The 224,416-nt window shown below is 63.1% G+C and carries 193 protein-coding genes, 1 tRNA gene and 2 pseudogenes; 96 read left to right on the top strand and 100 right to left on the bottom strand.

Features of this window, described 5'->3' with window-relative positions; all coding sequences use genetic code 11:
* Window positions 1–288: 288 nt before the first annotated feature.
* The 4 genes from guaA to NKI66_RS18240 form a co-directional block, all read right to left on the bottom strand.
* Complete coding sequence (gene guaA, locus NKI66_RS18255; RefSeq protein ID WP_352440688.1) at window positions 289–1,851, bottom strand: glutamine-hydrolyzing GMP synthase; 1,563 nt, start codon at window positions 1,849–1,851, stop codon at window positions 289–291.
* A gap of 55 nt (window positions 1,852–1,906) precedes the next feature.
* On the bottom strand, window positions 1,907–2,575 hold the full coding sequence (locus NKI66_RS18250; RefSeq protein WP_023809009.1) for a 5'-methylthioadenosine/S-adenosylhomocysteine nucleosidase: 669 nt from the start codon (window positions 2,573–2,575) through the stop codon (window positions 1,907–1,909).
* A gap of 141 nt (window positions 2,576–2,716) precedes the next feature.
* Complete coding sequence (locus NKI66_RS18245; RefSeq protein ID WP_013530371.1) at window positions 2,717–3,175, bottom strand: PaaI family thioesterase; 459 nt, start codon at window positions 3,173–3,175, stop codon at window positions 2,717–2,719.
* A gap of 124 nt (window positions 3,176–3,299) precedes the next feature.
* The gene (locus NKI66_RS18240; protein WP_352723426.1) at window positions 3,300–4,589 is read right to left on the bottom strand and encodes an RsmB/NOP family class I SAM-dependent RNA methyltransferase; all 1,290 of its coding nucleotides are present in this window, start codon (window positions 4,587–4,589) and stop codon (window positions 3,300–3,302) included.
* 182 nt (window positions 4,590–4,771) lie between these two features.
* Between NKI66_RS18240 and NKI66_RS18235 the strand changes: the two genes are divergently transcribed.
* Window positions 4,772–5,449 carry an MIP family channel protein gene (locus tag NKI66_RS18235; RefSeq protein ID WP_013530368.1) on the top strand — a complete coding sequence of 226 codons (678 nt, stop codon included), beginning with the start codon at window positions 4,772–4,774 and terminating at the stop codon, window positions 5,447–5,449.
* 72 nt (window positions 5,450–5,521) lie between these two features.
* Here NKI66_RS18235 and NKI66_RS18230 read toward each other — a convergent pair whose 3' ends face one another.
* Window positions 5,522–6,043 (bottom strand): DUF8737 domain-containing protein, encoded by a 522-nt coding sequence (locus tag NKI66_RS18230; protein ID WP_352676032.1) that lies wholly within the window; start codon window positions 6,041–6,043, stop codon window positions 5,522–5,524.
* A gap of 101 nt (window positions 6,044–6,144) precedes the next feature.
* Between NKI66_RS18230 and NKI66_RS18225 the strand changes: the two genes are divergently transcribed.
* Entirely contained in the window at window positions 6,145–7,053 is a 909-nt protein-coding gene (locus tag NKI66_RS18225; RefSeq protein WP_352676030.1) for a LysR substrate-binding domain-containing protein, read from the top strand.
* Between the two features lie 48 nt (window positions 7,054–7,101).
* Here NKI66_RS18225 and NKI66_RS18220 read toward each other — a convergent pair whose 3' ends face one another.
* The 5 genes from NKI66_RS18220 to hisS all read right to left on the bottom strand — a co-directional run bounded on the left by NKI66_RS18220 (window position 7,102) and on the right by hisS (window position 14,085).
* The gene (locus NKI66_RS18220) at window positions 7,102–8,205 is read right to left on the bottom strand and encodes a calcium:cation antiporter (RefSeq protein WP_352676029.1); all 1,104 of its coding nucleotides are present in this window, start codon (window positions 8,203–8,205) and stop codon (window positions 7,102–7,104) included.
* Between the two features lie 188 nt (window positions 8,206–8,393).
* The gene (locus NKI66_RS18215) at window positions 8,394–10,166 is read right to left on the bottom strand and encodes an AMP-binding protein (RefSeq protein WP_352722346.1); all 1,773 of its coding nucleotides are present in this window, start codon (window positions 10,164–10,166) and stop codon (window positions 8,394–8,396) included.
* A 418-nt stretch (window positions 10,167–10,584) separates the two neighbouring features.
* The gene (hisG, locus tag NKI66_RS18210; protein ID WP_023809018.1) at window positions 10,585–11,283 is read right to left on the bottom strand and encodes an ATP phosphoribosyltransferase; all 699 of its coding nucleotides are present in this window, start codon (window positions 11,281–11,283) and stop codon (window positions 10,585–10,587) included.
* Window positions 11,280–12,401 (bottom strand): ATP phosphoribosyltransferase regulatory subunit, encoded by a 1,122-nt coding sequence (locus tag NKI66_RS18205; protein WP_023809019.1) that lies wholly within the window; start codon window positions 12,399–12,401, stop codon window positions 11,280–11,282. The genes hisG and NKI66_RS18205 overlap by 4 nt, the downstream gene beginning before the upstream one ends.
* Window positions 12,402–12,579: 178 nt before the next feature.
* Complete coding sequence (gene hisS, locus NKI66_RS18200) at window positions 12,580–14,085, bottom strand: histidine--tRNA ligase (RefSeq protein WP_352676024.1); 1,506 nt, start codon at window positions 14,083–14,085, stop codon at window positions 12,580–12,582.
* Between the two features lie 227 nt (window positions 14,086–14,312).
* Between hisS and NKI66_RS18195 the strand changes: the two genes are divergently transcribed.
* A complete protein-coding gene (locus NKI66_RS18195; RefSeq protein ID WP_023809021.1) occupies window positions 14,313–14,567 on the top strand; it encodes a hypothetical protein in 255 nt (84 codons plus the stop codon).
* Window positions 14,568–14,596: 29 nt separating this feature from the next.
* Here NKI66_RS18195 and NKI66_RS18190 read toward each other — a convergent pair whose 3' ends face one another.
* A complete protein-coding gene (locus tag NKI66_RS18190) occupies window positions 14,597–15,235 on the bottom strand; it encodes a DNA-3-methyladenine glycosylase I (RefSeq protein ID WP_023809022.1) in 639 nt (212 codons plus the stop codon).
* Window positions 15,236–15,450: 215 nt separating this feature from the next.
* Here NKI66_RS18190 and NKI66_RS18185 point away from each other — a divergent pair, with 215 nt between their 5' ends.
* Together NKI66_RS18185 and NKI66_RS18180 are read left to right on the top strand one after the other, a co-directional pair.
* Entirely contained in the window at window positions 15,451–16,191 is a 741-nt protein-coding gene (locus NKI66_RS18185; RefSeq protein WP_352752468.1) for a L,D-transpeptidase, read from the top strand.
* Window positions 16,192–16,450: 259 nt separating this feature from the next.
* Window positions 16,451–17,371 (top strand): bifunctional 5,10-methylenetetrahydrofolate dehydrogenase/5,10-methenyltetrahydrofolate cyclohydrolase, encoded by a 921-nt coding sequence (locus tag NKI66_RS18180; RefSeq protein WP_023809024.1) that lies wholly within the window; start codon window positions 16,451–16,453, stop codon window positions 17,369–17,371.
* Between the two features lie 176 nt (window positions 17,372–17,547).
* On the opposite strand, the gene glcF is transcribed toward NKI66_RS18180, so the two are convergent.
* The 4 genes from glcF to NKI66_RS18160 all read right to left on the bottom strand — a co-directional run bounded on the left by glcF (window position 17,548) and on the right by NKI66_RS18160 (window position 23,421).
* A complete protein-coding gene (glcF, locus tag NKI66_RS18175; protein WP_023809025.1) occupies window positions 17,548–18,873 on the bottom strand; it encodes a glycolate oxidase subunit GlcF in 1,326 nt (441 codons plus the stop codon).
* 10 nt (window positions 18,874–18,883) lie between these two features.
* The gene (locus NKI66_RS18170) at window positions 18,884–20,089 is read right to left on the bottom strand and encodes an FAD-binding protein (protein WP_023809026.1); all 1,206 of its coding nucleotides are present in this window, start codon (window positions 20,087–20,089) and stop codon (window positions 18,884–18,886) included.
* Window positions 20,090–20,324: 235 nt separating this feature from the next.
* Window positions 20,325–21,821 carry an FAD-linked oxidase C-terminal domain-containing protein gene (locus tag NKI66_RS18165; protein WP_023809027.1) on the bottom strand — a complete coding sequence of 499 codons (1,497 nt, stop codon included), beginning with the start codon at window positions 21,819–21,821 and terminating at the stop codon, window positions 20,325–20,327.
* A 277-nt stretch (window positions 21,822–22,098) separates the two neighbouring features.
* Window positions 22,099–23,421: a DUF3422 family protein gene (locus NKI66_RS18160; protein WP_023809028.1), complete on the bottom strand. Its 1,323-nt coding sequence runs from the start codon at window positions 23,419–23,421 to the stop codon at window positions 22,099–22,101.
* Between the two features lie 203 nt (window positions 23,422–23,624).
* Here NKI66_RS18160 and NKI66_RS18155 point away from each other — a divergent pair, with 203 nt between their 5' ends.
* Genes NKI66_RS18155 through NKI66_RS18145 form a run of 3 tightly spaced genes read left to right on the top strand, consistent with a single transcriptional unit; the run spans window position 23,625 to window position 26,393 of the window.
* Window positions 23,625–24,428 (top strand): FadR/GntR family transcriptional regulator, encoded by an 804-nt coding sequence (locus tag NKI66_RS18155; RefSeq protein WP_023809029.1) that lies wholly within the window; start codon window positions 23,625–23,627, stop codon window positions 24,426–24,428.
* A gap of 18 nt (window positions 24,429–24,446) precedes the next feature.
* A complete protein-coding gene (locus tag NKI66_RS18150; RefSeq protein WP_352752466.1) occupies window positions 24,447–25,592 on the top strand; it encodes an alpha-hydroxy acid oxidase in 1,146 nt (381 codons plus the stop codon).
* A gap of 27 nt (window positions 25,593–25,619) precedes the next feature.
* Window positions 25,620–26,393, top strand: a complete 774-nt coding sequence (locus NKI66_RS18145; RefSeq protein ID WP_023809031.1) for a metallophosphoesterase family protein — start codon at window positions 25,620–25,622, stop codon at window positions 26,391–26,393.
* Between the two features lie 39 nt (window positions 26,394–26,432).
* Here NKI66_RS18145 and NKI66_RS18140 read toward each other — a convergent pair whose 3' ends face one another.
* Both NKI66_RS18140 and NKI66_RS18135 read right to left on the bottom strand, forming a co-directional pair.
* Entirely contained in the window at window positions 26,433–26,564 is a 132-nt protein-coding gene (locus NKI66_RS18140) for a hypothetical protein (RefSeq protein WP_013893872.1), read from the bottom strand.
* 292 nt (window positions 26,565–26,856) lie between these two features.
* Window positions 26,857–27,555: a type 1 glutamine amidotransferase gene (locus NKI66_RS18135; protein ID WP_127292765.1), complete on the bottom strand. Its 699-nt coding sequence runs from the start codon at window positions 27,553–27,555 to the stop codon at window positions 26,857–26,859.
* Between the two features lie 88 nt (window positions 27,556–27,643).
* Between NKI66_RS18135 and NKI66_RS18130 the strand changes: the two genes are divergently transcribed.
* From NKI66_RS18130 to NKI66_RS18115, 4 genes are all read left to right on the top strand, one after another.
* Window positions 27,644–28,291, top strand: a complete 648-nt coding sequence (locus NKI66_RS18130; RefSeq protein WP_023809033.1) for a hypothetical protein — start codon at window positions 27,644–27,646, stop codon at window positions 28,289–28,291.
* A gap of 31 nt (window positions 28,292–28,322) precedes the next feature.
* Entirely contained in the window at window positions 28,323–29,057 is a 735-nt protein-coding gene (locus NKI66_RS18125) for a 16S rRNA (uracil(1498)-N(3))-methyltransferase (protein ID WP_023809034.1), read from the top strand.
* 244 nt (window positions 29,058–29,301) lie between these two features.
* The gene (locus NKI66_RS18120) at window positions 29,302–30,675 is read left to right on the top strand and encodes a glutamate--cysteine ligase (protein ID WP_023809035.1); all 1,374 of its coding nucleotides are present in this window, start codon (window positions 29,302–29,304) and stop codon (window positions 30,673–30,675) included.
* A gap of 100 nt (window positions 30,676–30,775) precedes the next feature.
* Window positions 30,776–31,825, top strand: coding sequence for a DUF937 domain-containing protein (locus NKI66_RS18115; RefSeq protein ID WP_352752463.1), 1,050 nt, complete (start codon window positions 30,776–30,778; stop codon window positions 31,823–31,825).
* A 157-nt stretch (window positions 31,826–31,982) separates the two neighbouring features.
* On the opposite strand, the gene NKI66_RS18110 is transcribed toward NKI66_RS18115, so the two are convergent.
* The gene (locus NKI66_RS18110; RefSeq protein WP_127254768.1) at window positions 31,983–32,273 is read right to left on the bottom strand and encodes a DUF1127 domain-containing protein; all 291 of its coding nucleotides are present in this window, start codon (window positions 32,271–32,273) and stop codon (window positions 31,983–31,985) included.
* Between the two features lie 178 nt (window positions 32,274–32,451).
* On the opposite strand from NKI66_RS18110, the gene NKI66_RS18105 reads away from it, so the two are divergent.
* The 3 genes from NKI66_RS18105 to NKI66_RS18095 all read left to right on the top strand — a co-directional run bounded on the left by NKI66_RS18105 (window position 32,452) and on the right by NKI66_RS18095 (window position 36,246).
* Window positions 32,452–33,408: a LysR substrate-binding domain-containing protein gene (locus NKI66_RS18105; protein ID WP_027035580.1), complete on the top strand. Its 957-nt coding sequence runs from the start codon at window positions 32,452–32,454 to the stop codon at window positions 33,406–33,408.
* A gap of 83 nt (window positions 33,409–33,491) precedes the next feature.
* Window positions 33,492–35,123 (top strand): exodeoxyribonuclease VII large subunit, encoded by a 1,632-nt coding sequence (gene xseA, locus NKI66_RS18100; protein ID WP_352440707.1) that lies wholly within the window; start codon window positions 33,492–33,494, stop codon window positions 35,121–35,123.
* Window positions 35,124–35,127: 4 nt separating this feature from the next.
* Entirely contained in the window at window positions 35,128–36,246 is a 1,119-nt protein-coding gene (locus tag NKI66_RS18095; protein WP_352440708.1) for a DmpA family aminopeptidase, read from the top strand.
* Between the two features lie 53 nt (window positions 36,247–36,299).
* On the opposite strand, the gene NKI66_RS18090 is transcribed toward NKI66_RS18095, so the two are convergent.
* The 11 genes from NKI66_RS18090 to ehuR all read right to left on the bottom strand — a co-directional run bounded on the left by NKI66_RS18090 (window position 36,300) and on the right by ehuR (window position 47,304).
* Entirely contained in the window at window positions 36,300–36,620 is a 321-nt protein-coding gene (locus tag NKI66_RS18090) for a hypothetical protein (RefSeq protein WP_245273059.1), read from the bottom strand.
* 404 nt (window positions 36,621–37,024) lie between these two features.
* Window positions 37,025–38,023 carry a N(2)-acetyl-L-2,4-diaminobutanoate deacetylase DoeB gene (gene doeB / locus NKI66_RS18085; RefSeq protein ID WP_023809041.1) on the bottom strand — a complete coding sequence of 333 codons (999 nt, stop codon included), beginning with the start codon at window positions 38,021–38,023 and terminating at the stop codon, window positions 37,025–37,027.
* A 5-nt stretch (window positions 38,024–38,028) separates the two neighbouring features.
* Window positions 38,029–39,207 carry an ectoine hydrolase DoeA gene (gene doeA / locus NKI66_RS18080; protein ID WP_023809042.1) on the bottom strand — a complete coding sequence of 393 codons (1,179 nt, stop codon included), beginning with the start codon at window positions 39,205–39,207 and terminating at the stop codon, window positions 38,029–38,031.
* Window positions 39,208–39,358: 151 nt separating this feature from the next.
* Window positions 39,359–40,351, bottom strand: coding sequence for an ectoine utilization protein EutC (gene eutC / locus NKI66_RS18075; protein WP_352440709.1), 993 nt, complete (start codon window positions 40,349–40,351; stop codon window positions 39,359–39,361).
* A 232-nt stretch (window positions 40,352–40,583) separates the two neighbouring features.
* The gene (gene eutB, locus NKI66_RS18070) at window positions 40,584–41,576 is read right to left on the bottom strand and encodes a hydroxyectoine utilization dehydratase EutB (RefSeq protein ID WP_352440710.1); all 993 of its coding nucleotides are present in this window, start codon (window positions 41,574–41,576) and stop codon (window positions 40,584–40,586) included.
* A 186-nt stretch (window positions 41,577–41,762) separates the two neighbouring features.
* Entirely contained in the window at window positions 41,763–42,539 is a 777-nt protein-coding gene (gene eutA / locus NKI66_RS18065; protein WP_352440711.1) for an ectoine utilization protein EutA, read from the bottom strand.
* Window positions 42,540–42,542: 3 nt separating this feature from the next.
* Complete coding sequence (gene ehuD, locus NKI66_RS18060; RefSeq protein ID WP_352440712.1) at window positions 42,543–43,202, bottom strand: ectoine/hydroxyectoine ABC transporter permease subunit EhuD; 660 nt, start codon at window positions 43,200–43,202, stop codon at window positions 42,543–42,545.
* A 34-nt stretch (window positions 43,203–43,236) separates the two neighbouring features.
* Entirely contained in the window at window positions 43,237–43,896 is a 660-nt protein-coding gene (gene ehuC / locus NKI66_RS18055; RefSeq protein ID WP_023809047.1) for an ectoine/hydroxyectoine ABC transporter permease subunit EhuC, read from the bottom strand.
* Window positions 43,897–44,068: 172 nt separating this feature from the next.
* Complete coding sequence (gene ehuB / locus NKI66_RS18050) at window positions 44,069–44,920, bottom strand: ectoine/hydroxyectoine ABC transporter substrate-binding protein EhuB (RefSeq protein ID WP_023809048.1); 852 nt, start codon at window positions 44,918–44,920, stop codon at window positions 44,069–44,071.
* A gap of 87 nt (window positions 44,921–45,007) precedes the next feature.
* Entirely contained in the window at window positions 45,008–45,793 is a 786-nt protein-coding gene (ehuA, locus tag NKI66_RS18045) for an ectoine/hydroxyectoine ABC transporter ATP-binding protein EhuA (protein WP_023809049.1), read from the bottom strand.
* 125 nt (window positions 45,794–45,918) lie between these two features.
* The gene (gene ehuR, locus NKI66_RS18040; RefSeq protein WP_023809050.1) at window positions 45,919–47,304 is read right to left on the bottom strand and encodes a MocR-like ectoine utilization transcription factor EhuR; all 1,386 of its coding nucleotides are present in this window, start codon (window positions 47,302–47,304) and stop codon (window positions 45,919–45,921) included.
* 81 nt (window positions 47,305–47,385) lie between these two features.
* Between ehuR and NKI66_RS18035 the strand changes: the two genes are divergently transcribed.
* From NKI66_RS18035 to NKI66_RS18020, 4 genes are all read left to right on the top strand, one after another.
* The gene (locus NKI66_RS18035; protein WP_023809051.1) at window positions 47,386–47,877 is read left to right on the top strand and encodes an Lrp/AsnC family transcriptional regulator; all 492 of its coding nucleotides are present in this window, start codon (window positions 47,386–47,388) and stop codon (window positions 47,875–47,877) included.
* Between the two features lie 129 nt (window positions 47,878–48,006).
* The gene (locus tag NKI66_RS18030) at window positions 48,007–49,500 is read left to right on the top strand and encodes an NAD-dependent succinate-semialdehyde dehydrogenase (protein WP_352752459.1); all 1,494 of its coding nucleotides are present in this window, start codon (window positions 48,007–48,009) and stop codon (window positions 49,498–49,500) included.
* Between the two features lie 175 nt (window positions 49,501–49,675).
* Window positions 49,676–51,055 (top strand): aspartate aminotransferase family protein, encoded by a 1,380-nt coding sequence (locus NKI66_RS18025; protein WP_352752457.1) that lies wholly within the window; start codon window positions 49,676–49,678, stop codon window positions 51,053–51,055.
* Between the two features lie 8 nt (window positions 51,056–51,063).
* Window positions 51,064–52,167 (top strand): alcohol dehydrogenase family protein, encoded by a 1,104-nt coding sequence (locus NKI66_RS18020; RefSeq protein ID WP_352752455.1) that lies wholly within the window; start codon window positions 51,064–51,066, stop codon window positions 52,165–52,167.
* 12 nt (window positions 52,168–52,179) lie between these two features.
* On the opposite strand, the gene ocd is transcribed toward NKI66_RS18020, so the two are convergent.
* From ocd to NKI66_RS17985, 7 genes are read right to left on the bottom strand one after another with little or no spacing between them, the layout of a single operon-like run.
* Window positions 52,180–53,226 (bottom strand): ornithine cyclodeaminase, encoded by a 1,047-nt coding sequence (gene ocd, locus NKI66_RS18015; RefSeq protein WP_352752453.1) that lies wholly within the window; start codon window positions 53,224–53,226, stop codon window positions 52,180–52,182.
* Between the two features lie 29 nt (window positions 53,227–53,255).
* Window positions 53,256–53,885 (bottom strand): FMN-binding negative transcriptional regulator, encoded by a 630-nt coding sequence (locus NKI66_RS18010; protein WP_128302590.1) that lies wholly within the window; start codon window positions 53,883–53,885, stop codon window positions 53,256–53,258.
* Between the two features lie 4 nt (window positions 53,886–53,889).
* The gene (locus tag NKI66_RS18005; RefSeq protein WP_027035600.1) at window positions 53,890–54,771 is read right to left on the bottom strand and encodes a branched-chain amino acid ABC transporter permease; all 882 of its coding nucleotides are present in this window, start codon (window positions 54,769–54,771) and stop codon (window positions 53,890–53,892) included.
* A 5-nt stretch (window positions 54,772–54,776) separates the two neighbouring features.
* Window positions 54,777–55,481 (bottom strand): ABC transporter ATP-binding protein, encoded by a 705-nt coding sequence (locus tag NKI66_RS18000; RefSeq protein WP_023809058.1) that lies wholly within the window; start codon window positions 55,479–55,481, stop codon window positions 54,777–54,779.
* A gap of 4 nt (window positions 55,482–55,485) precedes the next feature.
* Entirely contained in the window at window positions 55,486–56,652 is a 1,167-nt protein-coding gene (locus NKI66_RS17995; RefSeq protein WP_023809059.1) for an ABC transporter substrate-binding protein, read from the bottom strand.
* 44 nt (window positions 56,653–56,696) lie between these two features.
* The gene (locus NKI66_RS17990; protein WP_352752450.1) at window positions 56,697–58,538 is read right to left on the bottom strand and encodes a branched-chain amino acid ABC transporter ATP-binding protein/permease; all 1,842 of its coding nucleotides are present in this window, start codon (window positions 58,536–58,538) and stop codon (window positions 56,697–56,699) included.
* Between the two features lie 14 nt (window positions 58,539–58,552).
* Complete coding sequence (locus NKI66_RS17985; protein WP_023809061.1) at window positions 58,553–59,719, bottom strand: NAD(P)/FAD-dependent oxidoreductase; 1,167 nt, start codon at window positions 59,717–59,719, stop codon at window positions 58,553–58,555.
* A gap of 145 nt (window positions 59,720–59,864) precedes the next feature.
* On the opposite strand from NKI66_RS17985, the gene NKI66_RS17980 reads away from it, so the two are divergent.
* The 5 genes from NKI66_RS17980 to NKI66_RS17960 are packed head-to-tail and all read left to right on the top strand — an operon-like array spanning window position 59,865 to window position 64,846.
* The gene (locus NKI66_RS17980) at window positions 59,865–60,803 is read left to right on the top strand and encodes a MurR/RpiR family transcriptional regulator (RefSeq protein ID WP_023809062.1); all 939 of its coding nucleotides are present in this window, start codon (window positions 59,865–59,867) and stop codon (window positions 60,801–60,803) included.
* Window positions 60,800–61,447 (top strand): cysteine hydrolase family protein, encoded by a 648-nt coding sequence (locus tag NKI66_RS17975; RefSeq protein WP_023809063.1) that lies wholly within the window; start codon window positions 60,800–60,802, stop codon window positions 61,445–61,447. Before NKI66_RS17980 ends, NKI66_RS17975 begins: the two co-directional genes overlap by 4 nt.
* Window positions 61,444–62,766, top strand: coding sequence for a type I glutamate--ammonia ligase (locus tag NKI66_RS17970; RefSeq protein ID WP_023809064.1), 1,323 nt, complete (start codon window positions 61,444–61,446; stop codon window positions 62,764–62,766). Before NKI66_RS17975 ends, NKI66_RS17970 begins: the two co-directional genes overlap by 4 nt.
* Entirely contained in the window at window positions 62,766–63,533 is a 768-nt protein-coding gene (locus NKI66_RS17965) for an N-formylglutamate amidohydrolase (protein ID WP_023809065.1), read from the top strand. The genes NKI66_RS17970 and NKI66_RS17965 overlap by 1 nt, the downstream gene beginning before the upstream one ends.
* Entirely contained in the window at window positions 63,530–64,846 is a 1,317-nt protein-coding gene (locus NKI66_RS17960; protein WP_352752447.1) for an aspartate aminotransferase family protein, read from the top strand. The genes NKI66_RS17965 and NKI66_RS17960 overlap by 4 nt, the downstream gene beginning before the upstream one ends.
* Before the next feature lie 169 nt (window positions 64,847–65,015).
* Here NKI66_RS17960 and curA read toward each other — a convergent pair whose 3' ends face one another.
* From curA to NKI66_RS17935, 5 genes are all read right to left on the bottom strand, one after another.
* A complete protein-coding gene (gene curA / locus NKI66_RS17955; protein WP_023809067.1) occupies window positions 65,016–66,035 on the bottom strand; it encodes an NADPH-dependent curcumin/dihydrocurcumin reductase in 1,020 nt (339 codons plus the stop codon).
* A 24-nt stretch (window positions 66,036–66,059) separates the two neighbouring features.
* Entirely contained in the window at window positions 66,060–67,382 is a 1,323-nt protein-coding gene (locus tag NKI66_RS17950; RefSeq protein WP_352752445.1) for an LLM class flavin-dependent oxidoreductase, read from the bottom strand.
* Between the two features lie 166 nt (window positions 67,383–67,548).
* On the bottom strand, window positions 67,549–68,631 hold the full coding sequence (locus NKI66_RS17945) for an amino acid ABC transporter permease (RefSeq protein ID WP_352675945.1): 1,083 nt from the start codon (window positions 68,629–68,631) through the stop codon (window positions 67,549–67,551).
* The gene (locus NKI66_RS17940; RefSeq protein ID WP_352752443.1) at window positions 68,628–69,776 is read right to left on the bottom strand and encodes an amino acid ABC transporter permease; all 1,149 of its coding nucleotides are present in this window, start codon (window positions 69,774–69,776) and stop codon (window positions 68,628–68,630) included. Before NKI66_RS17940 ends, NKI66_RS17945 begins: the two co-directional genes overlap by 4 nt.
* A 58-nt stretch (window positions 69,777–69,834) precedes the next feature.
* Window positions 69,835–70,857: an amino acid ABC transporter substrate-binding protein gene (locus NKI66_RS17935; protein ID WP_127293017.1), complete on the bottom strand. Its 1,023-nt coding sequence runs from the start codon at window positions 70,855–70,857 to the stop codon at window positions 69,835–69,837.
* A 179-nt stretch (window positions 70,858–71,036) separates the two neighbouring features.
* On the opposite strand from NKI66_RS17935, the gene NKI66_RS17930 reads away from it, so the two are divergent.
* Window positions 71,037–71,273, top strand: a complete 237-nt coding sequence (locus NKI66_RS17930; RefSeq protein WP_352752441.1) for a hypothetical protein — start codon at window positions 71,037–71,039, stop codon at window positions 71,271–71,273.
* Window positions 71,274–71,301: 28 nt separating this feature from the next.
* Here the strand turns inward: NKI66_RS17930 and NKI66_RS17925 are convergent, their stop codons facing one another.
* From NKI66_RS17925 to uxuA, 22 genes are all read right to left on the bottom strand, one after another.
* Window positions 71,302–72,321 (bottom strand): isopenicillin N synthase family dioxygenase, encoded by a 1,020-nt coding sequence (locus tag NKI66_RS17925; protein WP_352752439.1) that lies wholly within the window; start codon window positions 72,319–72,321, stop codon window positions 71,302–71,304.
* A 2-nt stretch (window positions 72,322–72,323) separates the two neighbouring features.
* Window positions 72,324–72,662, bottom strand: coding sequence for a hypothetical protein (locus NKI66_RS17920; RefSeq protein WP_023809074.1), 339 nt, complete (start codon window positions 72,660–72,662; stop codon window positions 72,324–72,326).
* Window positions 72,659–73,450, bottom strand: a complete 792-nt coding sequence (locus NKI66_RS17915) for an ABC transporter ATP-binding protein (protein ID WP_023809075.1) — start codon at window positions 73,448–73,450, stop codon at window positions 72,659–72,661. Before NKI66_RS17915 ends, NKI66_RS17920 begins: the two co-directional genes overlap by 4 nt.
* Window positions 73,444–74,445 (bottom strand): ABC transporter permease, encoded by a 1,002-nt coding sequence (locus tag NKI66_RS17910; protein WP_128302599.1) that lies wholly within the window; start codon window positions 74,443–74,445, stop codon window positions 73,444–73,446. Before NKI66_RS17910 ends, NKI66_RS17915 begins: the two co-directional genes overlap by 7 nt.
* An 11-nt stretch (window positions 74,446–74,456) precedes the next feature.
* Window positions 74,457–75,491 (bottom strand): ABC transporter substrate-binding protein, encoded by a 1,035-nt coding sequence (locus NKI66_RS17905; protein WP_352553664.1) that lies wholly within the window; start codon window positions 75,489–75,491, stop codon window positions 74,457–74,459.
* Window positions 75,492–75,551: 60 nt separating this feature from the next.
* Window positions 75,552–76,877, bottom strand: coding sequence for an O-acetylhomoserine aminocarboxypropyltransferase/cysteine synthase family protein (locus NKI66_RS17900; RefSeq protein ID WP_023809078.1), 1,326 nt, complete (start codon window positions 76,875–76,877; stop codon window positions 75,552–75,554).
* A gap of 29 nt (window positions 76,878–76,906) precedes the next feature.
* Complete coding sequence (locus NKI66_RS17895; protein ID WP_127292874.1) at window positions 76,907–77,959, bottom strand: isopenicillin N synthase family dioxygenase; 1,053 nt, start codon at window positions 77,957–77,959, stop codon at window positions 76,907–76,909.
* Window positions 77,960–78,134: 175 nt separating this feature from the next.
* Complete coding sequence (locus NKI66_RS17890) at window positions 78,135–79,772, bottom strand: dipeptide ABC transporter ATP-binding protein (RefSeq protein ID WP_352628349.1); 1,638 nt, start codon at window positions 79,770–79,772, stop codon at window positions 78,135–78,137.
* A complete protein-coding gene (locus tag NKI66_RS17885) occupies window positions 79,769–80,611 on the bottom strand; it encodes an ABC transporter permease (RefSeq protein ID WP_352628347.1) in 843 nt (280 codons plus the stop codon). The genes NKI66_RS17890 and NKI66_RS17885 overlap by 4 nt, the downstream gene beginning before the upstream one ends.
* Window positions 80,612–80,615: 4 nt before the next feature.
* On the bottom strand, window positions 80,616–81,593 hold the full coding sequence (locus NKI66_RS17880; protein ID WP_352628345.1) for an ABC transporter permease: 978 nt from the start codon (window positions 81,591–81,593) through the stop codon (window positions 80,616–80,618).
* Window positions 81,594–81,611: 18 nt separating this feature from the next.
* Window positions 81,612–83,189 carry an ABC transporter substrate-binding protein gene (locus NKI66_RS17875; RefSeq protein WP_023809083.1) on the bottom strand — a complete coding sequence of 526 codons (1,578 nt, stop codon included), beginning with the start codon at window positions 83,187–83,189 and terminating at the stop codon, window positions 81,612–81,614.
* A gap of 238 nt (window positions 83,190–83,427) precedes the next feature.
* Entirely contained in the window at window positions 83,428–84,420 is a 993-nt protein-coding gene (locus tag NKI66_RS17870; RefSeq protein WP_023809084.1) for an ABC transporter permease, read from the bottom strand.
* 4 nt (window positions 84,421–84,424) lie between these two features.
* Window positions 84,425–85,390: an ABC transporter permease gene (locus NKI66_RS17865; protein WP_352752434.1), complete on the bottom strand. Its 966-nt coding sequence runs from the start codon at window positions 85,388–85,390 to the stop codon at window positions 84,425–84,427.
* The gene (locus tag NKI66_RS17860) at window positions 85,383–87,029 is read right to left on the bottom strand and encodes a dipeptide ABC transporter ATP-binding protein (protein ID WP_352752432.1); all 1,647 of its coding nucleotides are present in this window, start codon (window positions 87,027–87,029) and stop codon (window positions 85,383–85,385) included. The genes NKI66_RS17865 and NKI66_RS17860 overlap by 8 nt, the downstream gene beginning before the upstream one ends.
* Window positions 87,030–87,058: 29 nt before the next feature.
* The gene (locus tag NKI66_RS17855; RefSeq protein ID WP_352752430.1) at window positions 87,059–88,816 is read right to left on the bottom strand and encodes an ABC transporter substrate-binding protein; all 1,758 of its coding nucleotides are present in this window, start codon (window positions 88,814–88,816) and stop codon (window positions 87,059–87,061) included.
* Window positions 88,817–88,939: 123 nt separating this feature from the next.
* Entirely contained in the window at window positions 88,940–90,154 is a 1,215-nt protein-coding gene (locus tag NKI66_RS17850) for a GNAT family N-acetyltransferase (protein WP_352752428.1), read from the bottom strand.
* Window positions 90,151–91,428 (bottom strand): acyl-CoA dehydrogenase family protein, encoded by a 1,278-nt coding sequence (locus NKI66_RS17845; RefSeq protein WP_352752426.1) that lies wholly within the window; start codon window positions 91,426–91,428, stop codon window positions 90,151–90,153. The genes NKI66_RS17850 and NKI66_RS17845 overlap by 4 nt, the downstream gene beginning before the upstream one ends.
* 50 nt (window positions 91,429–91,478) lie before the next feature.
* Window positions 91,479–92,624, bottom strand: a complete 1,146-nt coding sequence (locus NKI66_RS17840) for an LLM class flavin-dependent oxidoreductase (protein WP_352752424.1) — start codon at window positions 92,622–92,624, stop codon at window positions 91,479–91,481.
* Window positions 92,621–94,045 (bottom strand): LLM class flavin-dependent oxidoreductase, encoded by a 1,425-nt coding sequence (locus NKI66_RS17835; RefSeq protein ID WP_352752422.1) that lies wholly within the window; start codon window positions 94,043–94,045, stop codon window positions 92,621–92,623. Before NKI66_RS17835 ends, NKI66_RS17840 begins: the two co-directional genes overlap by 4 nt.
* A gap of 8 nt (window positions 94,046–94,053) precedes the next feature.
* A complete protein-coding gene (locus NKI66_RS17830) occupies window positions 94,054–95,292 on the bottom strand; it encodes an acyl-CoA dehydrogenase family protein (protein ID WP_352554984.1) in 1,239 nt (412 codons plus the stop codon).
* The gene (locus NKI66_RS17825) at window positions 95,289–96,698 is read right to left on the bottom strand and encodes an LLM class flavin-dependent oxidoreductase (protein ID WP_352752420.1); all 1,410 of its coding nucleotides are present in this window, start codon (window positions 96,696–96,698) and stop codon (window positions 95,289–95,291) included. Before NKI66_RS17825 ends, NKI66_RS17830 begins: the two co-directional genes overlap by 4 nt.
* A 341-nt stretch (window positions 96,699–97,039) precedes the next feature.
* Window positions 97,040–98,224, bottom strand: coding sequence for a mannonate dehydratase (uxuA, locus tag NKI66_RS17820; protein WP_352609984.1), 1,185 nt, complete (start codon window positions 98,222–98,224; stop codon window positions 97,040–97,042).
* A 98-nt stretch (window positions 98,225–98,322) separates the two neighbouring features.
* Here uxuA and NKI66_RS17815 point away from each other — a divergent pair, with 98 nt between their 5' ends.
* The 6 genes from NKI66_RS17815 (at window position 98,323) to NKI66_RS17790 (ending at window position 104,644) form a co-directional block, all read left to right on the top strand.
* Window positions 98,323–99,108 carry an SDR family NAD(P)-dependent oxidoreductase gene (locus NKI66_RS17815; RefSeq protein ID WP_352752418.1) on the top strand — a complete coding sequence of 262 codons (786 nt, stop codon included), beginning with the start codon at window positions 98,323–98,325 and terminating at the stop codon, window positions 99,106–99,108.
* Window positions 99,109–99,330: 222 nt separating this feature from the next.
* Window positions 99,331–100,683, top strand: coding sequence for an ABC transporter substrate-binding protein (locus NKI66_RS17810; RefSeq protein WP_352752416.1), 1,353 nt, complete (start codon window positions 99,331–99,333; stop codon window positions 100,681–100,683).
* Between the two features lie 110 nt (window positions 100,684–100,793).
* Window positions 100,794–101,732, top strand: a complete 939-nt coding sequence (locus NKI66_RS17805; RefSeq protein ID WP_352440739.1) for a sugar phosphate isomerase/epimerase family protein — start codon at window positions 100,794–100,796, stop codon at window positions 101,730–101,732.
* On the top strand, window positions 101,729–102,664 hold the full coding sequence (locus NKI66_RS17800) for a carbohydrate ABC transporter permease (RefSeq protein ID WP_352440740.1): 936 nt from the start codon (window positions 101,729–101,731) through the stop codon (window positions 102,662–102,664). The genes NKI66_RS17805 and NKI66_RS17800 overlap by 4 nt, the downstream gene beginning before the upstream one ends.
* Window positions 102,664–103,572, top strand: coding sequence for a carbohydrate ABC transporter permease (locus NKI66_RS17795; protein WP_352440741.1), 909 nt, complete (start codon window positions 102,664–102,666; stop codon window positions 103,570–103,572). The genes NKI66_RS17800 and NKI66_RS17795 overlap by 1 nt, the downstream gene beginning before the upstream one ends.
* A gap of 1 nt (window position 103,573) precedes the next feature.
* A complete protein-coding gene (locus tag NKI66_RS17790) occupies window positions 103,574–104,644 on the top strand; it encodes a Gfo/Idh/MocA family oxidoreductase (protein ID WP_352722383.1) in 1,071 nt (356 codons plus the stop codon).
* Here NKI66_RS17790 and NKI66_RS17785 read toward each other — a convergent pair.
* Window positions 104,641–105,447: an SDR family NAD(P)-dependent oxidoreductase gene (locus NKI66_RS17785; protein WP_352752414.1), complete on the bottom strand. Its 807-nt coding sequence runs from the start codon at window positions 105,445–105,447 to the stop codon at window positions 104,641–104,643. The genes NKI66_RS17790 and NKI66_RS17785 overlap by 4 nt on opposite strands.
* On the bottom strand, window positions 105,444–106,298 hold the full coding sequence (locus NKI66_RS17780; RefSeq protein WP_023809098.1) for an NAD-dependent epimerase/dehydratase family protein: 855 nt from the start codon (window positions 106,296–106,298) through the stop codon (window positions 105,444–105,446). Before NKI66_RS17780 ends, NKI66_RS17785 begins: the two co-directional genes overlap by 4 nt.
* Window positions 106,299–106,530: 232 nt before the next feature.
* Here NKI66_RS17780 and NKI66_RS17775 point away from each other — a divergent pair, with 232 nt between their 5' ends.
* The 3 genes from NKI66_RS17775 to NKI66_RS17765 are packed head-to-tail and all read left to right on the top strand — an operon-like array spanning window position 106,531 to window position 109,014.
* On the top strand, window positions 106,531–107,175 hold the full coding sequence (locus NKI66_RS17775) for a cysteine hydrolase family protein (RefSeq protein ID WP_352675901.1): 645 nt from the start codon (window positions 106,531–106,533) through the stop codon (window positions 107,173–107,175).
* 49 nt (window positions 107,176–107,224) lie between these two features.
* The gene (locus NKI66_RS17770) at window positions 107,225–107,776 is read left to right on the top strand and encodes a MarR family winged helix-turn-helix transcriptional regulator (RefSeq protein ID WP_023809100.1); all 552 of its coding nucleotides are present in this window, start codon (window positions 107,225–107,227) and stop codon (window positions 107,774–107,776) included.
* A gap of 44 nt (window positions 107,777–107,820) precedes the next feature.
* A complete protein-coding gene (locus NKI66_RS17765) occupies window positions 107,821–109,014 on the top strand; it encodes an amidohydrolase family protein (protein WP_352752412.1) in 1,194 nt (397 codons plus the stop codon).
* A gap of 3 nt (window positions 109,015–109,017) precedes the next feature.
* Here the strand turns inward: NKI66_RS17765 and NKI66_RS17760 are convergent, their stop codons facing one another.
* Both NKI66_RS17760 and NKI66_RS17755 read right to left on the bottom strand, forming a co-directional pair.
* On the bottom strand, window positions 109,018–109,602 hold the full coding sequence (locus tag NKI66_RS17760) for an amino acid synthesis family protein (protein WP_023809102.1): 585 nt from the start codon (window positions 109,600–109,602) through the stop codon (window positions 109,018–109,020).
* Window positions 109,599–110,183, bottom strand: a complete 585-nt coding sequence (locus tag NKI66_RS17755) for an amino acid synthesis family protein (RefSeq protein ID WP_352461270.1) — start codon at window positions 110,181–110,183, stop codon at window positions 109,599–109,601. The genes NKI66_RS17760 and NKI66_RS17755 overlap by 4 nt, the downstream gene beginning before the upstream one ends.
* Window positions 110,184–110,437: 254 nt before the next feature.
* Between NKI66_RS17755 and NKI66_RS17750 the strand changes: the two genes are divergently transcribed.
* The 6 genes from NKI66_RS17750 to NKI66_RS17725 all read left to right on the top strand — a co-directional run bounded on the left by NKI66_RS17750 (window position 110,438) and on the right by NKI66_RS17725 (window position 117,088).
* Window positions 110,438–111,442, top strand: a complete 1,005-nt coding sequence (locus NKI66_RS17750; RefSeq protein WP_013530296.1) for a BMP family lipoprotein — start codon at window positions 110,438–110,440, stop codon at window positions 111,440–111,442.
* 136 nt (window positions 111,443–111,578) lie between these two features.
* Window positions 111,579–113,108 carry an ABC transporter ATP-binding protein gene (locus tag NKI66_RS17745; RefSeq protein WP_502900944.1) on the top strand — a complete coding sequence of 510 codons (1,530 nt, stop codon included), beginning with the start codon at window positions 111,579–111,581 and terminating at the stop codon, window positions 113,106–113,108.
* Complete coding sequence (locus tag NKI66_RS17740; protein WP_127272241.1) at window positions 113,105–114,145, top strand: ABC transporter permease; 1,041 nt, start codon at window positions 113,105–113,107, stop codon at window positions 114,143–114,145. Before NKI66_RS17745 ends, NKI66_RS17740 begins: the two co-directional genes overlap by 4 nt.
* Window positions 114,133–115,119: an ABC transporter permease gene (locus NKI66_RS17735; protein ID WP_352752408.1), complete on the top strand. Its 987-nt coding sequence runs from the start codon at window positions 114,133–114,135 to the stop codon at window positions 115,117–115,119. The genes NKI66_RS17740 and NKI66_RS17735 overlap by 13 nt, the downstream gene beginning before the upstream one ends.
* A gap of 11 nt (window positions 115,120–115,130) precedes the next feature.
* The gene (locus NKI66_RS17730; protein ID WP_352752406.1) at window positions 115,131–116,144 is read left to right on the top strand and encodes a nucleoside hydrolase; all 1,014 of its coding nucleotides are present in this window, start codon (window positions 115,131–115,133) and stop codon (window positions 116,142–116,144) included.
* Window positions 116,141–117,088 (top strand): nucleoside hydrolase, encoded by a 948-nt coding sequence (locus tag NKI66_RS17725; protein ID WP_352584258.1) that lies wholly within the window; start codon window positions 116,141–116,143, stop codon window positions 117,086–117,088. The genes NKI66_RS17730 and NKI66_RS17725 overlap by 4 nt, the downstream gene beginning before the upstream one ends.
* 178 nt (window positions 117,089–117,266) lie before the next feature.
* On the opposite strand, the gene NKI66_RS17720 is transcribed toward NKI66_RS17725, so the two are convergent.
* Genes NKI66_RS17720 through NKI66_RS17700 form a run of 5 tightly spaced genes read right to left on the bottom strand, consistent with a single transcriptional unit; the run spans window position 117,267 to window position 121,730 of the window.
* On the bottom strand, window positions 117,267–117,806 hold the full coding sequence (locus tag NKI66_RS17720; protein WP_352752405.1) for a prepilin peptidase: 540 nt from the start codon (window positions 117,804–117,806) through the stop codon (window positions 117,267–117,269).
* 1 nt (window position 117,807) lies between these two features.
* Entirely contained in the window at window positions 117,808–118,347 is a 540-nt protein-coding gene (locus NKI66_RS17715; protein WP_127292948.1) for a tetratricopeptide repeat protein, read from the bottom strand.
* A 54-nt stretch (window positions 118,348–118,401) separates the two neighbouring features.
* Complete coding sequence (locus NKI66_RS17710) at window positions 118,402–119,352, bottom strand: type II secretion system F family protein (RefSeq protein ID WP_127292951.1); 951 nt, start codon at window positions 119,350–119,352, stop codon at window positions 118,402–118,404.
* 18 nt (window positions 119,353–119,370) lie between these two features.
* Window positions 119,371–120,342: a type II secretion system F family protein gene (locus NKI66_RS17705; RefSeq protein WP_127292954.1), complete on the bottom strand. Its 972-nt coding sequence runs from the start codon at window positions 120,340–120,342 to the stop codon at window positions 119,371–119,373.
* The gene (locus NKI66_RS17700) at window positions 120,342–121,730 is read right to left on the bottom strand and encodes a TadA family conjugal transfer-associated ATPase (RefSeq protein ID WP_352752402.1); all 1,389 of its coding nucleotides are present in this window, start codon (window positions 121,728–121,730) and stop codon (window positions 120,342–120,344) included. Before NKI66_RS17700 ends, NKI66_RS17705 begins: the two co-directional genes overlap by 1 nt.
* A gap of 520 nt (window positions 121,731–122,250) precedes the next feature.
* On the opposite strand from NKI66_RS17700, the gene NKI66_RS17695 reads away from it, so the two are divergent.
* The 10 genes from NKI66_RS17695 (at window position 122,251) to NKI66_RS17650 (ending at window position 130,445) form a co-directional block, all read left to right on the top strand.
* Window positions 122,251–122,463 (top strand): Flp family type IVb pilin, encoded by a 213-nt coding sequence (locus tag NKI66_RS17695; RefSeq protein ID WP_127292960.1) that lies wholly within the window; start codon window positions 122,251–122,253, stop codon window positions 122,461–122,463.
* Between the two features lie 100 nt (window positions 122,464–122,563).
* Window positions 122,564–123,592: a Flp pilus assembly protein CpaB gene (cpaB, locus tag NKI66_RS17690; protein WP_127292963.1), complete on the top strand. Its 1,029-nt coding sequence runs from the start codon at window positions 122,564–122,566 to the stop codon at window positions 123,590–123,592.
* A 54-nt stretch (window positions 123,593–123,646) separates the two neighbouring features.
* Window positions 123,647–125,092 carry a type II and III secretion system protein family protein gene (locus NKI66_RS17685; RefSeq protein WP_352752399.1) on the top strand — a complete coding sequence of 482 codons (1,446 nt, stop codon included), beginning with the start codon at window positions 123,647–123,649 and terminating at the stop codon, window positions 125,090–125,092.
* A gap of 4 nt (window positions 125,093–125,096) precedes the next feature.
* Entirely contained in the window at window positions 125,097–125,369 is a 273-nt protein-coding gene (locus tag NKI66_RS17680) for a hypothetical protein (protein ID WP_352752397.1), read from the top strand.
* Between the two features lie 71 nt (window positions 125,370–125,440).
* Window positions 125,441–126,946, top strand: a complete 1,506-nt coding sequence (locus NKI66_RS17675) for a pilus assembly protein TadG-related protein (RefSeq protein ID WP_352752395.1) — start codon at window positions 125,441–125,443, stop codon at window positions 126,944–126,946.
* Entirely contained in the window at window positions 126,876–127,478 is a 603-nt protein-coding gene (locus NKI66_RS17670; RefSeq protein WP_352752393.1) for a TadE/TadG family type IV pilus assembly protein, read from the top strand. The genes NKI66_RS17675 and NKI66_RS17670 overlap by 71 nt, the downstream gene beginning before the upstream one ends.
* Before the next feature lie 7 nt (window positions 127,479–127,485).
* Window positions 127,486–128,121, top strand: coding sequence for a TadE/TadG family type IV pilus assembly protein (locus NKI66_RS17665; RefSeq protein ID WP_352752390.1), 636 nt, complete (start codon window positions 127,486–127,488; stop codon window positions 128,119–128,121).
* On the top strand, window positions 128,118–129,281 hold the full coding sequence (locus NKI66_RS17660) for a CpaE/TadZ family protein (protein WP_352752388.1): 1,164 nt from the start codon (window positions 128,118–128,120) through the stop codon (window positions 129,279–129,281). Before NKI66_RS17665 ends, NKI66_RS17660 begins: the two co-directional genes overlap by 4 nt.
* On the top strand, window positions 129,265–129,855 hold the full coding sequence (locus NKI66_RS17655; protein WP_352752386.1) for a L,D-transpeptidase: 591 nt from the start codon (window positions 129,265–129,267) through the stop codon (window positions 129,853–129,855). The genes NKI66_RS17660 and NKI66_RS17655 overlap by 17 nt, the downstream gene beginning before the upstream one ends.
* A complete protein-coding gene (locus NKI66_RS17650) occupies window positions 129,852–130,445 on the top strand; it encodes a hypothetical protein (RefSeq protein ID WP_352752384.1) in 594 nt (197 codons plus the stop codon). Before NKI66_RS17655 ends, NKI66_RS17650 begins: the two co-directional genes overlap by 4 nt.
* Window positions 130,446–130,489: 44 nt before the next feature.
* Here the strand turns inward: NKI66_RS17650 and NKI66_RS17645 are convergent, their stop codons facing one another.
* From NKI66_RS17645 to NKI66_RS17620, 6 genes are all read right to left on the bottom strand, one after another.
* A complete protein-coding gene (locus tag NKI66_RS17645; protein ID WP_352752382.1) occupies window positions 130,490–131,023 on the bottom strand; it encodes a hypothetical protein in 534 nt (177 codons plus the stop codon).
* Between the two features lie 59 nt (window positions 131,024–131,082).
* Window positions 131,083–131,997, bottom strand: coding sequence for a carbohydrate ABC transporter permease (locus tag NKI66_RS17640; RefSeq protein ID WP_128302633.1), 915 nt, complete (start codon window positions 131,995–131,997; stop codon window positions 131,083–131,085).
* A gap of 113 nt (window positions 131,998–132,110) precedes the next feature.
* Window positions 132,111–133,406, bottom strand: coding sequence for an extracellular solute-binding protein (locus NKI66_RS17635; RefSeq protein WP_081734745.1), 1,296 nt, complete (start codon window positions 133,404–133,406; stop codon window positions 132,111–132,113).
* A gap of 95 nt (window positions 133,407–133,501) precedes the next feature.
* Window positions 133,502–134,326, bottom strand: a complete 825-nt coding sequence (locus NKI66_RS17630; protein ID WP_081734746.1) for a carbohydrate ABC transporter permease — start codon at window positions 134,324–134,326, stop codon at window positions 133,502–133,504.
* Complete coding sequence (locus NKI66_RS17625; RefSeq protein ID WP_352752380.1) at window positions 134,323–135,498, bottom strand: ABC transporter ATP-binding protein; 1,176 nt, start codon at window positions 135,496–135,498, stop codon at window positions 134,323–134,325. Before NKI66_RS17625 ends, NKI66_RS17630 begins: the two co-directional genes overlap by 4 nt.
* A gap of 175 nt (window positions 135,499–135,673) precedes the next feature.
* Window positions 135,674–136,474 carry an SDR family NAD(P)-dependent oxidoreductase gene (locus NKI66_RS17620; protein WP_128302637.1) on the bottom strand — a complete coding sequence of 267 codons (801 nt, stop codon included), beginning with the start codon at window positions 136,472–136,474 and terminating at the stop codon, window positions 135,674–135,676.
* A gap of 165 nt (window positions 136,475–136,639) precedes the next feature.
* On the opposite strand from NKI66_RS17620, the gene NKI66_RS17615 reads away from it, so the two are divergent.
* The 6 genes from NKI66_RS17615 (at window position 136,640) to NKI66_RS17590 (ending at window position 143,060) form a co-directional block, all read left to right on the top strand.
* A complete protein-coding gene (locus tag NKI66_RS17615; protein WP_352628285.1) occupies window positions 136,640–137,500 on the top strand; it encodes a DeoR/GlpR family DNA-binding transcription regulator in 861 nt (286 codons plus the stop codon).
* Between the two features lie 39 nt (window positions 137,501–137,539).
* A complete protein-coding gene (locus NKI66_RS17610; protein ID WP_128302639.1) occupies window positions 137,540–138,340 on the top strand; it encodes a BtpA/SgcQ family protein in 801 nt (266 codons plus the stop codon).
* Between the two features lie 160 nt (window positions 138,341–138,500).
* Entirely contained in the window at window positions 138,501–140,021 is a 1,521-nt protein-coding gene (locus NKI66_RS17605; protein ID WP_128302640.1) for an FGGY-family carbohydrate kinase, read from the top strand.
* Complete coding sequence (locus NKI66_RS17600; RefSeq protein ID WP_128302641.1) at window positions 140,021–140,650, top strand: HAD family hydrolase; 630 nt, start codon at window positions 140,021–140,023, stop codon at window positions 140,648–140,650. The genes NKI66_RS17605 and NKI66_RS17600 overlap by 1 nt, the downstream gene beginning before the upstream one ends.
* A 155-nt stretch (window positions 140,651–140,805) precedes the next feature.
* Window positions 140,806–141,792: a tagatose kinase gene (locus tag NKI66_RS17595; RefSeq protein ID WP_128302642.1), complete on the top strand. Its 987-nt coding sequence runs from the start codon at window positions 140,806–140,808 to the stop codon at window positions 141,790–141,792.
* Window positions 141,792–143,060, top strand: a complete 1,269-nt coding sequence (locus tag NKI66_RS17590) for a D-tagatose-bisphosphate aldolase, class II, non-catalytic subunit (protein WP_023809135.1) — start codon at window positions 141,792–141,794, stop codon at window positions 143,058–143,060. The genes NKI66_RS17595 and NKI66_RS17590 overlap by 1 nt, the downstream gene beginning before the upstream one ends.
* Window positions 143,061–143,117: 57 nt before the next feature.
* On the opposite strand, the gene NKI66_RS17585 is transcribed toward NKI66_RS17590, so the two are convergent.
* Window positions 143,118–144,464, bottom strand: coding sequence for an NAD(P)/FAD-dependent oxidoreductase (locus NKI66_RS17585; protein WP_352752469.1), 1,347 nt, complete (start codon window positions 144,462–144,464; stop codon window positions 143,118–143,120).
* 318 nt (window positions 144,465–144,782) lie between these two features.
* On the opposite strand from NKI66_RS17585, the pseudogene NKI66_RS17580 reads away from it, so the two are divergent.
* Window positions 144,783–144,998: pseudogene (locus tag NKI66_RS17580) on the top strand (L-2-hydroxyglutarate oxidase); the annotation flags it as partial.
* 731 nt (window positions 144,999–145,729) lie between these two features.
* On the opposite strand, the gene tssH reads toward NKI66_RS17580, so the two are convergent.
* A complete protein-coding gene (gene tssH, locus NKI66_RS17575; protein ID WP_352440776.1) occupies window positions 145,730–148,510 on the bottom strand; it encodes a type VI secretion system ATPase TssH in 2,781 nt (926 codons plus the stop codon).
* A gap of 312 nt (window positions 148,511–148,822) precedes the next feature.
* Here tssH and tssA point away from each other — a divergent pair, with 312 nt between their 5' ends.
* From tssA to NKI66_RS17485, 18 genes are read left to right on the top strand one after another with little or no spacing between them, the layout of a single operon-like run.
* Window positions 148,823–149,995 carry a type VI secretion system protein TssA gene (gene tssA, locus NKI66_RS17570; RefSeq protein WP_352752376.1) on the top strand — a complete coding sequence of 391 codons (1,173 nt, stop codon included), beginning with the start codon at window positions 148,823–148,825 and terminating at the stop codon, window positions 149,993–149,995.
* Between the two features lie 6 nt (window positions 149,996–150,001).
* A complete protein-coding gene (gene tssB, locus NKI66_RS17565) occupies window positions 150,002–150,541 on the top strand; it encodes a type VI secretion system contractile sheath small subunit (protein ID WP_023809140.1) in 540 nt (179 codons plus the stop codon).
* Between the two features lie 3 nt (window positions 150,542–150,544).
* Window positions 150,545–152,050: a type VI secretion system contractile sheath large subunit gene (gene tssC / locus NKI66_RS17560; protein WP_023809141.1), complete on the top strand. Its 1,506-nt coding sequence runs from the start codon at window positions 150,545–150,547 to the stop codon at window positions 152,048–152,050.
* A gap of 47 nt (window positions 152,051–152,097) precedes the next feature.
* On the top strand, window positions 152,098–152,559 hold the full coding sequence (locus NKI66_RS17555) for an Hcp family type VI secretion system effector (RefSeq protein ID WP_027035516.1): 462 nt from the start codon (window positions 152,098–152,100) through the stop codon (window positions 152,557–152,559).
* On the top strand, window positions 152,546–153,301 hold the full coding sequence (tssE, locus tag NKI66_RS17550) for a type VI secretion system baseplate subunit TssE (RefSeq protein ID WP_023809143.1): 756 nt from the start codon (window positions 152,546–152,548) through the stop codon (window positions 153,299–153,301). Before NKI66_RS17555 ends, tssE begins: the two co-directional genes overlap by 14 nt.
* 1 nt (window position 153,302) lies before the next feature.
* Window positions 153,303–155,177, top strand: a complete 1,875-nt coding sequence (gene tssF / locus NKI66_RS17545) for a type VI secretion system baseplate subunit TssF (protein WP_023809144.1) — start codon at window positions 153,303–153,305, stop codon at window positions 155,175–155,177.
* Entirely contained in the window at window positions 155,141–156,208 is a 1,068-nt protein-coding gene (tssG, locus tag NKI66_RS17540) for a type VI secretion system baseplate subunit TssG (protein ID WP_023809145.1), read from the top strand. Before tssF ends, tssG begins: the two co-directional genes overlap by 37 nt.
* Window positions 156,205–157,677 (top strand): type VI secretion system-associated FHA domain protein TagH, encoded by a 1,473-nt coding sequence (tagH, locus tag NKI66_RS17535; protein WP_023809146.1) that lies wholly within the window; start codon window positions 156,205–156,207, stop codon window positions 157,675–157,677. The genes tssG and tagH (NKI66_RS17535) overlap by 4 nt, the downstream gene beginning before the upstream one ends.
* A 3-nt stretch (window positions 157,678–157,680) precedes the next feature.
* Entirely contained in the window at window positions 157,681–158,133 is a 453-nt protein-coding gene (tssJ, locus tag NKI66_RS17530) for a type VI secretion system lipoprotein TssJ (RefSeq protein ID WP_023809147.1), read from the top strand.
* Between the two features lie 39 nt (window positions 158,134–158,172).
* Window positions 158,173–159,507, top strand: coding sequence for a type VI secretion system baseplate subunit TssK (gene tssK / locus NKI66_RS17525; protein WP_023809148.1), 1,335 nt, complete (start codon window positions 158,173–158,175; stop codon window positions 159,505–159,507).
* Between the two features lie 4 nt (window positions 159,508–159,511).
* On the top strand, window positions 159,512–160,834 hold the full coding sequence (icmH, locus tag NKI66_RS17520) for a type IVB secretion system protein IcmH/DotU (protein ID WP_352752374.1): 1,323 nt from the start codon (window positions 159,512–159,514) through the stop codon (window positions 160,832–160,834).
* A gap of 1 nt (window position 160,835) precedes the next feature.
* Window positions 160,836–164,372: a type VI secretion system membrane subunit TssM gene (tssM, locus tag NKI66_RS17515; protein ID WP_023809150.1), complete on the top strand. Its 3,537-nt coding sequence runs from the start codon at window positions 160,836–160,838 to the stop codon at window positions 164,370–164,372.
* Window positions 164,369–164,902, top strand: a complete 534-nt coding sequence (gene tagF, locus NKI66_RS17510; protein WP_050592624.1) for a type VI secretion system-associated protein TagF — start codon at window positions 164,369–164,371, stop codon at window positions 164,900–164,902. The genes tssM (NKI66_RS17515) and tagF overlap by 4 nt, the downstream gene beginning before the upstream one ends.
* Before the next feature lie 19 nt (window positions 164,903–164,921).
* Window positions 164,922–165,767 (top strand): DUF4150 domain-containing protein, encoded by an 846-nt coding sequence (locus NKI66_RS17505; RefSeq protein ID WP_196815287.1) that lies wholly within the window; start codon window positions 164,922–164,924, stop codon window positions 165,765–165,767.
* A 9-nt stretch (window positions 165,768–165,776) separates the two neighbouring features.
* Window positions 165,777–166,202: a hypothetical protein gene (locus tag NKI66_RS17500; protein WP_023809153.1), complete on the top strand. Its 426-nt coding sequence runs from the start codon at window positions 165,777–165,779 to the stop codon at window positions 166,200–166,202.
* Window positions 166,203–166,205: 3 nt separating this feature from the next.
* Complete coding sequence (locus tag NKI66_RS17495) at window positions 166,206–166,685, top strand: hypothetical protein (RefSeq protein WP_023809154.1); 480 nt, start codon at window positions 166,206–166,208, stop codon at window positions 166,683–166,685.
* A gap of 3 nt (window positions 166,686–166,688) precedes the next feature.
* Entirely contained in the window at window positions 166,689–167,774 is a 1,086-nt protein-coding gene (locus tag NKI66_RS17490; protein WP_050592625.1) for a DUF2169 family type VI secretion system accessory protein, read from the top strand.
* Window positions 167,762–168,814 (top strand): hypothetical protein, encoded by a 1,053-nt coding sequence (locus NKI66_RS17485; protein WP_352752372.1) that lies wholly within the window; start codon window positions 167,762–167,764, stop codon window positions 168,812–168,814. Before NKI66_RS17490 ends, NKI66_RS17485 begins: the two co-directional genes overlap by 13 nt.
* A gap of 1 nt (window position 168,815) precedes the next feature.
* Here NKI66_RS17485 and NKI66_RS17480 read toward each other — a convergent pair whose 3' ends face one another.
* From NKI66_RS17480 to NKI66_RS17470, 3 genes are read right to left on the bottom strand one after another with little or no spacing between them, the layout of a single operon-like run.
* Window positions 168,816–169,979, bottom strand: coding sequence for a hypothetical protein (locus NKI66_RS17480; RefSeq protein ID WP_023809157.1), 1,164 nt, complete (start codon window positions 169,977–169,979; stop codon window positions 168,816–168,818).
* Between the two features lie 10 nt (window positions 169,980–169,989).
* The gene (locus NKI66_RS17475) at window positions 169,990–170,412 is read right to left on the bottom strand and encodes a DUF6484 domain-containing protein (protein WP_378978123.1); all 423 of its coding nucleotides are present in this window, start codon (window positions 170,410–170,412) and stop codon (window positions 169,990–169,992) included.
* Window positions 170,413–170,422: 10 nt separating this feature from the next.
* Window positions 170,423–172,750 (bottom strand): type VI secretion system Vgr family protein, encoded by a 2,328-nt coding sequence (locus NKI66_RS17470; protein ID WP_023809159.1) that lies wholly within the window; start codon window positions 172,748–172,750, stop codon window positions 170,423–170,425.
* A 240-nt stretch (window positions 172,751–172,990) separates the two neighbouring features.
* Here NKI66_RS17470 and tagH (NKI66_RS17465) point away from each other — a divergent pair, with 240 nt between their 5' ends.
* The 8 genes from tagH (NKI66_RS17465) to NKI66_RS17430 all read left to right on the top strand — a co-directional run bounded on the left by tagH (NKI66_RS17465) (window position 172,991) and on the right by NKI66_RS17430 (window position 187,545).
* Window positions 172,991–174,037: a type VI secretion system-associated FHA domain protein TagH gene (gene tagH, locus NKI66_RS17465; RefSeq protein WP_352609940.1), complete on the top strand. Its 1,047-nt coding sequence runs from the start codon at window positions 172,991–172,993 to the stop codon at window positions 174,035–174,037.
* Window positions 174,038–174,340: 303 nt separating this feature from the next.
* A complete protein-coding gene (tssL, locus tag NKI66_RS17460) occupies window positions 174,341–175,840 on the top strand; it encodes a type VI secretion system protein TssL, long form (RefSeq protein ID WP_352722408.1) in 1,500 nt (499 codons plus the stop codon).
* A gap of 22 nt (window positions 175,841–175,862) precedes the next feature.
* The gene (gene tssM / locus NKI66_RS17455) at window positions 175,863–179,420 is read left to right on the top strand and encodes a type VI secretion system membrane subunit TssM (protein WP_023809162.1); all 3,558 of its coding nucleotides are present in this window, start codon (window positions 175,863–175,865) and stop codon (window positions 179,418–179,420) included.
* A 165-nt stretch (window positions 179,421–179,585) separates the two neighbouring features.
* Window positions 179,586–180,365 (top strand): PP2C family protein-serine/threonine phosphatase, encoded by a 780-nt coding sequence (locus NKI66_RS17450; RefSeq protein ID WP_023809163.1) that lies wholly within the window; start codon window positions 179,586–179,588, stop codon window positions 180,363–180,365.
* Window positions 180,365–182,833, top strand: a complete 2,469-nt coding sequence (locus NKI66_RS17445; RefSeq protein ID WP_023809164.1) for a serine/threonine-protein kinase — start codon at window positions 180,365–180,367, stop codon at window positions 182,831–182,833. Before NKI66_RS17450 ends, NKI66_RS17445 begins: the two co-directional genes overlap by 1 nt.
* A gap of 105 nt (window positions 182,834–182,938) precedes the next feature.
* Window positions 182,939–183,349, top strand: coding sequence for a DUF1036 domain-containing protein (locus NKI66_RS17440; protein WP_023809165.1), 411 nt, complete (start codon window positions 182,939–182,941; stop codon window positions 183,347–183,349).
* Window positions 183,346–185,715: a M23 family metallopeptidase gene (locus tag NKI66_RS17435; RefSeq protein ID WP_023809166.1), complete on the top strand. Its 2,370-nt coding sequence runs from the start codon at window positions 183,346–183,348 to the stop codon at window positions 185,713–185,715. Before NKI66_RS17440 ends, NKI66_RS17435 begins: the two co-directional genes overlap by 4 nt.
* Window positions 185,716–185,931: 216 nt before the next feature.
* Window positions 185,932–187,545, top strand: coding sequence for a caspase family protein (locus NKI66_RS17430; protein WP_023809167.1), 1,614 nt, complete (start codon window positions 185,932–185,934; stop codon window positions 187,543–187,545).
* Window positions 187,546–187,582: 37 nt separating this feature from the next.
* Here the strand turns inward: NKI66_RS17430 and NKI66_RS17425 are convergent, their stop codons facing one another.
* Window positions 187,583–188,119, bottom strand: coding sequence for an OmpA family protein (locus NKI66_RS17425; protein WP_127321072.1), 537 nt, complete (start codon window positions 188,117–188,119; stop codon window positions 187,583–187,585).
* 161 nt (window positions 188,120–188,280) lie between these two features.
* Between NKI66_RS17425 and NKI66_RS17420 the strand changes: the two genes are divergently transcribed.
* Complete coding sequence (locus NKI66_RS17420) at window positions 188,281–188,910, top strand: DUF6931 family protein (protein ID WP_245273063.1); 630 nt, start codon at window positions 188,281–188,283, stop codon at window positions 188,908–188,910.
* On the opposite strand, the gene NKI66_RS17415 is transcribed toward NKI66_RS17420, so the two are convergent.
* The 6 genes from NKI66_RS17415 to NKI66_RS17390 all read right to left on the bottom strand — a co-directional run bounded on the left by NKI66_RS17415 (window position 188,892) and on the right by NKI66_RS17390 (window position 195,712).
* The gene (locus tag NKI66_RS17415) at window positions 188,892–190,136 is read right to left on the bottom strand and encodes a caspase family protein (RefSeq protein ID WP_023809169.1); all 1,245 of its coding nucleotides are present in this window, start codon (window positions 190,134–190,136) and stop codon (window positions 188,892–188,894) included. The genes NKI66_RS17420 and NKI66_RS17415 overlap by 19 nt on opposite strands.
* A gap of 7 nt (window positions 190,137–190,143) precedes the next feature.
* Complete coding sequence (locus NKI66_RS17410; RefSeq protein ID WP_023809170.1) at window positions 190,144–191,250, bottom strand: OmpA family protein; 1,107 nt, start codon at window positions 191,248–191,250, stop codon at window positions 190,144–190,146.
* A gap of 186 nt (window positions 191,251–191,436) precedes the next feature.
* Window positions 191,437–191,736, bottom strand: coding sequence for a hypothetical protein (locus NKI66_RS17405; protein ID WP_245273064.1), 300 nt, complete (start codon window positions 191,734–191,736; stop codon window positions 191,437–191,439).
* A gap of 17 nt (window positions 191,737–191,753) precedes the next feature.
* Window positions 191,754–194,303 carry a caspase family protein gene (locus NKI66_RS17400; protein WP_023809172.1) on the bottom strand — a complete coding sequence of 850 codons (2,550 nt, stop codon included), beginning with the start codon at window positions 194,301–194,303 and terminating at the stop codon, window positions 191,754–191,756.
* Between the two features lie 515 nt (window positions 194,304–194,818).
* Window positions 194,819–194,895, bottom strand: a tRNA-His gene (locus NKI66_RS17395).
* A 358-nt stretch (window positions 194,896–195,253) separates the two neighbouring features.
* On the bottom strand, window positions 195,254–195,712 hold the full coding sequence (locus NKI66_RS17390; RefSeq protein WP_013530255.1) for a phasin: 459 nt from the start codon (window positions 195,710–195,712) through the stop codon (window positions 195,254–195,256).
* A gap of 247 nt (window positions 195,713–195,959) precedes the next feature.
* Between NKI66_RS17390 and NKI66_RS17385 the strand changes: the two genes are divergently transcribed.
* Window positions 195,960–199,733 carry a PAS domain S-box protein gene (locus NKI66_RS17385; RefSeq protein ID WP_023809173.1) on the top strand — a complete coding sequence of 1,258 codons (3,774 nt, stop codon included), beginning with the start codon at window positions 195,960–195,962 and terminating at the stop codon, window positions 199,731–199,733.
* A gap of 261 nt (window positions 199,734–199,994) precedes the next feature.
* Here the strand turns inward: NKI66_RS17385 and NKI66_RS17380 are convergent, their stop codons facing one another.
* Complete coding sequence (locus NKI66_RS17380; protein ID WP_128302645.1) at window positions 199,995–201,953, bottom strand: acetoacetate--CoA ligase; 1,959 nt, start codon at window positions 201,951–201,953, stop codon at window positions 199,995–199,997.
* Window positions 201,954–202,225: 272 nt separating this feature from the next.
* On the opposite strand from NKI66_RS17380, the gene NKI66_RS17375 reads away from it, so the two are divergent.
* Window positions 202,226–204,079, top strand: a complete 1,854-nt coding sequence (locus NKI66_RS17375; RefSeq protein ID WP_023809175.1) for an AsmA family protein — start codon at window positions 202,226–202,228, stop codon at window positions 204,077–204,079.
* A 23-nt stretch (window positions 204,080–204,102) separates the two neighbouring features.
* On the opposite strand, the gene NKI66_RS17370 is transcribed toward NKI66_RS17375, so the two are convergent.
* From NKI66_RS17370 to NKI66_RS17345, 6 genes are all read right to left on the bottom strand, one after another.
* The gene (locus tag NKI66_RS17370; RefSeq protein ID WP_013530251.1) at window positions 204,103–204,921 is read right to left on the bottom strand and encodes an ABC transporter permease; all 819 of its coding nucleotides are present in this window, start codon (window positions 204,919–204,921) and stop codon (window positions 204,103–204,105) included.
* A gap of 4 nt (window positions 204,922–204,925) precedes the next feature.
* Entirely contained in the window at window positions 204,926–205,900 is a 975-nt protein-coding gene (locus NKI66_RS17365) for an ABC transporter permease subunit (protein ID WP_023809176.1), read from the bottom strand.
* Between the two features lie 8 nt (window positions 205,901–205,908).
* Window positions 205,909–207,048, bottom strand: a complete 1,140-nt coding sequence (locus NKI66_RS17360; protein ID WP_013530249.1) for an ABC transporter ATP-binding protein — start codon at window positions 207,046–207,048, stop codon at window positions 205,909–205,911.
* An 84-nt stretch (window positions 207,049–207,132) separates the two neighbouring features.
* On the bottom strand, window positions 207,133–208,230 hold the full coding sequence (locus NKI66_RS17355; RefSeq protein ID WP_023809177.1) for a polyamine ABC transporter substrate-binding protein: 1,098 nt from the start codon (window positions 208,228–208,230) through the stop codon (window positions 207,133–207,135).
* 334 nt (window positions 208,231–208,564) lie between these two features.
* The gene (locus tag NKI66_RS17350; protein ID WP_023809178.1) at window positions 208,565–209,515 is read right to left on the bottom strand and encodes a DMT family transporter; all 951 of its coding nucleotides are present in this window, start codon (window positions 209,513–209,515) and stop codon (window positions 208,565–208,567) included.
* A 149-nt stretch (window positions 209,516–209,664) separates the two neighbouring features.
* Window positions 209,665–211,107: a helix-turn-helix domain-containing protein gene (locus NKI66_RS17345; RefSeq protein WP_023809179.1), complete on the bottom strand. Its 1,443-nt coding sequence runs from the start codon at window positions 211,105–211,107 to the stop codon at window positions 209,665–209,667.
* Between the two features lie 227 nt (window positions 211,108–211,334).
* Between NKI66_RS17345 and aceA the strand changes: the two genes are divergently transcribed.
* The 3 genes from aceA (at window position 211,335) to NKI66_RS17330 (ending at window position 213,609) form a co-directional block, all read left to right on the top strand.
* Entirely contained in the window at window positions 211,335–212,624 is a 1,290-nt protein-coding gene (gene aceA / locus NKI66_RS17340) for an isocitrate lyase (protein ID WP_023809180.1), read from the top strand.
* 59 nt (window positions 212,625–212,683) lie between these two features.
* Window positions 212,684–212,926: an SMc00767 family acetate metabolism repressor gene (locus NKI66_RS17335; protein ID WP_006202762.1), complete on the top strand. Its 243-nt coding sequence runs from the start codon at window positions 212,684–212,686 to the stop codon at window positions 212,924–212,926.
* Between the two features lie 230 nt (window positions 212,927–213,156).
* Window positions 213,157–213,609 (top strand): response regulator, encoded by a 453-nt coding sequence (locus NKI66_RS17330; protein WP_352752369.1) that lies wholly within the window; start codon window positions 213,157–213,159, stop codon window positions 213,607–213,609.
* Window positions 213,610–213,676: 67 nt separating this feature from the next.
* Here NKI66_RS17330 and NKI66_RS17325 read toward each other — a convergent pair whose 3' ends face one another.
* A complete protein-coding gene (locus NKI66_RS17325; RefSeq protein ID WP_023809182.1) occupies window positions 213,677–214,390 on the bottom strand; it encodes an HAD family hydrolase in 714 nt (237 codons plus the stop codon).
* Between the two features lie 163 nt (window positions 214,391–214,553).
* Here NKI66_RS17325 and NKI66_RS17320 point away from each other — a divergent pair, with 163 nt between their 5' ends.
* The 4 genes from NKI66_RS17320 to NKI66_RS17305 all read left to right on the top strand — a co-directional run bounded on the left by NKI66_RS17320 (window position 214,554) and on the right by NKI66_RS17305 (window position 218,831).
* Window positions 214,554–215,990, top strand: a complete 1,437-nt coding sequence (locus tag NKI66_RS17320) for a glutamine synthetase family protein (RefSeq protein ID WP_023809183.1) — start codon at window positions 214,554–214,556, stop codon at window positions 215,988–215,990.
* 49 nt (window positions 215,991–216,039) lie between these two features.
* Window positions 216,040–216,408, top strand: a complete 369-nt coding sequence (locus NKI66_RS17315; RefSeq protein ID WP_352752367.1) for a four helix bundle protein — start codon at window positions 216,040–216,042, stop codon at window positions 216,406–216,408.
* Window positions 216,409–216,442: 34 nt separating this feature from the next.
* Window positions 216,443–217,729 carry an NAD(P)/FAD-dependent oxidoreductase gene (locus tag NKI66_RS17310; RefSeq protein ID WP_023809184.1) on the top strand — a complete coding sequence of 429 codons (1,287 nt, stop codon included), beginning with the start codon at window positions 216,443–216,445 and terminating at the stop codon, window positions 217,727–217,729.
* 262 nt (window positions 217,730–217,991) lie between these two features.
* Window positions 217,992–218,831, top strand: coding sequence for an SH3 domain-containing protein (locus NKI66_RS17305; RefSeq protein ID WP_023809185.1), 840 nt, complete (start codon window positions 217,992–217,994; stop codon window positions 218,829–218,831).
* Between the two features lie 91 nt (window positions 218,832–218,922).
* On the opposite strand, the gene NKI66_RS17300 is transcribed toward NKI66_RS17305, so the two are convergent.
* Entirely contained in the window at window positions 218,923–219,669 is a 747-nt protein-coding gene (locus tag NKI66_RS17300) for an SDR family oxidoreductase (RefSeq protein ID WP_023809186.1), read from the bottom strand.
* 312 nt (window positions 219,670–219,981) lie between these two features.
* Between NKI66_RS17300 and zwf the strand changes: the two genes are divergently transcribed.
* The 3 genes from zwf (at window position 219,982) to edd (ending at window position 224,046) form a co-directional block, all read left to right on the top strand.
* Window positions 219,982–221,451: a glucose-6-phosphate dehydrogenase gene (zwf, locus tag NKI66_RS17295; RefSeq protein ID WP_023809187.1), complete on the top strand. Its 1,470-nt coding sequence runs from the start codon at window positions 219,982–219,984 to the stop codon at window positions 221,449–221,451.
* Complete coding sequence (gene pgl, locus NKI66_RS17290) at window positions 221,433–222,149, top strand: 6-phosphogluconolactonase (protein WP_023809188.1); 717 nt, start codon at window positions 221,433–221,435, stop codon at window positions 222,147–222,149. The genes zwf and pgl overlap by 19 nt, the downstream gene beginning before the upstream one ends.
* 73 nt (window positions 222,150–222,222) lie before the next feature.
* Window positions 222,223–224,046, top strand: coding sequence for a phosphogluconate dehydratase (gene edd, locus NKI66_RS17285; protein ID WP_352752365.1), 1,824 nt, complete (start codon window positions 222,223–222,225; stop codon window positions 224,044–224,046).
* Between the two features lie 52 nt (window positions 224,047–224,098).
* Here edd and NKI66_RS17280 read toward each other — a convergent pair.
* A pseudogene (locus NKI66_RS17280) lies at window positions 224,099–224,416 on the bottom strand (IS4 family transposase); the annotation flags it as partial.

Below are 224,416 nucleotides of genomic sequence, written 5' to 3'. Positions count from 1 at the left end.
TGGCGCCACATCGGCCACCTCGTCGAAACCATCGAGGCAGCCGAATGCAAGAACTACTTCGAAAACGCAGGCTACGCTTCCGTCAAAATATGAAACGCTCTAGAATTCTGATTGCGGTCAGCCAATGAGGCGATCTCAAGACACACCGGCGCCCAATCTCACAAATGCGGGCTTGCGCTGACGGTAGGACGTGCGGCTGATGCAGCGTCGATAGTGAATGAGATAAACCGCAAATCGTTGCTTTTTCTGCGAAAAACTACGCCGGAGCATTCCAGACTACGCTAACTCCTACTCCCACTCGATTGTTCCCGGCGGCTTCGACGTCACGTCGTAGACGACGCGGTTGATGCCGCGGACTTCGTTGATGATGCGGGTGGCGGCGGCGGCGAGGAAGGCCATGTCGTAGTGGTAGAAATCCGCCGTCATGCCGTCGACCGAGGTGACGGCACGCAGCGCGCAGACGAACTCGTAGGTGCGGCCATCGCCCATCACGCCGACCGTCTGCACCGGCAACAGCACGGCGAAGGCCTGCCAGATGGCGTCGTAGAGGCCGGCCTTGCGGATCTCGTCGAGATAGATGGCGTCGGCCTCGCGCAGGATCTCCAGCTTTTCGCGGGTGATGCCGCCGGGGCAACGGATGGCAAGACCCGGGCCTGGGAACGGGTGCCGGCCGATGAAGCTTTCGGGCAGGCCAAGCTCCTTGCCTAGCGCCCTGACCTCATCCTTGAACAGCTCGCGCAGCGGCTCGACAAGCTGCATGTTCATGCGCGCGGGCAGGCCGCCGACATTGTGGTGCGACTTGATCGTCACCGACGGGCCGCCGGTGAAGGAGACGCTTTCAATGACGTCGGGATAGAGCGTGCCCTGCGCCAGGAATTCGGCGCCGCCGAGTTTCTTGGCCTCTTCCTCGAACACCTCGATGAACAGCCGGCCGATGGTCTTGCGTTTTTTCTCCGGGTCCGACTCGCCCTCGAGGGCGTCGATGAAACGGTCCGACGCGTTCACCAGAATGAGCGGTAAATTGTAGTGTTCGCGGAACATCGCCACCACGCCCGCGGCCTCGTCCTTGCGCATCAGGCCGTGGTCGACAAGGATGCAGGTCAGCTGGTCGCCGACCGCTTCGTGGATCAACAGCGCCGCAACGGAGGAATCGACGCCGCCCGACAGCGCGCAGATGACCTTGCCCTTGCCGACCTGCTTGCGGATCGTCTCGACCGCGTGCTCGCGGTAGGCGCGCATGGTCCAGTCGCCCTCGATGCCGGCGATGTTGTGGACGAAGTTGCGCAGCAGCCGGGCGCCGTCGGGCGTATGCACCACCTCGGGGTGGAACATGATGCCGTACATCTTGCGCTCGATGCTGCCGAAGATGGCGAAGGGCGAGCCTTCCGACTTGCCGAACACTTCGAAGCCCTTGGGCAAGGAGATGACGCGGTCGCCATGGCTCATCCACACCTGGTGGCGCTGGCCGGGTGCCCACAGGCCCTCGAACAGCGGGCTGTCCTTTTGGATCTCGACGAAGGCGCGGCCGAACTCGCGATGGTCGGAGCTTTCGGCAACGCCGCCCATCTGCACGCACATGGCCATCTGGCCGTAACAGATGCCAAGCACCGGCACGCCGGAATCGAAGACGATCTGCGGCGCGCGCGGGCTGCCTATATCGCCGGTCGAAGCCGGACCGCCGGACAGAATGACGGCCTTCGGATTGATGCGCTTGAATGCCGCTTCGGCCGACTGGAACGGCACGATCTCGGAAAACACGCCGGCCTCGCGGATGCGGCGGGCGATGAGCTGGGTGAACTGGCTGCCGAAATCGACAATCAGGACGGTGTCGGGATGATTGGCTGTTTTCATGGCGAGCGTTTAGAGAAAGAAACGAGTCGGCGCAATGGGTTGCGTAGCCCGACTTTCAGGCTGGTCTGGCATCTTCATGGGATGGTTCCGTCCGAAGGGCGCCGTCGCCGATCGCCCGTTCGAGCCGCATGACGGCGTCCGCCAGCTTCTCGTCGATGACTTCAAGATATTCGGTCCAGTCGCCGACATGCCGCAGATCCGCCGCCCCGTCGGAAATGCCGCGCAGACCGATCAGCGGAATGTCGAACAGTTGGCAGGCGCGCAGGCAGGCGAAGGTCTCCATGTCGACCATGTCGGCGCTAACAGCATCATAGGCCGCGCCGGTGATGATCGCTGCGCCGGTCGACAGGGTCGCCTGCCTGATCTCCGGTATCTTGAAGGGCAATGGCACGGTTACCGGCAGGTCGAGGAAGGGTGTCGCACCCTTTTCGAAGCCGAGCGGCGAAGCGTCGATGTCACGGTAGCTGACCGAAACCGCCTGGTAGATCTCCGTCTGCTCCAGCGTCCGACTGCCGGCTGAGCCGAGCGAAACAACGAGATCCGGCAGTGCTTTTTGCGATTTCAGCCAGGAGAGTTCCGCACCCAGCCTGACGCCGGCCTCGACCGGACCGACACCGGTCATCAATGGCGTGAACAGCTGCTTGAGGTGCGGGCCGTATTCGGCTTGCGCCGCCATGACGAAGAGGACGTCCTTGCCCGACAGGCGCGACACTTTACCGGTCATGATGATTTGCTCCTCTCCGCCGGATCATCTGCTTATCTGCACCGCCGCTCGCCGGGACCCGCTGCCTCCGGCAGCTCCCGGCGTTCGTGGCCTTCCATCGTGCCACCGGCACGATGGATTCGCCTGCGGCGAACCGGCCACTCACCCTTCTATGCCATCACGCCCGACCACGGTCATCATGGTGCCGGTCATGGTGGCGATCAGCTTGGCCTCGCCGTCGGCGGCGAAGGCGTAGGCTTGGCCGTCGGCGACGATGATGGTGCGGCCTGGCTTGGTCACCGAGCCGCGGAACAGGAAGCGCTCGCCCCTGCCCGGCGCCAGAAGGTTGACCTTGAACTCGATGGTCAGCACGCCGGAATTTTCCGGCATCAGCGAAAAGGCGGCATAGCCGCAGGCCGAGTCCAGCGCCGTCGAAATGACGCCGGCATGGAGAAAGCCATGCTGCTGAGTGAGTGCCGCCGAATAGGGCATCTCGATCTCGATGATGCCGGGGGTCACCAGCGTCAGTTCGGCGCCGATCGTGGCCATCGCCTTCTGGCGCGCGAAGGATGTCCTGACGCGATCCTCATAGTCCGGGGCGGGTACGATCTTTGCTGCCATTGCCGCTGCTTCCTTTACGCGGATAGCTTATTGCAGAGGCATGGACGGCAGGCAAATGCTTTTGCTGCACTGCACAATCGACCTGGCATGCCGGCCGGCGCCGCGCATCCGTCAGGAATTGGATTCAGGCCGATCTGCGTAACGCACAGAGATAAAACCCATCGGTGCCGCTGAGCGCCGGCGACAGCGAGATGTCGCCTTTGGCGCCGATGCGTGCGGCTGCCTCATGGCCGGGAAAACGGCTGTCCCAGAGCTTGCGGTGGTCGACGGGAACATAACCGCTGTTACGGTCCCGAAAGGCCGCGATCTGCTCACCGTTTTCCTCATCAAACACCGAGCAGGTGATGTAGACCAGCAGGCCGCCCGGTTTGACATAGGCTTTGGCCGCATCGAGGATCGCCGACTGCTCGCCCTTGCGGGCATCGAGCTGTCTCTGCGTCAGCCGCCATTTGGCGTCGGGACGGCGGCGCCAGGTGCCGCTGCCGGTGCATGGGGCGTCGACCAGCACGATGTCCATGTGGTTGCCGAGCGGCGCGAGTTCTGTGGGTTTGGTGACCACCTGCACATTGCGGTTTTCCGAACGACGGATGCGGTCGAAGATCGGTGCCAGCCGTGCTTTCTCCACATCATGGGCAAAGATCTGGCCACGATTTTCCATCGAAGCCGACAGTGCCAGCGTCTTGCCGCCGGCGCCGGCGCAGAAATCCAGCACCTGCATGCCGGCTTCGGCCCCGGCAAGGGCGGCCGCGATCTGCGAGCCTTCGTCCTGGACCTCGAACCAGCCCTTCTGGAAAGCCGGCTCGGCCTGCACGTTCGGGTGCCGGCCGTCGCCGTCGATCGGCGGGATGCGGATGCCGTGTGGCGCGATTGCCGAGGGTTTCGCGCCAGTTCCCGTCAGTTCGGCCAGCACCTTGTCGCGGTTGGCCTGCAAGGTGTTGACCCTGAGGTCGAGCGGCGGGCGCGTTGCCAGCGCCGCGCCCTCGTCGGCCCAGGTCGAGCCAAAGGCTCGCTCGAAAAGCGGCGCGCACCAGTCGGGAACATCCGCCCGCACCGCGTCCGGCGCGTCGGCGAGCCGATGGTCGGCGATGGCCTGAAGCTCGGCGGCGGTCAGCAGCGGCGGTGCGAACTTGTCGCCATCAAGCGCCTCGTTGAGCGATTGTGCCGTCTGGCCCCATTCGAGCAGCAGCGCGCCGAAGCCGATGGCGCGCGGCGTGTCCTGCCCCAGCAGCCAGCCGGCGGAACGCTTGTGGCGCAAGGCGTCATAGACGATGTTGCCGATCGCCGCACGGTCGCCGCCGCCGGCGAAGCGATGCGACAGGCCCCAATCCTTCAGCGCGTCCGCCACCGGCCGGTGGCGCCGGCCGATGTCTTCCAGCACTTCGATGGCCGCAGCCAGCCGTCCGCCCAATCGCATGGTCTTGTTCCGTCACGCAGAAAATTATTCCGGCCCTGCTCTAGAGCGCGCAACCGGCGCGCACAAGCAGGTCGGCCTGCACAACCGCTCTGCTTTCCAACTTTTCTGGTTGCGAATACTCTTCCGGTTGTGATTCGCGGAGCGCAAAAGGCGGACCGGCGGATTGACACGAGGAGAGGGCAATGAAGACTTATCTGGCGGAAGTTCTAGGCACATTTCTATTGGTGTTCATCGGTACGGCTTCTGTGGTGACGGGCGGCTTCGGCGGCGCGCTGCCTCTCGGCCAGGAAGGCATCGGTCTGGCGTTCGGCATCGGCCTCATCGCGGCGGCCTATGCGATCGGCCCGATTTCGGGCGCGCATCTCAACCCGGCGGTGACGCTCGGTGTCTTTCTGGCGGGCCGGCTGCCGGCCAAGGACGTCATCCCCTACTGGATCGCGCAGGTCATCGGCGGCGTCCTTGCTTCGCTGGCGTTGTGGATCATCGTTTCCGGCCAGGTTGGCGGACACACGACCGGCTTCGGCGCCAATGGCTGGGATGTGACGAAATGGGGCGTCAGCTCGGCATTTCTGTGGGAAGTGATCGGCACCTTCACCTTCGTCACCGTGATCCTGGGTGTCACCGCTGAAAAGCACTCGACGGCGTTCGCCGGGCTGGTCATCGGCCTGACGCTGGCGGGGTTGCATTTCGCCATCATCCCGGTGACCGGCACGTCGCTCAATCCGGCCCGCTCGATCGGCCCGGCGCTGTTTTCGGGCACTGCCGCGATCGGCCAGCTCTGGCTGTTCATCGTCGCACCGTTGATCGGCGGCGCCATCGCCGGCGTCGTCGCCAAGGCGCGCATCTTCGAGAAGGACTGAGCTTCGAAAGCCTGGACAGAACAAAGGCGCGGGCCAAGCCCGCGCCTTTTTCTTTGGGGTATACTCTTGCCGTCAAAGCACAGCCGGGGCGGTCGTCGTTAGGATCCGGACCTTCGGAGGGCGTAGCAGAAAATAGAATGCGGCGATGTGCGTGATCATCAGCAGCGGTACATAGATGATCGGGATCGCGTAGGCGGCGCCCAGTTGCTCCGCATGTGCAGGGAGGCCGACCTGGATGGCGTGGTAATAATCGACGACGAGCTCGACCGTCCCGACGATGTTGAAGGCGACGATCAACGGCCAGAAGAGCCGGGGTAGCCTCACCGTGAGCAGCGCCAGCATGGCCAGTACCCCTGTTGCGAAGTCGCCGTAGGCGGCGAACACGGCGAAACCGGCCGGCAGATCGGGGCTTACGACGCCCGGCAGGATGAACACGAGCCCGAAGAAACGCAAGCTGTGCAGGGTGGCGATGGCACGTTGCGCCGCGACCCGGTCCAGCGAGCTCAGCCATGGGAGGCCGTATGCGCCGAAGCAGAGCAGCCACGCGACGTAGCCTAGAACGAGATGGGTCTGGAACACCATTTCCGTGGACATTTGGCCTCCTGTCAGCAGCCGGTTCACGCGGCCCCAGCTTCAGTCGGTTACCTCTAAGCCTGCTTCCATAATTCGACTACCCGGGGTAATCACAACAACCTATGAAGCAGAACTACACAGTCCGGCACGGTGCGCTGGAGGGGGTCGAGACCTTCCTGGCGGTTGCCAGGCGCCGCAACTTTCGCCGTGCCGCCGCCGATCTCGGCGTGACGCCGTCCGCCGTGAGCCAGGCGGTGCGCACGCTGGAAGCCCGCACGGGTGCGGCGCTGTTCGTGCGCACGACGCGAAGCGTCGGTTTGACCGAGGCTGGCCAGCGGTTCCTCGATCTTGCCGGACCTGCCTTCGAGGAGCTCGTCGCGGCAGGCGAGGCCGCGCGCGATGTCGGCCAACGGCCGACCGGGCTGCTACGCCTGTCCGTCCCCCGCGCCGTCGTGCCGTTGATCCTGGAGCCGATGATCGCATCGTTCTGCCGAACCTATCCCGAGGTCGAGCTGGAGATCGCCGCGAGTGACGAGATGGTCGATCTTGCGACCGGCGGGTTCGATGCCGGCATCCGCCTCGGCCAGTTCATCGCGCCCGACATGGTCGCGGTGCGGCTGACGCCGTCGTTCCCGTTCGTGGTCGTCGGCAGTCCGGACTATCTCGAGCGCCATGGCTACCCCGAGCACGTCGACGACTTGTGCCGCCACGCCTGCCTGCGCTTGCGCCGTTCGAACGGCGCCATCGCGCCCTGGTCTTTCGTCGACGGCAACGGGGAGATCGAGGCGATGGTCTCAGGCCCGCTGATCGCGCACGACTATCCGACGCTGCTCGGGGCCGCGATGCAGGGCATTGGGCTGGCGCAGATCCCCCGACCCGTCGCCGAAGGTCCGATAGGCCAGGGAAAACTCGAGCCGGTCCTAGACACCATCGCCGCCACGACGCCGGGCGTCTTCCTCTACCATCCCGGCAAGCGCCAGATCCTGCCGAAGCTGCGCGCCTTCATCGACCACCTCAAATCCACGGCGTGAGGTAACGAAGGATACCGCCCCCTTGGCGCTTCGCTTGCACCAAAGCTCTCATGGTATAAATATCAGAAATACATAAGTAAAAAATACTACAAGATGGACCATTCCGGTCAAGAACGTCGTTCTTTCAGTGCTGAAGCTTACATTGCATATGAAAAGCGCCAAGACCAAAAGGACCGCATCAGCAGCCGGCAGCCCCAGGGTTAACCCTCTTCCCGTCAGCAGGCTGGCGGCTGCGACCGCCGGTATTGTCAAACCAATCGTGGCACAAGCGGAACCCATCGCGACATTCAAACCGCGTTGCAGCTCATTGTTGAGTGAAGCGCGAACCGCCGAAATGGCCTCCGGCATCAAAACCAGCCCGGCGATCAATGCCCCCACAATGCTGTCAGCCTGTGTCACCTGATAGGCAACGAGCGTATTTTCAACACTTGCGGCGACCTGCTCGGCGAGCATGACAATGCCAATCAGCCCGATCAAAAGCAGCAATGCGCCGGCAAAGACGCTTTCGTGAGGGGCAGTCCGCAGCGCAACGCCGTGGGCCTGCCCTTCGACAAAGTCTTCTCGGTGGCGGACAGTCTGCGCGAACACAAAACTTGCATAAAGCAGCACCGAAAGCACGCTCACAAAGCCAAGTTGAGCTGCCGAAAATGTGCCCGGCCCCGTAGCTTGTGTGTAGGTCGGCAGAATAAGCGTCATGATGGTCAGCGCGATCAGAACCGCCAAATATGCGCTGGTCCCTTGTCGAACAATTGCCTGCTTGCGATGACGCCAGCCGCCGAGCGCAAGACACGTGCCGACGACGCCGGTAGATGCAATCATCACCGTTGAGAAGACGGACTCACGTGCAAGCGTAGGGTTGTTCTCTCCATGCAGCATCATGGAAACGATGATCGACACCTCGATTGCCGTCACGGCAAAAGTCAGCACCAATGTGCCATAGGGCTCTCCTACACGCCGGGCCACCGCCTCGGCGTGGTCGAGCACCACGAAAATGGTGGTGAACATAATCGCACTCGAAAGCGCTCCGACGAGTATCCTGGCGCTCAGCGAACCTTCGTCCGCCGACAGCCCGCCTGCCCTGACTGCAACAGCCATCACCAAGGCGGCCAAGGGCAACGCATAAGAAACCACCGATCGTTTGAAACCAACCATTCAAGCCCCTATGCGCTTCTGCGAACCTTGCGGAAAACCCCATGTGGAGTGTGGAGCGCCTTGGAAAACATCCGGCAGGCCCGACGGCCGGCGTTCGCCCCCTCACAAACAACGCGCTCCAAATGATGCAGCAGGATCGCGACCTGACCGCACCCAGCGCGCCGGACAAACCGAAGCGCCGCCTTCGCTCACGCCGTCTTCTGCGCCACCAGCCCCAGTTCCTCCACCATGGCCTCGCGCATCAAGAACTTTTGCGGCTTGCCGGTCACCGTCATCGGCAATTCGGTGCGGAAGCGTATGTGGCGGGGGATCTTGTAATGGGCGATCTGGCCGGCGCAGAAGTTCTTGACCTCCTGCTCGGTGGCGATCTGGCCGGGCTTGAGCACGATCCACGCGCACAGCTCCTCGCCATATTTGGCGTCGGGAATGCCGAACACCTGCACCTCCTTGACCTTTGGATGGCGGTAGAGGAATTCCTCGACCTCCCTGGGATAGACGTTCTCGCCACCGCGGATGACCATATCCTTGACCCGGCCGACGATGTTGCAATAACCCTCGGAATCGATGGTGGCGAGGTCGCCGGTGCACATCCAGCCGTCGCTGTCGATCGCCTCGCGGGTCTTGTCTTCGTCGTCCCAGTAACCCTTCATCACCGAATATCCGCGCGTGCAAAGCTCACCCGGTACGCCGACCGCAACGGTAGCGCCATCGGCATCGACCGCCTTTACCTCGACATGGGGATGGATGCGCCCGACGGTCGAGACGCGCTTTTCCAAGGGGTCGTCGACGCCGCTCTGGAACGAGACCGGGCTGGTCTCGGTCATGCCGTAGGCGATGGTCACCTGTTCCATATGCATCAGCGACACCACCTTCTTCATCACCTCGATCGGGCATGGCGAGCCGGCCATGATGCCGGTGCGCAGGCTGGAGAGATCGAAGGCGGAAAAATCCGGATGATCCAGCAGGGCGACGAACATGGTCGGCACGCCATAAAGCCCGGTGCAGCGTTCCTGCGCCACCGCCTTCAGTGTGGCGCCGGCGTCGAACCCTTCTCCCGGAAAAACCATGGTGGCGCCTTTCGAGACGCAACCCATCGTGCCCATCGACATGCCGAAGCAGTGGTAGAGCGGCACCGGAATGCACAGCCGGTCGTCGACGGTCAGCTTGATCGCCGAAGTGACGAAATTGCCGTTGTTGACGATGTTGCTGTGGGTCAGCGTCGCGCCCTTGGGGGCTCCCGTGGTGCCTGAGGTGAACTGGATGTTGATGGCCTCGCCCGGCTTCAGCTTCTCCGAGATGCGGTCGAGGCTGTCATGCTCGTCACGCCCGGCCATGGCCAGCACGTCGCCGAAATTGAACATGCCGGGCGAATTCTCGTCGCCCATGCGGATGACGATCTTCAGCGCCGGCAGTTTCTGTGCCTTGAGCTTGCCCGGTGTGGCCTTGGCGATCTCGGGTGCCAGCGTCTCGATCATGCCGAGATAGTCTGACGTCTTGAACCTGGCAGCGGTGACCAGCGCCTTGCAGCCGACCTTGTTCAGCGCATAGTCGAGCTCGGTCAACCGATAGGCGGGGTTGATGTTGACCAGGATCAGGCCGATGCGGGCGGTGGCGAACTGCGTCACCAGCCATTCCCAGCGGTTGGGCGACCAGATGCCGACGCGATCGCCCTTTGCCAACCCCAGTGCCAGGAAGCCGGCAGCCAGCGCGTCCACTGTGTCCGACAGTTCGCTCCAGGTGAAGCGCTTGTCCTGATCAACGAAAACGGCGGCGTCGAGCGTGCCGTATTTGCTGACGGTGTCGGAAAACAGCGCGGGGATGGTCTTGTCGAGCAGCGGCACGCTGCGTTCGCCAGAGACATGCGCCCTGTTGTCGACGGGTGCCACGAAGACACCGCCAGCACGCGCGCCGCGTCCGCGCAAATTGCTGGCGTTCTTCAGCTCGTCGAGATTGACCGGCATCGCTCTCTCCTCCCGGGACTAAAGCGTGTCGCGCTGAAACGGAATCATGCGACGCGCTTTAGGTCCTTGTTTTTAGGCATGTCGTTCTCCCAAAACCGAGATCACTTTTGGGCGACATGCATTGGCCGAACCTATCAGCCTGAGGGGGTGGTGAAAACCCGCCGATCGTCGTGGCAGGTCAACGATGCTTCGGAGCTTCGCGTTGGTTGACGAAGCCCCAAAACGCAAAAACCCGCCTGGGCGGCGGGTCGCTGGCGCAAATCAGCACCATGGGCAAAAATGTAGCATAGCTGCCCTCACGGGTCAAGAAAAAATTCCTATCAACATGAAAACCTCGGCGCAAACGCTACCGACACCGCTGGGCGGCCGTCAGGGTTCTTAAGCTGGGTCGGGGCCCTAAGGGTAGTGGGCCCCGCCGCTATCCGGCCGCAGCCGCCATCTTCGCGGCAATGTCGCGCAAGAGCGCCTCATCAGCCGCCGCCCGTGTCTTCTTCGACGCCACCAGACATGCCTGCGAGCGCAGGACAAGGCCATCGCCCAGCACTTTGAGATGATTGGCGCGCAGCGTCGAGCCGGTGGTCGTGATGTCGACGATGACATCGGCCAGACCGGCCGCCGGCGCGCCTTCGGTAGCCCCTAGGCTCTCGACGATACGATAAACCTGGATGCCGTGCTTCTGCGAGAAGAATTGCTGGGTCAGCCGCCAGTATTTGGTGGCGATGCGCAGCCGCCGGCCATGGCGCTGGCGAAAATCGGCGGCGACGTCGTCGAGATCGGCCATGGTGTCGACATCGAGCCAGATATCCGGCACAGCCACCACGACATCGGCATTGCCGAAGCCGAGACGGGCGACGATTTCGGCGCGCGCCTCCCAGTCGGCGAGGTTTTCACGCACCAGGTCCTCGCCGGTGATGCCGAGATCGACGGCGCCCTGGCCGATCTCGCCTGATATTTCGGAAGCCGACAGGAACACCACTTCGACATCATCCAGACCCTCGACGCGGGCGTGGTACTTGCGCTCGTCGCCTGGCAGGCTGACGGCGAGGCCGGCTTTGGCCAGCACGTCCAGCGCCTGTTCTTTCAGGCGGCCTTTCGACGGGATCGCCAGCGTGATCATGGCGCCGTCTCCCGCAGTGCCTCGATGCGATCGAGCCAGACCGAAAAGCCTACGCCGGGGATAGGCGTCTTCGCGCCAAGCAGGGTCAGCAGCCGGTCATAGCGGCCGCCGCCGACCAGCGGCCGGTCGCCATTGTCGGCCGCGATTTCGAAAACAAGACCGGTGTAGTAATCGAGCGGGCGGCCGAAGGCGGCGTCGTAGCGGATTTTATCGGCCGGCAAGCCATACGTTTCGATCGCCTTGGCGCGGGCAGCGAACTTTTCCAGCGCGACATCGAGCGACAGCCCGGCGCCGGTGGCGAAGGACTCCAGCGCCTGGGTTGCGCCATCAAGCGGAACGTCGATCGCCAGAAAATCCTTCAGCGCGGAAAAGGCCTCGCTCGACAGCCGAACGCTGCGCAATTCGGCTTTCTCGATCAGCCGCCGGGCAATGTCGGACGGCGCGCGCCCGGCGGACGCCGACAGGCCCGCCTCTTCCATGCCGCTGGCGATATGGGCGGAAAGACCGTCCAGATCACCGTCTAGCACAAGGGCCGCGACCGGGCCGGAGAGCTGGCTGTTGCGCGGCGGGTTGGCGAGATCGGCGAGAGCCGCCTCAAGCATCGGCGCCGAGCCGAACGCACGGGCAAGGCGCATGCGCCAGCCGCGCGGCAAGCCAAGGGCAGCCAGAACCGCCTCGAAAATAGTCTGATCGCCGAGCGTGATCGCCAATGCCTGGCCAGGCAGCACCAGCGACAGCAGCGCATGCGCATCGGCCACCGAGCGGGCATCGGCTCCAGCGGTATCGCGGTCGCCAAGATCCTCGATGCCGGCCTGGAAGAACTCGTTGCCGCCTTCGCGGCGCTGGCGAAACACCTCGCCCAGGTAAGAATAGCGTCGCGGCGTGCCGGCCTGCGAGCTTATGTGGTCGAGGCAGACCGGAATGGTGAATTCCGGCCGCAGGCACAATGTCTGCCCGGTTTCGCTTTCGGTCAGGAAGATACGGCGGCGTAGATCCTCGCCGGCCATGTCAAGGAACGGGTCGGCCGGCTGCAATATGGCGACTTCGACCGCATGCGTGTTGCGGGTGGCGAAGAGGTTGGTGATGTCGGTGGAGATGGCGGGGGTGCGGGAGGTCATGGAGCGGATGGGCGCGAGGCACCCCCCTCTGGCCTGCCGGCCATCTCCCCCGCAAGGAGGGAGATCGGCAGCTTGAGGCTCAGCGCCTCTTCTTCAACGCTGGAGATTGGCGAAAGCCCACGTGACATCCAATCTCCCCCCTTGCGGGGGAGATGGCCGGCAGGCCAGAGGGGGGTGTTCAAGCGCCACCTTTCGCGCGATCAGCAGCCTGCGCCCCCAGGATCTTCCTAACCTCGGAGACCAGCTCGCCCTCCGCCACCGTCACCTGCGCCGGGCGGACGGCGCGCCATTCGGCATTGTCTGTGATTTCGGCCGACATGCGGGCGCCTTCGATCAGGTCCTTGATCTGCAGTTCGCCCTTGGCGCGCTCGTCGCCGCCCTGGATGATCGCGACCGGGCAGCCGCGCCGGTCGGCATATTTGAGCTGCGCCTTCATGCCGGCGCCGCCGAGATACATTTCGGACCGGATGCCAGCGGCGCGCAGGCTCGCCACCATCTTCTGGTAGCGGCCGAGACTGTCGGTGTCCTTGTCCATCACCAGCACGACGACAGGTGCGATCACATCCGAGGCGTCGAGCTTGCCGAGGTTCTTCAGCGCCGTCATCAGCCTGGAGACGCCAATGGAAAAGCCGGTCGCCGGCACCGGCTCGCCGCGAAAGCGCGAAACCAGACCATCATAGCGACCGCCGCCACCGACCGAGCCGAAGCGCACGATCTGGCCGTCCTCGTTGGGGATTTCGGCCAGCAGCTCGGCTTCGAAGACAGGGCCGGTGTAGTATTCGAGGCCGCGCACGACCGAGCGGTCCATGGCGATACGGTCCTCGCCATATCCTGCCGCCCTGACCAGCGCTTCAATCGTGGCGAGTTCGCCGACGCCTTCCTGGTAGATGGCATTCGAACTGACCATGGAATCCTGGCCTACCTGTGCATTCCTCGCTGTCGCGAGAAGGACTGCCTCGGCCTGCCCGTTATTCAACCCGGCGCCCTTGGCGAAGTCGCCTTCGCCTTCCTTGCCACCGTCCCAGCGGCCCGGGCCAAGCAAAAGCTTCACGCCTTCCGGCCCGAGCTTGTCCAGTTTGTCGATCGCGCGCAGCACCGTCAGCCTTCGTCCGGCATTCTCCTCGCCGCCAAGCCCGATCGCCTCCAGCACGCCATCCAGAACCTTGCGGTTGTTGACGCGAATGACGTAGTCGCCGCGCTTGATGCCGAGCGCTTCCATGACGTCGGCCATCATCATCGCCATTTCGGCGTCGGCGGCCACGCCCGGCGTACCGATCGTGTCGGCGTCGAACTGCATGAACTGGCGGAAGCGGCCGGGGCCTGGCTTCTCGTTGCGGAACACCCAGCCGGAGCGATAGCTGCGGTAAGGCTTGGGCAGGCGCTCGTAATTCTCGGCGACGAAACGGGCCGTCGGCGCGGTCAGGTCATAGCGCAGCGACAGCCACTGGTCGTCGTCATCCTGGAAGGAGAACACGCCTTCGTTCGGCCGGTCCTGGTCGGGCAGGAATTTTCCGAGCGCGTCGGTGTATTCGATCAGCGGCTGGTCTGCCGGTTCGAAGCCGTAAAGCTCATAGACCGAGCGGATCGTCGCCATCATCTTCTCGACGGCGCGGATATCCTCGGCGCTGCGGTCGGCAAAACCGCGCGGCAGCCGCGCTTTCGTCTTTTCCGATTTGTCGGCCATGAGTGAGCATCCGGTGTTTCGTGGCGTTGCGGGATAGGAAATTTCCTATTCGGCAGCGCGCGTTTCCTAACTGATGCAGCCGGGAGCGGCAAGGGTCGGCACCCAGCACCACGCTCGAACCTCCGTGAAACAAAACCGCATCGAAAATGAAACAATCCCGACACGGGTGCGGCATCGTGCCGACACAATCGTCGCCGATAAGGCGGGGTAAATGAGGGCTCGGGGCCATGGTCAGCACAGCAAGATTTTACGCTATTGATGGCGAAGCCGGCGAATTGCCCGCGCGCTTGCGCCCGGCCGACATCCACGCTCCGAAAATGGTCAGCCAGGCTGCCGGCCCGTTCGAAGTGCCGGCCGACACCGGCAAAGGCCCATCCATGCGCGACGCGTTGATGACCGGCCTGCTGGTGATCTATCCGACCGTGGCCACGGTGGTGGCGATCGTCGCCGGCCTGGTGCTGGCCAGCGCCAACGGCACCTGAAATTACTCGCTTTACCGGAAGTAGAGGGGCTACTTCGGCCTTTTGAACGCCTTCCGCTGCTTCTCGACCTCTTTGCGGCAGATGCAGCCCTCGAGATGGTCGTTGACCAGGCCCATCGCCTGCATGAAGGCGTAGACAGTGGTCGGCCCCACGAAGCTCCAGCCGCGTTTCTTCAACTCCTTCGAAATCCGCACCGAGACCGCCGTGGTCGGGTTGGCGCGCAGATGGGCGAGATCGACGATCTGCGGCCGCTCCTCCTTGCCGGGTTCGAACTTCCAGAACCAGGCGGCCAGCGAGCCGAACTCGTCGGCCATTTCGCGGGCGCGCTTGGCGTTGTTGATGGTCGAGACGATCTTGCCGCGATGGCGGATGATGCCGGCATTGCCGAGCAGGCGCTCGACATCCTTGTCGGTGAAGGCGGCGACCTTGTCGAATTCGAAATTGGCGAAGGCTTCGCGAAAATTCTCCCGCTTGCGCAGAATGGTCAGCCACGACAGGCCAGACTGAAAGCCTTCGAGGCAGATCTTTTCGAACAGCCTGCGGTCGTCGGCCACAGGCCGGCCCCATTCATGATCGTGGTAGTGCAGATAGTCGGGCAGATTGCCGTGCCAGAAGCAGCGCGCGACACCATCGGGACCGGCGAGCAGTCCGGTGTTTTCCTTGTCCATAAGCCAAAATCCGTTCGTTAACGCGCTTTTGCGCGGCATTTACTGCGGCTTTACCAGATTCCTGAACCCGGCGGTAACCACACCAAAAGGTTTACCGACAGTTCCGCATTTTACGCATTCCGATTCATGTTTCGGTTGCTGCTTGCGCGCCAATGATCGCCGAACCGGGAGGACGTTTCCACCCGTTTTGTATCAGACGATCAAGGTGCGTTACGATGAAGACAGTTCTGTTTCCCGTGCTCGGCGCCGTGGCTGTGTTTGCCGCCGGCGTCACACCCTCAACCGCCGGCGACCGCTATGCCGACAGGCCGCCGGTGATGGTGAGCCCCGACCTTTCCGCACCCTGGGTGCTGCAGCTTGGCCAGGCACCCGGCATCGTGCGCCAGAACCGCCAGGTCGTCCAGCAACAGCGGCGCCTGCGCCCGGCGCAGCCCGACCGGGTGCAGACGGCGGCGGCGGTGCAGCCGCCGGCCAAGCGCATGGTCGCGCGTCCTCAGATCAACCCGATCTACCTGCCGCAGGAAGTCGACTATGACGGAGGCCAGAAGCCGGGCACGATCGTCATCGACACCACGCAGAATTTCCTCTTCCTGGTCGAGAAGAACGGCAAGGCAAGGCGCTATGGCGTCGGCACCGGCAAGCCGGGCTTCGAATGGTCGGGTACGCACAAGATCACCAACAAGCGCGAATGGCCGGACTGGCGCCCGCCGGCGCAGATGATCAAGCGTGAAGCCGCCAAGGGCCGCTATTTGCCGACCTATCTTGCCGGCGGCACGGAGAACCCGCTTGGCGCCCGCGCGCTCTACCTCGGCACGACCGAGTACCGCATCCACGGCACCAACCAGCCGTGGACGATCGGCGGTGCGGTGTCATCGGGCTGCATCCGCATGCGCAACGAGGACGTCGTCGACCTCTATGAACGGGTCAATGTCGGAACCACGGTCGAGGTGATATAGTAGGTCTTGCGAATCACTTGGCCGGCAAAGCAGTCCGCTTTTCGAGCCGGTTAGGGACAACGGGGGACGGGCCGTATGGGGATGCGGCCGGTCAGGAAGGGCAGCACGGGAAACCGCGCTGCCCTTTCCGTTTTTGAGCAGAAATCGAGGGCAAAGGTCACCCACGCGTCGCGCAACGGGCATAGCGGTTCGCTTTCATGCTGCCCTTTACCGCATTCTTTTGCTATCTCGGTGGCTAGTTCCACAAAAGAGTTCACCCATGCTCCTGTCCGAAGACAGCCGTTATCTCAAGGGCGGCCCGGTCGCCCAGCGCATCATCGCCGCCGTTCGCGAGGACGCCGCGATCGCCAAAGCCGAGGGTTTTCCGCCCAAGCTGATCTCGATCACCGTCGGCGACACCGATGCGGTGGATGTTTATGTACGCAACCAGCGCGCCAAGGCTGAGCTCGCCGGCATCGATTTCGAGGAACGGCGCTTTCCCGCCACCATCACGGCAGGCGAGTTGGAAGCGGCCATTCACGGCCTGAATGCCGATCCGCGCGTCACCGGCATCATCATTCAGCGGCCGGTCCCAGTGCATATCCCGATCAGGACGCTGCAGGCGGCGGTGCATCCGCTCAAGGATGTCGAAGGCATGCATCCGGCCTCGATCGGCAACATCGTCTACAACCAGCTCGATCTCGCGCCTTGCACGGCGGCGGCCTCGGTCGAACTGCTCAAGGAAACCGGCCCCGACCTCAAGGGGCTGGAAGTCGTCATCGTCGGCCATTCGGAAATCGTCGGCAAGCCGATCGCCTTCCTGTTGATGAGCGAAGGCGCGACGGTGACCGTGTGCCACCACATGACGCGGTCGGTCGCCGCCCATGCGCGACGTGCCGATGCGCTGTTCGTCGCCGTCGGCAAGCCGCGGCTGATCAAGGCCGACATGGTCAAGCCGGGTGCGGCCGTCATCGACATCGGCATCAATTCCGAAATCGGCCCCGACGGCTCAAGCCGCATCGTCGGCGACGTCGACACCGAGAGCGTCCGCGAGGTCGCCTCCTGGATCACCCCGGTGCCGGGCGGCGTCGGCCCGATCACGGTCGCCATCCTGCTGCGCAACACCATGGTCGCGCTCAGCCGCCAGCGCGCGCTCTATGAGGCGACCTACGGCACGGCGGACAGGCTCGCGGCGGAGTAAGCACAGAGCGGCGCCAGCCCCCTCACCCAGCCTCCGCTTCGCTCGGCTGACCTCTCCCCGAGGGAGAGGAGATTGTCACCGCCGGCGCAAACCTCTTCTCCCCTCGGGGAGAAGGTGGCCGCGAAGCGGCCGGATGAGGGAGACTTGCCGTTAACTCTGACAGCGGCAACGCCACGCTACTCAGCCGCAACCAGCCTTTCCTCGGGGACCCCTTCCGGCATCGGTCCGCCATAGGCCCAGTCGAGCAGTTTTATCGTGTGCACCACCGGCAGCTTGGCGGCGGAAGCGATCTGGGTGATGCAGCCGATGTTGCCGGTGGCGACGATCGAAGCCCCCGTCGCCTCGATGTTTGTCACCTTGCGGTCGCGCAGTTTGGCCGAGATTTCGGACTGCAGGATGTTGTAGGTGCCGGCCGAACCGCAGCACAAATGCCCTTCGCGCGGCTCGCGCACGATGAAGCCGGCCTTGGCGAGCAGTTCCTTCGGCTGGCGGGTGATCTTCTGGCCGTGCTGCATCGAACAGGCCGAGTGATAGGCGACGACCGTGCCCGGCTTGCGCGCCGGTTCAGGCAGGTCGAAGGTCGAGAGATATTCGGTAATGTCCTTGGCCAGCGCCGAAACGCGCGCCGCCTTGTCGGCATAGGCCGGGTCGAGCCGCAGCATGAAGCCGTAGTCCTTGATCGTCGTGCCGCAGCCGGAGGCAGTGATGACGATGGCATCGAGCCCGCCTTGTTCGATGGCGCGCGTCCAGGCATCGACATTCTGCCTCGCAGAGGCAAGCGCGGCCTGCTCGCGCCCCATATGATGAACCAGCGCCCCGCAGCAGCCCTCGCCCGGTGGCACCACGACCTCGACACCGAGCCGCGTCAGCAGCGAAATCGTGGTGTCGTTGATGGCGGGATCGAGCACCGATTGCGCGCAGCCGGTGAGGATGGCGACGCGGCCTCTTTTGCTCCCCTGCCCGGCATGGATGCCAGGTGAAGCTATCGACGATGCTGTCGGGATCGAGGCCGGCGCGAGCTTGAGCATCGCACTCAGCGGCTTCAGCGCCGGAACCTTGTCGAACAAGCCCATAAACGGCTTGCCCAGCTTCGCCAGCTTGAGCGCGGCGCGAAAACGCTGGGGATAGGGCAGCACGAAGGCCAGCATGGCGCGGGTCAGGCGGTCGAGCAGCGGCCGCTTGTAGGTCTCCTGGATATGGGCGCGGGCATGGTCGACCAGATGCATGTAGTTGACGCCCGACGGGCAGGTGGTCATGCAGGCAAGGCAGGACAGGCAGCGATCGATATGGGTGACGATCTCCTTGTCGGCCGGACGGCCGTTTTCCAGCATGTCCTTGATCAGGTAGATGCGCCCGCGCGGTGAATCGAGCTCGTTGCCAAGCGTCACATAGGTCGGGCAGGTGGCGGTGCAGAAGCCGCAATGCACGCATTTGCGCAGGATCTTTTCCGATTCCGCGACATGCGGATCGGCAAGCTGGGCAAGCGAAAAATTGGTCTGCATCGCTGATGTCCTAGGCCATTCGGCCGGGATTGAGGATATTCTTCGGGTCGAATTCCTGTTTCAGGCGCACCGCTAGTGCGGCAAGCGCCGGCGGCTGCGGCTCGAACACCGGCAGAGCGGCGCGATGCGAAGGTGCGGCACGCACCAGCGTCGCATGGCCGCCGCCATGTTTCCTCAACAGCCCGCGCAGCAGGGCGGCTTCCGGGTCGCCTTGTTCCATGCGCAGCCACACCAGCCCGCCCTGCCAGTCATAGAAGGCGCTGACGGCGGCCTGCATGCGCAGTGTCAGGACCATCTGGTGGCACTGTCCCGGCGTCATCGAGACACGCCAGACCGGTTTCTCGCCGTTGTCGGCGAAGGGCCTGCAATCGCGCACATCGCGCCAGATCAGCCGTGAGGTTTCACCGGCAATCTCCTGCAGCGGCCCGGCCTTGCCGAGCAGCGTTTTCAGCGCGGCAATACGGTAGGCAACCGACGGGCCGAAACCCTCGACACGCAGCAGCGTGGCGGCCTCGCTGCCGAGACTGCCGCCGGCGACGCGCGCGGCGATCCGCTCCGGCAGATGGGCGGCACTCGACACTTCAGCACTCGAGCCAAGCGCCAGGGCCATGGCGGCGGCAGCGGCATCGTCGAGCAAGCCACGGATGGCGAGCGTGACTTCGGTCTCGGCTGCCGGCAGCACCTTGAAGGTGACGTCGGTGAAGGCGGCCAGCGTGCCCCAGCTGTTGGCCATCAGCTTGGACATGTCATAGCCGGTGACGTTCTTGACCACGCGACCGCCCGACTTGAAGGCCTCGCCGCGCCCGGACACCACATTGATGCCCAGGATATGATCGCGCGCCGCGCCCGCCTTCAGCCGGCGCGGACCGGAGAGGTTCGCGGCGAGCACGCCGCCGATTGTGCCTTTGCCAGCTTCGCCGCCGAGCAGTGGGCCGTAGTCCATCGGCTCGAAGGCAAGCTGCTGGCCGTTTTCCGCCAGCAGCTTTTCGATCTCGGCCAGCGGTGTGCCGGCTTTTGCCGACAGCACCAGTTCAGCCGGTTCATAGAGCGTGACGCCGGTGAGCCTCGACAGGTCGAGCGTGTGTTCGGTTTGCAGCGGCCGGCCGATGCCACGCTTGGAGCCGTGGCCGAGGATTTCCAGCGGCGAGCCTTCCGCCGCTGCCCAGGCGACGGTGGAGGGGACTTCGGATGAGGTGGTCGGGGTGAAGGTGGTCATGGGCGACCCCTGTTCCTCGCCCAGCGAAGCGGGGAAGGCCACATCGGCCGCGTTTCTTCACACCCCCCTCTGTCCTGCCGGACATCTCCCCCGCAAGGGGGGAGATTGGCAGCTCGCACGACCGCGCCTTTCAAACCTTGGTGATTGGCGAAAGCCAAAACGACATCCAATCTCCCCCCTAGCGGGGGAGATGTCCGGCAGGACAGAGGGGGGTGTTCAAGCGCCGACATATCCCTCAAAACCTCGGAATGTCTGGGAACGGCAGTTTGCCGCCGGAAATGTGCATCCGCCCAAGCTCGGCGCATCGCCGCAGCTGCGGGAACACTTTTCCCGGGTTGAGCAGATGGTTGGGATCGAAGGCACATTTGACCCGCATCTGCTGGTCGAGATCGATCTGGGTGAACATTTCCGGCATCAAGTCGCGTTTTTCCACGCCCACACCGTGTTCGCCGGTCAAGACGCCGCCGACCTTGACGCAGAGCCGCAATATGTCGGCGCCGAAGCTTTCGGCCTTGTCGAGTTCGCCCGGTACGTTGGCATCGTAGAGGATCAGCGGATGCAGATTGCCGTCGCCGGCATGAAAGACATTGGCGACGCCGAGACCGTATTTTTCCGACAGCTCGCGCATGCCGGCGAGCACGCGCGGCAGCTCCTTGCGCGGGATGGTGCCGTCCATGCAGTAGTAGTCGGGCGAGATGCGGCCAACGGCCGGAAACGCCGCCTTGCGGCCGGCCCAGAAGCTCAGCCGTTCCTGTTCCGACTGCGAAATGCGGCAGGTGGTCGAGCCGTTCTTGTAGGCGATCGCCTCGACCAGCCCGATCAGATGATCGACCTCGACGCCGGGGCCGTCGAGCTCGACGATCAGCAGCGCCTCGACATCGAGGGGATAGCCGGCATGAACGAAATCTTCCGCCGCATGGATCGCCGGCCGGTCCATCATCTCCATGCCGCCCGGGATGATGCCGGCGCCGATGATGTCGGCAACGCACTGACCGCCCTGCTCGCTGGTCGGGAAGCCGATCAGCAGTGCACGTGCCGTCTCCGGCTTCTTCAGGATGCGTACGGTAACCTCGGTGACGACGCCGAGCAGCCCTTCGGAGCCGGTCATGACGCCGAGCAGGTCGTAGCCTTCCGCATCAAGGTGACTGCCCCCCAGCCGCACCACCTCGCCATTCATCAGCACCATCTCGATGCCGAGCACATTGTTGGCGGTAAGGCCGTATTTCAGGCAGTGCACGCCACCGGAATTCTCCGCGACATTGCCGCCGATCGAGCAGGCAATCTGGGAGGATGGATCGGGGGCGTAGTAAAAGCCCTCCTGCTCGACGGCGGTGGTGATGCCGAGATTGGTGACGCCCGGCTGGGCAACGACGACGCGATTGGGGAAATCGATCCCGAGGATGCGGTTGAAGCGGCTCATGACCAAAAGCACCGCGTCCTCGAGCGGCAGCGCGCCGCCCGACAGCGAGGTGCCGGAGCCGCGCGGCACGACGCGGATGTTGCGGTCGTTGCAGTATTTCAGCACGCGCGAAACCTGCGCCACCGTTTGCGGCAGCACGACAACCAGCGGCAGCTGCCGATAGGCGGTCAGGCCGTCGCTCTCGAAGGCGCGCATGGAATTGGCGGCGTCGACGACGCCCTCACCCGGCACGATGATGCGCATGTCGGCGACGATCTCGTCGCGCCGGCGCATCGTGGCGTCGTCTGGTTTCGGCATGGCCAAGCCGGACATCAGCAGCCTCATTTCGCTTGACTGGTCAAAATCTTTTACCAGTGAAGCGCGTTGGGTGCAAATCCTGTGGCGGCGGGGAATCCGCTTCAAGGCTGAGGCAAGCTTCCTCAGCGGCAATCTGCCGCTCTCTCACCCTCCCCTTGTGGGGAGGGTCGCGAACGAAGCGAGCGGGGTGGGGGTCCGCGCGGCGCTCTACGAGGACCACCACCCCGTCTCACGATCTTCGCTTCGCTGCGATCATGAGCCGACCCTCCCCACAAGGGGAGGGTGAGCAGATCTATTCGCCGGGCGGCTTGCCGGGCTCGGAATGCATCCGGCGCACACGGCGTACGCCCCACCAGACCAGCAGGATGGCGACAGGCACCGAAGCAGCGGTAACGATCTCCGGCGCGAAGGCATGGCCGAAGATCGAGGCGCCCTTGGCGACATAGCCGACAAGGCCGACCACATAATAGGAGACGGCGGCGACCGAGAGCCCCTCGACGGTCTGCTGCAGGCGCAGTTGCAGGCGGGCGCGGTTGTTCATCGAGGCAAGCAGGTCGCGGTTCTGCTTCTCGACCTCGACATCGACCCAGGTGCGCAGCAGCGTCGTGGCGCGGGTCAGTTTTCGCGACAGATTTTCCTGCCGCTCCTCGACCGAGCGGCAGGTGCGCATTGCGGGTGCCACACGGCGCTGCAGGAACCCGCGCCATGTGTCATAACCGGGCACAGCCTCTTCCTCGAGCGCCTCCAGCCGTTCGCCGACGATGCCGTCATAAGCGCGGCTGGCGCCGAAGCGGTAAAGGCTCGATGCCGCGTCCGCCTCCAGCTCCGCCGCAAGTTCGGTCAGATCGGCCAGCAAGGTCTGGCTGTCGCGTGTCCCGGCGACCTTCATCTCCAGCGTGGTCTGCGCCAGCCGGTCTTCGATGCGGCGGGCGCGGCCGGACAAGGTCAACGCCAGCGGCAGGCCGAGCATGGCCAGCGTCCGATAGGTTTCGATATCGATAAGCCGCTGCGACAACGCGCCGGTGCGCGCCGGGGTCAAGCCGCGATCGAGCAGCAGCATGCGGGTCAGGCCATCGCCATCCTGGCGAAAATCGGTGACGATGGCGGCGTTTCCGCGCTCGACCAGCGAGTAGCACAGGCTGGTCGGATCGAAACCGGCTATCAGCTGCTCGCTCGCTTGCGTCCATTTGCGGATTTCGAGCCTGATGCCGGAGATGCAGGTTCCCGGCGGCGAGAACCCGTTGCCGAACGGGGAGTCCTCCGGCGTCCTGCCGCTTTCGGAAAGCGGCCCTTCCCACAAATAGGTCGAGAATTCGGTGTGCCGCTCCCAGCGCAGCGAGCCCTTGCCCCATTTCATGGCATGGTGGCGGGCCTGGCGGTCGGGCGCGGCGATGCCGAGGCGCCGCGACAGTTCGGAAAGCACCGCGTGGTCGACGCCGGAGCCACCCTCCGTCATGAAGGCGAGTTGCATCAGGACGCGTGGCTTTTCGATCAGCGGATGCGGCCGGGCATGAACCTCGCCGAGTGCGCCGGGCCGCCCCTCATGCGCGGGAAAGCCCATGACGCTGCCCTTGGCGCGCGGCTGGAATTCGAGATCGGACGGGTCGTCTGACACGGCTTGTTCCCTGGGTTCCTTGAACCCTCTTGCACGTGCGTCCCTCTAGTGCCAACGGCCTTATGACGCAAACAGCAAAGTTAGCCGAAGATGATGGCATCAGGGCGAAAAATCGGCACGCTTTTGTCAATTGGATAAATAATTTGACCAGTTGGCGAGGCAGGCTCTATTCTGCGACACCGGTTCACCTTCCAGGCATTCTGTTGAGCGACATTTTTTCCAGGATCGAGCATTCGCGCACCGCCGACGAGGTGGTGCAGCAGATCGAGAGCCTCATCCTCGAAGGCGTGCTGCGCACCGGCGACCGGCTGCCGGGCGAGCGCGAGCTTGCACGCCAGTTCGACGTATCCCGGCCGATCCTGCGTGACGCCCTGAAGGCACTGGAAGGACGCGGCCTTTTGACGACAAGGCCCGGCGGCGGCACGCATGTCGCCGATGTCATCGGCCAGCTTTTCACCAAGCCGGTGACGGACCTGATCTCGATGCACCGCAAGGCAGTGACCGATTATCTGGAATACCGCCGCGAGATCGAAGGGGTCGCGGCTGAATACGCGGCACGGCGCGCCACTGCGGACGACATGGCGCTGCTCGACAAGATCATGGCACGCATGGACGATGCGCACCGGACCGGCGACTTCGACGACGAAGCCGAGATCGATGTCGAGTTCCACCACGCGATCTGCGAATGCGCGCACAACATCATCCTTTTGCACACGCTGCGCTCCTGTTACCGGCTGTTGTCGGAGGGCGTGTTCCAGAACCGGCTGCTGGTGTTCAGCGTGCCCGGCGCGCGCGACGCCCTGCTCGCGCAGCACCGCGCGATCCATGCGGCGGTGAAGGCCGGCGATCCGGATGCTGCCCGGCAAGCGGCGATGGACCACATCACCTATGTCGAACGGTCGATGGCGGAGGCCGAGCGCAGCGGCGACTGGCAGCGCGTCTCGCGACTGAGGTTGAAACAGCGCGTCGACGCCACCGATACAGAACCAGCACGCAAACGCTCCTAGCTATCGAGACGGGAACCCATGAGCCAGATCCTGACCATCGCCGACCTCAAGGACCTCGCCCGCCGGCGCGTGCCGAAGATGTTCTTCGACTATACCGATTCCGGTTCGTGGACCGAAGGCACGTATCGGGCCAACGAAGAGGACTTCCAGAAGATCAAGTTCCGCCAGCGCGTGCTCGTCGACATGGACAACCGTTCGCTGGCGTCGACGATGATCGGCGAAAAAGTGTCGATGCCGGTGGCATTGGCGCCAACCGGCATGACCGGCATGCAGCACGCCAATGGCGAGATGCTGGCGGCTCAGGCGGCGGAGGAATTCGGCGTGCCGTTTACCTTGTCGACGATGAGCATCTGCTCGATCGAGGATGTCGCCTCGGTAACCACGAAGCCGTTCTGGTTTCAGCTCTATGTGCTGCGTGACAAGGATTTCGTGCTCAACCTGATCGACAGGGCAAAGGCGGCGAAATGCTCGGCGCTCGTGCTGACGCTCGACCTGCAGATTCTCGGTCAGCGCCACAAGGACATCCGCAACGGGCTTTCCGCGCCACCCAAGCTGACGCTGACGAACATCGTCGACATGGCCATCCGCCCGCACTGGTGCGCCGCCATGGCCGGCACGAAGCGGCGGACCTTCCGCAACATTGTCGGCCACGCCAAGGGCGTCGGCAACATGGCCTCGCTGGCATCGTGGACGACGGAGCAGTTCGACCCGCATCTGTCGTGGAAGGACGTCGCCTGGATCAAGGAGCGCTGGGGCGGCAAGCTGATCCTCAAGGGCATTCTCGACAAGGAGGACGCGCTGATGGCGGCCAAGACCGGCGCCGACGCGATCATCGTTTCCAACCATGGCGGGCGCCAGCTCGATGGTGCGTCGTCGTCGATCAGCGTGCTGGAAGAGATTGCCGACGCGGTCGGCGACACGATCGAAGTGCATATGGATGGCGGCATCCGCTCCGGCCAGGATGTGCTGAAGGCGCTTTGCCTCGGTGCCAAGGGAACCTATATCGGGCGGCCATTTCTTTACGGCCTGGGGGCGCTTGGCAAGGAAGGGGTTACCAAGGCGTTGGAAATCATCCGCAAGGAGATGGACATCACGCTGGCGCTATGCGGAAAGCGTCTGGTCACCGACATGGGCAAGGACCAGCTCCGGCGCCAGGTCCCGTGACCGCCTGACCACGGAGGCACCGAAAAATTGGCAGAACCCGGCATCCATTTTCTCGACGCGCATGGGCCGGACGGCATGCGTCTCTATGCGATCGGCGACGTCCACGGCCGGCTCGACCTTCTGGCCGCCATGCATCTGCGCATCAGGGCCGAGATCGAGCAGGAGGCGCCTGCCGACTGGCGCATCATCCATCTTGGCGACTATGTCGACCGCGGGCCGGACTCGAAGGGCGTCATCGATTTCCTGATCGAAGCGCAAGAGCGCGACCCTCGTCACCTGATGCTGGCCGGCAACCACGACATCGGTTTTCTCGACTTTCTCAAGACCCCTGACCCGGAAGGGCTTTTCATCCGGTTCGGCGGCATCCAGACGGCACAGTCCTACGGCGTGGCGATCAGTGAAGGCACCAGCGTATGGTTCGGCAAGGCTGAATCGGCCGTGCGCAAAGGACATCAGGCCCTGGTCGAGGCCGTGCCGCAAAGCCACATCGACTTCCTGCGGTCACTGCCGTTCTCCGCGATTTTCGGGGACTTCTTCTTCTGTCATGCCGGCATCAGGCCGGGTAATCCTCTGGAGAAGCAAAACCCACAGGACCTGATCTGGATCCGCGACGTCTTCCACAACCACACCGACCTTTATCCGAAGATCGTGGTGCACGGCCACACCCCGGTGCCGGAGGCGGAAGTGATGGCCAACCGCGTCAATATCGACACGCTTGCCTGGCAGTCAGGCATGCTGAGCGCGCTCGTCGTCGACGGCGCGGACAAACGCATCCTGACAATGACGATCAAGGAAGCTTGAGCGTCGCGCGTCGGAAGACGCGAAAGACGCTTCCCGCCTTTAGCGCAGCGAGGCGGTGACGCCGTAACCGTCTACGGCGTTGTGGTTGTTGGCTGCGTCGGCGGCATAGATGCCGAGACCGCACAGCACGATGGCGGACAACATGGCAAAGGACAGAAGCGCTGCTTTCACGGAGGTCATCTCTTGTTGAGCTTTCTGCATCTGTGCACCAGGCGGTTACCAATGCGTTGAAACGGAGAATTCGCTTCAAAGTTTCGACGATTTTGCGCTTCTAGGCATGTTCTGTATCAACGGTGTGTCGCGCGGGTCACACAAAGGTTCATAGCCGTTGCACAGAAGATGCAGAGCGCGCGCCTTCTAGGATGGCGGGCGGACACAAGCCAAGAATGAAACGGTTTTCCCCAGGCGGTTTCACCGCCGCGTGCCAATTATGTCACGCTGGAGGGTGCAGAGAGACCAACGCTCAGATGGTCGCTACCCAGGCGCGGGCAATGGCCAGACCCGCGGCATCCGCATCGGGTCCGTTGCGGGCCATTTCGCCATCGAGCTTGCCGGCCCAGTCGGGATGGCGGGCGGCGATGGTCGGGGCAAAGGATGTGCTCCAGTCCTTGACCATCGGCCGGTCGGCCTCGAAATGGAACTGGAAGCCATAGACGGCGCGGCCGACGCGAAACGCCTGGTTCTCGGCGACATCGTTGCCGGCGAGCCGCACGGCGGCCTCGGGCAGCACGAAGGTGTCGTCATGCCACTGGAAGATCGGGAATTTCTCCGGCAGCGCGCCCAACACCGGATCGGCCTTGGCGTCCGCCGTCAGCGATACGCCGCGCCAACCGAACTCATTGGCGCCGCCGATGCGGTTTTCGCCGCCGAAGGCACGGGCGACGAGCTGGCTGCCGAGGCAGATGCCGAGCACGGCGCGATCCTTGTCGGCAAAATCGCGGGTCAGTTCGAGCAGCGCCGGGAAATAGGGGTACTCATCGTCGGCCAGCGCATTCTGGCCACCGCCGAGCACCACCATGGCATCATGACCGGCCGCGTCGTCCGGCAGGGGATCGCCCCTGTAAGGGAGACGCAGGTCGAGATCGGCACCCGCTTCCGCAAGTGCTGCGCCGACCTGGCCGAGGCCGGTATTGTCGTAGTTCTGGACCACCAGCACCCGCATCACAAAACCCTGCTGACATGAAAAAGATGCGACGAGCGATATCATGCCGCTCGCATTGCAGCCAAGATGCGTGTCCGGAGAGAAAACTATGCCACTGCAGAACCGGGTCGATCCGTTCGGTACCATCCACGCCGTGCCTGATCGCGGCCTGTTCACCGGCAATCGCGGCATCATCCACGATCCCGAGACGAAGACGCTCAAGAAGAAGCGCTGGGCGCTTCCGGCCTGGATCATCTGCGTCCGCCAATTCCGCGATGTGCGGCGCGAACCGATGGGCCGCAACCGGAAGGGCGGCAAAGCGGGCTGGACCGAGCTGTTCTTCCTCGACGAGGTGACTGCATTGGCTGGCGGGCATCGCCCCTGCTTCTTTTGCCAGCGCGAACGGGCCAGGGATTTCGTCGGCCGCTTCGGCGACGCCTTCGGCATTGCCGAACCGCGTGCGCCGATGGTCGACAGGCGGCTGCACAAGGAGCGGCTGGCCTCGGGCGGCAGGCCGCCAGTGGTTGCGGTTGAAGACCTTGCCGGCCTGCCGGACGGCGCCATGGTCGCGGATGGCGCCACGGTTTATGCTTTGCGTCGGGGCAAGACGCTGCGCTGGTCGTTTGCCGGGTATGGGCATCCCGGCGATTTCGGCCTGCTCAACGGCAAGACACTCTCGCTGCTGACACCGGCCACAACGCTCGCCGTGCTGGGGTATGGCTTTCGGCCGGTGTGGCATCCGACCGCCGAGGCTTGACGCCGGCAGCCGGCTCGCTCATTCCTCGGCGATGCGCGCCAATTACAAGATGCAACGTCTGTTCGTGCCCGACGATCTCGCGCCGGATGTAGAGTTCGACGCCGGCCAACAGCAGAGCCACTATCTCCTGCATGTGCTGCGGCTTGGCGAAGGCGCCGAAATCCTGGTGTTCAATGGCCGCGGCGGCGAGTGGTCGGCGGCCATCGCGGCGAAGACGAAAAGGTCGGTTCGACTGAAGGTGTCGGCGCTGCAGCGACCGCAGCCGCCGCTGCCCGATCTCGTCTACTGCTTTGCGCCACTGAAGCAGGGCCGGCTCGACTATCTCGTGCAGAAGGCGGTCGAGATGGGCGCCGGCGTCCTGCAGCCGGTCATCACCCAGCACACGCAAGTGGCCAAGCCGTCGATCGATCGCCTGCGCGCCAATGTCGTCGAAGCCGCCGAACAATGCGGCATCTTGGCGGTACCTCAGGTGCACGAAGCCGAAAAATTCGACCGCCTGCTGATCGGCTGGGACACAGGGCGACGGCTGATCTTCTGCGATGAGGATGCTTCGACCAACAATCCGCTGGCCGCGCTGCAGGCGGTCAAGGAAAAGAAGCTTGGGCTGCTGGTCGGGCCGGAGGGTGGCTTTTCCGACGACGAGCGCAAGATGCTGCGCGCCCTGCCCTTCGTCACCGCCATTCCGCTCGGCCCGCGTATCCTGCGCGCCGACACGGCGGCGGTGGCCGCGCTCGCGGTGATGCAGGCGACAGTCGGAGACTGGTAAGACCTCGCCTCTTGCAAGGAATGGGCAGCGCTGCCACGTTCAATTCCTGTTGACCTGTGGCTCAGGATTTTTCGCTTGATCGTCTGCTGACATTTCGTCCATTTAGCGCCGGCGATCGTCCGATCGTCCTACAGCGCCGGCCTCCTTTCGGACGTGCAAAGGACACTGTAGCATTCCATTGGGGCATATGATCCCCAGCGAAAGTCGAAAGCCGATTTTCGGGGTCATGTGCAGAGGGTTCATAATGGCGCGCGATACGACCGATTTCCGCCCGATCGAAGGTGTCGACGAACTCGTCGAGCATCTGGCCGAAGGCAACAAGCCGCGCGACAAATGGCGCATCGGCACCGAGCACGAGAAATTCCCCTTCTATGTCGACGGCAATGCACCGGTCCCCTATGGCGGCGAGCGCGGCATCCGCGCCATTCTCGAAGGCATGCAGTCAAAGCTCGGCTGGGATCCGATCGTCGATGACGGCCGCATCATTGGCCTGGTCGAACCGACCGGTCAGGGTGCGATTTCGCTGGAACCCGGCGGCCAGTTCGAACTTTCCGGCGCACCGCTGGAGACGATCCACCAGACCTGCCGGGAGGGCAACGCCCATCTGGCGCAGGTGCGCGAGATCGCCGAGCCGATGGGCATCCGCTTCCTCGGCCTCGGCGGCAGTCCGAAATGGTCGCTGGCCGAGACGCCGAAAATGCCGAAATCGCGCTACGAGATCATGACGCGCTACATGCCCAAGGTGGGCACCAAGGGCCTCGACATGATGTACCGCACCTGCACGATCCAGGTGAATCTCGACTTCGAGAGCGAGGCGGACATGCGCCGCAAGATGCAGGTGTCATTGAAGCTGCAGCCGCTGTCGACGGCATTGTTCGCCAATTCGCCTTTCACCGAAAGCCACCCGAACGGCTTGCAGAGCTGGCGCGGCGACATCTGGCGCGACACCGACAACCAGCGCTCGGGCCTGCTCGAATTCTGCTTCTCGCCCGATTTCGGCTTTGCCGACTATGTCGAATGGGCGCTCGACGTGCCGATGTATTTCGTCATCCGCGACGACCGCTATCACGACATGACCCACATCACCTTCCGCCAGTTCATGGCCGGGGCCGCGCGCAATGAAGTGCCGGACGGGCTGCCGACAATGGGCGACTGGGCGAACCATCTGTCAACGCTGTTCCCGGACGTGCGGCTGAAGCGCTTCCTCGAGATGCGCGGCGCCGATGGCGGGCCATGGCGGCGCATCTGCGCGCTGCCGGCCTTCTGGGTCGGATTGCTTTATGATGAGGCCGCACTCGATGCCGCCGAGGCGCTGACCTCGAGCTGGACGTATGAAGAAACGCTGGCGATGCGCAACGCCGTGCCGGAACAAGGCATTTCCGCACCGTTCCGCAACACCACGCTGCGCGAGATCGCGCGTGACGTGATGGTCATTTCCCGCATGGGGCTGAAGAACCGTGGCAAGAAGAACCGCGACGGCTACGACGAGACCTCCTTCCTCAACACGTTGGACGAAGTCGTGGCGCGCGGCACCACCAGCGCCGAGGAGATGCTGTCGGCCTATCACACACGCTGGGGCGGCTCGATCGAGCCGGTTTTCATGGAATACGCCTATTAACCCTCGGATCTGGGAAAGCTGACCGGCCGGCAAAAGTCGCTTCAATCGGAAGTGGAAACAAACTAGGCTTCTTCGGCGAGGATTTCCGGAGGAGAGACCAATGCCTTCCTTGTTCGACATGCTGACGCAGGCCCAGAACGGCAACGGCATGCAGGCCCTTGCCCAGCAATACGGGCTTTCGATGCAGCAGACGCAAGCCGCGGTCGCCGCATTGCTGCCCGCCTTTTCGCAAGGGCTGCAGCGCAACACCGCCGACCCTTACGGGCTCGGCGCCTTCATGACGGCGATGGCCAGCGGCCAGCACGCCAAGTATTTCGAGGACGCAACCCGGGCCTTCTCGCCGCAAGGCGTGGATGAGGGCAACGGCATTCTCGGGCACCTGTTCGGCTCGAAAGACCTGTCTCGCGCCGTGGCCAGCCAGGCGGCGCAAGCCAGCGGCGTCAATCAGCAGATCCTGCAGCAGATGCTGCCGGCGATCGCCTCGATGGTCATGGGCGGGCTGTTCAAGCAGACGACAAATCAGATGCAGGCCGCCGGCGGTTTTGGCGGCGGCGGCAACAATCCGCTCGGCGAGATCATCGAGCAGATGATGCGCCAAGGCGGCGCCATGCAGGCCCCGGCGCCGCAGCCGCGCCAGGCGCCGCAGCCCCAGAATCCAATCGACAATCCGCTCGGCAAGGTGTTGCAGGACATGTTCGGCGGCGGTGCGCCTCAGCCACAGCCGCAAAGCCAGCCGCAGCCGCAGCCTAATCCCTACGGCGACAATCCGCTCGGCAAGGTGCTGCAGGACATGTTCGGCGGTGGCGCGCCTCAGCCGCAGCCGCAAGGGCGGACGCAGCCGCAGCCTCAGCAGACACAGAGCCCCTACGGAGACAATCCGCTGGGGAAAATCTTCGAGGAGATGCTGCGGCAAGGTGGCGGTGGCTTAGGCGGCATCCCTGGCGGACAGCCGGCGCCGCAACAGCCTCAAGCGCCCCCACAGCAGCGTCAGGCACCGCAGCCACAGGCCAATCCGAGCGGCAGGCCAACGAATCCGTTCGACGACCTGTTCGGCAAGATGTTCGAGACCGGCGCCCAGCAGCGTGACGACTACCAGAAGGGCGTGGAGACGATCTTCGACCAGTTCAAGCGGGATATGGATCGGCGGTAGGCGGTCTTCGCTGAGGTAGAAAGAGAAAAGCCCGGTCCTGGGAGGACCGGGCAGAGTGCAGGCGGGCCGGGGGGATCCGGCAGGGAGTGGGAGCCTGCATACTCGTCAGTCGCGTCGAACCCCGAAAAGGTTCACGACCTAAACAACAAGCAACAGATCAGGCCACCTTGCGGGCGATGTCCTCGATCGTTTCGACGCGATCGCTGGCGATTTCGCGCAGCATCGCCGTCGGGTCGCGGCCAAACGGCACGTCGATGGCGACGTGCAGGTCGGCGCGCGTCAGGCCGATATCGGCGAGTTCGGCGTCCGACATCTCGCCAAGGCGATAAAAGGCGCGGCGGTTTTTCCAGGCGCGATAGATGTTGGAGACGGTGTTGGCCACGCGAGTCGCAACGGCCGGACGCGAGGTGATGCGCGAGGTCTCGGTGGCGAAATCGAACGTGGTCATTGTCGGTCTCCTTCAGACTCGAACGGGCAAAGCCTTGCAATCGGCGCTGGCGACAGCGGCCGTTCCGGCTTCGATTCACATGCCTTCATGTGGACAATACCAATTTGCCATCGAGTGATTGATTAATCCAACGAATGTTTCTAATCTTTACCATCAACACTAGTGATGGATCATGTCGATGAAATCGCCGCTCGATCTCGATCAATTGCAGACCTTCATCTCGATCGCCGATACCGGCAGCTTCACCAGGGCGGCCGAAGAGGTGCACCGGACCCAGTCGGCGGTTTCGATGCAGATGCGCCGTCTGGAGGAGCGGCTCGGCAAGCCGCTGTTCGAAAAGGACGGGCGCACCAACAGGCTGACCGAGGAAGGCGACAAGCTGCTCTCCTATGCGCGGCGGCTGCTCTATCTCAACCGTGAGACGCTGGCTGCCTTCGATGACCGGCGGCTCGAAGGCACGATCCGCATCGGCACGCCCGACGACTATGCCGATCGTTTCCTGCCCGAGATCATGGCGCGGTTCACGCGCTCCAATCCGCGCGTCGAACTGACCGTCATCTGCGAGCCGACGCCGGGGCTGGTCGAGCATATCAAGCGCGGCAATCTCGACCTCGCGCTGGTGACTCACAACGACGTACGCGGCCAGTCGGAGGTGGTGCGGCGCGAACCGCTGCTGTGGGTCACCTCGGCCAACCATGCGACGCATGAGCAGGAAACGCTGCCGATGGCCTTTGGCCGGCCGAACTGCATCTGGCGGCGCGCCGCCGTCGATGTGCTCGACCAGCAGAACCGCGACTATCGCATCCTGTTCACCAGTTTCTCGGCCACCGTCATCACCGCCGCGGTGCTTTCCGGGCTGGCGATCTCGGTGCTGCCGGAATGCGCGCTGCGGCCCGGCATGCGGGTGCTGAGCGAAGCCGACGGCTTCGGCGCCCTGCCCGATTGCCGCATCGGTATCATGCGCGGCCAGACGTCGCGGCCGGAGATCGTCGATGCGCTCGCCCGCCATATTTCGGAAAGCCTGGACAATATCTCCGTCCCGGTCGGCGAAGACCCCGGGACATTCGATTTCGCAGCACTCGCCTTCACCAAGCTGCGGCGAACCAAGCCGAACCAGATTCTGCCCGGCTGGTAGGCAGGGTCAGGTATGCGGGTTATGAACGGCTGGCCCGACGCAACCGCCTTGACGCGGGCGCCCAACCGTTCCCCAATCGGCCGATGAGCGAAGCAGCATCCGAATCACGCACCAACGCCGCCGAATATACGGTGAGCGAGATTTCCGGCGCGCTGAAGCGCACGGTCGAGGACGTTTTCGGCAATGTGCGGGTGCGTGGCGAAATATCAGGCTATCGCGGGCCGCATTCCTCAGGTCATGCCTATTTCGCGCTGAAGGACGACCGCGCCCGGCTCGACGCCGTGGTGTGGAAAGGCACGATGAGCCGGCTGAAATTCCGTCCCGAAGAGGGCATGGAGGTGATCGCCACCGGTAAGCTCACCACCTATCCCGGCAAGTCCAACTACCAGATCGTCATCGACAATCTGGAGCCTGCCGGCGCCGGCGCGCTGATGGCGCTGCTGGAGGAGCGCAAGCGGCGGCTACAGGCCGAGGGGCTGTTCGATGCCGGCCGCAAGCGGTTGCTGCCATTCATGCCGCGCATCATCGGCGTCGTCACCTCGCCGACAGGATCCGTCATCCGAGACATCATCCACCGCATCAAGGACCGCTTTCCGCTGCACATCCTGGTCTGGCCGGTGCGTGTTCAGGGCGAGATGTCAGGCGCGGAAGTGACTGCTGCGGTCAACGGCTTCAACGCGCTGGCATGGGATGGCGCCATCCAGCGTCCCGATCTGTTGATCGTGGCGCGTGGCGGCGGCAGCCTCGAAGACCTCTGGGGCTTCAACGACGAGGCGCTCGCCCGCGCGGTTGCCGCTTCCGGCATTCCGGTGATCTCGGCTGTCGGCCACGAGACCGACTGGACGCTGATCGACCTCGTTGCCGATGTGCGGGCGCCGACGCCGACGGGTGCGGCCGAAATCGCTGTGCCGGTGAAGGCGGACCTTGAAGCAACGCTTGCCAGCCTCGGTGCGCGGCTGAAAGCGGCGGTCCTGCGCAATTTCGAGCGCAAACGGCAGGCTGCTCGTGCGGCGGCCCGCGCACTGCCTTCGCCCGACCAATTGCTGGCGCTGCCGCGCCGACGCCTCGATGAGGCGACATCCAGGCTCGGCCGGGGCCTGTTGGTCTCCACCGAACGTAAGCGTGCAAGGTTTTTTGCCGTAAAGCTGACACCGGCAATGCTGTCGCAGCGCATTGCCGAGGCGCGGCGCACCAACGAACGCAATCTTTTGCGAGCACAAGGGGCATTGCGAACGTTGGCAAGAGCCCGGCGTGCGGAGCTTAACCGAGCGGCGGATCAATTGCCAAAATGTGCCAGGGCATCGCTGCAGCGGCACAAGCAGCAATTGACCATGCTGCAAGGCCGCATCACGATCGAGCCGACGGCACGGCGGCAACGCGTGCAGAGGGATTTGCTGACAGCTTTGACAAGACGCGGCACGCAAGCAGTGGTGCTCAGGCTGGAGCGCCTGCGCGGCCGCGTCGTCCAGGCCGACAGGCTGATGGCAACACTGTCGCACAAGGCCGTCCTGGCGCGCGGCTTTGCGCTGGTGAGGGATGCGGATGGCGCGGTGATCAAGCAGGCTGCCGATGTGGCGTCGGGAATGGCGCTTTCGCTCGAGTTCGCCGACGGCACCGCCGATGCGGTGGCGATCAGCGGCACGGCAAAACCGAAAGCCGTGGCCAAGCCGGCGGCCAAGGCCAAAGAGCCTGGCAATCAGGGATCCCTGTTCTGACACCATGACCGACAATCCGCATCATCTGACAACGCCCTCAGGCAAACCGCGCGCGCGGAATTTCGGCATCGGCTTCGACGGGCGGCCCGGACCGTTCAATGCGATCACCGACGTGCCCGGCGTGGCTGTCGGCTATGCGACGCTGATCTCGGGCGATGGCGCGCTTGTCGTCGGCGGGGGACCAGTGCGCACCGGCGTGACCGCGATCCTGCCCAGGCCGCTCGCCGACCTCGCCACGCCGGTCTTCGCCGGCATCTTCAGCCAGAACGGAAACGGCGAACTGACCGGCTCGCACATCGTCGAGGAAACCGGGGCTTTCAACTTCCCGATCACCATCACCAACACGCATTCCTGCGGTGTTTCACGCGACGGCACGCTGCGCTGGATGCAAAGCGTGCTGCCGGCAGCGCTCGACAGCGGCTGGGGGCTGCCGGTGGCGGCGGAGACCTATGACGGCTTCCTCAACGACATCAACGGTCACCATTTGACGTCAGCGCATGTTGCGCAGGCCCTCGACGGCGCCGCCGGCGGACCGATCGAGGAAGGCAGCGTCGGCGGCGGTACCGGCATGATCACTTTCGGCTTCAAGGCCGGCTCCGGCACCGCATCGCGCATCGTCGAATGGCACGGCCGTGCCTACACCGTCGGCGCCTTCGTGCAGTCTAATTTTGGAAAACGGCGCAATATCACCATTCGCGGCCTGCGCGTCGGGCCGGAACTCGTCGAGCCGGCGGTCCGCGAAGGCACACCGCGTGCTGAAAAGGGCTCGATCATTGCCGTCGTCGCCACCGACGCACCGTTCCTGCCGCATCAGATGAAGCGGCTGGCCCGCCGGGTGCCGCTCGGCGTCGCCATGACCGGCGGCTTCGGCTATCACAGCTCAGGCGACATTTTTATCGCCTTCTCAACCGCCAATGCGAGCGCAGCGCTGGCGCCCTCCGGCCGCATCGCCAGCGCCAATTTTATTCCGGACACCGATATCGATCCGTTTTTCGATGCGGTGATCCAGACCGTGGAGGAAGCAATCCTCAACGCGGTGGTTGCCAACGACGATATGACCGGACGCGACGGAAATTTCGTGCCGGCGCTGCCGAAGGCGTGGCTGAAGGAGAAGTTTGGCTGAAGACAAAAACGCGGGCCAGAAGCCCGCGCTGGAACAACGTCGCCGCTATGCGATCATTCCGCGGCTTTTCCGGGGGGCTGCTGGCTTTCCTCGGCCTCGGCGGCTTCCTCAAGCCGGGATGCGATAAGTTCCTGGATATCGCCGACTTCTTCCTGGATGTCCTCCAGCGGGATGCCGACCTCGGCCGCCTCGGCGGCGCACTCCTTGGCCAGGGTTTCGGCCTGCTTGTCGATCCTTGCCTGGGAGGACTGGCAATGGACCTTTTCGCCGATCCATCCCCGCAAGAATTCGATGGCGTGTTCACTCATACTGCTGTTCCCTGGCGGCAAAGCCGGTTGGTAATCATAAACGTCGACATCCCGCAAAGGATGCATGTCCCCATTCCAGCCGAGTCGCGGTCGGCCGGCAAGCCAATGCCGTCCAAGGTCCACAGAGCCATAGGAAATCGAGGGGTCAAGAGCATTTTCTGATTCTGGAGGAGTCGGTACCGTTGGCTAGGTCACGCCCAGCGCTGCGCCACTGTTTCTATTTGCTTTTTTCCGGTTTCCGAGCCGATTTCCGTCACAATAGATGGCGCAACATACTACACATTCACAGTTGCTTCGAGGTGTGGCCCTCGAGCGCGCGGGTCGAAGCCGCCGCTATATAGTGACATCCTCCTGCAATGTCGACTCCGCTCGCCATGCTGCTTCTTTCCGCCGCGCCGAAGGCTCCGCAACGGACCAAGAGCAAGTGACGATGGACGCGAACGGGGTGGAGCAAGCCTCGGCGGAATCGCTCAGACGGGCACAGCCACCACCGCCGCGCAGTCGCCGGCCTTGACCAGCCCGGGGAAATGCCGCGCCGCCAGCATGCCCGACATTTTTGCCTGGATCTCCTGCGGGGCGATGCCGGTGCGGCCGGTGGAATGGATGCGCGCCAGCACCGCGCCCTTTTCGACGGGTTCACCGAGATCGACCATGGTTTCGATCATGCCGTCATCTTCGGCGAAGGAGAAACAATCGCCCGATGGCATATCCAACCACTGGGTTGAGGTCTTCTCCACCGCACCGGCGACAATGCCGGCGTGGCGCAGCACGTTGAGAATGCCGTGCCGCGCGATCCGCACGGTTTGCGCGCGCGACGTGCCGCCGCCGCCAAGCTCGGTGCTGACGAAGACCTTGCCCATCTCCTCGGCTGCCGTGTCATACATGCCGATGGCGTCGATTTCGATCATGCGCATCGAGAACGGGGCGGCGAAGGCTGCGACCGCGTCGAAGGCTTTCTGTTCCAGCGCCTTGTCGGGCAAGGTGTGCGCGGCGCAGAACGGCACGAAGTCCAGCGTCTTGCCGCCGGAATGGAAGTCGAACACGATGTCGGCGCGGGGGAGCAGCTCACGCTGGAAATAGTCGGCGATCTTTTCGGTCACCGTTCCGTCCGGCCGGCCGGGAAAGCTGCGGTTCATGTTGCCCTTGTCGATCGGCGAGGTGCGCTTGCCGGCACGGAAGGCCGGATAGTTCATTGCCGGCACGATGATCACCGTGCCGCTGACATCTTTCGGGTCGAGCGTGCGGGCGAGATCGTAAAGGGCCAGCGGTCCCTCATACTCATCGCCATGGTTGCCCCCGGTCAGCAGCGCTGCCGGCCCGTTGCCGTTGCGGATGACGCAGATCGGGATCATCACCGAGCCCCACGCGGAATCGTCGCGGCTGTAGGGCAAGCGCAGGAAACCGTGCTGGATGCCGTCGCGGTCGAAATCGACGGTCGGCGCGATCGGCGACGGGCGGGTGCTGGACATCGGGCTCAATCCTTCACCGCCAGCTTACGCGGCACATTGGCCAGGCACTCTACACCGGTTTCGGTGATCAGGATGGACTCGGTGATTTCCAGTCCCATCGTTTCCAGCCACAGGCCGGTCATGAAATGGAAGGTCATGCCGGGCTTGAGTTCGGTGCGGTCGCCGGGACGCAGGCTCATCGTGCGCTCGCCCCAGTCCGGCGGATAGGACAGTCCGATCGAATAGCCGGTGCGGTTGTCCTTGATGATGCCGTATCGCTTGAGGACACCGAAGAAGGCGTTGGCAATGTCCTCGCAGGCGTTGCCGGGTTTCGCCGCGGCCAGCCCCGCTTCCATGCCTTCCAGCGTCGCCTTCTCGGCATCGAGGAATTCCTGCGTCGGCTTGCCGAGGAAGACGGTGCGCGACAGCGGGCAGTGATAGCGATTGTAGCAGCCGGCAATCTCGAAGAAGGTGCCCTCGCCCCGCTTCATCGGTCTGTCATCCCAGGTCAGATGCGGCGCCGAGGCATCGGCACCCGACGGCAGCAGCGGCACGATCGCCGGATAATCACCGCCGATACCGTCGACGCCGCGCGTGCCGGCATCATAGATTTCGGCAACGAGATCGCATTTGCGCATGCCGACCTCGATCTTGTCGAAGATGCGCTGGTGCATCGCTTCGACGATGCGGGCCGCCTTGCGCATATAGTCGATCTCGGTCGGGCTCTTCACCGCACGCTGCCAGTTGACCAGCGCGGTGGCATCGACAAAGCGGGCATTGGGCAAATGCTTCTGCAGCGACGCGAAGGCGGCCGCCGAGAACCAGTAATTGTCCATTTCGACGCCGACTGTCAGCTTGCCCCAGCCGCGATCCGCAAGCACGCTCGCCAAAAAATCCATCGGGTGGCGCTCGGTCGACTGCACATAGTGGTCGGCATAGCCGACGATGTTGTCGTGCGCGAGATAGGCGGTGCGCTTGGCGCCGTTGGCGTCCTGGCCGCGGCCGTACCAGACCGGCTCGCCCGAAGGCGGCACGATAACCGCCTGGTGCACATAGAACGACCAGCCATCATAGCCGGTCAACCAGGCCATATTGGAAGGATCGCTGATAACAAGAAGATCGACGCCCTTCACCTCCATGGCTTTGCGCGTTTTGGCGAGACGATCCGCAAATTCGCCGCGCGAGAACTTCAGGTTCGGTTGCATTGTTCTTGGTCCTCGTTTGTTGGGCCTTGCGGCCGGTATCAGCTTTGAATCCAACTCGTCGTTCTTGTTTGAGAGTGATCTCTGGACAAAACGGAAACTGTTTGTCCGAGAAAACCTGTTCCCACTTTTCCGGATCACGCTTTGGCCAGCATCAGCTTTCGAAAATCGTTCCGGAGTTGGCCACCCTCGCGCGATCTCGAGCGAGCGTGGCGATCGCCGTGTCCTGGACGCCAGTGCCGGTGAGGTCGGCGATGGTGATGTCGCTGGCCGAGCGCCGGCCATGTTTTTCGCCGGCGATGATCTGGCCGAGTTCGGTCACCTCTTCCTCGGCGGCCATCACGCCCGCCGCGATGGCATGGTGCAGCTCACCCAACCGCCTTGTCTGGCGGGCACTGTCGGCGACATAGAGATCGGCCATGCGCAGGATTGCCGGCGCGATCTCGTTCTTATGCTCGGCGTCGGAACCCATCGCGGTGATGTGCTGGCCGGCGGAAACGAATCCCGCCTTGATCAGCGGCTCGGTCGAAGGCGTGGTGGTGACGATGATGTCGGCGCCGGCGACCGCGTTTGCCGCGTCGGATTCAGCGCGCACGACGATGCCGATCTTTTCGCGCAGGGCTCCGGCGGTCGCCTCGGCCTTTGCCGCATCGCGCGCCCAGATGCGCGCCTCGGCAATCGGCCGCACCAGCATGAGGGATTCCAATTGCAATCCGGCCTGGACGCCGGCGCCGAAGATCGCGGCAACGGACGAGTCCTGCCGCGACAGATGTTTGGCGGCGACGGCGCCGGCGGCAGCCGTGCGGACGTCGGTGAGATAGCCATTGTCGAGCAACAGCGCCTCGACTAGGCCGGTCTTGGCCGAAAGCAGCACCATCATGCCGTTGACGCTGGGCAGGCCGAGCTTCGGATTGTCGAAGAAGCCGGGGCTGATCTTGATGGCGAAGCCGTCAATGCCCGGCACATAGGCTGTCTTCACGTCGACCTCGCCGTGGTACTCGGGAATGTCGAGCCGCAGGATCGGCGGCATCGCCACCGGCAGGGTAGCGAGCGCGCGGAAAGCGTTTTCAATGCAGGCGACGGCATCGAGATCGAGTGTCACGATCGCCCGCAACTCTTTCTCGGTAAGGATGGTCATCCGGCTCATGCGGCGCGCTCCGGAGTGGCAAGCTCTGCAAAGGACAGCGTTCTGTCACACCCCCCTCTGTCCTGCCGGACATCTCCCCCGCAAGGGGGGAGATTGGACTTCATCTTTGCCTTCGCCAATCTCAGACGCCGCAAGAAAAGCGGCAGCATCGAAGCTGCCGATCTCCCCCCTTGCGGGGGAGATGTCCGGCAGGACAGAGGGGGGTGTGAAGAAACTCGGCGTGAAAGACGTTTCATCCGGCGCGACCCGCATTTATCGAAGTGTCACCGCAGACGATTTTCCGATGCAGCTCCATATCAATGTTTCGGCCAGAAAGAAGCACAACCACCGGCCCGTTCGCCGTAATCTTGCCGGCGAGCAGTGCGGCGATGCCGACCGCGCCGGCGCCCTCGACGATCTCGCGCTCCTGCGCATAGGCGTGGCGGATGCCGGCGGCGATCTCGTCTTCGCTGAGCAGGACGACATCGTCGAGCAGGTCGCGGCACATGGCGAAGGTCAGCCGGTTGTCGAGGCCGATGCCACCACCGAGCGAATCCGCCAGCGTCGGCAATTCTTCCACCAGCACCGGCTGGCCCGCATCGAGGCTGGCCTTCATCGCCGCGCCACGCGCCATCGAGACACCGACGACTTTTGTCCGGGGGCTGACGCCTTTGATGGCTGTAGCAACCCCTGATGCGAGCCCACCGCCGGAGATCTGGGCCAGAACGAGGGCGGCATCCGGGACCTGCTCGATCATCTCAAGCCCGAGCGTGCCTTGCCCGGCGATAATGTCGGGATGGTCGAAGGGCGGCAGCATAACCAGCCCCTCTTGCGCCACCAGCCGATCGACCTCCTGCTGGGCATCGTCCTGGCTGTCGCCGACGATGCGGACTTCCGCGCCAAGCCGGCGGATCTCGTCGAGCTTGTTGCCGGGCACCAGGCGCGACATGCAGATTACGGCGCGCATGCCCTCAAGCTTCGTCGCATGCGCCAGCGCGCGGCCGTGATTGCCGGTCGAGGCCGCGACCACGCCCCGCGCCTTCTGTTCGGCGTTCAACGAGGCGACGGCGTTCGAGGCGCCACGCAGCTTGAAGCTGCCGGTGGTCTGGCGATGCTCGAGCTTGAGGTGAACGGGGACGCCGAACTGTTCCGAGAGGCTGTGGGACAAGACGGTTGGCGTGCGCTCGACTTTACCAGCGATACGCTCACGGGCGGTACGGATGTCGGTGAGAATGACGGCGGGCATCACGAAACGCCCCCCTCTGGCCTGCCGGCCATCTCCCCCTCAAGGGGGGAGATTAGCGGCTGCAACACCTTCGCCAATTGTCGATGTTGCAGGAAGAGCGGTGACGCATGAACTGCCAATCTCCCCCCTTGAGGGGGAGATAGCCGGCAGGCCAGAGGGGGGTGCTCGCTCACACTGGACATAATCTTACTGAACCAAGGGCAACGTCATCAGCCGCCCGAACTCAGGATGCGGCGCCTCATCCCCGCACAATCTCAGGCAGTTCCAGGCGGTCGCCTGGTTGCTGGTCACCACGGGACGTCCAATAGAATTTTCCATGCCGGTGACCGCGAGGGCGCTACGCAGCGCCGTGCACGACACGAACAGCGCATCGGCGCTGGCGTCGGTCGCTTCACGCGCCAGGTCGACAAGCGTTGCCGGTGCGATGCGTGCCATCTCGCGGTCGTCCTCGAAGCCGAGGCAGGTGAAGCTGACGATCTCGAAGCCGCGCGCGGCGAAATAGGCGGCCATCGGCCTGGATGTCTCGACCGTGTAGGGAGTGAGAATGCTGATCTTGTTTGCGCCCAGAGCACGCAGCCCGCGCACGCCCGCCATCGGCGGTGTGACCACCGGCACGCCGGGCTTTGCGACCTGGATCGCCGCCTCGATCTCGGCATCGCCGATCACCACCGAGGCCGAAGTGCAGGAATAGCAGATGGCATCGAGCTTCTCGTCCGGCAGGATCAGGGCCGCGCCCGCCGTCAGCGCCGGCTGCATCTTGCGCAGGTTTTCAGGCGTCGTCGGGTTGGCATAGGGAATGCGCGCGACATAGACGCCGACCCGCTCGCCCGCCACCATGCGGCGGAAATCCGGTTCGCTGGTATGGTCGGTGGCCAGGATAATCAGGCCGACGCGCCGCTCCAGCGGGCGCGCATCCAGCGCCGACCGTTTCGGGTAGACCTTGATCTCGGGCAAGGGTTTCATCGGCTACCTCTCGATCTTGCCGTAGCGGCGTTCCAGCCAGCGCAGCAGCACGACCGAAAACAGACTGATGACCAGGAAGAAAGCACCGACCAGGGTGATCGGCTCGATATAGCGATAGTAGGTGTTGGCGACGCTTTTGGCCTGGTTCATCAGTTCCAGCACGGTGATTGCCGACAGCAGCGGCGTTTCCTTGAACATGGCGATGAAGTAATTGGCGAGCGCCGGTATCATCGGCGGGATAGCCTGCGGAATGATGATGTTGGTCCAGGTCTGCGTGGCGCTCAGATTGCACGCCTTGGCCGCTTCCCACTGGCCGCGCGGCACATTGTCGATGCCGGCGCGATAAACTTCCGCCGTGTAGGTGCCGTAGTGCAGCCCGAGCCCGATGACACCGGCGACCAGCGGCGGCAGCAGGATGCCGATGTCGGGCAGCACGTAGAAAATGAAATAGAGCTGCACCAGCAATGGCGTGCCGCGGATGAACTCTGCGAGGAAGCCGACCGTGCGCGACAGCGCTTTGTTGGGCGAGCGGCGCGCAAGCGCAATGCCAAGCCCGACGATCGCCGCCAGCACCGAGCCGAGCAGCGTCGCCAGGATGGTGATCTTCACCCCCTGGATCAGCGTCGGCATGATTTCCCAGACGAAGTTCCAATCCCACTCCATCAGCAAGCCCAATTTGTCAGAAGGGAATTGGCCATCAGGCACGCACCCCATCGAGGCCGCGCGCCATGCGTCGTTCCAGCGAGCGCACGCCCCACGAGATGAGCAGGGCGAGGACGAAATAGATGATCAGGATGGTGGTGAACGGCACCAGGGTGTTGCCGGTCTGGGCGCGCACCACCTGCGCCTGGAAGGTCAGGTCGGTGAGCGAGATCAGCGACACCACGGCGGTCGCCTTGAGCAATTCGATGGCATTGTTGCCAAAAGTCGGCAGCATCACCAGCAGCGCCTGCGGCAGGATGATGTGGCGCATGCCTTGCCAGCGGCCGAGATTGAGCGCTGTGCAGGCCTCATACTGTTCGCGGCCGATCGACTGGATGGCGCCACGCACCACTTCGGCGGCATAGGCGCCGACATTGAGGCCGAGCGCCAGCACGCCGGCCTGCAACGGGGTCAGCGAAATGCCGATGAAGGGCAGCACGAAATAGGCCCAGAACAACTGCACGAAGATCGAGGTGCCGCGGAAGAATTCGATGTAGGCGGTAGCCAGCGCGCGCAGCACGAAGAAACGCGACAGCCGCCCCATTCCGGCAAGAAAGGCCATGAACAGCGCAAGCACCGACCCCATCAGCGTCAGCTCGATGGTGACAAGCGCTCCCTGCAATATCAGGCCGAAATAGCCGGACCACTGGGTCATCTAATGTACTGTTCCACCTGGACGTTTGGTCGAAGCCCCCTCACCCGGCCTCCGCTACGCTCGGCCGACCTCTCCCCGGCGGGGAGAGGAGACCACCAGCGTCGGCGCCAGCCTCTTCTCCCCAGCCGGGAGAAGGTGGCCCGAAGGGCCGGATGAAGGGGTCTTCCTTACTTCACTTCGCCGCGCAGAGCTTGTCGCGGCTGGTCGACATCGCGGCCGCCGCCGAGAAGCCGTAGGGCTCGATGATCTTGGCGAACTCGCCTGATTTCTTCATCTTGGCCAGTTCTACGTCGAAGGCGTCGCGCAGTGCCTCGTCGCCCTTCTTGAAGGCGGCGCCGTCGCAATAGACCGGTGCGCCCTGCACCGGAGCGATGACTTCGAGGTTCGGATCGTTGGCCTTCTTGACCAGATCATTGATCGACAGGACGGGCAGCGAATAAGCGTCGATGCGGCCATCCTGAAGCATCTTCACGCCGCTCTGGCCATCCGGCACGACGATGACGCGATCGCGTGGCACGCCGGCATTGAGGGCGAGCTTCTCCTCAGTGCCGCCGCCCGGCGCACCGATGGTCGCAGTCGTATCCTTGGCGACATCCTCATAGCTCTTGAAGCCCTTCGGATTGCCCTTCTTCACCAACATCGCCTCGGCATCGCAAAGCACCGGCTCGGAATAGACGACGGCGGCGCAGCGTTCCGGCTTCATGAACAGGCCGGCGGTGACGACATCGAAGCGACCGGCCTGCAGGCCAGGGATCATGGCGCCATATTCGGAGATCGAAGCGGCGACGTCGGCGACGCCGAGCCGCTTGAATATCTCGCGGGCCACATCAGGCGCGGCACCCGAAACCTTGCCGTCGGCGGCGACCGCCGTATAGGGCGGCTCGTTGGCGATGGCGAGGCGGGCGAAACCTTGCGCCTTGAGCTGTTCGAGCTTGCTGTCATCGGCCGAACCCACGTTCGAGGCGGCCAGCACCGCCGCCAACGCAAGGCTGGCGACGCCAGCCAGAATGCCAAGTTTTTTCATTGTTCCCAACTCCTTGTTTCTTGTCTTGCTTTGTTACGAGGCGGCTCTCGCCACCTCGGGACGACTTCGTCGCCTTGGGCATTGCGGTCAGACGCGATGTCCGGCCGCGATGATCTTCTTCAGGAAGCCTTGCGTGCGCTCCTGCTTGGGATTGCGGAAAATCTCGTCGGGCTTGCCCTCCTCGACGATCCTGCCACGATCGAAGAACAGCACCCGGTCGGCGAAATCATGGGCAAAGCCCATCTCGTGGGTGACCAGCAGCATGGTCATGTCGGTCTCGGCGGCAAGCTTGCGCATGACGTTCATCACCTCCTCGACCAGCTCCGGATCGAGCGCCGACGTCACCTCGTCGAACAGCATGATCTTTGGCGACAGCGCCAGCGCCCGGGCGATCGCCACGCGCTGCTTCTGCCCGCCGGAAAGCTGTGCCGGCATGCTTTTCGCCTTGTCGGCCATGCCGACCATCTCGAGCAGTTCCATCGCCCGCTTTTCGGCGGCCGCACGCGGCGTGCCCTTGGTCAGCATCGGCGCCAGCGTGACATTGTCCATGACGCATTTGTGCGGAAACAGGTTGAACAGCTGGAAGACCATGCCGATCTTCTGGCGCATCCTTGTCAGGTGTCGCTCATCGGCGGGCAGCAACTGGCCGTTGCGTTCCATGTGATAGAGCTGCTCACCGTCGATCTGGATATGACCGCCATCGATGCGCTCCAGCGTCATCAGGATGCGCAGGATTGTCGTCTTGCCCGAGCCCGACGGGCCGATCAGTGCCAGCTTTTCGCCAGGCATGACCTGCATCGACAGGCCGTCCAGCACTTTGAAAGTGCCGAAGCTTTTTGAAATGGCGTCGATCTTGATGATGGGCGTGGGCACTGCAGTTCCCCGTCCTGGAGAGGTCTATGCTCTTAACGATGCGGAACGCGCCAAATCATGTCAATTGAGAAAATAATATCATGACAATTATTTCTGATTCCGCACAATTTCCGAGCAACCCCAGCCTAGATAGCGAGCAGCAGGTGTTCCGGATCGCCAAGCAGCAGCTTGGTGACAACGCCGAGGCCGGCGCGCAGTTCCCCCTCGGTGGTCGAACCCAGCGAGATACGCACCGCCGGATGCCACGGCGCAGCCGAAATACGGAAGGACGTGCCGGGTGCAATCGCCACACCCTGCAGGCGGGCCTGGGCGACAAAGCTTTCCTCGGCGCGGTCGGCCGGCAGTTGCAGCCAGACATGCAGCCCGTCTCGCCGGGCGCGATAGCCGACCCCCGCCAGCACTTGCGCTGCAATATCCTGCCGGCGCCGCAAAGCCGCGCGCTGCCAGTGGACAAGCTCCATCGCCGTCCCGTCGGTCACCCATTTTGTGGCGATCTCGGCCACCAGCGGCGTCGCCATCCAGTTCGAAACCAGATGCCGGTTGGCGACGGCGGCGACATAGCGGTCGGGTGCGACGAGATAGCCGATGCGCAGCCCGGGCACGGTGATCTTGGTGAAGGAGGTGACGTAGAGCGTGCGCTCCGGCGCGAACGCGGCAACCGGCGGCGGCCGGTCTTCGACCAGCGGACCGAGCACATCGTTCTCGATGATAGCGATGTCGTGCTTGCGCGCAACCGCCGCGATCTGCTCGCGCCGCGCCGCATCCATCAACGTCGCCGTCGGGTTGATCACCGAGGGCTGCACGAAGACCGCGCGGATGTCGGAAAGCCGGCAGGCTTCGTCCAGCGCTTCCGGGATCAGGCCGTTGTCGTCGATCGGCAGGCCTTCCAGGTTGAAGCCGAGATAGCGTGCCAACGGCACCAGCGTATGGTGGCCGATCGCCTCGGTGGCGACCGTCGAGCCCGGCGGGGCGACACTCATCAGCGCTACCGTCATGCCGGCGGTGGCGCCGTTGGTCAGGCTGATGTTCTGCGCGGAGGTGTCGAGACCGCACAGTTTCAGCCATTCGACCGCCACCGCGCGGTGGCGCGGAAACACCATGTTGGGCCGAAACGACAGTGCCGAACTCGACGGCAGGTTCTCGGCCAGCCAGCCCAGCGCCTGCTTCAGCCGCTCCAGATGCATCGGCTCGCAGACCGGCTTCAGGATCGACAGATCGATGACTTCGCCGAGCCGCTCCGGCAGATAGGGCGGTTCCGGCTCGCGGCGCTGCGTCTGGACGAAGCTGCCGCGGCCGATCTCGCCCGAAATCAGCCCGCGGCGGATCAATTCCTCATAGGCGCGGCTCACCGTCTGCACAGAAAGCTTGAGGTCGTCGGCCAGACGTCGATGGGTCGGCAGCCGCGCGCCATTGGCGAGGCGCCCGTCATGGATGGCGCGCGCGAACTGGTCGGCCAGCGATTGATAGGCCGGGCGCCGGATGAGCGCGGGATCGGGTTGCCACAATGTCATGACTTATTAGAGATCGAAATCAGTGCAATTGACAATCGAAATAATGCGCCGTCATGGTACTCGGACGAAAAGTGAGCTCTGATGACATCCGCGAAACTCGACCCGATCGACCTGAAAATCCTCGACGCCATCCAGCGCGACGGACGCATCACCAAGTTGGCGCTGGCCGAGCAGGTCGGCCTGTCGCCGACGCCGTGCTGGATGCGGCTGCGCAAGCTGGAGAAGGCCGGCATCGTCTCGGGCTATCACGCCAGGATCGCCATGCGCGTCGTCGCACCCGTTGCCACCGTCCTGATGGAGGTGACGCTGGCAAACCACCGCCAGGCCGATTTCGACCGCTTCGAGCGCGTCATCCGCGATGTTCCCGAGATCGTCGCCTGCTGGTCTGTCGGCGGCGGCGTCGACTATGTGGTGAAGGTGATGGCGCGCGACATCGACGCCTATCAGCGGCTGGTCGATGGCTTGCTCGAACGGGAAATCGGCATCGACCGCTACTTCACCTACATCGTCACCAAGACGGTGAAGGACGAGATCGCGCTGCCCATAGCCGACCTGCTGCCGGCGTCGGCTTAAGGCGGAGAGATCATCTGTCGGGGCGGGACAAAAGAGAGAGTCTCTCTCCTTCGAGGCATCCAAACAGCCTCTCTATCTGCATCGGGCGGATAGTCTTCCCGCATCAGTCCGAACCGGGAGGTCTCGACCATGTCCGCGCATTTCGCCCGCTCGCATCGCCATGAAGCGCTCGACCGCCTGACCGACCGCCGGTTGCTGCGCGAACTCGCCTATGTCGATGGCCACTGGACCGCGAGCGAAGCCGCCGAGAGCTTCGAGGTCACCGATCCGGCCACCGGCGCCACTGTTGCTTTCGTCGCCGCGCTGGATGGCCGGCAGACGACAAGGGCGATCGATGCCGCCGCGCGCGCCTTTCCGGCCTGGCGGGCGCTGTTACCGCAGGAGCGCTCGAAAATCCTGCGAAAATGGTTCGAGTTGATCATCGGCGCCAAGGATGATCTGGCTCTGTTGATGACGCTGGAACAGGGCAAGCCGCTGCAGGAATCGCTGGGCGAGATCGACTACGCCGCCTCTTTCATCGAGTGGTATGCCGAGGAAGCAAAACGCCTGAACGCCGAGAGCGTCACCAGCCATCTGCCGAACGCCGAAATGATCGTGCGGCGCGAGCCGCTTGGTGTCGTCGGCGTCGTCACGCCGTGGAATTTTCCGTCGGCGATGCTGACCCGCAAGGCGGCCGCCGCCCTTGCCGCCGGCTGCACCATCATTGCGCATCCGTCCTCGGAAACGCCGCTGTCGGCGCTGGCGCTGGCCGAGCTCGGCGAACGCGCCGGCCTGTCCGCCGGCGTCTTCAACGTTATCACCGGCAAGGCTTCGACCATCGTCGGGCGGATGTGCGAAGATCCGCGCGTCCGAGCCATGAGTTTCACCGGGTCGACCGAGATCGGCAGGCTGATCGCCGCGCAAAGTGCGCCGACCATGAAAAGGCTGGTGATGGAGCTAGGCGGCCACGCGCCGCTGATCGTCTTTGCCGATGCCGATCTGGACAAGGCGGTTGATATCGCCATCGACGCCAAATTCGCCACGTCGGGCCAAGACTGCCTCGCCGCCAACCGCATTTACGTCCAGCGTCCGATCTACGATCGGTTCTGTGCCGCCTTCGCCAAGCGCATCGAGACGTTGCGGACCGGCAATGGCCTTGCTGATAGCACCGACATCGGCCCGCTGATGCACGAGCGTGCCGTCAAGAAGGTCGAGGAACAGGTCGCCGATGCCGTCGCTCACGGCGCGCGCTGCCTCACCGGGGGCAAGCGGCACCAGGCTGGCCCGCTGTTCTACCAGCCGACGCTGCTGGCCGATGTCAGCGATGAAGCGCTGATTATGCGCGAAGAAACGTTTGGGCCGGTTGCCGCCGTGACGCCGTTCGACAGCGAGGACGAAGTGATCGCCCGCGCCAATGCCACCGAATATGGCCTCGTCGCCTATGTCGTGACCGAGAATGGTGGCCGGCAGCAGCGCATGGGCCGCGCCCTCGATTACGGCATGGTCGCCATCAACCGCGTCAAGATCACCGGCGCGCCGATCCCGTTCGGCGGCGTCAAACAATCCGGCATCGGCCGCGAAGGTTCGCGCCACGGGCTCGAAGCTTTCACCGATCTCAAATATCTCTGCCTGGATGTAGCCTAAGATGTGCCGATATTCAGGTGATGCCGGCCTGCAAATGCCTGGCTTCTGCGCTTCCGGTGCTCACGTACTTGAGTACGCTGCGCTCCGGTTCTCGAAACCCGTCATTTTCGGCTCGGCCTGACCTGAATCTCGACACACCTTAAGTCGCGACAGATTTTCTCAAGGAGTCAAAAGAATGCTCGACCAGTCCAACGAACTCGCCGCCTGGGATCGCGACCACTTCTTCCATCCCTCGACGCATATGGGCACGCATGCGCGGGGCGAAAGCCCGACGCGTATCATGGCCGGCGGCGAAGGCGTCACCGTCTGGGACAACAATGGCAGGAAGAGCCTCGATGCCTTCGCCGGCCTCTATTGCGTCAATGTCGGCTACGGCCGCCAGAAGATCGCCGATGCCATCGCCGCCCAGGCGAAGAACCTCGCCTATTACCACGCCTATGTCGGCCATGGCACCGAGGCCTCGATCACGCTGGCCAAAATGATCATCGACCGTGCGCCGGAGGGCATGTCGCGGGTCTATTTCGGCCTCTCCGGTTCGGATGCCAACGAAACCAACATCAAGCTGATCTGGTACTACAATAACGTGCTGGGCCGGCCGGAGAAGAAGAAGATCATTTCGCGCTGGCGCGGCTATCACGGCTCGGGCGTGATGACCGGTTCGCTGACCGGGCTCGACCTGTTCCACAACGCCTTCGACCTGCCGCGCGCGCCGATCCTGCACACCGAGGCGCCCTACTACTTCCGCCGCGCCGACCGCTCGATGAGCGAGGAGCAATTTTCGCAGCATTGCGCCGACAAGCTCGAGGAGATGATCCTGGCTGAGGGCCCGGAAACGGTCGCTGCCTTCATCGGCGAGCCGATCCTGGGCACCGGCGGCATCGTGCCGCCGCCGGCCTTCTATTGGGAAAAGATCCAGGCGGTGCTGAAGAAGTATGATGTGCTGCTGGTCGCCGACGAAGTCGTGACCGGTTTCGGCCGTCTGGGCACCATGTTCGGCTCCGACCATTACGGCATTAGGCCGGACCTGATCACCATCGCCAAGGGCCTGACCTCGGCCTATGCGCCGCTGTCGGGCGTCATCGTCGCCGACAAGATGTGGCAAGTGCTGGTTGAGGGCTCCGACAAGCTCGGCTCGCTCGGCCATGGCTGGACCTATTCGGCGCATCCGATCTGCGTCGCCGCCGGCGTCGCCAATCTCGAACTGATCGACGAGATGGATCTTGTGACCAATGCCCGCGCGACCGGCGCCTATTTCCGCGCCGAACTGGCCAAGGCGGTCGGCGGCCACAGGAATGTCGGCGACGTGCGCGGCGACGGCATGCTGGCGGCGGTGGAGTTCGTCTCCGACAAGGACGACCGGGTGTTCTTCGACGCTTCGCTCAAGATCGGGCCGCAGGTGGCGACGGCGCTTGCCGCAAGCGGCGTCATCGGCCGCGCCATGCCGCAGGGCGACATTCTGGGCTTTGCGCCGCCGCTCTGCCTGACCCGCGAGGAAGCCGACATCGTCGTGTCGAAGACAGCCGATGCGGTGAAAAACGTGTTTGCCGATCTCTGAGAGTGACTATGAATGCCATGACCAGGACCCTCCCCGCCACCATGGCCGCCGTGCTGCTTACCGGGCACGGCGGACCGGAAAAACTCGTCTACCGCAGCGACGTGAAAGTGCCCTCGCCCGCTCCCGGTGAAGTGCTGGTCAAGGTCAGCGCTTGCGGGATGAACAACACCGATGTCTGGGTGCGCCAGGGCGCCTATGGCACGGAGGAGGACGCTGCCGCCGTGTCGACATGGCGCCGCCAGGGCAACACGCTTGTTTTCCCGCGCATCCAGGGCACGGACACCGTCGGTATCGTCGCCGCTGTCGGCGAAGGAGTGTCGCCGGACCGTATCGGCGAACGGGTGATGGTCGATTTCTCGATCTACAATCGCGACGACGATTCGCTCGCCGACATCGACTATATGGGCCACGGCCGCGATGGCGGTTACGCTGAATACCAGGCGGTGCCGGCCGAGAACGCTCATGTCATCGACACCGACATGAGCGATGTCGAACTCGCCACCTTCTGCTGCGCCTATCTGACGGGCGAGCAGATGCTGGAGCGCGCCGCGCTCAAGGCCGGCGAGCGCGTGCTGGTCACCGGCGCCTCGGGCGGCGTCGGCTCCGGCATCGTGCAATTGGCACGGGCGCGCGGCGCCATCCCCTATGCCGTCGTCGGCAAGGGCAAGGAGCAGGCGGTGCGCGACATCGGCGCAGAGGCTGTCATCACCCGTGGCGTTGCCGACCTGCCGCATGCCGTGAACGAGGCGACCGGAGGCCAGCCGATCGACGTTGTCGCCGACCTCGTTGGCGGTGCCATCTTCAATGACCTCCTGCGTATTCTCAGGCCCGAGGGCCGCTACACCACGGCTGGCGCAATCGCCGGCCCGGTCGTGCAGCTCGATCTCAGGACCATGTACCTGAAGCAATTGCAGTTGCATGGCTCGAGCCAAGGCACGCGCGCGGATTTCCGCCGCATCGTCGGGCACATCGAGGCGAAAAAGATCCGGCCGCTGGTCGGCGGCGTCTACAAGCTCTCCGATTTCCACCATGCGCAAGCGGATTTCATCGCCAAGGATTTCGTCGGCAAGCTGGTGGTGGTGCCGGATGCCATGTGGGGTTCGGCTATCTGAACGACCGATGTCTCAACCCTGCTGGGCCGCCCGCAGCAGCATGCCGAACAGGTCGCGCGGCTCGTCGGGGTCGGCCAGCATGTCGAGTTCCTGATAGAGGCCGGTCGAGCGCAGTTGATCCCTGACGTAACGCAGTGCCGAAAAATCCTCGATGGCGAAACCGACCGAATCAAACAGCGTGATCTGCCCGGGATCGCGCCGGCCTTGCACGGCGCCTGACATCACCTGCCACAGCTCGGTCACCTTGTGATCTGGTGCAAGCTGCTGGATCTCGCCCTCGATGCGGGTCTGCGGCGGATATTCGACGAAGATGTCGGAGCGCAGCAGGATATCGCGGTGCAGTTCGGTCTTGCCGGGACAGTCGCCACCGACGGCGTTGATGTGCACGCCGGAGCCGACCATGTTGTCGGTGAGGATGGTGGCGCACTGCTTGTCGGCGGTGACGGTGGTGATGATGTCGGCCCCTTCTACCGCCTCTTGCGCGGTGCCGCAGGCGACCATGTCGAAGCCGAGGCCGGCCAGATTGCGGATGCATTTTTCGGTGGCCTTGCGATCGATGTCGTAAAGCCTCAGCCTGTCGACGCCGAGCAGCGCCTTGAAGGCTACCGCCTGGAATTCGGCCTGAGCGCCGTTGCCGATCAGCGCCATGCAGTCGGAGCCAGTCGGCGCCAGGTACTTGGCGGCCAGGGCCGACATCGCCGCCGTGCGCAGCGCGGTCAGGATGGTCATTTCCGACAGCAATACGGGGTAGCCATTGTGGACATCGGCGAGCATGCCGAAGGCGGTCACCGTCTGGCGGCCCTCGCGCATGTTCTTGGGGTGCCCGTTGACATATTTGAAGCCATAGACCTCGCCGTCGCTGGTCGGCATCAGCTCGATGACGCCTTCGGCGCTGTGCGAGGCGACGCGCGGCGTCTTGTCGAACAGTTCCCAGCGGCGGAAATCGTCCTCGATGTAGCCTGAGAGTTCGACGAGGAAGCGCTCGACGCCGATCTTCAGCACCAGCTTCATCATGTGGTCGACGCTGACGAAGGGGACGATGTTGAGATTGGGAATCATTTTTTCTTGTCCTTGCCGCATGCAGCCGGTCAGTCCTGGCGATGCGCGTTGTGCGTCTTCATCATCGTTGCCAGCGCAGGGTCATTTTGCTCCAGCGCCCTGATGGCTCCGCCTGTGTCGTAGAGGCGCTCATCCTGACCCATCTTGAACTTGGCCTCGAGCCGATCGATCGGCAGGTCAAACCCTATGACACCAGGTATGCGCCGCTCCATGCCGCCAGGGCCGAGCTCGCGCATGCGCCAGCGATCCTCGCGATCTTTCTCCAGCACGTCGACAAGCTGCAAGAGATGCCGGGCGGTGGCATGATCGTCGAGCGGAACCGGATGCCCATGGCAATGCACGACAGCAAAATTCCAGGTCGGCGCGCTGTCGCGCACCGGGTTGCGCGGATACCAGGACGGCGAGATGTAGCCATGCGGGCCGTGGAAGATAGCGACCGTCTCCCTGCCTTCGCTGATCAAGGTGCTGTGCGGATTGGCCCTGGCGAGATGCGAGACCAGCGTTCCGTTTTCACCACGCGCGCGATCGAGCACGAAGGGAAGATGCGAGACGACAAGGCCCTGCGGTCCCGCTGTCACCACCGTCGCGAAGGCCGCAGCCTCGATCAGGCCGAACACCTCGTCCGACGACAGCGGCGCAAATTCAGGCTTGGTATACATCAGGTCAGCTTCGCTGAGCGCGAACCGCCGGGATCAGGCCTTGCGGGCGAACCAGCAGTACCGCGATGACCCCCGACAGCACGATGGCATCGCGGTAGGGCGCGATCGCTCCCGGAAGCGTCGCCTGCAACAAAACCTCGATGATGCCGAGCAGAAAACCGCCGGCGACAGCACCGGGCAAGCTGCCGAGCCCGCCGACGACGGCGGCGATGAAGGCCTTCAGCACCGGCGTAAAGCCCATCAGCGGATCGACTGAGGCACGCTGCGCCACCCACAGCATGGCCGCCAGCCCGGCAAGCAGGCCGGAGAGCAGGAAGGCGGTGGCGATGATGCGGCTGGCCGGAATGCCCATCAGGCGCACGACGTCGAAATCTTCCGCCGCGGCGCGCATCGCCGTGCCGGTCACCGAGCGGCGAAGGAAGACTTCCAGCGCAATCAGCGCCAGTGCGGAGACGACGATGGAGATGCTGGGACCGACGCCGATGGTGAAATCGCCGAAGGAGAAGGCGCCGGTCATCCAACCGGGCATGGCGACAGCTTGCGGCCGCGCCGAAATGCCGTTCTGGAATACGACCTTCAACAGGCTGGAGACGGCAAAGCTGGTCAACAGCAGGCTGGTGACGCTGGCGCCGCGCATCGGCCTGAAGGCGATACGCTCCATGGCGACAGCGGCGAGCGCGCCGCAGGAGACGGCGACAAGCACGGCTACCGGGAAGGGAAAGCCGAGCACCAGCGAGGCCAGAAGCGCGTAGCCCGACAGCGTCATCAGCTCGCCATGGGCGAAGTTGATGAGGCCGACGATGGAAAAGACGATCGCCAGCCCGAGCGCCAGCAGCGCATAGACGCCGCCGAGGCTCACCGCATTGATGATCTGCTGCGCGATCATGCTTCTCAAGCTCCCAAATAGGCCTGGCGGACGAGGTCCGAGGAGGCGAGTTCTTTTGCCGTGCCGGCCAGCACCACTTCGCCATTGGCGAGCACGACGGCGCGGTCGGCGATTTCGAGCGCCAGCGCCACATTCTGTTCGACCAGAAGGATGGTCAGGCCCTTGCGGCGCAGTTCGGCGATCAGGTCGAAGACGGTGTCGATCAGTTGCGGGGCAAGGCCGAGCGAGGGCTCGTCGAGCAGGATCATGCGCGGCTTGCCCATCAGCGCGCGGGCGATGGCCAGCATCTGCTGTTCGCCGCCCGACAGATTGCCGCCCTTGACGCGATGGTAGCGGCGCAGGATCGGGAACAACTCCAGCATCTCCTCCTCGCGCAGCCTTGCCTCGGCCGCCGGCTGATGCACCGCGCCGCCGAGACGCAGATTGTCGGCCACCGTCAGGCTGGCGAAGATACGGCGGCCTTCGGGAACCAGCGCGACGCCCTTGCGGGCTATCGCCTCCGGCGCCAGGCCGGTGATGTCGACACCGTCGAAGACCACCTTGCCGGATGCCGCCGGCACCAGCCCGGCGACGGCGCCGAGCGTCGAGCTCTTGCCGGCGCCGTTGGCGCCGACCAGCGCGATGATCTCGCCGCTGCCGACGGTGAGGTCGACGCGGCGCACCGCCTCGACCTCGCCGTACCGGATTTTCAGGGCTTCGACGCTCAGCATGACATCACGGCGCGGGAACGTCGGCAGCGTCGGGGATCAGTGTCTGGACATGCTTGCCCTCGCCGCCCTCGTAGCGCATCAGCGCCACTGGCCGCAACGGCATGCGATCGGTGCCGGCATAGGTGATCTTGCCGGTGATGCCTTCGAAATCCTTGAGGCCGGCGATGGCGTCGCGGATCGCCTTCGGGTCGTCGGAGCCGGCCGTCTTGACCGCCTGGTCGAGGATCAGGCCGATCTCGTAGCCATTGACCTCATAGGTCGATTCCGGTGCGTGGCCGGCATATTTGGTGAAGGCGGCGTTGAAGGCCTCTAGCTTGCTGCCCGGCTCGGCATAGCCGGCCGCGGTGTAGACGACGCCGTCGACCAATTTGCCGAGCGCCTTGATGGTCGGCGTGCCGATGGCATCGGCGCCATAGACCGGGATGGTGACGCCGGCGCCGCGCAATTGCTGGATGAAGGCCGGGAAATCCGGCTCGTAGGCCGCCGTCATGATCAGGTCGGGCTTGTCGGCCAGGCCCTTGATGTTGGTGATCTCGGCGGAAAAGTCGGGCTGGCCCATGCTGAAGGTGCCGCGGCCGACAATGGCGCCGCCCTTCTTCTCGAACACTTTGCCGAAATATTCCGGCAGATTGGCGGTGTAGGTGGAGTCCGGCGAGGTCAGCAGGAACACCTTCTTCTTGCCTTCGGAGACGGCAAAGTCGGCGACCGCCGTCGCCTGCACATTGTCGGCCGGATAGGTGCCGAACATGACGTCGCCGACCGCGCCGGTCAGCACCGGGGCGGAGCCGCACAGCGTCAGGGTCGGAATGCCGAGCGGCTGGGTGAGCTGGCCGGCGGAAATCGAGGGATCGGCATCGCACGGCGTGATCATGATCTTGGCGCCGGCGTCGATCAGCTCCTGGGCGACGGTGGCGGTCTGCGCGGTATCGGAGCGCGTGTCCTTGATCAAAAGCTTGACGGTGTATTTGCCGCCGAGCCCGCCCTTGGCGTTGAGTTCGTCGAGCGACATGCGCAGGCCGGCAAGTGCCGGCTGGTCGTAAGGGGCAAGGCCGCCGGTCTGCGCGGTCGCGGCACCGATGATGATCTCCTCGGCGCTGGCCGTCGAAATGGCGGCGATGCCGAACACGGCAGCGCACAGGGCGGCGCGATGGAGGCGATAGAGGCTTGGCATGTCGGTTCTCCTTCTGGATTTTTATGATTGGTTGTCGTTGCAGGTCATGCGGTCTGGTTTTCAGCTGTTGCGGTCTTGGCACGCGCCGTGCGGCTGCCGAGATAGGCGGCGATCACGGCGGGGTTCTTCTGGACGTCGCCGGGCGTGCCGTCAGCGATGACGCGGCCATGATCGATGACGACGATGCGCTCGCACAAATTCATCACCAGCCGCATGTCGTGTTCGATCAGCACGACGCCGATGCGGCGCTCCGCGCGAACCGTCGATAGAATCGAGACCAGTTCGGCGGTCTCGACGGCGTTCATGCCGGCGGCCGGCTCGTCGAGCAGCAGGAAGCGTGGCCTCAACACCAGGGCGCGTGCCACTTCGAGCCGGCGGCGCTGGCCATAGGCAAGCCTGGCGGCCGGCTGATCGGCAAATCTCTCCAGCCCCATGCGCGCAAGCTCGCTCATCGCCGCCGCCTCGGCATGGCCGAGATCAGGTTCCACCTGGCGTGCTGCGACAACGACATTTTCGAGCACCGTCATGTGCGGAAAAACGCGGATGTTCTGGAAGGTGCGGGCAACGCCGGAGCGGGCGAAGCGAAAGGCCGAAGCCTGCCGCACCGCGCCGCCGACAGACACCGTGCCGGCACTTGGCTTGATATCACCGGCCAGCATGTTGAGCAGCGTGGTCTTGCCGGCGCCATTGGGACCGATAATGCCGGTGATGCTGTCTGTCCCGAAGCTCAAACTGACGTCATCGACGGCAACGACGCCGGCATAGCGGCGCGACAGATGGTCGGCGGTGAGCCGGTCACTCTCGACATGCTGCGGAGGTGCCGCCGAAGCCGTCACGGCCTGGCGTCCCGGCCGGCGCAAAAGGTTGAGCTCACGCTCGCCGAACAGACCGGTCGGGCGCCGCCAGATGACCAGGATCATGGCGATGGCCAGCACGCCCTGGGTCAAGCCGAACAGGACAGGCAGATGCAGGCCGAGCACCTCGCCGCCGCCCTCGAAGCGGCGCACCACTTCGACCAAAACGATGGTGACGATGACGCCGGCGAAAGCGCCGAGCGACGAGGTCATGCCGCCGACGATCAGCATGGCGAGCATGGTGAAGCCGAGGTCGAAATAGAAATCGCGCGGCGAAAACGCGCCAAGGAATTGCGCCATCATGGCGCCGGCGGCCATGGCGGCGACGACGCCCGCCACCCAGGCGGCCAGACGCGCCGTGCGCTGGTCGACGCCGACGGCGGCCGCACCACGCTCGTCATTGGCGGCGGCGCGGGTGGCAAGGCCGAAGGAGGTTTCGCGAAACAACCTCGCCGCCACCAGCGCCACCGAAGCGACAGCGGCAGCCGTCCACAGCCCGACCTCGCGCGGCACGCCGTAAAATGGCTGGCTGCCGCGGGTGATTTCGCGTCCGGCGACCAGCAGCGTGTAGACGATGATCAGCATGGCAAGCGTTGCGATCGAAGCGCTCGATCCGGAAAGCCTGAGCAGCGGCGTGCCGGTCAACAGGCCGACGATGACCGCGAGAGCAAGGACGACGGCCAGCGCCGCGACAAAGGAGAGTTGATGGCCTGCGAGGAATTGCGGCAGGTCGCGCAGCGCCGTTCGCTGCAATGCGGTCGGCATGGTGAGGATGCCCGTAGCGTAGGCGCCGAGGCCGACAAAGGCGGCCTGGCCGAACGAGACGATGCCGCTGTTGCCGGAGAATATCTGCAGGCCAAGCACCGCCGTCAGCATGATCGCTGCATAGGTGACCACACGTTGCATGGCGGCGCTGCCGAAGACAAAGGCGGCAAGCGCCACCAGCAGCAGCACCGCGACCATGCACAGGGCATCGGCGGTGGCGTTGCGAAACGCGGCCGGCATGAGGCCGCGTGAGTTGCTCTCGCTCATCGTCGGCGACGCCATCACGCGGCCCTGAAGCGATCGGGCGAAAACGGCGCCAGGATCGGCTGTGCTCCCTCGGTGACCAGCCTGGCCACGGCCTCGCCGACGGCTGGACCGGTCTTAAAGCCGTGGCCGGAGGATCCGGCAGAAACGACCAGCCCTTCGACCCCAGGCATGGCGCCGATGACAGGCAGATCGTCGGGGCTCATGTCGTAGAGCCCGGCATAGCCGGGGCGGATGCCAAGTTCGGCCATGGCCGGCAAGCGGGTGGCGAAGGTCTCCAGGATCTCGACCGATTCAGCTTCCTCGACACCTTCCATGTAGTTGTCGGGATTTTCGACAAGGCGCGGACGGCCTGCATGCTCATGGCGCAGGCCGGTGCCGCCGCCGGCCCAGGTGCCGGCCAGGATGACGCCGTCATTGTCGGGCCGTGCATAGTTGCAGGAAATGTCGTCGCACCAGGCGAACGGCATGACCTGCCTTGCCTTGCCGGCAGCGTCCAGCACGGCCATCGGATGGCGCTCGACATGCAATGGCAGATCCAGGCCCACTGTCGCCAGCAGCCGGCGCGTCCATGGCCCGGCGGCCAGGACGACGGTACCGGCTTCCAGCACCGTTCCATCGGTCAAGGTGACGCCGGTGATGCGGTCGCCCTGCCGCTGGAGGCTCTCGACCAACGTGTTCTGCATGATCCCAGCACCGTTGGCGCGGGCGGCACGGGCGATGGCGTTGGTGGCGCCGAAGGCATCGGCGTAGCCATATTCCGGCTCCCACAGCGCCATTGCGACATTGTCCAGGACAAAGCCGGGTGCCGCGTCGGCAAAGGCCTGCGGCGACAATGTCTCGATGCGCGCGCCCTCGCCGCGGATGCGTTCGGCTGCCGCCGTCCAACTCACCTTGTTGTCGTTGCCGCAGACCCACATCATGCCGATTTCGGTGACAAAGGATCCTTCGCCCGCGATTTCCGGCAGCGACACCAGGATCTCTCGGCCACGGATGGACAGCTGCGACAGTTCCGGCATCAGGTAGAAGGCGTGCAGCAGCGCCGACGATTTGCCCGACGGGCCGCCGGCGGGGTGGGTCTGCTCGACCAACGTGACCTTCACACCGGCCTTGGCCAGATGATAGGCGGCGCTCGATCCGACAATACCGGCACCGACGACGATGACGTCGCTTCCGTTTCGCATGGCTGTTCCCCACAGTCTCTTGGCTGCTTTCCGACAAGGTAGGGCCAGCGATCACACAATGTCAACATCTCTTCATTGTTGACCAAGATTTAAATCTCTGTAATAAACTCGACAAAACAAGAGAACATGGATTTCGGGGAGGCCCATGGCGATACGCGATGTTCTGATGCGCGGGGATCTTGCGCTGACGCCGTCGGAAGAGAAGATCGTCCGGCTGCTGTTGACGGACTATCCGACCTCCGGCCTCGGCACCGCTTCGTCGCTTGCGCGGCGCGCTGGCGTCAGCGATCCGACCGTGGTGAGGCTGGTCGTAAAACTCGGCTATGAAGGGTTTCCGGATTTCCAGGCGAAGCTTCTGGCCGAAGTCGAGGCAAGACTGCACTCGCCGCTGCTGATGATGGAGGCCAAGCGGCAGAGCGGTTCCAACGACAGCGCCGTGCTGGCCTATCTCGATAGCGTCACCACGGCCTTGCAGAAAGCCACCGCCGCGACACCCATCCAGACATACGAACGGGCGGCCCGCCTGCTGATGGAGGTCAAGGGCGAGGTCGTGCTGGTTGGCGGCCGGTTCAGCCGCCACATCGCCGGCATGCTGGCCGGCTATCTCGTGCAGTTTCGCTCCGGGGTTCGCGATCTTGGTGTGCTCTCCCCGCAGACCTTCGACACGCTCGCCGACCTCGACCGCCGCGACGTGCTCGTCGTGTTCGACTATCGCCGCTATCAGCTTGATGTGATGGCCTATGCGAGCCAAGCGGCGGCGCTCAATGTGCGCATCGTCCTGTTCACCGACCAATGGCTGTCGCCGATATCAGATCTCGCCGAAGTCACCATCGTCAGCCCGCTCGAAGTCGCCTCGCCCTACGACACGCTGGCGCCGGCGATCGCCCAGATGGAGGCGCTGGTCGCCCATATCGTTTCGACGCTGGGCGACGAGGCCCGCGCCCGCATCGAGCGGCTCGAAAGGGTGCGACATGCCAATGCCGTGACGCTCGACAGCGACCCGCAAGAGAACGGCGCGCGCAAGATACCCGGACCCCGCAAGACGCCGGGACCCAAATCAGCAAAGCAGGACGACAAAGCATGACCCAGGCCCTACCCAAACGAGACGAAGCCTTCCGTGCCGGCGAAACGGCACTGCTGCTCGTCGACATGCAGCGCATCTGGCTGGAGCCGGGCGCCGATCCGTCGCATCCGGAGCGTGGCCCCGATCACTATTTCTACCGGCAGACATCCTCGCGGACGATCCCCAACCAGGAGCGCCTGCTGGCCGCGGCGCGGGCCAATGGCGTCGAGGTGCTGCACACCATCATCCAGAGCCTGACCGAAGACGGCCGCGACCGCTCGCTCGACCACAAGCTGACGCCGATCCATATTGCACCCAGCCTCCCCGAGGGACTGCCGGTGGCATCGCTGGCGCCGGTTGGCGACGAGATCATGCTGCCGAAGACGTCGTCGGGCATCTTCAATTCGACCAATGTCGACTATCTCCTCAAGAACCTCGGCATCCGCTATCTCGTCGTGGTCGGCGTGCTGACCGATCAATGCGTCGACATGGCGGTGCGCGACGGCGCCGACCGCGGCTATCTCGTCACCTGCGTATCGGATGCTTGCGCCACCATCACCCAGGAACGCCACGACATCGCGCTCAAGGCCTTCGGCGGCTACTGCTGGGTGGCCGACACCGACACGGTCGTCGACCGCTTCAACGCTTTGGGAAAACCGGCATGACATCGACCGTCGAGCCTCTGGTTGCCGTCGTCACCACGGATCTCTCCGCCGTCACGCGGGGCCGTTTCGTTGCCGAAAGCAAGTTGCAGAAGACCGCCACGACCGGGGTCGGCTGGCTGCAGGCCAATCTGTCGCTGACGCCGTTCAACTCGATCGTCGATCCCAACCCCTGGGGCTCGTCGGGCGACCTGCGGCTGATCCCCGATCTCAAGGCGCGCTTTCGCACGACACGCACCGGATCGGCGACGCCGTTCGACATGGTCGCCGGCGACATCGTCGAGCTCGACGGCAGCCCATGGCTCGGCTGCACCCGCACGATGCTCAAAGAGGCGTCGGCCGATTTGAAAGCCGCGACCGGCCTGTCGGTCATCGCCGCCTTCGAGCATGAATTCAACGTCGCCGACGGCGGCTTCGCGCCGGCGCATTCGATGTCTTTCGCCGCGCTCAGGCGAACCGACCCCTTCGCGCCCAACCTGATGGCGGCGCTCGAGGAGGCCGGCGTCGCACCCGAAGTGGTCATCGCCGAATTCGGCGACGAGCAGTTCGAGGTGACGCACGAGCCGGCGGACGCGCTGACGGCAGCCGACCGCGCCGTCGCCATCCGCGAAATCACGCGCGAACTGGCGCGCAATGCCGGCTGGCGTGCGAGCTTCGCGCCCAAAACCGCGCCAACTGCCGTCGGCAACGGCGTCCACATCCATTTCAGCTTCGTCGACGAGGCCGGCAAGCCGGTGACATACGATCCGGCACTGGCGGGCGGCCTTTCCGCCAAAGCCGGCGCCTTCTGTGCCGGCGTGCTGCGCCATCTGCCTGGAATGACCGCGATGACGGCGTCGAGCGTGTCGTCCTTCTACCGGCTGAAGCCGCACAGCTGGAGTTCGTCCTATACCTGGCTCGCCGACCGCGACCGCGAGGCGTCGCTGCGCATCTGCCCGACAGTGACGATGGGGGGGCGCGATCCGGCGCGGCAGTACAATATCGAGTACCGGGCGGCGGACGCCACCGGCAATCCCTATCTGTCGCTGGCGGCGATTATCCGCGCCGGGCTGGAAGGGCTGAAGGCGGGCCTGCCGTCGCCACCTTTGGTCACCGGCGACCCGACGCTGATGAGCGAGGCGGAGCGCGCAAGTCTCGGTCTGGTGCGCCTGCCCGAAACCCTGCCCGCGGCACTGGACGCGTTGCTGGCCGACGGCACCGTGACGGGATGGTTCGCGCCTGTCTTCATCGAAACCTTCGTCGGCCTCAAGCGACATGAAGCCGAGCGTCTTGCCGGTCTCGATCCGGCCTCCATCTGCGATCTCTACCGGACGCTCTATTGATGACCGCACAGACCGAAAAAGATTGGCCGGAGGCCGTCGAGGTCCTCAACGAGCACGGCCGTTCCGATATCGTGCTGTTGTGCGAGCATGCCTCCAACCACATGCCGGCCGAGTATCGACAGCTCGGCCTCGATGCCAATCATCTGCAGCGCCACATCGCCTGGGATATCGGCGCCGCCGAGGTGACCCGCCTGCTGTCCGCGAAGCTCGATTCACCAGCTTTCCTCAGCGGCTACTCCCGGCTGCTGATCGACCTCAACCGGCCGCTCAATACCCAGGGCAGCATTCCGGTGCTGTCGGAAGACACCGACATTCCCGGCAATGTCGGCATCGACGCGACGGAGCGGACCCGGCGTGCCGAGATCATCTTTTCGCCGTTTCATGACCGGGTGACCGCGCATCTCGACTGCCGGGCACAGGCAGGCCGGCGGACGCGGATCGTGACGATCCATTCCTTCACGCCGGTCTTCCTCGGTGTCAGCAGACCCTGGCATGCCGGCGTGCTGCACGACCAAGCAAGAGATCTCGCCGAAGCGATCCTTTCGGGCCTGCGCACCGACGCCGGGCTCAATGTCGCGGCCAACGTGCCCTATGTGATCAGCCGTGACGCCGACTACGCCGTGCCCATCCATGGCGATGATCGCGGCATCGCCGCCGTCCTCATCGAGATCCGGCAGGACCTTTTGTCGACACGGCGCGGCATCGAGGAATGGGCGGACCGGCTGGCGGCGGCACTGCCGGCGCAGAAGGCGGAGAAAGTGTCGTGAGCAATCTCAGCTTGCGCGAACGTGACGCCGCGACCATCGCCCAGATCGGCAAGCTGCGTTTCTCGCCGCTCAGCGTCATCGGCGGCCGGGGCAACCGGCTGATCGAGGAAGGCGGTCGTTCGCTTCTGGACCTATCGGGATCGGCTGGTCCGGCTGTGCTCGGCTACGGCCATCCTGCGATCGTCCAGGCGGTCGAATCCTCCATTCGCGACATGGCCAGCGCCAGCCTGCTGCTCTACCCGAACGAGCCTGCGGTGTCGCTGGCGGAGCGGCTGCTGGCGATCACTCCGGGAGACGGTGAACGGCGCGTCTGGTTCGGCCATTCCGGGTCTGACGCCAATGATTGCGCGGTGCGCGTGCTGCAGGCGGCCACCGGCCGTTCGCGCTTCATCTCGTTCATCGGCTCCTATCACGGGAATCTCTCCGGCTCGATGGGCATCAGCGGCCATACCGCCATGACCCACACGCTACCCCGGCCGGGCGTGCTTCTGCTGCCTTATCCCGATCCGTTCCGACCGAATTTCAGCAGCGAGGACGTGCTTGCCCTGCTCGACTACCAGTTCGAGACCACCTGCCCGCCGCATCAGGTCGCGGCGGTGTTCATCGAGCCGTTGATGTCGGATGGCGGGCTGATCGTGCCGCCCCCTGGCTTTCTCAAGGCATTGCAGGAGCGTTGCCGCAGGCACGGCATCAAGATTGTCGTCGACGAGGTCAAGGTCGGGCTCGCTCGCAGCGGCATGATGCACTGCTTCCAGCATGAAGGACTGACGCCGGACCTCGTCGTCTTTGGCAAAGGCATCGGCGGTGGCTTGCCACTGTCGGCCGTGATCGGCCCTAAGGAGATCATGGACCATGCGCCGGCCTTCGCGCTGCAGACAACCGCAGGCAATCCGGTGGCGACATCGGCCGGCAACGCGGTGCTGAAGACGATCGAGACGGACGGCCTGGTCGAGCGCTCGGCGCGGATCGGCATGCTGTTTTCCGACGCGCTGCGAGCCCTTGCCGCCAGGCATGAGATCATCGGTGACGTGCGCGGGCGCGGCCTTGCCATCGGCGTCGACCTGGTCAAGGACCGCACGACACGTGAGCCGGTTGCGGCGGCGACCACGGCCAAGATCATCTATCGCGGCTATGAGCTGGGTGCGGCCTTCACCTATGTCGGGTTGAAGGCCAATGTGCTGGAGTTCATGCCACCGCTGACGCTGACGGAAGACGAAGTGGCGGAGGGCGTGGCGATCGTCGACCAGGCGATCGCCGATGTCAACGCCGGCGAGGTCTCGGACGCGGACGTCGCCTCCTTCATGATGTGGTGAACAGAAAGGCGCGGCCACGGCTGCGGCAGAAATTGCCTAGAGCAGTTCACCGTTTCACGGAAACGGCGACCCGCTCTAACTCCTTGTTTTAACGCAATCCGGACGGAAAAGCGTTTCACACTTTTCCTGAAATTGCTCGAGGCAGCCCCGACTGATCGTTGCGCAGCAACTATTCCGCGATACGCACGATCAGCTTGCCGAAATTCCTGCCTTCGAGAAGGCCAAGAAAGGCCTGTGGCGCATTTTCGATGCCATCCACGATATCTTCCCTGTATCGAACCCGGCCGGATGCTATCCAGTCGGCCATCTCGCGGTAGAAGGCCGGGCGCTGGTCGACAAATTCGCGCTGGATGAAACCCCTGATCGTCAGGCTGCGGTGCAGCACTTGCTGCATCAATGTCGGCAACCGGTCGGTGCCGGCATCCGCGATGACGTTGTACTGCGCGATCAGCCCGCAGACCGGCACACGCGCAAACTCGTTCAGCAGCGGAAACACCGCGTCCCAGACAGGACCGCCGACATTCTCGAAATAGATGTCGATGCCGCAGCTGCAAGCTGCCTTCAACTGCTCGGCAAAATCGTCGGCCCGGTGATCGACGACCGCGTCAAAGCCCAGCTCGTCTCGCACGAAGGCGCACTTTTCGGCACCGCCGGCAATGCCAACGGCACGCGCTCCCTTGATGCGCGCGATCTGGCCGACGGCCGACCCGACCGCACCGCTGGCGGCCGCCACGACGACCGTTTCGCCAGGCTTCGGCTGTCCGATGGTGAGCAGACCGGCATAGGCGGTGAAGCCCGGCATTCCGAGCACACCCAGTGCGGTCGTGATGGGCGCCGCCGCGGGATCGAGCTTGCGCAGCCCGACACCGTCGGACAATGCAAAACTCTGCCATCCGGAGTGGGACAGGACGATGTCGCCTTCAGCAAATTCCGGATGGCGAGAGATCATCACACGCGCGACGGTGCCGCCCTCCATCACACCGTCGACATCGACCGGCTTGGCATAGGATTTGGTGGCGTTCATACGACCGCGCATATAGGGATCGAGCGACAGATAAAGGATCTGCAACAGCAGTTCGCCCTCTCCCGGCTGGTCAAGGTCAACCGTCTCGATGCGGAAATGATCCGGCTTCGGCCGGCCTTGCGGTCGCGCCGCGAGCACGATGCGGGTGTTGGACTGGATTGACATGGAGACCTCTCCGCGAAGGATGTTCTACTCGAAAAACCGGTTGGGCGGCCGCTTCAGGCCGAGATTCTCGCGCAGTGTCGACCCCTCATATTGCCGCCTGAAGATGCCTCGCCGTTGCAATTCCGGCACCACTTTCTCGGCAAAATCATCGAGCCCTGCCGGCAGGTAGGGAAACATGATGTTGAACCCGTCGGAGCCCTCGGCAACCAGCCATTCCTCCATCTCGTCGGCGATTGTTTCAGGCGTGCCGACAAAAGCAAGCCCGGAATAGCCGCCCAGCCTTTGCGCAAGCTGCCTAACGGTCAGGTTCTCCTCGCGCGCCAGTTCGATGACGCGCTCGCGGCCACTCTTCGAGGCATTGGTCTCGGGGATTTCGGGCAAGGGCGCGTCGGGATCAAAACCGGACGCATCATGTCCGATCGCGATCGACAGCGAGGCGATGCCGCTCTCGTAATAGACGAGGCTGTCGAGCTTAGCCCGTTTGGCCTGCGCGTCCTCGACGCTGTCGCCGACCACGACAAAGGCACCGGGCAGGATTTTGATGTCGTCGCGCGAGCGGCCAAGTTTCTCCGCACGGCCTTTGACGTTGGCGAAGAAACGCTGCCCCGAGGCGAGATCGGCATGGGCGGCGAAAATGACTTCCGCCGTTTCGGCAGCCAGCTGTCGCCCCGCCTCCGAGGCGCCGGCCTGGACGATGACCGGCCAGCCTTGGATAGGCCGCGAGATGTTGAGCGGACCGCGCACCGAAAGATGCTCGCCCTTATGGTCAAGCACATGCAGCTTTGCGGGGTCGAAATAGAGCCCGCTTTCGGCGTCGCGGATGAATGCATCGTCGGCGAAGCTGTCCCACAGGCCGGTGACGACATCGTAGAATTCCCGTGCCCGCCGATAACGCTCATCATGCTCGACATGCTCGTCGAGGCCGAAGTTCAGCGCCGCGTCAGGGTTGGACGTGGTGACGATGTTCCAGCCGGCGCGTCCGCCGCTGATATGGTCCAGCGAGGCGAAGCGGCGGGCAACATGATAGGGCGCGTCGAACGTCGTCGATGCGGTAGCGACCAGCCCGATATGGTCGGTGACGGCGGCGAGCGCCGACAGCAGCGTGAATGGCTCGAACGACGTGACAGTGTGGCTGCGCCGCAGCGCCTCGATCGGCATGTTGAGAACGGCCAGATGGTCGGCCATGAAGAACGCGTCGAATTTCGCCGCCTCCAGCGTCTGGGCGAAGCGTTTCAGATGCGCGAAATTGAAATTGGCATCGGGATAGGCGCCCGGGTAACGCCAGGCGCCGGTGTGCAGACTGACGGGGCGCATGAAGGCGCCGAGGCGCAATTGTTTTCGTGTCATGTGGCGGATATCTCGGACGTTGGAGATTGAACAAATCTCGACGAGGATCGACCTCCATCAAGGCACGGGGAAGGTATTGCGTTCCCCCGCCACGCGCTTCCGCAGCATTCGCTTCCCCGCCGCCAGCGCAAAATGGCACAGCGCTCCGCCGGCGAGCTTTATGGGCTCAGTGTCGCTGCGACCGGCGCAGATATGTCTCCAGCCAGAGGCTGTAGCGTGAGCCGCCGAAGCACAGCACGAAATAGATCAGCGCAGCGAACAGATAAGCCTCGTCGTAGTAGCCGAGCCACTGCGGATCGGCCGCCGAGGATCGGGCCGCATTGAGCAGGTCGAAAATGCCGATGACGGCAAGCAGCGATGTCGCCAGCAGGAAGCCGATCGCCAGATTGACCATGCCGGGAATGACCAGACGCAGCGCCTGCGGCAGGACAACGAGCTGCATCGTGCGCCAATAGCCGAGGCCAAGCGCAGTCGCGGCCTCGTGCTGGCCCGCCGGTATCGCCTGGAGGCCGGCACGAACGACCTCGGCGACATAGGCCGACCAGAACAGCGTGATCATGATCATCGCCCGGACATTCTTGTCGATCAGCTGGCCATTCGGAATGGCCATTGGCAGGATGAGCATCGCCACATAGAGGATGGCCACCATCGGCGTGCCACGCATCAGTTCGATAAAGGCGATCGCAAGCGTGCGCAGGCCGCCCATGCCGGAACGCCGCGCCAGGGCGAGCAGGATCGCCAGCGGCGTCGCCAGTCCGAAGCAGACCGACCATACGAACAGCGTCACGGCCAGCCCGCCCCACTGGTTCGATGGGACGGCGGGAGGCACCAGCGTGCCGGACATCAAGATCCAGCTGGCGACGATGACGACAGGCCAGGCGACGAGCAATCCCTTGCGCCAAAATCGCGGCTGAGCGGTGATGACGAGGAGCCCCAGCAGCAGCACCATGACGACGAGCGGGCGCCATTGCAGCGCCGGCGGATAGAAGGCGAACAGGATGAAGCGGAATTTCGCCCCCACGAACGCCCAGCATGCGCCGTTGGCGAGTGCACAGTCGGCTGAGGTTCCGGTCCATGTCGCGTCGAATACGCCCCAGCGCAGCAGTGGCGGTACGATCCAGCCCAGCAACGCCACCGTAACCAGGGTGATGACTGAATTGAGCGGGGTGCCGAAAAGCCCGATCTTCAACGTCCGCAGCGTTGCCGACGATCGCCACGGTCGTAGGTAAACAGCGTCGGAGATGCTCATGTCCTCGCAATTCCTCTGAGAGCGACACGCCGGTTGTAGTGGTTCATGGCGGCCGATACGGACAGGTTGATCGCCAGATAGATGCCTATCAGCAGTGTCAGCGCTTCCAGCGACTGCCCGGTCGTGTTGGCGGTGGTGTTGATGATGCTGACGAGATCAGGGTAGCCGATGGCAACCGCAAGGCTGGAATCCTTGGTCAGGTCCAGGTAGCTGGACGTTGTCAGCGGCGTGATGACGCGCAAGGCCTGCGGCAGCACGACGAGCCGCATGATCTGGCCGCTGTGCAGGCCAAGCGCCCGGGACGCTTCCCATTGGCCACGGTCGACCGACTGGATGCCGGCTCGCACGATCTCGGCGATTGCCGCCGAAAACTTGACCACCAGGCCCGTCAACAGTGCCGTGAATTCCGGCGTCAGATTGTAGCCGCCGCGAATGTTGAAGCCAGCCAGCGCCGGTATCTCCCAGCTCGCACCGGCTCCGGTTAGAGGAAAGGTCAGCACAACGCTAGCCAGCAGCCCCGCGGTTGCGATGCCCAGCCGCCTGGCAGGCAAGCTGCCCTCGCGCCGCGCCCTCCAAAGGAAAGCCATATAGGCCAAGGCGAGGCCGACAAGCAGCCAGAGCGTCGGCGCCGACACACCATGAAAGGCGAGCCCGGGAACGAACACGCCCCGGTTGGTGAGGAAGAAACTGCCGAAGACCGAGAGCGCCTGGCGTGGCGAGGGAAACGATTTTGCCAGCGAAATCCAGAAGAACAGCTGAAGCAGAAGCGGCGTGTTGCGGACGATCTCGACATACCAGCGCACGAGCGCGGCCAGCAACAGATTGCCTGAGAGGCCGGCAACACCGAGAGCAACGCCGAGGATCGTGGCGAGCAGACATCCAAGCGCTGCCACGGTCAGCGTGTTCAGAAGACCGGCCAGGATCGCGCGCGCATAGGGGTCGCCCGCCCTGAAGGCGATCGGCGCCTCGCCGATCTCGAAATTCGCCGGCCTGCCGAGGAAGTCGAACCCCGGCGTGATGCCGATGCGCGCCATGGTCGCGGCGGTGTTGTGGCCGAGCAGCCAGAACAGGGCGATGACAGCCGCGATCACCGCGATCTGGGTCAGCGGCCAGTCGCCCCACCACCTGGACAACTTGCGTAACATGCCGGGTCCGTCTGGACCCGGCACGGTTTCGTCCGTCAATGACATTGGCTGAAGGGTCTCAGCGGAACGGCGGTGAGTACAGCAGACCACCGTTGGTCCACAGGCTGTTGTAGCCGCGCTCCCAACCGAGCGGTTTCAGGTTCCGGTCATAGATTTCGCCGTAATTGCCGACGGTCTTGACGATATTATAGGCCCATTTCGGATCGAGGCCGATCGCCTGGGCGAGCGACGGGTCTACGCCGAGAAAGCGCTGGATGGCCGGATCCGGCGATTTCAGGAACTCGTCGACATTCTTGCTGGTGATGCCCCATTCCTCGGCCTGGATGGTTGCGTTGACCGTCCAGTTGACGATTTCGAGCCAGCGGTCGTCGCCACCGGCGATTGCCGGTGCGAGCGGCTCCTTCGACAGCCGCTCGGGCAGGATAATGTAGTCATCGGGCTTCTTCAGCTGGGTGCGCTTGCCAACGAGATCGGACGAGTCCTGCGTGATGGCGTCGACGCGCCCTGTCTCCAGCGCGTTGATGAATTCGCCGGTATCCTCGATCGTCACCGGTGTGAACTTCTTGCCGGTCTTGCGGAAGAAATCGGCGATGTTCAACTCGCCGGTCGTACCGCTCTGAACGCCGATCGTGGCACCGTCCAGGTCGGCAGCCTTGGTGACGCCGAGGTCCTTGCGCACAAGGATGCCCTGGCCGTCGTAGAAAACCGTCGGACCGAAATGGAAGCCGAGCTGGAAGGCACGCGTGATCGTTACCGTCACGCCCGACAGCAGAATGTCGAACTCACCGGCCTGGAGCGCCGGCAGGCGCTGCTGCGGCGAAGAGTTGGTGAACTCCACCTTGTCCGGGTCGCCAAAGACAGTGATCGCCAGGGCGCGTCCATAGTCGGCGAAGAAGCCTTGCCAGCGACCGTTGCTGTCCGGCGAGAAGAAACCGGGTGTCGTGCCGACACCGACCTTGATGGAGCCACGCTCCTTGATCTTGTCGAGCGTCGGGCCCGCATAGGTCGCGGTCGAAAACAATCCCGCCGCCACCACCAGCGTCGTCGCCAGTGCCGTCCTCCAACCGGCGCCAAGCCGCATTGCAATCGTCATGTCAGTCAACTCCTGAGGTTCATTGTTGTCAGCCGATCGCGGAACGTCCCCCGCTCTGTTCGACTGCCCCGAAGTTAACTCTATAATTTTTGTATACTAAGGAACGGCAATCCATTTTTTTGCCTGTCCGGAAAGCAGATTGCTTCGAAAATGCACATTGGCGGCGAATGCGAACCGCGCTGTTCCCGAATGGATTGCTATGCGAAGGATATGTTCGCGCCGCTGAAGATGGAGATCGCGCAGCAAAAAATGGCCGGGCTCGAATACGGCCCGGCCAAAAAGAAGGTCAAAACCTTCAGAGGGGAACACCGTTCGGCGAAATGGGAGGAAACCGCCGAACGATTTTACCTTTTTGGGCTTCTTTCGAAGCCTTGGCGACGAATGGCATTCCAAAAAACAAGTGAAACGGCAAAAATTCGTGCGCCGCTGAGCTCACGAACCCGCCATTCCGGTCTCGAGAATATCGGCATAGTGGCGGCGTGCCACGTCCGGATGGGAACGCAGCCGGCTTTTGAGCACATTGGTGCCGACATCGCGGAACAACGGGTTGTCGGGATCGCTTGCCGGTCCGCGCGCCTGCGCCGCCAGTTCCTCGGAAAGGCCGAGAAGCGGGATGGTCGCATCGAGCCGCGCGCTGAAGAAGAACGGGACGGAAATCCGCTCGACGCCGGCAGGCGGCGTCACGACGCGGTGCACGGTGGCCCGCAGATAGCCATTCGATGCCAGTTCGAGCAGTTCGCCGATGTTGACGACCAGCGTTCCCGCCAGCGGATCCACATTCACCCAGCTTCCGTCATATTCGACCTGCAGCCCCTTGTTGTCGTCCTGCAGCAGCAGGGTCAGGAAACCGCCATCCTTGTGCGCACCGACGCCCTGGTCGCCTTCTGTCGCGTCACGGCCGGGATAACGGACGATCTTCATGCGATGGTTGGGCGAGTCCCGGTAGATCGCGTCGAAGGCGCCCTCGGGCTGATCGAGCGATAGTGCGAAGGCCTTCAGCAGCCGAATCGCCACCGCGGTCGCCTTGGCCTGCCATGCGAGCAGTGCCGGCTTGAGCTCCGGCAGTGCAGACGGCCACTGGTTCGGCCCCTGCAGCCGTGTCCACGGTGCAATTCCAGGTCCCTGCGCTATGGGCTGGCGCTCGACGCCTAAATCGAGTTGCTCACGCCAATCGGCCGCGCCCCTGGTCAGTTCGCCACCGGCGCGGGTGTAGCCGCGGAACTGCTGGGATTTGACCATTTCGATCGCCAGCTTGTCGGCCTCCGGCAGCGCGAAGAACCGGCGCGAGGCATCGAGCACGTCGTCGATCTCCGAGGCGGAAATTCCGTGGCCGCTGAGGTAGAAGAAGCCAACGTCTCGCGCCGCCGTGCGCAGGTCCAGGAGAAAGGTACGATATTCGGAGGCACCTTGTTCGAGACGGCTCAGATCGAGCACCGGCACAATTCTGGGCATGGTCAGGTTCCTTCTTTTTTCTGCTTTGGATTTTGCATGAAGCTCCCCCACAGAAGCGCGAAGCTGGAAATGATCGCTCCGGCCCACAACAGTTCGGGCGAATAGCGCCGGATGCCGAGGAAATGCCAAGTCTTGCACAACGACATGGCAAGCGAGCAGCGGTCAGACGTCTGCAGCAGACATGGCAGGGTGCGCTCGATTGGAAATCCGGTGTTCGACATGACCTGTGCGTAGACGATCGCCCACCAGACGAGAGCAATGAGCGTCAGGACAATTCCCGCCGCTTCCAGCCAGCGCGGCGAAAACAGTTTTCTGACCGATGCCGACGTATTTTCGGTCATGCCGAGAACCCGAGAATCTCGAGGATGTGCTGGCGTTGGGCTACGATGCGCGGATCGTCACGCCGACGGGGGTAGGGCAGATCGACCGCGACCTCGGCCTTGATGCGTGCCGGGCGCTCGGTCAGCACGATGACGCGCCCGGACAACAGCAGCGCCTCTTCGACATCGTGGGTGACCAGAATGACCGTGTATTCGGCCTGCCGCCAGAGCGCCAAAAGCTCCTCCTGCATGGTCAGCCGGGTGAGTGAGTCCAGCCGGCCCAGCGGCTCATCGAGCAACAGCAGGCGCGGGTCGTTGATCAGGGCACGCGCCAGCGCGGCGCGTTGCGCCATGCCGCCGGACAGCTGGTGCGGAAAGGCGGAGGCGAAAGCCTCGAGCTTGACCAGGCGAAGCGCACCATCAATCCGCTTCTGACTGCCAGGCAGGACGCCGCGCGCTTCCGGCCCGATGGCGACATTGTCGCGAACGGTTCGCCACGGAAACAGCGTCGGGTCCTGAAACACCAGGACGCGCGACGGATCCGGTCTGGCGACGATTGTCCCGTTTGCCAGCACCTCACCGCTGCTTGGCCGTTCCAGCCCTGCCGCCAGCCGCAGCAGGGTCGACTTGCCGCAGCCGGACGGACCGAGCAGCGCCACGAACTCGCCTGGCGCCACGGCCAGGTCGATCTGGCGCAGCACCGGCAAGGGTTGCCCATCCAGATCGTACTGATGCGAGACGCCGTGAAAGTCGACGGAAAGACCGGCAGAGTTATCGACCGCGACGCGAGTGGTGCCGAAGGCTACCATTGTACGACACCCTTCTGCCAACCGAGCAGCCGGTCGCGCGCGACGAACAGCAGCTTGACCAGACCCGAGCAGAGCAATGCCATGACGATCAGCATCGCGTAGACGTTGGCGTAGGCCGAATAGGCCGTCTGGAACTGCAGATACCAGCCCAGACCGTATTTCGCGCCGAGCATTTCGGCGACCACCAGCACGGCAAAGGAATAATACAGCCCCATGAACAGGCCGACGAAGACATGCGGCAGAGCGGCCGGTATCGCCACGCGAAGAACCAGATAGCGGCTGCTGGCGCCAAGCGTACGCGCCACGTCGTAGAAGGAGCGGTTGACCGAGTTGACGCCCGACGCGGTCAGGATCGCGACCGGTATGCCGGATGCAAGCGCGACCAGGAACAGGCTCGCCTGGAACGTCGTCGGGAACAGGAAGAAGGTTGCCGGGATCCAGGCGCTCGCCGGCACGGGGCCGATCAGCTTCAGCACCGGCATGCCCCAATAGGCGAAGTTTTTGGACCAGCCTAGCGCCACGCCGCCGATGAAGCCGACAATGATGCCGCTGAAGAAGCCGATGGTCCACAGCCGCGCGGTGTAAGCGATGCAGATGAGGATGCGTTGCCAGTCGACGATATAGACATGCAGGAGGCCGTGCGGCGGCGTGAAGAATGGTTTCGGCATCCAGCCGAGCTTGGCGGTGATCAACTCCCAGACCGCGAACCAAAGGCCCAGCACAATCAGCCATGGACCGTAGTGCATCAGCCCGCGGCCAAATCCGCCAAGCTTTTCGACGCTGAATGCAAGACCGGCCAGGATCATCGCTCCGGCGACCAGCAGGGCGACGAAGACATCGCGGCTACCCCACGGAACGACATCGGGGAAGGCAATCGTGACAATGGCAGCGAGCAGCCAAGCCGAGGCGGCATAGAGCCCGTGCTTCCACACCGGCCCGGCAGAAGCGGAAGAAACACTCTTTTCGCCTGCGTCCTCGTCGATCGCTGCGCTCATCACCGCAACCGTCAGGCCAGAATGTCGACCGTCACCCGCTGCGCGAGTTCCGCCGGGTCGGTGGTGGGATCGAGCACCTTGATCAGCGACAGATCAGCGGCCGCATGCTTCACCTGATCCTGCAGATCCTTGCCGACCGGATGGTTGTGCAACACCCATGACGCAATCTCGTCGCGGATATCTTCAAAGGGGAAGCCCGGGTTGAGATTGTCGACGAACCACTTTGCCACCTCATCTGGATGCGCCGCGGCATATTCGTGGATCTCGATGTCGGCCTCGGCCAACCGCCGGATGGCATCCTTGTTGGCATCCAGGAAAGCCGAATTGACGCCAAGCACACAGCAGACTGCACCTTCGAACGAGCCCGTTTGCGTGTTGGCGACTTCCACAAGGTCGAACTTCTTCTTGTGGGAATAGGCCCACGGATCGAGATGCGCCAGCGCATCGGCCTGACCCTTGCCAACCGTTTCGCCGACCAGATCGAACGGCACGTTGAGCCAGTTCACATCATTTTCGGGATCGAGGCCTGCCTTGGCCAGCGCAACCTGGAAGGAGTGCTTTGGCGGGCTGGCGACGTCGTAGGAGACGATGGTCTTGCCCTTCAGACCTTCGAGCGTGGTGACGCCGGAGGCCTTGGACGCCAGCAGCCTTGTACAGCCGCCATGTGAGCCGACGAACAGCTTGACGTCCAGCCCCTGCTCCAGCGGCTTGATCCAGTCATAGAGCAAGCCGGCGCCGGCATCCGTCTTGTTGGTGGCGATCGACTGGATCAGCGTCTGGCCGCTGGCACCTTGATAGTAGAGTTCGATGTCGAGATCATGCCTGGCATAGATGCCCTTCGAAAGGGCGAAGGCGATCGGCGAATGGCAGGCCGCGAACTCGGTCCATGACAACCGCACCTTGGTCGCATTGCCGGCTATGGCGTAGCTGGTCGGCCTGGCGAGCAGGGCCACAGCCGCGGCGCCAACACCGAGTGTGCCGGCGGCGCGCAACACGCCGCGCCGCGAGATCTTCGATGTTGCCCCGATTTTCCTGCTGGAAGTCATTGTACCCTCCTGTGACCGGATCGATGTGGAGCCGACGATTTGTTCGCCAGCAGAAATGCCTCAGGCGGCCTTCAATTCGCGATCGCCGACGGCCTGATCGAGCGCCTGTTCAAGATCGCGAATGATGTCGTCAGGATGCTCGATGCCGACGGAAAGCCTGACATAACCGGGCGTCACGCCGGTCGCGAGCTGCTCTTCCGGCGAAAGCTGCGAGTGGGTCGTGGTCGATGGATGGATAGCCAGCGAGCGCGCATCGCCGATGTTGGCGACGTGATAGAGCAGCTTCAACCCGTTGATGAAGGAACGTCCAGCCTCGCGGCCATCCTTGAGTTCGAACCCGACCAGCGCGCCGTAGCTGCCCTGACGGAAATAGGCGTCGGCCCGGCGCTTGCTCTCGCCGCTTTGGTAGCGTGGGAAGATGACGTTGCTTACCTTTGGATGACCGCGCAGAAACTCCGCCACCTTGATGGCGTTCTCATTGTGTTGACGGAGGCGCAAGGGCAGCGTCTCCAGGCCCTGCAGCAGCTGGAAGGCATTGAACGGGCTGATCGCGGCACCGACGTCGCGCAGAAGCACGGTGCGGATGCGCAGTACATACGCCACCGGTCCAAGCGCTTTGGCCGCCTCGACCCAAACCTTGCCGTGATAGCTTGGATCGGGCTGGTTCAGCGTCGGGAAGCGTTCGGCATGGTCTTCCCATGGGAAGTTGCCGCCATCGATGACGATGCCGCCGATCGAGGTTCCGTGGCCGCCAATGTATTTCGTCGCCGAATAGACCACGACAGCCGCGCCATGGTCGAACGGCCTGATGCTCAGCGGTGCCGCGGTGTTGTCGACGATCAACGGCACGCCGAGCGACCGGCCGATGTCAGCGACTTCCTTGATCGGGAAGACTTGCAGCTTCGGATTGGGCAGCGATTCCGCATAGTAGGCGCGTGTCCGCGCATCGGTGGCACGGCGGAAATTCTCAGGGTCGGACGGATCGACGAACCGTACTTCCACCCCCAGGTGCTTCAGGGTCGCGGCAAAAAGGGCCCAGGTGCCGCCATAGAGATCGGTGGCGGAGACGATGTTGTCGCCGGCGCCGGCAAGGTTCAGCACCGAATAGGCTGAAGCCGCCTGGCCGGAGGACACAAGAAGGGCAGCAGCACCCCCTTCCAGCGCCGCGATGCGGGTCTCCAGCGCATCCTGCGTCGGGTTCGAGACGCGCGTGTAGATATGGCCGATCTCATCGAGGGCGAACAGCCGGTCGGCATGGCCGGTGTCCTGGAACTGGTAAGACGTGGTCTGGTAAATAGGTACGGCAACGGCGCCGGTGGCGGGATCGGCGCGCCAGGAGCCGCCGTGAAGGGCAAGGGTCTCGGGAGAAAGATTTTCCAGGGTCATTTATCGTTCCTTCCTGATGGTTGTGGCGGTCAAGCGACCGGGACAGCTTCGGCGCGTGCCTGGACGGCCAGCAGATCGGCGTGATGGCGCCGCGCGACGTCGGGATGCGAACGCAACCGGCTCTTCAGCGCGTTTTGCCCGGAATTGCGGTAGAGCGGATTCTGCGGATCGCGGGTGACCCCGTTCGCCTGCGCCTTCAGGTGCGGCGCCAAATCCAGGAGCGGAATCTCGGCATCGAACGGAGCGCCGAGGAAGAAGGCGACCGACAGCCGGTCGGTGCCGGCTGGCGGCGTTACGACCCGGTGCACGGTGGCCTTCAGGTAGCCATCGGTCGCCATTTCCAGCAGTTCGCCGATGTTGACGACAAAGGTGCCGGCGCGCGGCTCGGCGTCAATCCAATCGCCATCGGCGCTTTCGACCTGCAGCCCCTTCTGCCTTTCCTGCAGCAGGAGCGTCAGGAAGCCGCTGTCCTTGTGCGCACCGACGCCTTGCTCGCTTTCGGTCGCGTCACGGCCGGGATAGCGGATGATCTTGATGAGGTGGTTCGGCGTGCCGGCATAGATGGCTTCGAAAGCACCCTCATCCTGCTCCAGGACAATGGCAAAGGCTTTCAGCAGGCGCGTCGAAAGATCGGTGAGGCGATCCTGCCACTCCAGCAGAAGCGGCTTCAGCTCGGGCAAGGCGGTCGGCCATTGGTTTGGTCCCTGCAGGCGCGTCCAGGCCGGCAACGAGGCATTGCGCGGCAGCGCCGGTGCCTCCGAGCCGATGTCGACCTGCTCGCGCCAGTCCCTCTGGCCTTTCGTCAGTTCCTGTCCAATCCGGTTGTAGCCGCGGAAATGCGGCGAGTTGACCATCTCTATCTGGAGCTTGTCCTTGTCCGGCAAGGCAAAGAAACGTCGTGACGCGCCAAGCACATCGTCAATCAGCGATTGTGCGATGCCATGTCCGGTCAGGTAAAAAAAGCCAACATCGCGTGCAGCGCGCCGCAGTCCCTCGATGAATTCTTTGCGAGATGCCGGATCGGCTTCATAGCGGGAAAAATCCAGCACCGGAATCGTTTGTTTACCAGCAGAACTGCTCATTTCGACCTCTTGTTTGGTGATCGAAGCGTCGCACCGCAGGCGATGGAAACAAAGAAAACGCCATCCCTTTCGGTGGCAGGTGGGGAAATTCCAGTATCGCTCGGGCAAGACGGACAGCGCGTTTTTGTTAATTCTACAAGATTGGTAGATTTGCCCTGCGACCGGTATCACGCCTCTATTCCGCGGCGGCCCGGTCGATCTGGCTGCGGCTCCGCTCCCAGGACAGGCCTGGGACCGCCGCCAGCAGCGCACGCGCATAGTCGGATCCGGGACGTGTCAAAACCTGTTCGGCGGGACCGTCCTCGACGATCTTGCCGCTCTGCATGACGACGATGCGGTCGGCGATCGCCGAGGCGACACGAAGATCGTGCGTGATGAACAGCATCGACAGGCCAAGATCGCGTTTGATTTCCGCCAGAAGGTCGAGAATCTGCGCCTGTATCGAGACATCCAGGGCCGAGACCGGTTCGTCGGCGACGAGCAGGTCGGGCTCAAGCATGAGTGCTCGCGCCAAGCCAATACGCTGCCTTTGGCCGCCTGAAAAGGCATGCGGGAAACGATCGGCCGCACCGGGGTCAAGTCCGACGCGGACAAGGAGGCGGGACATGCTCTCCTCCGCCCTCTCGCGTGAAAGGCCGTTGACTATGGCGGCTTCGGTAAGGATGCGGCGGACGCGATGGCGCGGATTGAGGGAGGCGAACGGATCCTGAAACACCATCTGGATACGCGGACGTAAAGTGCGCTCCCGTGTCGTGCCGGCGAGATCGCCACCGTCGAAGCTCAGGCTGCCTTCATCCCAGTCGGCCAGTCCGACGACGCATTGGCCGAGCGTCGTCTTGCCCGAACCGGATTCACCGACGAGGGCGACCGTCTCGCCGCGCCCAATCGTCAAATTGACACCGTCCAGCGCCCTGGTGGCGGAAGCCTGCCGCCGCCAAGGCGCGCGGCGATCACGATAGGTCTTGGTCAGCCCGCGGACAACGAGAAACGGATCCCCTGCGTCCCGTCTTTGAATTGCACTGGTATGAAGAACCGGAACGGCTTCGATCAGGCGGCGTGTGTAGGGCTGCGATGGCGCTTCGAGGACGTCGTCTGCTCTGCCGCTCTCAATCACCCGGCCCTCCTTCATCACCATGACGCGATCAGCGATATCGGCGACCACGCCGATATCATGGGTGATGAACAGAACGGCGAGGCCGAGCCTTTCGCGGATTTCAAGGATCAGCCGCAGGATTTCCGCTTGCGTCGTGACGTCGAGCGCGGTGGTGGGTTCATCGGCGATCAGCAGGTCCGGATCGTTGGCGATCGCCATGGCGATCATCACCCGTTGCCGCTGTCCGCCCGAGAGTTGGTGCGGGTAGCGGTGAATGATCGTCTCGGGATCCGGAAGCCTGGTTGCCCGCGCCAGTTCCAGCACGCGAGCGGTGCGCGCCTTGCGGTCGCCGCCATCATGCGCGGCGAGCGCTTCCTCGATCTGGCGGCCGATGGTCAGCACCGGATTGAGCGCGCTCATCGGTTCCTGGAAGATGAAGCCAATGCGCTTGCCGCGCAGCAGGCGGAACGAAGCCTCGCTGATCCCGGCAATGTCGCGGCCATCGAAACGGATCGCACCGGCGGCGATCCGGAGCTGCTTGGCAGGCAACAGGCCGGCAATGGCCGCGGCCAATACCGATTTGCCAGATCCGGATTCGCCGACCAGGCAGAGCACTTCGCCACGATCGATACGCAACGACACGTCTTCGACGGCCAATGCTCGATCGGCGTGCTCCGGCAAGGCGATGGAGAGACCCGCGATCTCGACCAGAGCCGTCATGCGCGCCCACCGCGATTGCTGTTGCGAGGGTTGAGCCAATGGTTCAGGCAGTCGCCGACGAGGTTCAGGGAAAGAACGGTGAGGAAGATCGCTAGGCCCGGAATGGTCGACAGCCACCAGTTGACGCGAAAGGCGGTCCTGCCGGTGCCGAGCAGATAGCCCCAGGAGACGAACTCGCGATTGCCCAGACCAAGGAAGCTGATGCCCGATTCGATCAGGATGACGGTCGCCGTCATCAACGAAGCGGCAACGATCACCGGCGACAGCACGTTGGGAAGGATGTGCCCCCAGATGATCCGGGCAGTCGACAGCCCGCCAACCCGTGCCGCCCGCACGAAGTCCTGGTTGACGAGGCTCAGCACCTCGGCCCGGACCAGCCGGGCGATCTGCGGCCAGCTGACGATTGCGATGGCCAGGATGATCGAAGCCAGCGAAGGCGCGACGATCGCAACGATGACGACCGTCAGCAGGAAGCTCGGGATGGTCTGGAAGAACTCGGTGAACCGCATGGCGACGTCGTCGACCCAGCCGCCGAAATAGCCGGCGACAGCACCTATCGCCGTGCCGAAGGCGACGGCGAGCAGCGTCACCGCCAGAGCGATCAGCAGCGTGACCTGCGCCCCGTGGGCGATGCCGGCCGCAAGATCACGGCCGAGCATGTCGGTGCCGAACAGATGCCCCGGGCTGAAGGGCGGCAGGTTCGGACGGGCGACCATGCGCCAGGGGTCGCCCGGAAAGAGAACGCCGGCGAAGACCGCCATCAGCAGGATCGCAATCAGGATCAGCGCGCCGGCAACGGCGCCCGGATGCCTGAGGAACGAGCTTCGCAGAAGGGCCATGGCCTCAAGCCCCCAGTTCGATGCGCGGATCGGCGGCAACGTAGAGAAAATCCGCGACCAGATTGATGACGACGACGATTGCCGAGGTGATGAAGAAGATCGCCAGCAGGAGGTTGTAGTCGCGCTGCATGAGGGCATCGAAGGCGAGACGCCCGACGCCCGGCCAGGCGAACACCGTCTCGATCAGGATCGACCCGCCGATCAGTTGTCCGGCCTGCAAGGAGGCGAAGGTGATGATCGGCAGCAGCGCGTTCCTCAGCACATGCTGGCGCCAGATCAATCCCGGTTTCAGGCCCTTGGCCCTGGCGGTACGGACAAAATCGCGATCGAGCACGTCGAGCACCGAGGCGCGCGTCACTCGCATGTAGATGGCCATGTAGAACAGGCCGAGCGTCAGAGCCGGAAGAATGAGATGAACGGCGACATCCCCGACAAGCGAGAGATCCGACCCGCCCTCGCCTACCGTCTGCATGCCGTAGGACGGCAGCCAGTTCAGCCAGACCGAAAACAGCAGGATCGCCATCAGGCCGGTCCAGAACAGCGGCATGGCAAAGAACATCACCGAAATGCCGGTCAGCACGGTGTCGAGCAGACTGCCGGCGTGCCGGGCGGCGATAGACCCGAGCGCAATGCCGGTCCCCAACGCAAAGCCAAAGGCGGTCAATGTCAGAAGCAGTGTGGCCGGCAGCCTTTCCGCGATGATATCGATAACAGGACGCTGGTCGCGGTAGGATTGGCCGAAGTCGAGACGCGCCAGCGACTTGGTGTAGATCCACAATTGCTCGGGCACGGAGCGATCAAGCCCGAGATCGTGGCGCAGTTCCGCGACAAAGGCCGGGTCGGCCGCACCCTGGTCTCCGGCCAGGACGGATGCCGCATCTCCCGGTGCGAGGCGCAGCAGCACGAAGTTGAGCACGATAACCCCAAACAGGATGAGAACCGCGCGGGCGGCCCGTCCCGTCAGGAAGCCAAGACGATCCATCCTACCCAGCCCCGCCAGCTATTTCGCCAGCCAGACATCGGCGAAGTTTTCATCTGTGCCGAGACCGGTCGCGATCAGATTGTGAACCTTGGTTCGGTAGAGCGTCGGAAAGACGATGTCGTGCGTCCAGATGAGCGGCACGTCGGCGGAGATGATCTTCTGGGCTTGCGAATAGAGCGCCTTGCGCTTGTCGAAGTCGTTCTCATGGGCGGCGTCGGCCAGCAGTCTGTCGACCTCGGGGTTGGAATAGCCATGGACATTGCCGCCGGTCGTGCCCGCATTGTCGCCTTCGAGCGTGGTGTAGGCATAGCTGATGCCGATTGCCGGGTCGGGGGTGGTGTAGACAAAGTTTTCGGCAAGATCATAGTCGAAGGTGGTCAGCCGCTTGAACCAGCCCGGCACGTCGGTCGCCACGATGTTGACCTTGATGCCGACAGACGCCAGCGCCTCCCGGACATATTCCGCCTCGCGCTGCCACAGCTCGCCATAAGGCAGCGGAACGAACTGCAGTTCGAAGCGCACGCCGTTGGCGTCGGGCTTCAGGCCGGCCTCGTCGAGGATGGCGTTCGCCTTGGCCAGGTCGAATTCATATTTCGTTTCGACCGATGTGTCCTTGAACCGCGACAGACGCGACAGCGGGCCGTTGGTCTCGTGGCCGAATCCACCAAAGATCGTGTCGATGATGAACTGGCGGTCGATCGCATGCGCGATCGCCCGGCGCACCCGCGCATCGTCGAGCGGCTTGTGGCGGTTGTTGAGGTGGATGTAGCCGACCGGTTGAAGAAATTCCCAGCCTGCCTCGGTCAGTTGCACGCCATCGAGCCCGGCCAACCGCGTAATGTCGAAGTTCTCGACGTCGCCTGCGCGCAGCACATCCACCTGACCGGTTTCGAAAGCGATGGCGCGGCTGTTGGCGTCAGGGATGACGTGGAAGAAGATGTCGTTCAGATGGGGCTTGCCGGCATCCCAATAGTCAGGGTTGCGGACAAGGTGGATGAAGGACCCCTTCTTCCACTCGGCGAATTTGAACGGCCCGGTGCCGATGAACTTGCTGTTTGCCTCGGCGGTGCGAAAGTCGCTCACCCCTTCATAGAGATGGGCCGGCAGCACGGCGGTGTTGTGGACGTAGATAAAGGCTGGGTACGGCGCCTTGAGCGTGAACACCACGGTGTGGTCGTCCGGCGTGGCGATGCCCTTCACCTCCGCCAGGTTGAGTCGCGAGCGGGCCTGAAGTGCCGGCAGAAACTTCTGGAAGCTGAACACCACGTCCTTGGCCGTGAACGGCTGGCCGTCATGCCATTTTACATCGCGGCGCAGGTTGAAGGTGTAGACGAGGCCGTCATCCGAAATCGACCAGCTTTGCGCCAGGCGCGGCAGCGGCTTCAGATCGGCCGAATAGGTCAACAGGCTCTCGTAGATCTTGTTGCCGACATAGGTCGTCGGCCCGAGGCGATTGACGCCGATATTGACCGTCGGCGGCTCAGGCTGGACGATCAGGTTGAGCGTCCCGCCCGCCTCCTGTGCCGCAAGTCCGGTCAGCGTCAGAAGCGTGGCTGCCAGAGACAGCATGATGGTTCGCAACAGGCGGGAGATCATCGTGAATTCACCTTGTCGAGTAATTGATCGCGGAGCCTGAGATGTCGCTCCGCAGGAGAGTGTGGCTCCACCGAATGACGCGGCCGATCTGCTTGCGAATTGCGGTGCGAATTTGTGTAGTAAGATTATAGACGAAGGGGATTATGATAAGGGAACATGCTTCATCGATGTCAGCCAGAGCGAATATTTTTCCCAATATCCGTGCTGAAATGAGAGCGAATTGCCTGATGGCGGGCGGTCACGACAGGCTCGCCGGGTCGCGCCATCTGGTTGTGATGTCGACGGCGAAGGTGCAGAACACGAACGATGCCGCGGCGAAGATCGTCGTCCCGATGACGACCGGAAAATCGCCTTCAAGCGCCGAGTTGATCGCCAGCCGGCCGACGCCGTCCAATCCGAAGATCGTCTCCGTGACGATCGCCCCACCCATGATGACGGCAAGCTCCAGGCCACCCAGCGTGATCACCGGATTGAGCGCGGCCTTCAACGCATGATCGTAATAGACCCGCCATTCCGGAACACCCTTGGCGCGCGCCGTCCTTATGTAGTCCTCGCCCAGAACCTCAAGCATGCTTGCGCGGATCAGCTGCTGGAAAATGCCGATCTCGGCAAGTGCCAGCGTCAGCCACGGCAGGGCCAGATGCCGGGCCCATTCGAACGGATCTTTCGTCAGCGGCACATAACCGCTGCTTGGAAACCAGAAGACCCCATGGTTGGAGAGCTGGAAGAACAGGAAATAGGAGATCAGGATGCCGGAGAGGAACGTCGGCACCGACAGGCTCGCATAGGCGAAGCCCGATATCAGCCTGTCCAGCCAGGAGCCCTGCCGGCGCGCGGCAATCACGCCAAGCAGGATCGACAGCGTCATCCAAATGACGACGGCACCAAGGGCGAGCGAAAGCGTCACCGGCACCTTGGACAGGATGAGGTCTGTCACCGGTGTCTGCTTGCGGAAGGAGTAGCCCAGCGCCGGCGGCCAGTGAGCGATCCCCATCGGCGCGCCCTGGATGTCGGGGCCGCGGTAGAGATAGTACCACAACTGCAGATACCATGGCTCGTTGAGCCGCAGCGCGTGTGCTATGGCATCGATCGCCTGCTGGCTGGCGTTGCGCGGCGCCAGCATCGCGGCCGGATTGCGATAGGCTATGCGGGTGATGAAGAACGCGATCACCAGCACGATCAGCAGCGTCGAGAGCGCCCGGAAGATCAGCCCGCCTGTGTGCCGGATCATGGCGTCACCCGCTGCGGCGATGGGGGTCGAGGACGTTGCGCAGGCCAGCGCTCAGCGTGTTGAAGCCGGCCACAGTCAGAAACAGCGCGATGCCGGGTCCGAGCAGGAACCATGGCTGCAACTGGTAGAGGGATGAGCGCTGCGCCTCGGCGATCATATTGCCCCAGCTCGGCTGCGGCGCCTGCACGCCGACGCCGAGGAAGGAGAGCGTCGCTTCGGCGATGATGTTGGTCGGCAGTTGTACCGCCCAGTAGACCAGGATGACCGGCGCGATGTTGGGCAGGATCTCGCGCATGATGATCCTGGCCTTCGAGGCGCCGATCGTCTGCGCGGCTTCCACCAGCGGGCTGCGGCGCAGGACAAACACCAGGCCACGCGTCAGCCGGGCAAAGTAGGTCCAGGAAAACAGGGTTATGATCAGCACCACCACCAGGGAGGGCGCAACAAACGGCTTGCCATCGACGCCCCGGTTCAGCGACAGGAGGCTGAGCGCGGTGACGATGAACGGGAACGACAAAGCGACGTCCACCGCCTGCGAAATGACGCGGTCGACGCGACCGGCAAGAAATCCGCTGACGAGGCCGATGGCGGTGCCGATGATCATGGCAAGCGTGGTCGCCGGGATGGCGATGGCCAGCGATACGCGCGCGCCGTAGAGCGTTCTGACCAGCACGTCGCGGCCGTTGCCGTCGGCGCCAAGTGGAAATTCGAACGTGGGGCCACTCGGCAGTCCCATCTCGGTCAACGCCGTATCGCGGAACTGCTCCGTCAGCCCGTGCCCCAGCAGCCATGCGACCACTGGCGCCAGCAGCGCACCGGCGGTGACGAAGCCTATGATCAGCGCGCCGATGCGAAAGGACCGTTCGCGCAGCAGCGCTCGCAGAAGCAGCGACCTGTAGGAATTCACCACCTCGCCATGCCCCAGCAGGACGTGGTCCTGGACGGACGCCAGGGCACGGATCTCAGGCATGTGCGGCGATCCGCTCGGGAACCGGGTTGCGCCGCAGGACCTTGCCGGGGATCGCGTCTATCAGCCTGACCGTGTAGGGATGCCGGGGAGCGCCGAAGACACGGCCTGTCTCGCCGGCTTCCACGATGACGCCCTTCTCCAGCACGATGACGCGGTCGCACAGTTCCGACACGACGCCGAGATCATGCGAGATGAAGAGCAACGACAGGCCTCGCTGCCGGCGAATGGTCTGCAGCAGCCTGATGATCTTCGCCTGCGTCGTGATGTCGAGTGCCGATACCGGCTCGTCGGCGACGATCAGCGAGGGTTCGAGCGCGATGGCGCGCGCAATGGCGACACGCTGCCGCTGGCCACCTGAAAGCTGGGCCGGGAAACGATCCAGCACGTCGTCGGGAAGTTCCACGTCGCGCACCAGATCCTGCACGCGCCGGCGTATCGCCGCGGTGTCCAGTCTGGTGCCGATGATGAAGGGTTCCGCCAGAATGGACCGGATGCGCCGCCGCGGGTTGAGGCTTGCATAGGGGTCTTGAAAGATAACCTGTATGTCCGACCGCAATTGCCGGTCGATGGCGATGCCGCCGACACCCGGACGCGAATAGATACGCTCCCGCAGGGAGATGCTGCCCTCGTCCGGCCGGTCGAGCCCGGCGATCAGCCGGCCGATTGTCGACTTGCCGGAACCGGATTCGCCGACGAGGCCGACGATCTCGTTTTCGCGGACGGTGAACGAGATATCCGTGAGCACCGGCCTGATCAGACCGCCTGCGGCGGAGCGGCCTGCGAACGAACGCGCGATTGCCGAGACGGAGAGCAAATCGGGCATCGACGGCAGCGCCGGGAGTAGCGATGATCGCGCCGCGCGGGCCACCAGGCCGCCAAGCCGCGCCGCACCGAGCAGCTCCCTGGTGTAGGCTTGGCGCGGTGCCCTGTAGATCAGCTCGGCCGGCGCCTGCTCCACGACGTGCCCCGCGCGCATCACCAGGACATCGTCGGCAATGTCCGAAACGACGGCCAGATCGTGGCTGACGAAGATCATTGCCGTGCCGTGGTCCTGCTGGATTCGTTTCAGCAGATCGAGGATCGACGCCTGCACGGTCACGTCGAGCGCGGTCGTCGGTTCGTCGGCGATGATCAGACCGGGATTGAGCGCGATCGCCGCTGCGATCATCACGCGCTGGCGCATGCCGCCGGAGAACTGCCTGGGATAGTCGTTCACGCGGGCCGCAGGATCGGGGATGCCGACATCGGCCAGAAGACCGAGAACGCGCTGACGCAGCTCCCCGCGTCCCACCTTGCGGTGGGCGGTGATCGCTTCGGCGATCTGCTGGCCGATGGTCTTTAGCGGATGAAGGTTGCTGAGCGGGTCCTGGAAGATGAAGCCGATATCGGCGCCTCTCCGCCGGCGCAGGTCGCCGGCGGAGAGGCCCAGTATCTCATCGCCCTTGTGCAGCACGCTGCCGCGAACACTCGCCGCCGGTGGCAGAAGGCCGGTGGCGCCGAGCAGCGACACGCTCTTGCCCGAGCCCGATTCACCGACGATGGCAAGCGTCCTGCCCGGCTCGACGGAAAACGAGACGCCATGCACCACGTCCACGCCGCCGAACGCGACGCGCAGATCGGCGACAGAGAAGATGGGCACGCGCGCCTCCTTTTGCCGGTCCGGCCTTGCTACTGCTTGAGAGCGATGTTGGTGATGTCGGCATTGACCGCCAGCGACGACCACACCCAGTTGGCGAGGCGATCGGAAGTGACCACGACCTTGCGCTTCTCGAACAACGGAATCCATGGCAGGTCGGCGGAGACGAGCTTGTCGGCCTTGGTCCAGATCGGTCCCGGATCGTCGGACGGATAGGCCTGCGCCGCTAGCTTGTTGAGTTCCGGATTGCTGTAGCAAATGGCGTGGACGTTGCCGGTGCCGCAAGGTGCCGCGTCCGAATTCAGCCAGCCGCCAAGCAGCATGCGCGTGCTCGGTCCCTGCCAGTCCGGGGAGAATGTGCCGCCGAGGGACACGTCCCAGCGGCTCTTCGGATCCTGGATGAAGGCGTACCACTGCGTCGGCGGGATCGGGATCAGGTTGAGCGTGATACCCGCTGCTTCCAGATCCTCCTTCAGCGTCACGGCAATCGCTTCGAACTGCGCGTTGCCCCTGTAGATCGCGTCGAACGCAATGCCATTCGGATATCCCGCTTCGGCGAGCAGTTCCTTTGCCTTGGCCGGATCACCCCTGTAGCTTTCGGTCGGATACGGGTCGAACTTCTCGTAGCCGAGAATGGTCGAGGTGATGATCTGGGTGAGCGGCACCGCGCCGATCGAACCGGCCTGCGTCTGCGCCAGATGTTCGCGGTTCACCGCATAGGTCAGCGCCTGCCGGACCTTCAGCTTGCGCAACGCCTCGGCCCCGTCGCTCTTGACCTCCGGCCGCTGGTTGAAGGTGATGAAGTTCGCCGATCCACTGTTCGTCACATGGATGTCGGGGCTCTTCTGCGACAGGAAGCGCTGGATCGTCGGAATGGGCGGGATGTCGAGATAGAGCGACAGATCAGCCTCACCGGCGATGATCTTCTGGACGACGCTGTCCTCGCTGTTGGCGGTGAAATCGATATCGATCTCATCGGCATAGGCCTTGCGCGCCTGGTCGGACTCCGCCTTGAAATTCTTTGCCTTCTTCAGAACCAGCTTCTGACCCTGCTCATAGGTGTCGACATAGTAAGGGCCGCTGGACGGCAGGTTCTTGCGCGACTCCAGCGAGTCCGGGAAATATTTGGACGCGATCTCGGGCGCCACCGGGGACACGAAATTCATCGAAAGGATGTTGAGGAAGTCGTAGTTCTTGGTGTCCGACTTGATGACCAGCGTGTGCTCGTCGGGAGCCGAGACGCCGGCAATCTCGTGCGTGTCGGTGAAAGCCTTGGTCGCAGCGAGATCGCCTGTCGGCACTTTCGCGAATTCCTTGCAATAGTCGACGAAGCCGGAGATCACGAGGTTGAAATAGTTGATGGCGGCGACCTGCTTGTTGGGATCGCAGAAGCGCTTGACGCCATAGACGAAATCACTGGCGACGATCTTGCGCTCGATGCTGCCGGAGAAGAACACGTCGTCCTTCAAATGGAAGGTGTAGACCTTGCCGTCGTCGCTGATGTCCCAGGACTTGGCGAGATCCGGCACGAGCGTGGTGTCCTCCTTGAGGCCGGCTGGCGAGCCGGGATAGGTCACCAACTGGCGCGTTGTTGCGCGCAGGATTTCCCAGGAATCGATGCTGTAGCCGGTGAGCGGATCGAACGCATCGAGATCGGACTGGATCGAAGCAATCCGCAGGACCCCGCCATGTTTCAGATCTTCCGCTTGCGCGGATGAACCAAGAACAGAAATCGACAGAATGCCACCTGCAATTCCCAATAATAACTTACGCGCAACATGTGTTGTCATTACTTCTCTCCGATTATAAATAATTCTTCAAAATACCATTGCATTTAGCGAGCATAATTTTGAGATAAAATTACCCATTTTTCAAACACACTTTCAAAATACATTTTATATTAGCTCCGCCTGTCAAAACATTGTTCCGGAATGAGGCAAGGCCGGCGCCGTGAACAGCGTGTCGAGCGTTTCGACCGCAGCCCGGTCGAAGTCGCCGAGGCGCCCCGTCTGCGCGAGCTGCCACCACTTCACGCCGCCGAGATAGGCCGCCGAAACCGCGGCCACGTCCGTCACCACGGCGGCGGACAGATTGGTGCGCTCGGCTCCTTCTGGCGAGAGGCGCAGCCTGGTCGCGTTCTCGGGCAGGATGGCATCGGAGACTTCCAGCACGACGCTGCCCTGCCCGGCATAGGACCGGGCTGTTAGAGCCTTTTCAGCGTCCAGGAGCCGCAGCCATGTTTCGTCGCGCGCCGCCGAAACGCGAACGCTTCGAAAATCCTCGAACAGCCACGGCAGCAGATCGTCCGCGGGGCGGCTCCAGAAGACGATGCGGTGAGGCAGATCGACAGCCAGCAGATGCGCGACCAGCGCGACATAGGCGTCCGGACTGTAGGCCACGATATCATCGACCACGATGGTGCGTTCCGAGCTGGTGAACCAGCTGTCGAGACCGACGGGATGATAGCGCACGAACCCGGTTTCAGAGCCCTCCTCGCCGTGAACAGCGACATAGGACGGCGTGCCGCCTTGCGCCTGGCGCAACGCTTGAAAATCCCACCAGTATGGCGAGCGCGCGATGACGCCCGCGCGCGGAGCTGGCTGGCCTGCGTAGATGCGCGCCTGTGTCGCCCAGGCATCGTCGATGTTGATGAGGCGGATCTTGTCCGTCGACACTTTTCGCCTGAGGCGCGCACGTTGTTTGTCGACCTCGAAACTGACCGAAGTATTGGCGATCGCATAACCGAAATTGCTGTAAATGCGCGCATCGGAGGCCCGAAGGGTGGCCGCTGCCTCGCCCTGTTCGCGCGCGGCGCGAAGCTGCGCCTTGAACAGCGCCGTGGCGGCGCCACGCCGCGTATGGGTGGGCAGCACGCCGACATGGGTGACGGCGGCCTGCGGCAACCAGGCGCCGCCGGGAACCACGATCCGTCCCGAGTAGGAGTCGGTGGTGCCGACAAGCGCCTCACCGTCAAAGGCGCCCCAGGTGCGATCCGGCTCGAACAGCTTTTCGAGGAAGTCGTCGTCGATCGGACCGAGAGGCGGCAGGCCGACCATGGCCGTGCGGAAGGTGCGCGCGGCCTGCGCGAGCTCGGCTTTCCCGGTCAGCAGACGCACGTCCGATATCATGACGCTTTCCGCGTCAGCACGGCTTCCGGCCCATGCTCTTCCGGCTTGTGGGCCTCCGGCTGCGGCGGCTGACTGTAGCTGCGTGGCCTGGGCAGCGTTTCGGCCAGCAGATATGTGCCGACCTCGCGCGCCCGGTAGGAGACCGGATCGTGGACGGTATGGGTGCGCGCGTTGCGCCAATAGATGTCGAGGCCATATTTGTTGGCCGTCGAGCGCGCGCCCGTCGCTTCGAAGATGCGCGCCGTCACGTCGAGCACGACGTCGTTGGCGACGATCTTGCCCTGGTCGATGATCGTTGCGAGTTCGCCCCATTGCTGCGCCGTCACGGACGCTCCGGCATGCAGTGCCGCCTCGTAAAGCGCCGCGGCCTTGTCGGCGATTGCTATGCCCGCCGCAATGCCGGCGGATAGCCGGCCGAACAGCACCAGATGGTAGGGATCGTCGATCGCCCGTTCCAGCCCGGACTCCGGCCAGGGCCGGCCGAAGCGGCGGACATGATCGGCGGCGGCGGCAAGAGCGCCCTCGGCGATGCCGAGATAGAAATTGATGAAGATGAGCTGGCTGAACAGGACGCGCAGGCCATCGCGCAATTCGACATCGCCCTCATAATCGTCGAGGGCGCTGAGCAGCTCATCCTCGAAGACTTCGACACGGTCGAAAGTGACACTGCCGCTCGCTGTCAGTCTCTGGCCGAGATTGTCCCAGTCGCCGCCGAAGCTGATGCCCTTGCGCGTCGGCGGGATCTGATAGTGAGCGCGTTTGCCGTTGTCCCAGAGGCTGACGGTGATGACCTGGGCCACCGAGGCGCCGGTTGCGAAGGTGCGCCTGCCGTTCAGGAATCGGCGGTCGCCGACATGCTCGATCTCGTTCCACTGGTCGCGCGGGTTGCTGACGCCGCCCTGGAACCAGCCTTGTGCGCCGACGCCACGCGCCGTCTTTTCCCACTGCTCGGCCGTGCCGAGAATGTAGGTCCAGACACCGTTGGAATAATGATAGGCGATCAACTGCCCGATCGAGCCGTCGGCGGCGGCGATGATGCGGCTGATCTTAAGCGCCTGGACGAGGTTTGCGCCGGCGCCGCCGAATTCGCGTGGCGCAGCCAGGCCAAGCAAGCCGCTGTCGCGCAGCAGCGCCAGTTCTTCCACCGGGTCCTTGTTTGCCCGGTCGCGTTCGAGCGCCGTTGCCGCGAGTTGCCGCGCCACGTCGCGGGCCTTCTCGGCCCAGGTCTCGAATTCGGCGTCGCTGAGGCCCGGATAGATCTGAATGTCCGACATTGTCTTCTCGTCATGCTCCATTGTCGCGACCACCAAAGGCCGCACATGTTTCAGGCTGCGAGCAGCCCCTTCGATTTCAAGACCGCCAGCGCGCCTTCGGCGAAATGATAGGCTTCCTCGACATGCGGCTGGCCCGACAGGATGAAGTGGTCGAAACCGACGGCGTGGTACTCCTCGATGAGCGACGCCACCTGCTCGTGGCTGCCGACGATCGCGGTGCCGGCGCCGCCGCGAACCAGGCCGTAGCCGGCCCACAGATGCGGCGATATTTCGAGATCGCGCACGCTGCGCGCGGTGAGCGCCGCGGTGCCGCTGTCGCTATGCAACGCGTTCATCCGGCGCTGGCCGGCCGATTCCGTGCGCGCCAGGATTGCCTGCGCCTGCGCGATCCGCTCCGGCGTCAGTCTCTCCAGCAGCCTCTCGGCCTCCTCCCAGGCCTGCGCCTCGGTATCGCGACTGATGACATGCAGGCGTATGCCGAAGCTTAGTTTGCGGCCCTGCGCGGCGGCGAGTTCCCGCACATGGCCTATCCGGGCAGCCTCGGTTGCCGGGCTCTCGCCCCAGACCAGATAGGTGTCGACATGGCTCGCGGCGACCGCTTGCGCAGCACCACTTGCGCCACCGAAGAAGATATCGGGAAGCGGCCATTTGCCGAAATCGATCTGGGCGCCTTCAATGTCATAGTGCTTTCCCCTGAAATCGAAGCGCCGGCCCGAACCGGCTGGCAGGACCACGCCGCGCAGGATCTCGAGGAACTCTCCCGTGCGTTCATAGCGCTGGTCGTGGCCGAGATGATCGCCGAAGCGTTTCTGCTCCAGCGGATCGCCTCCGGTGACGACGTTGAGCAGCAGCCGCCCACCCGATATGCGCTGGAAGGTCGCCGCCTGGTGGGCGACCAGCGTCGGCGAGATCAGGCCGGGACGGAAGGCGACAAGGAACTTCAACCGCGTGGTGACCTGCGCCAGTGCTGCCGTGACTATCCAGGCATCCTCGCACCAGGTTCCGGTCGGCGTCAGCACAGCTTCGAAGCCCAACGTCTCCGCGGTCTTGGCGACCAGCGAGAGATAATCGAGGCTCGCTTCCCGAAACCGCGATCGTGACGGGCCGTTGCCGAGATGGGAATCATCGCCAGAGCCGACGATTTCCCGGCTGTCGCCGTTGGTCGGCAGATACCAGTGGAGATGGATGCCGCTCACTCGGCCGCCTCGACGATGGTACCCCAGTTCGAGCGGTCGCGTGCGGCTGTTCCCGGATGGTCGTCGCGCAGCAGCCGCTGGCCCGCTCCCTGGAAGCGCTCGCGGATCGTGGTGCCGGGCGCGCCACGTTCCCGGATGCGACCCCGCCGCCGCAGCTCCGGGACGACGAATTCGATGAAGTCCTCGAACGTGCCCGGACTGACGACATAGGCCAGGTTGAAGCCGTCGACGCCGGATTCATCGGCGATGCGTTCGAGCTCGTCGGCGATCCTCTGCGGTGAGCCGACCAGCTTGGGATGGATGCCGCCGAGCCCGATATACTCGGCGATCCCGGCCACGGTCCAGCGCCGGTCGGCATCGATCCGCGTCAGATTGGCAAGGGCTGAACGGCCGGCATTTGTCTCGATATATTCGAGCGGGTGGTCGAGTGGGTATTGCGACCAGTCGACGCCGGTCCATGCCGAAAACAGCGCCAGGGCCGCTTCGACACTGGTGTAGGATAGATAGTCCTTGTGCTTGGCCTCGGCCTCTTCGTCCGTGGCTCCGGTAATGACGGTGACCGCGGTGATAAACTTTATCGCATCCGGCGCCCGTCCGAGTTCGACGGCGCGGGCACGGATCGCCTCGACCGAGCGGCGGATGGAGGCCGTGCTGGTGCCGCCGAGGAACACCACCTCGCCGTTGCGAGCAGCGAATTCGCGCCCGCGCGGCGAGGTTCCCGCCTGGAACAGAAGCGGCGTGCGCTGCGGACTGGGCTGCGCGAGATGCGCGCCGGGCACGGAGAAATATTTGCCGTGATGGCCGATCGGATGGACTTTGGAAGGGTCGGTGTAGAGCCCCTTCTCGCGATCGTGCACGACCGCCCCGTCCTCCCAGGATCCCTCCCAGAGCTTGTAGGTGACATCCAGGAATTCCTGCGCCAGATCGTAACGCTCGTCATGGTCGATCTGGCGCTCCAGGCCGAGATTCTTCGCCGCCGATTCCAGAACCGAGGTGACGACGTTCCAGGCAATGCGGCCCTTGGTCAGATGATCCAGCGTGGTGAACTTGCGGGCCAGGAGATAGGGCTGCTCGTAAGTGGTCGACACGGTGATGCCGAAGCCGAGATGCCTGGTGGCGGCGGCCATTGCCGAGACCAGCAGCAGCGGGTCGTTGACCGGCGACTGGGCTGCGGTGCGCAGCGACGCATCCGGTGTCCCCCGGAAGACATCGAGGTGGCCAAGCGCATCAGCGAGGAACAGCGCGTCGAAGCCGCCGTCGTTGAGCAGCTTGGCCAGCGAGGTCCAGTATTCGAGGCTGGTGTAGGTGTTGGCGCGGTCGCTCGGATGACGCCAGAGGCCCGCCGACACGTGACCGACCACGGTCATACCGAAGCCGTTGAGGATGAGAGGCTTGACCGCCTTATGGGTGGAACTTGCCATGCTTCGGCTCACGAATAGTAGGTTGGCGGCGGCACACGGCCGTTAAGCGCGAAGTCACCGACTTCCAGCACCTTGTAGTGGACGGGATCATGCAGGCTGTGGGTGCGGACGTTGCGCCAGTAGCGGTCGAAGCCGAACGAGCGCGCCGTCGAGCGGGCGCCGGTGAGCTCGAATATCCGCGACGTCACTTCTAGGGCGACCTCGGTCGAATGCACCTTCGACTGGTAGGCGATTGCCGCGGCATGGCCACGCTCTTCCGCGGTGAGATCCCTGCCTCGCTCGAAGGCGCGCTGCACGGCCTCGCCGGCGGCGTCCGCGAGCGCCTGCGCGGACGCCAGCGCGATCGAAAGCCGGCCGAAGCGCTCGACAACCAGCGTGTCCTCGGAGGCTTTCTTTGCCGGCGAGGACAGCCATGGCCTGCCGCGTTGGGTGATGTAATCCCTGGCGTCTTCCAGGGCGGCAAGGGCGGTGCCGAGATAAAGTTCGCCGAAGGCTGCATGAACGATCGGCACATGCAGCGTGGCATGCGGCGGATGAACCGTATCATCAGGCCAATGCCCGACCAGATCGTCGGCGGATGCGGCGACATTTTCGAGCGCCGCACTGCCGCTCACCGTCAGCCTCTGGCCGATATTGTCCCAGTCATTGCCGAAGCTGAGGCCTGACGTGGGGTTGGCGACGATGAACTGGCCGATATGACCGCTGGCATCGGTGCCGGCGATCCGCGTGCTCCCGGCAAAGCGCACCCAGACCTGCAGCGTGTCGGCCACCTGCGCACCACTGGTGAAAGGCTTGGCGCCGTTGAGCACGAAACCGCCGTCCACCTGCCTCGCCTCGACAAGCGGCTCATAGGCGGCCTGCGCGATGCCGGCATGAAACCAGCCCTTGGAGAGAAAGCCTTGAAGCCGTCTTTCGATCAGGGACTTGTTGTCGCCGTCCAATCCGATTGCCGTGCCGAAGAGATGGTAGATGACGATCTGGGCTATCGATGTATCGCCCCTGGCCAGGATGCGGACGATCCTGAGCACTTCGGCCGGCGTCGCGCCACCGCCGCCAAATCGCTTGGGAATATAGATCGTCAGCAGGCCGGCCAGACGCAAAAGGTCTATCTCGGCATGCGGGGCGGCCCCGGCCAGATCGCGCGCTGCAGCTGTTCGCTTGAGTTCGCGCACGACCTCCTCGGCCTTCTCGGCCCAGCCTTGGAAATCGCTGCGCTGTTCATGCTGAACGGTGGCGTGGATGGTCATGATGCCAAAGCCTCCGGCTGACGGCCCTGCGAGAAAGCGTGTTGCGCCGCCGGATGATCGGCGGGCACCCGGTTGTCACGCCCGAAGAGCCTGGACCGCAGCGAGGGACCGACATCCTCGCGAATTCGTCCGCGCTTCCGCAGCTCGGGAACGACGTGGGCGGAGAAATCGATGAAGCTGCCGGGGCTGACCACATGCGTCAAATTGACGCCGTCGGTGTCGGTGGCTTCCAGCCATTGCTCGAGCTCGTCGGCAACGGTCTTGGGGCCGCCGACAAAGGACTTGCCGCGCCCGAAACCGCCCTCCGGCGAGAACGCCTGGCGCAAGGTCCACTGGCGGCCCGACGACGGGTCATCGAACATGCGCAGCAGGGAACGGTTGGAATCGGTTTCGGTGTAGCGGATAGGCTGGTCGAGATCGTGCCTGGAAAAATCGATGCCGGTCGTTGCCGAATAATGCACCAGCGCGCCTTCGACATCGTAGTGCGACCTGTAGTCAGCGAGCTTGGCGGCCGCGGCGGCGTCGGTTTCATCCGTGATCACCGAGACCGCGGATATGAACTTGATGCTGCCTGGAGCCCTGCCTTCATCGCGGGCAAGCCGCTTCACCTCAGCGACATTGCGGCGGATGCCATCGACATCGGCACCGGCGACAAAGACCACCTCCGCGTGACGAGCGGCAAAGCACTGGCCGCGCGGCGAACCGCCCGCCTGGAACAGCACCGGCACCCTCTGCGGACTGGGCTCCGAGAGATGCGGACCCGGAACGTTGAAGTAGCGACCGGAATGACCGATCGGATGGACCTTTTCCGGATCCGTATAGAGACCGTCCGGGTTGGCGGCGCTGCCGCGATCACGCACCAGGGCACCGTCTTCCCAGGAACCCTGCCAGAGCTTGTAGGCGACATCCATGAACTCGTCGGCGATCTCGTAGCGCTCGTCATGCGCCACCTGCCTGTCGAGACCGAGATTGCGCGCCGCGCTGTCGAGCTGCGAGGTGACGACGTTCCAGGCGATCCGCCCCTTGGTGAGATGATCGAGCGTGGTGAATTTGCGCGCCAGCAGATATGGCTTTTCGTAGGTCGTCGAAACGGTGACGCCGAAACCCAGCCGGCTTGTAGCGCCGGCAAGCGCTGAGACCAGCAACAGCGGATCGTTGACGGGGGACTGCACGCCCTTTGCCAGCGAGGCGTCGTATCCACCGCCATAGACGTCGAGAAGGCCCAGCGCGTCGGCGATGAACAAGCAATCGAAGCCGCCCTCCTCCAGTGCTTTGGCAAGCTCGATCCAGTAGTCGAGCTCGGCATGTCGATAGGCCTGGTCGGCCGGATGACGCCAAAGGCCGTAGGCGACATGGGAGACGGCATTCATGGTGAAGCCATTGAGAATAATAGGAGATTTTGCCATATGACAACCCAGACAAACGCGCTCAGCACGGGATCGATCTTTTTCTATGGATTTAGTGTAATTCAAAGCATCGCGCGTGGAGATTTTTCCTAAAGATCGCGGTGTTTGTGACAATCCATTACTGGATGGTGTCGAAGCGGCCAGTGTCGAGCCGCATCACCAAGTTTGTCGTCAAGCCATGCGGACAATCCATGCCCAGCTTCGCCGAACTGCGGCAGCGCATGGCTGCCCTGGCGCGATGCGGCCCAGGGCGTTTCTCATCAATGTGGCATATAAGCACCGCGGGAGTGCAAAAACGGCGCGATAGTTTCAGATCCTGCCAGCCGAATTGAGGGAACCACTCAAGCCAGTTCGAACCGCTCGATGGCGCGCATGATGCCACGCAGCTCGGCGAGGCCTTTCAGCCGGCCGATCAGCGAATAGCCGGGATTGATCCTGGTCTTGCCGATATCGTCGGCGAGCAGATGGCCATGGTCGGGCCGCATCGGAATACGCCAGTCGGCACGGCCCTCCCGGCGGCGGCGCGCCTCTTCCTGCATCAGAGCCAGGATCACATGCGCCATGTCGGTGCCGCCCTCGAGATGCTCGGCCTCGTGGAACGAGCCGTCATCCTCGATGGTGATGTTGCGCAGATGGACGAAATGGATGCGGTCCGCGAACTCCTTGACCATGGCGACGATGTCGTTGTCGGCGCGTGTCCCATAGGAGCCAGTGCAGAACGTCAGGCCGTTGGCGGGGCTGTCGACGGCGTTGAGGATGAAACGCGCATCCTCGGCGGTCGAAACGATGCGGGGCAGGCCGTAGAGCGAGAAGGGCGGGTCGTCGGGATGGATGCACATGCGCACCCCCTCCTCTTCGGCCACCGGAATGATCTCGCGCAGGAACCAGGCAAGGTTGTCGCGCAGCTCCTTTGGTCCGATCGCGTCGTATTCCGCCAGGGCCTCGCGAAAACTGTCCCTGTTATAACTGCGCTCGGTTGCCGGCAGGCCGGCGATCAGGTTGCGCTCGATCCTGTCGATAGCTTCGCTGCTCAATTCCTTCAGCCGCGCTTCCGCCTCGGCGATGCGGGCGGGGGTATAGCCGGCCTCGGCATTGACGCGCTTCAGCACGAACAAATCGTAGGCCGCGAAATCGATGGCATCGAAACGCAGTGCATAACCGGTCGTGGGAAGCCGATAGGCGAGATCCGTGCGCGTCCAGTCGACCACCGGCATGAAATTATAGCAGACCGTCGCAATGCCGGCCTTGGCGAGCGCGCGGATCGAGTCGCGATAGTAGCCGGCGTAGCGCTCGCGTTCCGGCGTGCCGATCTTGAAGGAATTGTGGACCGGAATGCTCTCGACCACCGACCATGTCAGGCCGGCGGCCTCGATGACACGCTTGCGCTCCAGAATGCTCTCGAGGGGCCAGGCGCGCCCGTCATAGATATCGTGCAAGGCGCTCACCACGCCGGTCGCACCGGCCTGCCTGACATGATCGAGCGTTACCGGGTCGTTCGGTCCATACCAGCGCCAGCACTGTTCCATTGCCGCTTCCTTCTGCGAGAGAACGGCAACCTATTGTTGGACCACAATGGGTGTCAAACTAGGAACGGTTTCAGACACCGAATGAAGGAGTTTTCCCAATGAAGGATTTCGACGGCAAGGTTGCCTTGGTGACGGGGACGACCGGGATTGGCCTCGCAACCGCCAGACGCCTTGCGGCTGGAGGCGCTGCGATCGTCGCCTGCGGCATCGATCGCGCGGCCAACGCGGCGCTGGAAGCGGAACTGGAGAACTCCGGAGCCGGGGCGCTGGTCATAAGCGCCGACGTCTCCGTACCGGAGCAGGTTCGCGACGCCGTCGCGGCCGGCGTCGAGCGGTTCGGCGGCCTCGATATCATCGTCAATTCGGCGGCGGTGCATCCATACGGAACCGCCGTCAGCACCGATTTCGAGACCTGGAACAAGGCGATGTCGGTCAATGTCGGGTCGATCTATCTGACCGCGCATTTCGGCATCCCGGAAATGGTCCGCAGGGGCGGCGGCGCCATCGTCAACGTCGCTTCGGTGCAGGGCTTTGCTTGCCAGCAAAACGTCGCCGCCTATGCCACGACCAAGGGCGCCATCCACACGCTGACGCGCGCCCTGGCCCTCGACCACGCGCGCTCCGGCATCCGCGTCAATTCCGTCAGCCCCGGCTCGATCCGCACTCCGATCCTGGAAAAGGCTGCGCGTGGCGACAATGGCAGCGATGCCGATGTAGAGGCCGCCTACAAGCGCTTCGGCGAAGCGCATCCCATCGGGCGCATCGGCGAGCCGGAGGAGGTGGCGGAACTCATCGCTTTCCTGTGTTCGTCGAAGGCCGGCTTCTGCACCGGCGCGGACTACAGGATTGATGGCGGCCTGACCGCCGGCATCGGCGTGAAGTAGATCATAAGGATCGGGGCTTGGCCTTCACCCAGACGCAGTACTGGACGACAGGTTTCAGCAGCCACCGAGCCATTTTCAACCCTGAAAGGCGCCAACGCGATCGATGAAATAATAGGCATTGTTGCCGATTGACAAAAACATCAACAGGCGACCAAGATCATATGACCATCAACGATATTGGTCCCGAGGTTGCCCCTCGGCATTGGCGTAAAGGAGAGCCAGATGCCCCTTCAGCAGAGAGTGACCCATCGTCCGAAACAACGTCCCATCGCCCCCATCCTTGCCTCCGCACTGCTAGGCCTCGGCCTGATCACACTGCCCGGCATCGGCCACGCCGACGGGATCACGCTCAAGATTTTCGGCGGCTCGGCGCTCGACGAACTCGCGCCGCGTCAACCGCCGGACGAACAGAAGAAAATCCAGCAGCAGGTCATCGACGGCTTCCTCAAGGCCAACCCCGACGTCGCCGCGGTCGAGTGGGATGCCCAGGGGCCGCAAACCGATTCCATCCAGCGCGTGATGACCGCAAAACTTGCAAACCAGGAAATGGATCTGATCGCCTGCCCGGCCTTCTACACCAATGGCGCCTATGTCAGGCGAAAACTGGTGATGCCGATTACCGACAAGATCAAGCCGTTCCAGGACAGGATCGACGCCGCCGCACTTGGCGCCTTCACGGTCAACGGCCAAGTCTACGGCGTGCCGATCTCGACGCTGTCGACATCGACGATCTTCTACAATGTCGATCTCTTTCAGAAGCTCGCCATTCCTGTCCCGCCAACCTATGACGACCTGAAGGCAGCCGTGCCGAAGTTCAAGACCGCGGGCGTGATCCCTCTGCTGCATCAGGGCTCTAACACCGTGATGTGGCCGATGTGGTACTTCGAGACCTTTTCGCAGGCCTCGGGCGACCCGGTCGGCAAGACGCAGAAGAACCTCGAGGGCACGGCGAAATTCACCGACGCGCCCGATGTCGAGGGGTTCAAGCTGATCAAGCAATGGGTCGATGATGGCATCCTTTCCAAGGATTCGCTTTCCGTCGACCAGGACGGCATGCGTGCGGCCTTCGCCGCCGGCAAGAGCGCCATGTATTATGGCGGCACCTGGGAAATCCCGTCGCTGCAGTCGAGCGTCAAGGACTTCAAATGGGGCGTCTTCGCCTTTCCGAAAATGGACGGAACGCCGGGCGCGCCTGGCCATGGCGGCGGTGCCGACAACGGCATGTGCGTCGCCTCCTCGATCCCGCCCGAGAAGCTCGATGCCGCGGTCAAGTTCATCGAATATTTGACAAGGCCCGAGGTCGCGACGCTCTACCTCGCGCCGGAACAGCCGATCGCGGCCTCGATCAAGGGCGTGCCGCAGGTCGACGATGCCTATGCCGTCGAACTGCGCAAGCAAGCCTTCCCGAACACGATCAAGTTCCTCGACTGGATCTGGCCCTCGGAGGTCGCGAGCGCCACGTCTTCGGCAATCGCCGGCATCGTCGGTGGCACGACCACGCCCGAAGATGCCGCCGCATCGATCCAGGCCATTTTCGACGACCTCAAGGCCCAGGGCAGTTGGCCGCCCAAATGAGGCCCTGAAGTAGCGCCTGCAAGCGAGCGCACATCCGGTCGGGCTGATGCGCCAGGCAAGAAAAACAGAGGCTGCCTGCTTCGGGCAGCCTCGCCCATCGGAGAGAACACATGACGACACATCGCGCCGAACGGCAGCGCTTCTCGATCGGTTATCATCTGAACAGCTGGGACCTGACCGGCCTTCCGCTACGGCCAGCCATCAAGTTCCTGGCAGACCAGGGCTTCGGCTGGTTCGAGATCCTCGCCTTCACCAGCCTGTCGGACCAATACGCCCGCAAATACATGCAGCTCGGCAACCAGGCGCCGATGGGGGTGACCACCGACACCGACATCTTGCGGCGCTATGCGCTGCTGTCGGAAGGCCAGAGCGAGTATGGCATCAAGCTCTCCTCCTTCTACGTCAATGCGATCTTCACCAACCCCGTCGCCTGGCCCTATGAACGGGATGTGCTCGTCGCGCTGACCAGGATGTTGAAGGGGTTCGGCTCACCGGTGCTGGTTCTCGGCGGCGGTCCATCGGAAGCCGCTGCCGGGGCGCACACGGCCGACGACTACCGCGCCTTTTGCCGGGCGCTCGAGGATATCGGCAGGCGGACAAAGGACCTTGGCATCGAGACGGTCTATCACCCGCACCTCGACACCTTCATCGAGCGCCGCGACCAGCTCGATCGCATGATGGATGAACTGGATACCGATCTGGCCGGCCTGTGCATCGATCCGGCGCATCTTGCGCATACCAATTCCGATCCGGTCGACGCGGTAAAGACCTACATTTCGGCCGTGCGCTACATGCATTTCAAGGACACCAGGGTCGATCCGGCGCTGAAGGGCTATGACCGCTATGGCGCCTTTTGCGAGCTCGGCGCCGGGGTCGTCGATCTCGCCGGCATCGTCGACGTCCTGCTGGATGCAAACTACGATGGGCTCGCCATCATCGAGCTGGATGCGTCCAGGAAAACGGCAGAGCAAAGCACGCTCGAGAGCATCGCCTATGTCAGGGACACGCTCGGGCTGGTGCTGACCCCGCAAGGCGCGAAGGCCGCGTGAGCACGCGACCGCAAAAGGCGGCTCCTGTTTCGAGCCGATCCGGCACCTGGCGTTTCGATGCCGGGGACGGGGCTACGGCCTTCGTCATGATCCTGCCCGCCGCGATCCTCTTCGGTCTTTTCTACCTCTGGCCGTTCGTCAACGGCTTCTGGCTCAGCCTGCACAATTGGGACGGGTTTTCCGACCCGACCTGGGCAGGCTTTTCCAACTACATGCGCCTGGCGCATGATCGCATCTTCCTCGGTGCGCTGCGCAATAATCTGATTTTCGTCGTTGCCGTCGTCGTCCTGAAGAACGTGCTCGGCCTCGGGCTGGCGCTGCTTCTGAACCGGGCGCTGCTCGGCCGCGCCTTCTTTCGCGCCGCCGCCTTCATCCCGGTGACGATGTCCTTCGTCGCCGTCGGCCTGCTCTGGTCCTGGATCTACAATCCCGTCTTCGGCCTGCTCAACAGCGGGCTCGATCTCATTGGCCTCGCCGGGCTGAAACGATCATGGCTCGGCGACGCCGACATCGCGCTCTACTCGATCATCGTCGTCGATGTCTGGAAATGGCTCGGCTTCCATGCCGTCATCTATCTGGCCGGGCTGCAGACGATCCCCTCGGAGCTTTATGAATCGGCGAAGATGGACGGCGCCGGCCCCTTGCAGCGCTTCCGGCACGTCACCGTTCCGATGATGATGCCGATCATCTTCATCAACACCATCCTCGGCCTTTCCGGCGCCTTCGTGCGCAACTTCGACATCGTCTATGTCCTGACCAAGGGTGGTCCGAACCACGCCACCGAAGTGGTGCTCACCTACATGATGAGCAAGGCCTTCCAGGACGGCGCCATGAGCTACGCCGCGGCGATCGGCTATGTGCTGTTCATGATCGTCGGGCTGGCCAGCGTCGGCCTGCTGGCCCTGATGCGGCGGCAAAGGCTCGACGTCTGATGAGAGCAGCCGCCAACCCTCCGCTTCCCCTGGATGATGGCGCCGCCGGCTCTCGCCGTCGCGGGCTCATGCAGCGCCTCGGCATGCGCGGCATCCTCGAACTTGGCGGCATCTATGCCGCGCTCATTCTCGTGCTCTTCGAGACCCTTTATCCGCTGCTTTGGGTGCTGTTCGGTTCGCTCAAGACCAAACAGGAAATGCTCAGCAATGTCTGGGGTCCGCCATCGAGCCTGGTGCTGCAGAACTATGCCGATGCCTGGCGGATCGCCGGCATGGGATCGCGCATCGTCAACAGCATCTTCGTCACCGGCTCGGCATTGATCATCCTGGTGGCCGTCGCGACGCCGTGCGCCTATGCGGTGGCGCGTCTTCGTTTCCCCGGACGCGGTCTTGTGGTCGCAGTCGCAGTTGCGGCCATGCTGGTGCCGCCGCAGGTGATGGCCATTCCGCTGTTCCTGGTGGCGCGCGATCTCGGCCTGATAAACAGCCGGCTCGGCATTGCCTTCATCTATGCCGCGACGTCGCTGCCGCTTTCGGTCTTCATCCTGCGCAGCTTCTTCATCACATTGCCGGCCGACCTCGAAGATGCCGCTCGCATCGATGGCGCCAGCCGGCTCGAGATCCTGATCCACATCATGCTGCCCCTGGTGCGGCCGGGCGTGGCGCTGATCCTCATCTTCGGCTTCATCGAGATCTGGAACGATTTCTTCCTGGCCTTCCTGCTGTTGCGCGACCCTTTAGTGCAGACCATTCCGCTTGGACTGGTCAGCTTCTTCCAGCAATACGACTCGCTCTGGACGCTCTATTTCGCCGCGTTGACGATCACGACACTGCCGGTGATCGTCGTCTTTGTCGCCATGCAACGGCAGTTCATCGCCGGCCTGACAGCCGGCGCCGTGAAGGGTTGACATGCAGGATCGCGTCATTGGCGTTGGCGTCATCGGCTGCGGCGAGATCGCCCAGTTGATGCACTTGCCTTATCTCATGGAATTGCCGGCGTTTCGCATCGCCGCCTTGTGCGACATCTCTTCCGGCACGGTCGACAAGGTGGCGGAACATTATGGCGTCACTGCCAGATATACCGACCATCGCGCGCTGCTTGCCGACCCGAATGTCGATGCGGTCGTGATCTGCACCTACGATCATGGCGAGATGGTCGCCGATGCAATCCGAGCCGGCAAGCACCTGATCGTCGAGAAGCCGCTTGCCTTCACGCCGCAGGAGGCGCGCCCGCTGGTCGAGCAGGCCGAGCGGAGCGGCCTCGTCGCCCTTGTCGGCTACATGAAATTCTATGATCCCGGCTATGAGATCGGGCTGGAGCGCATCGCCGCCATCGGCCGGCCGAAGTCGATCCATGTCCACGATTTCGCGGGCCGCTTCGACCGTTATGGCCAACTCTACACGCAGACCAGGGTCACCGACGTGCCGGCCGATGTGTTAGCGGCGGGACGCGAAACGGTCGCTCGGCGCATCGAGGCGGCGCTCGGTGTGGACCATGCCGGCTATCGCGATCTCTATCTTGTACTGCTCAGCCTCGCCAGCCACGACCTTGCCGTCATGCGCGGCGCTTTCGGCACGCCGGACCGCGTCGTGCATGCACAGCAGACCGGTCCCAACCAGCTGCTGGCCGTGCTCGATTATGGCGGCGTCCCTTGCCTCTTCGACATGGCACTTGCCCAGTATGAATGGTGGGACGAGTGGATCCACGTGCATGGTGAGCGCGACGAGGTGCGGATCGAATTCCAGAACCCCTATTTCCGCAATGCCTCGGCGACCGTCCGGCTGCGCGAAACCACAGGCGAAGCTGCATCCGAACGCGCTCTGCCTGGCGTTCCGGATACGTCGTTCCGCCGCGAATGGCTGCATTTCGCCGATTGCGTCCATGGCGGCGCGAAGCCGCGCACGCCGCTTTCGGGCGGGCTCGCCGATCTCGATCTTGCCGTTCGGATCATCCAGGCAATGCCGCCGAAAAGACTTTAGCGAAATTTCGGAAACGCGCCGCCAGCCGGCGCGTTGGCCCAGCTCTGCAAGGTCTGGCCGCCGTCGATCAGCCAATCCACGCCTGTGACGTGCCTCGCCTCGTCGGAGGCCAGGAAAGCCACGGCGGCCGCGACATCGTCCGGCTGGCCGATGCGGCGCAACGGAATGCGGTCGGCGAAATGCTGGACGCTGCTCTTGAATTCGCCGTCGCCGGAAACCGGTACGCCAAGCGTCGTCTCGATCACGCCGGGGCAGATGGCGTTGACGCGTATGCCGTAAGGCGCGGCATCGAGCGCTGCGACCCGCGTCAGGCCGACCACCCCGTGTTTGGAAGCGACATAGCCGGCACCACCCAAAAGGACGTCCCAACCGGCCATGGACGAGCCCATGTTGACGATCGAGCCACCGGTCCCGGCCTCGATCATCGCCCGAAGCGACGCCTGCAGCACGAGGAAGATGCCGCGCAGATTGATGCGGATGGTCGTATCCCAGTCTTCGACCGGCAGGTCGTGAACGGGAGCGACGACGCCGGAAATTCCGGCATTGTTGAACACCACGTCGAGGCCGCCGAACGCCTCGACGATCGTTGCGACGGCGCGCCGCACATCCGCTTCATCGGTGACGTCAGCCTCGATCGCCAGGGCGTCGTCGCCGAGGGAGCTGGCCAATTGCCGCGCCGCCGCGCCATTGCGGTCGACAATGGCGACCCGCGCGCCTTCGTCAAGGAAACGCCGCACCGCTGCGCTGCCGATCGCGCCGGCGCCGCCGGTGACGAGGACCTTTTTCTGGTCGAACCGTTTCATCCTTCGGTCTCCGGCTTTGGATAGGAACGCCATGAATACTTTGGTTCGAAACCGATCGTTTCGCGCGCATGGACCGTGTCGAGCACGGCGCCGAAGCCGGCGATCGGCCGCGACAGAGCGACATCAGGATAGACCCGGCGCACGAGCGCTTCGGTCTCCTCTTCCATGAATGTGTCGGCGGCGCTCAGGAGGACGCGCAGATGGCCATCGCCTTGCCATTCAAGCGCCCGCAGGAAGCCCTGCCCGGCGTCGCGCGCATCGAGATAGGCCCACAGGTCGCGGGCACTGTCGGCGGTGGCGCGGCGCGGCCCGACGCCCTCGAAAAAAGAACCCGGCGTCTGGATCCACGGCATGCGGATACTGACCGCCGAGAAGGCCCCCCGGCGCACCGCCGCGTCGACGATTTCCTCGCCCAGCCATTTCGACAGGCCGTACGGGTCCTGCGCGCCGACCGGATGGTTCAAGTCGACCGGCAGATAGGGCGGCCGCACAGGTTTCTCGAAAAAGGGATAGCCGAAAACGCTGAAGGACGAGGCATAGACGAAGCGCCTGGCGCCGGCCATGGCAGCTGCCTCGACCACATTGTAGGCGGTCGTGATGTTGGTCTTGAACACCTCGCCGCCGGCCCGGCCGGTCGGCCGCGGAATGGCCGCGACATGCACAACGGCATCGCAATCGCGCACCAGCTGCAGCGTCGATCCCAGATCGGTCAAATCGGCGGTTGCGTGGCGCCATGCGACCTCACCCGGCACCACGGCATCGACACCAAGCACATCGTGGCCGGCCGCAACCAGAGCCTCGGCCACATGGCGGCCAAGCAGGCCGCTGGCTCCGGTGACGATGGTTTTCATATCTCGGCCTCGGCTCCGCAATTAAGCGGCTTGAATATTGTTGATGGTCATACAAATCGAGCGCATGCCTGACAAGCGTTGTCAAGGCCATTTCGCGATGGACAAATAGCGCATACGCTTGTCGGAGCGCGGTGCGCAAGGCCGACCAGCACGCTTTGCGTCGAACGGGATTGACTTGGCATCCGCTAGGGTTTTTTGTATGAGCATCAACGATCGGTCAAAGGAGCTCGCCATGTCCGTGGACAGTTTTTCCTCACATCGGCACGATGACGCGGTGCGCCTCGATCCACGCCGTGCGGCCGTTGTCGTCATCGATATGGTCAATGAGTTCTGCAAGCCCGGCGGGGCCATGGTCCTGCCTGGGTACGAGACGCTGGTCGCGCCGCAACTGGCCGTGATCGAGGCCGCGCGCGCCGCCGGCGTGCCGGTGATCTGGGTCCATGACAGCCACCGGCCGGGCATGCGACGCGAGCGCGAATGGCTGAAGCGCACACCGCATTGCCTGGATGGAAGCTGGGGGCCGGAGATCATCGAGGATCTCGGCGCCCGCGATGACGAGATCCATGTGATCAAGCGGCGCTACTCGGCCTTCTTTCAAACCGACCTCGACCTGACGCTGAAAGACATGCAGACCGATCAGTTGATCATCTTCGGCGTGGTCACCAACATCTGTGTGCGCTCGACCGTCCATGATGCCTTTTTCGAGGGCTATGAGGTGGTGGTGCCAAGCGATTGCTGCGCGGCGACGGGACCACGCGAGCAGGAAAGCTCGCTCTATGACATAGCGACCCATTTCGGCGTGGTCAGCGATTCGGCTGATGTCGTCGCAGCCCTCCGCGACGGGAGGTCGCTTCAACCAGCGGAGGTCGCGGCTTGAGCTTTTTTCAAACCGGCGACATCCAAGACAGCGGCGATAGGAGTCCGGTGTGACGACTGAAAAGAAACCGCAATCCGAAAAAGGCGCGACGCCGAAAACGCCGAGCGGCGATGCACCCCCGAGCCGCGAGCAAGTGCTGCAACAATACGCCGAGACCGGCTATGAATTGGACCGCCACCCGGCGCACGTCATCCGCCGGGCGCATCAGCGCGCGACGTTGCGCTTCCAGCAGGTGATGGCCGGCGAAGACCTTTCGCCAACGCAATTCGCGGCGCTCGCCACGATCCTCAAGCATGGCGAAGTCTCGCAGAACCATCTCGGCCGGCTGACGGCGATGGACCCGTCGACCATCAGCATCGTCATGCGCAAACTGCTCAAACACGGGCTGATCACGCGCAGCGCCTCCGAAACCGACCAACGCCTGACGATGATCGCGCTGACCGGCAAAGGGACCGACTATACGCTGGAGCGGCTCGAACGCAGCGTCGAGGTCGGGCGGCGGTTCCTGTCGCCGCTCTCACCGGCTGAGCAGGCGACGCTGCTTCGCCTGCTCCAGCGCATCAACGACGACGACCCATCGAATGGCGACGGCGGCAAATAAGCCGCGTCCAGTCCTTTTTTCCATAACAGCAAAAGTGAGAACCGATGTCGTCCGACTCCCAGTCGTCTGCCAACACGCTCGTCGTCCGCAATATCGGTCTCATGCTGAGTGGCGATCTCGCACAACCGATCATCGACGCCGACACCATCGTCGTGAGCGATGGACGCATCACCAGCATTGGCAAGGCAGGCGACATTGATGGCGGCAGCGCGGCGACGATCATCGATGCGATGGGCTGTGCGGTCTCGCCGGGTCTTATCGATAACCACGCCCATCCGGTGGCCGGCGACTGGACGCCTCGGCAGAACCAGATCGGCTGGATGGATTCGACTGTGCATGGCGGCGTCACCACCATGATCTCGGCGGGTGAAGTCCACACGCCGGGCCGACCGCGCGACCTTGTCGGGCTGAAGGCGCTGGCGATCGCTGCCCAACGCACCTTCTCCAACTTCCGTCCGAACGGCATGAAGATCCTGGCCGGGGCACCGATCCTGGAACCCGGCCTTACCGAGGAAGACTTCCGCAGTCTCGCCGAGGCCGGCGTGACGCTTGTCGGCGAGGTCGGACTTGGCGGCGTCAAGGACGGGCCGACCGGCCGGCAGATGATCGCCTGGGCGCGCAAATACGGCATGACCTCGATGACCCACACGGGCGGTCCATCCCTGCCCGGCTCCGGCCGCATCGGCGCGGATGTCGTGCTGGAGGTCGACGCCGACATCGTCGCGCACGTCAATGGCGGGCCAACCGCCCTGCCCGACGCGGAAATACGGCAGATCTGCGAGAAGGGCTCGAGGGCGCTTGAAATCGTCCATAACGGCAATTTGCGCACCGGACTGTTCGTGCTCGACCTGGCAAGGCAGCGCGGCGAACTTTCGCGCGTCATCCTCGGCACCGACAGCCCGGCCGGATCCGGCGTGCAGCCGCTTGGCATCCTGCGAACCCTGACCATGCTGGCTTCGCTGGGTGGTATCGCGCCGGAAGTGGCGTTCTGTCTTGCCAGCGGCAACACGGCGCGTGTGCGCGGACTGGATGATCGCGGCATCATCGAGGCCGGTCGCGCCGCCGACCTGATCTTCATGGATCAAGCGATCGGCGGTGCCGGCGACGGGCTGCTCGACAGCGTGGCGCTGGGCAATCTTCCAGGCATTGGAATGGTCGTCATCGACGGCGTGGTGCGGATCGGCCGGAGCAGAAATACGCCTCCGGCGATGCGGGTGCCGGAAGTCCTGGCGGCCTGACGGTCAGCCGACGCCGTCAATCCCGACAATCTTGTCCTTGGTCAGCCCGCCGACGCGCGGGTGCGGCCTGCCGGAATCGGTGACGGCGATAGCGACGACGATCTCGTCGGCCCGCGGTGCGTCGGGAACACGAACCTCCATGCCGTCGAAATGGCTGCGCACCCGCGCCGCATCCTTGTGACCGAGCGGAATATCGAGCGGCACGCCGAGGCCGCCGCGCTTCTTCGATGAAGGAATGAGCGCGGCCCCCTTGCCGAGCACATCGCGGAACGGGGCACCGAGCTTTGGATGAAGGATGGCGGCGGCATGTTCGAGCTCACCGTCGGCGCCGACGGCGGCGGCCTTGCCGAAGCTCTCGACCCGGTCGCCGGCAATGCCCAGAGCAGCGACGGCGCGCTTGGGCAAGATATCTCCCAATGCTTCGCCTATGGCGCTCAGTGCCGACAGGTCCTCGACGTAGGTACCCGCATAGGGGTTGCGGATCACCGCGATGGCTGCGGCACGCCGCGTCGGCGGATCGACGGGCCGCCCGCCTTCGATCCGGGTTTCCTCGACGATGGTGATGATACGGCGGATTTCCGGGTTCATCGCAATCCGTCCTCGCCCTTGATGTCGGGGGCGGCAAGGCCGCCGACCCGTGCATGAACGCGTGCGCCGGTGGTCATCGCCAGGATGACGGCCATTTCGTCGCCGCGCGGCGCATCGGCAATGCCGATCTCGATCGCATCGAAATGGCTGCGCACATAGGAGGCGTTTATGTGCGTGATCGGGATATCGATGCGCGTTCCGGGGCCGCCGACCTTCTTGGTCGAAGGCACGATCGCCTTGGCATTGCCGAGCAGTTCACGCATCGCATAGCCGCCCGGATTATGCCAGAGCGCGCCGTGTTCAAGCTCGCCGGCGGCGCCGACTATGGCACCCTTGCCATAGCCTTCGATGGCCTGGCCGCCTTCACCAATGGCGTCGATCAGGCGCCGAGCCATATCGAGACCGAGCGGCTTCAGGTCTTCCATGAAGCCAGTGATCTCTTCGACATAACGTCCGGCAAAAGGGTTGGCGATGACCGCGACGACCGCGCCCCGCTTGAGCGGGCGTGCCGCGTGGGGTCCGCCCTCATGGAATATCTCTTCGACCTGAACCAGAAATTTCCTGACCACCACAGCCGGCATCGTTCGCTTCCTTCATCCCGTCGTTCATAAAAACTCATTAGAGTATCAACAATTATGCCCATGGACATTTGTCAAGCGCAGACGTCGAGCAAGTGGGCGAAGGGCCAAGAAAACTGCATCGGATGACGATTGACAGCCTGTTAAGCCGCTCCTAAACTCATATGACCATCAACGAACTCGCCGTTGTCCCGGCGGACACGTGGGGATGGTCAAAGCGTGGCTTCAAAAGCTGAAAAAAGCTGAAGGGGAATGACATGAAAAGGGCGCTCAAGAGTTTATTTCTGGCCGGCACGATGCTTGCCATTTCGTTCGGACCGGCCGCGGCACAGGCCAAGGTTTCCGTGGCCGCCATCTCGGGATATTTTGCCCAGGGCTTCGGCGTTTCGATCGTCAACGGCCTCAACAAGGCCAAGACCGATTTCGGCATCGACCTCAAGCTGGTCGACACCGGCAATCGCGCGCTCGACTACCAGCAGCAGTTCGAGAATCTTGCCAAGGGCAAACAGTACGACCTCATCTTCGTGATGGGCTGGGAGCTGGTGGACTCGCTGCAAAAGGTCAGCGCCGAATATCCTGACCAGCGCTTCGTGTTCATCGATGGCGTCCTCGACAACCCCAAGATGATCTACGCCAATTTCGCCGAGGAGCAGGGATCCTTCGTCGCCGGCGCGCTTGCCGGCATGATCGAAGCCAAGGGCACCGCCTTCGACAAGATCGGCGACGGCAAGGCGATCGGCTTTGTCGGCGGCCGAGATATCCCGGTGATCCGCAACTTCCTGGGCGGCTACGAGCAAGGCGCTAAATATGCCGCGCCCGACGTCAAGGTAAACTCCGTCTTCGCCGGAACCTTCGACGACCCGGCCAAGGGAAGCGAACTTGCCCAGGCGCTTTACGGCCAAGGCTCCGACATTGTCTACAACGTCGCCGGCCCGACGGGTGAAGGCGTGATGCAGGCAAGTGCCGCGGTCGACAAATATTCGATCGGCGTCGACATCGACATGTGTGGCTCGGCTCCCGGAAATGTGCTCGCCAGCATGCTGAAGCGCGGCGACATCGCCGTCTACACGCTGATCAAGGACGAGGTCGAGGGCCGCAAGATCACCGCCGGCACCCGCACTTTCGACCTCGCCTCGGGCGGTGTCGAGGTCAAGGTCTGCGATGACATCGCCGCCAAGATCCCGGCAGAGATGACCGCCAAGCTCGATGAGATCAAAAAGGGCATCGTTGACGGCAAGATCGTGATCGCCAAGGCAAAATAAGCCAACAACAGCGCCTCCCTCCCAAGAAAGCGCTACACTGATCCGCCGCGGCTTGCCGCGGCGGATCAGTGTCCAATCTGCGAGAGCCACGTTGTCGAACACGCCGGGGTCGCCGACCCTCCACAGCAATGCCGCGATGGCCGTCGAGTTGACTGGCATCACCAAGCGTTTTGGCGCATTCGTCGCCAATGACGGCATCGACCTTGCGGTCCGCCGCGGCGAGATCCACGCCATCATCGGCGAGAACGGTGCCGGCAAGACGACGCTGATGAACATCCTGTTCGGCCTCTTGCAGCCGGACGAAGGCTCGATCCGGCTGAACGGTGAAGAGATCGTGATCGCCGACCCGTCCGTGGCGATAAAGGCCGGCCTCGGCATGGTTCACCAGCATTTCAAGCTGGTTCCCTCGCTCTCGGTTGCCGACAACGTCTTTCTCGGTATGGAAATCCGTCGCCATGGGCTGATCGACCACGCCGCACAAATTGCGCGCACGCGCGACCTGTCGAAGCGCTTCGGCCTGCAGGTCGATCCGACCGAGCGCGTCGGGCTGCTCTCGGTCGGCATAGAGCAACGCATCGAAATCCTGAAGGTCCTGGTGCGCGGCGCGCGCACCATCATCCTCGACGAACCGACCGCCGTGCTGACGCCGCAGGAGAGCCGTGAGCTGTTCCAGACGCTGCGCAGCTTCGTGGGCGAGGGCATGACGGTGGTCTTCATTTCGCATCACCTGGAAGAGGTGATGGAAGTGTCCGACACGGTGACCGTGCTGCGCAACGGCAGGAAGGTGGCGACCCGGCCGACGGCCGAGCTCAGCAAGGACGAGTTGGTGCACATGATGGTCGGCCGCGAGGTCAGCTTCGACCGCCGGGCGCGTGCGTCGCTGCACGGCGACGTGGTGCTCGAAGTGAAGGATCTGTGGGCGCGCGACGATCGCCTGCTGCCGGCCCTTCGCAACGCCAGTTTCACCGTCCGCTCCGGCGAGGTGGTGGGGATCGCGGGTGTGGCCGGCAATGGTCAGACGGAGCTGGCGGAAGTGCTTTCGGGCCTGCGACCGGCAAGCCATGGCGGGGCGTGGCTGAAGGGCCAGAATCTCACCGCTCTCTCCCCCGCCGCGATCCGCCAGGCAGGCCTCGCCCATGTTCCAGGCGACCGCATGGTGCGCGGGGTCGATCGCAACGCTTCGATAGCGGCCAACACCCTGATGGGCCGCCAGCATCGCGCACCATGGAGCCGCGGCGGCATGCTCAACTGGAATGCCATAAATCAAAACGCCGAAACGCTGATCAAGAGCTTCGATATTCGCGCGCGCGGAGCCGGTGATGCGGTCAAGCGGCTTTCGGGCGGAAACATCCAGAAGGTCGTTCTGGCGCGCGAATTCACCAATGGCGCCGATTTCCTGCTGATCGACCAGCCGACGCGTGGCGTCGACATCGGCGCCCAGGAGGCCATTCATGACGAGATCATGCGCCAGCGGGCCGCCGGCCGCGCGATCCTGCTGATTTCCGTGCAGCTCGACGAACTGGCCGCCCTTGCCGACCGCATCCTGGTGATGTTCAACGGGCGGATCATGGGCGAGGTCGCTGGCGACGAGGCCGACGAGGAGCGCATCGGCATGATGATGGCAGGCGTGGCCGCGCCGGAATTTGCCGCGGAGACCGCATCATGACAGACCATTTGCGTGCCGTTTCCGGCCAGGTGATCGCCATCGGCGTGGCGCTGCTGATGGGCGCGATCATCATCCTCATGGTCGGCGAAAGCCCGGTGCGTGTGTTCATGACGCTGTTGCGCGGCGCCTTCGGCGATCAGGAGAAGATCGCCGGGACCCTGCTGCAGACGACGCCGATCCTGATCTGCGGTGTCGCCGCCTGCATCGGCTTGCGCGGCGGCATGTTCAACGTCGGCATCGAGGGCCAGCTGTTCCTCGGCGGTTTCGCCGCCGCGTGGGTCGGCTTTGCCATGCCCCTGCCCGCGGGCATTCACACGCTGGCCGCGCTTGCGCTCGCGGTCGTGGCAGGCGCGGCCTGGGTCGCCATCCCCGCCTATTTCCGCGCCCGCTACAACACCAACGAGGTCGTCTCGACGATCCTGTCGAACTACGTGGCGGTGCTGCTCACCTCCTATTTCACCATCTTCCTGTTCAAGCGGCCGGGTGGCTGGTCGGAGACGCCGCCGATCCTGGCGACATCCTATCTGCCGGAGATCTTCACCTTTTCGCGGTTGAACTGGGGCCTGGTCATTGGCCTGGTGCTGGCGGTCGGCGCAGCCCTTGTCTTCCGCTACACCAAATGGGGTTACGGCGTCACGATGGTCGGTTCGGCGCCGAAATTCGCCGAATATGGCGGCGTCAACGTGAAACGGCAGGGTTTCCTGGTCCTGCTGCTTTCGGGGGCCGTCGGCGGGCTGGCCGGCGGCGTCGAGACGCTCGGCGTCCATCACCGCTTCATGGAAGGATTTGCCCCCGGTTTCGGCTTCGACGGGCTGATCGCCGCCCTGCTTGCCAATGGCTCGCCTGTCGCCACCATCTTCACCGCACTGTTCTTCGGCGCCCTGCGCAACGGATCGCTGCTGCTCGAGGTCGATACCAGCGCGTCGCGCGAGATCATAACCGTGATCCAGGCGCTGATCATCCTCAGCGTCTCGGCCCAGGTGCTGGTGAGAAAGCGTGGCGACAGCCAGGCAGGGGAGCGGCGATGGAAATTCTAGACAAGCTCATCAACGTCGCGCTGATCGCTGCGACGCTTCGCACCACCGCGCCCATCCTTCTGGTCGCGCTTGGCGGCTCGTTCACCACCAAGGCCGGCATCTTTAACATCGGCCTCGAGGGGCAGATGCTGGTCGGCGCCTTCTTCGCCGTCCTTGGTTCGATCTGGACCGGTTCCGCGCTGGCGGGGGTCGCCTGCGGCGTCGCGGCGGCGCTCGTCTTCGCCCTGATTTTTGCCGTCCTGGTGGTGAGCTTCAAGGCCAATGAAGTGGTCGTCGGGCTGGCGCTCAACATCCTGGCCGGCGGCATGACCATCTCGCTGATGAAAGCGATCTTCGGCACGCGCGGTTCGATCGTCGGTCACGGCATCGTCGGCCTGCCGAAAGTCCAGCTGCCCGGTGCCCGCGACCTTCTCGGCTCGTGGGCGCCGCTGATCTCCGGCTTCACGCCGCTCGTCTATGCCGCCTTCATCGCCGTGCCGCTGCTGGTCGTCTGCTACAACCGGACACGGCTCGGCCTCTATATCCGCGTCGTCGGCGAAAAACCGGAAGCCGCCGAGGCGCTCGGCATCTCGATCACCCGCGTCCGCTACATCGCGTCCCTGCTGTGCGGATTGCTGGCCGGCCTCGCCGGCGCTCATCTGTCACTCGGCTACATCACCATGTTCACCGAAAACATGTCGTCGGGCCGTGGTTTCATGGCGGTGGCGATCCTGATCTTTTCCAACGGCGATCCGCTGAAGGTTCTGGCCGGCTGCCTGCTGTTCGGCTTCGCCGATGCTTTTTCGTTGCGCCTGCAGACGTTCGGCTATCCCTCCTACCTGGTTCTCACCGTCCCCTATGTCGTCGCGCTGATCGCATTGTTCGCGCTGTCCTACCGGGCGCGTCCAAGGGTTATCGCCGAGACGCTGGAATCGATGCGTAAGCTGCTGTCGGTAGACAAGAACACTGAACCCGGCCGCAAAAATCCCCAGTGAAGGAAGCCTCTATGGAACGCATAATCCTCGACGTGGATTCGGCCGGCGACGATATTCTCGCCGTGCTGTTTGCAGCGGTCAATCCGAGGCTCCGGCTCGAGGGGGTGACCACCGTGACCGGTGCGGCCGGCCCGATCGAGCAGGTCACCAATGTCGTCCTCAACACGCTGACGCTCGCCGGGCGTGACGACATCCCGGTTCACGCCGGCGCGTGGCGGCCGATCGTCGGCAACGCCAAGGCCGACATGGAGGCGCCGGTGCATTTCGAAAAACGGCTCGTTGCCCGTTTCGGCGATCGCCTGAAGAAGTTCAACCCGCCGGCATCGACGCCGGTGCGGCAGGCCACATCAGGACACGCAGTCGATTTCATCATCGGCACGGTCATGGCCAATCCGGGCGAGATCACGCTGGTGACGACCGGCCCGTTGACCAACGCGGCGATGGCGCTGTTGCAGGAGCCGGGATTGACCGGCGCACTGAAGCGGCTGATCGTGCTCGGCGGCAATTTCCAGACACCGGGCAACATCACACCCCTGTCGGAGTACAACATCTGGGCCGATCCGGAGGCCTCGCGCATCGTGCTCAACGCCGATGTCGAGAAGATCCTCGTGCCGCTCGACATCTGCGAGGACAACCGCGTCGCCGATTCGATGCTGACGCGCGACGACATCGCCGACATGCAGGCCGTGGCAAGGGACAATCCCGTCCTTGAGATGATCGCCGACAGCTTCCCGATCTACATCGACATCTGGCGCGAATTCTTCGACCTCGTCGGGTTCCCGATGGACGACGTGATCACCGTGGCGCTGGCTTTCGATCCGGGCCTGGCGACGATGACCGAGCCGCTGTTCGCCGATGTCGTGCTCGACGGCAGGCTGGCGCGCGGCCAGACCGTCGCCTATCGCGGCCGGCAATTGCTGCCCGGCGGCGGGCCCAAGACCACCCGCATCTGTACCGGCCTCGACGGCCGGCGTTTCCTCGACGGCTTCAAGAAAACCATAGCGCGCTACGAGCGGGCGGCGTGAAAGACGACATGATGACCAAGCCAACTCCTATCCTGTTCGACTGCGATCCCGGCCACGACGACGCCATCGCGCTGGTCATGGCGCATCGCTCGCCGGCCATCGAGCTACTCGGCGTCACCACGACCTGCGGCAATGCGGAAGTCGAGAAGACGACCGCCAATGCCTTGCGCATCCTGGAGTATATCGGCGCCGGCGACGTGCCTGTCGCGCAGGGCTGTCACCGTCCGCTGGCGCGCCCGCTGGTGCTCGGCACCGCAGATGGACCAAGCGGGCTCGAGGGCTCGCCCTACCTGCCGCAGGCGACGATCAAGCCGGTTGACCAGCACGCCGTCGATTTCCTGGCCGACAGACTGCGCGCCGCGCCCGAACCGATCCTGGTCGTCGCCACCGGCCCGCTCAGCAATATCGGCCTGATGATCCTCAAGCATCGCGACGTGCTGCCCAAGATCAAGGAGCTGATCTGGATGGGCGGCGTGTTCTACCGCAAGAGCGAGATCATCACGCCGACCGAGTTCAACGCGTTCTGCGACCCCGAGGCGCTGAAGATCGTCCTGGACAGCGGCGTGCCGATCCTGATGGTCGGCCTCGACGTCACCATGCAGGTGCTGATCGAGGCGCCGCAATATGCCGAACTCGCCACCATCGACACGCCGCTCGGCCGGCTCGTCAACGACTGGCTGCTGTTCTACGAGAAGCTGCACCGCAACTCGATGGGCGTCGGCGGCGCCATGCACGATCCGCTGGCGCTGGCGCTGGCCATCGACCCGACATTGGTGCGCACGCGCCCTGCCCATATCGGCGTCGATCTGTCCGGCACCTACGCCTTCGGCGCGACCATCGCCGATTACTGGGGCGAGCGCGGTGAAAAGGACAATGCCCGCATCGCCCACGAGGTCGATGCGGACCGCTTCTTCAAGCTGATGTTCGATCTGCTGCGGGACTGAACGGAGCGCCGCGGCGCCGGCAGCGTTTCACGATAGGAATTTTTTCTTGACTCCCTGCCCTCAGCGATGGTATATTTTTGTCTATGGTGCAGATTTACGCCAATGACCCGCCGCACAGGCGGGTTTTTGTTTGCTCCGTCAAATCTCCCTGACAATTCAGCCGCGTGAGATGTCAGGGTCAGTTGAGCTGGTTGAGGATTCCAGAGCTGCTCGCGACCATCAAACTCCTGTAGATCAGGAACGCCAGTGTACAGATCGCGGCTAGCGCGATCGGCACGCCGAACGGCACCACGCCCTTGCGGTCCAGATGCTGCACGACAAGCCGAAAAGCGCCCGCGGGCAGCATGAACGGGTTTTTCACGATCGCCGCGGTCGCCAGGGCGAAAACCAGAAGCAGCACCGAAAACACCGCGAGAGCGCCGCCGCTGATCAGGAATGGCACGACTGCCAGCAGCTTGACATCACCGGCGCCGATCTTGCGCAAGACCCAGAAGGGCAAGAGCGCGACGAACAGCAGAAGCCCTGCACTGGCGCTCAGCCCCATGTCCCACCACGAGCCGGACTGGAGCGAGAGCAGCAGCAAGCCCCCAGCGCCCAGGCAGAGCAGCAGCAGCACGTCGCGATTGGAAATCTTCTGCGTTTTGAAATCGAGCCAGGCAATCCTTGCCAGCAGAGGGATGGCGAGCGCTTTCAGCAACAGAGCTTCGACGAGCAGCATGCTAGCGCTCGACGTTCTGCACGCTTGACGACAAAAGCTTCAGATTGTTGGCGACGGTCGGGTCGTTAGGCGCCAGCTCATAAGCCTTGAGAAAGTTCGAGCGTGCGTCCTGCAGCTTGCCGCGCAGCAGGTAGGAGTAGCCGACATTGTTGTAATATTCAGGCGTCGCGCCGACCAGCTTGAAGGCCCTGGCATAGGCCCGGTCGGACAGGTCGAAGCGGTGGATCCGGTCGGTGCAAGCGGCCAGCCCCATCCAGGCGTTACCATCATTGGGGGCCAGTTGCGTCGCCTTGAAGAACAGCGCGCCGGCATTGCCGTAATTCTCGGCGCGGAACTGGTTCTTGGCTTCGGCGACAGCCTGGTCCGAGGCATAGTATTCGACATCGCTGACCGTCTTCAGCCCGTCGAAAGCATCGCCAAAGGCCGTTACGTCGCCTTTCGACGGCTCGTTGGTGCGAACGACACCGTCGGTGGCGTCCGTCTGGCAGCCGGCAAGCAAAACCGTCAACAGGCAGAACGCCGCCGCGATAGCCCTCTTCATACAGATTCCCCCAAGGGTCTCAGACCTCATATTAGAATCAGATCATACACGCAATCAGAAGAAAATGCCCCTCATACGGATGATCACCGGTAGCATGATAACCATCATAACCACAGGGAAGATACAAAGCCCCAACGGAATCATCATTTTCACCGGCAAAGCATTGGCGCGTTCCTCTGCACTCAGAATTCTTTGCCCACGCATCTCTTCGCTGTAAACGCGCAGGGCATCCGTAAGGCTGGTGCCCAGTTCTTCGGATTGTCGGAACAACACTGCCAGGGCTCGCGCCTCCTCAAGCCCGATCCGGTCAGCGAGTTCACGCAACGCTTCCCGCAATGGCTTGCCAGCACGCAACTGCAAATTCATGATCGCAAGCTGGATGCCGAGCCATTTGTGAGTGCCGGCCAGTTCGCTGCTAACGCGCTCGACCGCCGCCTCCAGGCTCATGCCGGCATCGGCACAGGTGATCATCATGTCCATGAAATCGGGAAAGCCGCGACGATAGATTTCCTTCTGCGCATTCTCGAAGCGATCAAGCATAATGCTCGGAATCACAATGCAGGCGAGCCCGAACAAGCCAGCTCCGGCAAAGGCCATGAACCCGGGCATGGAAGGCGGGAGCACTCGGGTCAGGAGCGTATAGACTGTGAGAAATCCGACACAGACCGCACCAAGGCGCGACAGGGTATAGAAGAGCGGAGCGCTCGGCTTATAGAAGCCCGCCCGAAAGAGCTTGGCGTCGAGGGCACTTGGCTCGTCCCGCTCCTTCTCGATCGATCGAAAATACGCATCGACCGGCCGCTGCGCCGCGATCTTGGCGAGCTGTTCCTGTCCAACGAGCGAACGGCGATCGGCAATACCTTCGGCCATCAGGCTTTGTGTGACCAGCTTCCGCGTCTGCAGCGCCGGCAAAAAGACAAGCGCGCCGAACAAGAAAAGCGCCACCGCCGCCAGGAAGACAGCGACGGAAACCATGAAGCTCAGATCCAGAATGGTCGAAAACAAGTTTATGCCTCGCTCCTGTCAGAAATCGAAATTGACCATTCGATACATGATGAAATCCCCCAGCAGCGCCCACAGGCCGAAAATCAGGAACACCGGCATGATCAGCGGGTCGTGCCAAACGTTGCCGTAGTAGGTAGGGGAGAGCAGTTGAAGGATCAGGAACATCACGAGCGGGAATAGTGAGATAATCCATGCAGATACCCGGCCCTCGGCCGAAAGCGCCTTGATTTTCCTCCTGAGTTTCTGCCTTTCGCGCAGCACCGACGAAAGATTGGACAGGATTCCGGTCAGATTGCCGCCGGTTTTTGCCTGGATCGACAGCGAAACCGAAAGGAGATGAAGGCCCTCGAAGCCAACACGTTGGGAAAGTTTTCGTACGGCTTGTTCCATGCTGAGGCCAAAGGTGATTTCGTCTGAGACGATGCCGAATTCGGTACCGAGCGGATCGAGCATTTCGCGGGCGACGAGACCAACCGCCACCGAGGCCGGATGTCCGGCGCGCAGCGAACGCACGATCATGTCGAGTGCATCGGGGAGTTGTTTGGCGAATTTCTGGATTCGCTTGGCGCGCGCGCGGCGGAGAACGAGAAGTGGCAGCACAAATCCGATTGTTAGAAAAACAAGGAGCGACACTAAGGTCGAGAAGCCGAGAAGGAACGACAATAGCAGCGCCAGTACCAGCCCGACGAGAATAAACATCGTGGCAAACGACAGCGGGTTTCCAGTGATTCCGGATTGGGTATAGAGCCTGTTCAGCCCGATCAGGCCAAAAAGAAAGTCGCCCGTCTCCGTCAGCCCGCGCTCGCGCAACAAACCTTGCAAGGTCCGTTCGGCCGGAACGTCATCAGTCAGCCGCCTCAGCCGATGGTTGATCGCCCCAATCCGTGACCGGCTCTTGGCAAAGGAAAGATACAGAACCTCGCCGGCAAGAATAGCCGACGCGGCTGCGAGCACATAAATAAAATAGAGCAAAGCTTGACCGGTCGGCATCAGAGCGCAACCTGTGGGTTGAAGGCGTCCTTGGCGAAATGATGGCCAAGCGTCGCGGCCTCCGGGGCGAAGCGTGGGCGGATGCCGGTGGCGCGAAAATCGCCGATGATCTTGCCTTCCGGTGTCACCTCACGGCGGACGAAGTTGTAGATTTCCTGGAGCTGGACGACATTGCCTTCCATGCCGGTCAGTTCCGATATGGAGGTGACACGCCGGCCGCCGTCCGAAAGACGCTGTGTCTGGACGATGATGTCGATGGCCGACGCGATCTGCGCCCGGATCGAGTCGTGCGTCATCGGCATGCCGGCCATGCCGACCATCTGCTCCAGCCGCGAGATCGCATCGCGCGGCGTGTTGGCATGGATGGTGGTCATCGAGCCTTCATGCCCGGTGTTCATCGCCTGCAGCATGTCGAAGGCCTCCTCGCCACGCACTTCGCCGACGATGATGCGATCTGGCCGCATGCGTAGCGCGTTCTTCAGCAATTCGCGCTGGCGCACCTCACCCCGACCCTCGACATTGGGCGGACGCGTCTCCAGCCGGCCGACATGCGGCTGTTGCAATTGCAGTTCGGCGGCATCCTCGATGGTGATCAACCGCTCCTTGGAGGGGATGTAGCTCGACAGCGCATTGAGCAAGGTAGTCTTGCCGCTGCCTGTGCCACCCGAAACCAGGATCGATTTGCGTGCCTGGACAGCGATCCGCAACAGCTCGATCATGGGTGGGCGAATGGAGTTGAACGCCATCAGCCGCTCTAGCGAATAGGGATTTTTCGAGAATTTGCGAATCGACACCAAGGGGCCGTCGACCGAAATCGGCCGCACCGCGATGTTGACGCGCGAACCGTCTTCCAGCCGCGCATCGACCATCGGCGCAGATTCATCGACTCGCCTGCCGATGGCCGAAACGATCTTGTTGATGACGCGCAGCAGATGCGCCTCGTCGCGGAAGCGGATGGAAGTTTCTTCAATTATGCCGCGCCGCTCGATGAAGACGCGCTTGTGGGTGTTGATCAGGATGTCGGTTATTGAGTCGTCCTTGAGCAATGGTTCGATTGGCCCCAGCCCCAGCATCTCGTCCGCCGTCTCGCTGGTCAGCCTGTCGAGCTCACGCGCATTAAGCGGCACGGCGCGAGCGCGAACGAATTCTCGCACGATCGGACGGATCTCGTTAAGGATCTCATCCTTCGATGCCGTTTCGAGCGCGGCAAGATTGAACCGGTCGATCAGGTGACTGTGGAGCTCGACTTTGAGCGTCAGAAAATCATCGCCATGCGATTCACTATCAGCGGCGATCGAAAGGGGCTGGGCAACAGGCGACACCGCCGGTGGCTCGACCTTTGTCACTGCCTGCTGTTCGCTTGGCCCCTTGATGAACCGCCCCAGCATAATTCCTTATACTCCCCTCGGACTCATATTAGCGGAAACTAACCGTTAACCAAGGGAGGCACAAGCGCCCAGGCTGCTCGCGTATCCGCAATACTTTCCACATAGTTAAGACCCAGAGCCTGTAATAACGTGTTTATTTGATGTGGTTTGCGTCTGGCGGTCGATTCCATTTTCCGAGCCTGTTTGGTTTTCCGCGCTAAGCCGCCCGAAAGACCCGCTAAGCCCTTAGATATAAAGGAATATGCTATCCTGCTAATGTCTCATCAATCTCGCCACATGCGCGGCCGAATTGTGAACGAATGGTTAAGGCGCTTAAAAAATGAAAAGAATCAATCTGTTGGGAAATTCAGAGCTGTAACCTCCTCGCCGAATCATGTACATCAAAGTTAAGGAACCCTTAATCTCGTTTGACTCCGCGTTTTCTCGGGACCTAGGATCGAGATGACGGGGGATGCTTGGGTATGGATTTCATCCTTTGCTCTGTCTCGTCGGGTTCAAACCTCCAAAGGGAGAAATTGACATGAAGAAACTCATGACGATGACCCGGCAGTTCCGCGACGACGAAAACGGCGCTGCCATGGTCGAATATTCCATCCTTATCGGCATCATCGCCGTTGCATCGATCATGGTTGTCATCGCCATCGGCGCCTGGGTGAACGGTCGATTCACAGAACTTTGCACCGGTCTCGACGCGCACCCGACTGGCACTTGCTCGGCGGCTGGCGGAAGCTGATCGCCCTATAAGCTCAGGTCCGGGTCTCGCTACCCGGACCTGAACCGGTCGCACTGGGCGAGTGCGGTTCATTTTTACTGGCCTTTTGGGGTTTAGGCTCATGCGCGCCAACACACTTGTCATGATCGTGCTCGCCGGCGTGTTCGGCGTCCTGGCGGTTGTCCTGGTCAATATCTGGCTGGCTGGCCAGCGAAGTGCCATGGCCCAATCGGGCGCCATCCAGAGCAGCACAGTCGTCGTTGCGGCAATGCCGCTGAAGTTCGGCGATGCGCTGAGCGCAGACAAATTGCGCGAAGTCGCATGGCCTGCGGGTGCGGTTCCGGCCGGGGCGTTCAAGACAACCAAAGACCTGTTGGCAGGTGACGGTGCCAAGCAGGCACTGCAAGCGATCGGCGTCAATGAGCCGATTCTTGCTACCAAGATTACTGGCCCCGGCCAACGCGCCACACTATCGGCGGTGCTTGGCGAAGGCATGAAAGCCGTTTCCATCCGCGTCAATGACGTGCTCGGCGTCGCCGGCTTCGTTTTCCCGGGCGATCGAGTCGATATTCTACTCACCCGCACGGCGCGCGGCGATGATGGCACGGACAAGAGTTTCGTCGACGTGCTGCTGCAGAGCATGAAGGTGCTGGCCATCGACCAGGTGGCCGACGAAAGCAAGGACAGCCCGACGGTAGTGAAGTCCGTGACCCTGGAGGCCAGCACCAGGGATGCGCAAAAGCTGACACTGGCGGCAGGCGCCGGTCAATTGTCGCTGGCGCTGCGCCAGGCCGCCGCCAACAAGGGCGAGACGACCGAACGGGTGACGCTTTCCGACCTGACCGGCGAAACGCCGGCAGACGTCGCCGCCAGGCAGGCGGAGCTCGACAGGAAGGCTGCAGCGGAAGCCGCGGCTGCCGCCGAGCGCAAGCGCGCCGAAGACAAGATAGCCGGGTTGACCCAGGCCGTGGAAAAGGTGGGAAACCGTCTCGACCAGTTGAGCAAGGTCAAGCCGGCGCCGGCTGTGGTGTCGGCTCCTGAAGTCAAGGAAGTGGTCAAGTACGTGCAGCCCGCGCCACCGGCGCGGGCGACGATAGGCGTTTTTCGGGGCGTGAAGCTCGAGACATATGACGTGCCGCGACAACCATGATAAGGTGCGGCTAATAAAACGGAGCTGCCATCGGCAGCGAGTGGGGAGACGGGGATGCGGGGTTCTTGGTTAGGGATAGCTGTGGCCGCGTTGCCTTGTCTGGCGGCGCTGTTGCTGTCGAGCCTGGCGGCCAATGCGGCCGATCGTTTCATCGATGTGTCGACCCCCAGCGTCCATCGCATCTTCCTGCCGATGTCGCAATCGGTGACGATCCAGGTGAGTGCCAATCTGGGTGATATCGTCGTCGGCGACGAGAAGATCGCCGATGCCCAGCCGATGACCGATCGCACGCTCTATGTCATCGGCAAGGGCGCCGGCACCACCACGGTCAACCTGTTCTCGACGGACAAGCGCTCGCTCGGCGCCCTCCAGATCGAGGTCGGCGTCGATGTCAGCGACATGGCGCAGGCGATCCGCCAGGTGGCGCCAAAGTCGCGCATCGAAGTCGGCTCGGTCAACGGCAGGGTCAGGCTTGGCGGTCATGTCAAGGATGGCGCCACGCTGGCAGCGATCGTGGAGGTGGCCCAGCAATATGGTCCCGACGCCATCATCAACTCGGTGATCGTAGACGACAGCCAGCAGGTCAATCTCGAAGTGCGCGTGCTGGAAGCCAAGCGCAATGCCGGCCGCGACCTCGGCGTGTCGATCAGGAGCACGAACGGGAGCGGCACGACCCGTACCGGCACTGGCATTGCCGCTGCCGACGAAGACAATATCGTGCTAGGATCGGGCGGTCTGCTCAGCGGCCTCCTGTCGACCTCCAACCCATTCGCAGCGCTGATCACCCGCGTTATCGACAGCAACATCAAGGTCGATCTGATCATCGAAGCGCTCGAAGCCAAGGGCGTGGTGCGCACCCTGGCGAACCCCAATCTCACCACCCTTTCCGGCGAGCGGGCCAGCTTCAACGCCGGCGGTGAAGTGCCTATCCGCACACTCGACAAGGATGGGCAGATAAGCATCGAGTACAAGCAATTCGGCGTCAATCTGGTGTTCACGCCGGTCGTACTCGACGACGGCAAGATCCATATGAGGCTAGCGCCGGAAGTCAGCGACCTGACCGGCTTCACCACCGCCGGCGACCCGATCTTCACCAACCGCAAGCTGGAAACTGTCGTTGAGCTGCGCGATGGCCAGAGCTTCGCCGTCGGCGGACTTCTGTCGAGCAAGACCACGAAGCTTCAAAACCAGGTGCCGTGGCTAGGCCAGGTGCCGGTTATCGGGACGCTGTTTCGCAGTTCGAGCAACCAGAAGGAAGAGACCGAACTGGTGGTTATCGTCACGCCGCACATCGTGCGGCCGGTGAAACCCGGCGAACAGTTGGCGACGCCTTTCGACAAGACGCGGCCCGCCAACGATCCGGAATTCTTTGTGCTCGGCCAGCTTGAAGTGACCAAGGACATGGTCCGCAAATATGAACTGGGCGAAGGCGTCACTGGCCCCTATGGCCACATGCTCGACTTCAAATCGAAGGACAAGATGCTCTATGTCAAGAAATAGCGCCTTGATCCTCATTGTGTGCGTCGGTGCGCTGTCGGGCTGCGCCGCGGACTATCTGAATCACTACGATTCGGTGACCCTGGCTGCCGGCGACACACAGAAATTCAATTCGATGCTGCAGACGGTCGATCCGCTCAATCCTAACGCAAGGAATACCAAGATCGAGGGTGACGGCGCGCGCGCCGCTGCCGTTGCCCAGGCCTACAAATATCCGCCGCCGCCGCCGCCGCCGCCGGCGATCACGGTCAATGTCGGCGGGTCGGGTGTGACGCCGTGAACTGAACGGAAGGATGCGGAGGGCGCCGGGCATGCGAGGGGCTCTGGCGCGAGGTGAAAGAGAGTAAGGTCATGTTGGGGACCATTCGAGCCTTCTGGAACGATCAACGCGGCATAGCGATGATCCTCGTTGCTATCATGCTGCCGGTGATTGTGGGCTTTGCCCTACTGGTCATCGATATGAGCCGGGCCAACAGCCTTCACAATGACCTTCAAAGAGGCGTCGACGCGATGGCGTTGGCGACCGCCGCTGAACTAGATGGCAGGGCGGACTCCATCGTTCGTGGCGACCGCGCGCTTTCGACATTGGTCTTCAATACCTATCGTTTTGGCGACAAGGCCGCCGGTGATCCGCCTGGTGCGGCCGAACTTGCGGCGGCCGGCGTAGCAAGGCGCTACCTTCGATCACTTCCCACCAATGACAGCGATCTGATCACTACTGCCGATGTGATCACCGACGAGGCTGGCGAAGCGTCTGCTGCGCGCTTCGTCGAAGTAAGCGTCACACCCGTTGGTTTCTCAGCGGTGTTTCCTGCCTCTTTCATCGGCGGTACGAACAGCTTCAACATCAGCACGGTTTCGGTGGCAGGGTTCAACCGGGCGATCTGCGATACCGTGCCTATGTTCATCTGCAACCCGTTCGAGGGCGTCACCGCCGGCACCGGGAAAACATTTCAGCAGGCGTTTGCCGATGGAGACACCTACAGCCGCGAGTTCCGTATCCTAAAGGTCGACTCCAATCCTGGCCCCGGCAATTTCGGATTGCTCGACAATAATTTGCTCTCTTTGCGGGACGCTTTCGCCATCGGGACATCGGGCACATGTTACAATCGAGAGGCCATCGAAACCAAGACTGGCGTCACATTGGGAGCGGTCAATGCTGGGCTCAATGTTCGTTTTGACCTGTATAGCAGTTCTCTGAAGCAGCAGGACAACAATCCGCTGTACCGTCCCTCCAAGAATGTGCGCAAAGGCGCAGGCAAAACGAGCAATTGCAACAAGTTTGCAGTGGCCACCGATGGCTCGGCAATGGGTTTCCCGCCCGGCGATGGCTATAACAACGCAACGGGCATGACCCTTTCGACGTGGGCCCGCTCCAGCTATTGGTCGCTCAACCACGGCGGCGCCGCCATGCCGCCCATCCCGAGCGCAAGCCATCCGACGAACAAGTCCGCGCCACCTTCCCGTTACGATGTCTACAGGTATGAACTCGATCCTGCTCACTATTCCGTCGGAGATAAATCCCCAGCCCCTTCCAAAGAATCCGGCGTGCCAGCATGCTATAAAGGCCCTGCGGAAACGCTGACGGACAGCCCAGATCGCCGTTTGATCACCATGGCCGTGGTGAACTGCCGCGCCGATCAAGGCAAAATCAACGGTCACACCGCCCTGCGGCCAGACGCCTATGTGAGCGCCTTCCTGACCAATCCAATTCAAAAGCAGGACAACAGCAAAGACGACGAGGATGCCAGCGCAAACGAGAAACCGATAAGTTTCGAGATCGTCGATGTCGATGGCCCCTTGGGCAACGACACGCTCGATCATCTTCTCCGCGACGAACCGCAGCTTTACAGGTGATGTGATGCTGACGGTATTGAGGTCATTGTTCCATAAGTTTGGTCGCGAGGAGCGAGGCGCGGTCCTTGTCGAAATGACGCTGATTACGCCATTGATGATCAGCCTTTCGGCAGGCGTTTTCGAGTTCGGAAACCTTCTCCACCAAAAGCTGCTGATCGAAGCTGGCCTCAATGATGGGGCGCGCTATGCAGCACGCTGCAATCAGACGTTCAACACCGCGCTCGACTGCGTCACCTATGCAAAAAACATCGCCGCCACAGGATCATACAACTGCGGTGGGAATTGCGCGGTTGCAAACCGGGTCACGGGTTGGCTACCGGCTGCCGTCACCGTCGATCTCAACCATCTCGTCATCCCGGTGACCGTCGACCCAAATACTGGCTTGGCGAACTACCACAGCACGACCGCCAGCGTCCGCGTGGTCCGGCTCGAAACGTCTTTCACATACACCGGCGCGTCCTTGCTCAACTATCTCGGCCTGGGGCCGATCACCTTCTCTGCCGGCCACGAAGAACGATACACCGGGTGGTGAGATGCACATGTTAGCCCGGTTCAAGAAAGAGGAAGACGGCACGGCGATGGTGGAAGCCGCCATCAGCATGACACTGCTGCTGATACTGACCCTTGGCTTCGTGGATTTTGGCTACGCCTGGTATCAATGGGGTGCCGCGACCAAAGCCGTGGAAATCGGGGCGCGTATGGCTTCGATCTCAGACCCGATCGCACCCCAAATCGCGGCGGCGGGACTGACGACAGTACCAGGCAATCCGATCCCTGTGGGCAACTACGACTTTACGTGTAATGGCGCCACCAGCACTTGCAGTTGTGTCGGCACCGGATGCACAGCAACGTTCACCGCCGCCAATTTCAACAAGATCTTTCGCGGAGACGCGACGGGCACCGGCACCTGCCCGCCACTCGTCGCAGGACAACGGCCGGGCATGTGCCATTTCTTTCCGATGCTTCAGCCCGCCAATGTGGTCGTCCGATATGTGGCCACGGGATTGGGTTATCAAACCCGTCCGGGCGGACCAGTGCCAACAATAACCGTCAATTTGCAGGGCGTGACATTCCAGTTCTTCTTTCTCGGCGCCTTGCTCGGTTTCAACAACATCACCATGCCCTCCATGCTGAGCACCGTCACGGGCGAAGATTTAAAGAGTACCGCGTCATGAATGCCATCAACACCAAGGTTACGCCGACCAAGCGCAAGCAGGTGGCGCTGTTTTCGTCGGATCCGAATTTCAAGCGCGATGTGGCGACGCGGCTCGATGCGCTGGCGATCTATGATGTGCGGATTTCCGAGACGAGCGACTTTCTCAAGGGGCCGCCGGCCGATACGCGCCCCGGCATCGTCATCCTCGATCTCGGCAATGGCGAGCTGCTCGGCAGGCCCGGCATCGTCGAGGCGCGCGCGCTGTGGGCCAGCGTGCCGCTGATCGCGGTTTCCGACGAGCTGACCTCGGAACAGACGCGCGTTTTGGTGCGCATGAACGCTTCGGACTGGCTGCACAAGCCGCTCGACGGCAAGGAGCTGCTCAATGCGGTGACCTTCCACGATACCGGCAACCAGGGAACGAAGAGCCGGATCATCACCTTCATCGGCGCCAGCGGCGGCGCGGGCGCCACGACGCTGGCGCTGTCGGCGGCCGAATTCCTGGCCTCGAAATCGACTGAGCGCGCGGCGTCCACCTGTCTCGTCGACCTGGATTTCCAGAGCGCCAATTGCGGCGCCTATCTCAATCTGTTCAACCAGTTCGACCTTGCCGGCATCATCGGCCAGCCGGAGCGGCTCGATGTCGAGCTGATGGACGTCATCAAGCTGTCGCGCCCGTCGGGCCTCACCCTCTACGCGTTCGAGCGGCCGCAACTGCCGTTCGAGCCGCATGGCAGCGATTTCGTCTTCCGGCTGCTCGACCTCGTCGCCTACCGCTTCGACGACATCGTCATCGACCTGCCCAATCTCGAAACGCCCTGGCACGATTCCGTGCTGTCGACGAGCGACGAGATCTTCATCGTCTTCGAACTCAATGTCGCGTCGCTGCGGCAAGGCAAGCGGCTCTACAAGAAGATCCGCGAGCTGCGCGGCAATGCGGTCTCGATCACGCTGGTTGCCAACAAGCACAAGCGCAAATGGTTCGGGAACCATTTTTCGCGCAGCGAGCTCGAAAAGATATTCAAGGCGCCGCACATCAAGTCGGTGGCGCTGGACAATGCGCTTCTGACCGATGCGCTGAACAGGGCCATCCCGCCATCGGAAGTGGATGGACGGGCGCGCTTCAACAAGGATCTGAAGCGGATGTTCAAAGAGCGGCTCGATGACGCTGCCCGGTAGATATCGGATCGTCCCAAAGCTCGCCGGCGCCTGCGTGCTCGGCGTGGCGCTGGCGCTGTCCGTCCACGATTTCGCCGAGGCGCGATCGGCGCTTTCGGAGCGGCCGCCGCTGCCGGCGATGGGGCCCAGCCTGCGCAAGGCCGTTGCCTTTAGAACCGCCGAGCAGCCGGGAACGATCGTCATCCGCAAGGACGAGAAGGCGCTTTACCTGGTGACCCGCCAGGGCCAGGCGCTGCGCTACCAGATCAGCGTCGGACGCGACGGGTTCGGCTGGACCGGCACCGTCAAGGTCGGGGCGAAGACCGAATGGCCGGAGTGGCGTCCGCCGCAGGAAATGCGGGCCCGCCAGCCGGAGCTGCCGAAAATGGTGCCCGCCGGTCCCTATAATCCGCTGGGCGCAAGAGCGCTCTACCTCTCGCGGGACGGCCGCGACACACTCTACCGCATACACGGCACCAACGACCCGTCGGGTGTCGGCTTCGACGGGACATCGGGCTGTTTTCGTCTCACCAATACGGATGTGATCGATCTTTTCAAACGCGTCGCGGTCGGCGCAAAGGTGGTGGTCCAATGACGATGATCAGCGAACCGGACATGCCGGCGATCGATATCGGAAACCAGGAACAGCGCGAACCGGCTGCCACCGAGAAACCCAGCAAGGCAAAGACGATCGGCGTCATCGTCGCCGGTGGCGCGCTTCTGATCACCGCGATCAACATGGCGGCCGCGGTCTATCTCTATCGGGGCATGAGCGACCTGCGTTTCGTCGAAGCGCGGCTGGAGCAGCTCGGCGCGTTCGAGCAGCGGATCGCGGCCCGGCTCGACACGGTCAACAACGGCTTCCAGAGCCGTTTCGAGAAACTGGACAGCCAGTTGCAGGGCAGCTTCAACGAGATCGATGGCAACATCGCCCGGTTGGGGCAGAATGCGCCTGTCGCCGGCGGCGAGACCATGCCGGGTGCGCAAGAACCGTCCGAGATCGCCACCAGCACGCTGGCGCAAGCGCCCGAAGCGCTCGACGGCGAGAGCGCGAGCGAACCCGGCGTCATCGAAGCGCCCGCACCCAGGAGGAGAATTGCATCGGCCTCGCCCCCTGCTCCAAGCTCCAACTACCAGCGCATCCAGCAGCCCGACGGCAAGGTCTATTACCGCCGGATCAACTAGACCCGGCCGAGCCAGAAGCGGGCGGGGTGCAGGGGGCGAACGGTCTAGAGATCGCGCTGCAGCGCCAGGATGCGGATGGCCCGGACGGACCGCTCCCGCGCCTCAGTGAGGAAGGCGATGTGGCAGTAGGCACAGGCCACGATGCCCAAAAGCAGAACCAGGCTGTTCTTCAAGGTGAAATCGACGGCCAGCGAATACGGAAGACCCTTGGGCGAGGTGAATTCGGCAATCGTGCTCGCCGTTTCCGAATGGCTGCCGACGGCGATCATCAGCCCGGCGAAAATCAAGGCGACGTGGTTGGCGAGGAACGAGAATGCCGACTTTTTGGTATGGCACGCCACCCAGCAGACGATCGCTGCCGCGGCGAGAATGACGGCGTCGAGAGCCATGGAGCCGCCCAGCCAGACATCGACCTGCTGCCAAAGCACCGTCGACAGAGGGCGCAGTTCAAGCCATAGCCACCACGCGGTGGGGCTGGCTGGATAGGTGCCCAGCAACAAGGTCGCCACGCGCTCCCCTGCCAGGACCGCCAGAATGAGAAACGGAAAGGCGAAAAGCAGAAGCGGCTTGCGTTTCATGTTCCCTCGACAATCTGCAAGCCAGGATAGGCCGTATAGATTGCTCAAGGCTTAACAGCCTACTTCCGGCCCTCTCCCGATTGCGAGCGTTCGAGGACGGCGAAGAAGATCACGGTGAGCAGAAGGACGATCAGCAGCAGCACGAACGCGGCCGCCGCGCCTTCGTTGAGCGAAAGGCCGAGAAAGGCACGGCGATAGGCAAAGAAGCTCAGCACTTCGGTCGCATTGCCTGGCCCGCCCTTGGTCAGGACATAGGGCAGATCGTAGGTCCGGAACTCGTTGATCAGCTGGATGATGATGGTGATCGCCGCGACCGGCCGAAGCATCGGCAGCGTGATGTAGAAGAATTGCTGCCAGCCGCGTGCGCCATCCACTTCAGCTGCCTCATAGGGATCTCGCGGCAAAGCGGCGAGCCCCGCGGCGAGGATCAGCACGACGAAGGACATTTGCTGCCAGATGTCGATCGCCGCCATCGTCCAGAGCGCCATGCCTGGCGTGCCGAGCCAGTCGAGGCGCGGCAGGCCGAACGTTTCCATCAGATGATTGGCGATGCCGAGATTGGGCTGGAGCAGCATGCGCCAGATCAAGGCGACGCTGATCGGCGACATCGCCATGGGAATGGTCAGAATCGCGAAATAGACCGGCTTCATCCGGACCGTCCGGTTGAGCATCAGGGCAATACCGAGCCCGATCACGAATTCGCCGACAACCGTCACCGCCGAATAGCGCACGGTGAGCCAGAGCGCGTTCCAGAACAGCTCATCGCCGATCATCGAGGCGAAATTCTTGAACCCGACAAGCGGCAGAAGCTGCGGCTTGATCAAGGTCATCGAGGAGATCGAGAGGATGCAGGCATAGGCCAGCGGAAAGCCCATCACGATCGCCAGCAGCAGCAGGCCGGGCAAGGCAAAGGCCCAGCCGGTCCGCCACTCGCGGCCACGGGCAGCCCATCCTTTTTTGATCGCATTGTGCATCGTAGCCGAGCCTTGGTCGGGGTGGCGTTGCTGATCTCGTCAGGATCCGGGGTCTGGACAAGATCCGGCGCGGCTGACACCGCCGCGCCGGATCTCCTTGCCGAGCCGGACCGCTATTTATCGAGGAGCCCCTGCAGGCCGTCGGAAGCCGCCTTCAGCGCTGCGTCCGATGTCGCCTGGCCGCCAGCCGCCAGCGAGAGCTGGGTACCGAGCAGATCCTCGTATTGCGCCGAATAGGTGAAGATCGGGAACGACTTGCCGGTCGCCACCACATCCTCGGCGGTCTTGTAGAAGGGATATTTCGCCAGCACCGCCGCATCGGCATAGACGTCGCTGCGCACGGGCGCGTGGCCCTCGAGCGCGCGCTTCACCGAAACATCCTTGCTCTGCACCCACTGTATGAAGGTCCAGGCGGCTTCCTGCTCTTCCGGCGACGTGTTCTTGGGAATGCCCCAGCCCCAACCGCCGCTTTCGCCATGGCCACCCGGCATCACCGACAGGCCGACCTTGCCGGCGACCGTCGGACACTTCACGGCATCGTCCATCTGCGGCAGCATCCACCAATAGGTGACCATGCTGAAGGCCGAACCGCTGCACATCAGGCGCATGGTGTCATCGAGCGTCGCCGACACGGCACCCTGCTGGGCGCCGTGCTGGATGTTGTCGACATAGAGATCGAGCGCCTTCTTGGCCTCTGCCGTGTCGAGGCTCGCCTTGCCGTCGGCATTGAGATAGCTGCCGCCGGCGGAGAACAGGTAATTGGAGAATTCCATGCTGTTGGGATCGCCGCGCTGGCCCTGCATCGCGGCTCCGGCGACGCCGGCATTGGCCTTCATGAATTTGGAAATCGTCACATAGTCTTCGAGCGTCGTCGGCAAAGCGAGCTCCTTGCCGGTTGCCGTCTTGTAGGCGGCCTTGAGCTTCTCGTCGCCGATCAGGTCCGTGCGGTAGAGGAGGCCCATCGAGTAGTTGTACATGGGCACCAGGAACAGCTGGTCCTTGGTCCGGCCGAGCAGGTCAAGCGTCGAGGGAATGAAGGGGCTCAGATCGTATTTGGATTTCTCGACGAAGGGTTTCAGGTCGGCCAGCCAGCCGGCCGCCGGAAATTCGCCGGCCCACAGGAAGTCGACCTCGAGCACATTGTAGTAGCTCTGCGACGCGGTCAGCTGGGACACCAGCTTGTCGTGCATGTCGGGATAGCCGATCTTCTCGAACTCGACCTTGATGCCGGTCTGCTTCTCGAATTCGGGCAACAGCGCTTCGATGATCTTGGTTTCCGGCACGTCCTCCATCAAGGCGTGCAAGGTGATGGGCTCAGCCGCCCTGGCCGGAAGCGATGCGCTGACAACAGCTGCCCCGCTCACGGCCGTCATCAGCATTTTGATCAAGGTCTGCTTGTTCCAAGTCATAACTCTCTACTCCTCTTTCCCTCTGGACGCGGCGGTGATCCCGCCACGATTTCCTAACCGGCTAGCGAGCCATGTCGGCTCTCGGAGCGGCCGGCCTATTTCACGCTGCCGAACGTCAAGCCCTGGACGATGAAACGCTGGATGAAGCGGGAAGCCACGACCAGCGGCAGGATGGCAAGCACGACGCCGGCAGAAACCTTGGCGATCTGGACGCCGTTCGAGGTCTGCAACGCGGCGAGCGCAACCGGTATGGTCGCCGTCTTCGGCCCGCTCAAAACCAGGGCAAACAAAAACTCATTCCACGCCAGGATGAAACCGAGCACGCCGGCGGCCGCGATACCGGGCATCGACACCGGCAGCACAATGCGCCAGAAGGCGCCCCAGGCGGTCGCGCCGTCGGTCATCGCCGCCCACTCCAGATCGACTGGAATGCCTTCGAAGAAGCCCATCAGGATCCAGGTCAGGAAAGGCAGGTTGAGCGCGGCATAAACGATGATCAGCCCGGTCAGCGAATTGCTGAGCTCCAGGCTTCGGAACAGCGTGAAGGTCGGCAGCACCAGCGCCACGGGCGGCAGCATTTGCGTCGCCAGAACGGCAAAGCGCGCCCAACGACCGCCCGTACGGAAGCGGGCGAAGGCATAGCCGGTGGTGGCGGCGAAAGGCAAAGCGAGCAGAACCGAGCCGAGCGCGACGATCAGGCTGTTGAGGTAGGACTGACCGAAGCGACCTGACAGCAGCGCCGAATAATTGTCCGTCGTAAAGGCCGGCATCAGCTCGTTGCTGTAGGATAGCTGCTCGGGCACGAAGCTCGTCCGCAGCACCCAGAGCGGCGGCAGCAGCACGATGGCGCAAACGACAATCAGCCCGAAATGCAGGCCGAAGCGGCGGCGAAAGGCAGGCCGTTCGTTTCTGTCCATCATCGAGTGGCCCCCATGAGGCTCGGCCGCGCGATGCCCAGTTCGGTCTCGGGATCAAACAGGTGCATTGGCAGCGGGTCGATGTAGAGCTCGACGATCGAGCCGACGGGCGCCGTGAAATAACGGCTCAGGCGGGCGGCGATTTCCAACGGCTTGTCGTCTCCGGCGGGGTGGGCATCATCCATGCCGGTGGCCTGACCCGCAATCTGGCCGATCAGGACGTTCTCGGCGCCGAGAGCCTCGACGGCCACGACCCGTACGGCAATCTTCTGCCAGTCCGGCTTGTCGGCGCGTTCGTGGAAATCTTCGGCTCGAACGCCCAGAATGACGCGGCACCCGACACGCTCGCCATAGGCGTTGCGGTGGCGGGCGGGGACGGTAAGCACGGCACCACTGTCGGTCACGACGGAGAGCCCTTCGCCAGGTGCGGGCTGAAGCGTGGCCGGAATGAGGTTCATCGGCGGCGTCGCCAGGAAGCGCGCGACGAAGGTGTTGACCGGGTCGGCATAGACTTCAAGCGGCCGGCCGGCCTGGACCAGGCGACCATCGCGCATGATGCATATGCGATCGCCCATGGTCATGGCCTCGACCTGGTCGTGCGTGACATGGACGATGGTGCGGCCAAGGCGCCGGTGCAGCTTGACGAGTTCGAGCCGCATCTCTGCACGCAGCTGCGCGTCGAGGTTGGACAGCGGCTCGTCAAGCAGGAAGGCCGCCGGTTCGCGAACGATCGCCCGGCCGAGCGCAACACGCTGCCGCTGGCCGCCCGAAAGCGCTGCCGGCTTGCGGCCGAGAAGATTCTGCAGACCGAGCAGGTTAGCGGCGTCCGCAATCTTGGCATCGATCACTGCGGCGTCGGTGCCGCGCATCTTCAGCCCGAAGGCCATGTTCTGCCGCACCGACATATGCGGATAGAGCGCGTAGCTCTGGAACACGACCGCGACGTTGCGGTCGCGCGGCGCGACATTGGCGACGCTCTTGCCACCGATGCGAAGATCGCCGGAGGAGATACTCTCCAGGCCGGCAATCATCCGCAGCGTCGTCGACTTGCCGCATCCCGACGGGCCGAGAAAGATCACGAATTCACCATCGGGAATGGTGAGATCGACCTCATGCACCCCGTAAGTGCCATTGCCGTAGAGCTTGGAAACGCGATCGAGCTCGATAGACGCCATAGACTTTCCTCATAAACCCCGCCTGACCCGGTCGAACGCCGCGGTCGAAGTCGAGCGAACGGCTACCTTAGAGAACAAAATAGAACATTTAAAGCCTGTTTTCTGATCGTATGTGTTCACTTTTTGGACGGGCACGTGCCGGGCACCAAGATCCGGCCACGACATCGAGGAACCGTCAGGTCATATAGACGCCGCCGGTCACGTTGACCCCTTGGCCGGTCATGAAGCGGGCTTGATCCGAGCAGAGGAAGACGACGACGTCGGCGACATCCTCCGGCAGCTCGAGCCGGCCGAGCGGGGTCTGCGCGACATAGTCGGCGACCACCCGTTCGGGCGTGACCTGCCGCAGATGCGCCTCCCATTCCACTTCGCGCGATTGCATGCCGGTCTTGACGAACCCCGGACAGACAGCATTGACGCGTATCCCTTTGGGCGCGAGCTCGCGGGCAAAGGCCTGCGTCCAGCCGAGCACGGCGAACTTGGACGCCGAATAATGCGCCAGGAGCGGCGCACCGACCTTCGCGGCAAGCGAGGCGGTGTTGACGATGCAGCCCGTGCCCTGCTTGACAAAATGCCGTCCAGCGATCTGATTTGCCAGGAATACACCACGTGCATTGACGGAGAAGTTGAAGTCCCACTCCTCGTCGGTCAGATCCAGCGCATGCTGCATGGTGGACACGCCGGCATTGGCGATCAGGATGTCGCAGCCGCCAAGCGCTTCCAGCATGGCGGCAAAGGCCGCCTCGACGGAATCGCGACGGCGAACATCGACCGTGACGGCGACGGCACCGCCGCCAATCTCCTCGGCCGCCTTGCGCGCCGCGTCGGGATCCAGATCGCCGATCGCCACGGCGACACCCTGCCGCGTCAGGGCGGCCGCGATCGCGCGACCGATCCCCGCGCCGCCACCCGTCACAAAGGCACGCTTGCCCGCGAGTTCGGCAAGCACTGGAGGAATGACGGAGACAGCCGGCATGGTCGTATTCTCTCTGCTTGGTGACGGAATGCGTTCTGTTGATATGGAGATGCATACCAATAAATTCGAACACTGCAAACATATTTTTGTTTGAAAATGTTTGATCATGCGATAGAGTCAAAACTGCAGACCGCTTCGTAAGCGGCTTACCCACCGGATACATCGATGGCAGACGACACCGCCCCTCCTGAGACATCCACGCATGGCGCACCGCGCGATGCCGATCGTCAGCGCCTTCTCGCGCACGATCGACAAGCCCGCATCCTCGCTTTCCTGCGCCGGACGGGGTCGCTCACCGTCGCCGCGGCAGCGGCCGAACTCGCCGTTTCCGACATGACGATCCGCCGCGATCTCGTCGAACTGGAACGCGAGGGCAGGCTGGTGCGAATCCATGGCGGCGCGATCGAGGCCGATAACCCGCCGCTGGTCGCCATGGACAGTGAGGAGCCGAGTTTCGATTCGCGCTTGCGCCAGCGCCGTGACCCGAAGGCCGCGATTGCCGCCGCCGCGGCCGCCTTGGTTTCGGGATACCGCACGATCGCATTGGATGTCGGCACCACCACCTATCTGATGGCCGAGCACCTCAAGGACCTTCCGCACGCCAAGGTGTTCACCAACAGCCTCAGGATCGCGGCGGCGCTGAACGGCGGTATGCCCGAAGTCTATGTTGCCGGCGGCCGCGTACGAGCCGACGAGATGTCGACCGGCGGACCCGCGGCCATCGCCCAGTTCGAGGCGCTGTGGTTCGACGTCGCCGTGATCGGCGTCTCCGGCATCACGGCGGACGGCCTTTTCGACTATTCCTTCGATGATACCGATATGAAGCGCGCCTATCTGAGACGCTCAGGCACCAAGATCGTGCTCTGCGATTCCGCCAAATTCCTGCGCATGTCGCTGGTGCGGATAGCGCCACTATCGGACATCGATATCCTCATCACCGATGCCGAGCCGCCGGCCAAGATCGCCGCGGCGCTCGCCGCGGCCAAGGTCGACCTGCGCATCGCGCCGCCACTGACGCGCGACTGAGGCGCAACATTCTCACTTTATCCCCAAGGAGACGATTCGATGGTATTTGAATTTTTCGGCGACAAGAAGAAGGCTGTCATCTCGATGGCCCACATCGGTGCCCTGCCGGGAACGCCCCTCTATGATGCCGATGGCGGCCTCGACAAGCTGATCGATGGCGTGCTCTCCGACATTCGCAAGCTGCAGAGCGGCGGCGTCGATGCCATCATGTTCGGCAACGAGAACGACCGCCCCTATGTCTTCAAGGCGCCGCCCGAAGGCATTGCCGCCATGACTGCGATCGTCCAGGCGGTGAAGCCCGAACTGAAAGTGCCGTTTGGCGTCAATTATCTCTGGGATCCGACCGCCAGCGTCGCGATCGGGGCTGCCACCGGAGCCCGTTTCGTGCGCGAGATCTTCACCGGCCTGTTCGCTTCCGACATGGGCTTGTGGGAGCCCGATTGCGCCGCCGCCTCGCGCCTGCGGCACAATCTTGGCCGCGACGACATGAAGCTTCTCTTCAACATCAATGCAGAGTTCGCACACTCGCTCGACCAGCGTCCTATTGAATTGCGCGCCAAGAGCGCGGTGTTCTCGTCGATGGCCGACGCCATCCTCGTTTCCGGTCCGATCACTGGCCAGCCGGCCGACCAGTCCCACCTGCGCAGCGTCTGCGAGACGATCAAGGACGTGCCGGTCTTCGCCAACACCGGCGTGAACATCGACAATGTCCGCGATGTCCTTTCGCTGGCGAGCGGCGTCGTGATCGGCACCCATTTCAAGATCGATGGCAATACCTGGAACGCCGTCGACAGCGATCGGGTCAAGCGCTTCATGGACGTTGTCGCCACCTTGCGCTGAGGACGGCTTCCACGGCGATGCCGGCCACCGCCGGCTCGCGGTGATCATATCGATCGTTGCGGGCCGGCGTCCGGAATGATCGACTGGTATCGAGCAGTGGGACACAACGAGGCAGACAGGTTCGCCCGCCTGCCCTTCCCGGCATTTCAATGGATTCGACATGACGTTCGTTCTCGGTCTCGATATCGGCACCACCTCGACGATCGGCATTCTGATCCGGCTTCCCGATCAGGTGCTGGGCCTCGCCTCGCGCCCCGTCACGCTGCATTCCGAGCATGCGGGCTGGGCCGAGGAAGATCCCGCGCAATGGTGGATCAATGTCCGCGACATCGTGCAGGAGTTGCTCAGGACCAGCGGCATCAAGGCCGAGGAGATCGTGGCGGTCGGCACCACCGGCATGCTGCCGGCGGTCGTTCTCCTGGACGACCAGGGCGAAGTGCTGCGGCCAAGCATTCAGCAGAGCGACGGCCGCTGTGGCGCCGAAGTGGCCGAACTGCGGACCGAATGCGATGAGGCGGCTTTCATCGCCAAGGCCGGCAACGGCATCAACCAACAGCTCGTCACCGCAAAGCTGCGCTGGATAGAGCGTCACGAGCCGGAGGTGTTCAGCCGCATCGCCACCGTTTTCGGCTCCTATGACTATATCAACTGGCGCCTCACCGGCGAACGTGCGGTCGAGCAGAACTGGGCGCTGGAGGCAGGCTTCGTCGATGTTTCGACGCACCGGATCGACGACGATCTGGTGGCGCTCGCTCACATACCGCGCTCGGCCGTGCCACGAAAGATCGCCTCGCATGAGATCCTCGGTTCCGTCTCGGCGAAGGCCGCGGATGAGACCGGCCTGATGGCGGGAACACCTGTCGTCGGTGGTGCGGCCGACATGATCGCTTCCGCGCTCGGCGCCGGAGTTGCCAAAGCAGGCGATGTCCTCCTGAAATTCGGCGGCTCGGTTGATATCCTGATCGCCACCGATCAGATCAAGCCAGATCCGCGCATGTATCTCGATTACCATCTGGTGCCGGGCCTGTTCATGCCCAATGGCTGCATGTCGACCGGCGGCTCGGGCCTCAACTGGTTCGTACGCAATTTCGCCGGCGGCGAGATGGTCGCGGCACAGGCCGAGGGTAGTTCGGTACACCAGCGGCTCGATGCGCTGGCGGCAGAGCGTCCCGCCGGTGCCGATGGCCTCATCATCCTGCCCTATTTCCTCGGCGAGAAGACGCCGATCCATGATCCAGCGGCCCGTGGCGTGATCGATGGGCTGACGCTGTCGCACGATATCGGCCATGTCTGGCGCGCTTTGCTCGAGGCCTATGCCTTTGCCATCGCGCATCATGTCGAGGTGCTCAACGACATGGGCCACCGGACCGAGCGCTATCTCGCCTCCGACGGCGGCTCAAGCAGCAAGGTCTGGATGCAGATTGTCGCGGATGTCCTGCAAAAGCCGGTCCAACGCCTGACCGGGCACCCCGGCTCTTGCATCGGCGCTGCCTGGACGGCGGCGATCGGCGTCGGCCTAACCGACGACTGGTCGGGCGTTTCCGGTTTCGTCAGCTTCGCCGACCGGCTCGATCCCGACCCGCGCAAGGCTGACATCTACCGCGACGGCTATCGCCGCTATCGCGATCTTTATGCGCGCCTGTCGGCTCCTGGCGCGACCAGAGCGGGATCGTCATCGTGATGTATCGCGCCGTCGCCTGGGACATCGACGGAACGCTGATCGACAGCGAGCCGTTGCATCATCAATCCCTCCTCGCCGGCTGCCGCAACTGGAACGTCGATCTTGACGACCTGCCCGACCAAGCCTTTCGCGGCATCCATATGGGCGACGTCTGGACAATGCTGCGTCCGCGTCTCCCAGTCGGGCTCGACCAGGCGGAGTGGCTCGCCGCTATCAATGCCCACTACGTCGCGAACCGGGCGAACGCCGTCCCAATCCCCGAGGCGGTCGAGACGATTCGGACCCTGGCTGACCGCGGCGTCCCGCAGGTCTGCGTCTCGAATTCCGGCCGGCAAGTCGTCAATGCCAATCTCGATGCGCTCGGCGTGCTCGATCATATGAGTCTCACAATCAGCCTCGACGACGTGTCGGCCGGCAAGCCCGACCCCACGCCCTATTGCGAGGCCTGCCGGCAGCTCGCCGTAGCTCCAGGGTCGGTGGTGGCCGTGGAAGACAGCCGCACCGGCACTAAGGCAGCACGAGCCGCCGGTCTGTTCGTGGTTGGCTATCTCCCCAGTGGCGGCCTGCTCGGCGACGTCGATCTCAGCACCAACCGTCTGTCGTCGATCCTGGATCTGTTTCCAGGCTGAGGGTTTGCGCGTCGTTACCTTCCAGGTGTGCGCTTGACCATGCATCAGGATCGTAGCGTGATGGCAACTGATCGATTCACATCGACCGGTAGGAATCCCCCTTGCGCCTCGGCGTCGTGAAACCGCAAACGACACCACACCAGGATGGACGCTTGATGAACGACCTCCCCCAAACACTTGCAGCGGACTCGCTCGGGCCAACCGTGACGATTGGAGAAATCCTGGTAGAGATCGTCGCGAGGCAGACAGGCACCGGCTTCCGGGAACCTATCGACCTCATTGGCCCCTTTCCGAGCGGCGCGCCCGCCATCTTCATCGATCAATGCGCACGTATGGGCGGAGCGGCCGCAATGGTGGGCGTGGTCGGCGACGACGATTTCGGCGTCGTCAACGTGGAGCGCCTGAAGCGGGACGGCGTAGACACTTCCGCCATCGCTGTTTCCCCGGATTATCCGACGGGCAGCGCCTTTGTTCGCTACCGCACGGACGGAAGCCGCGATTTCGTCTACAACATCGCCAAATCCGCCGCCGCTCGATTGGAATGGACCCCGCAGGTCGAGGCGCTGATCGCGCGTTGCGGGCATATCCATGTCATGGGAACGGTGTTCGCAAGTCCCGCAGCCTGGGCGATCACCGAACGCGCGATCCCGCTGATCAAGGCACGCGGCGGCACGATGTCGCTCGATCCGAACCTGCGCAAGGAATTGCTGGCGCACGGCCAGACCGAGGAGAAATTCGCCGGTCTGGTGGACGAAGCGGACCTGCTGCTGCCGTCGGGCAATGAATTGTTCCTGGCCGCCGGCACGGACGGGGAGGAACGCGCGATCGAGGCGCTGTTCAGACGAGGGGTCAAGGAGATCGCTGTGAAGCGCGGCGAACATGGCGCGTCAGCCCGTCAAAGCACCGGAGCCCGCGCCGATTGCCCCGGCCTCATCGTCGAGGAAACGGACCCCACCGGCGCCGGCGACTGTTTCGGGGGAGCCTATGTCGCATGCCGGCGGCTGGGCATGGCGCTGCAGACGGCGCTCGAATTCGCCAACGCGGCAGGGGCGCGCAACGTCACACGCCACGGTCCCATGGAGGGAGCCGGCACGCCGGCCGAGCTGGAAGATTTCATGGCAAGAACGGCGAGAAGAAATTGATGCGTGTGGCGATCGAAGATTTGCCGGCCCTGCACAGAGACGGGAAGAAAATCGGGGTAACCTCGGTGTGCTCGGCGCACCCGCTGGTGCTTAAAGCCGCACTGCGCCACGGCCGGGAAACCGGCACCACCGTGCTGATCGAGGCGACGTGCAATCAGGTCAATCATCTGGGCGGTTATACGGGCATGACGCCGGCCGATTTCGCGGCGATGGTGGAAGCGCTCGCGGCAGCCGAGCGGTGCCCGGAAGAGCTGATCGTGCTTGGCGGGGATCATCTCGGTCCTAATCCCTGGAAAGACCGGCCCGCCGAGGAGGCGATGGCGCAGGCCGGGACGATGGTCGATGCCTATGTCCGCGCCGGCTTCCGCAAGATCCACCTCGATGCTTCGATGGGCTGCGCGGGTGAACCGGCGACGCTAGACGACCACACGGTGGCCGGGCGCGCGGCCAGGCTGGCGGGCGTCGCGGAGCAGGCGGCAGCGCAGAGCGGCGGGGCAAGCCCGGTCTACATCATCGGGACGGAGGTGCCGCCGCCCGGTGGCGCCGATCACGCTTTGGATGCGATCACCCCGACCAGTCCGGAGGCGGCTAGCCAGACACATGCCATTCACGCCCAGGCATTCCAAACCGCCGGGCTTGAAAGCGCATTTTCCCGCGTCATCGGGCTTGTGGTGCAGCCGGGCGTGGAGTTCGGCAACCAGAATGTGATTTTCTACGATCGGGCAAAGGCCCGCGACCTGGCGGCAACCCTCGACAGATTGCCGTCGCTCATTTTCGAAGCCCATTCGACGGACTATCAGGGTGAGAGGCCGTTGCGTGAACTCGTCGAGGACGGCTTCGCCGTCCTCAAGGTCGGACCCGAGCTGACCTTCAAGCTGCGCGAGGCGCTGTACTCGCTCGACCTGATCGCTTCCGACCTGGTGCCTGACTATGGCGAGCGGCCGCTTTACCACGCAATGGAAGAGCTGATGCAAGGCACCCCCAAGAATTGGGCAAGCCACTATCATGGAAGCGATGCCGACAAGCGGACGCTGCGCCACTACTCCTATTCCGATCGCATCCGATATTATTGGGCGATCCCGCAAGCCCGTGCCGCCTGCAACCGTCTCTTCGATACGTTGAACGGCCGCAAGGTGCCGGTGATGCTGTTTCTCCAGCACCTGCCTTCTGCAGTCACATGGGCTGACCGCGCCTGCGACGTCGAGGAGATCGCGATCGGTCACGTCCGGCGGAGCATCGAGGCCTACGCCCGGGCATGCGGCACCTGAGATCCTCGTCCGGTCCTTCAAGGCCAGAGCGGATGGGCTGGCGGGCGGCAGGAACGCTTACAGCGATGGCCCCAATCGGATCGGACTGCCGTCGCTGAAACGGGATTGACGGAACCTATAGAGGTTGTGCCCAGTCTCGTTGCCTTGGACGAGGTCGGACAACACACGGCCGATGCCGGGTCCGATGCCGAAGCCGTGGCCGCTCATCCCGGTCGCTATAACGAGACCCGGGATCGCAGCGGCGCGATCGACGATGGGCACGACATCAGGCATCGCATCGATCATGCCCGCCCAGCTCGCCTTGAGCGGTACAGTCGTGAACTGAGGGAAAAGCTCCCTGAACCCGCGGTCGATGGCGCGGAGCGCCGACGTCTCGGGAGCGGGATTGAGGACCCGCATCCGTTCGAAAGGGCTTTCTTCATCCGCGTTCCATCTGCGCGGCGTCGACCAGCCATCCGGGTATCCTCGCGGCGCGGCCGGCAGGTAGCGCGTGCCGAAGGGATTGGCCATCAGGGCGCTGAAATATTTGCCCGCATGGCGAAATGCGTCCGGCCCTATGTAGAGTTGGCTGCTGCCTCCCGATGCGAGCGTATACCCGCCATCCTGCCTGCGCCGGAAAGCGATGCGTTCATCCGCGGCGGCACCGGCGTGGATCTCCGGCATCGGTGCTGTCGCGGCGACGGTCGCCCTGACGCTGAGCTGCGGAATCGAGATGCCGTGGGCGCGCAGAAAGAGCGACGTCCACGCGCCGCTGGCGACGACGACGCTCGAGGTCGCGATGCGCCCTTTCTCGGTCCAGACGCCACTGATGCGTCCCGCGGAGATGTCGAGCATACGTGCCGCGCAATTCTCGATGATCGTCACACCTTCGCGGGCCGCCAGGCGAGCAAGCGCGGGCACCGCGACCCAAGGTTCCGCCCGCATGTCCGATGGGGTGATCATTGCGCCTTTGAACGGTCGCGACATGGCCGGGATCAGGCTTGCCAACTCACCTTGGTCGAGGAGACGCGTGTCGACGCCATGAGCCTGGGCAATCTCGAGAAACTTCGCGAAACCGGCCATCTCCTTGTCTGTCCGCGCAAGATAGGTAACGCCCGTCTGCTTCAGTCCTATGTCCTCGCCACATTCCTGCGCCAGTTGCCGCCAGAGGCGCTGCGCTTCGATGACGATCGGCAGTTCGTCGGCATCGCGGCCCTGCTGCCGGATCCAGCCCCAATTGCGCGAGGATTGCTCGGCGGCGATGCGGCCCTTTTCCAGCAGCGTCACCGAGACGTTCCGTCGCGCCAGGAACAGTGCCGTGCTCACGCCAATGACCCCGCCGCCGATGATCACGACGTCCGAAGTCTTCGGCAGGGGCTGCTGGAACTGGATCGGGGTGGCTTCGGTGAAGGGGAAGATTGTCAAAGAGCACCGTCCTTCTTGGTATGCTGCGGCGACATCCGGTCCACGCTGGCAGCGAGATCTGGGCAGCGATATCTGGCCGCCGTGAAATGTCGATACCACGCGAGGAGATTGATCGTCAGCTACTGCTTGCCGACAAGGACGGCGACAGATCGCGGGTCTGGAAGCCCCTCTGGACAATGAGTTTTGAAACTGCCGGCCAAAGGCTGGCGACTGTGCAAGCGTGCCCCACTATTGCGTTATCGGCGGCGGCATCGTCGGCCTGGCGACGGCCATGCGGCTGGTTGAGACATATCCCGGCTGCAGCCTGATGCTGTTGGCCGGAAATACTGTCCGAGCCTCGGCCTCGCCGACCTGCTCCCGCACGAAGCAGGCATCCGCGCGCAAGCCGTGCGCAAAGACAGTGCCCTCATCCATGATTTCCTGTTCGCACAAACGGACCGCATGCTGCACGTCTGTAACGCCCCTTCACCCGCCGCCTCCTCGGCGATCCCGATTGCAGAGATGATTCGAGATCGCCTCATGCAGGGCTGCTGAAAACGAGGCGGTATGCATGGAGCCGCAACGCCCGCTGAACGCTGGAGTATCCGTCTTGGCCAAGAAAGGGATTGGGGCACCGGCCGCGGGCAACGCAGCTTTTGCGTCAGAACCAGATCCGCTCACCACCGGGCCAGCAATTCCGCTCCCGGCGAGAAGGTACTTGGCCTGCCGGCCATAGCCGCTCGGCCTCAGGCCTGCGGTTTCCGCAAGCGTTAGCCTCCTGTGGACGCCGGCATTTTTGGCTGCGCAAAGATCTCAAGCGAAACGACGGCCGACGTCGCAGGTTCGACCGTCATAGGCATAGCTCGACGAGCTCCCTATGGTACACGTCCACAGAATGCACTGACACTCAAGCCAGCTTGGCTAAGCCAGAAATCTTTAAGTCTTTGAAATGACCTGACTATTTATGGTACCCTTGGCTGGGACCTATCCCCGGATCAAGCTATTGTTTTTATTATGTTTTTTCTGCTCCAACGTCCGATTTGTATCACAATAGGTATCACAATCTGTAGCACCTTCTCCGCGACCCTTGGATGCCTTCGCCCACAGCGGCCGCAGCGTGTTTGACTAAAGCCACTCGCAGATCCGGTGTCGTGGCAGGTAAAAGAATACCGTCATTCTTCTAACCGATTGCGTCATACGAATTCACCGCCACCGGCCGCTCCCAGGCTAGTCGGCTCAGCTTGCCTATGCACGAAGAAGCCGAAGCAAACCGTCATCAACTTTCCTTACTCGAAGGAATAGGTGAAGCCCTCCTTGGAGGCGCCGACGGTTACCCTTGTCATCCTTTCGCCCTCGAGCGAGCGGTTCAGCACGCCGCGGCTCAATTCCGGCAGCAGCGTGTTTGTCAGGATGGCATCGATCATCCGCCCGCCGGATTCGATCTCGGTGCAGCGGGCCTTGACTAGGTCCATGACGCCATCGCCGATCACCAATTCTGCGTCGTTGGTCGCACGCAGCCGGCGAGCGATCTTGGCAAACTGGTGACGGGTGATCGCTTCGATCATCGAACCCGAAAGCGGATAGTAAGGAATGGTCACCACCCGGCCAAGAAAGGCCGCAGGGAAGACCTTCAGCAACGGGCTGCGCAGCGCGGTGTCCAGATCGTCGAGCCCTGCCCGCAGCGTGCCATTCCTGGTCCGATCCATGATGACTTCGGAGCCGACATTCGAGGTGAGCAGGATCAGCGTGTTCTTGAAATCGATGCGCCGGCCCTCGCTGTCGTCCATCATCCCCTTGTCGAAGACCTGGAAGAAGATTTCGTGCACGTCAGGATGCGCCTTCTCGACCTCGTCGAGCAGGATCACCGAATAGGGTTTGCGGCGGACCGCCTCGGTCAGGATGCCGCCCTTGCCGTAGCCGACATATCCGGGCGGCGCCCCCTTCAAGGTAGAGACCGTGTGCGCCTCCTGGAACTCGGACATGTTGATCGAGATCAGATTCTGCTCGCCGCCGTAGAGCGTCTCGGCCAAGGCCAATGCGGTTTCGGTCTTGCCAACGCCCGAGGGGCCGCAGAGCAGGAACACGCCCACCGGCTTCTCCGGCGCGCCGAGCCCGGCGCGGCTGGTCTGCACACGCTTGGCAATCATCTCCATGGCGTGATCCTGGCCGACCACGCGTTCGGACAGAGTGCTGGCCAGCCGCAGCGCTTTTTCGGTCTGGCTCGACAGCATCCGCCCCGTCGGGATGCCGGTCCAGTCCTGAACGACCGCCGCCACGGCGTTGCGGTCGACCGACGGCAGGATCAGCGGCGTCTCGCCTTGCGCCTCGGCCAGTTCGACCATCAGTTCGCGCAACCGGGTGAGATCGGCGGCCGGATCGGGTGGAGGGGCATTGGCAGCCGCCGGTGCCTCCACATTGATTTTGGCCGTTTTGGTCTTGGGCGTTTCGACCTTGGGCAGCGGAGTCTCAACCGAGTCCGTGCCTGCTGTTTCCCTATTGGTCTCCGGCGTCTCCACCGCATCGAGCGGCACACCTTCGCCACGCAGCCTGGCGCGCAGTTCGAGTATTTCAGCAACGAGTGCCTTTTCCCCGTCCCAACGCTCCTGTGCGGCGGCGAGCATGACTTCGGTTTCGGCTAACCCGGTGTCGACCCGTGCCTGCCGGTCGCTCACCTCGATGCCGATCGCGGCCTCGCGACCGATGATGCCGCGCTCGACCTCCAGCGCCTGGCGTCGGCGCATGATGTCCTCGACCTCCGCCGGCGTGGCGTGCTGCGATATGGCGACACGGGCGCAAGCGGTGTCGAGAAGGCTCACCGCCTTGTCAGGCAGTTGCCGCGCCGGGATATAGCGATGCGAGAGACCAACCGCCGCCTCGATCGCCTCATCCAATATCTGCACCTTGTGGTGCTGTTCAAGAACGCCGGCGATACCGCGCAACATGAGAACGGCCACCGCCTCGGACGGCTCGTCGATCTTGACTACCTGGAAACGGCGGGTCAGCGCCGGATCCTTCTCGATATGCTGCTTGTACTCGGCCCAGGTCGTTGCCGCGATCGTGCGCAGTTCGCCGCGCGCCAGCGCCGGCTTCAGCAGATTGGCCGCGTCGCCTGTTCCAGCCGCGCCGCCAGCGCCAATCAAGGTGTGAGCCTCATCGATGAACAGGATGACCGGCGTTTCGGAAGACTGCACCTCATCGATGACTGCCTTCAGCCGCTTTTCGAACTCCCCCTTTACGCTTGCACCCGCCTGCATCAATCCGACATCGAGCATGCGCACACTGACCCCTTGCAGTGTCGGCGGCACGTCGTCCGCAGCGATACGCAAGGCAAAGCCCTCGACGACCGCGGTCTTGCCGACCCCGGCCTCACCGGTCAAGATCGGGTTGTTTTGCCGGCGTCGCATCAGGATATCGACGATCTGCCTGATCTCTGGATCGCGGCCGACAACCGGATCTATCTTACCGTCGCGGGCGCGCTGGGTCAGGTCGGTGGCGTATTTCGCCAGCGCCGAATCCCCACCCGGAGGCCGCCGCGGCGCCTCTGCGGTGGAGACCGTGGTCGAGGCGCCGGCTTCGAGCGAGCCCTCCATGACAACGGCGAACCGTGCGATGACCGCGGCGGCGTCGATCTTGTCAAACTCGCCGCTGATCTTCGACAGCAGGCCTTCCAGGACCGGCGTCTTCAGGCAGGCAAGGAGAATGTGGGCGCTGCGGACTTCCTCGACGCTGAACTCCAGCGTGGCTAGGTTCCAGGCTTCCTGGATGGCATGGAAGATATGGTCGGAAAATTCCTCGATCGACGTTGCGCCGTAAGGCAGCTTGTCGACGGCGCGGGTCATATCGGCCGTGAGCCGGCTCGCATCAAGGCCCGCATCGGCGATTATCATTTGCATATCCGAACGGTCGGAAAGTACCAGTTGCTCGATGAAGTGGACGAGCTCGACGTAAGGATTGCCGCGCAGTTTGGCGGTGTCGGCCGCAGCCTTGAAGGCGCGCACACCGACAGGATTGAGCTTGCCGACCAGTTCCTTGCGTTTGAAGGTCTGCGATGACCGGCGCTGTTCCATCGAACGTGCTCCTGCAATCTGCCAGTCGATAACCTGCCACATAAGCCGTCACTTGACAAAGCGTGATGAACAGCGCCCCTTCCACTTGTGGAGAGTGCCGCGCCATCAGATGCAAACAACCACGCAATTGTCCGCCTCGGTGTAATGCATTTCACATACAGGGTCAGCAATCTGGTCAAGGGTTCCAGCACCCAAGACGCGGCTTGGTCAGCTTTCGTTAATTTTTTGAGCAGTGCTTGAATTGTGGTAAAGTGCAACCGTGTGATACCGTAGGGTCACGTACGGTTTGAGGGCCGATCGCTGGGGGTTGGTGTGATTGATGTCGCACTCTGGCTTGCTCCGCTCGACGGTGAAAATCCGTCAGGGGAGGATTTGCGCAACGACCCGGCTTTTCATGAGCTGGAGCGCCTGACGGAACCCGAGATCAAGGTCGTCCACGACGGCCAGAACAAACCCGCCTCGCAAAGCACCATTCCGGTCGACTGGCCCGCGGTGCTCGCCAAGGCGGAGGAATTGCGTGCGCATGGCCGGGACCTGCGCCTGCTCGTCGTCGTCACGCGCGCGCTGGCCAATGAAGAAGGACTGGCCGGGCTCGCGCAGGGGCTGGCCCTTATTGCGCAGACCTTCGATCAGCATTGGGAAACAATGCATCCGGCACTGCGGCCCAACGCTTTGCCACGCGATGCCGCCTTGCGCCGTATCAACGCGCTGCTCGACCTCCAGAATGGTCAGGAGGGGTTGTTGGCGAACCTGCGGCAAATGACGTTCTTTGCGCCACGTGCGATCGGCCCGATCCAGGGCAAGGATCTGGAAAGGTGTGCGCTCGACGACCGTGTCATGCTCCAGGAAGCCGCCTCGGGATTGAACGCGGCAGAAAAGGCCGCACTGGTCAGTGCGCACGGACAATTGTTGAACCGGGTGCGTGCTGGATGTGCGGCACAGATGGATCAAGCCAACGCAGAAATGGTCTTGCTCGTCGCCGACGCCCGGGCAGCGATCGCAGCCCTTGATGCGGTCGAGACCGCTCTCAACGCCCGTCTCGAGGGCGGCGGCGCTCCTGTTCCGGAATTGAAGCGGTTTCTGCAGCGTCTGCTGACGACCCTCGAACGGAATTCGGCAGCCGGCGCCTTGGCGAATGGCGCGGCCAAGCCGCCCACGCCGGCAGAACCGGCAACGCCTGCTCGAAACGGTCATGGAGCCGAGACTATGGCAAGTGCGGCAAGCTACACGGATACCAGCACGGGGCTTCCCGACCGGATTTCCTCACGCGACGACGTGGTCAAATGCCTCGACCTGGTCGTCGCCTTTTATGACCGCACCGAACCCTCGAGCCCGATACCGCATCTGGCGCGGCGTGTGCGCCGCATGGTGCACATGGATTTCGTTGAACTGATGGAAGATCTCGCCCCGTCTGGGCTGAAGGAATTCCGGCTCCTTGCCGGCGTTCCCGATGTCAAGAAGACGGCTCAGAAGGATGAAAGGTAAGAGCACATGCCAGCCGAAAGCAAAGCGAAGGTCATCGAACGAAATCGCGCGCCGCGGGTGCAGATCGCCTACGACGTGGAAACCTACGGTAGTCCGACCACGATCGAATTGCCTTTCGTCATGGCCGTGATGGCCGACCTTTCCGGCGCTTCGCAGACCAAGGAAGCGTCAAAATCGGTGCTGGACCGGTCCTTCGTCGAGACCGACGCGAACCGCTTCCCCAGATTCATGGAAGCGCTTGGGCCGCGCGTCAAAGCCCGGGTGAAGAACACGCTGCCGCAAGCCGAAGGCCAGGAGCGCGACGAGGAACTGGCGCTCGATCTCACCTTCACCAAGATGGGCGATTTCGCTCCCGACAAGGTTGCCGAGCAGGTGCCGCAACTGGCCGAGATCCTCAAGATGCGCCGCCAACTCGAGGAACTGCTTGGCTTCATGGATGGCCGCGTCGACGCCGAAAAACGCATCGCGCAACTTCTGAACAACGAACCACTTCTTGGCAAGATCGCCAGCCAGGCGCTGGCCGACGACGACAAGGTTGGGGAGTAAATCATGGCCGAACAGCAAAAGACCGCCGCCGTCGCCGCCGAGGCGGAAGCCATAGATCTTGGAGAATTCAGCGGGCTTCTCGAGAAGGATTTCAAGGTCAAGAAGGACGACAGCGAGAAACTGCAGCAACTCGTGCGCAATCTCGCACTCGCGGCGCAGTCCCGTTCCGAGACCACCACCATCTCCTCCAATGCGATCAAGTCGATCAAGTCGCTGATCGCGGGCATCGACAAGATGCTGACGACACAGGTCAACGAGATCCTGCACGCGCCCGAAGTGCGTGAGATGGAAGGCACATGGCGCGGCCTCTGGTATCTCATCAACAACACCGAGACGGATCAGAAGCTGAAGATCCGGGTGATGAACATCTCCAAGGAGCAACTGGCCGACACGCTCGAAGACTATGAAGGCCAGATGTGGGATCAGAGCCCGATCTTCAAGAAAGTCTATACGGACGAGTATTCGATGCTTGGCGGCGAGCCGATCGGCTGTGTGATTGGCGCCTACGAATTCTCGAACCACCCGCGCGACGTCGGTTTGTTGCGTAACATCTCCGGCATCTGTGCTTCAGCACACACGCCGTTTATCGCAGCCGCCTCGCCGCGCCTGTTCCGCATGGACAGCTGGCAGGAATTGCCGAACCCGCAAGATCTCCAGCAGATCGTCTCCAACCCGGCCTATGCCTCGTGGCAGTCGTTGCGCGAGAGCGAGGACGCTCGCTATATCGGCCTGACCATGCCGCGTGTTCTGGCGCGGCTGCCATACGGCACGGATACCGTTCCGGTGAAGGGCTTCACCTTCGAGGAAGAGGTGCAGGGCGATCACAACAAATATGTCTGGATGAACGCCGCCTTCCCTATGGGCGTGAACATAAACCGCAGCCACAAGCTCTATGGCTGGGGCACGCAGATCCGCGGCGTCGAGAATGGCGGCACGGTGCTTAACCTGCCGGTGCACAGCTTCCCGACCGATGACGGATCGATCGCGATGAAATGTCCGACCGAAGTCGCCATCGACGACCGGCGCGAAGCGGAACTGGCCAAGCTCGGCCTGATGCCGATCCTGCATCGAAAGAACACCGATCTCGCGGCCTTCATCGGCGCACACTCACTGCAGGACGACGAGACGCGGGCGGGGCGGCTGGTCGACCCCGACGCGCAGTCCAATGAGCGGCTGAGTGCCAACCTGCCCTATCTCTTCCCGGTCTCGCGCTTTGCGCATTACCTCAAGGCCATTGCGCGCGACAAGGTCGGCTCGTTCAAAGAGCGCTCCGACATGCAGATCTGGCTGACCGAATGGATCAACCGATATGTGCTGGCCAACCCGGCCTTCGCCGACGACAAGGCGCGCGCCAAGCGCCCGCTTGCCGCGGCCGAGGTTCAGGTGGACAGCGTTGAGGGGCGGCCGGGCTATTACAACGCCCGCTTCTATTTGCGTCCGCATTACCAGCTCGAGGGCATCAATGCCTCGCTCCGACTGGTCTCGGAACTACCGTCCGTGAAGACTTGAATTGCAGCAACACCATCTTGGTTTTTTGAAAGCGGTGGAGAAAGACAATGCCCACAGGTACGAAGATTGATGGCTTTCTAAAAGTTCCGGATATCAAAGGCCCAAGCGTTCGTGACGGCCACGAGGACGAAATCGAAATCCACGGGGTCGATTACAAGATAGTCGCGCCATACGATCCGAATTCGCTCTCGCGCCGCGGCCGTGTCTCCTTGGGAATGATCAAGTTCACCAAGCACTACGACAAGTCCTCGCCCTATCTGAAGAAAGCACTGTTCGAGAACAAGGCGCTGGACGAAGTGGTGTTCTCGGCTCGCCGGACCATCGATGGCGAGACGAATGATTACCTGGTCGTCACCCTCACCGACGCCTCGATCATGGAATACGACCTGTCGCAGGCGGAGGATGAGGAAGACCTGATCGAGGAAGAGGTCAGCTTCGCCTACAAGAAGATCAAGTTCGTCTATGACGGCAATGACGAAATCGAAATGGATGTCTATGTCGGCAAGTGAGGGCCGGCGGCCCGACGCGGACAAGCTGCAGGTCACCGCTGGTTCGCGAGCAAAACGCGAAGCGGTCCAGCCCTCTCTCTGGGACCGCCTCGTAAACGACCTGCCGGGCATGACCTCCGAGATAGACGGGCTGCGCCAGGCCTTGCAGGACGAACTCGGCGCCGACCGGCTGGAGGGTCTGGTTGCGGGCAGCGCGCGGCTCATCGATGCCGATGCGGAGCTGACGGCCGATCAGAAGCGGCGCCTGCACCGCCTGGCCTTTCAGATCCAGCATCGCGTGGAGATGGAAAGCCGCGGCGTGGTCGTGTCGGCCCGCGTGCTCCGGGAGGCCGTGCGGCGCGATATCGAGGCCCTGTTCAACACCGAGCGTTTCGAGGCTGTTCCGCTTCTTTCCGATCTCGAAAGCGAGCAGGCAGCGGACAACCCGCCGTCGCTCGCCGATTTCCCGGAGGTGCGCCGAAGCGTGATCAACTACGGCGTGCCCTCCTTTTCGGGCCGTTCCTCCCGCGATTTTGATCGCGAGGCGCTCGCCCGCGAGATCCGCTCGGTGCTTGCTACCTTCGAGCCACGCCTCAAGGAAAGTACGACGAAGGTCACGGTGACGCTTGGCGACAAGAGCGTGGGTTTGAAGATCGAGATTGACGCGGTGCTGATCATGACGCCGACGCCGGAACGCATGCGTCTGCGCACCACGATCAATCTCGACAACGGCTTGGCGCGGACCGAATTTAGGGAGGCCTGAGATGGATCGGGTCTTCGTGGAATATTACGAGGAGGAACTGACCCATATCCGTGCGCTGGCGGCGGAATTTGCCGACCTGCATCCGGCGGTGGCGCGCAATCTCTCCCTCGACACGGTGCCGTGTCCGGATCCGTATGTCGAGCGGTTGCTTGACGGCGTCGCTTTTCTCGCGGCGCGCACCCGGCTGAAAGTCGATGCCGAGCGCTCGCGGTTTTCACGCAGCGTGCTGGATGTCCTCTATCCCGATCTGGTCACGCCGGCGCCGGCAACGGCTATGGTGGTGCTGAAACCCGGCCAGCAGGTCCAGACGATGGTTGCCGGCCATGTCGTCAAGCGCAACACCCGGCTGGTTTCCGGCCTGCAGCCCGGCCTTTCGACGCGCTGCACCTTCACCACCGCCCAGGACGTCACGCTGTGGCCGATAGCGGTGACTTCGGTAAGCTATTTTCAAGATCGCAGCGCGCTGGCGGCGGCCGGCATAGGGCCGATCGGCGGTGTGGCCGGCGAGGCGGCGCTCCGCATCGTGCTGGCCCGAACCGGAAAAGGCAGGCTCGACGAATTGTCGCTCGACAAGCTTGATCTCTATTTTTCCGGGCGCACCAAGGCACCCTTGATTCTCGACGCGATTTTTGGCGCTTGTTCGGCCGTTGGCGCACGCGCGGAAGGCAAGACCAACCCCGTATCGCCCTTGCCGGAACCCGAAATGATCGGCATCAGCGACGACGAAGCCCTGATGCCTCGGACCCGTCCGACATTCGAGGGGTACCGTCTGCTGCGCGAATATTTCATGATGCCCGAGCGCTTTCACTATGCGCGGGTTTCCGGACTGCAGCCCGTCGTGCGCCGATGCGCCGCCGGGCTCGAGATCATCTTCATGTTCAGGCGTCCAGTGCCCGAGCTTGCCGACTTGACCCCGGCCGATTTCGAACTTTTCGCAACGCCGATCATCAATCTCTTCGAGCGTGAGTGCAACGTCATCGAGCTTGATCCGCGCAGGACGCGCCAGGTGCTGCATGCCGACCGAACGCGGGCGCGTGACTTCGAAATCTATCGGGTCATCCGCGTGGAGGACGCCGACACCGGGGGCAGCGATGCCGAAATTCCGGAGCTCTTCAGCCTGGGTCAGAATCGTGGCAGTGGCTGGGTCTACTCGACCGAGCGGCGTCCTCGTCGCGCGACGGAAGACGAGCGGCGCGACGGGCTGACCCGCACCTCCTACGCAGGGGACGATGTTTTCCTGGCAATTTCACGCCCGGTGGAAAGCCAGGCGAACCGGTCGCTGAAGCGTGTCGACATCGTGGCGCTTTGCACCAACCGCGATCTGCCGATCCTCGATGACAATCCCACTTTGACGCTGGAGGCCGGCGACCCGGTCGAAACGGTGCGGCTTCTCGGCGCGTTGCGTCCGCCTCGCCCGGCCATCCCCGCGGCGCTGCCTTCGGGCGCGGCGGGCGAATCGCGCGCCGACAATCTCGCCTGGCGGCTGGTGGCGCAACTGGCGCTCAATTTTCTCAGCCTTGCCAAGGAAGGCCGCGGCGTCGATCCGCTGCATGCGCTGCTTGATCTTTACGCCGACCGGGGAGATCCGAGCCTTGCCCGCAACGTGCATTCGATCGTTCGCATCGACTCGCGGTCGGTCATCGAACGGCTGCAGATCGACGGCCCGATGTGCTTTGGACGTGGCACGGAAGTAACATTGCATGTCGACCAGTTGGTCCTGGCAGGGCAAAGCACATTGCTGCTTTCGGCCCTGCTGGCACGGCTGTTTGCCCGGCATGCCGGGATAAACGGCTTCGTGCGAACCCGTACGCGGCTGCTGCAGAAGCAGGAGGATGTGCCATGGCCGATGACGCCCGGCAATCGCTACCTGATCTAGACACAGTCGACCCGAACCATGCCGAGGCGCTGTCCGGGACGTTCGACTTCTTCGAACTGTTGCGCCGACTCGAACGGAGGGGCGGGCTGTTCGGCTATTCCGGCTCGCCAGAGCGCGAGCCTGCAAGGCTCGGACAGCATGTGCGTCTTAGCTTTTCGGCCAGGGACGTGGTTGAATTCCACGACGCGAAGGACAAGGCTCCGGCCAGGGTCACCGTCGCAAATCTCGGCCTGATGGGACCCGAAGGTCCGCTGCCGCTGCATCTGACACGCTGGGTGCTCGATCGTCTGTCGCAGCGCTGGTTCACCGGCGCCGATGCCCAGCAAACCAGCGACACGACATTCGTGGACTTCGTCAACATTCTTCAGCACCGCATGATCGCCCTGTATTATCGGGCATGGGCGGATGCGCATCCGGCCGTACAGGTCGAACGCGCGGTCGGCGGGCGCGTTCGCGCCATGCTCGAAGCCATGGCGGGAATAGGACTTCCGGGCACCCAGAACACCGATCTCGATACGGTGAAGCTTCGCCAGGCGGCTTCGCTCGCCAGCCAGGTCGACGGCCCGGAACGGCTGACGCTGTTCCTGGCGGAAGCGTTCAAGGTGCCGGTTCAGATTAAGGAGTTCATCGCCGCCTGGATAATCATCCCAACCGGGCTCCAGACCCGTCTTGCAAAAGCCTATGCAGGGCTTGGCCGAGGAGCGACAATCGGCCCGCGCGTTTTCAACCGCCAAAGCCGAATCGAGCTCCGTGTCGGCCCGCTGGGGTACGAGGACTTCAAGGCGTTCCTGCCCGGTGGCCAGCGGTTCAAACTGTTCAAGCAAGCCGTTCGCGACATGGTCGGGGAATCGCTCGACGTCGATCTGCGCATCGTGCTTGCGCGGGAAGCCGTGCCGCCGCCCCGTCTCGGAGCGGTACAGCTCGGCCGAACTGCCTGGCTTGCGCGGCCTGTTGAAAGGGGCGATGCTGACGATCTGCGGCTGCGCACAATCGTCGGATGGCAGCCGGAAATGGCGGGGGTCGCGACATGAGCCTGCTGCTGACGCTGGAGCAAGGGCCACGCACCCAGGCCGTACGGCACACCCGGCTGGACGAAGGCGACCTGGTGATCGGCCGCAGCGCGGACGCAGGCTGGCAGATCGACGATCCCGACATGTTCGTTTCGCGAGCTCATTGCAGGATCTCGGGCGGGCGAGATGGATATTTCGTCACCGATACGTCAAGCAGCGGATTGTTCATAAACGATTCTGACAGCCCGCTCGGCGCCGGCAAGTCGACGCGTCTTCAAAGCGGTATGCGGCTAAGACTGGGCGACTACGTCGTCTATGTCGATCTGCAGACGCCAACCGCCCAAGCACCCACAGCCGGCCAGCCGGCTCCGGAACGCCTGCCGCCGGCATCCCGGGCGCCGGTGAGCATCGGCCACGACGACTTCTTTTCCGCCACGGTCGAAGAAGAGCCGCGACGGCCACGTCCGGCGGATTTGCCGGACCCGTTCGAACGGCCGGTTCCAGGCGCGTTCGAGCGTGCCACCTCCGGCCAGCGCAGTTCGCCTGGTTTCGATGACCCGTTCAGCCTCGATCCGGTTTCAACGCCTGTGTCGAAAAATGCCGCCTCTTACCGCGAACCGGGCGGCGCGGCGAACCAGGCGGACCCCTTCGGCCTCGACCCCGTGCCGTCTCCCAGCCGGGGAGCCGAGCCCGCTCATGGAAAGCCGTCCGATTTCAAGGATGATTTTGGTTTCGGATCGGCCGCGGCGCCCGGTTCGGCAAACGGCACCGGCTCGGCCGGGCAGCGCGAGCGCATCGCCCAACGACCACAATCCGCCAATCCCTGGGATTTGCCCGCGCAAGCGGCTGACGTCCCGCCTCCGGCGCGGGCAGGTGCTGCTGCCAAACCCGCCCGCCTGCCGGCAGCGCCGCAACTGGGGGACATGGCGCTCCGCTCCGCATTCCTGCATGGCATGGGTGTCGAGGAAGCCGATTTCCCCGAGCGCGACAGCATTGCGGAAATGGAGAAGTTTGGCCGCGAATATCGGTTGATGATGGAAGGCCTGATGCAGCTTCTGCGCAAACGGGCCGAGGAAAAGGGAAACGCTCGCGTCGCCCAGACCATGGTTGGGGCTTCCGAAGTCAATCCGCTCAAGTTTCTGCCGACGGTCGACGACGCCATCGTCACGCTTCTCGCCGAGCGCAGCCCTGGATTTCTCGCCGGCGAAGCGGCAATCGCCGACGCGGTTCGCGACCTCGCCCAACATCACGTGCGCGCCTGGCGCGGCGTACAGGGCGCCTTGCGGCGGATGATTGACCGTTTTGACCCGACAGCGATCGAGGAAGAGCTGAAATCGAATTCCGCGATCGGCACGCTGCTTTCGGGCGGACGCAGCGCCAAGCTGTGGGAGCTTTACCAGAAACGCCACCGTGAAATCGCCGAGAGCGCGGAAAAAAGCTTTCTGGGCGAAATCGGCGCTGATTTTCGGGATGCATATGAGGAGGAGTGAGACATGATCGATCGACGCGAATTCATTGTCGCCTTGGGCGCAACCGGGCTGCTTACGGCTTGCCAGAGCGGGCCGCCGAAACCATCGGTGATCACCGTCAAACTGACCGGCGGGGCCGGTATGAACCCGGGACCGGGCGGCGGCGACCGGCCGGTGACGGTCCTCGTCATGCGGCTGCGCAGCACCGGCAAATTCAATTCCGCCGACTACTTTGCCTTGCAGGGGGATGCCGGTTCGGCACTCGCAGGCGACCTCATCGGATCCGACCAGATAGCCGTCGGGCCGGGAAAGACCGCGTCCAAGACCATCACGGTCGAGCCGGACGCGACGGCGCTGGGCTTCGTTGCACTGATCCGCGAGCCCGGCGGCCGGAACTGGCGGACGACCAAGTCAGTGTCGGCGGGATCACAATTTACGGTCAACGTCTCGCTTGGCAGCGGCGGCATTTCCGCCTAACGGCCAGGGCAAGGGGAGCTCGATGCAGAGAGTAGCGGCATGAGCGATGCAAACAGGGTGCTGTGGTCCGAAGGTCTGTTTCTCCGGACCCAGCATTTCCAGCAGCAGGATCGCTTTTTCGAGGCGACGGTGCGCGGCGCGTTGCAGGCCGGGCAGTTGCATACGTTCGGCTTCCAGCAGCTGACGCTGGATCAGGCATTGCTGGAGGCCGGCCAGATCTCGATCCTGTCCGCACGGGGCATCTTTCCGGACGGAACACCTTTCTCCATTCCAGACATGATGGACGCGCCGCGACCATTGCCGGTCACCCCGGACACGAGCGCCGGGCCGGTGCTGGTGGCCTTGCCTCTGGAGCCTCCGGGAGGTGTCGGCTTCGATCCGGCACACGCAGCCGCCTCGGGAGCACGCTATCACGGGCGGGTCGTTTCGGTGCGTGACGCCGTCCAGGGCGGTTCAGATCCTGAAGAAATCGAGATCGCCCGTCCGCAGGCGCTGCTGCTTGCACCCGGCAAGTCGGTCGGTGGCTACACAGCCTTGCCGATAGCCGACCTCAAGGGGGTTCGAGCCGATGGTGGCGTCTCTCTGGACGAGACCTTCCTGCCGCCGACACTGATTACCGGCGCGGTGGCCTGGTATCGGCAATTGCTTCTGGAAGTTGTCACAGGCCTCGAGCAGATCGCCGAGGCGCATGGCAAGATGGTCATGGGCGGGCCTGGGCGCAGCGTCGAAGATCTGCTGATGCTCAATCTCGCCAATGCGGCGCGTCCGCGGCTCGCCCACATGCTGGCGCAGGATGTCTTCCATCCGGCCGAGCTTTACCTGGAACTTGCCGGGCTCGCTGGTTCGATGGCGACCTACGGATCGAGCGCGCGGCGCCTGGGCGAATTACCCGCTTACGATCACATGGCGCCAGGCCCCGCCTATTCGGCGCTGGCGGATGCGCTGCGCTCGCTCATCCTCAGCCTGCGTTACATCGAGCCTAAATCGCGTGCGCTGCCTGTCATGCGGCATTCGACCAATGTCTGGAAAATCCGCATCGACAACCCGAAGCTGCTGGTGGCCAGCCGGATCGTCATCCGGGTCGGTTCGGAGCTGTCGGAGGACGCGCTGCGCAAGATATTCGTCAATCAGGCGACTGTCGGCTCGGCCGACCAGTTCGAGGGCCTGTGGAAATCGCGATTGCCCGGCATTCCGCTGAAACCGCTTCATTCCCAGCCGCGCGAGATCCCCTACGATGGCGATCGGCTGTGCCTCGAGCTGGACCAGAAAAGCGAGCATTGGGCCTCGCTGCTCGATGCTCCCGGCTTTGTCATCGGCGTTTCGGGCGTGTTGCCAAGCGAGCCGCAGGTGGACTGCTATTCGGTGAACAGGTGAGATCATGAGCCGCGATGATCCGTTCGGACTGTCGGATGATCGCGAACGCACCCGCATACGACTGACCGGCGCGCCGATGCCGCGACCGATGGCGCCGCTGTTGCCGGGGGCGGTGGTAAAGCGGTCTCGGACCCACCCGAACGCGCTTGTCAACGCATTCGCACCCTTGCTCGAGTTCGCTCCCGAGCTCGAGAGTGCGCTGCCGCCGGAGAATCCGGAAACGTTGCGCACCCGATTGCTCGAAGAACTGGTTCGGGCACGCGACATGGCAATGTCGACGGGATCCTCGATGGAGAGGGCCGACCAGGCAGCCTGGATCGTGGCGGCGTTGCTCGATGATCTGGCTCTGAACACGCCCTGGGGTGGGGCCAGCGCCTGGCCTCGGCAGCCGCTTGTGGTCATGCTGCGTGGCGATGTCGATGCCGGCACGCAGTTCTTCACGCGTCTCGACGAACTGGAACGCCATCCCAACCGCGATCGCGAATTGCTGGAACTGCAGTATGATTGCATGGCGCTCGGTTTCCGCGGCAAATATCGCGTGCCTGGGCGATCAGGCGACCGTTCGCTCAATGCCGTTCGCGTGGCGGCGGCACGCTTCCTGCGCGATGCCGACGCTGAAGGCGCGCCACTGTCGCCAAACTGGAAGGGCGTGATCGCATCCGACGAGCCGCAGCGCTTCATCGTTCCGATCTGGGTCATGGCGCTCGGTGCGGCGGTTGTTTCCACAGCGATCCATATCGGGCTCTCGATGGGACTGAGCAGCCAGGCGGTCGAGCTTTCCGCACTTGTGCGCACCTTGCCGCCGCCTGCACGCGGCGACATCAGCCGTACGTCGCCCAACGTCGAGGCCCCGCCGCCGGAGAAAGTGGATTTTGCGCTGTTGCCGGAATTTCAGGCCGGTGCACCGGCCGACCTCAGATCCGCCCTCAGCGGCACCGAGAGCGTCTCGCTGGCCAAGCTGATCATCCAGGCCTCCAACCCCGAACTGTTCCAGTCGTCGCGGCCACAACTGACCGAAGGCTTCGAGCCTCTGATCGGTTCGATCGCCAAGGTGATCCTCGCCAATCAGGAGCTGATCGGAAACATCACGGTGATCGGTCATACGGACGGCGTTCCTCTGCAAAAGACCAATCCGCTGTCGACCAACCAGCGGCTGTCCGAGGCTCGCGCCCAGACGATTGCCGACATGCTGGTCCAGAACGGAGTGCCACGGGACCGCGTCCATTCCGAGGGCCGCGCGGCCACCGATCCAGTGGCCAGCGACAGCACGCGCCAGGGGCGAGCCTTGAACCGCCGCGCCGAGGTGCTTGTCGAAAAGAGGCTGTGAGATGTTCATCCTGCGCTTCCTCTGGGCGGTTCTGACATCGCGCTGGCTGTGGACGCTGATCGGCATCACGCTGCTTTCCCTGGTCATCTGGGTGTTCGGTCCGATCGTCAGGGTCGGTGCCTACGAACCGTTCGCCTCTGAAAATGTGCGCATCGTCATCATCGCGCTGCTGGTCATCTTCTGGCTGATCTGGCTGATCGTCGCCCAGCGCCGGGCGATCCGCGCCAACCGCCTGTTCGTCGCCGACATTGCCGCGCCCGCGGTGGAAAAGCCGCTGAGCCCCGGCGAAGAGAACGTCGCTGCCGTGGGTGCCAAGTTCGCCGAGGTGATGGCCGAACTGAAGCGCCGCAAGCTGGGCGGCCGCAAGTTTCTGCGCGACATGCCGTGGTATGTGATCGTCGGGCCGCCGGCCACCGGCAAGACCACGGCTCTGCGGCAGTCCGGACTGAATTTTCCGATCGACCTCACCGACGACCTGCAAGGGGTCGGCGGCACCCGCAACTGCGACTGGTTCTTTTCCGAAAACGCGGTTCTGATCGATACCGCCGGCCGCTATGTGCAGCAGGAGAGCCAGCCCGATGTGGACGCGGCGGAATGGCTGGGCTTCCTCGACCTTTTGAAGAAGCATCGCGGCCGCCGCGCGCTCAACGGCGTCATCGTGGCGCTTTCGATCGACGTGCTTTCGGAGGGCGACGAAGCCATCAAGGCGCACGGCCGCAAGATCCGCCGCCGGTTGGCCGAGCTCAACGACCGGCTCGAAATCCGCCTTCCGGTCTATCTGATGCTGACCAAGGCCGATCTGATCAAGGGTTTCGAAGCCTTCTTCGGCGGTCTGTCCACCGCCTCGCGCGAGCAGGTGTGGGGAACGACCTTCGCGCTGGATGCGCGCGTGGATGCCAAGACCATCGAACGCGAAATTTCGACGCTGGCGACGGAGCTGGAGCGGCGGCTGGTGCCGCGCCTGGAGGATGAGGAAAAACTCGCCGCCCGTGCAGAGATCTTCCGGTTTCCTGCCCAACTCGCAAGCCTGTCCGAACCGATCCAGGTGCTGGTCGAGGCGATGTTCGGCGAAAGCCGGTATGAAGAGGCTGCATGGCTGCGCGGCCTCTACCTGACGTCGGCGACTCAGGAAGGGGCGCCTATCGACCGACTGACCGCGGCGCTGTCGTCGTCTTTCGGTCTTCCGCCACGGCGGGTCCTGCCCGCACCAAGGGTCGAGAAACGCAGCTTCTTCCTGAAGAACCTGCTCACCGAAGTCATCTTCAAGGAAGCAGGCCTGGGTACGTTCGACCCGCTGGCGCAACGCCGCCGCGCCTGGATCTGGCGGGGCGCGGCGGCTGCCTGTGCCACAGCGGGCTTGCTGGCCAGTGCGGTGTTTGCCTGGTCCTACTACGACAACCGCAATGCGATCTCGGCCCAGGCAAGCCAGTTCGAAGCGCTGCAGACGCCGTTGACCTCGGCTGCCGCAAACCCGGCATCGGTGCAGCAGCCTGCCATCGACGGCGCGCTCGAGGCAATGGACGCGGTCTCAAATGCCCGGACAGCACCGCCGGCCGCTGTCCAGGATCTGCTAGGGCCATCGGCCTCGGCGGAACTGGTGCGGGCTCAGACCGACACCTACGATCACGCCTTGCGCAACGTGCTTGAGCCGCACATGGTGGCCCTTCTCGAGGCCACCATGTGGCGGCAGATCCGCGATCCGGATTTCATGCTCGGCGCTCTCAAGACCTATCGTATGATGACGGGTCTGTCGCAGATGGATCCCGACTACACCCAGAACTGGTGGGTCAACAGCCTTCCCGAATTCGCGGCCGCAGCACCATTTCCAACCGCCGATGCCGAAGAGCATCAGCTTGCGGCCATCCGCCGGATGACGGTCGACGAAAGCTATATCGAGCCCGACCAGGCGCTGGTTGCCGAAGCGCTGAAAACGGTATGCACGATTTCATTGCCGGCGCGTGCCTACAAGCAATTGCTGGCCGATCCGGTAGTGGCCGGGCTCAAAGAATGGATTCCGGCGAATTTCGCCGGTCCCAACGGCGCCAAGGTTTTTGCGCGTCGCTCCGGCAAGACGCTTCGCGTCGGCATTTCGGGAGCATTCACCTATGCAGGCTTCCATGACGCCGTTCTCGACCGGATCGAGGATGTGGCAGCACAAGCGGCGCTGGATCGGGCGGTCTTCGCCGGGGGCTGCTCCGAGAACTCCGAAACGTCCGTGTCGGCGCTGTCCGAGGACATCCTGAAGCTCTACTACGACGACTATATCGCACAGTGGGACAGCTTCCTGCGCGATATGAGGCTGGCGCCGTTGAGCGACCTCAATGTCGCCAGTGAGAATCTGAAGGATCTTTCCAGCGCCGATTCAGCGCTGAAACGCCTGCTCACGGCGGTCGTTCAGGAGACCGAGCTTACCCGGTCCGATGAAGCGCCGGCCGACGACAAGGCGGCGGCCAAGGGCGGCTCGAAACTGCTCGGCAAACTCGGCAAGCTCGGCAAGATCGTCAAAACGGGGGCAAAGCTGCTTCCACGCGCGGGCTCAGCTGACGAGGTGGATCTTACCGGCAACCTGGTGGCCGAACACTTCAAGCCGCTCAAAGGTGCTATTGCCGAGGTCGACGGCCAGCCGCCAGCACTCGACGCCGCGGTGGTGGCTTTGACGGCGCTGTCCAACGTTTTGCAGACGGTCACGGCCAATCCCGATCCCCAGGATGCCATCAAGAAGCAAGGCGGCCTCGCCGAACTGACGGGGGCGGTCGCAAGGCAAGCGCAAATCCTGCCCGACCCGGTCGACGACTGGCTCGGCGGTGTCGCCGGCGACACCAGCGGGTTGACGCAAAAGGCGGTCACCTCGGAGCTCAACGCCATCTGGCGCGCCGACATCCTGCCCTTCTGCCAGGCGGCGCTCAACGACCGCTATCCGTTCAGTCCCGAAAGCGCGGTGGACGTCAATGTCCGCGACTTCGCCCGCCTGTTCGGACCGGCGGGCCTGATCGACGCGTTCACCAACGACCATTTGATCAGCTATGTCGACACCGCCAGCCAGCCGTGGAAATGGCGTGCCGATTTCGGCCTCGACCCTTCGGCGCTGGCGGCTTTCGAGCAGGCCAGGCGGATACGCGACGATCTCTTTCCCGGCGGTACAGGACCGGTGATGAGCTTCACGCTGGAACCCAAGGACCTGTCTCCGAACGTCACGCGCGTAACGCTCAATCTCGATGGCCAGACCCTCGTCTACTTCAACAACGCGACGCGGCCGCAACCGATGACCTGGCCCGGCAAGGAGGGCACCGGGGTCATCTCGCTCGCCTTCCAGCCCATCGATGGTTCGCCCGAAATCATGCTCAACGAGACCGGCAGCTGGGCGTGGCTGAGGATGCTGCGCAGCGGCCGATTCACTGGAACCTCGCTGTCCGATGTCTACAGCCTGCGGCTGGGCACGAAAGGCATGTACGCCGATTTCGAGCTCAAGGCCGCCAGCGTCGAAAACCCTTACAACCTGCAAATGTTCAAGAAATTCTCATGTCCGCCGCAGATATGAGCACCGGCTTCTTCGGCAAGATTCCGGCGACCGGAGATTTTGTCGCCGCGAACTTGCCGCGAGCGTTCATCGACCGCTGGGACCGGTGGATGTCGATGGAACTGCGCGAGAGGCCAGACGAGGGGGAATTGGATTCGCGTGTCTGGCGCTTCATCGTCAAGGGCGGCATTTTCGGCGACCAGCCCTGTGCCGGCGTCTGGCGCATGAGCGAGGATCGCGTCGGCCGCCGTTATCCGTTCGCCATCGTCCGGCTTGGGGCCCCGCCGGAGCCGGGCGACCCGTGGTACGATGCAGTGGCCTCGCTTCTTCAGAACTGCGTCGACAACTACTGGGCGCAGACCCGGCTGGCCGAAAGCCTTCAGATTTTGCCACCTCCGGGCGCCGCCGCCGCGACCGACAAGATCGCATTCTGGAGCGACGACTGGGAGGTCAGGGAGTTCGGCTTCGCCGACATCCACGACCTTGCTCAAAATGCCCTGCCCGCGATGCGCGGCATCGCCGGAGACGGCGGGGTCCTGAGCCATGGGTAACACGGTCTACGCCGAAAAGATGGGCTTCTTCCACCAGGCAAGCGGCGGCAAGGGCGTCGCGCCGGGCGACGTCTGCCTCAGCCCGCCGCCGCCGCCAGCGGGACCGGTGCCGGTTCCATATGTCAACATGCTTTCGGCCAGCGATCTCATCAAAGGCAGCAAGAGCGTCAAGGTGCAGGGAACACCGACGGCGCTGGAGAACTCTTCCGAAGTGGCGCTGAGTACGGGCAACGAAGCGGCCACGCCTGGACTTGGCGCCGGCGTGGTCACCCATCGCATCAAGGGTAAGGGCTCGTTCAAGCTCTGGTCGTTCACGGTCAAGGTCGAGGGCAAGGGAGTCTGCCGCCACGGCGATCCGATGGAGCAGAATACCGCGAGCCCGCTGCCGAACACGGTCGACGTGTCCGCCATGGTCGACTTCTCGGTGGTGCTGGGCAAGGACGCGATGAAGGAAGACTGCCCGCGCGACTACAAGTACTCGGAGGACTATACCCCCACGACCGAGACCCAGCGCGCTTCCGTGCAGGGGCAGACCTGCTGGCAGTGCAAGAAGGACCGCGCCAACATCCTTCGTCGGGCTTCAGGCCCAGCCAAGGACAAGGCGCTGAAGGACATTGACAAGAAAATCAAAAGGCAGACTGACGGCAAGGTCACGATGATCGCCGATCACCAGCCGCCGCAGAAGACCGCGTGGGAGATGGGAGCGTGCCACGATCCGGGCAGCTTCGCCCAGCGGATGCGCGACCTTCCGTGCCAGCCGCATTGTCATGCTCACAGCATGGAGCAGTCCCAGGATATGCGCGCACTGGATCGCCGCGAGCTTTACGATGCGATGAACAAGCACATTGGCGGCCTGGGCATATAGAGATATGAAATGATCTCGATAACGTATCAAGACATCTATGATCGTTGGACAGACGAGTTGAAGATCGTCGTGCCACCATTGCTGGAATGGTGGCATGACCTTCGTGCGCAGGAAGTCAACAGGGAGCTTGTCGACGCCCGCTGGCCGGCGGGACCAGCGAGTCACCCTCGGGTCATTGCCCTGTTTCGGAAGTACTACTTCGAAACGACGCGACTGAACGACTTGCTTTCGGGCGGCGGGCCGGAGCCCGGGAGGAGCGAGATGTGGGGCTCCGAGGCCAAGCAGTTGTCCGAAGGGAGCGAGGGGGACGGGCCGGTCCCACCCGTGACGTTGCTCCTCTCCTGGCTGGGCGACACCGAGCCCGAGCTGGCGGACTTCATGAGGCCGTTCGACTTCATTCCCATCGGGGAAGATCCGGAATTCGAGGAGTCCTGAGCGATGGCACTGCTCGTCAACCACAACATCCAGAACGGGACCTACCGGCTGCTGCGCGCGCCCGGTGACGTCCGAGGCCGCGCGGAAGGGACGGCGCCGGGGACCGGCTCGGCTGGACATCGCAGCCTGTTCGCCGCCTATCTGCTCGATTTCGTGGACGTGTTCGCTGTCGCGTCCGAGACATGGAACGCGAGTGTCGAGGAGCGCATGGAGACCGGCCTGCCGATGGGCGAGGCAATCCTCCGAACGATCGAGGCCAAGGGGCTTGCCGGCCCCGCCGGCCACCCGAGGGTGGTCTGGCTCGTGCGCAAGTACTGGCTCGCGTGCGACAAGGAAAACCGGCGTTCCGCGTCGAGTGCGGTGCCTCCCGAAGTGTTACTTCTCGAGTGGCTGATCCAGGGCGGCCATGACGACTATGCGACGCTGCTGACCGCGATGCCCTACTGGCCGATCGGCCTCGACGAACACGGCAATTGGTGCTGAGCGATGGCGTTCGCGGTCGGGATCGAGAATCGCACGCCGTTCGCCACCGCAACACATGTGCAACTCGACGCCGACGGCCAGGAAGTCCTGGTCGTCATGTTCTCGGCAAGCTTCGATGCGCTCGACGGCGCACCGGCACTGGACGTCTGCGAAGACCAGATGCCGGTCGCGCTCTGGGATATCCCGTTCGGCGATCCAGCCAATTCCTCCAATCGCTACGAAGCCGATATTGCGCCGCATAAGCCGGCCGCCGAAATCCTTGTCAACGGTTCGGCGCACGCGCCGAACCGCCGTCCGGTGGCGGAGATGCAGGTCGGTTTCCGCGTCGGTGGCTTGCAAAAGGTGCTCAACGTTGTCGGAGACCGCATCTACGATGCCGGCGGCTACAGTGCGCCGGCCCTGTTCCGAACCATGCCGATCGTTTACGAGCGCGCCTATGGTGGGACGCTGCCAGATGGCCGGCTTGACCGACGCAACCCGGTCGGCGTCGGCTATCACCATGCCTCGTCCGCCGATCCGGCAGTGCGAACACAAGCCCCGAATGTCACCTACCCCGCCGAACCTTATCTCAGTCCCTCCGATCGGCCCAGACCGGCCAGCTTCGGCCCGCTCGGGCGGGGTTGGATGCCGAGACTGCCGCTCGCGGGCACCTACGACCAAGCCTGGATCGACACGCAGTGGCCACTGCCTCCCGGGGATTTCGATCCGCGCTACAATCTGTGCGCCCCGGCGGACCAGCACCTGCCGGCAATCCATGGCGGTGAGACTGTCACGATCATCGGCATGACACCGAACGGCCGCTGGGACTTCCGCCTGCCGCGCATCGTTGCGCCTGTGCGGCTGATCTATGACGACCGGGTCGAGGAACGTCCGTTTGCCGCGGACACGGTGATTGTCGAGCCGGATCTGTGGCGCGTCACACTGAAAGCGCGCTTTTCACACGTGACAAAACGGAACACGCCGGCGCTGCGGGAAATCGTCTTCGGCCATGTCACGCCCGCCTTTCTCGTGGCCCGGCGCAAGCGCAAGAGCTATCTCAGCCCGCGTGGCGGCGACGGCACAGTCGACCGCGCCGTGTGGCAGCCATGAAGCGGCCGCTCTACGTCGCCGGCGGCGGCGCCGTCACGCCCGCCGGGCTGAACGCGCGGCAAACGATCGCAGCCATTCGGGCGAGCCTTTCGGCCTTCGAGGAAATCACGCTCGCCGAACCGTTCGGAGTGCCACAGGTAGTCGCGCGCATACCCACTCACCGGCATCTGCGCCGCAACGAAGGCGAATGGCTGGTCAACATGGCCGCCCGCGCTATCAACGAAGCGCTCGGCGCGGGCGAGCCGGGGGTCGCGGCGGCCACCGCGCTGCTCATCACGACGCCGGAGAGCTTTCGCAACCATCCGGCTTTCGTTGATATTCCGGCGCGCGATTTCCTGGCCGCGGTTGTCGACGCAACAGGCCTGAGATTCCACCACGCCTCGTGCGTCATCGACGGCGGCGCGGCGGCAAGTGTGGGACTGATAGAACGGGCGCTTGCACTGATGGAGGATCAAGGCGCCGCACAAGTGCTGCTCGGTGGCGTCGACAGCCTCGTCAACCACACCGACCTCGGCCGGCTCAGCCGGACCGGACGTTTACAGGGCGCGGACAACGCCCAAGGACTGGTTCCTGGCGAGGCGGCCGTCTTCGTGCGGCTGCTGCGGGAACCTGGCCGCGAGCCTGTCGTGGCCGCTATCCATGGCATCGGCATGGCCCAGGAGACGGACAGCATCCTTTCCGAGCGCTACAGCCAGGGCCGCGCCATGCTCGGCGCGCTGCGCGACGCCGTTTCGGGATCGGGACCATCGGAACCCGACATCGACTTCGTCGTCTCGAACGGCAATGGCGAGCGCTATCATGGCTGGGAGATGCTGATTGCCCGACCGCGCTTCTATCGCACGCACCGCACCCTGATGGCGACGGCCTATCCGGCGATGACGGTCGGCGACACCGGCGCGGCCAGCGGCGCGCTGGCGCTGATGCTGGCCGCCGACAGTCTTGTCCAGAATTATGCGCCGGGATCGATTGCCATGTGCGAAGTCGCATCCGAGAACGGATTGCGCGCCGCCGCCGTCGTGGCGCGGGCGAACCGCCGATAGATTACATCCAGGCCGGGAACCGGCGCGTCCTGCGCCAATCGGTCAGCGGCGTATCGGTTGCCGCGATGGCCGCGCGCAACGCGTCGAGCCGCAACCGGCGCATCGAATGGAAAGGCGTGCGGCCGCGCCCGCCCCGTCCCTCGTCCCACCAAGCAGCAACGCGATCGGCGACAGGCAACGGGCTGTGGTTCAGAGATTCAAACGCCTTCCCCAAATCGGCCGGGTCTATCGTGAACAGGTCGGTGTCGTTGAAATCCACCTCGAACAGATCGCGCATCGCCAGCCCGGCGGCAAAGACAAGTTCCGGTTCGCGCATCTTCTCGATCAGCCAGGGCATCACCGACGGATCGCCAAACAGGCCGATCGACGCCGTTGCCGCCACGCGTAGCAGGGGCTGGCCGAGGCGCGTCTGCAACCAACCTTTCGCGGCCTTGGGCGGCGTTGTCAGCAGGCGTATCTCGATCGCCGCCTCCGCTTGGTCCGTCTCCGTCAGCACGATCTTGTCGATCACTGGGTGCGCGGACCGCGCCTCACCAAGCAGGCAAGCGGCGAAGGCGGCCGCAAGACGTTCTCTCGCCGTCTCGCCATCAAGGCCAGCCAGGACTGCCGGAAGCAGGTCGCGCCGCCCGAGCCCACCGGCGAGCCGAACGGCGCGCCGGCGGACGTTCGCGTCGGAATGGCTGGCCAGATCATGCAGGCGCGGTCCCGGATCGACGCGGTGATGCCAGAGCGCAGACAGCCCAAGGCAGCGTAGTCGCGCATCGCTTGTGTCCAGCCATTGCGCCACGAAGGGACGCAGGTTATCGCGCGGCGTGCGCGCGATCGCAGCGGACAAGCTTGAAAAGCCGGCTTCACCCACGCTTACGCCGGCGTCGATTGCGGAGGTTACCAGTTTGGCATCGCTCCAACGCATTGCCAGAGTGCCGAGCACGAAAAGTTCGCCTGGTTCGGCGTAGTCAGCAAAGCGCGCTTGAGCAGCTTCCCAACCGGCCTTGCCGGCTGCCATGAGCCCTTCAAGATTGGCTTCGAGACGCTGGTCTATGCGACCGATATCGGTTTCGTCGAGGATTGGACCGTCGATCTCCCGACGACGGCGCAGCCACAGGAAAGCCGCGTCCTCGGCATGCTGATCCACGATGGCGGCGATGGTCGCGACGCGGTGCATAGGCAACGCCTCAATTGAGATGCACGGCCCCACCGCGAATACGGTTGGTCCCGCTGGCCTGGCTCGTCAACTGGCTGCCGCGAATGGTCACGCGGCCATTCTTTTCCAGAATGATCGACGCCAGGCCGCAGCGCAGTTCTATGCGCTCGTCTCCGGTGATGACGACACGGTCGCCTTCGCGAGCGACTTTCAGCTCCCTGTTCTTGTGCGCCGGATCGACGATGCGTCCAACGACCAACGGCCGCGTTGGATCACCCTCCTCGAACAGAAGGGCCAGTTCTGAACCGATCGCCGAAATGTCCAGTTCAGTCAGGCTGCGCGCCGCAATCGCCGTCTCGCGCGGATTGCCAACGAAGACAACAAGCGGTGCCCCGCCCTCGAAACCGATCAGCAGGCCGATCACGACGCCGTCGATACGATCCAGCACTTCCATGATGACGCCCTCAGTTGTTGTTGATGGTGCTTCCCTTGACGATCACGTCGCCGTCGGCCTTGACGGTAATCTTGCCGCTGCCCTTGAGCGTTATGTCCTTGCCGTCGGCAACAATGGTGCCGTCCTTTTTCATCGTGATCGACGCCGAGCCGCATTTGAGTGTGATCGAGTCACCCGCCTCGATCACCAGGTTCTTGCCGACCTTGATCGAGCTGTCGTCCGCAATCTGGATTCCGCTGCCCTTGCCGACCTTGAGCGCGTGCCCGCCTCCGACATCGGTTGCGTCGTCAGCGCCGATTTTTGCCGACCTGCCTTTGCCGATTTGCGACGACTGCGCGCCGCCGATGGCGAAACTCTGGTCCGCGCCGATTTTCACGCTCTGCGCGGCCGCGATTGTCCAATTGTCCGCCGCTCCGATGGTGTGAGTCTGTCCGGCCCCCACTGTCATCGAGCGCGATGCGCCGATCTGATTCGTCTGGACGGCGCCAACGCTTCGGGTTTCCGCTGCGCCCACTGAATCCACTCGCGCCGCGCCCACGGTGATCGTCTGGATCAACCCGACGGTCTGCGTGTGATTGGACCCGATCGTCTCCGTCGAGTTCGCGCCGATGCCGATCGTCTCGTTCGAGCCAACCGTAAGCGAGCGGTTGACGCCCACCGTCTCGGTATCGTTCTTGCCGATGTCGGTTGTCTGGTCGACGCCGACCTTGACTGTCTTGTTGTTGCCGACGTCCTCGTCGAGGTTGTGGCCGACGGAATGCTTGGCGTCGTGGTCGATGCGGTCCGACTGATCGTGCTGCACCAGCTTGGTACGGTCATGCTTGATCAGAAGGTTGTGGTCCTTCTGCGCCTGGAAATTGACCAGTTCGGAGCCGGCCTTGTCCTCGAACATCAGCTCGTTGTAGCCGCCGCCGCCGAGCGAGGAGTCCGACTTCCAGCCGGATTGCGTGGCACTCGCCGGCAGCCCGTAGGGCGGCATCTGCGAGGCATTGTAGACCCGGCCGGTGATGATCGGCAGGTCAGGGTCGCCTTCGATAAAGTCGACGATCACCTCCTGGCCGATGCGCGGTATCTGGATGAAGCCCCAGCCGCTGCCGGCCCAGGTCTGTGAGACCCGCACGAAACAGGAGCTGTTCTCGTCCTTCTTGCCCAGGCGATCCCAGTGGAACTGCACCTTCACCCTGGCGTATTTGTCGGTGAATATTTCCTGGCCTGACGGACCGACCACGGTCGCCGTCTGCGGCCCACGCATGATCGGTCGGGGCGTGATCCGTGGCGGACGATAGGGCAAGGCGGTCGGCGCCACGCCCAGGATCACCTTGAAGTTCTCGCTGTCGACGTCGGCATGGCTTCTGTATCCCGGATCGAACAGCCTGTATTCGGCGCTGACCACCAGATACTCCTGGTTCTGGTCCTCGCGCGGAAAGCCATCGAGCTTGAACGTACAGCCCGAAAACAGGCCGCGCACGGTGCCGACCGCGGCGATACGCTGGTGGACGGCCTGGATCTCCTCGCGTCGGATCGCGGCCAGGTTGTCGCCCCGGCCGACTTCGAGATGCGCGCCGGGCTGGCGGTAGTTTTCGCCGGCGGCCAGCTTGTGACTGAACGGCTGGGCCGACTTGGCCATAAGGTCGGCGCCCGGCTTCTTGAAATCATAGTCGGTGTGGGCATAGGCGCCCGGACGCACCGAACTGCCCGGTATCCATTCGGTGATGTATTCGACATCGCGCCGGGAGCCCTGCCCTTCAAAATGATAAGGTACTTTCTCGTAGCCCGGCGCCGGCTTCAGCTTGCTCATCGCATCGGTCAGGACAAGCGTGTGTTTGCCCTCGTCATGCTCGAAAAAATACAGGATGCCTTCATGCTCGAGCAGCCGCTGGACGAAATCCAGATCGGTCTCGTCATATTGTACGCAGTATTCGCGCGGAGGGTAGGAACCCTGCAGACGCAGATCGAACTCCGCCGTGCTGTATTTCTTGAAGACGTCCTTGACGATGTCGACGACGCTCTTGTTCTGGAAAATACGGCAATCGGTGGTGTTGCCGAGGAACCAGAGCCACGGCCTGACGACCGCTTCGTAGTAGGCCAGCCGGTCTTCTATGCGGGTCAGGCGAAACTCGGACACAAGACCGCTGAACCAACGTTTCGGATCGGATTCGCCTTCCACCGAAACGACACCCCCCAGCATCTTCAGCGGATCGATATCGGGGCTGGGGCTGACGAACCCTACCGTATAGGCCAAACAACGGCTGATCTCATCGCGACCGACAAGATGCGTGAAGGTCAACAGCTCGGCGCCAACCGGTGTTTGCACAACCGTGGCACGTTCGTTCGGCATGGGTCGTGCCCCTCCTGGACGCGGCCGCCGGCAGTGGGTTTGAAGTTCCCGCATCCAGGAACTTTTTGGCCCGCCGCACCAGGCTATGTTGAGCCTACCACATGTTGTCCGGCCGACCAAAGAGATGCACAGCGGAAAAACCTTACCCTGCCGATGCATTGGCTCGAAACGCCGCTGTCCTGTTGGATGTGCAAACTGCTAGAATGTGGAGTATCGATCAGCGTTCGACGGCGATCCTCGATGTATATCAGTCTGCAAATCAACAATGTCGACGCCTTGCCTGCGGGCATCTCGACCAGTTACGCGGCGCGTGATCGCGGCTTCGAAATCGGACGCGAGGCTTGTGATTGGACCTTGCCGGACCCCGACAAGTTCATCTCCGGCCGGCATTGCGAGGTTCGCTACGAGGCAGGCGCTTTCTGGCTGCACGATGTCTCGCGCAACGGAACCTACATCAACGGATCGAGCCAGCGCATGACCGGCCCGCATCGGCTGAGCCATGGCGACCGGGTGCTGATCGGCCGCCATGTCATCTTCGTATCGATCGACGACGAGCCCGCCACGACAGGCCATATCAGTTCGACACAACGAGAAATGCCGGCCGCGACAGGCCGGCCGCTCGAATTCGCCGCCGAGCCGTTCTTCACTCCTTCGGAGCAACATTCCGGGCAGCGGGTTCCGGCTCCGGCGTTCTCGTCGCAACCGCCTCTCCCCTCGACCAGAGACGAAGTGCTGCGGGAAATCGCGATCGCGGCCGGCATCTCGCCGGAATTGCTTCAATCGCGCGATCCGCATGAAGTTGCCGCCGAAATCGGCACGGTCCTGCGGACTGTGGTCGAGGAACTGACCATGCTTTTGAAAGCGCGCACGGCCGCGAAAATACTGGCCAAGAGCACACAACGGACGATGATCAGCGCCGCCGACAACAACCCCCTGAAGTTCGGCCCGGGAACCGACGACATCCTCGAAATCATGTTCGCCCGCCGCAGGGCCGGCTATCTGGATGCCAGGCGCAGCATCAAAGATGCATTCCGCGATCTCAAGACGCACGAATTCGCCACCTATGCCGCCATGCAAGCTGCGCTGTCGCGGCTGCTCGACGATCTGTCGCCCGAGGCGATCGGAAAGAAACTCCCCCCGACATCGTTCTCGTCTAAGAAAAGCCAGGCCTGGGACGCTTTTGTCGCGACCTGGCGAACCATGGAGGAAGCCCACGAGAACGGCATGCTGGACATATTCCTGGCCTATTTCAGCGAGGCCTATGCCAAGGCCGACAAGCAGAAATAGACAGGCCCAAAGGGGGATGCGAGGCTGAAGTCGACGAAGAAAACCTCTTTGGTGCGCGGCATCCGGTTCCAATCGAGAGTTTGTGAGATTACGATCGCATACGACAATTCGCTAAGCGGCTAAGGCTGATCGACCTGGGGGTCTGCGGCAAATGTCATCTTTCGGCGGGATAGTAAGATATAGCCTACCTTCCTCCGGACACTGTCAGGGTCGGCAGGGGTTGCGTTTCCTTCACCTGACGAGAAACCGTTTTGCGCCTGTCTCACCCAGTCGCGGGCACACCGCCTGCACGGACGATCGTCCATGAGTTCGAAGGACGATCCTTTCGGCCCGGCTGGCAAGACCGTCATTCGCGCCCCTCCACGGCGTGAGCGAAAACCGGCGCCGGTCCCTCAAGTGCCCGTCGCGGATGACGGGCAAACCTCGCAGATCAAGGATTCGACCGTATTCGATCCCGGCATCGGCCGGCATACACCGCCGGGCTGGGCATCCGGGACAGTGATTTATCAAGGAGCCCCTTCCGCTTCGGCAGGAAGCGGCGCTTCCGAGGCAGCTCTACGGCAGGAGACCCTGCTCAATGTCACGGACAGTGTCAGATATTCCGCGGCAAACCCGATCCTTGCCGCGGCCGCACCATTGCTGATGCTGTTCGGCCAGTTCAGGCTTATCCCCGTCGAGAGACAAGCCGAGCCGTTGGCCGAACATGTCACTGAGGCGATCGATAGGTTCGACAGGACAGTCGAGAAATCAGGTGTTGCCGAAGAGGATGCGCGGATTGCGAAATTCATCCTCTGCGAAACCGCCGACGATCTCGTCGGCAACCTGCCTTGGCCACAGAAAGATACTTGGGCGCAGCACAGCATGCTGTCGCAGTTCTTTCACGTCGAGCCCAGCGGCACAGGCTTCTTCGAAGCGCTGAACAAGGTCCTGGCCAGTCCCGAGGCACACTACGATCTGCTCGAACTGATGCATGTCTGCCTGTCGCTGGGGTTCGAGGGCCAGTACCGGGGCCTGACGCGCGAAGACAGCAATCTCGAACGCGTTCGGCGCGACGTCTACGAAACGCTTCGCTATTTCAGGGCACGCGCGGACGCGGACATCTCGCCCCACTGGCAGGGCTTGGCGTCGACCATGACGCAGCCGTCGACAGGCCTGCCGCTCTGGGTCGTCGCGGCAGCCGTGTCGGCGCTGCTGACTGCTGCGTTCTTCGCACTGCGGGTCTTCATCACCAACGAAGGCGACGCTGCCGCCGGTGAATTGCTGGCGCTCAACCCATCGACGCCGATTACCATCGAACGGGCCAGCGTGGCGCCGTTGGCGAAGCCGGCGAAAATCGTCCCACCCGTCGCCACAACCACGCAGATCGATCGCATCCGTTCGGCACTGGCCAAGGAAGTCGAAGGCGGCGGGCTGACCATCGGCACGAAGGGCGACTTCATCGTTGTGGAAATCAACAATCTCCTGCTGTTCCAGTCCGGCAGGGCCGAGGCGAAGCCGGAGTTCCAGCCCATTGCCGCAGATATCGCCGCGGCTCTGGAACCCGAGCGCGGACCGATCAGGATTGTCGGCCATACGGACAATGTGAAGCCGCGGAAATCGAGCCCATTCAAGTCCAACTTCGATCTCTCCGTCGCCAGAGCGAAGGCCGTCGAAGCAATGATGGCACCGAAGTTCAGTGATCCTTCGCGACTAACGGTGGACGGCAAGGGCGAGGACGAACCGATCGCCGACAATGCGACGCCGGAAGGCCGCACCAAGAACCGCCGTGTCGATGTGATGATCGCCAAGGAGGAAACATTGTGAGCACGGCCAGTCGGGAGCGGCCATGACGCGTTGGCTGCTGCGGATATTCAGCATGATTGCGCTGGCCGGCTTTGCGGCGGCAGTGTGGTTTGCCGGACCCTTGATCCGCTTCGCCGATACCCGTCCTCTCGGGCCTGCCTGGCTGCGCGCGACTATCATCGGGGTGATCGTGGCAGCGCTCACGCTTTTCTACGGCCTGCGTTTCTGGCAAGCGAGAAAAGCGCAAAAAGCACTCGAAACCGTGGTCACACACAATGACGACCGCGATGACGACTCGCGGGTGCTCGAGGCCCGCGTGAATGAGGCCGTGGCGGCGCTCAAGCGGTCGAGCGGCAAACGCAATTTCCTTTATGAGATCCCCTGGTACATCGTCATCGGCCCGCCCGGTGCCGGCAAGACAACGGCGCTGGTCAATTCGGGTCTGAATTTTCCGCTGGCCGGTTCGGGTGATGCCCAGCCAGTTGCGGGCGTTGGCGGAACACGCTCCTGCGACTGGTGGTTTACCGACCAGGCCGTCCTGATCGACACAGCCGGACGCTACACGACGCAGGATTCCAATGCCGAGACCGACAAGAAGAGCTGGCTTGCCTTCTTGTCACTGCTCAAGAGAGCCCGCGCACGGCAACCGATAAACGGCGTCATCCTGGCCATCAGCCTCGCCGACCTCGTCAGCCTCGACGATCAGCAGCTTGACGCTCACGTCGTCGAGATACGCAGTCGTCTGCGGGAAATCCACGAGACGCTGAAAATCCAGTTTCCCGTGTACCTGCTGTTCACCAAGGCCGACCTGGTTTCAGGGTTCATGGATTACTTCGGCGGCTTCGACGAGCCGCGCCGGCGCAAGGTCTGGGGCGCGACATTCCAGACCACGGATCGCAACAAGAATATGGCCGCCGAGGCTCCGGCCGAATTCGATGCACTGGCAAGACGCTTGGTGGAGGAGATGCCTGACCGCCTCCAGGAAGAGGCCGATCCGGTCGCGCGTATATCCATCTTTGGCTTTCCGGCGCAGTTTGGCGCGCTGAAGGAGCGAATTACCAATTTCATCGCCAGCCTGTTCGATCCGACCCGCAGCCAGGTGAATGTCAGCTTGCGTGGACTCTACTTCTCTTCAGGCACGCAAGAGGGAACGCCAATCGATCAGGTGTTGGGCGCGATCGGTCGCAATTTCGGCAGCAGCCCCCGCGCCCATCTTTCCGGAACCGGCAAAAGCTTCTTTTTGCACGATCTGCTGACGGGCGTCATTTTTGCCGAATCCGGATGGGTTTCGTATGACAAATCAGCTGTAAGACGTGCAACGATCGCCAGGTTCGCCGGCCTTGGCGCCATCGCGTTGATCGCTGCGGCGGCCCTCGGCACCCTAGCCCTGAGCTTCACAGCCAACAGGTCGCTGATCGCCTCCACCACGCAGGCCATAAGCCAGTATCGCCAGACGGCGGACGCGTTGCTCAAAAGCACCGAGGTCACCGATGTCGACCTCGAAAACGTCATTGGCCCGCTCGACCAGTTGCGCAATCTGCCGGCTGGGTTCGAAACCGGCGACGTGCCGACACCGATCGAGGAGACGTTCGGCCTCAGCCAGCGGGAGAGACTTCTTTCGGCATCCAAGACGGCTTACCGGGAAGCGCTGGAACGAATGTTCCGATCGCGCCTGCTGATCCAGGCCGAGCGGACGATCCAGGCCAGGATGGCCGATCCCGCCGCGCTCTACGAGCCGTTGAAAATCTACCTGATGCTTGGCGGCAAGGCGCCGAAGGTCGACGACGCGTTGATCATTTCCTGGATGAAGCACGATTGGGAGCAGAACCGGTATCCAGGTGAAAACAACCGCGAAGGACGCGAGCATCTCGAAAAGCACCTGGGTGCCATGCTTGCCTTGGACGACGCCTACGATCCGGTTTTCGAACTCAACCAGCCGCTCGTCCAAGCCGCTCAACGGTCGCTCGGGCGCATGAGCCTTGCCGACCGTGCCTCGGCTTTGGTCAAATCCGCAGTATACGCGGCAGCTCTGGATGATTTTTCTGTTTCCCTGAAAAGCGGCCCGGAAGCCCCGTTACTGTTCGAGCGGGTCGATGGCGGCGATCTGTCAGGCCTTCGTGTTCCCGGCCTCTATACTTATGCCGGCTTCAACAGCTTCTATCTCGTGCAACTCTCGCGCATTGCCCAGACGCTCGTCGACGACCAGTGGGTCCTCGGTGGCGGCGGCGAGCAAGGCGGCATCGATCAGGAGTTGCCCAAGCTCGGTCCCGAACTTCTCGACCGCTATGGCAAGGAGTTCGCAACGGCGTGGAACAGCGTTCTCGACGGGTTGAAATTCAAGGCGATGCTGAAGGACAAGCCGCGCTATATCGCGCTTTCCGCCGTCGCCTCGCCAACCTCGCCGATCGAACTGCTGTTTACGGCGATCGCCGACGAAACCGCTCTGACGCGGGACGCTGCTTCCGGCAAGGACTCAGCCACCGGGGTTGAAGGCGGCGCGGGCCAGTTACAGGACGCAGCAAGCGTGGCCAAGGGTCTGGCTCGCATCGGCATACAAATCGCCACCGGAAAATCGCAAACCCGTGCCGGCACGGGATCCTTAAGCGCGCAAAACCAGAATCCCGGGGCCAACATCGAAGCGCAATTCAGGCCGTTCCAGGCCCTGGTGAGCGGTGCTGCCGGACACCGCCCGATCGATGCCTTGACCCAGAATTTCCGCGATATCTACCAGAGCCTGCAACTGGCGACCGACGTCCCCTCCCAGACGGAACGCGTCAACGCAAACCTGCAGCTCCAGATAGCCACCCTTCGCGCCAATGTCTCGCGACTGCCCAAGCAACTCGGCCGGATGGTCAATGCGACGGCAGACGAGTTTGAAGGCAACGTCACCGAGACCTCGGTGGCAAATTTGAACCAGATGCTCGACCAGACGGTCACACAGCCCTGCGAGGCGGCGGTCAACGGCCGTTATCCTTTCGCCCGCAATGGCACCGAGGACATCGCGATGGCGGATTTCGCCAAACTGTTCGCTCCGGGCGGGCTGATGGACCGGTTCTTCGCACAGAACCTCGCATCGCTGATCGATATGACCGGTCAGGACTGGAGCTGGAAACAGGATGCTCGCTTCGGCCGCGACCTGTCGAAGTCGACGCTGAAGAACTTCCAGCTGGCGGCCGAAATCCGTAGCGCCTTTTTTCCCCAGGGCGGTTCGGTGCCCTCGGTGAGCGTGACCTTCACGCCCTTCTCACTGCATGGCGATGCCGATGCGGCGGTGCTCGATGTCGACGGCCAGACCGTCCAGAGCAACCAAGCGGGCAACATGCCGAGCATAGTGACCTGGCCGAGCGGCGCGGCTTCCGGATCCGCCAGTCTGAGCCTGACGCCGGAGATGCCAGGCCGCGAATCCGCCATCAAGTTCGAAGGGCCGTGGGCCCTGAAGCGACTTCTGGACAAGGCTGCCGTCACCGGCCACGACAGCAACATGCAAGCACGCTTCGTGATTGGCGGACGCGACGTTACTTATACGCTCCAGACAGGTTCAGGCTCCAACCACTTCTTCCTCCCGGCCCTTTCCGGATTCAGCTGTCCCAAGGCGTTTTGAGATGGGTTTGATCTGCTGATCATGGCGCCGATCCGCTGACCAGAGTTCAAACCCCGGTTTTCCTTAGTTTTCGGTACTTTAATGTTCGAGCCTGTGGCAAAGTGGCGCCAGCGAGCGTCCAAAGGTGCGCCGCAGAAGGACGCTTGAAAAGCGCTTGGTGGCAATTTGAATACTGTCGCCCTTTCCATCGAAAGCTTCGGCGTGAGCCACAAAGGCTGTGTCCGTGAGCTCAATGAAGACAGCTATCTAGTCGAGCCACAAACTGGCCTCTGGGTGGTAGCCGACGGAATGGGTGGACATGACGCCGGAGAGGTCGCTTCCGCCAGTATCGTCGATCATCTGTCAACAATCGGCATCGCGAGCTCGGCACCCGATCTTCGGGCCCGCTTCGAGGACAGGCTGAGCCGGGCCAATGCCGAAATCCGCAGCATATCGGAATCGCGCGGCATCACCATCGGCTCCACGGTCGCCGCCCTGTTGGCGATGGACGGACGATTTGCCTGCCTGTGGGCGGGCGACAGCCGGGTTTATCTGATCCGCAACGCCGCGATCTCGCAGATTTCGAAAGACCACACCGAAGTGCAGGAACTCTTGGATCGAGGCATGATCAGCGCGGTCGAGGCGCTCACCTGGCCACGCCGCAATGTCATCACACATGCGATCGGGGTCAGTGACGACTTCGTCATCGATTTCCAGCAGGGCGAACTGATGCCGGGAGACATTTTCGTGCTGGCCACCGATGGGCTGACGGCACATGTCACCGACCCCGAGATCGAGGCCGCCGTCGTGTCGGCTACACCTCAGGCGGCCGGAGAAAACCTGCTGGAAACGGTTCTGGCGCGAGGCGGAACGGACAATGTCACCATTGTGCTGGTTAAGATTGGGAACGGGCGCAATGGACAATCGCTCCACCCTGATCTGTCCAGAGCGGAGGGCCGAGGCTGATGAGCGCCGATGACAAGACGCGAATATCGCCGCAAGTGGCCAACACCGCTGTCGGTACGCAGCTCAGCGGCATCTACGAACTTGACGAACGGATCGCATTCGGCGGCATGGGCGAGGTCTATCGCGGCCACAACATCCAGACCGGCGACCATGTCGCGATCAAGATCGTGCTGCCCGAATTTGCCCGTGACCAGACGATCTTGTCCTTGTTCCGCAAGGAGGCCTCGATCCTCAACCACCTGTCGCATGATGCGGTCGTGCGATACCACGTCTTCACCATCGATCCCGGGATCGGCCGTCCCTACCTTGCCATGGAATTCGTCGACGGCGAGTCGCTGTACGACATCATGCGACGTGGTCCGATGCCGACGGATGAGGTGCGCAAGCTCTGCCATCGCCTCGCATCCGGCCTGAGCGCCGTGCATCAAGCGGGAGCAATCCATCGCGACCTCTCGCCGGACAATATCATCCTGCCGGGGGGCCGGGTCGACCGCGCAAAGATCATCGATTTCGGTATAGCGCGATCGGCGACCGTGGGCGGGGAGACACTGATCGGCGGGAAGTTCGCGGGAAAGTACAACTACGTTTCGCCCGAACAGCTCGGGCTGTACAGCGGCGACGTCAGTGAACAGTCCGACATTTACAGCCTTGGGCTGGTGCTGGCTGCCGCTCTGCGCGGGAAACCGATCGACATGAGCGGATCGCAGTTCGAGATCATCGAAAAGCGCCGGGCCGTGCCTGACCTCTCTGATATCGACGACGATTTTCGTGACATTGTCGAAGCCATGCTGCAACCGGATCCGCGAGACCGGCCGGTCAGCATGGCTGATATCGCCAGGATGACGCGTGGCGAAGACGAAGGAACAACGCCGCCGACGTCCATCACACCCCGCAACCGGCCAGCCGGGCAAACCCTTACTCCTGATCCCAAGGGCGGCCAGGCATCCAATGTCGCGGGACGCAACGCGCCGACGGCAACGGGCCCGGGCGAGCAGCGCTTCGTCCCGCATGTCCGGCCCGCGCATTTGTCCGAACCGCTGCCTTCGCCGGTCGCCGGCCCTCCGCGCGCGGTCACTGCGGATATGCCCAAGAAATCCACAAAGACCCCAACTATCGCGATCGCTGCCCTGGCGACACTAGCTGTCGCCTCAGGCGCGGGCCTGTATCTGAGCGGCTTCATGACGCCGGCAACGCCGATTGCCGGCAAGACATCGCTTTCCGCGCCCGAACCGTCAAAGCCTACACCGGAAACTTCGGCGCCGACCCTCACGGACAAAGTCGCGAACGCCCCTGAGCCGGCAAAGCCAGTTCCGCCCGTGCAGCCGGAGGCCAGCGTACCGCCGGCTGAAAACCAGCCAGATGCCTCGGCGGCTCAAAAGCCGCAGCCGGCCAAGCCCGCCGAACTCCCTTCGCAGACCGAGGAATCTGAGAAACCGCCGGCAATGGAAGCGCAACCGCAAACAGAGGCGGGCGTGCCGCCGGCTGGAAGCCAGGCAGATGCCAAGGCAGTGCAAACGCCGGAGCCGGCCAAGCCCACTGTCCCCGCGCAAACCGCGGGCCCCCCGGAGTCATCGGCAACGGACGCGCAGCAGCCATCCGAAAAGACACCGCCGGCCCAGCCAGAGTTTGTGGAGAGCCCAAAGCCCAAACCGGAGCCGCAGATCAGCCAGCCGGCAGAACCCAAGGTTGCCGGGCCGGCGCCCAAACCCACTGCAAGCCAGACGGATGCCGCGAACGCCGAGAGCCAAAAGACTGTGCCACCGGCGGCCAAGCAGCCGGACCAACCTGTCGTCGCGTTGAACGTACCCAAACCGGCCATTCCTCCGGCCGTGGACGACATCGCGCAACGAGTCTCCTGGGTTCGCGACTTCGGCGGCGGCGACTGTTTCTATGCGACCATGAATTCGCCAACCGACACCGCAGCCGCGATCGAAGGATTTGGAACAGCGGTCCAGCCATTCGAACGCATGCTGGGCGATTTCCAGGCGAAATTCCATGTGGAGCCCGACATCAGCGTCCGCCTCATTGAGCCGAGCCAGTGCGAAGTCACCAATTTTCTGCGCTTTCTGGGACAGACCGCGGCCGACAAGCCGCAGCTTGTTCTCGACCGGACGTCGGTGCCGAACGGTACGCCGATCAGCGGCACGCTGGTGACGCGTGGCGGGCTCATTTCCAGCGTGTTGCTGATCGATCACAAGGGCATGGTGTTTAATCTCGACGATCGCATCGTCGCACAGTCGGACAAAGCCACCTTCAGCATCCCGATTGGCCTCGGCGCCGCCGACAAGGCCGCTGGAAAGGCCGTGCCGCAGATCATAATGGTGATCACGGGACCCCAGGATATTGAGGCGGCCGCATTCTCGGCGCCGACGCCAGCCTCGGCGCTGCTACCCAAAATTCTCGAGGAAATCGAGACCAACGGATCTCAGTTCTCAGCCACTGCCAAGTATTTCCGGCTCGGCGGATAGCATGGGCGCCCGATGGAACGCTGCTCGTGTTTGCCCCACTCGTCTGCCGACCTGCCCATAAAGCAGTGTGAACCGGTTCGCGCCCTGCTCGCCTTGGCGGGCCACATGAAGCTTGCGGTCATCGCGGGCGCCGCGCTGCTGGCTGTGCTGTCATCCGGCGAAGCGCGAGCCGAATTCACGGTCTGCAATCAGACACTCGACGTCGTCAATCTCGCAGTCGGCCAGAAGGTCGACAATGCCGATCAGACAGACGGCTGGTGGACCATCGGCGCCAATCAGTGCGTGAATGTCATTCGCGAGGAACTGACCAACCGCTACATCTACATCTACGCAACGGACGTCTTCGGCCACGCGATCCTGACGGGATCGACCGAAATGTGCATCGAGCGAAGGCGTTTCTCGACCCGCGGCATCGACGAATGCTGGCAACGCGGCCATATCGCGGCGCAATTTCTCGAAGTCGATACGCTCGAACAGGCGCGGTGGACGTTCTTCCTGACCGGAAACAGCCCGTGACGCACACTATCGACACGAGCTTCAGGCAGAAGAAGCAGGCGCGCCTTGCGCTTCGCAGACGCAGGCTCTGGCGCCGGCTGCTTGCCGGTCTTGCCGCGATCATCATGCTGTCGATCGCCGTGGGCTTCTACCTCACCGCCGATTATTGGTCGTTCGGCGACGAAGACGAAGAGCTTCACGCGGTCGAAGGGGTGGACGACGTGCCGGCCGATGCATCGGTCTATGTGCCTGCCATTATCGACCTTGCCGGGGACCCGATGTGGATCACCCTTGCCCCCGACGCCGACGCCACGTCGAGGGGCCGTTCGATCGCGAAGCCGGCGGATCTCGATCAGGCCGGGATTTCTCCGCAGATCGAAATCCTGTCGGATGTGATGCTCAGCGCCAGCGAAAAATTCATGACGACGATACCGTCGACGCAGGAAGACTTCGCATTCTTCCAGGCGCAACGGCAGACCGCCCCGCCGCCGTCCAACGATCTGCAGGACGATCTTCAGCCGCCGGCGGGGGATCTGCAGAACGATCTTCAGCCCTCGCCTGCCCCCAACGAGGCTCCGGCTGCTTCGGGGCAGCAGATGGGCACCGACGATCCCGAAGCCGGCTGGGGTGAAACAATCGATGCAGGCGAAGCAGCCCTGCCCGCATTCCAGAAGACACAGATCGAAAACAACACGAGTGTCGCAACCGTCACGAATGAGTATCAGCGGTTCGAGGCGACCGAAGACACGTTCGTGAAAATCCTCAACGACCGCAGCCTGGACAGCGTTGCGCTCGATGCGCATTTCTCCGTCGAGGACGCCAGGCGGGCGGGCGAAGCGCTGAAGGCGCTTTTCAACCGGGAAGGCCTGGAACCGGGTTATGTCGTCGCCATGCGTGGTTTCAGGCCGACGCGCGAGACGACAACAATGTCGCTCATGCAGGTGTCGATCTACGCCAAGAGCGTCTTTGTCGGCACGCTGACGCGCAACGCCGCGGGTGCATTCGTATCGGGTGTCGATCCCTGGGTCCGCGAAGATCTGTTCAACTATTCGGGTGCACCGGAAGAAGGCACGCACAAGCGGCAATATCGCCTGCTCGACGCAATCTATTCGACGGCGGCGCGCAACAAAGTTCCGACCGGCGTGATCGGCGAAGCGATCATGTACCTATCGAGAGGACGGGACCTGGACGCCTTCGCCAGCGAGGACCAGCGCCTTGTCCTGATCTATTCACAAACGCCGCGCGGCAAGGGCGAGACCGACGGACGCGTGCTGTATGTCGGCGTGCAGGGTGCTGAAAAGAGCTTCGAATGCTTCGTCTTCCAGCAGAGCGACGGTCAGTTTGCATGCGTTACCGGCGACGATCAGATCCGCTCGCTGACGGTCATCAACGGCATGGTCACGCCGGTCAACGGGGTCATGACGTCCACCTTCGGTCCACGCAAGCACCCAATTCTGGGCGTGGTTCGCATCCACAAGGGCGTCGATTGGGCGGCTCCGGTGGGTACGCCGATCGCGGCCGCTTTCGACGGCGAGGTCACCTTCCAGGGCGACGGCGGCGGTTATGGCAACCTGGTGAAGATTGCGCATGCCAACGGACGCGAGACGCGCTACGCGCATATGCAGAAATTCGCGATAGCAAGCGGTGTCGGCACAAAGGTGAAGGCCGGCGACATCATTGGCTATATCGGCACCACCGGCCTGTCGACCGGGCCGCATCTGCATTTCGAACTCTATCAGAATGGCGGGGCGATCGACCCGCTGGGCACGGTGACCGCCGCGGTCGCAACGAGCGATCCTGCTGTCGAAACACTGACCGACCGTATCGTTCATGTCGAAAGTGGTGGCAGCGCCCGCGCCAAGAACCCGCTTTCTTCAGCAACCGGTGCCGGCCAATTCATATCGAAGACCTGGATCAGGATGATGAACACCTACCGTCCCGAACTGGCGCGCACACTTTCAAATGCGGATCTCCTTGCTCTGCGCTACGACTACACGATCTCGCGCGAGATGGTGCGCAATCTTGCGCGCGAGGGTGAAGCCTATCTTCGGGCGCGAGGCCACCAGATCACAGCCGGCCGGCTCTATCTCTGCCATTTCCTGGGCATGGAAGGCGCCCATCAGGTATTGTCGGCGTCGAGTTCGGCGCAATTGAGCGCCGTGCTCGGGTCGGCCGTCATTCAGGCCAACCCGTTCCTCACCGGCAAGACCGCCGGCTATGTCGTGGACTGGGCCGAAAGGAAAATGGGCCGAAAGCTCAGCCCCGCGGGGACCGGCGCAGGCCAACCGGTATCGACCACGACGGAAGTGCGCCAGACGTCGCCAGAGTTCGAAGAATACAAGCAAGCCATCACGGCCGTCATAAGCTCGCTTCAGAATACCCTTTGAACCTGCCCTCGCGGTTCATGAGTTCACCGTCAGACCATTGGTGTTCCGGCTGCAAAGTGTTACTATGGACAACTTTTTTCGGGTCCTTTGTGAACCAAGACCGTGGTCAGGATCACATACGCCCAAGAGCCATTTTGGCATAAGCGACATTGTCGCTGACGAAATTGAGCATGCGCAGACATCAACAGTGCGCCCTGCTGGGCGGAGGGCTGGTCCATGAAAGCGTTCATCGTATTTCTGAGCGGATTTCTCCTTTTTATCCTTGCCGCGTTCAGCGCTGAGGCAGCCGCGCCCGACGCCAAGCGCGTCGCACTGGTCATCGGCAACAGCAAGTATGTTCATGCTGTCGCTTTGCCCAACCCCGCCAACGACGCGCACCTCATCGCCTCCACGCTGCGCAATGCCGGCTTCGAGGTGATCGAGGGGATGGATCAGGACAATGCCGGCATGCACAGCCTCATCAGCCGGTTCACAGAGCAGTCTTACGATGCCGACCTCGCCGTCATCTTTTATGCCGGGCACGGCATGCAGGTCGACGGCAAGAATTTCCTGATACCGGTCGACGCCGAGTTGACGTCGCCGGCCTATCTCAAGACCCGCACCATTCAGGTCGAAGACTTCCTGGCGGCGCTGCCGCCTGATCCGGCGGTCGGCGTCATCATACTCGATGCCTGCCGCGACAATCCACTCGCCAGGACGTTGGCCGCCTCGCTGCCGAAGTCGCGTTCGTTGGGGTCCGGTCTGGCACCGATCGAAGCAAGATCGGACGGCGTAGGCACGGGCGGCATCCTGATCGCCTATGCAACGGATCCGGGCGCCATCGCTTTCGACGGCAACGGCGTCAACAGCCCTTACTCCACGGCGCTCGCCAGGCACCTGACCGAACCCGGCATTGAGATCCAGAGCGCGCTGACGCGCGTGCGCGGCGAAGTGACCGAGACGACGCAAGGTCGCCAGAGGCCTTGGCACAACGCGTCGCTGGGGCGCGAGGTCTTCATTGGAAAACCCGTTGTCGTGGCGGCGCCTGAAGCACAGCCTGCCAATGCCGGGGCGGCAACCGCCCCCACGCTGGTGGTTGGTGACCCGCCTTCCTGGGAAGTCGAGCAGCGGCTCTGGGATGAAGCCTCCAAGCGCAACTCGGTGCCGTTCTACGAGGCCTATCTCGAGCAGTTCCCAAACGGCCGCTTCGCCACGGTGGCGCGGCTGAACATCGACGAATTGAACGACCCGGAAGCCCAGAACCGGCAGGTCGCGGCACTCGATACGGACCAGGCGAACGCCAGTTCCGGCTCCGCAGTGCGCACCTCGGTCGGCGTCCCCGACGAGGTGAAGCAAACACCGGGCACCGAGTTGACGGAAAATGCCATTGGCCTCGACCGCCAGGGTCGCATCGACTTGCAATTGCGCATCGAAGCGTTGGGCAACGAGCTTGGCCGCGTCGACGGAAACATAGGCCCACAGACCCGCCAGGCGATCGGTATCTGGCAGGTGGAGAACGGCCTGCCGCAGACCAGCTATCTGACACGCGAGCAACTTGCATTCCTCGTGATCCAGACTGATCCGATGATGGAAACCGTGCGCGCCAGATATGCTGCCGATCAGGCCCGTGCGACGCAGCCGAAAAAACAGGTGGTAAAGAAGGTCCGCACGCAGAGACCGGTGGCACAGAAACCCCGCAAACAACAGCAGGTCGTTCAGAAGCGGCGCAACCGGGACACAGTGGTGCGGCAGGATGATGATCTTCCGCCGCCCCGGGATAACAACGACTTCCTCACCAAGGCGCTGATCTTCGGCACCGGTGTGGCTGTGGGCGGCGTGCTCAAGAACTGACCGCCGGCGTTCCTGGAACAGTGGCACGCGGTAGGTGCTATTGCGTCTTTATCCGCATTTCCACGCGGCGGTTAGCCGGATCGTACGGGTTGGGGCTGCGCGGATTCTTTTCGCCCATGCCGATCGGGTTGATGCGGGCGGCCTCGACACCATTGGCCGTCAGGAAGGCTGCCACCGATTGCGCTCGCCGTTGCGACAGGCCCTCGTTGTAGTGGACCGTGCCGGTGGCATCGGTGTAGCCTTCGACAACGAAGTTGAATGTGCTCAGCCGCCTGTCCTTCAGGGCCTTGGCGAACTCGTCGAGTTCACTGCGCGCTGTCGCGTCGAGTTCGGCCGAATCCAACCCGAAATTGATCAGCATATCGAGGCTGGATTTTTCGGCCGGCGCGTCTTTTGCCTTGGTCTTGCTCTTGCACTCTTCCTCGGTTCCTACACAAATTCCTCGCGACTTGCCGAGGTCGGCGGCGCCGGCAAAAAACTTCACGATGTCTTCTGATTTCTGAACAGGGTCGGCGGAAGCGTGAGTCGAGAAAAACACGACTGCCAACACCAAGGCTGAACTGCCCCACTGCATAGCGGTTACTCCTATTTGAGCATCCGATTTCGATGGTGGTGATCATACCAAATTCCGGGGCAATTGTCTGTCGATAAACGCCAGGGGATGCGGCGGTGCCGGCAGTTGTTGCAGCGTCACCGGTTGAGACTTGACCCGCGCCGCGCCTGGGGCTTGAGTGGTTGGAGCTTCTCGATGAAGGCGTGGCGGTCATGGCCAATGAGCTCCGATTCAAAACGGCACAGGATCTCTTCATGGCTTGTCCCGCTATTGCCCGGGACATGAGAGCCCTTCCAACCGAACAGCAATCGATCGAGTTTTGCCGCGACCTGCTCGCCGGGCGCGTTCCCGAAGAGGCGATCACGTTCTGTGCCTACCTGCTTCCCGACCGGGCTGCGGTCTGGTGGGCGCATGAATGCCTGAGCCATCTGAGCGAGTTGCTCGATGGAACTGATCACGAGTTGCTCGCCTATGTTCGCGACTGGGTCGGTGAACCGGACAGCCATCGCCCCGCGGTGAGCCAGGCAGAGGCAACGCCGCCAACAACGCCGGGAGCCTGGATTGCCCGGGCGGCGGGATGGCGTGACAATGGTTCCTTTATTGTCGGATCTGTTGTCGGCGCAGAAGCACCATCGGCCTTGCAGCCGTTTCCTGCCGCCCATGCAATCAATGCGGGTGTTCTGGCCGGGCTGGCGCGTGTCGCACTGGTGGACCGCTTTGCCGTTCTTTCCGCGTTTGTCGAAATGGGCATCCAGATGGCCGAGATCGAGGCCCTGCGCCAATCGGCGGATGCTTACTTGCAGCCACCTTGAGCCCATTTGGCAAGCGCCACCTTGAAGCGCGTTCCAAGTGGATGTTGCAGGCGCAAAACAGAAGCATCGTTGGTGGCGAAATTTTTCGCCTGTTCGCATAGCCGTGCCTCGTCCCATTCATGGCAGCCGTCGCAATGTTTGTCCTCCCATACCGACTTGTCCAATCCCTCCACCGGGCTGAACAGGGGTTTGCCCTTGATCAGCTGGGCGATGCTCTTGCCATCGATTGCCGGATCACCGAAATCGATCGGATGGTCGAAAAAGATCGGATCGTCCGAAGCCAGCCTGGGGATCTTCTGACGCAGCACATCGAGCGCAAGCTGGTCGTCACTTTGGCCTGATGCGCCTGCAGCGCCGGTGTTGCTTGCGTCGGAGCCGCCTTCGGTTGGAGGTGCGCTCGCCTCGCCCACGATCAACGGCGCATTGAGATCGACCTTGTGCAGAACGACATCCGTTTTCAGCGAAACGTTGATCCAGGGACGCTGCTTGCCGGAGGTTGCCTTGAAGACGTCGCTGGTGACCCTGTTCATGGCGTCGGTGATGGAGACGTTGGATTCGCCGATACGCTTGAGGAGCGCCGAGGTGAAAGGCGAATGTTCGCCCGACCCGTCATAGGCAAGTTGATTGGGACTGGCGGCGAAAGCGACGAGCGTGCCGGTGCCACCATTCTCTACCGGGATCTCGGCAAGGCCGCTGCTGGCGCCGTTGACGCCCGCGGTCTTGGCCAGCACCTCGGCGAGGGGATTGTCGCGGCAAGCGTCGAGAAACACCAGACTGATGCTGGTCTCTCGCGACATCTGGCGCAAAACGAAATCAACCGACACGGCTTCGAAGTCGACGGAGGTTTCATCTTCCAGCGCAGCGTCGACTGGAAGCAGATAGTTCTTGCCCGCAACCTGCAGGCCGTGGCCGGCATAGAAAAACAGCGCGATGTCGGCACCGCGCACCTGTTTCGCGAACTGCACGATCGTCGCCTGTGTCTGCAGCTTGGTCAGGTCGAAGCCGGAAACGACCTCAAAATCGAGTTTCTTCAAGCGTTCGGCCATGGCCTGGGCGTCGCGCACCGGATTGGCGAGCGGCGCCGCGTGCTGGTACTGGGAATTGCCCAGAACCAGCGCGATGCGGCGCTCGGCACTGGCGGCTGTTACAGTCAAAAGCAAGGCAAGCGCGGCAAGCCCGGCGGCACGAAAGAGGCCACCGCAACAGGCGATCAGATCGGACCTCACCGGAACCTCAGTTCACGGGCTTGGTGGCGGAAAACTCGATCCGCCGATTGAGCGCCTTGTTCTTCGGCGTATCGTTGGCGGCAACCGGCCGCTCCTCGCCATAGCCGGCGGCGCTGACCTGATTGCGCGGAATACCCTCGGCAATCAAGGCGTCGGCAACCGCGTGGGCGCGCCGCTCCGACAACTGCTTGTTTGCGTCCGGCGATCCATCGGAATCGGTATAGCCGGAGATCTCGACCTTCAGGCTTGGGCATTTGCCAACGACACCTTCGACCTCCGTCAGCAATGGGCGGCTTTTCGCATCGAGCCGCGCGCTGGCCGGCCGGAAGTAGATGGCGCCGGTGCGTGAGAGCACGGCAAACCTGTTCAAGCATTCCTCATCGCTGAAGTTCGCCTTGGCGGCGTCGGTGGCAACGGGACCTACATCGGTCGAACTCGCCGCGGCGGTCTGGGTTGCAGCGGGCTTGCTGCCGTCGGCGGTGAAGACGAAATCGAACGACACCGACGCGGTGGGCACGATGTTGGTGACGTTGGCCGCCTGCTGGAGTTTGTCCACGTTCGGCAGCAAGCCGAAATCCTCCACGTGAACCGCGACGGGAGCTTCCGAAGCAACGGAGACCATGTCGTCACTGATCATGGTGACGACGATGCTGGCCTCGAGGTCCTTGTCGACGCCGTGCAGATTGAGACGGAAAGGCAGCGTCGACTTCACCCTGCGTTTTGTCGCGAGATCGGCGAATGCGGCGGGATCCACATTGGCCGTCAGCTCGGCCGTCGGGTATTTGAATGTCTCGAAAAACAGGAAGCGCATGCGGACATTGCGCAGGTCGACGCCGGTATCGACCGAATTGAGGTCGAAGGTGACCTTGGCATCACCCGCCGAGCTGAGCGTGCCGGTGATGTTCCTGATCTTGTTTGTCTCGACGATCGTGTTTTTCTTCACCGACTGGTAGGTGATCACCGAAGCCGTGGGATCAAGCGTCCAGTTCGGCGCTGCGTTGGCGGCTTGCGATGCGAGTAGCAGCAAGCCGGAAAGCGCGACGATCAGGCCAAGACCTCGTGTGGCGGGGCCTTTCAGCCTCGTCTTCCACCAGAATGCGACGACTTCGAACATGGAACGCCCCCTGACCAGGACCACCGTATCGACACGACACCTGGCGAGAGCATAGAGCACTTGCGGCTGGTTGGCGAGCAGTTGCAGCCGGTCTTCCGGTCAAGGTCCGGGGGCAGAGTTGGCGTGTCAAATGGTGGCAGGCGGCCTCGGCGAGCGGTGCCGCGAAACCCTGACCTGCTGTTAGCATTATCCCCAGCCGCCGCCTCCGCCACCAGTGCCACCGGTGCCGCCATTGCCGCCGCCCAAAGGTGGAACGACGACAGGTGCGGTTTCCTCAGTCGGTTCGACGAGTTTCTTGGCGATAGCCTTCTTCTGCCTGGTGATCTTTGGCGTGGTCGTCGTGCGAATGAGCTTCGGCCTGTGCTTTGTCGTCGTCACCGTCGGTTCGGCCTTGGGCGCGGGCGCAACGGACATGCAGCCCGCTACTGCCACCAGAGCGCCGGATAGAACTGTGGCGATCAATGCCTGCTTCACTGCCCTGCCCACGATTGCCTCCTCACTGATCAAAACAAGTCCCGACGCGGATTGGCTTGCTCCCAGACCGCTCTGGCCGCATTGACCAGTTGGTCGTCAAGCGAGCCCTTCGCCGGGATCTTCGACTTGAGTTCGCCACGCAATTGCTTGAGCGCGGCCGTTTTCGTCTTCACTTCGAATTTCGTCAGCGTCGTCTGGGCACCCGGCAATTCCTTGCGAAGATCAAGCGCGACCGCAAAGGCCAGATAGCGCACCGCTATCGTCTGGTCGGCATTGGCGCCCTTCTGCATTTCGAGCGCTGCGCGATCATATGCGCCGGACTGATCGCCGCGTGCCGTGGCCAACTCGAACAGTCTTTGCGCTTCGTCGAGGTTTTGCTCGACACCAACGCCATCCCGGTACATGCGCGCAAGGCTGGCCGGAGCGTAGGGCTGGCCTAGATCCATAGCCTTCTGGAATAGCCCCTGCGCCTGCTTGGGGTCCTTTTCGACACCCACGCCGGCCAGGTAGTTACGGCCGAGAAGGTTCATAGAATACATGTCCTGTCGCTGGACGCCGGCCTCCAGGAAGGCAACTGCACGGGCCGGGTCGGCGGTCACGCCGTTGCGGCCTTCCGTGAAGATCGCGGCGAGATCGTTCATGGCATAGGTGTGCCCCATCGCGGCCGCCTTGAGCAGCAGGTCCAGACCTTTGGCGGTATCAGGCTTGACGCCATAGCCATTGAACAAGGCGCGGCCCCACGACGTCATGCCGTAGGGATCGCCCTTGTCGGATGCCGCGGCGTAAAGCGCGTTGGCCTGCGTGCGGTCGATGACCAGACCGGTTCCCGTCGCATACATGTAGCCGAGTTCGAACACAGCACGCACATGTCCCTTCTTGGCGGCCTCCTCGATGGCTGTCTTCGCTTCCTCGACCTTGCCAGTTGCGAGCAGCGCGCGCCCCAGTTCGTAGCGGAAGCGTGGGACATCGGGATAAGCCTTCACAGCGGCTTCGCAAACCTCCACGGCGCCGGCGCCGATTTCGTTCGGCAGCAGGCCGGGAACGACGCCTTGCAGGTCCAGAGGCTCGCCGGCGGCGGAGTCGCACGGATCGACGGTTGGCGACAGTTTCATCGTGGCGGGCTTGGACGAACTGCTGTCCGCACGGATTTCGAAGCCGACCTCGACCGGCGCGGCTACGCCGATCTGAGGTTCGTAGCGCAGGCGGTCGACTTCAGCGGCCATCAGGCTGGACTGAGGTGACAGGGTTCTGTCGGGGAGCGAAAGGGTTCCTGTCGCGGGATATGCCGAAACTTTGAGACTGACCGCGGGATCGTCGGTCGGGAAATCCAGGTTAAGCGCAACCGGGCCCACGCCAACGGGAACATCAATGTCACGGTTTTCGATCGCCTCGGCGGCACCTGTGATATGAATGCCGCGCTCCACCACCTGTTGCTTTTGCTCGGCCGCGAGCGAGGCCATGACCTGTTCGCCATGGGCGCCTTCGCCGCTTTTGACCCGGAACACCAGGATGCCCTGGCTTTGACCGCCCCAATTGTCATGCGTGGCGTAGGCCAGCATATCCACCTCGTCCTGCGCGTCGACCCCCTTGGGCACATCCATCTGCAAACGCGGCAGGTCCTTGCCCTGGATCGGTTCGCCAACCTCGACAGGTTCGCCGTCCAGCATGAGGCGGCCGAGAGCAGGTGGTCTCTCGATGCTCACGGTGATCGTTCCGCCGTCGACATCGACCGGTTCCGGCAGGCCGAGATCGACTGGGCCCACTCCCGACAACACGATTTTCTCCAGCACCGGCGGCAGCGAGGGGCGGTTGCTGCGGCGCATCAGCACCACTTCGTCGATCAGCGACGAGTTCTCCCAGGGAACCTGCAGGCCTTTTGTTGCCTCCACCACATCCCGGCGCACCGCCGCCATGACCGTGCGGATCTCCTGGTTCGGGGCCAGCGCGCGACGGGAAAACGCCGCCGAAAACGGACTGAGGTCGCCGCTGCCGTCATAGGCCGCCGCCCCAGGCTCGGTGGCAAAGGCAATGAGCGTGTTCAGCGAGCTTCTGACCTGCGCGAGCCCGGCGTTGCCGGAGGTGATAAGCTGGTCTCTCAGCCAGTAATTCTTGCGCGGGAACGGATTGTTGCGGCAGGCATCGAGGACGATCACCTGGATCTTCGATTTCGAACGCATCTGTTCCAGGACATCGTTGAGCTTGATGGCCTGGACCTCGATGTCCGCCGCCTGCTTCAACGAGGCATCGACGGGAATCAGGAAGTTTTCGCCGCCGATCTGGAAACCGTGACCGGAATAGTAGACGACGGCGAGGTCGGCGCCATCGATCGCGGCAAGATAATTGCGGAACTGCTCTTCGAACTGCAGCTTGGTGAGATTGCTTGCAACGAAAACTTCGAACCCTGCCAGTCGAAACGTCTTGGAGACGTCCTCGGCATCCTTGACCGGGTTCTTCAGCGCCGGGAATTGCCGGTAGTCGGAATTGCCGATCACCAGGGCGACCCGTCGATCGGCCGACGCATCGAAGGTCGTAAGGGCCGCTACGAAGAAGACCGCGATGAATCCGCAAAGTCGGAGCATGGCCTGTTTCCACCGTCGCTACCTGATGACCACAAGCCCCCAAGGTTGCGGTATCAAGGCTGTTAAAGAGCTCACAATCAGCCGAGACAGGAACAGAAAACAAAAAACCGTCGCGACAGCAGGCACTTTCCCATCCGATCAGGATCTAAATTACCTCAGAGCCGAGCCATCCGCAATGAGTGTCAAACGGCGCCGGCATGGCTGTCTGGATCCGACGCACCCGCCAAGTCCCAATCCAACGACGGGTGCGCCTGATGCCATCCATCGGCTCCCACGGTGGACGGGAAGCGGTCCACCGAAGCCTTTCCGGTTCGATTTTCTTCGCCAAGAATCCTGCGGTTTCCGACAATGATCATCGCGTGTCGCAAAAAAGCTTTTTGGTATCAATCACTTCGCGTCGCTTCCGAGCGCACCCAGTTCCTATTTGTGATACACATTGTGAGACCTACTGTGATACAAATTATGTCCCAAAGGTAAACTTTTACAATAAATTCAATTACTTACTGGAAAACCGATGGTACCGTTGGCTGGGATCGAACCAGCGACCTCCGGATCCACAATCCGGCGCTCTAACCATCTGAGCTACAACGGCACGTTGCCCGAGCGGATCGAAACAGAAACTCATCCGCCCGCTCTGTCGTTCGGCGATGCGTCCTTACGGGCTTATGGATTCTAATTCAAGGCTTTTGGAAAGCAAAGGTCACTTCCCCACATCGACGCGGCATTTGCCTGGCAAGAAGACCAGGCGCCGGACAAAGAAAAAGGCCGGCGGGAGGAGGTGCCGGCCTTTTCCTGTTACGAGCCAGCGGGAGGAGGTGCTGGCTGGTCACCCCGGGGAGCAGAGGGAGGAGGTTCCACTCACCGGGTATTCCTTGATGGCTGCCATCATACACCCGATCGTTTTTAAGAAAATGCGACCTTTTGTTGCATCTTCCGATCATGCGCAAATGTTAGGCAACCTTGATTTCCTTCATCGCCTTCTCGAAGGCGGTCTTGATCGGCTTGGAGACGTCCTCGGCCGCCTTGGAGGCAACGGCCTGGAAGTCCTTGGCCTGCTCGACGGTCGATTCGACGCGCTTGCGCAGGAAGGCGGTCTGCAGCTCGACGACTTCCGACAGCGACTTGGCGCCGATCAGGGCCTCGAGGTGGGAAAAACCGGCCTCGGCATTGGCACGCAAAGCGGAGATGGTCTTGAGCGACAGGTCGTTGGAAACGGTCTTGGCGGTCTCGTAGGTCGACTCCAGAGCCTTCTGGGTCTCCTCGGCGCCGGTCTTCAGCTTGGCGTAGGCCTCTTTCGACTGCTCAACGCCCTTTTCGGCGAAAGCGCGGATCTGGTCGGTGGCCTTGGAAGCGTCGAAGCTCGGGAATTCAACGTTTTCGATCGTCTCGGCGGTCTTGGTCCTGGACATTTTCCATCCTTTTCAGCGGCAGCGGCTTTGACAGAAAGCCGTCTCGTTCATGTATGATGGCAATATAAAGGCAAATTTTGTGCATTGCAATATCTTTGTTGCAGTGCACCATAAATTTCTTTGGGCCGTTAACCAAGAGCCCAGATTCCGGCCTTTGCACGTTCTGGCTTGTGGACCTTCGCGCCTCCGGCTTTTATTAACAAAGCGTTAACTGCAAAATCGCCGCTCCGTGAGGTCCGCCAAGCGCATGCCGTCCGAATACTCCTTCCTCGATGTCGCCGTGCTCGACGCGGTCCGCCAGCGCTTTGCGGCAGGCGACGCGATCGCGATCCTGTCGGCGGATCTGGAGCAGGTGATCTGGGCCAACGGGCCAGGAGCCGCGATGTTCGGGTATCCCGACATCGAGGCGATCATCGGCGCCTCGGCGCAGTTGCCCGTGATCGCCAGGCGCCAGATCATGGCGACCAGCGGATTTCCCGAGATTGGCAGTGACCGCGCCATCATGGTGCGGCTGGCGACCGGAATGACCAGCCGCGCCGTCGGCTTCCTGGCCAGTGCGGTGACCATGCCGGACGCCGAAAAGGCGATCATGCTGGCAGTCCCGGCGGCTCAGACCGGGTCACGCAATGCCAGCGAAATCGCCGCGCGCGCCATTAGCGGCTTCACCGAGGATGGTCATTTCATCGCCTTTGTCGATGCCAGGGGCAGCGTCGAGGCGGCCTCGGAAGGATTTTCGGCACTGGGCATCCTGCCGGAGACGCTGGCGGCACTGGTTGCCGACGTCGCAGCCGAGAGCGACCGCATCGTCAAGCGCCTTGTCCCCGGCGGCACGGCCTCCTATCCAGCGGGGCTGGCAAGATTGACCGAGGAGCGGCATCTGCTGGTGGTGATTGACGAGGACCAGCTCGACGACACCGCCCCTGCGGGCGAACATCCTACGCAAACCATTGCCGAGACGGCACCTGCTGGCGACGCGGCCTCCCAGCCGGAACAGGGTCGCGAGGCACCGACCGACGAACCGAGCGCCTCGCAGCCGGCCGGCGACATCGCCGCATCGCAGCAGCATGGGATCGCCGATGCGATCGGACAGGCGCCGACGGCGGCCAACGGCGATCAGCCGGCAGCAGAGCGTATGCCCGCGCAGCACGACCATTGGTACTTCAACGCCGGCGAAGACGGAGGGCAACAGGCGCCGCGACCTGCCGCGTCCGGACCTGAAGCGCCTCAAGAGCCGGCCGCCCTGGAAGTCCAGTCCACGGCCACGCCGACGACCGTCTCGGCGATAGACAGCGCAGCGGCGCCGGTGCGCTTCGTCTGGCGCACCGATGCCGAAGGCAAGTTCAGCGCGCTGTCGCCGGAATTCGCCGACATCGTTGGCAAGCCGGCGGCCGACGTGATAGGCCGCCGCTTCAGGGATGTCGCCGCTACATTCGGCCTCGACCCCTCCGGCGAGATATCGGGGCTCCTCGAACGGCGCGATACCTGGTCCGGGCGCTCCGTGCTGTGGCCGGTCGTCGGCACCGATCTGAAGATACCGGTCGACCTGGCGGCGCTGCCTGTCTATGGCCGCAGCCGCGCCTTCGAGGGTTTCCGCGGCTTCGGCGTCGCCCGCGCCAGCGACGCGGTCGTCGATCCGGAGGCCATCGGCATGGCGCTGGTGCCCAATAGCCAGGCGCCGGCAACGCCGGAACCACAAGCCATCCAACCCGCACCCGAACAGCCGAACGCTGAGGAGCCCAAGGCCGAGGACACGCAGGCATCGGATCCGTTCAAGGGCGAGGTGCCGGCGTTGACTATCGTGCCGAAACAGGAGCGGCGCTTTGCCGACAAGGTGATCCGGCTCGCCGAACACCGCCAGCCAGCCAATGACAAGGGTCTGTCGACCCTGGAACGCAGCGCGTTCCGCGAAATCGGCGAGCGGCTGAAGAAGGATAGTGCTCCGGTCGAGCCGCCTGAGGCTGAGACTGCGGAGGCGTCGACAGCGGAGGCCGAGGCTCCGGTCAAGCCGTCCGACGACCCGATGCACAGCGGCGTCATCCCTGCGTCAGGGCCAGAGAACGAACCGGTCGAGCCACCCGATGTCGATGCCGAAGACGAGCGGGATCTGGTACGGCTTGACGGTCACGCGGACGAAGCGGCTCGTGAAGCCCCCCCTGGGATGAATGTGACGGGCTCGTTGCTCGACTATGCCGGCCAAGATGACGAACGTGGCCCCGTGGCGGCGGAACCAGAGAACACCGCTGCCGTTTCGCCCGGCGAAAAGCCTGAAGCCACTGACGCGACACATGATGGCCTCGATGACGACAGCATGACGTCAGCAGATTTTCGCGATGCCGAAGACAGTGAGGATTGGGCGCAGCCCGACGAGGAAGCCGCGCCGCCCGACGAGCAGGCGGTTGCCGAGGAAACCGTCAATGCAGGCGGCGACGCGGCGGAAATACGCGTCGAGCGCCCTCGCCTGCAGGTGCCGCCGCTCAAGGCCGAAGGGTTCGTACCGTCGGCGTTTTCCGCCGGAGATGAACACAAGGCTCCGGACACGTCGCTGCTCGGCAAGCTGCCCGTGCCGCTGCTCATCCATTCCGGAGACCAGTTGCACTATGCGAACGAGGAATTCCTCAGCCTGACCGGCTACGAGGCGCTTGACGATCTGGCGGATGCCGGCGGCCTCGGCGCGTTGTTTGCCGACCCCTACGCCGATGACGGCGTTTCCGACGGCACCGATCGCGCGCTGCGGTTGAAAACACGTGACGGACAGGAATTCCCGATCGAGGCCATTTTGCGCTCTGTCCCCTGGCGCGACGGCAAGGCGCTGATGCTGGTCGTGCGACGCTCCGGCGAGGATGATGCGCCGGCGAGCCTGCATGTGGTTGGCGACGAGCAGACGCAGCCGGACATTTCCGAGCTCAAGGTGCGCATCGCCGAGATGCGCACCATTATCGACACCGCCACCGACGGCGTCGTGCTGATCGGCCGTGACGGCACCATCCGATCGATCAGCCGGCCGGCTGAAGCGCTGTTCGGCTTCGACAGCGACGATGTGACCGGCAAGCCGTTCGCCTCGCTGTTTGCGATTGAAAGCCAGCGCGCGGCACGCGACTATCTCAATGGGCTGTCCGAGCCCGGCGTGGCGAGTGTCATGAACGACGGCCGCGAGGTGATCGGGCGCGAATCGCAAGGACGCTTCATTCCGCTGTTCATGACCATCGGCCGGCTGCCCAACGACAGCGGCTTCTGCGCCGTCGTTCGCGACATCACGCAGTGGAAGCGGGCCGAAGAGGACTTGACGCAGGCACGTGCGGTGGCCGAGCGCGCGTCCTCGCAGAAGACCGATTTTCTGGCCCGCATCAGCCACGAGATCCGCACCCCGCTCAATGCCATCATCGGTTTTTCGGAATTGATGGTCGACGAGAAATTCGGACCTGTCGCCAACGACCGCTACCGCGACTATCTGCGCGACATCAACCGCTCGGGCAATCATGTGCTCGACCTGGTCAACGACCTGCTCGACATCTCCAAGATCGAGGCTGGCCAGCAGGAGATGGCCTATGAGGCGGTGTCGCTCAACGACACGCTGGCCGAAACGGTGGCGATGATGCAGCCGCAGGCCAACCGCGAACGGGTCATCATCCGCTCCAGCTTCGCTTCGCGGCTGCCGGAAGTGGTGGCGGACCTGCGCAGCGTGCGCCAGATCGCGCTCAACATCCTGTCGAATGCCATCCGCTACACCCAGGCCGGCGGCCAGGTGATCGTCTCGACCGCCTATGAGACGTCGGGCGACGTCGTCATGCGGGTGCGCGACACCGGCATCGGCATGAGCCATGCCGAGATCGAGCAGGCGCTGAAGCCGTTCAAGCAGATCAACGCCCTGAAGCGCGGACGCGGCGACGGGACCGGGCTTGGACTGCCGTTGACCAAAGCGATGGTGGAAGCCAACCGTGCCCGGTTCACCATCAATTCGACACCGGGCGAAGGCACCCTGGTCGAGGTGGCTTTTCCGTCGACCCGTGTGCTCGCGGAATAGGTCAGCCCTCTACGGTCCCGATAAAAAGAAAAGGCGCCCAAAGGACGCCTTAAGAGATGGGATTGCTGTCACAACGGGGGCTTGAGCGAATTCGGATCCTCGGGGCTGAGGAACGGGATTTCTCCCTCAAGTTACGTGCGACTATCGACGCCGGACCTTAACAACTCCTTACCGGGGCGCCGGAAAATTTACGAATGTGTACCACTCATGAAATCTAGGTAAATTCTAGCGAGATATTTCGTTAACCATGCCGGCTGCCAATTACTCGGCCAGCTGAGGCAGGTTCTTGAACAGCTCGAGCGCCTCTGGATTGGCGAGCGCCTCCTTGTTCTTGATGGCGCGGCCATGCACGACATCGCGCACCGCGAGTTCGGTGATCTTACCCGACTTGGTGCGGGGAATATCCGACACGGCAACGATCCTGGCCGGGACATGGCGGGGACTGGCGCCACTGCGGATCTTAGCGCGGATGCGTTTTTCCAGATCGTCGTCGAGCTGCACGCCGGCGGCTAGCCGCACGAACAGGATGACGCGCACGTCGTTGTCGAAGTCCTGTCCGATGCACAATGCTTCCAGGATCTCAGGCATCTGCTCGACCTGATTGTAGATCTCCGCCGTGCCGATCCTCACCCCGCCCGGGTTGAGCGTGGCGTCGGAGCGGCCATGGATGATGAGGCCGCCATGCTCGGTCCATTCGGCGAAATCGCCATGACACCAGACATTGTCGAAGCGCTCAAAATAGGCCGCCCGGTACCTCTTGCCATCGGGGTCGTTCCAGAAGCCGATCGGCATAGCCGGAAAGGCTTTTGCGCAGACCAGCTCACCCTTTTCCTGCCGGACCGGCCTGCCGTCGTCGTCCCAGACATCGACTGCCAGGCCGAGGCCGGGTCCCTGGATCTCGCCGGTCCAGACCGGCTGCGTCGGCACGCCGAGCACGAAGCAGGAGACGATGTCGGTGCCGCCGGAGACCGAGGCCAGGTGCACGTCCTTCTTGATGCCGTCATAGACGAAGCGAAAATCTTCCGGCGACAGCGGCGAGCCGGTGGAGGAGATTGCCCGCACAGTGGCCAGATCATGCGTGCGGATCGGCTTGAGACCAGCCTTGCGCACAGAATCGATGAATTTGGCCGAGGTGCCGAAAAAGGTCATCTTCTCGGCATCGGCGAAATCGAACAGCACATTGCCGTCGGGATAGAAGGGCGAACCGTCATAGAGCAGCAGCGTGGCACCCGAAGCGAGCCCCGACACCAGCCAGTTCCACATCATCCAGCCGCAGGTGGTGAAGTAGAAGAAGCGGTCGCCATCGGTGAGACCGGCATGCAGCCGGTGTTCCTTGACATGCTGGATCAGCGTGCCGCCGGCCGAATGGACGATGCATTTGGGAATGCCGGTCGTTCCCGACGAAAACAGGATGTAGAGCGGATGCGAAAACGGCAGCGGCTCGAAAGTGACAGGCTTGCCGGCGAAGGGCGACAGCGCCTCTTCCAGCGCTACCGCCTTGTCGATGGTCCCGGCGACATCGCTCGATGTGCCGAGATAGTCGACGACCAGGATCTTGCGGACAGTGCCGAGCTTGGCCGCGACCGCGGCGATCTTGTCGGCGACTTCGATCGCCTTGCCATTGTACCAATAACCATCCGGCGCGATGAAGACGACGGGCTCGATCTGGCCGAACCTGTCGAGTACGCCCTGCTCGCCGAAATCGGGAGAGCAGGACGACCAGACGGCACCGATCGAGGCGGCGGCCAGCATGGCGGCGACGGTCTCCGGCATGTTGGGCATCATGGCGGCAATGCGGTCGCCCTTCTTCACCTTGAGCGACAGGAAAAGCTGCTGCAGCCGCGAGGTCAGCGCGTGCAACTCGTTCCAGGACAGCCGGCGCTCGACCTTGTCTTCGCCGCGAAACACGATTGCGTCGCCTGAGCCGGTCTTCTTCAGCAGATTCTCGGCGAAATTCAGTGTCGCATCGGGAAAGAAAGAAGCGCCGGGCATCTTGTCGCCGTCGACGAGCAGGTTATCGCCCTTGTCGCCGACGATGCCGCAGAAATCCCAGATCAGGCTCCAGAACCCTTCACGGTCCTCGACCGACCAGGCGTGAAGCTGCGAATACGAGGAAAACGCTACGCCGGCTTTCACTCCGGCGGCCTTGGTGAGGGCGGTCAAGGGTGCTGCGTCAATCTGGTCTTGCGTCGGGGTCCAGAGCGGTTGTCCGGCAGCCATGATCGTTCCTCCACGGTCGCCATCGCTTATGCATATCGCAGCGCAGCAGAGCAAGATTTTGTTCGGCTGATGCGACCAGATGTGCGCAAATGCCATCGCCGGGCCATAAAGACTTGAAATGCCTCAGCCCTAAGTCGTAGTGACAACTTGAAGTCGTGGTGGCGGCCGGAAGTGTGGTCACGACTGCAGTCGTAGTGACGACTGGGGGTCGTGGTGACGACTGGGGTTACACCCGTCGGGCGATTTGTCGGAATGGAAGCATACGGGGCCATATGCCATCATCTATGATCCGGCGCGGAATATGGGCGATCGGCGCTGCCGTGATCGTCGTCGCGCTGGTCGTTGCCGCCCTGCCGCTGATCGCCTCCACCCGTATCGTGCGCGACCGCATCGCCTGGGAAATGAGCGCGTGGAGCGGCTTCCGTGTCGCCATCGACGGTTCGCCGCGCATCGAGGTCTGGCCGACATTCCGCGCAATCCTGACCGATGTGACGCTTTCACAATGGACCGACACCGAGGCGCCGCCTGTGGTCGAGGCAGAACGGGTCGAGGTCGATCTTTCCGCCATGGCGGCGCTACGCGGCGACGTGGTGTTTTCGACGGCGCGGCTGGTGCGGCCGACGATCCGGGTCCAGCGCACACCTGCCGGCCTTTTCCTGCCCGCTGTCCCCACCGGCGGGCGCATCACGCGTTCCATCGACACGGCGCGCGGCGTGGTCAATGCCGACCCCGCCAAGCCGGACCTCGACAAGCTGCCTACCGACACCTTCGGCACGGTCGAGTTTCGCGACGGCCGTATGGTCGCCTCCATCGGCGGCAAGGACGTCGAGATCCTGAGCAGTTTGAACGGTCAGGCGAATTGGGCGGCGATGAACAGCAATGCGACGCTGTCGGCAACAGGGATCTGGCGGGGCGAAAGCGTCGCGCTGGACGTCGCCTCGGCCAGACCGCTTGTGCTGTTTGCCGGCGGCACGGCGCCGCTGACGCTGTCCTTCAAGGCGGCACCCGCCACCTTCTCGTTCGACGGCACGGCCAGCATGTCTGAAAATACCTATTTCGACGGTCAGGCGAAGTTCTCGGCACCCTCGCTGCGGCGTGTCCTGGAATGGTCGCAGGCCGGCATCGCTCCGGGTGCGGCGATCGGCTCGGTCAGCATTTCGAGCAAGATCACCGCGACCGGCGGGCGCGTCAAGTTCGACAACACGGCGATTGCGCTCGACAACAATCCGGGGATGGGTGCACTGGACCTCTCGCTTGGTGAAGCACAACCGGTAATCTCCGGCACGCTCGCCTTCGACACGCTCGACCTCAGATCGTTTCTGTCAGCCTTCACCCCGCTGGTGCCGACCGGAGGGGCGGGGCCCGGCGAAATCGACACAAGTTTCGCCGACAAGATCAATCTCGATCTCAGGCTGTCGGCAGCGCACGCCACGGCGGGGCCGATCCAGCTCGCCGACGTCGCCGCCACCGCCCAGGTCAAGGATGGTCTGTCCGTCTTCGACATCTCCGATGCCTCGGCCTTCGGCGGCAACATCCAGACCAGCCTTCGCTTCGATCGCAAGCCGGAAGGCTCGCAGGTCGAAATCCGCCTTCTGGCGTCCGACATCGACGGCGGTGCTTTCGGTACGGCGGCAGGGATGACGCGGCTGGTGCCAGTCGGCACGGGCACCGTCTCGGTGATCCTCAAGGGGCCGGGCAGAACCTGGGATTCCATCTTCGACAATGCCGACGGCTCGGTCTCGGCGACCTTCGGGCCGGGTGCGTTGAGCAAGCTCAACCTGCCGGCCTTCCTCAAACATACCGAACAGGGCGGCTTCTTCGCGCTCGACGATGTCTCTGACGGAACATTGCCGATCGACGGCGCCGAGATCAAGGCCACCATTTCGAAGGGCGTGGCGCGGATCGACAAGGCCGAGGCCAATTCAGCGAAGTACAAGATCTGGCTGTCCGGCATCGCGTCCTACGCCGGGCGCGGACTGGCCTTGTCCGGCGGCGTCATTCAGCCTGAGCAGGCGGCAACGCAGGCCAACGGCCAGCAAGGTCCCAACCAGTCGTCGTTCTTCGTCGGCGGGACATGGAGCACGCCGTTCATTTCCCCGATCAGCCGCGGCGTTTCGGGGGAATAGGCCGCCACCGCGCCTCCTATCTTTCACCCGCGCTGCGCGGCCTGCTCGTCGAGCTGGCGCTGCACCTCACGCCGTTTGTTGGCAAGCGAGGCGATGATGACGCCAATCGCCACGACGGCGATCAGAATGGTACAGGCGGCGTTGATTTCCGGCGTCACGCCGAGGCGAACCTGGCTGTAAATCTTCATCGGCAGCGTCGTCGCGCCCGGCCCGGAGGTGAAGCTGGCGATGACCAGATCGTCGAGCGAAAGGGTGAAAGCCAGCATCCAGCCGGAGACGATCGCCGGCATGATAACCGGCAATGTGATCTGGAAGAAGGTCTTCACCGGCGTTGCGCCAAGATCCATCGCGGCTTCTTCCAGCGAGCGGTCGAAGGTCATGAGGCGCGACTGCACGACCACGGCGACGAAGCACATGGTCAGCGTGATGTGGGCGAGCGTCACGGTGAGGAAGCCGCGGTCGAGCCCGACGGCGACAAAGAGCAGCAGCAGCGACAGGCCGGTGATGACTTCCGGCATGACCAGCGGCGCAAAGACCATGCCGGAGAATAGCACCCTGCCCTTGAAGCGCGTGTAGCGGGTCAAGGTGAGTGCCGCCAGGGTGCCCAGCACCGTCGCAACCGTGGCCGAGATCAGGCCAACACGCGCCGTCACCCAGGTCGCGTCCATGAGGCCTTGGTTGTGGAACAGCGAGACGTACCATTTGGTCGAGAAACCGCCCCAGACCGTGACCAGTTTCGATTCGTTGAACGAGAAGACGATGAGCAGCACGATCGGCAGATAGAGAAAGGCAAATCCAAGCACGATCGAGGTGATGTTGAAGCGGCTCCAGGTGGCGTTCATGAGGTCACCTGTCCATTTCCTGAGCGCGCGCCTGGGCCCGCTGGAAGAGCATGATCGGCACGATCAGCAGCAACAGCAGGATGACGGCGACGGCCGACGATACCGGCCAGTCGCGATTGGCGAAGAACTCGTTCCACAACGTCTTGCCGATCATCAGCGTCTGCGATCCGCCGAGCAGATCGGGAATGACGAACTCGCCGACGGCCGGAATGAACACCAGCAGACAGCCCGCGATGACGCCGGGCAGCGATAGCGGGAAGGTGATCTTCCAGAACGCGCTGGTCGGCGGACAGCCGAGATCCTTGGCTGCCTCGATCAGCGAATAGTCCATCTTCTCAAGCGCGGAATAGAGCGGCAGCACCATGAACGGCAGGTAGGAATAGACGATGCCGATGAAGATCGCCGTATAGGTGTTGAGGATGATCAGCGGCTGGTGGATGACGCCGGTGGCGAGCAGCAGCTGATTGAGCAGCCCTTCGGGCTTGAGAATGCCGATCCAGGCGTAGACGCGGATCAGGAACGAGGTCCAGAACGGCAGGATCACCAGCATCAGCAAGGTTGGGCGGATCGTCGCCGGCGCGCGCGCCATGCCGTAGGCGATGGGATAGCCGACGAGCAGTGTCAGGACCGTCGAGACCGCGGCGATGATGACGCTGGTCACATAGGCGTTGAAGTAGAGCGCGTCCTGCGTCAGCCAGGCGTAGTTGTCGAGGCTGAGTTGTTTCAGCTGGGCGAGGAACCCGGAAACGCCGCCGCTGAAATCGAGCGCCGGCGTATAGGGCGGAATGGCGATCGCCGTCTGCGACAGCGAGATCTTGAAGACGATGACGAACGGAATGAGGAAGAAGAACAGCAGCCAGACATAAGGGATGATGATGACCAGTCGGCCAACGAAGGCAGCACCCAGCCTGGCGAGGATGGATTTGCCGGCATTGGTCGTCGGAGAGGCTGATGCGGTGGTGACGGCGGCGCTCGACATGGTCGCCCCTACCGCGTCAGCACGACGCCGGCGTCGGGCCGGAAGGAAACCCAGGCGCGGTCGTTCCAGCTCAACGGATCCTCGGTGATGCGGGCCGCGTTCATGGTGCTGGCGCGCACCACCTGGCCGTCGTCCAGCCTGACATGATAGACGGTCATGTCGCCGAGATAGGCGATGTCGTAGACCTCGCCCTCGATGGCGTTGACCGCCTCGGCCGGCTTTTTCGACGACACCTTGATCTTTTCGGGCCTGATGGCGAAGGTGACGGCCGTCCCGGCGCCGGCCGTCCCGGCATTGTCGGTGCGGATGGTGATGCCGTTGCCGGCGTCGATACTGGCGCTGCCGGCCTCGCCACGCGCGATCTTGCCCTCGAACATGTTCACATTGCCGACGAAGCCGGCGACGAAGCGCGACCCCGGCGCCTCGTAGACTTCGGCCGGCGTTGCCACCTGCATCACCTCGCCCTTGTCGATGATGGCGATGCGATCGGCCATGGTCATCGCCTCTTCCTGGTCGTGGGTGACGACGACGAAGGTCAGGCCGAGGTTCTGCTGGAGGTCCATCAGTTCGAACTGCGTCTCTTCGCGCAGCTTCTTGTCGAGAGCGCCAAGCGGCTCGTCGAGCAGCAGCACTTTCGGCCGTTTGGCGACCGAGCGGGCGAGCGCGACGCGCTGGCGCTGGCCGCCGGATAGTTGGTGCGGCTTGCGCTTGGCGAACTGCTCGAGTTTGACCAGCTTCAGCATCTCGGCAACGCGCGATGCGATTTCGGGCTTCGGCATGCCGTCCTGCTTGAGGCCGAAGGCGATGTTGTTCTCGACCGTCATGTGCGGGAACAGCGCATAGGACTGGAACATCATGTTGACCGGCCGCCGATAGGGCGGGATGCCGCGCAGGTCCTGGCCGTCAAGCAGGATGCGGCCGGCTGTCGGCTCCTCGAAGCCGGCGAGCATCCTGAGCAGCGTCGACTTTCCGCAACCGGAGGCGCCGAGCAGCGCGAAGAACTCGCGCTCGAAGATGGTCAGAGACAGATTGTTGACGGCGGTGAAGTCACCGAACTTCTTGGTGACGTTGTCGAACTGGATGTACGGCTTGGCATTCGGGTCGTTCCACGGTGCAAAATCCCTGCGGATGCTGCCAAGCGATTTCATGTCCCACTCCGTCCTGATTTTCTTGCTTCTTGCCCCAGGTAGAAACGGTCCCGGCAGGTGGCTGCCGGGACCGTGTCGGATTGCTTACTGGCCAGTGACGATCTTGGTCCAGGTGCGCGTGATGACGCGCTGGGTCTTGGGATCGTACGGCGAGACGGTGTAGAGCTTCTTTATGGTCTCGGCATCGGGATAAACCGAAGGATCCTCCAACAATGCCTTGTCGACGAATTGCTGCGAGGCCTTGTTGCCGTTTGCGTAGAGCACGTAGTTCGACGACTTGGCGATAACTTCCGGCTTCATCATGTAGTTGATGAACTCGAGCGCCTCCGCGACATGCGGCGCATCGGCAGGGATCGCCATCTGGTCGAACCACATCTGAGCGCCCTCCTTCGGCACGGAATAGCCGATCTCGACGCCCTGCTTGGCCTCGACCGCGCGGTTGCGGGCCTGGAACACGTCACCCGACCAGCCGACCGCAAGGCAGATATCACCGTTGGCGAGCGCGTTGATGTATTCGGAGGAATGGAACTTCCTGATGTAAGGCCGGACCTTGAGCAAGGTCTCCTCGGCCTTGGCGATATCATCGGGTGACGTGCTGTTCGGGTCGAGGTCAAGATATTTCAGAGCCGCCGGGATGATATCTGCCGGCGAGTCCAGCACGTAGACACCGCAGTCCTTCAATTTGGCCAGGCTATCGGGATTGAAGAAGACATCCCAGCTGTCGATCTTGTCGGTGCCGAGTGCCGCCTGCACCTTCTTGATGTTGTAGCCGATGCCAACCGTGCCCCACATGTAGTTGACGGAGTATTCGTTGCCGGGGTCGTACTTGGCGGTGCGCTCGGTAACCGTATCCCACATGTTGGAAATGTTGGGCAGTTTCGACTTGTCGAGCTTCTGGAACACACCGGCCTGGATCTGGCGCGCGAGGAAGTTGCCGCTGGGCACGACGACGTCGTAGCCGCTGCCGCCGGCAAGCAGCTTGGTTTCCAGGATTTCGTTGGAATCGAAGGTGTCATAGACGACCTTGATGCCGGTTTCCTTGGTGAAATCGTCGATGATCGAACTGTCGATGTAGTCCGACCAGTTGAAGACGTTGACGACACGATCCGCGGCGTGACCGCCGACGGTGAAAAGTGTCAGGAATGCCGAGGTAGCCGAAAGCCAGAGCGCTTTGCGGATCATGCTATTCTCCTTTGATGAGTGTTCCTTCACCGGCTCGTCGCGATATCAGCGCGACCGGCATTTTCTTCAGACTATTGAGCTTTCCAAGGGGCGACAAGCGCGAACTGCCGACACCATGCAGGCGGTTCGATGAGATGGCTCGATGCCCCTGAGGCGGCCTGGGAGGCATACCGTCATAGGCTTTCGCCGTGGCGCGGGCAGAGATACGACGATATGGTCCGGTCTCGATCGGACCGGCTGGGAGACTTGGCAAGATACGCCTGTCTTGTTGTTGCCGTATTCCCAGCCTGCCCGTGCTGCAGCGACGTTGTCAATGGCAAAGCTGCAGGCCGCTTCAATTAGGCGACGGCACCCCGGTGACCCCGGCGCGTTCGGGCCGTGCCTGGCGCTTGAATTCGAGCCCGATATGGACGAGCAGCGCCGTGACCACAACCGCGCCACCGATGATGGTGCGCCCCGACGGCACCTCGGAATGGATGAGCCAGACCCATATCGGACCGAGGATCGGTTCGAACGTGCCGAGCAGCGCCGCGATGGCCGCCGGTATCAGCCGCGCTCCGGTGGCGAAGAAGGCGAGGCCGAGGCCGAGATTGACCACGCCGAAGGCAAACAGAAAGCCCATGTCGCTGACCGACACGGCGAAGGTCGATGCCTGCGAGACGGCAAAGCCGGCCGCGAGCATGGTGCCGAGGCACGTCGCCGGCGTCATGCGCACGCCGGAAAACCGCCGGGTGATGACGGTGGCGACCGAGAACATGACCGCGATCAACAGCGCCAGCCCATCGCCTATGGGCGAGACGGCGCCATCCAGCGATTCCGACACCATGATGGCGACGCCGGTGATGACGGCGGCGATTGCCACCCATGTCGCGACACCAACCCTTTCGCGAAACAATGCCCAGGCAAACAGCGCCGCCAGCAACGGCACGCCGGCCTGCATCAACAGGATGTTGGCGACGGTGGTGTAGGCCAGCGCGACGACAAAGGCTGTGGATGCGGTGGCGAAGCAGATCCCGACGGCAAGGCCGGGCAGACCCATGTCGCGGAACAGCTTCAGCGTGCCACGCCAGCCGTCACGCCAGACCATGAAGCAGACCAGGAAGGCGGCTGCCCAGACGGAGCGCCAGAAAATGACCGTCCAGCTGTCACCGACAGTGATGAAGCGGGCGATGGTGCCGCCGAAACTCCACATCAGCGCCGACAGGAAGACCAAAAGCATGCCGACGCGTTCCTCGCGCGGCGAGACGGCTGGCGATGCGACGATCGGCGATGCGGTATCGATCATGAGCGCGACTGTCGGGCTTTTGTGGACGGGACGATGCGCAAGGGACGACAAAAAGATGCTCTGTTCGCGTAACGCAAAGGCGCAGGCCGGAACTGAGCCAGCGGCCGGCGACAATTGTGGCACCTTGCTCCTATTTCAGAGGAACACGGCTACTGGAAATCGAAGGCACTCAGGCCCGTCACCATCTCGTCGAGGCCGAGCGGGCGCGTCACCGGCGGCTCGGCGCGCGCCAGGCAGCCGACGCGTTCGCAAAGCCGGCAGGCAGGCCCGACCGGCGTCGCCGCGATACTGCCAGCCTTTGCGGTGATTGCCGCACCGGGTAATGCCGCGCCATAGACGATGTCGTCACGAAAGCCGATGTCGCAGCCAAGCAGCAATGCGGTGCGGCGCGGGCGTTCCGAGAACGCGCCTTGCGGCCCTTCCAGTGTGCGGGCGATGCACAGGAACTCGGCGCCGTCGGGCATTTCCACCGTCTCGACAAATATCTGGCCGGGTTGGGTGAAGGCAACATGCACGGGCAGCTTGGGACAGCCGCCGCCAAAGCGGCTTTGTGGAAACCCCTGGCTGCCGGCCTTGCGGAAGCGGTTGCCTGCATTGTCGACCTCCAGCATGAAGAACGGCACGCCGGAGACACCCTGCCGCTGCAGCATGGTCAGCCGGTTGGCTGCCTGTTCGAAGGAGACCCCGAAGCGCGAACGCAGGACATCGATGTCGTAGCGGGCGCGCACGGCAGCCGCATGAAAGGCCTGATAGGGCATCATCAGCGCATGCGCCGCATAACGGCCAAGTTCGAAGCGGGCCAGGCGGCGCGCCTCGTCGGTGCTCAGCTTGAGCGCCTGGATCTCGCCGGCGACCGCGACCGTCATGCGGATCAGGCAGGCCTCCATAGCGACTTCGCGCAACTGGTCGAACGGCGACAGCCGTTCGGACAGGAACAGGCGCTGCGAATGACGATCATAACGGCGGCGCCAGTTCGGCATGGTCGCGACCGGCAGCACCTTGACCACGATGCCATATTCGCGCTTCAGCCAGGCCTTCAGCGCGCCGAACAGATCGTCGCCGGGATCGAGCACCGAGGTGAACGCCGCGGCCTCCTCCTCGAGGGCAGCAAAATGGTTCGGCCGGCGCTCGAAAATCTCGTGCACCTCGTCGATCGGCAGGCGGGCGCCGGAAAGCGCCGTCGCCCGACCTTCGCGCGCCAAAAGCTCGTTGAGATCGGACAGGCGCTCGGCCTGCTCGCGATAGGCGCGGAACAGTTTTATCACCGCCGCGGACGCATTGGGCGCCGCCTCGGCAAGCTCGATCAGTTCCTGATCACCCGGCAACTCGCCGACCAGCAGAGGGTCGGTGAACACTTCCTTCAAGGCAGCGACAGATCCCCTCGCCTCGCCCTGCAGCTCGTGTGGATCGACCTTGTAGACGGAGGCCAGCCTGAGGATCAGCTGCACCGTCAGCGGCCGCTGGTTGCGCTCGATCAGATTGAGATAGGATGGCGAAATGCCAAGACCCTCGGCCATCGCCGTCTGGGTCAGGCCCTTGGCGTTGCGGATGCGGCGGATGCGCGGCCCGGCGAAGATCTTCTGGTCAGCCACGGACTGTCCTTTACAGCATTTACACGAATTTTCTGGGCTTTGGCCTTTTACAACAATGACAAATTTACAATGCACCTCTGTCAAACACAACACAGGTTTTCTCTTATATTCTGCCGGCTTTGTGGATTTATGTGGCTGATTTCGCGCAGAAATGTAAATCCAGTCATACCCAACGACCCCAAATTCTTGACGCCTTGACACAGATCAGCAATCCCTCGGAGTGACCAATGACTGATTTTTACAACCTCGTCCCATCGGCCCCGGAAGGTCGCTTCGACGGTATCGAACGGCCCTACTCCGCGGCGGATGTGAAGCGCCTGCGCGGTTCGGTGCAGATCCGCCAGAGCCTCGCCGAAATGGGCGCCAACCGGCTGTGGAAGCTGATCCACGAGGAGGACTTCGTCAACGCGCTCGGCGCCATGTCCGGCAATCAGGCGATGCAGCAGGTGCGCGCCGGGCTGAAGGCAATCTACCTGTCGGGCTGGCAGGTTGCCGCCGACGCCAACACGGCTGGCGCGATGTATCCGGACCAATCGCTCTACCCGGCCAATGCGGCGCCCGAACTGGTCAAGCGCATAAACCGCACGCTGCAGCGCGCCGACCAGATCGAGACCTCCGAAGGCAACGGGCTTTCGGTCGAGACCTGGTTCGCGCCGATCGTTGCCGACGCGGAAGCCGGCTTCGGCGGACCGCTCAACGCCTTCGAAATCATGAAGGCCTTCATCGAGGCGGGCGCCGCCGGCGTCCACTATGAGGATCAGCTTGCGTCGGAAAAGAAATGCGGCCATCTCGGCGGCAAGGTGCTGATCCCGACCGCGGCGCACATCCGCAACCTCAATGCCGCGCGCCTGGCGGCGGACGTGATGGGCACGCCGACCCTGGTCGTCGCGCGCACCGATGCGGAAGCCGCCAAGCTGCTCACCTCCGACATCGACGAACGCGACCAGCCTTTCGTCGACTACGACGCCGGGCGCACGGTGGAAGGTTTCTACCATGTCAGGAACGGCATCGAGCCCTGCATCGCCCGCGCCATCGCCTATGCGCCTTACGCGGATCTGATCTGGTGCGAGACCTCGAAACCCGACCTGGCACAGGCCAGGAGATTCGCTGAGGGCGTGCGCAAGCATCATCCCGACAAGCTGCTCGCCTACAATTGCTCGCCCTCGTTCAACTGGAAGAAGAACCTCGACGACGCGACGATCGCCAGATTCCAGAAGGAGCTCGGCGCCATGGGCTACAAGTTCCAGTTCATCACGCTCGCCGGCTTCCACCAGCTCAACTATGGCATGTTCGAGCTGGCGCGCGGCTACAAGGCACGGCAGATGGCGGCCTATTCCGAGTTGCAGGAAGCGGAGTTCGCGGCCGAGGCCAATGGCTACACCGCGACCAAGCACCAGCGCGAGGTCGGCACCGGCTATTTCGACGCCGTGTCTATGGCGATCACCGGCGGCAAGTCGTCGACCACCGCCATGCATGAATCGACCGAGCACGCGCAGTTCAAACCAGCCGCGGAATAGCGGACCGCAGAAATACAGAGGGAACGCCCAACAGGGCTTGGAACACAAGGAGAAGACCAATGGCATCGATAAGCCGCGTCAAGGAACGCGCCGAGGAACAGTCGACGACGATGAGCGTCGACCAGCAGGCGACGATCCGCATGCTGGCCAACGACCTGCACCGCCTCAACCAGTCGGTGATGAAGGCGGTCGAGGCGGGCGTCTCGGTCGAGCTCGTGCGCTCGGCACGACATCACGGCGGCGACGGCAACTGGGGCGATCTGCTGATCCCGGTCATCGTCACGCAGCAGAGCCACGGCTGACCGAATCCATGCAACCGACCCTTCACCTGCGCAGCCTCTACGCAGGTGAATTTTCTTTTCATCAAGCTCACGTGTGGACAGTTGAGTACAGTAGCGTTGCTTGAAATTCACTGCTCCCGGCGATGATTTAGGGTACTTTTATTTCAACTTGACATAGGCTCCGATCTCACGCCAATTGCGCTCCGGATTCAACTCTGCATTGAAATAGGGGCGAGCTTCTTGGCCGACTTGTGTGCCCGGTGAACCGCGAAGGCGAGACTCCAAGACATCCGAATCTGGCGACCCGTGACTCGAGCGCCGAGGCGATCCGTGATCCGTCGCAGGTGCTTGTCGTCGGGAAATCGCCAATGAATCGCGTGGTGATTTCAAAGATCGTCGAGCGATCCGGGCTCAAGCCGATTTCGGAATCTCCCGACACGGCGGCAAGGATCTTGCGGTCCCTCATTCCCGGTGTGGTTGTCCTTGACGGCGGCGCCGACAACAAGGACTGCGAGAACCTGATGTCCAGCATCGCCGCGTTGCGCCGCGCCTCGGGCAAATCGCTGCCACCGGTAATCCTGCTGTCAACCAAGAATGGCGCGACGGAAAGTCTGGGCCTGTCTGGTATCATCGACGTGGTGGTCGCCAAGCCGATCACGCCCGAACGGTTGCAACCGGTGATCGATCGCCTCATCGGCCGCTAAGCTAATTGCGGGAAAGTGTGTAACGGTTTTCCGTCCGGAATTGAGCAAATTAGGTAAGGCCCGGCAATCACGGATCGATGATGCTTTCGATCAATCCGGGCAGTTGTCCGAGATCGGATATCTGGCGGAACCTCGATTCGGTTACCGGCGCTTCGACATGCTCCAGCACCCAGGTCAGTTCGTGCGGCACATGGACACCCCAGCCGCCGGCCTCGATGGCCGGCACCACATCCGACTTCAGCGAGTTGCCGACCATCATGCTTTTCGCGGCACCATCGCCGTGGCGGCTGAAGATCCTCCTATAGGTGGCGGCATTCTTGTCGCTGACGATCTCGACCGCGTCGAACAGATCGCCAAGGCCAGAGCCAGCCAGCTTGCGCTCCTGATCGAAGAGGTCGCCCTTGGTGATCAGCACAAGCCGGAATGCGCCGGCAAGCTTTTCGACCGTCTCGCGGGCGTGCGGCAAGGCCTCGATCGGATGACTCAGCATTTCGCGGCCGGCATCGAGAATCTCTGCTATGACCGAGGCCGGTACGCGGCCTTGCGTGACCTCGATCGCCGTCTCGATCATCGACAGGGTAAATCCCTTGATGCCGAAGCCATAGACGGCGAGGTTGCGCCTTTCGGCCTCCAGCAATCGTGCCGAGATATGCTCGGCTTCGCCATGGTCGACGAGCATGGCGGCAAAGCGCTTTTCCGTCAGCCGGAAGAACTGCTCGTTCTGCCACAGCGTGTCGTCGGCATCGAATCCGATCGTCGTCAGTTTGCCGTTGGGCCGCATTCAATTTCTCGATTAAGATTTGGGCCTCGATTGGAATTGCAACGGCCGAAACTAGGCCGATTGGCGTGATTTTCAACCGCACCGGCCAATGCCCGACGCGGCTCCCCTTCCCTTCCACAGGGGGGCACGGCTATACTCCACAATCCGCAACCCAATCTGGTGAATGATGCCGCCTGCAAAAAAGGAAGTCCGTCCGTCGAGCCGCGGAGGACGTGTCCGTACGCCTGCCTTCGTGAAAAACCAACGGGGCGTCAAGAACTGGAAGGAAGTCAGCGCCTGGCTGGAGTGGCGCGGCATCGAGGATATCGAGTGCATCACGCCTGATCAGGCCGGCGTCGCGCGTGGCAAGATGATGCCGTCGAAGAAATTCACCTCCAACACCTCGCTGGCGCTGCCGTCGGCAGTTTTCATGACAACGATTTCCGGCGGCTACCCCGAGGATGGCAACGGCTTCCATTACCCGGAAGACGACGGCGACCTCAAACTGATGCCGGACCTGTCGACGCTGACGGTGGTGCCCTGGGAAGAAGACCCGACGGCCGCGGTCATCTGCGATCTCGTCCACCAGGACGGACGCTCAGTCGAGTTCACGCCGCGCAACGTGTTGAAGCGTGTGGTGGCTGCCTATGACAAGCTCGGCCTGAAGCCAGTGGTGGCGCCCGAGATCGAGTTCTACCTGGTGCGCAAGAATCCCGATCCGGACTATCCGCTGACCCCGCCTGTCGGCCGGTCGGGACGCGCGATCGGCGGCGGCGCCGGCTATTCGATCGCCGGCGTCAACGAATTCGACGAACTGATCGACGACATCTACCATTTCTCCGAAAGCCAGGGCCTGGAGATCGATACGCTGATACACGAGGAAGGCGCCGGCCAGTTGGAGATCAATCTGCGCCACGGCGACCCGATCGAACTGGCCGACCAGGTGTTCATGTTCAAGCGCACCATTCGCGAGGCGGCGCTGAAGCACGAGATCTACGCCACCTTCATGGCCAAGCCGATCCAGGGGCAACCCGGCTCCGCCATGCACATCCATCAGTCGATCATCGACAAGAAGACTGGACAGAACATCTTTTCGGCCGCTGACGGCTCGGAAACCGACGATTTTTTCCACTTTATCGGCGGCATGCAGAAGCATGTGCCGAACGCGCTGGTGATGTTCGCGCCCTACGTCAATTCCTACCGCCGGCTGACACAGGCGGCGTCGGCGCCGGTCAACAACAAATGGGGCTATGACAACCGCACCACGGCATTTCGCGTGCCACGTTCGGATCCGGCGGCTCGGCGCGTCGAAAACCGCATCCCGTCCTCCGATGCTAACCCCTATCTAGCGCTTGCGGCATCGCTTGCCTGTGGGCTGATCGGCATCACCAACAAGATCAAGGCCGAGCCTCCCGTGCTGACCACCGCCAATGCCGACGAGATCGACCTGCCGCGCGGCCTGCTCGAAGCCGTCGACCTGTTCGAGGGCGACGAGGAACTCTGCGCGCATCTGGGCAAGTCCTTCGCCGCTACCTACGCGGCGATCAAACGGGCGGAGTTCGAGACCTTCATGGAAGTGATCAGCCCGTGGGAGCGGGAGTATCTGTTGCTGAATGTGTAGGGGAGTAAGGGGGCAGTAGGCAGTAGGGCAGTAGGGCAGTAGGGCAAGGATGGCGGCCAAGATTGAATCGTACAGGGATTTAATTGTCTGGCAGCAAGCTATGGATCTGGCGGTATCGATCTACGAAACAACCAGAGCTTGGCCAAGGGATGAGCTCTACGGACTGACGACTCAGGTACGCCGTGCAGCCACCTCCGTTCCCGCCAACACTGCCGAAGGTTACGGGCGAGAAAGCCGAGCTTCCTATCAGCAATTTCTCAGGATCGCCCAGGGATCCCTCAAGGAACTGGAGACCCATCTGCTGATCGCGCAACGCGTCGGAATCGCCTCGCACGAGACGGTCGAACCACTGATGACCCGCAGTGAGAGCGTAGGAACGCTCTTGCGGCTTCTGATCCGAAAACTGTCACCGGAATAGCCCCACCTACTGCCCTACTGCCCTAGGACTTCTCATGCCCTACCAATCCCCAATTTCCCCCGGCCGTTCCTGGTATGAGGACACGGCGGGACCGAGGCCCGAATATCCCGGACTGGATGGCGACCGGGCATGCGATGTCGTCATCGTCGGCGGCGGCTTTACCGGTCTGTCGGCGGCGGCGCACCTGGCCAAGGCAGGCACCAATGTCGTGCTGATCGACGCTTACCGCTTCGGCGATGGCGCCTCCGGGCGCAATGGCGGGCAGCTCGGCACCGGCCAGCGCGCCTGGGCCGAGGACCTGGAAGCCGAGTATGGCTTGGCCCGCGCCAAGGCGCTGTTTGGTCTTGCCGAAGAGGCCAAGGCGCATCTCCTCGAATTCACTGCCGCCAACCAGATCGATATCGACTATATGCCGGGCCAGCTCTCGGTGGCGCACAAGCCGCGCTATGTCGACGACTACAAGGCGCATGCCGAGATCATGGCGAGCCGTTTTTCCTACCCGCATATCTCGTTCATGGATGCCAGGGAGACGGCGGAGCGGTTGGGCTCGACCGCCTATTTCGGCGGCACGCGCGACACCGGCACCGGCCACATCCATCCGATGAAGCTGGTGATCGGCACGGCGCGGGTGGCAGCGCTTGCAGGTGCGCAGCTGTTCGAGGGGACGCCGTCGACCGGCATCATGTCCAGTGGCGGCAAGGTCAAGGTTTCGACACCGAGGGGGACGGTGACGGCGCAGAAATGCCTGATAGCGGTCAACGCCTATGGCGGCGCGCTCGAGCCGGTTAGTGCGGCGCACATCATGCCGATCGGTTCCTTCATCGGTGCGACCGTGCCTCTGGGAGCGGACTCGAACGTTTTGCCGGGTGGCGAGGCGGTCGACGATTCCCGCTTCGTCGTGCGCTATTTCCGCAGATCGAAGGACGGACGGCTGCTGTTTGGCGGACGCGAGGTCTATGGCGTCAACGATCCGAAGGATATCCACATTCACATCCGCCGCCAGATCGCGGAACTCTATCCGGCGCTCGGGGATGTCGAGATCACGCATGGTTGGGGCGGCTATGTCGGCATCACGGTGCCGAGAAAGCCTTTCGTGCGCGAAGTGATGCCCAATGTGATCTCGGCCGGCGGCTATTCCGGCCACGGCGTCATGCTGTCGAACTACTTCGGTAAACTCTATGCCGAAACCGTTGCCGGCAACCGCGACCGGCTGAAGCTGATCGAGGATCTGAAAATCCCGCCGTTCCCCGGCGGTCGGCGCTTCCGCACGCCGCTGCTGTTCCTGGCGCTCAACTGGTTTGCGTTGCGGGACAGGATCTAGCCGACCGACCTGATGTAATATTGTAATATTCATTGTAACATTTGTTGCCCGTGCGACGCATTGCGCAATTTCCCGCCAAGGCGCAGAATCCCCTATAATGGCGTACTGATGCCACAATCGCAGGCGAAAGCTGCCGGTTCTGGGCGATTGTTCGGGGATTGTTGCGGGACTGCCCGCGTTGTTTTTTTGACCTATGCGGATCAGACGCCGGACTTCCGGCACCGACCGATAGAACGTCGGCCCGCTTATGGAGGTGGCAAGAGTGAGAGAGCCCTTCAGTTTCGGTACGCCGGAACGTCGGCGCTTTGCCATGCAGTTCGGATACGACATGCGGCCCTCCTTCTGGCAGGAAGTCCGTTCGAACTCGCATCTGGTGATCGCCGCGATCGGCACTGCCGCGCTGCTTGGCGTCGCCGCCGTGGCGCTGTGGCTGGCATTGCCGGCCAGCGACAGACAAGCGGCAGCGAGCCCCGAACAGACCATTCCAACGGTTCCGGTGAAGACGACGAAAATAACCCCGGTTGGGGCCGCGGTCGCCGCGGCAGCCGTGCCGCAGGCGCGCAAGTCCGACGCTATTCCGACAACCGTGGCGGCCGCGCTAGCCAACATCCCCGCACTCGCCGCCAACGATCCGCGCTGGACCGGTTCGCAGCCGAAGGACGCCGCCACTTCCGATTCGACTGCCCCCAGCCAGGCAGCGGACAAGCAAGCTGCGGCATTCGCACAGCCGGCAGCCGCTACCGATGCCGCCACCGAACTTGCCAAGGTAGCCGCGCCCAGCGCAGCCGCGGGCAACCATCCCGACGGCGCACAAACCGCCGCCATTCCCGAGGTGCAGCCGCAAGTGCCGGCTCAAGAGCCAGCGGCAGAAGGCGATGACAGCCAGGCCAAGGCGAAGCCCAGGAAAGCCGCAGCCGCCGGAACAGGGCGCATCCTGAGGGCCGTGACCATGCGAAGCGGCCCGAAGAAAAATGCCGCCGCCATCGGTACGGTGCCAGCCAAAACCTCGGTGCAGGTGATGAGCTGCAAGAAATGGTGCCAGATCACCTACAACGGCAAGACCGGCTGGATCTACAAGAGTTACATCAAGACTGGCGCGTGACGTACCCCGCTCTGCGTGAGGCAGGCCTGTTGTTCTGATGCATGTCGTTCTCCCAAACCGGGGCCGCTTCCGAGCGACATACATCAGGCTTTCAGATGCAGCGGCCGCCATCGACCTCCAGCGCCACGCCGGTGATGAAGGCGGCCTCGTCCGAGGCCAGCCAGAGTGCGGCGTTGGCGATGTCGAGCGGCGTCGAAAGCCGGCCGAGTGGGATCGATGCGCGGAACTTCTCGCGGATCTCGGGCGTGTCGGCGCCCATGAATTTCTCCAGCATGCCGGTCTCGCCGGCAACCGGGCAGAGGCAGTTGACGCGGATGTTCTTCGGCGCCAGTTCCACCGCCATCGATTTGGTGGCGGTGATCGCCCAGCCTTTCGACGCATTGTACCAGGTGAGGCCGGGGCGCGGCCGCAGACCCGCGGTGGAGGCCGTGGTCAGGATGACGCCGCCGCCCTGCCGCTCCATGATCGGCACCACGGCCAGTGCCGCGTGATAGATCGCCTTCATGTTGACTGATGTTATCAGGTCGAAGGTGTCCTCGTCGACGTTGAGCATGTCGCCGTTGCGATGGGTGTAGCCGGCATTGTTGACCATGATGTCGATGCGGCCGAAGGCGCTTTTGGCGGCATAGATCATCTCGTCGAATTCGGAGCGTAGCGAGACATCCGTCTGGGTCCAGATCGCCGCTTCTCCGATCTCGCCGGCGACGCGCTCCGCGCCCCTGGCGTTGAGATCGGCGACAACGACCCTGGCGCCCTCCTGCGCAAAACGCCTGGCAATGCCCTCGCCAAAGCCCGACGCAGCGCCGGTGATGATCGCAACCTTGTTTTCCAGACGCATTTTTTTCCGCTCACTATTGGTGACGATCAACGGGCACGTCATTGGCGCTCATCCGCGCAAGCCACGGCTTCTGACCGGATTGGCCGAAAGATGTGGGTCCATCGCCGATTTCTCCTTTGGCTTTCGCGTCGATCCCGCTCTATGCTGCAACTGCGAAGGCTTCCGGAGCCGCGCCTTCGACAAGCCTCCGGGTCATCGGACTGTCAAGGGGCAGGCGCATACACCCAGATGTGACACCATGGCACTGGAAAATTTAAATCGATTAGATTATATCAGCCGCGTCACAGCGACCGGCGTCAAAGCGGACAGACCATGACCAGCCAGATCATCCCCGTCGAGCCTTTCGACTTCATCATTTTCGGCGGCACCGGCGATCTGTCGGAACGCAAGCTTCTGCCGTCGCTCTATTATCGCCAGCGCGACCATCAGTTTTCGGAGCCGACACGCATCATCGGCACGTCGCGCTCGAAAATGAGCGACGAAGAATTCCAGGCCTTCGCCAAACAGGCGATCTCCGAGCACGTCAAACCGGCCGACATCGACGCCAAGGAACTGAAGACTTTTCTGGCGCGGCTGTCCTACGTCTCCGCCGATGCGACGAGCGGCGCCGGCTTCGACAAGCTTAAGAAGGCGATCGGAGACAGCGACCGCATCCGAGCCTTCTACCTGGCGGTGGCGCCGGCGCTGTTCGGCGACATCTCGCACAAGCTGAAAGAGCACAATCTGATCACGCCGAACTCGCGCATCGTGCTGGAAAAGCCGATCGGCCGCGATCTCGATTCGGCACGCAAGCTCAACGACCTGGTCGGCGACGACTTCCACGAAAGCCAGATCTTCCGCATCGACCATTATCTAGGCAAGGAGACGGTGCAGAACCTGATGGCGCTGCGCTTCGCCAACGCGCTCTACGAGCCGTTGTGGAATTCAGCCCACATCGACCATGTCCAGATCACAGTGGCCGAGACCGTCGGTCTGGAAGACCGCGTCACCTATTACGACAAGGCCGGCGCGCTGCGCGACATGGTGCAGAACCATATGCTGCAGCTGCTGTGTCTCGTCGCCATGGAAGCGCCGTCATCGATGGATGCCGACGCCGTGCGCGACGAGAAGCTGAAGGTGCTGCGGGCGCTGAAGCGCATCAACGGCAACGAGGCGCCAAAGCACACCGTGCGCGGCCAGTACCGCGCAGGCGCCTCGGCCAGCGGAGCTGTAAAGGGCTATGTCGAGGAGCTTTCCCACGACAGCAATACCGAGACCTTCGTCGCCATCAAGGCCGAGATCGGCACCTGGCGCTGGGCGGGCGTTCCGTTCTACCTCAGGACCGGCAAGCGGCTGGCAACCCGGGTTTCGGAAATCGTCATCGAATTCAAGCCGATCCCGCATTCGATCTTCGGCGACAGCGCTGGTCCGATCTTCGCCAACCAGCTGGTCATCCGGCTGCAGCCCGACGAAGGCGTCAAGCAGTTCATCATGATCAAGGATCCGGGTCCGGGCGGCATGCGGTTGCGCCAGATCTCGCTCGACATGAGTTTTGCGCAGTCCTTCGATGGCCGCGCGCCGGACGCCTATGAGCGGCTGATCATGGACGTCATCCGTGGCAACCAGACCCTGTTCATGCGCCGTGACGAAGTCGAGGCGGCGTGGAAATGGATCGACCCGATCCAGAATGCCTGGGAAAGTGCCAGGCAGGAGGCGCAGGGCTACACGGCGGGCACCTGGGGCCCATCGGCCTCGATAGCACTGATCGAACGTGACGGGCGGACATGGCACGAGAGCAATTGAACAGCGCCGCCTATAGCTGGAACGGCTTCGCTGAGCGCCAGGAACTGGCGGCAGCCCTTGCCGGCCATGTTGCAGGCAGACTGACCAAGGCGATCGCCGAGCGCGGCACGGGGCTGCTCGCCGTCTCCGGCGGCACCACGCCGGCAAAATTCTTCGCCGCCCTTTCGGCGATACCCATCGCTTGGGACAAGGTGATCGTGACGCTGGTCGACGAGCGTTTCGTGCCGGCCTCTTCGCCACGCTCCAATGCCGGGCTGGTAGCCGCCAATCTGTTGCAGAACGCGGCCAAGGCGGCTCGTTTCGTGCCGCTCTATCACGAAGCCACCAGCATCGAGGATGCGGCCTCGTCCGACGATGCAGCGCTCCGGTCCTTGCCATGGCCGCTCGATGTCGTCGTGCTCGGCATGGGGCCGGACGGCCACACCGCCTCGTTCTTTCCCGATGCCGACGATCTGGCAACGCTGCTCGACCCGTCTTGCGACAGGATCGTGCTGCCGGTTCATGCGGCAAGTGCGGGCGAGCCGCGGCTGACCCTGTCGCTGGCGCGCATCGTCGAAGCCGGCTTCATCGCGCTGCACATAGAGGGTGAGGACAAGCGTGTCGCCTTCGACGGCGCGGTTGCGCCCGGGCCGCGAAAGCCAATCCGTGCCGTGCTCGACGCAGCACATAAGCCCGTAGAGGTTTTCTGGGCCCCCTGAATCTCGATTTACTCTGGTCCCGGCAAACGGCGGGAGGATGTTTCCGGGACCTCGCCTGAAAGGACCGACCGCCATGACCGCCAGACGCGACATCGAAGCCATCACCGAACGCATCCGCCAGCGCTCAAAGCCAGGCCGCGAGCGTTATCTCGGCCGCATCGCCGAGGCATCGAACCGCACCGCCAACCGGGCTGTGCTGTCGTGCGGCAATCTCGCCCACGGCTTTGCGGTGTGCAGCCCCTTGGAAAAGCTCGCGCTTGGCGCCGACAAGGTGCCGAACCTGGGCATCATCACCTCCTACAACGACATGCTGTCGGCGCATCAGCCGTTCGAGACCTTCCCGGCGCTGATCAAGGACGCGGCCCGCGAAGCCGGCGGCATCGCCCAGGTGGCCGGCGGCGTACCGGCAATGTGCGATGGGGTCACGCAAGGCCAGCCCGGCATGGAGCTGTCGCTGTTTTCGCGCGATGTCATCGCCATGGCCGCCGCGATCGGCCTGTCGCACAACATGTTCGACGCCGCCGTCTATCTCGGCGTCTGCGACAAGATCGTGCCGGGGCTGGTGATCGCAGCGCTCACCTTCGGCCATCTGCCGGCGGTGTTCATTCCGGCCGGACCGATGACATCAGGCCTGCCCAATGACGAAAAAGCCAAGGTCCGCCAGCTCTTCGCCGAGGGCAAGGTCGGACGCGCCGAACTGCTGGAGGCCGAGTCCAAATCCTATCATGGGCCGGGGACCTGCACCTTCTACGGCACGGCGAATTCCAACCAGATGCTGATGGAGATCATGGGCCTGCACACGCCGGGCGCTTCCTTCGTCAACCCTGGCACGCCGTTGCGCGAGGCGTTGACCCGCGAGGCGACGAAGCGGGCGCTGGCGATCACCGCGCTCGGCAACGCCTATACGCCTGTCGGCCGGATGATCGACGAACGCTCGATCGTCAACGGCGTCGTCGGCCTGCACGCCACCGGCGGCTCGACCAATCACACCATCCACCTGATCGCCATGGCGGCGGCGGCCGGCATAGCCATCACCTGGCAGGATATTTCCGACCTGTCAGAGGCGGTGCCACTGCTGGCGCGGGTCTATCCGAACGGCCTCGCCGACGTGAACCATTTCCACGCCGCCGGCGGGCTCGGCTTCCTGATCCGCGAGCTGCTCGACGAAGGCATCTTGCATGAGGATGTGCAGACGGTGTGGGGCGAAGGCCTGCGGCCCTATGCGGTCGAGGCAAAGCTCGGCGCCGACGGAGGCGTGGTGCGCGAGGCCTCGCCGAAGGCAAGCGGCGACGAAAAGGTGCTGGCGCCGTTCAACAAGGCATTCCAGGCGACCGGCGGCCTGAAGGTGCTGTCAGGCAATCTCGGCCACGCCGTCATCAAGACTTCCGCGGTGAAGCCGGAGCGGCGTATCATCGAGGCGCCGGCCAAGGTCTTCGACAGCCAGCAAGGGCTGAACGATGCGTTCAAGGCCGGCACGCTGATCGGTGATTTCATCGCCGTCATCCGCTTCCAGGGGCCCAAGGCCAACGGCATGCCGGAGCTGCACAAGCTGACTACCGTGCTCGGCATCCTGCAGGATCGCGGCCAGCGCGTGGCGCTGGTCACCGACGGACGCATGTCGGGCGCCTCCGGCAAGGTGCCGGCGGCGATCCATGTCACGCCGGAAGCGGTCGAGGAGGGTCCTATCGCCAGGATCCACGAAGGCGACATCATCCGGCTCGACGCCGAAGCCGGCACACTCGAAGTGCTGGTGCCGGCCGGCGACTTCGCTTTGCGCCGGACGGCGGATGCCGATCTCATCGGCAACGAGTTCGGTTTCGGCCGCGAGCTGTTTGCCGGCTTTCGACAACTGGTCGGCCGCGCCGATCATGGCGCCAGCGCCTTCGGCACGGCTTGACGGCAGTTCTGCGTAGTTCACGAAAAAGGGCGGCACATGGCCGTAATGCAGTTCACTTAGGCACCTTCAGTGTTCTGACAGGATATTTGGCTGGTAGCTTTTTGACGACACGGGGGCATGATCGCCCCCGTGTTTTTGGGAGGATGAGGTCTCCCAGCCGTTGTCTTAATCGGATGAGGTGTGCGGGTAGTTTTGCTGGCGCTTCGATCGCCATCCACCCCCATTCGTGACGAATGTAGTGCAGGGCTGTGGTGAAGCTCAATTCGATTGGCTTGACCTCGGCTTCAGAGGCAACCTCGGCCATTTCCAACCGCACCAGATTGTAAGCCAGCAAGGCTCCCCAAACTTCCTGATAAACGGTCTGCGGTGT

Source organism: Mesorhizobium sp. M0518 (assembly GCF_040321125.1).
GTDB lineage: Bacteria > Pseudomonadota > Alphaproteobacteria > Rhizobiales > Rhizobiaceae > Mesorhizobium.
The sequence above is the reverse complement of the archived record's forward strand: the minus strand, read 5'-3'. Positions and strand labels throughout refer to the sequence as shown.

Coding starts and splice junctions, on each gene's coding strand:
- NKI66_RS17350 (WP_023809178.1), bottom strand. CDS start 209,515: ATGATCGATACCGCATCGCCGATCGTCGCATCGCCAGCCGTCTCGCCG.
- tagH (WP_352609940.1), top strand. CDS start 172,991: ATGTATATCAGTCTGCAAATCAACAATGTCGACGCCTTGCCTGCGGGC.
- NKI66_RS17605 (WP_128302640.1), top strand. CDS start 138,501: ATGACGTTCGTTCTCGGTCTCGATATCGGCACCACCTCGACGATCGGC.
- NKI66_RS18130 (WP_023809033.1), top strand. CDS start 27,644: ATGCCACTGCAGAACCGGGTCGATCCGTTCGGTACCATCCACGCCGTG.
- curA (WP_023809067.1), bottom strand. CDS start 66,035: ATGTCAATCCAGTCCAACACCCGCATCGTGCTCGCGGCGCGACCGCAA.
- hisG (WP_023809018.1), bottom strand. CDS start 11,283: ATGATCACGCTGGCGATCCCGTCGAAAGGCCGCCTGAAAGAACAGGCG.
- NKI66_RS17300 (WP_023809186.1), bottom strand. CDS start 219,669: ATGCGTCTGGAAAACAAGGTTGCGATCATCACCGGCGCTGCGTCGGGC.
- NKI66_RS18125 (WP_023809034.1), top strand. CDS start 28,323: ATGCGCGCCAATTACAAGATGCAACGTCTGTTCGTGCCCGACGATCTC.
- NKI66_RS17740 (WP_127272241.1), top strand. CDS start 113,105: ATGACAGACCATTTGCGTGCCGTTTCCGGCCAGGTGATCGCCATCGGC.
- NKI66_RS17985 (WP_023809061.1), bottom strand. CDS start 59,719: ATGCGAAACGGAAGCGACGTCATCGTCGTCGGTGCCGGTATTGTCGGA.
- NKI66_RS17950 (WP_352752445.1), bottom strand. CDS start 67,382: ATGACACGAAAACAATTGCGCCTCGGCGCCTTCATGCGCCCCGTCAGT.
- NKI66_RS17780 (WP_023809098.1), bottom strand. CDS start 106,298: ATGAAAACCATCGTCACCGGAGCCAGCGGCCTGCTTGGCCGCCATGTG.
- NKI66_RS17705 (WP_127292954.1), bottom strand. CDS start 120,342: ATGCCGACCGGTCAAGCTTTGCTCTATTTTATTTATGTGCTCGCAGCC.
- NKI66_RS18220 (WP_352676029.1), bottom strand. CDS start 8,205: ATGGTTGGTTTCAAACGATCGGTGGTTTCTTATGCGTTGCCCTTGGCC.
- NKI66_RS18195 (WP_023809021.1), top strand. CDS start 14,313: ATGGTCAGCACAGCAAGATTTTACGCTATTGATGGCGAAGCCGGCGAA.
- NKI66_RS17775 (WP_352675901.1), top strand. CDS start 106,531: ATGTCCGTGGACAGTTTTTCCTCACATCGGCACGATGACGCGGTGCGC.
- NKI66_RS18105 (WP_027035580.1), top strand. CDS start 32,452: ATGAAATCGCCGCTCGATCTCGATCAATTGCAGACCTTCATCTCGATC.
- NKI66_RS17440 (WP_023809165.1), top strand. CDS start 182,939: ATGAAGCTTGCGGTCATCGCGGGCGCCGCGCTGCTGGCTGTGCTGTCA.
- NKI66_RS17315 (WP_352752367.1), top strand. CDS start 216,040: ATGGCGGCCAAGATTGAATCGTACAGGGATTTAATTGTCTGGCAGCAA.
- NKI66_RS17880 (WP_352628345.1), bottom strand. CDS start 81,593: ATGGATCGTCTTGGCTTCCTGACGGGACGGGCCGCCCGCGCGGTTCTC.
- guaA (WP_352440688.1), bottom strand. CDS start 1,851: ATGAAAACAGCCAATCATCCCGACACCGTCCTGATTGTCGATTTCGGC.
- tssG (WP_023809145.1), top strand. CDS start 155,141: ATGGCCGATGACGCCCGGCAATCGCTACCTGATCTAGACACAGTCGAC.
- eutA (WP_352440711.1), bottom strand. CDS start 42,539: ATGAAACCCTTGCCCGAGATCAAGGTCTACCCGAAACGGTCGGCGCTG.
- NKI66_RS17625 (WP_352752380.1), bottom strand. CDS start 135,498: ATGGCGTCTATCGAGCTCGATCGCGTTTCCAAGCTCTACGGCAATGGC.
- ocd (WP_352752453.1), bottom strand. CDS start 53,226: ATGATTCCCAATCTCAACATCGTCCCCTTCGTCAGCGTCGACCACATG.
- NKI66_RS17810 (WP_352752416.1), top strand. CDS start 99,331: ATGCCCCTTCAGCAGAGAGTGACCCATCGTCCGAAACAACGTCCCATC.
- NKI66_RS18000 (WP_023809058.1), bottom strand. CDS start 55,481: ATGCTGAGCGTCGAAGCCCTGAAAATCCGGTACGGCGAGGTCGAGGCG.
- NKI66_RS17630 (WP_081734746.1), bottom strand. CDS start 134,326: ATGATGGACAGAAACGAACGGCCTGCCTTTCGCCGCCGCTTCGGCCTG.
- NKI66_RS17905 (WP_352553664.1), bottom strand. CDS start 75,491: ATGACTTCCAGCAGGAAAATCGGGGCAACATCGAAGATCTCGCGGCGC.
- NKI66_RS18005 (WP_027035600.1), bottom strand. CDS start 54,771: ATGATCGCGCAGCAGATCATCAATGCGGTGAGCCTCGGCGGCGTCTAT.
- NKI66_RS17555 (WP_027035516.1), top strand. CDS start 152,098: ATGCCCACAGGTACGAAGATTGATGGCTTTCTAAAAGTTCCGGATATC.
- NKI66_RS17430 (WP_023809167.1), top strand. CDS start 185,932: ATGAAAGCGTTCATCGTATTTCTGAGCGGATTTCTCCTTTTTATCCTT.
- NKI66_RS17375 (WP_023809175.1), top strand. CDS start 202,226: ATGCCATCATCTATGATCCGGCGCGGAATATGGGCGATCGGCGCTGCC.
- tssM (WP_023809162.1), top strand. CDS start 175,863: ATGACGCGTTGGCTGCTGCGGATATTCAGCATGATTGCGCTGGCCGGC.
- NKI66_RS17645 (WP_352752382.1), bottom strand. CDS start 131,023: ATGAAACGCAAGCCGCTTCTGCTTTTCGCCTTTCCGTTTCTCATTCTG.
- NKI66_RS17590 (WP_023809135.1), top strand. CDS start 141,792: ATGCGTGTGGCGATCGAAGATTTGCCGGCCCTGCACAGAGACGGGAAG.
- NKI66_RS18250 (WP_023809009.1), bottom strand. CDS start 2,575: ATGACCGGTAAAGTGTCGCGCCTGTCGGGCAAGGACGTCCTCTTCGTC.
- NKI66_RS17995 (WP_023809059.1), bottom strand. CDS start 56,652: ATGCCAAGCCTCTATCGCCTCCATCGCGCCGCCCTGTGCGCTGCCGTG.
- NKI66_RS17365 (WP_023809176.1), bottom strand. CDS start 205,900: ATGTCGAGCGCCGCCGTCACCACCGCATCAGCCTCTCCGACGACCAAT.
- NKI66_RS17925 (WP_352752439.1), bottom strand. CDS start 72,321: ATGCCCAGAATTGTGCCGGTGCTCGATCTGAGCCGTCTCGAACAAGGT.
- NKI66_RS17935 (WP_127293017.1), bottom strand. CDS start 70,857: ATGCGGCTTGGCGCCGGTTGGAGGACGGCACTGGCGACGACGCTGGTG.
- NKI66_RS18245 (WP_013530371.1), bottom strand. CDS start 3,175: ATGGCAGCAAAGATCGTACCCGCCCCGGACTATGAGGATCGCGTCAGG.
- NKI66_RS17505 (WP_196815287.1), top strand. CDS start 164,922: ATGGGCTTCTTCCACCAGGCAAGCGGCGGCAAGGGCGTCGCGCCGGGC.
- aceA (WP_023809180.1), top strand. CDS start 211,335: ATGACTGATTTTTACAACCTCGTCCCATCGGCCCCGGAAGGTCGCTTC.
- NKI66_RS17765 (WP_352752412.1), top strand. CDS start 107,821: ATGTCGTCCGACTCCCAGTCGTCTGCCAACACGCTCGTCGTCCGCAAT.
- hisS (WP_352676024.1), bottom strand. CDS start 14,085: ATGGCCGACAAATCGGAAAAGACGAAAGCGCGGCTGCCGCGCGGTTTT.
- NKI66_RS17410 (WP_023809170.1), bottom strand. CDS start 191,250: ATGTTCGAAGTCGTCGCATTCTGGTGGAAGACGAGGCTGAAAGGCCCC.
- ehuB (WP_023809048.1), bottom strand. CDS start 44,920: ATGAAAAAACTTGGCATTCTGGCTGGCGTCGCCAGCCTTGCGTTGGCG.
- zwf (WP_023809187.1), top strand. CDS start 219,982: ATGACCAGCCAGATCATCCCCGTCGAGCCTTTCGACTTCATCATTTTC.
- NKI66_RS17360 (WP_013530249.1), bottom strand. CDS start 207,048: ATGAAATCGCTTGGCAGCATCCGCAGGGATTTTGCACCGTGGAACGAC.
- ehuD (WP_352440712.1), bottom strand. CDS start 43,202: ATGGAGTGGGATTGGAACTTCGTCTGGGAAATCATGCCGACGCTGATC.
- tssK (WP_023809148.1), top strand. CDS start 158,173: ATGAGCGATGCAAACAGGGTGCTGTGGTCCGAAGGTCTGTTTCTCCGG.
- NKI66_RS17855 (WP_352752430.1), bottom strand. CDS start 88,816: ATGACAACACATGTTGCGCGTAAGTTATTATTGGGAATTGCAGGTGGC.
- NKI66_RS18185 (WP_352752468.1), top strand. CDS start 15,451: ATGAAGACAGTTCTGTTTCCCGTGCTCGGCGCCGTGGCTGTGTTTGCC.
- NKI66_RS17615 (WP_352628285.1), top strand. CDS start 136,640: ATGGCAGACGACACCGCCCCTCCTGAGACATCCACGCATGGCGCACCG.
- tssB (WP_023809140.1), top strand. CDS start 150,002: ATGCCAGCCGAAAGCAAAGCGAAGGTCATCGAACGAAATCGCGCGCCG.
- xseA (WP_352440707.1), top strand. CDS start 33,492: ATGAGCGAAGCAGCATCCGAATCACGCACCAACGCCGCCGAATATACG.
- NKI66_RS17830 (WP_352554984.1), bottom strand. CDS start 95,292: ATGACCATCCACGCCACCGTTCAGCATGAACAGCGCAGCGATTTCCAA.
- NKI66_RS17715 (WP_127292948.1), bottom strand. CDS start 118,347: ATGAAGAGGGCTATCGCGGCGGCGTTCTGCCTGTTGACGGTTTTGCTT.
- NKI66_RS17700 (WP_352752402.1), bottom strand. CDS start 121,730: ATGCTGGGGCGGTTCATCAAGGGGCCAAGCGAACAGCAGGCAGTGACA.
- doeA (WP_023809042.1), bottom strand. CDS start 39,207: ATGCAACCGAACCTGAAGTTCTCGCGCGGCGAATTTGCGGATCGTCTC.
- NKI66_RS18240 (WP_352723426.1), bottom strand. CDS start 4,589: ATGCGATTGGGCGGACGGCTGGCTGCGGCCATCGAAGTGCTGGAAGAC.
- NKI66_RS17890 (WP_352628349.1), bottom strand. CDS start 79,772: ATGACGGCTCTGGTCGAGATCGCGGGTCTCTCCATCGCCTTGCCGGAG.
- NKI66_RS18215 (WP_352722346.1), bottom strand. CDS start 10,166: ATGCCGGTCAATCTCGACGAGCTGAAGAACGCCAGCAATTTGCGCGGA.
- NKI66_RS17900 (WP_023809078.1), bottom strand. CDS start 76,877: ATGACCCTGGAAAATCTTTCTCCCGAGACCCTTGCCCTTCACGGCGGC.
- cpaB (WP_127292963.1), top strand. CDS start 122,564: ATGCGCGCCAACACACTTGTCATGATCGTGCTCGCCGGCGTGTTCGGC.
- NKI66_RS18225 (WP_352676030.1), top strand. CDS start 6,145: ATGAAGCAGAACTACACAGTCCGGCACGGTGCGCTGGAGGGGGTCGAG.
- NKI66_RS18190 (WP_023809022.1), bottom strand. CDS start 15,235: ATGGACAAGGAAAACACCGGACTGCTCGCCGGTCCCGATGGTGTCGCG.
- NKI66_RS17610 (WP_128302639.1), top strand. CDS start 137,540: ATGGTATTTGAATTTTTCGGCGACAAGAAGAAGGCTGTCATCTCGATG.
- NKI66_RS17735 (WP_352752408.1), top strand. CDS start 114,133: ATGGAAATTCTAGACAAGCTCATCAACGTCGCGCTGATCGCTGCGACG.
- NKI66_RS17390 (WP_013530255.1), bottom strand. CDS start 195,712: ATGTCCAGGACCAAGACCGCCGAGACGATCGAAAACGTTGAATTCCCG.
- NKI66_RS18010 (WP_128302590.1), bottom strand. CDS start 53,885: ATGTATACCAAGCCTGAATTTGCGCCGCTGTCGTCGGACGAGGTGTTC.
- NKI66_RS17660 (WP_352752388.1), top strand. CDS start 128,118: ATGAATGCCATCAACACCAAGGTTACGCCGACCAAGCGCAAGCAGGTG.
- NKI66_RS17335 (WP_006202762.1), top strand. CDS start 212,684: ATGGCATCGATAAGCCGCGTCAAGGAACGCGCCGAGGAACAGTCGACG.
- NKI66_RS18180 (WP_023809024.1), top strand. CDS start 16,451: ATGCTCCTGTCCGAAGACAGCCGTTATCTCAAGGGCGGCCCGGTCGCC.
- NKI66_RS18025 (WP_352752457.1), top strand. CDS start 49,676: ATGCTCGACCAGTCCAACGAACTCGCCGCCTGGGATCGCGACCACTTC.
- NKI66_RS17600 (WP_128302641.1), top strand. CDS start 140,021: ATGTATCGCGCCGTCGCCTGGGACATCGACGGAACGCTGATCGACAGC.
- NKI66_RS18035 (WP_023809051.1), top strand. CDS start 47,386: ATGACATCCGCGAAACTCGACCCGATCGACCTGAAAATCCTCGACGCC.
- tssL (WP_352722408.1), top strand. CDS start 174,341: ATGAGTTCGAAGGACGATCCTTTCGGCCCGGCTGGCAAGACCGTCATT.
- NKI66_RS17445 (WP_023809164.1), top strand. CDS start 180,365: ATGAGCGCCGATGACAAGACGCGAATATCGCCGCAAGTGGCCAACACC.
- NKI66_RS17675 (WP_352752395.1), top strand. CDS start 125,441: ATGTTGGGGACCATTCGAGCCTTCTGGAACGATCAACGCGGCATAGCG.
- NKI66_RS17815 (WP_352752418.1), top strand. CDS start 98,323: ATGAAGGATTTCGACGGCAAGGTTGCCTTGGTGACGGGGACGACCGGG.
- NKI66_RS17910 (WP_128302599.1), bottom strand. CDS start 74,445: ATGAGCGCAGCGATCGACGAGGACGCAGGCGAAAAGAGTGTTTCTTCC.
- NKI66_RS17990 (WP_352752450.1), bottom strand. CDS start 58,538: ATGAGCGAGAGCAACTCACGCGGCCTCATGCCGGCCGCGTTTCGCAAC.
- tssH (WP_352440776.1), bottom strand. CDS start 148,510: ATGGAACAGCGCCGGTCATCGCAGACCTTCAAACGCAAGGAACTGGTC.
- ehuC (WP_023809047.1), bottom strand. CDS start 43,896: ATGACCCAGTGGTCCGGCTATTTCGGCCTGATATTGCAGGGAGCGCTT.
- NKI66_RS17720 (WP_352752405.1), bottom strand. CDS start 117,806: ATGCTGCTCGTCGAAGCTCTGTTGCTGAAAGCGCTCGCCATCCCTCTG.
- NKI66_RS17495 (WP_023809154.1), top strand. CDS start 166,206: ATGGCACTGCTCGTCAACCACAACATCCAGAACGGGACCTACCGGCTG.
- NKI66_RS17835 (WP_352752422.1), bottom strand. CDS start 94,045: ATGGCAAGTTCCACCCATAAGGCGGTCAAGCCTCTCATCCTCAACGGC.
- NKI66_RS17665 (WP_352752390.1), top strand. CDS start 127,486: ATGTTAGCCCGGTTCAAGAAAGAGGAAGACGGCACGGCGATGGTGGAA.
- NKI66_RS17310 (WP_023809184.1), top strand. CDS start 216,443: ATGCCCTACCAATCCCCAATTTCCCCCGGCCGTTCCTGGTATGAGGAC.
- NKI66_RS17370 (WP_013530251.1), bottom strand. CDS start 204,921: ATGAACGCCACCTGGAGCCGCTTCAACATCACCTCGATCGTGCTTGGA.
- NKI66_RS17760 (WP_023809102.1), bottom strand. CDS start 109,602: ATGAACCCGGAAATCCGCCGTATCATCACCATCGTCGAGGAAACCCGG.
- NKI66_RS17875 (WP_023809083.1), bottom strand. CDS start 83,189: ATGATCTCCCGCCTGTTGCGAACCATCATGCTGTCTCTGGCAGCCACG.
- eutB (WP_352440710.1), bottom strand. CDS start 41,576: ATGCCCGCCGTCATTCTCACCGACATCCGTACCGCCCGTGAGCGTATC.
- NKI66_RS17595 (WP_128302642.1), top strand. CDS start 140,806: ATGAACGACCTCCCCCAAACACTTGCAGCGGACTCGCTCGGGCCAACC.
- NKI66_RS17385 (WP_023809173.1), top strand. CDS start 195,960: ATGCCGTCCGAATACTCCTTCCTCGATGTCGCCGTGCTCGACGCGGTC.
- uxuA (WP_352609984.1), bottom strand. CDS start 98,224: ATGGAACAGTGCTGGCGCTGGTATGGACCGAACGACCCGGTAACGCTC.
- NKI66_RS17805 (WP_352440739.1), top strand. CDS start 100,794: ATGACGACACATCGCGCCGAACGGCAGCGCTTCTCGATCGGTTATCAT.
- NKI66_RS17745 (WP_502900944.1), top strand. CDS start 111,579: ATGGCCGTCGAGTTGACTGGCATCACCAAGCGTTTTGGCGCATTCGTC.
- NKI66_RS17480 (WP_023809157.1), bottom strand. CDS start 169,979: ATGCACCGCGTCGCGACCATCGCCGCCATCGTGGATCAGCATGCCGAG.
- NKI66_RS17790 (WP_352722383.1), top strand. CDS start 103,574: ATGCAGGATCGCGTCATTGGCGTTGGCGTCATCGGCTGCGGCGAGATC.
- NKI66_RS18165 (WP_023809027.1), bottom strand. CDS start 21,821: ATGTCCGGCTTGGCCATGCCGAAACCAGACGACGCCACGATGCGCCGG.
- NKI66_RS18115 (WP_352752463.1), top strand. CDS start 30,776: ATGCCTTCCTTGTTCGACATGCTGACGCAGGCCCAGAACGGCAACGGC.
- NKI66_RS17895 (WP_127292874.1), bottom strand. CDS start 77,959: ATGAGCAGTTCTGCTGGTAAACAAACGATTCCGGTGCTGGATTTTTCC.
- tssE (WP_023809143.1), top strand. CDS start 152,546: ATGTCGGCAAGTGAGGGCCGGCGGCCCGACGCGGACAAGCTGCAGGTC.
- NKI66_RS17980 (WP_023809062.1), top strand. CDS start 59,865: ATGGCGATACGCGATGTTCTGATGCGCGGGGATCTTGCGCTGACGCCG.
- NKI66_RS17490 (WP_050592625.1), top strand. CDS start 166,689: ATGGCGTTCGCGGTCGGGATCGAGAATCGCACGCCGTTCGCCACCGCA.
- eutC (WP_352440709.1), bottom strand. CDS start 40,351: ATGAGCCGGATGACCATCCTTACCGAGAAAGAGTTGCGGGCGATCGTG.
- NKI66_RS17825 (WP_352752420.1), bottom strand. CDS start 96,698: ATGGCAAAATCTCCTATTATTCTCAATGGCTTCACCATGAATGCCGTC.
- NKI66_RS18095 (WP_352440708.1), top strand. CDS start 35,128: ATGACCGACAATCCGCATCATCTGACAACGCCCTCAGGCAAACCGCGC.
- tssC (WP_023809141.1), top strand. CDS start 150,545: ATGGCCGAACAGCAAAAGACCGCCGCCGTCGCCGCCGAGGCGGAAGCC.
- NKI66_RS17865 (WP_352752434.1), bottom strand. CDS start 85,390: ATGCCTGAGATCCGTGCCCTGGCGTCCGTCCAGGACCACGTCCTGCTG.
- pgl (WP_023809188.1), top strand. CDS start 221,433: ATGGCACGAGAGCAATTGAACAGCGCCGCCTATAGCTGGAACGGCTTC.
- NKI66_RS17845 (WP_352752426.1), bottom strand. CDS start 91,428: ATGTCGGACATTCAGATCTATCCGGGCCTCAGCGACGCCGAATTCGAG.
- NKI66_RS17640 (WP_128302633.1), bottom strand. CDS start 131,997: ATGCACAATGCGATCAAAAAAGGATGGGCTGCCCGTGGCCGCGAGTGG.
- NKI66_RS17795 (WP_352440741.1), top strand. CDS start 102,664: ATGAGAGCAGCCGCCAACCCTCCGCTTCCCCTGGATGATGGCGCCGCC.
- NKI66_RS17670 (WP_352752393.1), top strand. CDS start 126,876: ATGTCGATGGCCCCTTGGGCAACGACACGCTCGATCATCTTCTCCGCG.
- NKI66_RS17920 (WP_023809074.1), bottom strand. CDS start 72,662: ATGACCGAAAATACGTCGGCATCGGTCAGAAAACTGTTTTCGCCGCGC.
- NKI66_RS17325 (WP_023809182.1), bottom strand. CDS start 214,390: ATGCGGCCCAACGGCAAACTGACGACGATCGGATTCGATGCCGACGAC.
- tagH (WP_023809146.1), top strand. CDS start 156,205: ATGAGCCTGCTGCTGACGCTGGAGCAAGGGCCACGCACCCAGGCCGTA.
- NKI66_RS17355 (WP_023809177.1), bottom strand. CDS start 208,230: ATGATCCGCAAAGCGCTCTGGCTTTCGGCTACCTCGGCATTCCTGACA.
- NKI66_RS17650 (WP_352752384.1), top strand. CDS start 129,852: ATGACGATGATCAGCGAACCGGACATGCCGGCGATCGATATCGGAAAC.
- doeB (WP_023809041.1), bottom strand. CDS start 38,023: ATGTCCAGCACCCGCCCGTCGCCGATCGCGCCGACCGTCGATTTCGAC.
- NKI66_RS17885 (WP_352628347.1), bottom strand. CDS start 80,611: ATGGCCCTTCTGCGAAGCTCGTTCCTCAGGCATCCGGGCGCCGTTGCC.
- NKI66_RS17685 (WP_352752399.1), top strand. CDS start 123,647: ATGCGGGGTTCTTGGTTAGGGATAGCTGTGGCCGCGTTGCCTTGTCTG.
- tssJ (WP_023809147.1), top strand. CDS start 157,681: ATGATCGATCGACGCGAATTCATTGTCGCCTTGGGCGCAACCGGGCTG.
- NKI66_RS17380 (WP_128302645.1), bottom strand. CDS start 201,953: ATGGCTGCCGGACAACCGCTCTGGACCCCGACGCAAGACCAGATTGAC.
- NKI66_RS18170 (WP_023809026.1), bottom strand. CDS start 20,089: ATGACCACCTTCACCCCGACCACCTCATCCGAAGTCCCCTCCACCGTC.
- NKI66_RS17870 (WP_023809084.1), bottom strand. CDS start 84,420: ATGATCCGGCACACAGGCGGGCTGATCTTCCGGGCGCTCTCGACGCTG.
- NKI66_RS17785 (WP_352752414.1), bottom strand. CDS start 105,447: ATGAAACGGTTCGACCAGAAAAAGGTCCTCGTCACCGGCGGCGCCGGC.
- NKI66_RS17730 (WP_352752406.1), top strand. CDS start 115,131: ATGGAACGCATAATCCTCGACGTGGATTCGGCCGGCGACGATATTCTC.
- NKI66_RS17965 (WP_023809065.1), top strand. CDS start 62,766: ATGACCGCACAGACCGAAAAAGATTGGCCGGAGGCCGTCGAGGTCCTC.
- NKI66_RS17470 (WP_023809159.1), bottom strand. CDS start 172,750: ATGCCGAACGAACGTGCCACGGTTGTGCAAACACCGGTTGGCGCCGAG.
- icmH (WP_352752374.1), top strand. CDS start 159,512: ATGAGCCGCGATGATCCGTTCGGACTGTCGGATGATCGCGAACGCACC.
- NKI66_RS17620 (WP_128302637.1), bottom strand. CDS start 136,474: ATGCCGGCTGTCTCCGTCATTCCTCCAGTGCTTGCCGAACTCGCGGGC.
- NKI66_RS18230 (WP_352676032.1), bottom strand. CDS start 6,043: ATGTCCACGGAAATGGTGTTCCAGACCCATCTCGTTCTAGGCTACGTC.
- NKI66_RS17850 (WP_352752428.1), bottom strand. CDS start 90,154: ATGATATCGGACGTGCGTCTGCTGACCGGGAAAGCCGAGCTCGCGCAG.
- edd (WP_352752365.1), top strand. CDS start 222,223: ATGACCGCCAGACGCGACATCGAAGCCATCACCGAACGCATCCGCCAG.
- NKI66_RS17975 (WP_023809063.1), top strand. CDS start 60,800: ATGACCCAGGCCCTACCCAAACGAGACGAAGCCTTCCGTGCCGGCGAA.
- ehuR (WP_023809050.1), bottom strand. CDS start 47,304: ATGACATTGTGGCAACCCGATCCCGCGCTCATCCGGCGCCCGGCCTAT.
- tagF (WP_050592624.1), top strand. CDS start 164,369: ATGAGCACCGGCTTCTTCGGCAAGATTCCGGCGACCGGAGATTTTGTC.
- NKI66_RS17695 (WP_127292960.1), top strand. CDS start 122,251: ATGAAGAAACTCATGACGATGACCCGGCAGTTCCGCGACGACGAAAAC.
- NKI66_RS18030 (WP_352752459.1), top strand. CDS start 48,007: ATGTCCGCGCATTTCGCCCGCTCGCATCGCCATGAAGCGCTCGACCGC.
- NKI66_RS18090 (WP_245273059.1), bottom strand. CDS start 36,620: ATGCATCCTTTGCGGGATGTCGACGTTTATGATTACCAACCGGCTTTG.
- NKI66_RS17400 (WP_023809172.1), bottom strand. CDS start 194,303: ATGCTCCGACTTTGCGGATTCATCGCGGTCTTCTTCGTAGCGGCCCTT.
- NKI66_RS17425 (WP_127321072.1), bottom strand. CDS start 188,119: ATGCAGTGGGGCAGTTCAGCCTTGGTGTTGGCAGTCGTGTTTTTCTCG.
- NKI66_RS17970 (WP_023809064.1), top strand. CDS start 61,444: ATGACATCGACCGTCGAGCCTCTGGTTGCCGTCGTCACCACGGATCTC.
- NKI66_RS18205 (WP_023809019.1), bottom strand. CDS start 12,401: ATGACCTCCCGCACCCCCGCCATCTCCACCGACATCACCAACCTCTTC.
- glcF (WP_023809025.1), bottom strand. CDS start 18,873: ATGCAGACCAATTTTTCGCTTGCCCAGCTTGCCGATCCGCATGTCGCG.
- NKI66_RS17500 (WP_023809153.1), top strand. CDS start 165,777: ATGATCTCGATAACGTATCAAGACATCTATGATCGTTGGACAGACGAG.
- NKI66_RS17655 (WP_352752386.1), top strand. CDS start 129,265: ATGACGCTGCCCGGTAGATATCGGATCGTCCCAAAGCTCGCCGGCGCC.
- NKI66_RS17475 (WP_378978123.1), bottom strand. CDS start 170,412: ATGGAAGTGCTGGATCGTATCGACGGCGTCGTGATCGGCCTGCTGATC.
- NKI66_RS17320 (WP_023809183.1), top strand. CDS start 214,554: ATGATGCCGCCTGCAAAAAAGGAAGTCCGTCCGTCGAGCCGCGGAGGA.
- NKI66_RS18110 (WP_127254768.1), bottom strand. CDS start 32,273: ATGACCACGTTCGATTTCGCCACCGAGACCTCGCGCATCACCTCGCGT.
- NKI66_RS17755 (WP_352461270.1), bottom strand. CDS start 110,183: ATGCCGGCTGTGGTGGTCAGGAAATTTCTGGTTCAGGTCGAAGAGATA.
- NKI66_RS18150 (WP_352752466.1), top strand. CDS start 24,447: ATGAGCCAGATCCTGACCATCGCCGACCTCAAGGACCTCGCCCGCCGG.
- tssF (WP_023809144.1), top strand. CDS start 153,303: ATGGATCGGGTCTTCGTGGAATATTACGAGGAGGAACTGACCCATATC.
- NKI66_RS18120 (WP_023809035.1), top strand. CDS start 29,302: ATGGCGCGCGATACGACCGATTTCCGCCCGATCGAAGGTGTCGACGAA.
- NKI66_RS17635 (WP_081734745.1), bottom strand. CDS start 133,406: ATGACTTGGAACAAGCAGACCTTGATCAAAATGCTGATGACGGCCGTG.
- NKI66_RS17945 (WP_352675945.1), bottom strand. CDS start 68,631: ATGAGCATCTCCGACGCTGTTTACCTACGACCGTGGCGATCGTCGGCA.
- tssM (WP_023809150.1), top strand. CDS start 160,836: ATGTTCATCCTGCGCTTCCTCTGGGCGGTTCTGACATCGCGCTGGCTG.
- NKI66_RS18235 (WP_013530368.1), top strand. CDS start 4,772: ATGAAGACTTATCTGGCGGAAGTTCTAGGCACATTTCTATTGGTGTTC.
- NKI66_RS18020 (WP_352752455.1), top strand. CDS start 51,064: ATGAATGCCATGACCAGGACCCTCCCCGCCACCATGGCCGCCGTGCTG.
- NKI66_RS17940 (WP_352752443.1), bottom strand. CDS start 69,776: ATGTTACGCAAGTTGTCCAGGTGGTGGGGCGACTGGCCGCTGACCCAG.
- NKI66_RS17915 (WP_023809075.1), bottom strand. CDS start 73,450: ATGGTAGCCTTCGGCACCACTCGCGTCGCGGTCGATAACTCTGCCGGT.
- NKI66_RS17750 (WP_013530296.1), top strand. CDS start 110,438: ATGAAAAGGGCGCTCAAGAGTTTATTTCTGGCCGGCACGATGCTTGCC.
- NKI66_RS18135 (WP_127292765.1), bottom strand. CDS start 27,555: ATGCGGGTGCTGGTGGTCCAGAACTACGACAATACCGGCCTCGGCCAG.
- NKI66_RS17930 (WP_352752441.1), top strand. CDS start 71,037: ATGCGAACCGCGCTGTTCCCGAATGGATTGCTATGCGAAGGATATGTT.